Raw genomic sequence first — 222,475 nt, forward strand, 5'->3', positions numbered from 1 at the left:
CTTCTCAGTTTTTACGTTCTTGTTAGTACGTTCCTGTAGCTTCTGGTATTGCATTGCGTCATACACAATGTCCCATGCTACAGGCGAGGTCATGCTTAGTACTTGATCCTCTGTAAACCCACGGTTTGATAGAAATTTGTCTAATTCATTAATAGTACCGGCATTGAAGCCATCACGAGTACTCGCCATCTCTTTAAAGATGTTCTCGATTGTTTTTGCGTTTGTTTCACGCATAGAATTTGATGTTTCACGTAGAATATCATCAGCTAATTCAGAATCTTTCTTAGCCTGGATGTATCGTGAGTGGAATTCATCGTATTGTTCTGGTGTAGCTTGACGGCGTAAACCATCCCAACCACCTAATTGTTTTAATGCACCATCTAAACGTTCCATTTCGATGTTTGCATTGAACTTGACAGCCTCAGACCGTTCAACTGCTTTGGTCAGTTCTGCTTCAAGTGCTTTACGCTGAGTTGCAATCTCTTGCGTCTTCTTGGTAAATGCCGCTTGTCGCATGTACCCACTTTTGAGTTCGCTACCCTTTACGGTAACTTCCTCACCGTCGATAGTAAGTGTGAAGTCATGATCATCAATGTTGCTGGCCTCAGTACTATCAGTACTGTCATCATCGCTTTCATGTTCTTCATCTTCGCTATCTGCGGTTGACTCTTCTTCTGCTTCATAATCGTCTTCATCGTCATGAGTACTTTCTTCGGTAGTTGATTCGTCGGTGTCAAGTTCCTTTGGTTCTACATCATGAGATTGTTCCGCTGGGGAGTCTGCTGGCGATTCAGAATCTAAAAAACTTAGAATTTCGTTTGTTGTTTCGGACATAATTATTCCTCACTATGCATAGTGATAAAGGTTGTATTTGTAAGATGTTTAATTTCAGTTATTACGTATTAGTAGTCTGATACATCTCTGGGTTTGGAAAGAATATTTCTTTGTTCTGCTACACTGAATTTTAGTGTACTGATCTTTCCAAGAATGCGTTGTAGTGCCTGATACTCATAGTGAGCAATCACAGCATGTTCAGGTGAAGTTTTAATACCTGAAAAGATATCTTTTTCGACTTGAAGAATAATATCTTCGTATACTGGATTATTCAAAAACTCTGAACGCAAGGATTCAAACTTCATTTGTACTTCATTGTCATTCATTCATGCACTCCATAAATTAATCCCGTATTTCAGTACGGGTTCCATTTAGTGGACTACTTTACTCGACTTCAGATACAGAAATCACAGCACTGATGTAGCTGATATTTTTGATGAAAATATCTCCAGTACTGGATACGGTAATAGAGAATGGTGTAACAAGTTCAAAGCCATCGTGAGAAGTACTTGATGTAGTTCTGATAACGATCTTTGCAGTCGATTTGTTTTGTACTAACAGTGCCTTCCCTACTGAGTCAGGGAATACTGCATATAGGGAGATTTCACCATCTGCTGGGATAGTGTAATCAGGGTAAGTAGTTTTCATTGTGATTCCTTATTTTATTATTGTGGGTCTACCTGGAAGTACGAGCTATCGCTTGCTTCTGCACCTCTGAACTTAGCTTTAACGCCAATACGGGTATTACCATCAGTGACGCCGGTAGCGAGTCCGGTACTGTTGATTGTGGCAACAGAGGTATCATTACTGAAGAACTCAAGTACTAACTCAGGGTGAGTGGAAACCTCAGTAGGGCTGATCGTGTACGTGAGTTGGTACGTTTGGCCAACTTTGATAGTACTGGTACTGTCTGCGTAGGCTGATAGCGTTGACGTGACCACGCCTGAGCTATCCGTAACAGTACTGCCGTCGGTATTAGTCAATGTGACAGCAATACTTGCCCCGCTACCATCTTTCAGTACCGTCCATGTGCTATCTGCATTGATCTGCACAATGGTACTGTCCGTTGATGAATACTGTACTGTGTAGCCTGTAGAGGCTTCTGGATTCGTCGTGAAAGGTACTGGAGGGTTACTACTACCGATAATCGCTAAGCCCACTGAGCTAAGGTATACGGCCTCTGCGGGTACTACTGGTGCGTTAGTACTGTCAGTTTTGATGATACCGATAGAAGCAGTTCTGTATGTCTTATTGGTGAGATATACGGTTACATCCTGATCTACAGCTAAGGTTTCCCCTACCTGTAATTCATATCCCTGCCTTGTATTGTTTGAAGCACTTATTAGTACTGGAGTAGTTTTAGCCTGAATCATATATGGTGCAGTTTGAATTACTTCCTGAGTACTATTAGGTGCTAATGAAATGTCGCTTAATGTTTCGGACATTATTAACTCCTGTAATTTTAGGGGAAATCCATTTCCCCTTTAAATTGATGTGAAAATATTATTTCCAGATTTAATTTCAGCCTGAGCCATTTCCTCTTTGAGTGCTTCTTCTTTTTCAAGTAAAGCCTGCTTATCAGCCATGTTCTGCAACTTGCCATCAGTTTCATCCTGCTTGCGGATCTGCTCATGTGCCATGTTTTGCATATCTGCCTGAGCCTGCTGTTCCTGAAGCACAACCTTACGTTCATCCAGTTCAAGCTGTTTCTGAGCCATGTTGTTAGCAGTACTTTGGAGTACCTGATTCTGTTGGGTAAGCTGCTGTAGCTGTTGGGCCATCTGCTGCATCTGTTGCTGTAGCTGTGATAGCTGCTGCGTGAGCTGGTCTTTTTGCTGGATAGTCTGATCATCGTTCATGTAGTACTGAGCATCTGCAATATCCATGAGTTCATAACTCTTCACCATCGCGGCACGGATGTTACTTGCACTGGCTAACTTAGCGAGTTCAGTACCTGGTGCAGCCGTTGCAAGTACTTGTGCAAGGTTGCCGTACTTCTGGCTTTGTTCAAGTTTGGCTGTAGTACCCAATGGTGTCTTGATACGTACATCACGTAGTTCAGGCCATTCGTTAGGGTTGATAGTAAGTTGTTCACCATCTACCTGTAGTTCCCATGTACTGAAATTTTCACGCAACATGTTGTACAGAGTTTTGACAAGAGGAATGATCGCTCCGTTGAGTAGTGTGTTGATCACACTCTTCTGTACCAGTTGGCCTTCTGACAAAATCATTGCGGCACTTTGAGTACTGGAACCTGCGGCCAACGCTTCACCAAGCATCCCCTGTCCAACAAAGGACATGCCAGTACCGGATTCACGCATGGTATCGAGCATCTGTAGTAGCCCTGCTGAATCACCCATTAATGCTGATAGCTGGATAGGATTGATCGTACCTGGTGCTTTTACTGCAATACCAGTACCTGGACTGGTGTTAAAAATATCTCGTACATTGTGAAGCTGTTCAGGGTTGTACTCAAAGCGTGGACGGCTTGCCATTTCGTTATACACGAATTGCTGGCGTAGTAATCCGGTTCGGGCACTCTGAATAGATTTGGTTAGGTCTACCATGCCCTCACCCCAAAACATATGAGGTCTTGGAATTGGTGAAGTACCGCAATAAGGTACTTCATCTGTTTCTTGGTATGCTAAAAGTACGCCTTCGCAATAAAATACTTGATAGAGTTTTGATACCGCTATTTCTTTATCAGTACCTACAGTCTCTTCTACAGATGATTTGATATATAACTCATATAGCTCTACTTCACGTTGTGAGTTATCAAGAGAATCATCATCATTATCCAGTACTAAACCAGATTTACGGGATAGTGATGCAATATTACTATCAGCATCGTCATCGTTACACTTCTCCCAAACTTCCTGTACTTTATCTTCATCAATACCCATTTCTAATAAAGTACTAATAGTTGTCATCGCTTTATGACCAACAATACGAGCATCTCTAATACCACGTGCATCTTTGTTGATAATGAAGTTTTCAGCAGGTACAGCTTCAATCTTAATTGCTTTTACTTTTGAGACTAAAACAAAGTAGCCAGTATAAAGTGTTTGTTCCATGACAGTGCTGATACCTGTTACGTCCATCTGCCCAAGTAAAGATGTTGGTTCTACCGGCATATCATTGCTGATCTGCTCGTCTTTCCTGTCAGTAACGATAACCTCTACTGATTCGTACTGATCATCAGACTCAAGCTGAGCCTGTCTGAACTGAAGCACATCCTGTGTTTGTTCTGTGAAGAATTCCTTTTCGATCTTGTTCTCTTCACGAATGATAGGACGCATAACCGAAGCACTACTTACCATCGCATCTTTGAAAAACGCACGGTAAAGGGTTTGCCTGTCGTTATCGCTATCCAGTACATCATTGAGTACTTGATTGATTACCTTCAGTGTTACAGGCGATGTAACGCCATCAGGTACTACTTCAAGCGATTCTCCAGAACTGAAAGCATCCATGCAAGCGGCTACGTAATGCTCTACGGTTGCAGTACAGGTATTGTCTACAAACGATGGTTCTCCTTCACGCTTCTTTGGCAAAGTACCATTATAGAATCCCCAGTTTTCAGTGATCTTTGGGCGGATCGTTTCTTCAAGGTACTCTTCACAATCATCTACATCTGCACGTACTTGCTTAAGTAGTGCTTCCTCGAAAGCTTCTAACTTATCTGAAGACAGATCAGGGGTTCGACCTGAAGTTAGGTCTGTATATTTAAAATCCATTTTAATTATTTCTCCGTTAGTAAGTATCGTAGTTATTGACGTACTTACTCCATTCGTTAGTACTGATAGTTTTGTTAGTACCTCTTGTTTCGTGATCGTATTCAGATACACCAAATTTATTGATAGCCGTAATGTTATATCTGAAGCTATCAATAAAATGGTTGTCCTTATCGATGAACTTTCCGTCTTCATCGTATGAGTACAAGCTGAATTCTTTCAAAAAGCCCGTGCATTTTGGATGTACTTTAAGTTTGCCTGATAGCATTAACTCACGCATGAATATAATGCCTGATTTTACAGTACGGTCTTTGCCTGTAGGATCAATGTGCCAGTTACGTGCATATTCTTTTGTTAATATTAATCCTGCACCTTCAAAAATAGATTGATATGTTGCCCCAAGTCCACGCTCAGATTTGGCATCTGATGGAAGAATCATTCTTATAAAACCCTGCTGCATTGGACGTACACCGGCTGCACAAATTATTGCATCAGTCTTGGTATATGAGAGTTCATCATAAAGGTAGTACGTACCATCATCGGGGTTATAGGCTATGAAGCTGAATACCATGTCATCTGAGTAGCCTAAATCGGCTGCGGCCATACGTTTCCAGTGCTTGCCTATAGTGAAACTATTATCGAGTAAACTTTCTTTCAGGATACCAGCAAATACTGCACCTGAACCTGCACCTGGAATACCTTCAATACTGAACTGTCTGGCCCAAGGTTCGATCTGCTCATTCATCTTTAGCTTTTCAGCTTCAGTAAATCTATTACTGTCCCATAAAGTTACGTGTACTAATCCGCTGTGGTGAGTACCATCTTCTTCCCAAAATTGTTTGATAACATCGTCAAGTCCTTTTTCTGGCGTGGCGACGTAAAGTACTCGACCGCGTGAAGTCCATGTACGCTTCTTAACCTGGCTGAAAATGTCTTCAGGTACTTGTTCGTCAAGTAACGCAAAGTCGATCTCCATCCCCATCAGAGTACCAACACCTGCACTGTACACATCAAAGGTAATGCGGCTTTCACCGTCACATACGCCTGCTGCATCATAGTGCTTCACATATACAGTACTAACCGTGTTCTGAAGGCCGGTCTTGGGGATTAGCTTTACTATGTCTTGTCTTGGTATCCAGCCTGTACCACGTTTATCAGCAGTACCGAGAATGCATTCAGCAGTACATTTAGGCCGGTTGATCTGGCTCCAGTCCCAACCGAGTACCAGTACGTTTACTGGTTTGGTATAGCGGTGTCCTGTCCATCCTTCAGGGTATCGGCCTGTAGCATGAATGACCGTCTCATATGTACCGAAGTATGTCTTACCAAGTCGGTTCCCTGCACATACCATTCTAAAATCTTCAGTACTACCTAACGTGATCGCGTCAACCTGCCATTGGTCAGGCTCAAAGAACTCCAGCTTGTTATATTCCCTGTAATCCTTACAGGCTTGCAGATAGTTCAGTACTGCAATTTGTTCATCTTTATTAAGAGTACTGACATATGCAGGTATATCTTGAATATGATCCAATAGGGTTAAATCCATTTAACTCCCCTTTATTTTTTATCTAATAATTTCTTTATCGCGTCCTCAACATTGTTAGGTTCAATAGTGTTATTGATTTCTACATTTGAACGTAATGTCTTTGCAAAATAAGGAGCGGCGGCGGTAGCACTTTTTAACGCACGCTGGAATGATCGCTCGTACTCTTCGCTATGTAGGTCATAAGTTTTCAAAGTACTGGCAAGGTCTTCATAAGCATCATTAGCAATAAGGAATAATATTTCTGCGATATTTTTATAACCTTCCTGCTCATAGCGAGCTTGCATCTGCAACGTATCTTCATTGAGTTTCGGTGATAGCCTCGCCTTACGTGCTTTGCTTCTGTCCTGCAAATAAGTAGTACGTTTCTTTTTATTTTCTTCTGCCATGATTAGTACCCTTCTTTGAAGGAATACCCATGAACATTTAGCCATGTTTTACCGATGATTGATTCAGCGGCTGCATATGGAATGTTGATACTCTTACAGTACTGTTCCAGTGCAGAGACAGGTACTACCTGAATGACTTCATAGTTCTTGATTACTGATACTACATTCTCACCTTCGATTGGTTTAGTACTGACACTGTTAACAGCATCAACTACATCAGCAAGCGATTGATGAAATTTAATTTGTAGATCTGATTTGAGGTTCTTTAGTGAGCGTGATTTTACTAATGTTGTGATGCCTAACGTATTGGCATAATCGAGTACTTCATCTTTAGTACTCAAAGCGTTTAGATATTCCTTATCCATATTATTATCCTGTAATTGTAATGTTCAATACTGCATCCCTCTTAGTTAAATTGTGCAGAACTAAACTGGTGCATGTAATTTTTAGTTCATCGAGTACTTCAATTGATCCTTTGGTGAGATCATCACTGATAAGTACTGTGACACCTGATTTATTCTGAATAACCAGAGTTTGAGTATCTGATAATGAAAGTACTGAAAACACGTCTACAGTACTTTCTTTGGGAACAGTAATATCAGTCGATACTTTCAGGTTGATAAACCGCTGCTTAATGATTGATGTATCCATGTGTTTTCTCCTTTTCATCTAATCCATTAAGTGGGCGGCTTTAATTACATATAGGCGTTATAAGCAGTCTTTAGATCTTCTTCCCAGGTAAGCCATGTATCTTCGGTAGGTACATGCTTTAGCTCGTCTGGTACGGCGGCTGGCGGTATGCCATCCAGTAACTGATCTTTGAGGTTTTCGAAGTACTCACTTTTTGCCACAGCCAATAGTGAGTTGGTTACGGCTGTCTTAGTACTTTCAATGTTGTTGGGATGTACGCCTACGGAGTCGTGAATGTAGGCCATATCTGCTTCTAACATACCGTGTTTGATAAGGTGCAGTAGTGCAGCATCGGCACTGTGTATGATGGATGGTACTGAGCTACTGGTAGTCTTGCGTTTGTTGGTAGTACTGGTCTTCCTGTTGATACGGCTGGTTAGCGTCTTACCGTGTACCTTGTAGCTTAAGGAGATCGATTCCTCTTCATAAACTCTGAGTACTACAGGAAAGTTATTAAGCGGATTAACAAACTCGATACAGTCTTTATGCTTTAGTACAAATGCCAGTAGTTTTCTGAAGTATCCAAGAAATTTCATTGCACTTGGTACACCCTCTTCCATACTCCAGAAAATCATATTGGTCATCATGGTTACTTCAGAAGGAGTAAGTGAATATATGAAACCATCATCAAAGGATTTTAGCTGGCTTATTACATCCTGTCTTGAAGTACGTTGAGTACCGCCATAATTAGTAATGACCATTACTGATTTCTTAAATGTTTTACGGGCAAATACCTCATCAGCGTGTTCTGTCATCTTAATGCACAAATCACGTTGAGCGATTAGAGTACTCAATGTTTGTTCAACGGAAAGTTTTTTATTACGGCAAGATTCAATAAGTTTTAATTGCAGGTGATTTATTTCCATACCCCATCCTTAGTTATGAATGGGGAACTATCCTTAGCTCCCCATGTAATTTATCTTTTCTGGTTCGTGTATTTGGTAATACGCTCTTAGCATTGTATTTATCTCATCGTCGCTTTGATTGGCGATTTCAGTACACATAGCTTTGCAGGTATCAGCCACGGCTTTATATGCGTCAGGCAGTTCATCAGTACTGTTAGGTAGCAGATTAGTTAACCCTGCTGCTTTGGAACATTTCTGTACCAACGCCTGTATCTGGATTGCAGAACTGGTAGCGTCGATGTAGGCGAGTATGCCGGTTTGGTAAGTACTGTCTTTGGTGTGCATATAGAGTGTGTACATGATGTTCAGTGCCTGTAGTACCTCATCTTCATCAAGCAGATCGATCACACTGTAATCAGTATGTTCAATACAGTTATTGAATGCCTCCTGTAGCTCCTGTACGCGGTTGTAGCGGGCGTTAGTACTCTTTTTGCTGTAACCCTCGATCATTCCTACAAGCAGTACCTGAAGCTGGTATACACCGCTATCGGTTAGCCTTTCAGTACTGAACGATCTTACCAGTACCTTAGCGAGTGAGTTACCTTGGAATGACAGAGACGTATTGTAGGTATAGACACGTCCACGGTTATCACAGAACAAGGGGTGATAGAATTTCTCATACTGGCTGAAGTACTCCGCATCAGTAAGCGTCTGTTCCCATCCTCTTGCCTTACCTACTGTACTGGTAGCGTTCACCAGTTCTTCGTTGAGTTTGTCGATCTCATCATTAGCGTTAAGTGCATCAATAATGTGTTGCGTCTTCTCATCCTCATCTTTCGTTTGAGTACTGAGATAGTTACTGGTTTTCGCTTTCTTCTGGAGTTTTGCGACCTGAGCATTAATCTCTTTAACCTGCTTGTTAAGAGCGATCTGCATCTTCTTGATGTTATTATTGAAGTACTTCATAACTGCGGGATGTTTGCATTGCTTCATCCATGCAAGAAACTCTGTGTTAACCGCCCATTCAGTACCTTGCATCTTATTGATGGTATCGAAGAACATCTTGCCTTCGTTGGCACTGGAAAATTTGTATTGTCTCACCTCAGCCCACTCAGGATTTTTGAGTACTGGAGATTTAATTTCCAGATACCCGCCATCTTGATCGAGTAAGTTCTTGTGCGGTAGTGGTGGAACAAGCATAGGTTTGTAAGCGGCATGGCATTCTTCAATAGTATTCAGTAGTTCTTCTTTGCTGATCTGTAGAGTACTGAATTCTGGTTTTATCTTGATGATTATCCCATCAGGTAAATTTTGAGTTTCGAAGTACTTACAGTAGCTGGTATCAACATAGGTTCGTATCAGTTGAATCACACCAGTAAGGGCTTCATCTGAAGCTTCACCAAAAAAGTTGTAGCTTTGCATGTAATAGTTAGCAATCTTTCTGCAAAAAACAGTTAGTACAATATTTTCTCTTACCATCAACTTCGTTAGCTCTTTGGTAATGAAGTACGCCAGTAAAGTAATTGGATCTTCATACCGAGGAACAAACAAAGAGTATTTGGCGGCGTTAGTCATATCTTTCTGATACATCACTGACTGCTTTTCAATAAGAGCTGTATAGAATTTTGATTTACGAGCTTTCTTTAATTCGCTTTCAATGGATTCATACAGAAACGATTGTACAGTACTGAATGTTTCAAGGAAAAATTGCTTCCCTCTTGGTAAGTCCAGTACTGAACCGTTTCCTTTCGCTGCCCTTTCATAACTTCCTGAAGCTTGTAATAAATCTTTTTCATATCCCTGCATTAACAGAGTACGTTCAAGTTCCCTTTGCAATTCTTCCATGTTAGTTGTAATCCCTGTAGAAGTTGTAGTTATGAACTGCTTCATCAGTCCAGCCTAATTCACCTGTTAATTCATCATTACTATCTGGAAGGTAATATGTATCTTCAAAATCATCTTCGTACTCGTATTCATCCATTTTATAAACTCCGTTTGTTAATTTAATATCACGGAGTATTTATCAATTCTTTCAAGTTATGCGTGTAAAAGAAACGAAAGCCGTTTTTAGTAGCCCATTCTTCTTGTGTCTGCTTAGTACCGTCCTTACGCTTTTTTGCATTAGGCATAGGGGTATTAGGTTTCATGAAAACAAAAACTATTTCATGGTTAGCAGGAAGTACCTCACGTACATGTTTGTATTTGGCAGCTTCAGTACTGGTGCGGAACCTGCCCTTGGATTCTATGAGGTAAGTTTTAGTATCAGTGCAATACTTGAAATCTGGCTCGTATCGGGAAGGTATTGTGTACTGGATAGTATTTTCAGGATGGTATTCTAATTGCGGAAACTGCTTATCTATTTGTTGTTCGAATTTCGAATCATACTTTTTTGTCATGTTCTCTAATTCCTTTTATTGTCTGTATCAGTACATCATTCCGTGTTGCACATTCGCTATAGATGCGTTGGTACTCAATCAGGGCTTGCATGAGGGCTTTACCAGAAGTATCTGTAGGTATTGGTGTGTCATTACTACAGGGCTGTAGAAGTGATTGTTGTTCGATTACAGGGGTTACTTGTACTGGAGTACTACAGGCAGTCAGTAGTAGAGCAACGCCGATGAGAGCAGCCTTAAGGCTTCTTGTTACGTAATGCATTACTCGCCTCCTTGTACTGCTTCAATAGCTCTATGCCGTCTTGATCAATGCATTGTTGCGAGTAGATAGGCCGTTCAATGATCGTCTGTGACTCCTTGAGTACCTTAAAATCCTGATCTTTTAACTCATTGAGTTTTGCTGTTAGTTGTTCTGCTTGTTGGTACTGCATATCACTGATTTCTTTCTTGATAGATGCCGTAACGTTTTTTTCGAGGTTCATTTGATAACCTGAATAGTACGTATTTGCTTGCCATCCAAAAAAGACAGATAGCAGTACTAAAAAAACAATTCCTTTGTAAAAAACCATAGTTATTCCTCAGTACTTTCTTGGGAGTACTTTTATGTATGTATTGATGTAGTCAATGAAAGCAAAGAGATCCCGTACAACTATTCTCAACCAATCAGTATCAATTCCATTTATTGTACTAATATTGAATGAGTAATCCCTCCAATCAATGTCATCATCAATAGGCAGTTCAAGTATATTTGTTTTTAATACATCTGGCTCTTGTCCTCTTTTTTTGCATTTCTCTATGCGGATCTCTCCATATACTGCATGGCAAACCACATAACTGAGTCCATGATCCATTGTAATAAGTTCTGTTTTGCTCTCATATGTATACACCCCATTACTGAGGGTAATATCTAATTCTCTCATTTGAATTCCTTTTTTGAGTAGTTGTCCATTGAGTAGGTGTCTTTGAGTTGTACATATGAAAAGCGAAAGGAATTCAGTACCTATCAAGTACAGATCAAAAAAAATGCGTTGTTAGTACAGTGAGCGTCAGCGAGATGGACTAACAAAAGCCGTTGGGGTTTCCTGTAAGGGAAACACCTACGTCAATCTACCTATATAGGTTTCAACATTCAAAGAGGGATTTCATCCCTCTTCTCTTACATCTCTCGTTGTTCTCGCTGTCGCTCGTACAACAAGAAATGTACTCGTTTTTTAATTTATGTCGAAAAGTCTCTTTAAGAAATATTTAAAGGAATTATTCGACAATTCGTGTGTGCGATTTCGACATTTCTTTGTACTCAAATCTCAACTCGCATTTTATTCATTTCGAGGCGTTTTAATCAGGACAACCATAAATACTACAAATAATCCTGAAACAGAAAAAATTTATGTCCTATACTAATATTAAACAGAGGAGTCAAACATGAACAGGAATTCAAACGAAGAAGAGATTAAAATTGAACGCATTGCTTGCCGTATCACGGCTGAACAGCGTGAGCATCTGGAAGTACTAACTGAAAGATTCGGTTATCGCTCTATGTCAGCAGCAATTCAATCACTCATCGAACAATCGATCAAAAACCACAAATAAAAAATTTAAAAAGCCAATAAAAACTCTCATTATCGAGGGTTTTTGCTCGTTTGCGATAAATAATTCAAATAGTTAAATAAAAAGGAATTTAAAATGCAATACATTGATTCACAGCCAGGCTCTGGTAAAACGCACTACATGATTAATGAAGTACTAAAAACTTATATGAATGTCAAACATCTGATAGTTCAACCCACTATCAAACTACAGGAAGAAACTGTCAAAGAATTATCATTAATCAGTGAACACGTAAAAGTACTCAATACAGAAACAAAAAATGGAAACTTACTTAGAGATATTCGTGCTGCATTACGTGATCGTAAAGTGAGAGTACTGCTAATCACAGAAGCAATGTTTTATCTCCTTGAACCAAGCGAAACACTTAAAGCTAAAACATGGATGGATGATTGCATACAGTTTTCTAAAAACTACTTCTCCGGTATATCTTCAGCAGATTATGAAGAATGGTCAAAGATTTATAGCAATCAAATTTTTGAAATCATGAAGCAAGTTAATGAGGATTTTGATGAAGTAAAAACCAAGGAAATCACTAACGAAATGAGTGATGACGTTATTAAAATTATTGATAGTATAAATCTACTAATGAGGAATTTTAACAAGTTAGCAGTCAATAAAGATTATGTTAACAACCCTCCAGTTTCAGACAAACAGAAGCGGTATATTACTTTGATTGGCTGGCACGATTTATCAGTGTATGAGAATCATGAAATGATTTTTATGGCTAATAATTTCGAGGCTTCCTTACTCTATAAACATAACTCTCAGTACTTTCAGAAGGTGGATTTTAAAGGTAAACCGGATATTGATGAGAGCCGTATAGATGTACGCTTTTTTGTACCTAATTCCAGTTTAAAGTTTGGATTAACTAAAGCTTATGCTGAAAGTCAAGAAGGCGTAAAAATCATTTCCAAAGCTGTTAATTACATTAACCAAAATGAGAAAGAATTTTATTATACTGAAAACATCAATTGCCCTGAATTAACAGGTGATTGCTATCCGCCAATACTACGCGGCGTTAACAGTCTGATGAATTATCGTACAGCTATATTCTTTAGCTGCATGAATGCTTCACCTATTGAATTAGTGGCTTATAAAAAACTATTCCAATTTAGCAGCCTTGACATAAAGACTGAAAGGGAATTTGAAGTAATGCATCAATATTGTTCTCGTGGCGTTATTAGACGCAGAGATGTTGATACCAAGATGGTGATCTATGTACTAAGTGAAGATCAAGCATTATACCTTTCCGATAACCCAACATATGTTAACTTGGAAGTCAAACATACAGAAGCAACTAAACCTGGCCCTACACCAAAGTTAGATGAAGCCCAACAAAAAGCATGGAATGCATTTAAGTTGAAATGTAAACGCACAGGTAACTTTGATGGACTTGAAGAATTAATTGAGAAATTGAAACTTAATGAAGATCTTTCTAATTACATCAACGTACAATTCGAAAAGTTCCTCACTAAACTAAACAACAAAAAATAACTCTATTTGCGGCACTTCATGGATGATTTGCCATAAATACTACACAAGATTAAACCTAACTATGAAAAGGATTTCATATGAAAAGAAAACTCACCCTTCGTGATAAAGCAGTACGTGCATATAACTCAATGGTACTTCGTTGTAAAGCCAATAAGAACTATCAGCACATTGCTATTGATACTGCATGGATCAATAACCGCGAATTATACATTGCTAACTTCATGAAAGGCTATAAACCTGACTGGCATTTAGATAAGGACTTAAAAGTACCCTACTCTAACCTTTATAGTGCTGATACTTGTATGTTCGTACCTGCACACATCAATAATATATTGAGAGGTAAAAAGTCAAACAGTCGTGGTAATGCTGATAACTCTTTAGTACTTCCATTAGGTGTTAGCATTTCCAAGAGTAGTAAGAATCCTTACCAGGCACATTGTAAAATCAATGGAAAACAAACCCACTTGGGACTATTCAGTACTCCTGAAGCCGCTCATAGAGCATGGCAACTTGGTAAAATTGATCAATTGCAGTACGCACTTATGGATACAGAACTAACATCTGAAATTATTGAAGCTTTGGAACAATGGATTAATATCATTATCAGTGATGTTGAAGCAGGACGTGAAACCAAATTAGATTAAAAAGAAGCCAGTACTTTTTAGTACTGGCTTTTTCTTTATTTGCGAGGCCAGAACAACTTCCCATCAATTTCAGGATAACCAACTACCTGTAGAGATTTAATCACAGTCTTAAGTGCATTACCTGCTGCTTCAGCTTCTTGATTTTTCAGTGCAAGTATCTTATCAAATAGTTCATTGTTCATTTCTAATGCTTGTTTGGCTTGCTCAAATTCATCTGACCGCTTAACCAAATCTGGCACACCAAAATAAAAACGCCATGTATCCTTTTCATCACCTGCTTCAAACGTGAAATCTGTACCGTCTTTGGTAACGTAATAAATCGTTATCTTCTTATCTGCTTTCCAAACTACGGCTTTATCTATAGTACTTCTAACGATTTCTCTAATCTTAACTCTTTCTGGATGATCAACCGTTTCGATAATCGGCCACTGAATAGTTTCAAAGTAGTTCATCATAAGTTCTTCAAAGTGGCTACTCTCTTGAAGAAGGTTATTTTGCTGTAGTTTATCAAGGTGTAAGTTTAGTACTTGTCTTTCTTCATTCAATTTCTTGATGCTTTCAACAACCTCAGCTACATTACTTAAACCCGCACTTACTAACTCAGTCAGGTTAGTAATTCTTGATGTAATGGAAAGAATCTTATCTTTAGTTTCATTTATTTGAGTTTCATAATCTACTTTTTCTTTATTGTCTTTATTCTTATAGATGAAAGCATAGGTCACAGCATACATCAAAGTATGCTCCACTAAGTCACCACTTAATGACCAAGTACGACAACCTTTTAATTTTTTAAGCTTATCATCTTTACTTTTTAAGTTGCCAGCCGCCCTACCTTTTTCACAGAGGTATCTAATTGTATCTTTGTGCCTCATAGCCATCATTGTAGAGCCACAATGACCACATCTGAATAGACGAAGACCCGCCATCAAGTTTATCTGGTTCTTTTCGCCAGTAGTTATGTACTTATTGTTTTGCTGAATGTCCTGTAGCCTTGCGAATTCGGCTTCTGTAATCAACGGTGGATAGTAACCTTCAAGCTTATATTCGATACCTCTTACGCTTAAGATACGTAATCCATATACAGCCGGATTAGTACGTAACTTTCGCACATTTGGTACTGACCACATTTTACCTTTCCAGCCTTCAGGAAATCTCGTGTTAAGTTCTTTGCAGACCTTAAAAGCAGAAGCCCCTTCTAAGAAGAGTTCCATAGCGTACTGTGCTACCTGCCAGTACTGAGGATGTTTGCGTACTTGTTCATCATATGCAGTACTTGCATCTATCCAGAGTGGGTGAGAACCCACACTTTTGATTGTGGTAGGTAAGCCAGTTTTAAAACGCTTGATCAGAGCTTCAGCGTTACCATAAGTACGCTTTTGCTTTGTACTGGATTCTTCATTGGCACGTACAAACATCAAAGTACTGATCAAGAAATCAGTAGGATTTTCATTCACTGATTCCTTTGTGTAGGACTTTCCATCCATACCAGTGACTATCTGAATATCTAACGTGAGTAGTTGCAGGAACAGGCTATTGGCAGTTGTAATATTCGATCTACTGAGGCGATCTAACCCTTCGCAATAGAGTATTGAACCAGCAGGTATCAAGCCCTCTTCTACTGCGTCTATAAACCTTCCTAACTCCCCGACTTTAACGTTAGTCTTTTTCTCTATCTCAGCTTTTTGTTCACGGATTACGTTTTTTCCACGGAAAGCACTTACCCCTGCATCGATCATAGTTACCAGTTCGTAACCATGCTCTAAGGCATACTTCTCAGCACTCTCTAACTGTCGTTCTTGAGTAGTTCCGCCATCCCTACCCTGTACCGCACTTGACCAGCGTATGTATGAATACAGCTTCTTTTTCATTCAGTGTTCACTTTTGAATTTCGGGTTGCCCGGGTGGCTGATAATATGCGCCACGCCGTTCGCCATGGTGGCGATCATCGCATCGGTGTGATGGCTCTTGTCGCGCGGCGCGTAAACCGGCTCGTGAAATCCGGCGATAATCAGATCCAGCGAACCGAGCATCGGGCCGGAGCAGTCAATCTCGCCCTGCTGGTTTTTAATATTCGCCTCGATACCGCGCAGAATGCCGACGCCGTCAATGACGCGCGGCCAGATTTTCATATTGACGAAGTGCCAGTAGTGCGGCGCGTCGGCCATATCGGGGCCGTGATCGGTAATGGCGAACAGCCGGATGCCGTTGTTTTTCGCCTGCGCGACGTAGTCATGCAGCGTACTGTAGGCATGGGTGCTGGCGACGGTGTGCATGTGTAAATCAACAGGGTACATCATCTTCTCCTTCACGCCGCCCGACCGGGCGGGAAATAAGTTAACCGGAACAATCAGTAACCGCGCTGGCGATCGACGCAGCCCGACGGCTGGTCGCCCGCCTCAATGGCGCCGATGGCGCGCGTAATGGCGTCCATCGCTTCATCCGTCAGCGTTAATGCCGCAATATGCGGGGTAACGGTGACGCGCGGATGACGCCACAGCGGGTTATCCTGCGGCAGCGGCTCCTGCTGGAACACATCCAGCGCGGCGGCGCGCAACTGCCCGCTCTCCAGCGCCGCCAGCAGATCTCTCTCCACCACCTGCGCGCCGCGCGCCATATTCAGGAAACAGGCGTGCTGCGGCAGCTGGCTCAGCGTGTCGGCGTTGAACAGGTTGAGGGTTTCCGCCGTGGTGGGCAGCAAATTGATAATCACTTGCGCGCCGCGCAGAAAGTCATTGAGCGTCTCGCGTCCGGCAAAGCTCTCTACCCCTGCGATCTGCTTTGGCGAACGGCTCCAGACGCGCAGCGGGAAGCCCCAGGGCTTAAGCGCTTCGATGACGCTTAATCCCAGCACGCCCGCGCCGAGCACGCCGACGCTGAACGCCTCGCGCGCCACCGGCGGCAGAGGTTGCCACTGCGCCTGCTGCTGCTGTCGATGATAGTCGTCGAAGCGACGGAACCAGCCGAGCACGCAGCACACCGCATACTCCTGCATCTGTCGCGCCATGCCGCTATCCTCCAGCCGAACCAGCGGCACCGACTGCGGCAGCATGTCAGGGTAGCGCGCCAGCTGAGCGAGAATATCATCCACGCCTGCGCCCATTGCGAACACGCCGCGCAGCCCCTGCCGCGCCGCCAGCAGCTCGCGCGGCGGCTGACGCACAATCGCATAGTCGGCAGGCGCATCGTCGCCCGGCTGCCAGCGGCGCACGCGCGCCTGCGGCAGACGCCGCTGCATGCCTTCCAGCCAGACTTCGCCGTCCTGAGACGGGTGATACCAGATAATATCCATATTGCCCCTCTTTTTTTGCCCTCAGCCTCCGGTAAAAGCGGCGTCAGGGCAAGCAAAAACCGCCTTCTGCCCGCCTGACGCTCACCTGGGCTGCTTCACATTTCCACAGCGTTGCCGCGCCAGGTTGTGAGATTACGACTAAAGTTAGTTGAGTGGTCAATGCGTTACGCGCGGCCGCCTTTCGGACAAGGAGAAAAACCGATGAAAAAAACTGTCGTAACCGCGCCTGCCGGGCGTAAGGGAGTCGCGCCAGTGGTGCTGACTCTGCTGCTGGGTTTGCCTGCGCTGGCAGCGCACGCAGACGATAATTCACGTATGCTCAGCAGCCAGCCGCAGCCACCGGACGTGCGGCTTGGCCCGTTGTTTAACGCGGTGCAGCAGGCTCAGTTCTACCCCGACCAGAAAACATTCGCCGACGCAGTGCCAAAGTTCGACCCTGCGTCAATTCTGGCGGACTGGCAGATGCAGAAGAATCAGCGCAATTTCGACCTTAAGCGTTTCGTCGCCAGCAACTTTACCCTGCCCGCCGCCGGCGAAAAGTATGTGCCGCCCGCCGGACAGAGCCTGCGCGCGCATATTGACGGCCTCTGGCCGGTGCTGACGCGTACCGCTAAAAGCGCCGGGCGTTATGATTCGCTGCTGCCGCTGCCGAAGCCTTACGTCGTGCCAGGCGGTCGCTTCCGCGAGGTTTATTACTGGGACAGCTATTTCACCATGCTCGGTCTGGCGGAGAGCGGCCACTGGGATCGCGTGCAGGATATGATAGATAACTTCGCGTGGGAGCTGGATACCTACGGCCATATTCCCAACGGTAACCGCAGCTACTATCTCAGCCGCTCCCAGCCGCCTTTCTTCAGCCTGATGGTTGACCTGCTGGCGACGCACGAGGGCGACGCGGCCTACAGCAAATATCTGCCGCAGCTACAGAAAGAGTATGACTACTGGATGGCGGACAGCGACAGCGTCGCCGCCGGTCAGGCGAGCAAGCGCGTAATCAAACTGGCGGACGGCACCCTGCTCAACCGCTACTGGGATTCGCGCGACGCGCCGCGTACCGAATCCTGGCTGGATGACGTCAATACCGCGAAGAAAGCGCCGCAGCGCGATAAAGGCGAGCTTTACCGCGATCTGCGCGCCGGTGCGGCCTCCGGCTGGGACTTCAGCTCGCGCTGGTTCAGCGACGCGCATAATATCGCCTCAATTCGCACCACTCAGCTGGCGCCGGTCGACCTTAACAGCCTGATGTTCCATCTGGAGCAGACGCTCGCCAAAGGGTACCGGCTCGACAAGCAGCAGGATAAAGCGAAACACTACGCGGACCTGGCGGAAAAGCGTCAGGCGGCGGTGAATCGCTATCTGTGGGATGACAAACAGGGCTGGTACGCCGACTACAATATCAAGACGCGTCAGGTCAGCCCGCAGCTAACCGCTGCGACGCTCTTCCCGCTCTATATGCAGCTGGCCGGTGACAAGCAGGCCGATCGCACCGCCTCGGCGGTAGAGAAGCAGCTGCTGAAAGCGGGCGGCCTGCTCACCACCACGGTAAACAACGGCCAGCAGTGGGATGCACCTAACGGCTGGGCGCCGCTGCAGTGGGTCGCGGTGGAAGGCCTGGAGCACTACAACAAGCCGCAGCTGGCACAGCAGGTCGGTTTGCGCTTCCTGCAGAACGTGCAGACCACCTATGACAAAGAGCATAAGCTGGTCGAGAAGTATGTGGTTGACGGGCCGAACCTCGGCGGTGGTGGCGGTGGTGAATATCCGCTGCAGGACGGCTTCGGCTGGACTAACGGCGTGACGCTGATGCTGCTCGACAAGTACTGCCCGAAAGATAAAACCTGTAACAGCGTGAAGGATATCCCTCAGGCCGCCACGGCGGCGAAATAACCTACGCAGGCGAAGGGCGCTCCGGCGCTCTTCCCTTTCCCTTTGCACCCTGCTCTCATTTACCAACCCCTCAAATTAAGGCGGTTAACCTGACCGATCGTCATATTTTGGCGCGGGAGACTGCTGGGGAGGAAAGCGCTTGCTGCGGGGACTGGCGGGAACGGTTTTCTGGCAGGAAAAGAAAACGGGACGACTACGTCGTCCCGTTGCAGTTCTTAGGCTACGCGTGTCAGCTACGGACTTTACGGTAGATAAACAGCACGACAATGGCGCCGATTACCGCAACCACAAAGCTGCTGAAGTTAAAGCCGTCTACTCTGCCGAAGCCGAACAGGGTACTGATCCAGCCGCCGACTACCGCACCAATGATCCCCAGGATCACCGTTACGATAAAACCACCGCCATCGCGACCCGGCATGATCCATTTAGCGAGAATACCGGCGATTAAACCAAAGATGATCCATGAAATGATACCCATCGACTACTCCTTCCTTTTTGTTTAGGTTGTGACCGCCTGATTAATCAGGAGAATTACAAAACTAAGTATAGACAGGAAATTTTCAGCTGCAGAAAAAAGCGATGCAAAAAGTTGACTTAAAAACCTAAAGCTTCCTCAGGGGACGCCGATAACGGTCAGAGAATAAAGGATTAACGAACCGCAAATTTACCCTCTCTTTTGGAGCCAGGAAGTGAAAGAAGCCGATAAAGAACAGTATCTCAAACGTGGCACGCTGGCAGTTTTAGGCGTGATGAAGGATCTGCTACGTTTTCAGACGCCCTTGATGGTCACTTTTTCACGCGGCCAGTTTATCAGCCGTATGCTGGACGCCGACAAAGAACGCATTATCTTCGATCTTGGCAGCAATAATCTCGACAACGAATACATCCTTTCCAGCCACGACGTCAGCATCACCGCTGAAACCCATGGTGCCAGGGTGGAGTTCAGCCTGACCGGGCTGGAGAAAACGCTTTTTGAGGGTCTTCCCGCCTTTAGCGCGCCGCTGCCTGAGCTGCTGTGGCAAATTCAGCGCCGGGAGTTTTTCCGTATCTCCGCCCCGCTGGAGCCGACCTTTTACTGCCACAGCGAGTGGCCCAATGGCAAAAAGGTGCGCTTTCGCCTGCAGGATCTCTCGCTGGGCGGCATCGGCGTGCTGGTGGACGAGGCGCTGCCGGACGGACTGAACAGCGGCGACAAGTTCAAAAACCTGCGCGTTGAGCTGGGCGAATATGGTCAGTTTGAAGTGGGCGCGCAGCTGCTGCATATCGGCGAGCGCAGCGTGGTGAGCAGCAAAAACGAAACGCGCGTCACGCCGCGCCTCAGCTTCCGCTTTACCGCGATAGAGCCGTTGCAGGAGCGTCAGCTGCAGCAGGTCATCTTCGCCCTTGAGCGCCTGGCGCGCGATAAAGCGAATCGATTCCAGTAATTATTCAGTGATTTGCGCTGCCTCCAGGCGCATCCAGGCTATGCTTCTCCTTGCTCTCTTTTTTAAATCGCCTTCGGGCAAGGAGAAACATCCCCATGGAAAAATGGCTCTCATCCGGCTTTTTTCAGCGTCTTTTTCTTAACGAAACTTTCTGGATCAACAGCGCTATCGTGGTGGCGGGAACGCTGGTGATCTACTGGCTGTTGCGCAGCGCCATCCGTTTTATCTCCAGTCGCATCGCGCGCTACAGCGAACAGCGCCACGTGCGCCTCACCTCGATTCTGGTGGAGATCCTGCGCAGCACCAGCCAGCTGCTGCTGCTGATATTTTCGCTGCTGATCGCCCTGCGCTTTATCGACGTGCCCCCCAGCTGGAACGGGTTTATTTCCCACGGCTGGTTCCTGGCGTTTGCCGTCCAGCTTGCCATGTGGATCGACTGCGGCATCCGGCTGTGGCTGCATAATCTGCTGCGCGATCCGCTGCACGTTCGTAATCCGGTGACCACGGTAATCCTCGGCATTCTGCTGCGCGTAGTGGTCTGGGTGATGATGCTGCTCGCTATTCTGTCGAATATGGGCATCAACATTACCGCACTGGTGGCGAGTCTCGGCGTGGGCGGTATTGCCATCGCGCTGGCGATCCAGACGGTGCTGAGCGACGTTTTCGCCTCGCTGGCGATTGGCTTTGACAAGCCTTTCGAACACGGTGATTTTATCGTGTTCGGCGATATCGCTGGCTCTATCGAACATATCGGCCTGAAGACCACCCGCCTGCGCAGCCTGAGCGGCGAGCAGATCGTCTGTTCGAATACCATTTTGCTGCAGCAGACGATCCACAACTACAAGCGCATGCAGCAGCGACGCATCCTGTTTCGTTTCGGGCTGAGCTACGGCACACCTTCCGCGCAGGTGCGAGAAGTCAGCGAGCTGGTGAAGTCGATTATTCAGGGCATTGAGCTGACCCGCTTCGACCGCGCCCACTTTTTCGCTTTTGAGGATTCAAAGCTGACCTTCGAAGTGGTCTATTTCGTGCTCGACGCCGACTACAACAAATATATGGATATTCAGCAGGAGATTAACCTGCAGCTGATGGCGGCGCTGGAGCAGCGCGATATCCGCTTCGCCTTCCCGATCCGTCAGGTGGAGTTCAGCGGCGGCCGGATACCGCCTGTGGAGATGCTGCGCGCGGAGAACGACGAGCAGGAAGCGCGTCGGGCCTGATTTTTAAGGCCATACGGATGCTAAAAAAGGACGCGGGCCAGGGGCGGCCCGCGCCGAGGCGCAGGGATGCGTTATGCCTCTTTGCGATCGGCCAAAACGTCCGTGACCCGACACTCTGCCTCCCTGGCTAACATTCACGCGGGCTGAAACCGGCAGCGCGCCACCGCCTCAACCCAGCCCTGGTAATTCTCCCGCATCGCCTGCGCCCGTTCGGTACGCGGCTCTACGCGCGTGCCACCCTGCAGCGCCTGCATTTCACTGCCCTGCTGCCACCATCCCAGCACCTTGCCCGCCAGCAGCGCCGCGCCAAGCGCCGAGACCTCCGCCGTCGGCGCGCGCAGCAGCGGGCGTTGCAGCACGTCCGCCTGTAGCTGCATCAGCCAGTCGTTGGCGGTCGCGCTGCCGTCCACGCAGAGCGCCGACAGCCGCTGGCCGCTCGCCTGCTCCATAGCGAAAAAAACGTCGGCGATCTGAAAGGCGATCGACTCCAGCGCCACGCGCGCCAGCACCGCGGGGGTAGCGGCGTCGGTCAGGCCGCATACCATGCCGCGCGCCCGAAGATCCCACCAGGGCGCGCCCAGCCCGGAGAGCGCCGGTACAAAATAGATGCCCTGATTGTGATCGGTGGTTTGCGCCAGCGCGGTCAGCTCGCGCGGGTCCTGTATGCCGAGCATTTTGCCCAGCCAGGCCGCGCCGGAGCCGGTATGGGTGATATTACCTTCGAAGGCGAAGCGCAGCGCGCCGTCGTGCCAGGCCACGGTCGTGCTGAGGCCGTTGTCGGTCAGCAGCGGCGACGCCATCGACATCATCAGAGAGGAGCCGGTGCCATAGGTCGCTTTTACGACCTCCTCGTCGCCGCGGCGCTGCGCCTGCAGCGCCGCATGGGAGTCGCCGATGCGCGACAGGATCGGCGTGCCCGGTGCCAGACCGGGTATCACGCTAATCGCTACCGCGCCCTGCTCGCTGGCCGACGGCACAATGGTCGGGAGCGCGGCGCGCGGCAGCTGGAACAGCCGCAGCAGTTCATCGTCCCAGTCATTGCTGTGCAGGCTGTAGAGCTGGGTGCGCGCGGCGTTGGCGTGATCGGTGACGAAGATTTCTCCCGCGCTCAGCTGCCAGCTAAGCCAGCTGTCAACCGTACCGATGCAAAGCTCGCCCGCCGCCGCGCGCGCCGCGCCGTCCGGGATTGCCGCCAGCATGCCGGTGAGCTTGGCCGCCGGAAACATTGGATCCACCGCCAGGCCGGTCAGTCCGGTGATGCGCGTGGCGTTGCCCGCGGCGCGCAGGTCGCGGCAGAACGCCTCCGAGCGGCGATCCTGCCAGCTCACCAGCGGCGTCAGCGGTTTGCCGTCGCGCCGCTGCCAGATCAGCACCGACTCGCGCTGATTGCTGATCGCCACCGCCGCGACGGGCGCGCCGCCGCACTGCGCCAGACAGTCGGTCACCGCCTGCTGTACCGCCTGCCAGATAGCCAGCGCGTCCTGCTCCGCCAGCCCCGGCTGCGGATGCGACAGCGTCAGCGGCTGGCTGCCGCGCGCGACCACGCGGCCCAGGCGATTAACGGCGATCGCTTTGGCATTGGTGGTGCCTTCGTCAATCGCCAGAATAAGGGCGTCATCCATGGTCAGGCTCCCGCGCAAATGCGCACTGCACTGTTGACGACGCTCGCGGCATCGATGCCGTGATGCGCCCGCGTTGAGGCGCGATCGCCCGCAATAGCGTACTGGCCGTCAGGAATGCCCAGGCGCAGCAGCGGAATGGCGCAGCCGCCTTCCGCCAGCACCTCAGCCACCAGGCTGCCGACGCCGCCGTTGACGTTGTGCTCTTCCACGCTGATCGCGGCTGGATAGTGATTTAGCAGGTTGCGCAGCTGTTGGGTATCACAAGGTCTGATGGATGGAACGCTGATCACACCCGCCGAGATCCCTTTTTCCGCCAGCAGTTCCGCTGCGCGAACAATCTCATGCACCGTCGAGCCCATCGCCACCAGCGCGATATCCTTGCCTTCGCGCAGCTGATCGATCCTGCCCGGTTCGAAGCGGTAGTTTTCATCATGCAGCTGCGGCAGATCTTTGCCGTCGAGACGGATATAGACCGGCCCGACATGTTCGATGGCGTAGTCAATTATCTGGCGGCACTCCAGCGGGCAGGAGGGCGCATAGATTTCGATATTGCCGAAGCCGCGCATCACCGCGATATCGTCGATGCTGTGGTGCGTGCTGGCGAGCGGGCCGTAGCTGGCACCGGCGTTCAGACCGAACAGCTTGACGTTGGTGTTGTTGTAGCAGACGTCCACCTTAACCTGCTCGTTGGCGCGCGAAACCAGAAACGGCGCGGCGTTGCAGGTTACGGCGATCTTGCCGCCCAGCGCCAGACCGGCAGCGGTGCCCACCAGCGTCTGTTCAGCGATGCCAACGTTCACCAGCCGATCGGGAAAAGCTTTAATAAAAGGCGAAATTTTTGCGGTGGAGGTGGAGTCAGCCACCACCGGCACCAGATCCACGCCGCGATTTACCGCGTCGATAAAGGCGGTCACCATAACGCTGGCTAAATGTTGTGCATTACTCATCTTTCAGTTCCTCCAGTGCCAGTTCGATCTCTTCGCCTTTCGGCACGCGGTGGTGCCACTCCGCCTTGCTCTGAATAAAGGAGACGCCATAGCCTTTTTCGGTATGCGCCACAATGACCTGCGGCTTGCCGTTCTGCGGCAGGCTTTCAATGGTGTTGACCACTTCCGCCATGTCGTTGCCGTTGCACTCCGTCACCTCTAGCCCAAAAGCACGCCATTTTTCCGGCAGCGGATCGGTATTCATAATGTCGCGCGTGGCGCCCGCCAGCTGCAGCTTGTTCTTGTCGTTGATGATGATCAGGTTGTCGAGGCCGTAATGAGCCGCTACCAGCGCTGCTTCCCAGTTGCTGCCCTCCGCCAGCTCGCCGTCGCCGGTTACCACGAAGATGCGCCGTTTGCTGCCATCTTTTTTCGCCGCCAGCGCCAGACCCACCGCGACCGGCAGTCCGTGGCCGAGCGCACCGGTATTCAGCTCCACGCCCGGCGTTTTCTGCCTTACCGGATGGCCCGGCAGGTGCGAATCCGAGTGCTGATAGGTCGGCAGCCAGTCGACGGGAAAATAACCCGCCTCTGCCAGCACGCAGTAGTAACCGCCGACGGCATGACCTTTTGACTGGATATAGATATCGCGCTGCGGATCCTCGACGCGATCCGGCGCGCAGTTAAGAATGCGAAAGTAGAGCGCGGTCAGAATATCAGCCTGCGACAGATCCGCGCCGGTATGGCCGCCCGCCGGGCTGCCCGCGTTAAGCTGGATAATACGGCGGCGTACGGCACGCGCTTTACGCTGCAGTTCGTCGACCGGGAGCTTGAAAGGATTCATACGTCACCTCTGAATTAAAAATCATATACGAATATATATTCATAACGGGTAAAAAAAGGGGGTGCAGCAAAGTAACCCGCCTGCACCGCCACCGATTAACTTTTCGCTTCGCCGCCCTCCTCGATCAGCGCCTTCTGCGCCACCACCGCCGCTTTCTGCTGCATGCGGTTTTGCATCTGGTCGATGATGACGGCGATGATGATGACGATGCCTTTGATCACCATCTGCCAGAATTCGCTGACGCCCATCATAATCAGGCCGTCGGCGAGAAAGCCGATCACAAACGCGCCGACCAGCGTGCCGAGAATGGTGCCACGTCCACCCGCCAGCGAGGTGCCGCCCAGCACCACCGCCGCAATGGCGTTCATCTCAAACGAGGTGCCGTTAGCGGGGTGGCTGGCCACCAGCTGCGACGACACCACGATGCCCGCTATCGCCGCGCAGAAGCCGGAGAGCGTATAGACCCAGATTTTCACCTGCTTCACTTTGACGCCGGAAAGCTCCGCGGCGCGTTCGTTATCGCCGATGGCGTAGACCTGGCGGCCGAACGGCAGACGACGGGCGATATAGGCGATTACCAGCGCCAGCACGATCATCATCCAGATGGCGTAGGGCAGACCGAGCAGCGATCCGGCGCCGATGCGGTCGAAGCCGGTATTGCCGAGCAGCGGGTTGCCCTGTAAGCCGGGAAAGGTTTCGCCGCCCGAGGTCAGCATTGCCGCGCCGCGCAGGATATACATGGTGCCCAGCGTGCAGATAAAGGGCGCGACGTTATAGCGGGTGATAATCCAGCCGTTCGCTGCGCCGATCAGGCCGCCCACCAGCAGCACCAGCGGCACTATCACCCAGACGCTGGGGAAGATGGCGATGCCGAACATCGGCAGAACGATCCCTTTGGTGATCAGCCAGCCGGCGATCATGCCGCACAGCCCGAGCGTCGCGCCGATAGAGAGATCGATGCCGGCGGTAATAATGACGAAGGTGATGCCCAGCGCCAGAAAGGCGTTGATGGCGATATGCTTCACCATAATCACCAGGCTGCCGAGCGCGAGAAAGTCCGGTACGGTAATTGCGAAGAAGCCGACAATTAAAAACAGCGCGATAAAGGTGCGCAGCTTCAGCAGCAGCAGAATAATGCTCTCGCGCGAGTTAAACGCTTTCGCCGGTTGTCCTGCCATCGTCATAGCGTTATTGCCTTTCATGCTCAGAACCCCTGTGCGCTTGCTTTTACCAGCGCTGACTCTTCCGCGTCGCCGCGCGGAATATCAGCCGTAAGTTTGCCGCCCGACATCACCAGGATGCGATCGGCCACCGCCATGATCTCTTTCAAATCGGAGGTGGAGAACAGCACCGCGATGCCCTGCTCCGACAGCCGCACCATCATGCGAAACACCTCCGCCTTGGCGCCGACGTCGATGCCGCGGCTCGGCTCGTCCAGCAGCAGCAGGCGTGGATTAGTCAGCAGCGAGCGTCCGATAACCACCTTCTGCTGATTGCCGCCGCTTAGGGCGCTGATGGCCACCTCCGGCGAGGAGATTTTGATCGCCAGGTTGCCGACGGTGCTGGTCACTGCGGCCTGCTCCTCCTGTTGGGCGATGGCGAAGCGATGCGACAGCCGACGCCACAGGCTGGCGATGGTGAGATTGCTCGCCACCGACGACACCGGAAAAATGCCGGCGCGCTTGCGATCTTCCGGCACCAGGCTCATGCCCATACGGATGCGCTCGGCGGGCGGCAGGCGCGTCGGCACCGGCTTGCTGTCGAGCCAGATTTTGCCGAGATAGTTGCGTTCGCTGCCGAGCAAACACTCGAACAGCTCGGTGCGCCCCGCGCCCATCAGCCCGTAGATGCCGACGATCTCCCCGGCGCGCACGTTAAAGGTGACGTCATCCACCAGCGTGTTGCCGTTGGGGCTGACGCAGGTAATGTGCTCCGCCTCCAGCACCGCTGCGCCAAAGGTGCGCTGGTCCGGCAGAAAGTTGCTCATCGGCTCGCTGCCGAGCATTTCGCGCACGATCCAGGGCACGTCGATATCGCTGACCTGCGCTTCCGCCTGAAAGCGGCCGTCGCGCAGGATGGTGATGACGTCGCCGATCGCCATCAGCTCTTCAAGGCGATGGGAGATATAGATGATGGAGACGCCCTGACGCGTCAGCTCGCGGATGACGCGGAACAGAATCTCCACTTCGGTTTTGCTGAGCGCCGAAGTGGGCTCGTCGAGGATCAGGATGTCGGCGTCTTCCGCCAGCGCCTTCGCGATCTCCACCAGCTGCTGCTGCCCGACCTTGAGATTGCCGACGTGCTCTCTGGGCGAAATCGGCTGATCAAGGCGCGCCATCAGCGCGGCGGCCCGGCGCTCCTGCTCCGCTTCGTTAATGGGGCGGATGCCCCTTTGCAGCTCGCGGCCAAGAAAAATGTTCTCCGCCACCGACAGGTTCTCAAACAGGTTCAGCTCCTGGTGCACCATGCCAATGCCGAGCTTCGCGGCGGCGCGCGTGCTGCTCAGCACCACCTTTTCGCCGTTGAGAAAAAGTTCGCCGCTGGTGGGCTGCTGTACCCCCGCCAGAATTTTCATCAGGGTCGATTTGCCCGCGCCGTTTTCCCCGATAATCACGTTGACCTTGCCGCGCCAGACGCGATAGTCAACGCGATCCAGCGCCAGCGTACCGGGAAACAGCATGGTGATATGGTTTGCCTGCAGGATGATATCGTCGCTCATGGCGTCGCCCCCTGCTTCAGATCTACCGCCATCACGTTGTTGACCACGCCGTGACCCATCTCCACGGCCAGCAGCGCCTGCGCCGGTTTGCCTACCCAGCTGGCGTCCACCTTCGGCAGCTGCTGCACCGCGTGGCGGTTAAGCGCCCGGGTCAGCTGCGCGTACTGCACCTGATTGGTGAACTCCTCGAAGCGGAAACCCGCGGCATCGCGCAGCGCGTTGCTGCGGATAACCGGCCCGAGGCTCACGTTTACCGGCTTGCCGTTCAGCGTCAGGGTCAGGGTGCGCTCGCGGCTGTTGCTGTCGTCTATCGCCGTGACCGTACCGCTGGCGCGCACAAACACGCTTTCACTGCCGCCCGCCTTCACCGTTCCGCTTTTGGTTTCCATATCCGCCCAGCTCATGGCGTGCTGCCGGGCGGTGTCGAGCACCCGACTCTGCCAGCTCGCCTCCGCGATCTGCTGCGGCGTCTGATTGCTGTAGCCCGGTTTCGCATGCGGATCTTTCGGCATGATCGGATTGCCGCTGGCGTCGAGATCCACCACGGTACAGCCGCTTACTGCTATCGCCAGGATGACGGCCAGCGTCGCTCTCGTCCGTTTCATGCCGCCTCCGGTTACTTCGCCAGGTTAAAGTTTTTCAGCTTCGACGCGTTGCTGTCGTCAATCAGCACGCAGTCCATCAGCTGCTTCTCTTCTTTCTGCGCTTTACCGTTTTTCAGGTAGTAGTCCGCCTGCTCTACCGCCATCTGCGCCTGCGCCCAGCCCGGCTGCAGCACCGTAGCCTTGATGTTGCCTTTGTTGATAATGGAGTCGCGGGTGTAGTCGCTGCCGTCGAAGCCCACCACGATAACGTTGGTTTTACCCGCCGCTTTCAGCGCCGCTTCTGCGCCCAGCGCCATGGTATCGTTGCCGGAGATCACGCCGACGATGTTCGGGTTCTTCTGCAGAATGGTTTCCATGCGGCTGAACGCCTCGGTCTGGCTCCAGTTAGCGCTCTGCTGCGCCACCATCTTCATGTCGCTGTAGTCATCCAGCACGTCGTGATAGCCCTGCGAACGTACGCCGGCGTTGGTGTCGGACTCCTTGCCCAGCAGTTCGACGTAGCTGCCTTTGCCGTTCAGCAGTTTGGCGAACTTCTCTGCGCCGAGCTGCGCGCCCTGATAGTTGTTGGAGACAATCTGCGCCACGGCGATGCCGGTTTTGTTGATTTCGCGGTCGATAAGGAAGGTAGGAATGCCTGCATCTTTGGCTTTCTGCACCGGGCCGACGGTGGCGTCCGCCCCGGCGTTATCAAGGATAATCGCCTTCGCCTTGCGCGCGATGGCGGTTTCGATCAGCTGGTTCTGCTTGTTAACGTCATCGTCGTGCGACGCCACCAGGGTGGTGTAGCCGAGCGCTTTCGCTTTTTCCTGCGCGCCGTCCGCCTCTGCTTTAAAGAAGGGGTTGTCGTGAGAAGGGGTAATGATCGCCAGCAGGCCTTTATCAGCGGCGAGCGCGGCGGTCGAAAGCGCCATCAGTGAAGCCAGTAGGGTAATTTTGACGAGAGGTACGTTCATCGTTTATTCTCCGCTTGAATAAATATTCAATTGCGATTTTATATGCAATATGACTATGCACCCGCCTCTGCCGGGCGCGCAACCCTGAATGTTTAAAAAGCGAAAAAGATCACAAAATGTCCTGCGTTGTGATTTCTCGCATCCTGGTTAACAATACCAGGCCGAAACAGAGAGGAAGGATGAATGGCGAAACAGGATGAGCAACGGCTGATGGTGAAGATTGCCACGCTTTACTACAGCGAAGGGATGAAGCAGTCAGATATCGCGCAGATGCTGAAATTGTCGCAGTCTTTTGTCTCGCGCATTCTCAACCGCAGCGTGAAGGAAGGCGTGGTGAAAATCAGCGTCGTGCCGCCCGCAAATATCTTTCCGGCGCTGGAGAAGGCGATCGAGCAGACCTACGGGCTGCCGCAGGCGATTGTGGTGGACGTGCCGGAAAACGCCTCTCAGCAGCAGATCAAGCAGGCGATCGGCTCGGCGGCGGCGCACTATCTGGAGACGCGGCTGCGCGCCGACGAGCTGATTGGCATCTCCTCCTGGAGCGGCACCATTCGCGCTATGGTGGATGCGCTGCACCCTTTTAACGCCGCCTGCAAAGGGGTGATCCAGCTGCTGGGCGGCGTCGGCGCTAACGGCAACGTGCAGGCGACCATTCTGACGCAGAACCTGGCGGCGCTGCTTAACTGCCCCTCCTGGCTGCTGCCTTCGCAGTCGATCGAGCACTCGGTGCAGGATCGTCAGCGGCTGGCGGCGAATCCCGACGTCGCGGAGGTGCTGGAGAAGTTCGATCAGGTGGATCTGGCTATTGTCGGCATCGGCGATCTGGAGCCGTCGGCGCTGCTGCGCAACTCCGGCAACTATTATGATGAGGAGATGCTGCGCACCCTGGCGCAGCGCGGCGCGGTGGGCGATATCTGCCTGCACTACTTCGACGCGCAGGGCGAACCGGTGCTGAGCGCGGAGGAAGATCCGGTGATAGGCATGGAGCTGGCGCAGGTGCGCAAATGTCCGCAGGTGGTCGCGCTGGCGGGCAGCAAGGAAAAAGCGCACGCTATTCGCGGCGCGCTGCGCGGCGGCTACGTTAACGTCTTGATTGTGGATTACCCCACCGCGCGGCTGCTGGTGGAGTAAAGCCTTAAATAGTGCGGTACGCCGTGGTGACTTTCCACAGGTAACGCGGCGCCTGCGCAGCGGGATGCTTGTTCTGGACGTGCTGGTAGAACTCGTCCGGCGACATAGCGTTAATCATGGCGATAGCCCGGTCGCGGTCGCGGGAGAAGGTGCGCAGCAGCGCGCCTGCGCCGTTGGCGTACGAGACGATAGTGGCGTAGCGCAGCGTCAGCGGATTGCGGATGCCGGAGAGCGCCGACTGCTGCAGGATGCGGATATAGGCAGTGCCGATATCGATATTTTTCGCCGGATCGCGCAGTTCGGCGTTGGAGGGTTGGCCGCGACGTCCCTGCACGCGATAGACCTCCCTGCCCGCCGTCGAGGCTTTGATCTGCATCAGGCCCACCGCGTTGGAGCGGCTGACGACGCCGGGATTGCCACCCGATTCGACAGTAATAATGGCGCTGATCAGCTTCTCATCAACGCCATAATGACTGGCGGCATCTTCGGTGAACATTGACCAGGCAGCATTGATATTCGAGGGCGGCGCCTGGGTTAACGGCGTGTTTGGCTGCCTGACGACCTGTTTTGACGGTTCGCTGGCGCAGCCGGTCAGCAGCAACGCAGAAAGGGCAAGATATCGAAATTTCACCAATTTTTCATCCTGATGCAATAGGGTCGGAGGCTATCATACCTGGCGCGCGCCGCAGCAAAATTACCGTTTATCCTAATTGCATAAAAAACCGTGTCGCGCAGTGACTTCCGTCGCGCTTTTCGTCATCATCGGCCAGATAAATGCCCGCTAACCGCAGGAATAGCCTTATGATTTCGCGTTCTTTTCATCTCGTTTCGCCCTCCGGATATTGTCATAACCAGCCTGCCGCCTGGCGCGGCGTCGAACGGCTGCGCGCGGCGGGCCATCAGGTCAATAACCTTGAGACCATCGGCCGCCGCTTTCAGCGCTTCGCCGGTACCGACGCTGAGCGTCTCGCCGAATTTAACCAGCTGGCGCAGCTTGAGACATTGCCCGACATCGTGCTGGCGGTACGCGGTGGCTACGGCGCCAGCCGCCTGCTGGCGCATATCGATTACGTCGCGCTGCAGCGCCGTCTGCTCAATCAGCCGCTGGCCCTGTGCGGCCACAGCGATTTTACCGCCCTGCAGCTGGCGCTGCTGGCGCAGACCGGCCTTATCAGCTTCAGCGCGCCGATGCTGGCCGGTAACTTCGGCGCGGAGGCTTTATCTGAATTTACGCTGGCTCACTTCTGGCAGGCGCTGACTTCGCCTACAGTCAATGTTGGCTGGCGCAGCGAGACGCCGGACAGCGGTGAATGGCAGGGAACGCTGTGGGGCGGCAATCTGGCGATGATCTGCTCGCTGATCGGCACCCCCTGGCTGCCGCAGTTCGACGACGGCATTCTGGTGATCGAGGATGTGAATGAGCACCCGTTCCGCGTCGAGCGCATGCTGATCCAGCTGCAGCAGAGCGGCATTCTGGCGCGGCAGCGCGCCATTATTACCGGCAGCTTTACCAGCACCGCGATGAGTGACTATGACAACGGTTTTGATTACGCCAGCGTCTGGCAGTACCTGCGCGACATGACCGGCCTGCCGGTGATCAGCGATCTGGCCTTTGGTCACGATGCGGATACCGTGACGCTGCCGATCGGCGCGCGCGCGCAGCTGCGCGTGGCGAACCATCAGGCTGAACTACAGGCCACTGGCCATCCCGTTTTACCCGAGCATTAAGCCGTTCTCAGGGAGATCGCCATTGAAGCCGCTGTACGACGATTTGTGGATCTCCACGCCGGAATTTCCGGGGGAAGATACTATTGATGATTTAATGATGCATGGCTTTATGCTGCGTCATCCGCGCGGCAACCTGCTGATTGGCCGCGTGGAGCATCCGCTCGATCATGAAGTGCTGGCCGACGAAGGCGGCGTAATTCGCCACTATCTGACCCACTGGCACGAAGCCGCGCCCGGCGCTATCGCCATTCAGCAGCGCTTTAACAGCGCCCTTTACTGCCACAGCCGCTCTATCGGCCCCGTCAGCCGGGTGCTGGAGCCGGATGACACCTTTACCCAGCAGGAGACGCACTTCGGCGACTTCCATCTGCTGCCGACGCCGGGCCATACGCCAGGCAGCAGCAGCTTTCTTTACGCCTCGCCGCTGGGCCGCACCTACCTGTTCGTCGGCGCTACCCTGACGCGCGACCACCATCGCTGGGTTACTCTTCTCGCCCCGGACAGCAATCCGCACGAGCTGCAGCAGTCGCTGGAGTTCTACCGCACGCTGCGGCCCGATGTGGTGTTGATGAGCACCACGCGCGGCCATCTCTCGTGGGTCGAAGTCACGCTGCAGAGCTGGCTGGCGGCGATAGACGAGGCGGAGCAGCAGCCGCTGGATATGCGCCAGCAGCCGCTGTTTTGATTACAGCGTTTTGCTCAGATAGTGACGCTGATGATGGCGCGGGTAGTTATCCAGGCTGAAACGCAGCGTGTAGCCTGACTTTTCATAAAAGGGGCGCGCCTGGAAGCTGGCGGTATCGACCTGCGCATAGCAGCAGCCGCGCCGACGCGCCTCCTCTTCCGCCGCGTTGAGCAGCCTGCTGCCAACGCCCTGCCCGCGCAGCGCCTCACTGACCCACAGCATATCGATGCGCAGCCAGTTGCCGGTGGTCGAGCCGGTCAGCCCCGCCAGCTTTTTGCCATGCTCGTCCGTGACGAAAACGCCGATGGACTTCAATTCGTCGATATTGATAAAACGGCTGTTAAAACTATTCAGACCGAGGCGCACCTCATCCAGATCCTGATGCGTGACCGCATCCGTAACGTTCAGTTGCATAGACTCTCCGGCTAAAGCGGGTTAAGAGTGCGGATGGTCGCGATCGTCATAAGGCTCCAGCGACAGCTGATCGACATCGCGCGTTTCACTGCGGCTACAGGGTATCAGCCGGTCGCTGTCGTGGTAAACGAAGAAGGTCTCTTCGCTCGCGTTGTTGACGATCAGCTGGTCGCCGTTGCGGAAGCGGGTAATGGAAACGTTGTCGCCGCCCTCTAAGCGGGTGCGCTGCTGACCAGCGGCAATCTGAAAGTGGTGCTGCGGCCAGGTTAAGGTGCTCAGGCCATATTCGGCGCGGGAGATGGTCATTGTCGGGCGACCGGGACAGGTGATCTGGAACTGGGTTTCGCTCCACGCGGGTGCAATGTAACAGCTCAGCAAGCCGAGGGTGAAAAGAGTGGCTTTCATTTTCAGGCTCCGTCGAAGTTATGCTCTGATTTGGTTATCTATTTTCAGAGTAACACACCAGACGGACGGGAAAAGCGGAACGACCCGCATGGTGCGGGCCGAAGTGTGACAAAAGCTGTCGTTAGTTCCCGACCTGCGACATATCTTTGATGGTGTCGCGATTAATTTGCTGCTCTTTACCGTAGACATCTTTGTAGGTGATCATACCGGTGTCGTCATCCACCTTCGGCTTGCCCTGCGTCACAATGGTGCGGCCGTCGTTGGTATGCAGAATATGGTCATTAGCGCAGCCGGCCAGCAGCAGGCTCAGGCTCAGCGCACCAGTCAGCATCAGCGTTTTTTTCATATATCCTCCCTTGCTGGTTTCGCTTTAGGTTTAGCACAGCATAACGAAAGCGAAACCAGGATAAGGTTTAAAACGCATTGATTCCTAAAGGAGATTCTATGAACCGGGAAGATGCCCTGTTCCAGCGGCTGGCACAGTCGCCGTTTCGCCGCCGCTTCCACCTGGGCGTAAAAGAGCGCGACTACTGTCTGGCGAAAGGACCGGAGGTTATTGACAGGCACGCGGCGGATTTTGTCGCACAGCGCCTGGCGCAGGCGGAGCCGAAGAACGACGGCAAACAGACGCCGATGCGTGGTCATCCGGTGTTTATCGCTCAGCACGCTACGGCAACCTGCTGTCGTGGCTGTCTGGCGAAGTGGCACGGCATCGCTGCCCATCAACCGCTGACCAGCGAGCAGCAGGCGTGGATTGTCGGCGTGATCCACCGCTGGCTGGTAAAGGAAATGAATTCGTAGAAGCCCGGCGCCGCATCATGCAACCCCGGGCTGAAGTTTATTCCGCCGCAACCTCGGCGGCGATCAGCATTAACGCCAGCGAGGCGTTTTCCTCGTCGTATCCCTGCATAACATCGCGGATCGCAGCAACGCAGGAGACTACCTGCTGCTTCTTTTCCGCTTCAAGCCTCTCGATCGCATGACGAATAATCATTAGACTGGCTTCTTCTTCTTTCATTAAATTTCCCTTAAATCGCCCAACTGGTGCGCAAAGATGGCAAGAATACCTTTAATATGCTACTCAAGTCACCCTCTGGCACGTTTAAAGCTTAACTATTAATCAAAGTGCAAATTGGATGCCGCGCCAGACCTGCTATGATCACAATAGCCGGGACGCAACGCATCAAACATCAGCGCCACGGGATTCCCAGGGATTGAAGCAGGTACAGGATATGTTGCGACTCACCTTTTGCATTTTTATTACGCTACTTGCTGGCTGTGCCTCCGGCCCGAAAGGGGTGGATTGCCCCGGCGAGGTCAGCACCATTTACGGCCAGCCGCTGGGGCAGACGCGGGCAACAATTTTTGACCTCGTCAACGCCTTTACCATCAGCCGCGATGGCGTCAAAGTGCAGAGTGGGACACTGCAATCGCTGGATCGTTTCAAATATGTCCCCTCCGCCGTTACGCCGGAAGGCTACTACGCGCAGCGGCTGTCGGATAAGCAGTTCCGCCTGATTAATCCGCACGAAGACACCATGATTACCTGGACGTGCCCTTAGACGTGCGTCCTGCGGCCAGATAGTCTATTGTCATGGCTTGTCAGGCTGCAGGCTCATCTCTTATGGAAAAGCGACTGGATAATAACGGCTATATTGATTTCCCCTTCCCCGCCACGCGCAATGAGGATGGTTCAGTGAACCCCTGCGGCATCGATCTTACGCTGCAAACGGAGCGTATTGATGAGATTGCGGTGCTGGCGCAGTCGGCGAATCTTCGTCGTCTGCTGGAGGAGGTGAATCTGCAGGACGGGCTGTTTATGACGCTGGCCTGCGACTGGCAGCAGCGCGACGATGCGGTGTGCGGATTTATTGATTTCGCCTTTCGCCCTGAATTGCCCGTCACCCAGGAAGAGACGCTGACGCTCGATCAGGTTTTTGGACGCTACCTGCGCGAACAGGCAACGCAGCATCGTATGGAGCCGGACGCTTTACTTAACTATGCCCGCTGCGTGCTTGACTGGGGCTGGTCGCCGCTGCGCCAGCGCGCGCGGGAATATGAAAAGGTAACGGTGATGTACTACTGTCAGCAGCGTGACGAGGCGGAGTGGTGCTTTGATCATCTGCGTCATTTTCTGGTGAGCTGGTACCCTGCCAGCCGCCCTGGGCTGCTGGCGCAGCAGGCATAGCCATTGGCGCCGACGCAAACGGCGCTTCCTTGCTCTGTAGACCCGCGTATTTACGCTTGCCCGCTCCTGGCCTCTGTGCTTTTCACAGCTTAACCAGACGAATCGCGTGCTCCAGCATACGCTGCTCATCGCGCTCGCTGTGCGAACGATGCTGACGCGCGCGTTTCAGCAGATCTGAAATATCACCCCGCCGCGTCTCCCGGCCCGACTCAGCCAGCACCACCACTGCATCGCCAATCACCCGGCACACTTCATCGTAGTCATCTTCATTTAATACGTCGCGCTTCATCGCTCCTCCTGTTTCGCCCCGTCGGCCGCTATAAATGAGTATCCAGAAACAGTAGTCAGGATTGACGCAGCCTGCAAACCAGACGCCTGGGGGAAGGCACAGGGGCTTAAGTTCTGTTATCCGATAGCGCAGCGGCAACTTTATACTGTCTTGCTCTGGTGCAGTCTGGCAGTTGGCGGCGCTTCTATTCTGCTGGCGAGATCCCGATCAACAGGATGCCCGCTCAGCATTCTGGTTAGCTCTTCGCAGCGAATAATTTTACCGGACGAGAGGGTAAAACAAGCGAAAACTTCAAACTGACTGTTGCCATCCTGGCTTTTTTTAACCTCAACAAAGTGATGGGTGAATACCGTATCACCTTCTGCGGCAACGGATTTTATATTAATTATTATCTGGCTTGTCACAAGCTTAAGCGTTTTCATATGACTGAGAAAGTCAGCATATTCCAGCTTATGACCGTCGACTATTTGCTGATAAACGGAAGAAAAATAAGTTTTGATTTTATCTTCATCATGCGCGGGATTACCGACCACTTCCTGCAAAGCATTAATAACTATTTCAATTGAGTTTTTCATCTCACTCTCCTTTTATATAACACTCTACATAAAAGATGAGAGAGAGTAATATCCGTATAACGACATTTTATACGGTTAATCAGCCATTATGATGAAAACAAGATCATTCAGATATGGTGCGAAACACGCTACCTCCAGCCATAAACATGCCGCTGGGCAGGTATACTGGCTTGATCATGGCATCATGGTGATAGAAACGACGCTTTCTCAATGGACCGTTACGCCGGGTACAGTAGGATGGTTTCCGCCTGGCCTGGAGCATAGCGCCTGGGTTCCGGGAAATGTAACAGGTCATAGTCTGTATATAGATCCACCAGCCTGTATTAACTTTCCCCTTTATGCCGGTATCTATGGGGCCGATGCCTTTACCACAGCCTTGCTGAACAGGTGCCAAAATAGTGGTTCTCATTCCACACCAGACTACCAGGAGACGCTGCTAAAACTCCTTGGCTATGAAGTGATGCAATGCACAGCGTTACCGCTTGAGTTGAGGCTGCCAACAGACCAGCGCGCGCGTAACGTTGCGAATGAATTACTCAATAATCCAGCATCCCATCTGGATCAAAGCCAGCTGGCCCAGCAATTTGGCCTCAGCGTCAGAAGCCTTAGCCGCTTGTTTAATCAGCAGGCCGGACTGAGTTTTAGTCAGTGGCGGCAGCAGGCAAAAATATTAGCTTCGTTGCAATGGATACTTGCAGGATTGCCAGTATATGAAGTCGCATCTCTGAGCGGTTACAGCAACGTCAGCGCTTATATAGACGTATTCCGTCAGCGTTTTGGGAAAACTCCCGCGCAGTTCCAGCTGGCCTGGCAGCAAACCGGATGACATTAAATGAGCGGGTTTCCTGTGCGTTTCTATCCTGTTATTTCTGGTTAAATGTCTGGGTAACAATTTATCGCCGCATCAGCCAGTCGCGCTGATTTTAACGTTAAAATAAATAGCCGGTCAGGATGCAGGTGTTATGAACTACATAATCCTAATCGGCTTTAAAAAAACTGGTTATCAATATTCTCCACAAGCTATTTCCCTGATATTTATATTTCGCAGAGTTAAGCGCAGATCGCCTGTTATCAGGCATGAAAACCCTGTCAGGGATTGATTATCAGGAATCCAGGCTGATGTCAGCTGTTCACCCTGAACAGTATTTACTTAGCTGAAGCATCAACCTTAATACCCGCCTCGATCAAACACCCTTTCAGCACGCCGAACGCGTCCTGACACTGCCGTTCATTGACGCAGGCGTAACCGAGCAGCAGCCCGCGCAAGCTCTGCGGATGCATATAGTATTGCGACAATGGCCGCACCTTAACGCCACGCTTCAGCGCCTGTGCGGCAATAGCCACATCGTCGCAGCCCGATGGCAGATGCAGCACCAGATGTAATCCCGCGTCATGGTTGACCGGCGACAGAAATGACGGCCCCAGATAGCGCTCAATCAGTTTGCATAAAAACTGACGCCGCTGGCCGTAAAGCAAGCGCATGCGGCGGATATGATCCATATAATGCCCCTGCCGTATAAACTCGCCCAGCGCACGCTGGATCAGCAGATGACCGCCGCGATAAAGCTCAGAAGCCGCGATGCGCAACGGTTCGGCCAGCATCTTCGGCACCACTATGTAGCCAATGCGCAGCGCCGGATAAAGCGTCTTGCTAAAAGTGCCCATATAGATCACCGGCGCATCCGCTTCCAGCCCCTGCAAAGAGGGATAAGGCTGGCCTGAGAAGCGAAATTCGCTGTCGTAATCATCTTCGATAATCCAGCTCTGGTGACGCCTCGCCAGCGCTAAAAGCGCCTTCCGTCTTGCCAGGCTAAGGTGAACGCCCAAAGGATACTGATGTGAAGGCGTCACAAACACCATCCTGGGCGGCAGCCCCGGCTTTGGCACAATCCCTTCGCTGTCCACCGGCATCGCCCGGATTTTAAGGCCGTTTTTACGCAGCAGGTTGCGCGTGCCCCAGTAACCCGGCTCCTCCATCCATACAAGGTCGCCCGGATCGCAGAGCACGCACGAGACCAGATCGACCGCCTGATGCACGCCTTCGGTTATCAGAATTTGATCTGCATCGGCCTTGACCGAACGCGCCACGCGCAGATACTCCGCCAGCGCATGGCGAAGATCGGGGCAGCCACCGCCGCTGCTGTAAATCAGCCGATAGACATCAGGATCGCGATTCAGCTTTGCCTGAATCTGGCTAAAAAGCTTATGCGGAAATTCCGTGACGTCGGGCGCGCCGGGTACAAAGGCGCCCCACTGATAGGGAGAGGCGGTGGCGTGCCCTAACAGCGTTGCACCCCGTTTTGACAGGGTTGCCGGCAGCGGCGTGGAGGCAGGCTGTAGCAGATCGGTGGCGTGGCTTTGCAGACAGATTTCCGGCAGCGTCTCCGCAATCCAGGTGCCACTGCCGGTGCGGGCCGTCACATAGCCCTGCGCCATCAAACTTTCATAAACATGCAGTACGGTGTTTCGTGACACCCCAAGCTCTCGGGCCATATCGCGCGTCGGCGGCAAGCGCCCGCCGCGTGGAAAAACGCCCTCAATGATTGCGGCCTGCATACAGGTCAGCAGTCGCTGCTGCAGCGAGCCACTCGGTAAAAACTGCAATCGTGCTAATAAGTGATCGGCGTAAAGCAGCTGCAATTGGCTCCATCCCTCTCTGTGAAATTGGCTCTGGCAACTTACCTTCTCGCACGCATAAATAAAAGCGTTTGTCGGGAAATGTAAATAAGCATATGAGCGAGGTGGATGAGATGAGCGAACAAAATATCCTGATGCAGCAGCGCAAAGCACAGGCTTTACCCCGCGGCACCGGCACGCTGTGCGACTGGTATGTGGCGCGGGCGGAAAACGCAACCCTGTGGGATAACGAGGGCAACAGCTGGATCGACTTCGCTGGCGGCATCGCGGTGCTCAACACCGGCCATCGCCATCCGCGCATCGAACAGGCGGTGGCCCATCAGTTAACAAAATTTACGCATACCGCATTTCAAATCACTCCGTACGAAAGCTATATCGCCCTGGCTGAACGCATCAACCAGCGGGTGCCCGTTGCCGGCCAGGCTAAAACAGCCTTCTTCACCACTGGCGCAGAAGCGGTAGAAAATGCGGTCAAAATCGCACGTGCTTATACCCGCCGCCCTGGCGTGATCGCCTTTGGCAACGCCTTTCACGGTCGCACCCTGATGACCATGGCGATGACCGGCAAGGTCGCCCCCTATAAGCGTGATTTCGGCCCGATGCCCGCCTCGGTGTTTCATGCGCGCTATCCCAGCGCGGTACAAGGCATCACTGTCGATGCGGCGCTAGCCAGCCTCGACGCGCTTTTCACTCAGGATATCGCTCCGCTGGACGTAGCCGCGATCGTGCTGGAGCCGGTGCAGGGCGAAGGCGGTTTCCATGCCGCGCCGGTTGAGTTTATGGTCAGGCTGCGTCAGCTGGCCGATAGCTACGGCATTCTGCTTATCGCCGACGAGGTGCAGAGCGGTTTTGCCCGCACCGGTAAGCTGTTCGCCATGGAGCACTATCCGGTGAAAGCGGATTTAATCACCATGGCAAAAAGCCTGGCGGGCGGCCTGCCGCTTTCCGCCGTATCAGGGCGGGCAGAGGTTATGGATGCGCCAGGTCCGGGCGGCCTCGGCGGCACCTATGCTGGCAATCCGCTGGCGATCGCCGCAGCGCATGCGGTGCTCGACGTCATCGAAGAGGAGCAGCTCTGCGCGCGGGCCGCTGAGCTTGGCGGCAGGCTTGAAGCCGAGCTACAGACCTTCCGTAAGCAGTGTCCTGCGATTGCCGATGTCCGCGCGTTAGGGTCGATGGTGGCCGTTGAATTTACCGAGACCGCCACCGCGCAGGCGGTGCAGAAAAAGGCGATGGAGAACGGCCTGCTGCTGCTGACCTGCGGTGCAAAAGGCAACGTTATTCGTTTTCTTTATCCGCTGACCATTCCTGACCAGCAGTTCCGCCAGGCGCTGGACATTTTAACCTCAGTACTCAACCACTGCGCCGCTGACGTCGTAAAAAGCGCCGTAACCGCCTGATCCTTTCCGGCTCGCTGCGGCGAGCCCATCCCCTGCTCGCCCCGGACACAAAAGCCCGGGGACCGTTCTGGAGACGTTCTGATGACAACAACGCAGACTGCAAATGAAGATGCACTGGCACAAAACCTGAAGCCGCGCCACGTACGCATGTTGTCAATTGCGGGCGTAATTGGCGCCGGCCTGTTTGTGGGCTCCGGCCACGCGATTTACGAGGCAGGCCCGGCGGTACTGATCGCCTACGCTGCCGCCGGTGCGCTGGTGGTACTGATAATGCGCATGCTGGCTGAAATGGCGGTCTCTCTGCCCGATTCAGGTTCTTTTTCAACCTATGCCGACAAGGCGCTGGGCCGCTGGGCCGGCTTCACTATCGGCTGGCTCTACTGGTGGTTTTGGGTACTGGTTATTCCGCTGGAAGCCAACGCTGCCGGCACCATCCTGCACGCCTGGTTCCCCCAGATCGCCATCTGGCAGTTCACCCTGGCTATCACGCTGTTTTTAACCATCACCAATCTGCTGAGCGTGAAAAACTATGGCGAGTTTGAATTCTGGTTTGCGCTGCTCAAGGTAGCGGCGATTGTGGCGTTTTTGTGTGCTGCTGGCCTGGCCGTGTCAGGCTTGATGCCCAACAGCAGCACCAGCGGCCTTCAGCACCTCTACGATACGCAAGGCTTTATGCCCAACGGCATGGGTAAGGTGATGGCAGCGATTCTGACCACGATGTTTTCTTTTATGGGCACCGAGATTGTGACCATCGCCGCCGCCGAATCAAAGAATCCAGGCAAGCAGATCACTAAGGCCACTAACTCGGTTATCTGGCGTATCGCGCTGTTCTACCTGCTGTCGATTTTCTTTGTGGTGGCGCTGGTGCCGTGGAATTCCCCGACGCTGATTGAGCATGGTTCTTACCAGGCCGCGCTTCAGGCGATGAATATTCCCCATGCCAGGCTGATTGTGGATATTGTCGTGTTAATGGCGGTATGCAGCTGTCTTAACTCGGCGCTTTATACTTCGTCACGCATGCTCTATTCCCTGTCGTGTCGCAAAGATGCGCCCGCGGCGGCCTCACGCACGAATCGCAGCGGTACGCCATGGGTTGCAGTGCTGCTCTCAACCGCTGCCGCTTTTGTCGCGGTTGTGGCTAACTACCTGGCGCCCAGCGTGGTATTCGAATTTTTGCTGGCAAGCTCTGGCGCTATCGCACTGCTGGTGTACCTGGTGATTGCCGCCTCTCATCTGGTGCTGCGCAAAAAGCGCGAAAAAGCGGGCGAAAAGCTGAGTTACCGCATGTGGCTGTTCCCCGGCCTGACCTGGATTACCATACTCTTTATCGTTACCGTACTGGTTTCTATGCTGTTCAATGCTCAGCATCAGACCGAGCTGCTGGCGACCGGCGGCCTCACGCTGGCGATTATCGCCGCCAGCCTGATCGTGCCTCGTAAAAAGAGTAAGCGACAGAAAACGCGCTTCTATGCGGTTCACTCCTCTGAAAACTCCTGACCTGACTAACAGGACGCGCAACATGTTATGTAATGAAGCGCGTCCCTGTTCAGTAACTGCAAGCGTTACGTATGTAGCGACATGCTTATGGCCCCTCTCAGTTAAATAGTATACCGTCACGCTATTAAGGCGGATTAACTGGTCACCGCATTACATTCATTTTTATTCAGAGGGAAGACAGGGGCCATCTGATGAGATGCCGATCACGCGCATATTTCAGCATATCAAGACGCTGACCTTACAGAGCGCCTGGAACTCTTTTTCACATATTATCTATGCAGAATGGGAGCAATAAATTTATGGAACACTGTTATTCCTCGCATATATCCTGGACGGGCAACCTGGGAACGGGCACGTCAGGCTACCGCTCCTATGCGCGAACCTGGGATATCTCAATAGCCGGTAAGGAAACAATACATTGCTCAAACGATCCGTTACTGGGAGGCGACCCGGGTAAAATGAATCCGGAAGATCTGCTGATATCCTCGCTTTCTGCCTGCCATATGTTGTGGTATTTGCATCTGGCATCAGACGCAGGCATTACCATAATGGGTTATGAAGACTTTCCGGTGGCGACAGGCGAGGTTTTAAAAAGTGGTGCTGGCCGCTTTATTTCAGCCACGCTTAGGCCAAAAATTACAGTATTACCCGGTACGGATATCGATGCTGCCACCGCTATCCATCATGAGATCCATAAAGTCTGTTTTATTGCCAGGTCAGTGAATTTCCCTGTCAGCTATGAACCTGAGTTTATTATCGGTAACAGAGCTGATTAACTCAGGGGATAGCAACACCTTCTTTTTGTCTCGTGCCAGCAGCAAACTGAAACCTGAAGAGAGTGGTGAATTAATTCAGGTAACCGGATGTTTAAATAACCAACCAGCAACGTGGAGAAGGCAATGATCGCAATTGATTCGCTGGAAGCAGAGGGTGGAGTCTGGATCAACCCGCCCGAGAAATTCTCTTTTGAGAAAGGCAAGCTGCGGTTCACAACGGAAGCCAATACGGATTTCTGGAAACAGACCTACTATGGCTTTCAGCGGCATACCGGTCATGCATTTGGTTTTTATACAGCGAGCGATTTTACCCTTCAGGTAAAAGTGATGGCTGATTTTTCACATCTTTATGATCAGGCGGGCATCTTCATTCTGGATGAAGCCGATCGCTGGGTGAAGGCAGGAATAGAATTTAATGACGACCAGCCAGCGGTAGGCTGTGTGGTTACGCGTGAAACATCTGACTGGTCAACCGGCCTTTTCCCCGGTAATCCACAAGAGTTCTGGATGCGCGCCACCCTGGAAAACGAAGCGCTAAGAATACAGTATTCTACAGACGGTCAAACCTGGCCGCTGCTGCGGCTCTGTTACTGGCCTCAGCATCAAAAACGTTTTGTGGGCGTGATGGCTTGTACCCCGGAAAGACAAGGGCTTGAAGTCACTTTCAGTGATTTTTCCCTGAGTAAACCCCGAGGCAAGCCGTTACACGATCTTACCTGAAAAAGAGTGGCGGATACTTATTTGCGCCTCCCTTACAGGAGGTCTTTATCCTGCTGCACCGCCAGGTATCAGATGCCAGCAAAAAGCGCTTTAGCATTTTTATACCCAAGGCAACCATAGAGGTTAAAGATGAAAATTAGACGTGCAATACCTGAAGAAGCAGAGGCGTGCTGGAACATTAGAAATCAGGCGATCAGACAGGGTTGCAAGAGTAGCTACGACCCAGCCGTCATTACCGCCTGGACGCCTGAAGCTATGCCCGAAAGTTTCAGAGAAGTTATTAAGAAAAATCTTTTCTTTATTGTTGAGGGGCCGGACGCCCGGCCCGTAGCAACCGGGTACCTTGATATGTCGTCAGGAAGCGTTGAGGCAATATTCACCTCGCCAGACCATGTGAGAAAAGGCTGCGCCGGCATGATTCTCAAAAAAATTAAAGATGAAGCTCGTCAACGTGGGTTTAACCGTTTGACCTTATCTTCAACGCCAGATGCAATAACCTTTTATGAAAAACAGGGGTTTAAATCCCTCAGAGAAAGCTTTTACTTCTCAAAACTGGCTAACGCAGAGCTGCGCTGCATGGAAATGGCTATCGACCTGTCATTCTGATAAATGAATGACTCACGGCGGCGATCTTCCGTCGTGGAATAATGTGAGCGGCTAAGGCAAGCTCTCTTACCTTCAACAGAAACAGCCGCTTCCCTTTTATTCTGTTATTCATTTCAACTTAAGAAGATGCCTGTTCATTCAGCCATGCGGCTGTAACGGTGTATATTCCTTGATTATCTTAGGGCTCAAATCATTCCCTGCTAAACAATCACAGCCGTTCACAATAGTTTAAGAACCTATGAACGTGATCTAAATCAATTAACCTGGACGTAAAAAAGAAATGTCGTAAAGAGTGCTAAAAAAGCCATTCCCTCCGCCGATATAAAAGGATAGCCAGAGCGAAAAACATTCAGACTCAGGACTTATTTACGAAAAAGGGCTATCTAAATGAAATTTATCAATATTTTTTCCAATCTTAAAATAGGCGGAAAATTAGTTCTGGGTTTCTCGCTGGTTATACTGGCTTCATTGATTATCTCTCTGCTCGCGCTGCGCTGTTTTTTAAACATTCAGGAAAACTCCGCTAAACGCGACATTACCGTTGAAATGCTGGACACGCTGGCCAAAGCCAGGCTCAATCGCACATTATTTCAGTACACCCGCGATAAAAAATTTATCATTATCAATGGCGAGGCGATGGGTCGGCTTTCACAATTGAAACAGAACCTGGAAAATTACGCCTGGTCCGCCGAGGGAGAGAATAAACTTTCTCAGATGGCCTCTTTACTCAATCAGTACAAGGAAAAGCGTCAGGCATTTCTGGAAAGCACTGATAAATCACTGCTCTCTTTAAATGAATTAAATTCAACAGGCTTACCGCTGTTAGCAGAACAGCTTGCCGCACAGGAATCTTCTGTGGCTGCGGGTTCAGCCGCGCCGCTTTTTTCACTCACGCTGAAGATCGATCAAACCGTTTTACAGATTCAGGACTTTTTAAAGGCACCGGACGATACGTCGCTGAGCAAAATCACGCAGCTTCAGGGTGAGACTACCCCTTTTATTTCGCAACTCAAGGCTGCTCCTGATGCGAAGCTTAGTGAATTACTAAATTCCACAGAGCAAAAAACAGCATCGCTTCCCGCTCTGTTAAAAAATTATATGCTGCTCGTTCGTGATGAAAAAAAGGCTTCGGATGAAATGACTCGCGCAGCGGAGACGCTGAACCGCTCTGTGAACGACTTATCACTATTCCAGACGCAGATGGGAGAAAAGTATATCCACACGGCGCTGTGGCAGATTGGCTTTACGACGATTGCCTGTATTGTGCTGAGCCTTCTGGTGGCGTGGAGAATGACCCGGAGCATCACTGTTCCGTTAAAAGAGACGCTTTTCTCTGCCCAGCGCATTGCTGAAGGGGATTTGACCTCGGAAATCACCAGCACACGTTCTGACGAACTGGGACAACTGATGTCCGCGGTTGGCGCGATGAACCTGAGCCTGCGCAACATTATTACCCGTGTGCGTGACGGCGTTAACAGCGTTGCCCGCGCCTCCTCTGAGATTGCCGCAGGGAATACTGATTTGTCCTCACGCACAGAACAGCAGTCTGCCGCCGTTGTTGAGACAGCAGCCAGCATGGAAGAACTGACATCAACCGTAAAACAGAACGCGGAGAATGCGCATCATGCCAGCCAGCTGGCAACGGAAGCGTCGCATAATGCCAGCCGTGGCGGCGAAATCATCCATGACGTTATTACCACCATGGGAGGGATCAGCCAGAGTGCCGGTAAAATTGGTGAGATCATCACGGTTATTAACGGTATTGCTTTCCAGACCAATATCCTGGCGCTTAACGCGGCGGTTGAAGCAGCGCGCGCTGGCGAGCAGGGTCGCGGCTTTGCTGTGGTAGCGGGTGAAGTAAGAAACCTGGCTCAGCGCAGTTCTGTAGCGGCTAAAGAAATCGAAGCGCTGATCCGCGAGTCTCTGGACCGGGTGAGTGACGGCACCACGCTGGTTAATCGTGCCGGCGACACAATGGGTGATATCGTCAAGTCCGTCTCCCAGGTGCGGGATATTATGGGTGAAATCGCTGCTGCCTCAGATGAGCAAAATCGCGGCATTAGCCAAATCTCTCTGGCCATGACAGAGATGGATACCACCACGCAGCAGAATGCCGCGCTGGTTGAGGAGTCCTCCGCTGCGGCCAGCAGCCTGGAAGAGCAGGCGCTGGAGCTGGAAAGAACGGTTTCTGTTTTCCGCGTACCCTCTTCCGGGCTGCTCACACCTAAAGTCCCGGTTCAGAAAAGCAGTAAAAATACGCCGGTGTTAGCCACCTCTTCTGGCGCTAACTGGGAAACCTTTTAACTTCTACTGACTTTTCAGATGCAGGCATCTATCAGGTGCCTGCTGTTTCAGCCGGTTAAGGGGGAAAGATGTCTGAAGAGCAAAAAGTCAGGGCGGCCCATATCATCATCGGTGAAGCATCTGAGGCGCTTTTTTATAGCGCTGATTCCATTACCCGCGCGAACCTGATCGATAAACTTAACGCCCTGCTGATAACGGAAGCGGGCAGGCTGCGAAAAGCAGCCATCATTAAGGCTATAGAGATACTTGGATAGCATCATTAATTCTTCGCGGCGCTAATTAGCGGGGAACATATCTGGCTGTACACACCTTTCTCGTTTGTTACTAACTCTGCTTAGCTGGAAGAAACTGATAACTGAGAATACAGGTTCGTCCTGCTTTCTCTGCTGATTTTACAGAAGGTAAATTTTGAGGGCTGATAGTTCCAGATAGCAAAGAGGTCGGCTGGCTATTCTGAAAGAGATAGCGGCACAACATGCGCTGTGCTCTGGACGCGAGAGAACGTCCGCGGAAAGCGGGCAGGATAATTTTGGCTTGTTGTAAATGCATGACAGGTAATAAGTTAGTCTGTGGGAAGACGCTCAGTAAAAATACAGGTAATTGAACAGATCAGGTGTATTGTCATATCACATCCCTACAGCATGGAGTATCAGATGCCTGATTACCATTTCTATAAAAAAGGTCAAAAAGTCGTTGCGCTGAAAAGTGCAGATGCTCCAGGCGCCGCTCTGTTGCTTAAACAGGGCTATGAAAAACAGCGTGAAGAGATCTGCGCAACGAATGAAAACCATGCGCTTACTCGTTTTATGGATATACGCAGAGAAAACCGAATTGATCAGCATAACTTTCTTGCGGGTGCCGGAACTATGCCCTTTATCGGCGTTATGACGGCAATCGCAGCATTTCTTTTACGTAAAAAATAGCCATTGCGCTGGCCCCCGTTACGCCAGCCTCAGGTTGAGCAGTTGCAAAAACACTGCCTGTTAAAGCGACCTCGCCGCAGTCTCTCTTCACCCTCTGTCCCCTGCTTTGCCGGCGCGCTGTGCATTTGCGTCGCCTCGTTTGCCCTCTCTCTTTTCGCCCGCTACGCTTTTAGCACCTGTTTTTTTAGCCGGGAGAGAGTGTATGAAACAGCTGGTAATGATTTTTTTGCTGGGGATCGGCGCAGTTGCCGTTACGGCCTGCGCGCCGCGTCCGCATGACGCGCCAGCGCCGCCACATGCGCCCAGCGGGCAGCAACCACCGGGCGCACCGGGCGACAGCGGCCCGGTCGGTCAGCCGCAATCCTGAGATGAAAAGCGTAACAAAAGCGTAAGCTTCCAGCATAACCGCCGGGCTTTGCTACGCTTTTAGTGAAAGCCAACCCAAAGGAGACGAACTATGTCAGGAAAAATCGAAGATACCGTAAAAGAAGTTGCCGGTGCCGCTGAGCAGCAATGGGGCGAAGCCACCGATTCTCCGCGTCATCGCGTTCGCGGCGCAGCGCGCCGTTATTCCAACCAGGCGACCTATGCTGCACGCGATGCAGCTGACACCATTAAAGACCAGGTTCAGTCCAATCCGTTTGCCGGTCTGGCGGTGGCTGCTGGCGTCGGCGTCTTTATCGGCTTCCTGCTGGGCCGTAAATAACCCCGCGCGCCTCCTCGCATAACGTGAGGAGGTCGGGAAGGGGCGTCTGTCCCTTCCCGCCAGGCCAGCCTATTCTCCTGCCGCGACATGCCTCTACCCTGCCCTTACGCAGCCCAGCCTGTTGATTCTTACCCTTACCTTTCGCCCCTTTTTCAGTTGCCAGCAGTTCGCACAGGCTTTATTATCATGCGCCACATACTATACCCCAGTATAGATAACAGCTTTCAGGAGATCCCAATGGCGCATATCTTAAAAAACAAAAAGAGTCTGCTGACCCGCGTCCGCCGCATTAAAGGCCAGGCCGCCTCGCTGGAGACTGCTCTGGAATCAGGTGAAGAGTGCCTGAAGGTGTTGCAGCAGGTCGCGGCGGTGCGCGGTGCCATTAATGGCCTGATGAGCGAACTGCTGGAAGGCCATATCCGCGAACACCTGATGAATGAAGAGGCCACCCCGCAGGAGCGGAGCGAGGATCTGGAAGAGATCGTGGCGGTTATTCGTTCTTATCTGAAATAGGCAATCCGCTACGCTGCCTGCCGGTTTAATCATCACTAACGGAAAAAAACAATGCTCTGGCTTATCTCAAAATATGCAATAACCGCTTTTATGGTGATGCTGATATCCGAAACGGCGAAGCGCAGCGATCGCCTGGGCGGTTTGATGGCCGCCCTGCCGCTGGTCACCGTACTGGTGCTGATCTGGATGAAGCTGGAGGGACAGGCGCAGGAGAAGATTGCCGCCCACGCCTGGTACACCTTCTGGTATGTGGTGCCGACGCTGCCGATGTTTATTCTGTTTCCATTTCTCTACCAGCGCACCGGCTTCTGGCCTACGCTGGGCATATCCTGCGTCATCACCGTGGCGCTCTTCGCCCTGTGGGCACTGCTGCTAAAACGCTTTGGCATTGTGTTGATGTAGGCGCAGCCTACAGCCGTTGCTGATGGTCGGTTTTATTCAGCGTCATCAGCGCCGGAATGCTGACCAGCGCCGTCGCCATTACATACCATGCCGGAATATCCAGATTGCCGGTCTGCTTCATCAGCCCGGTGATAATCAGACCTGCGCAGCCTGAAAAGATCGCGTTGGACAGCGAGTAAGCAAGCCCAAGCCCGGTGTAGCGCACATGCGTAGGAAACATCTCCGCCAGCATCGCCGGGCCAGGCCCCGCCAGCATTCCAACGATGCCGCCAGCGATAAAGACCACCAGCGCGCTGAGCGCTGTCGAGGTTGTCTCATCCTGCAGCAGCTTTAACAGCGGAAAGGCGAGCAGCATCAGCAGCACGCTGGCCGCGACCATTACGCGCCGCCGCCCGATTTTATCGCTGAGCCACCCGGCTGGCAGAATGGTTGCCGCAAAGCCCAGGTTCGATATGACCGCGCTCAGCAGCGCCTGGTTAAAGCCGGTATGCAGCGCAGACTGCAGATAGCTGGGCATAATCACCAGCCAGGTATAGCCCGCCGCTGACCAGAGCATGACACGCGCTATCGCCAGCAAAATAATTTTCAGCGTCTGCGCAGCGCTCGCCTGCGGCCGCGGCTGCTGATGCTGCCGAATAAAGCTCGGCGTCTCCTCCATGCTCAGCCGCAGCCACAGCGCAATCAGCCCGAGCGGCAGCGCCAGCAGAAAAGGCACCCGCCAGCCCCACGCCAGCATCGCATCGCTGCTCAGCAGCCCGGAAAGCAGCGCCACTACGCCCGCGCCCGCCAGCAGCCCCAGCGCGACGGTAAAGGATTGCCATGCGCCGTAAAGCCCGCGTTTGCCCGGCGGCGCAAACTCGGTCATCAGCGACACCGCGCCGCCATACTCGCCGCCCGCGAACAGCCCCTGCAGGATACGCAGCCCGGTCAGGATCAGCGGCGCGGCGATGCCCAGCGCAGCGCTGGTCGGCACCAGACCCGTCAGCGTGGTCGCCAGCGTCATCAACAACAGCACCGCGATCAGCGTCGGTTTGCGGCCGATACGGTCGCCGATGCGGCCAAAGATAACGGCGCCAAGCGGGCGAAAAAAGAAGGCGATGGCGAATGAGGCGTAAGTCAGGATCAGACTGCTGAGCGCCGAGGCCCCCTGCAGCTGAAAAAAGTTCTGCGCGATCAGCGTGGCGAGAAAGCCATACACAGCGAACTCATACCATTCAATAAAGTTGCCGACCGAACCAGCAATCAACGCGCGTCGCTGACGCTGCGCCAGCAGTTGAGGATTTTCCACAGGCGTATCCTTAGTGACGGGCCGCTCAATGGGGTCAAGTATAGGGTTTCGTCGCGCGTTCGGCCTCAACGCGCGATAAAGCGGCGCGGTTTTTCCATGCGGAACCCCATGCCCAGCAGACGACCAAAGACAAAGCGCAGGAACGGCCATTTCCGCAGGACACCCGGCATCGGGTTTTTAGCGCCCGCGTTCGGCCGGTTACGGCTCATTTTGATTTGCAGAAACTGGGTGGCGACGGTCGGAAACTGGCGTCGCTTTTGCACCCGCGCCAGATCGCGCAGCCTTACCTTACCGCGCTGTAGCGGCTGCGTAAGATAGTTGGCGGCCGCTACCGCATCCTGGATCGCCAGATTAACGCCTACCCCGCCGATGGGCGACATAGCGTGCGCCGCATCGCCAATGCAGAGCAGGCCAGGCTTCATCCACCTGTCCAGCCGGTCAATGCGAATCGACAGCAGCCGAATCTGCGACCAGTCGTCAATCGTCTCCAGACGCGCGGCGCTGAAGGGCGCCACTGCGGCGATGCGCTGCTTCAGCGCCGCCAGCCCGTCGCGCTGCAGCGCCTCAAACTCCCCTTTCTGGATGGTAAAGCCGCACTGCCAGTAATCGCCGCGATCGATAACGATAAAGTTATTGCGTGGCCCGGCATGGCCGGTGCCCAGCGTCGGATCCTCCGGCTGCTTATCCAGCCGGAACCAGATAACGTCGCGCGGCGTGCCGAATGACCGGCTCGCCAGCCCCGCTTTCTCTCTGACCGCCGAATGCCGCCCGTCCGCGCCAATCACCAGCTGCGCGCGAATGGTAAGCGGCTGCCCGTCGTGCAACGCCGTCACGCCGCACACCCGGCCCTGCTCTACAATCAGATCGCTGAGCGCCGTCGAGGATAACAGCCTGAAGCCGGGGAAAGCCGCGCTTTCGCTGGCAAGGAAGTTAAGGAAATCCCACTGCGGCATAAAGGCGATAAAGCGGCAGCGCAACGGCAGACGCGAAAAGTCCGCCATCGTCACCTCTTCGCCGCCCATCTCCGCCTGCAGCTTTTCGGCGCGCTGATGCGGCAGCGCCAGCAGCTTATCTAGCAGGCCAAGGTGGTGCATCACCTCCAGCGTGGAGGGGTGAATGGTGTCGCCGCGAAAGTCGCGCAGGAAATCGGCGTGTTTTTCCAGCACGACCACCTGCAGGCCCGCGCGCGCCAGCAGGTATCCGGTCATCAGGCCCGCCGGGCCGCCGCCAACGATGCAGCAGTCAGCGGAAAGCGTCTGTGATGGCATGGTATCTCCTCGGTTATCGCCTGACAGTGTAGGCCAGCTGTCATTGATAAAGTACAGACTTATTGCAGGGATATTGCCGTCTGGCTTGAACGATCCCGTCTGGCTGCCAGGCTTAAAGGTAATGTTAATCACCCCACCGTAAGGAGAGAACATGTCGAGATTTACAGGAAAAGTCGTCGTTGTCACCGGAGCAGGATCGGGTATTGGTCAGGCTACGGCGAAACAGTTTTCCAGTGAAGGCGCCGCTGTGGTGCTGGTCGGCAGAACCCGGGAAAAGCTGGAGAAGACGCTGGCGATGCTGACGGCGGGCGATCATCTGGTAGCGCCGTGTGACGTCGCCGAGGTTGATCAGGTTAAGGCGTTGCGCGATCGCGTGGCAGAGAAGTACGGGCGCGTCGACGTGCTGGTCAACAACGCAGGCAGCGTGGTGCAGGGGCGCATTCATGAGGTGCAGCCAGACGACTGGCATAAGCTGATGAAGGTCGATCTGGACGGCGTTTACTACTGCATCCACCACTTTATGCCCGACCTGCTTAAAACTAAGGGCAACGTAGTAAATATCTCGTCGGTTTCCGGCCTCGGCGGCGACTGGGGGATGAGCGTCTATAATGCGGCTAAAGGCGCGGTGACGAACTTTACCCGCTCGCTGGCGATGGATTACGGCGCCGACGGCGTGCGCGTCAACGCCATCTGCCCCGGCTTCACCTTTACCGATCTCACTGAAGATATGAAAAATGATGAGGCGCTGCTGGAGCGCTTTTACGACCGCATCGCGCTGCGTCGCGCTGGCGAGCCGGAAGATATCGCCAGCGCGGTGCTGTTTATCGCCAGCGACGAGGCGCGCTATATCACGGGCGTCAATCTGCCGGTGGACGGCGGCATCACCGCCTCTAACGGGCAGCCGAAACAGGCATAACGCGCCACAGACGGCATCGCGCTGTGCGATGCCGCTTACGCACAGGAGAGACTATGAACCAGGATTATCTGATTTTCGGCGCGGGCTATCACGGCGAAGTGAAAAGCTTTGAAGCCGGCCAGGTTGAAGTAGAGGTAGAGATTAAGGCGCCGGAAGAGACGGAGAGCAGCACCTCGCCGGAGCGTGAGGAGCTACAGCAATATGTGCTGCCCGTCACGGTGATTGCGGTGGACGGCAAGCGCTATAACGTGGCGACGGAAGGCCACCCCAGCGAAGATGAAGTCAAAGAGGCGGTTAACCGCTGGCATCCGCAGCCGATCCAGGCCGACGAACTGCTGTAACCTGCTGAGGCGCGGCTCAGACGCCCGCCTCGGCCTTTTGCATCTCCACCAGCACCAGCGGACACTTCTTCACTTTACAGGCGTGGCTATAGGCCAGCGCACACACAGAACAGAGATCCCCTTCCGACTCATATTCATATTCAGTGAAATAACGTACGCCAGCACGCTGTGACTGCGCGGCGCGGAATGACGCTTCAGCCAGAATCATATCCAGCTCCCGGAAGGTCAGCGCGGAGGGATTATGAAATCCCACTTTGATTCGATAAGTAGTCATGCTGCGATTATTCCCGGACACCACGCTGACCACCAGACGGTTATAGTATTTGGTGCAATAGCTGCGGATTATCAGCGTGATAATCCGCAGCCTGGACTCAGGCCGCGTCGCTCGCAGCCACTTTATCCGCTTCGCCGAAGCGCTCGCGCATCAGCGTTTCGATCTGCTCCAGCGATTTGCCGCGCGTTTCCGGTAGCATGAAAGCGACAAACACCAGCGATGCTACGTTAATCACCGCAAAGATAAAGAAGGTGTTGTTGCCTGCCAGCGCCAGCAGCGGCGGAAAGGCGAAAGCGACTGCCGCGTTGCAAATCCACTGGAAAGAGACGGCGGCACCGGTCAGCACGCCGCGCACCTTCATCGGGAACAGCTCCGACATCAGTAGCCAGTAGACCGGCGAAATGCACATCTGCATAAAGAAGAGGAACAGCATAATGCAGCCGAGCGCCAGCAGGCTCTGCGTCATATTCTGCGGCATAAAGACCAGCACCGACCCCAGCGCCAGCTGCGCGACAATAACCACGCAAAGCCCGGTAATCAGCATCGGACGGCGGCCAAAGCGCCCTACCGCACGAATACCCGCCATCACCGCCAGCACAGAGACCACGCCATTGCCGATAGTAGCGGCAATAGAGGCGCTGGTGCCCATACCGGTGGTTTTCAGAATAATCGGTGTGTAATACATAAAGGCGTTAACGCCGGTGAACTGGATAACGATACCCATGCCAGCTCCCAGCAGCAGCAGCCGGACCACCCATTTCTCACGCAGCAGCGCCCCGGCCGACGGGCCGCGCTCCGCTTCCCGCGCCTGCTTGCGCATCGCCGCCATCTCTTTGCGCACCTCGCGCGGCGTCTCGCGCAGCTTCTTCATCACGCGCATCGCCTCTTTAATACGTCCCTCCGCCACCAGCCAGTGGGGCGACGCCGGTACGAAGAACGTGCCGATAAACAGCAGCGCGCCGGGGATCATCGCCAGCGCCAGCATATAGCGCCACATTTTCGGGTCGTGCAGCAGGTAGCTCATCAGGGCGCTGACCACGTAGGCGAGCAGCTGACCAGAAACGATCATCAGCTCGTTGCGGCTCACCAGCGGCGCGCGATGGCGCGGCCCGGCGATTTCAGCAATAAAGACCGGTACGGTAGACGAGCCGCCGCCCACCGCGATACCCAGCAGCAGACGCATGGCGACCATCACCTCGACGTCAGGCGCGACGGCGGTGCCGATAGCGCCAGCGACGAAGAGCAGCGCCAGGCTACGCAGGGTTATGCGGCGGCCGAAGCGATCCGAGACATAGCCGCTGAGGAAGGCGCCGACCGCGGCGCCGAAGATCAGCGACGAGGTCACCAGCCCCTCGGTGAAGGGGGTTAAGTCCAGTCCGCCCTGCGCAGGGGGCAGCGTCATATAAGGCAGCGCACCGGAAATAATGCCGGTGTCATAGCCAAAGGCGAGCGCGCCCATGGTCGCTACCAGCACAACGAAAAAGAGCCGCTGGCGAACGGTATCAGCCGAAGGCGCTCCACTGTCGTTTGATTCAGTTTTATTCTGCTCCACACTCACCCCATAAGTATCAACACCCTGAATTAGCTCATAATTTCACCAACCCAGGCAAGAGTAACAAGTATAGATGCACATTCTGATTTGTGATGGTCATCACCTGATTTTCCCGCCATTCAGCGTCAGACCTGTCACCGCGCCGCGTACGCCGCTCCGGCAACTCTTCCAGCGTGGACTATGATTGATTTTCGTATGGCGTAGTAGAGAGCCGGTTGCGGCATCCCCGCATCGCGGCGCGGCAGATAAGCCCTCTCCGCCAGCGGCGTTTCATATACGTTTCCGTCTTACCTTTGCAATCTGCATCGCCAGCCCTGAGCCGCGCGGTGTGGTTTAACGATCACATTTGATTCAGACGAGGTTATTGAATGGAGTCAGCATCATTTACCAAAAGCTGGGGCGCTGAATATGTCGCCAACGATACCGTTCGCTTTCGTCTCTGGGCGCCTGGCCAGCAGAGCGTCAGCCTGCGGCTTGCCGGTCAGGATACGCAGATGAGTCCCGCTGAGGATGGCTGGTTCGAACTGCTGTCAACCGGTGTCGCCCCCGGCAGCGAATATAATTTTGTGCTGGCTGACGGCACAGTCGTACCGGACCCCGCCTCGCGCGCGCAAAAAGATGAGGTTAACGGCCCCTCGCTGGTGGTCGATCCCGCGCACTATGCCTGGCAGCAGCAGGACTGGAAAGGCCGCGCCTGGGAAGAGAGCGTGGTCTATGAACTGCATATCGGCACCTTTACCCCGGAAGGCACTTTCCAGGCGGCGATTGAAAAGCTGCCTTACCTGGCGGAGCTTGGTATTACTATGCTTGAGGTTCTGCCGGTCTCGCAGTTCGGCGGCAACCGCGGCTGGGGCTACGACGGCGTGCTGCTCTATGCGCCGCACGCCGCCTACGGCACGCCTGATGACTTCAAAGCCTTTATCGACGCCGCACACGGCCATGGGCTCTCGGTGGTGCTGGATATCGTGCTGAACCACTTTGGCCCGGAGGGCAACTACCTGCCGCTGCTGGCGCCGGACTTTTTCCATAAGGAGCGCGCCACGCCCTGGGGCGCAGGCATCGCCTATGATGTCGACGCCGCGCGCCGCTATATCGTCGAAGCCCCGCTCTACTGGCTGCAGGAGTATCGCCTCGACGGGCTGCGCTTCGACGCTATCGATCAGATCGAAGACACGTCGGAGAAACATGCGCTGATCGAGATCGCCGAACGCATCCGCGCGGAGATCCCCGACCGGCCGATCCATCTCACGACGGAAGACAGCCGCAACGTGATTTTCCTGCATCCGCGCGACGCGCAGGGCAACACGCCGCTTTTCAGCGGCGAGTGGAACGATGATTTCCACAACGCCGTTCACGTCTTCGCCACCGGCGAAACCCACGCCTATTACCAGGATTTCACGCCGCACCCGGAAAAATATGTCGCCCGCGTGCTGGCGGAAGGCTTTGCCTATCAGGGCGAAGTCTCGCCCCACAGCGGCGAGGCGCGCGGCGTTGACAGCCGCGGCCAGCCGCCTGCAGCTTTTGTCGATTTTATCCAGAACCACGATCAGGTGGGCAACCGCGCGCTGGGCGAAAGGCTGATCACCCTTATCGGCGCGGAGCGCAATAAGGTGCTGCTCGCCACGCTGCTGCTCTCGCCGCATATTCCGCTGCTGTTTATGGGCGAAGAGTATGGCGAAACTCACCCTTTCCTCTTCTTTACCGATTTCCACGGCGATCTGGCTAAAGCGGTGCGTGAAGGGCGCGCGAAAGAGTTTGCCGGTCACGCCGGGCATGAAGGCGAAAGCGTGCCGGATCCCAACGCTGAAGAGACCTTTACCCGTTCGAAGCTCGACTGGGGCAAGCCGCAGAGCGAAGAGGGTAAAGCCTGGGTGGCGCTGTCGCGTCGTCTGCTGGCGCTGCGTCAGCAGCATATCGTGCCGCTGCTCGCCTCAGCGGGCGGTCATACTGGCCGCGTGGAGCGCACCGCGGAGGGCTTTATCCAGGTCAGCTGGCGCTTCCCCGCCGGCACGCTGTCGCTGGCGCTGAATATCAGCGAGACGCCGCAGCCGCTGCCTGAACAGCCGGGAGAGACGATTTTCGCCTGGCCGGAGAACAGCCGCGATCTGCCGCAAAACGCGATCGTTGTGCGCCTGGCTAAAGGAGACGCCAAATGAGTATTCCAGCCTCAACCTACCGTATTCAGTTTCGCAACGGCATGACCTTCGACCGCGCGGCGGCGCTGGTGCCCTATATTAAACGGCTCGGCATCACCCATCTCTACGCTTCGCCGATCTTTACCGCCACCAGCGGCTCTACTCACGGCTACGACGTAACTGACGCCAACGAGATCGATCCGGCTATTGGCGGCCGCGCCGGTTTCGACCGGCTGGTCGGGACGCTGAAGCAGGCGGGACTGGAGCTGATTATCGATATCGTGCCGAACCATATGGCCGCCTCGCTGGAGAACGCCTGGTGGCGCGACGTGATAGAACACGGCGAGCAGAGCCGCTACGCGCGCTACTTCGATATCGACTGGACGCGCCGCCTGACGCTGCCCTTCCTCGGCGATACCTTTGAGGCGGCGCTGGAAAAGGGCGAAATCGCGATAAAGGCCGATCCAACCAGCGGCAAACCAGCGATCGCCTATTACGAAAGCTTTTATCCGCTGTCGCCAGAGAGCTGGCAGGGACAGGAGGCTGAAGTGCTGGCGCTGACCGATAAGGCGCAAATTGCGGCGCTGCACGACCGCCAGCCCTACCGGCTGATGTCGTGGCGCGACGCGCCGAGCGACCTCTCCTATCGCCGCTTTTTTGAAATTACCGGCCTGGCAGGCGTGCGGGTCGAAGATCCGGTCGTCTTTAACGACAGTCACAGGCTGATCCTGGAGCTGGTGCATTCGGGCGCGGTCAGCGGGCTGCGCGTGGATCACGTCGACGGCCTGGCCGATCCAAAAGGTTATCTGGAGCAGCTGCGCCAGCATGCCGGGCCGGAGTGCTACATCACGGTGGAGAAAATTCTCGGCGAAGGCGAGCAGCTTCCGGCCGACTGGCCGGTTTCCGGCACCACCGGCTATGAATTTATCGCTTCGCTCTCCGATGCGCTGGTAGATGGCCGTCGGATTGCCGCGCTGCGCCAGGCCTACGACCAGACGGTCGGCCAGCCGGTGGATATGCGCGCCGAACTGCGCGCCGCCAAGCTGCTGATGGCAGACAAGAATTTCGCAGGCGAATTCACCACCCTGCTGAAGCTGGCTGGCGCGATGGCCAGCGCGTCAGAGGCGACGCTGGCGGAGAGCGATCTGCGCGCCGCGCTGCGCGAACTGCTGGTCGCCTTTCCGGTCTATCGCAGCTACGGCACGCCGGCAGGTATGCCGCCGGAAGGCGCGGCGCTGCTGCAGCGCGTGGCAGAAACGGTGCGCCGCGAAGCGCCCCGCCTCCAGCCCGCGGCGCTCGACTTTCTGCTGCGCATTATGAATGGCGAACTTGACGCCTCCCTCGCCCACGACGCCGCCACCTTCCGCACCCGCTTCCAGCAGCTGACCGGCCCGCTGATGGCGAAATCGGTCGAGGATACGCTCTTTTTCCGCCAGCATATGGCGCTGGCGCTGAATGAGGTCGGCGCAGAGCCGCTGCCGCGCCCCTTTTCGCTGGCGCGCTTTCACGACGAGATGCAGATCCGCCGCGAACGTCAGCCGGACGGCCTGACCGGCACCTCGACGCACGACACCAAGCGCGGCGAAGATGCACGCGCGCGCCTTTACACCCTGTCAGAGGCGCCGCAGCGCTGGGCGGAGCATGTCGCCCGCTGGCAGCAGATGAACCGTGACGCGGTGGTCGCGCTTGACGACGGCCCTGCGCCGGAACCGGCAGTAGAGTGGATGCTGTATCAGGCGCTGGCGGGCGTCTGGCCCGCATCCGGCACGCCCGATGCCGCTCAGCTTGCGGCTATCGAACCGCGCTTTATCGGCTTTGTCGAAAAAGCGCTGCGCGAAGCGAAGCTGCGCACAAACTGGGCCGACGGCAATGAGGCCTATGAAACGGCGGTGCTCGACTACGCGCGCCGTCTGCTTTCACCTGCTAACACCCTCTTTTTAGCGGACTTCAGTCAGACGCTGGTGCCTTTTATCGCCGCGGGCCTTATCAATTCGCTCAGCCAGACGGTGATTAAGCTTACCGCGCCTGGCGTGCCCGATATCTACCAGGGCAGCGAAGCGCTGAACTTCAGCCTGGTCGATCCCGACAACCGTCTTGAGCCAGATTTCGACGCGCTGCAGCAGATGCTGGGGGAAAGCGGCGATTTCTCCGCGCCGGAAGGCTGGCAAAGCGGCCAGCTCAAGCAGCAGGTAATCGCCACGCTGCTGCCGCTGCGCCAGCAGCAGCACGCGCTGTTCCGCCATGGCGACTATCTGCCGCTGGTGGTCAACGGCACTGAAGCCTCGCATGCGGTCGCCTTCGCCCGCGCGGATGCGCAGAACGCGCTGATTGTGGTGGTGCCGCGCCTCGCTTTTACTCGCCCGCGCTACAGCGAGGCGACCTTCATTACCCTGAAGGAGCCGCTGGCGCAGCGTCGTTACCGCAATATTTTTACCGGAGAAGTGTGTGACCTGACCGATCGGCTAAGCCTGGTCGCGCTCAACAGCGGCGCGCCGCTGGTGCTGATCAGCGTCTGACAGGCGGGAGAGAAATATGTCATTTATCGCGCTTTTTGTGGATAGCGTCTTACTGAATGGAGAGAGTTAAATGTCTGAGGGTACACATTTTGCTATTACGTCGGGTTCAGGCCAGCAGTTAGGTGCCAACTACGACGGCGAAGGCGTTAATTTTGCCATCTTTTCCGCTCACGCCGAGCGCGTCGAGCTTTGTCTGTTTGATGAGAGCGGAGAGCATGAGATCGCCCGCCTTGAACTGCCGGAATTTACCCATGAGGTGTGGCATGGCTACGTGCCCGGCCTGAAGCCCGGCGCGCTTTACGGCTATCGCGTCTACGGCCCTTACGATCCGGAGAACGGGCACCGCTTTAACCCCAACAAACTGCTGATCGATCCTTACGCGCGCGAACTGGCGGGCAATATCGAGTGGAATGAGGCGCACTTCGCCTACGATCTGCTGCATGAGGATAAAGACCTGACGTTCGACACGCGCGACAGCGCGCCCTTTATGCCGAAGTGTCGGGTGATCGACCCCAACGAGTTCGACTGGCAGGACAGCAACCGTCCGAATATCGCCTGGCCGAACGCGGTGATTTATGAGACGCACGTTAAAGGCTTTACCCAGCTTAACTCGGCGCTGCCGGAAGCGCTGCGCGGCACCTACGAAGGGATGGGGCATAAAGCCACGGTTGACTATATCAAAAGCCTGGGCATCACCTCAGTCGAACTGCTGCCGGTGCACTGGTTCCCGGACGATCAGCACCTGCTGGATAAAGGGCTGAAAAACTTCTGGGGCTACAACTCTATCGGCTTTTTCGCACCCGTACCGCGCTACTACGGGCCGCGCGGCATTCAGGGCTTCCGTGATATGGTGCGCGCCTTCCACGATGCCGGTATCGAGGTGATCCTCGACGTGGTGTACAACCACACGGCGGAAGGCAACGAGCTTGGCCCGACGCTCTCGTTTAAGGGCATTGATAACTTCTCTTACTACCGCACCCTGCCCGACCAGCACCGCTACTACATTAACGATACCGGCACCGGCAATACGGTGAATACCTCGCATCCGCGCGTGCTGCAGATGGTAATGGATTCGCTGCGCTACTGGGCGGAATCGATGCATATCGACGGTTTCCGCTTTGATCTGGGCACTATTCTGGGCCGCGAGCCGGAAGGCTTTGACCAGCGCGGCGGCTTCTTCGACGCCATAATGCAGGACCCGGTGCTGTCGAAGCTGAAGCTGATTGGCGAACCCTGGGATATCGGCCCTGGCGGCTATCAGGTTGGCGGCTTCCCGCCGGGCTGGGCGGAGTGGAACGATAAATACCGCGATACGGTGCGCGAATACTGGAAAGGCGATAACGTCTCTACCGATTTTGCCGCTCGCCTGCTCGGTTCCGGCGATCTCTACGACCAGCGCGGCCGTCGTCCCTGGGCAAGCGTCAATTTTATCACCGCCCATGATGGCTTTACGCTGAACGACCTGGTTTCCTACAACGAGAAGCACAACGAGGAGAACGGCGAGGACAACAACGACGGCCATAACGATAACCGCTCCTATAACTACGGCGCGGAAGGCCCGACCGAGGATGAAGGCATTAATGCGGTGCGCGAGCGTCAGAAGCGCAACTTCCTCGCCACGCTCTTCTTCTCTCACGGTACGCCGATGCTGCTGGCAGGCGACGAGTTCGGCCGCAGCCAGCTGGGCAATAACAATGGCTACTGTCAGGACAGCGAGATCTCCTGGGTACACTGGGATAATCTGCCGGCCAGTGCGGAGGCGCTGCGCGAATTTACGCGTCACGTTATCCGCCTGCGCGCCGAGCAGCCGCTGCTGCGCCGCGAAAACTGGCGCGACGGCATGGAGATCAAATGGTTTAACGCAGGCGGCGGCTTTCAGCAGGAAGAGCAGTGGGAGGAAGGCTCAACGCTGGGTGTCTATATCGGCCGACCGGATCTGCAGGCCGAAGAAGGCATCTGGCACGATGTGCTGATGCTGATTAACCCGTTTGAAGGCACAGTGCCATTCCGCATTCCGCAGTTTGGCGAAGGCGGCTGGGTGCTGGAGCTGACCACCTCCGACAACGATAATCACGGCCTGGTGATTACCAAAGAGAAGGATTTCGAGCTGGAGGGCCGCAGTATCGCCCTGTTCCGTCGTCCCTGATTCTCTCTAATCGCACGCAGCGCCTCAGATCGGGGCGCTGCGCTTTTAAGCCATTCCATCCTAAAAAACCGCAAAGATAAATGTGATGCACGTCACAAATTAGCACTATACGCTAAATTGTACAGCTATTACAAAACATGTACAAATTTAATTAAATTTCCTTTAGCCAGTAAGTAATTAGGCTTCGCTTGCTGACACAGCGTTATTTACGGCACAGAAAAAGCCAAATATTCATCTCAGATAGTACATTGCAAAACTGGCGTTCTCTTCCATAGTTAAAACGCATTGAAACTCTTTTTATTTATTATTTTTAACAGAGAGGAATTGATATGACTCAGCGACGTGGTGGAGCAGGCAATTTTGCTGAAAACCCTGAGAGAGCGCGTGAAGCAGGGAAAAAAGGCGGCCAGATGAGTAGCGGCAACTTTAAATATAATCGTGAACGCGCAGTCGAGGCAGGTCGAGTCGGCGGCAAACTCAGCCGTCGCTCTGCGGCAGATAAAAGTGCCAGTTAATATAAGAGAACGCCGGGAAAACCTTTCCCGACTTCTTATTTAAAAGCGTCCGTTACTGGACGCTTTTTTATTTCTTCTTTCGCCTTTAACTTTATTAACCTTACTACCATGCCAGTAGCTTATTATCCGCGCTCTGTCTGGCATGCGTTATTATTTCTCTGTTTTTGCCCAAGGGAGAAATATCTGGTGCTATCGCCGGCCGGCTGAGGCGCCAGCACGCGGCGCAGCACCTGAACGTAATCCATTACCAGGCCCGGCGTCCACGTCATGCCTTCTGCCCGGCTGCGTATCAGGCTCAGCAGCCAGAAATCGGGATCGAGCAGTACGGCATAACCGCGTAAGCCTCTCAGTCCCAGCATACCTTCGGTCGCGACGTCCAGCGCCTGCATGACGCTGGTTGAACAGTTGCGCGACGTCAGGTTGTAGCGACAATCCTGGCCGTGACTCGCCCAGTAGTTTAGCAGCGCCTGCTGGTTGTAATGCAGTAGCGAAAGGCGTTTATCGGGAAGGCACCACTCCTTTATTTCCCGCTCAAGCGAGGGCTGGTGAAAGCCCGCCACGTCATTCTCTTCACGCGCGTGCAGCATCTGCCATACGCCGCCCAGACTGCCGGTCATATCCTCAACCGGATAAAAGCTGACGTAGAGTTTGTCGCCCATCGCCAGCGAAGTATGGCCGGTGGAGACTTTACCGCGATGATCGATGGCGGCAACCCAGCGGTCAAACCACGGGCGGCGTCCCGCAACGCTGCCCGATCCCAGTGGCGTCCAGATATAGATAGTCAGCGGCTCGCTGGCAGGCGCGTCATGGCAGGATACGTGGCGATAATCAAACCCGTGTGGTTTACGCACCCCTTTCCGGGTAAACAGCGGCAGTGCCGCGACGCTGGTTTCTGGCGGCAGGGCGCGGATTTGCCACACCATCTGCAACAAGGAGAGCGCCCAGCCCAGCAGCACAAGGGCAAAGCCCATCGGGATCAGCACGCGATGCGGAAGCGGCCAGTCCGTCACGATCATCAGGCTGAACAGCCACTCGCCGCCGCCAGTCGCCAGCTTGCTGTGCCAGCGGCGGCAGCGCATCAGCGTGCAGGAGATAATGCGAAAGCCGCCATCCAGGAAAAAAGCCAGCGCAAACAGCCAGGCGACGCAGCTGCCCTTTTCATGCGGCGCGGCCAGCAGAGCGGTGCCCAGCAGCAGCAGCGTCAGCGCTTTGCTCTTTGCAGCCCAGCCGCTGTCGAAACCTGTCCGCGCGCGCCAGGCCTGAATCAGGCCTTCTGCGGTTAAAAACACGCCCAGCAGACAGAGCGGGGCCGACAGCGTGCCGTGATAAAGGCTCTCCAGCACGATACCTGCGCTGGCGCCGAGGCAGAGCATGCCAGCCACCAGTAACCCTGACCAGCTGGCGCGCAGCATCGGTCCGCCCATTAATAAAAAAAGCAATCGCAGCAAAAGAGAGGCTCCCGTCAAAACAATCAACGTCCGGTTTGCCTTAAAAATGCGCTACGGCACTGGGCGTTCCTTTTCCCCTGGGCACCATCCTGACCGTTACGGCTGGCGTTATCAGTGAGTGCAGCTTACGTAATAAAGATTAGTTTTTGCTTAATTTCGCCGCTTTATGCCTGCCATTCAGGTTGCTGTCGATCGCCTCGCACCTGTTATAAAAAAATGGCCTGAAGTGGCTTCCCGCTTCAGGCCCGGTTGTTACGCTCTGCCGCTTAGTTGCCGCGATAGGTTGAGTAGCCGTAAGGGCTGAGCAGCAGCGGTATATGGTAGTGCTGGCTGGTGTTGTCGAGGGTAAAGACTACCGGGATCTCCGGGAAAAAAGTCTTTTGCTTTACGCTGGCGTAGTAGTCGCCGGTTTTAAACACGACTTTATAGGTGCCCTGTTCCGCCTGCTTGCCCGCAGGATAAAGCGCGCTAATCCGGCCACTGGCATCGGTGACGCCGGTGGCAAGCGTTATCCACTTGCCGTTGAGGTTTTGATCCAGCTCAACCGACACGCCAGCGGTAGGGACGCCGGTTTGTAAATTCAGCACGTGAACGCTGATGGGATTTTTCATCGTGGCTGGTTCAGCCGCCGTAGTGGAGAAAGCGTAAGCCGCAAGGGCTGCGGCACCAAACAGTGACAGAGATTTCATAAGTCATCCTTTTTTATGTTGACGCCCACAGGTTAAGGCAACGCACAGGCCAGCGTAAAAATTCGCGCTGCGTATCTGAAATTTCCGAGAACCTGCAAGGCGAGACGCCGCTCTCTTAATAGGGTTAATAAAAATGATTACTTAGCCTGCTTATTTTCTTTCCGGCTGACCTTTTGTTTTACCGACCTCTTTTGCAGCGGCGCTTTTTATTTTTCCTGTTGCTTGCCATTATGGTAATTTGCAAACAAATACTCCTTTAAGCTTATCGATGACGACATCCCGCACACCCACCCCGCCCGCCAGGGAGCGCGGCAGACCCAGGGCTTTCGATATGGACACCGCCCTTGATAACGCCATGCTCGTCTTCCGGCAAAAAGGGTTCCACGCCTCGTCGGTGGCCGATCTCAGCGAAGCCATGAATCTGACAGCAGGCAGTATCTACAAAGCGTTTAAAGACAAGCGCACCCTGTTTCTGCGCGTATTTGAACGCTACATCAGCGTTCGCAGCGCCGATCTGCGCGCACGCCTTCAGCCGCTTCCCACCGGCAGAGCGCGCATCGCGGAGCTGCTGCAGTTTTATCTCGACTCGGCGCGTGAAGTTGAAGGACGGCGCGGCTGCCTGGTGGTTGGCAGCACCGTCGAGCTACAGAGCCTTGATGACGAGCTTTCCAACCTGGTGCGCCAGGCGGTGCTGCGCAACCGTAATTTCCTGATGTCGCTTATTCGAGAGGGACAGGAGGATGGCTCTGTCTCCGCCGCGCTGGATGTGGAAACGGCAGCGGGCCTGCTGCTGTGCGTGGCGTTCGGCATGCGCGTTGTGGGTAAAGTTCAGGATGTGACTAATGGGGCAGAAACGATTAATATGCTGCTTGGCATTCTGGATTAATTCTTTTGCCCTATTAGGAAATAAGCATTTCCTAAATATACTCTGCACAGCGTGCTTTTTTCATGGGTCAACTTCGCTGTGCTCTTTCTGGTTAAACAGTAAAAGAGATAATGTATTCAAAAATTCCCCGCACCCCATTTGTTATCGCCTTTCAGGAGGCAGAGTGAACCACAATGAAATCGCTGATAACGAAGAAGTCTACGCTTTACTCGGCCGCGTCGTGGCGCAGCTCCTGCAGCCAGGCGAAGCGCTTCCTTTACAGGAAATAATTGGCGCGCTCTATCGTACTGGCGCAAGCGCAGAAGACCCGGCAACAGAGGAAGCCTGCGAGCGCGCTATCCGCTTGCTGGCCAGCAAATTAAACTGAAGCGCCCCTTTATCGCCGGCTTCGTCCTAACCCGTTGTTAATATTCATTTAGTATGAAAGTACAAAAAATAAACGCGGGCCTGAACAGGTAATCCTGTACAAGTTTACCCAAATTGTATAACTTTAGGCCTGGCTTAACTGATTATGTTTTAATCATACGGATATTTAAGGGTTGTTATGCGTCAGACCGGAGACAGGCCAACTACAGCCAGTGATATCGCCCACTATTTCAATAAGGCCGTACTGCCGTGTGAGCAGGAGACCTTAGGTCGGATTGTGGTGGAAATCCTGCGCGCAGGTAAACAGCTCAACAGGAAAACGCTCTGCACAAAACTGCTTGCCCGACTGGAGCTGGCGACCAGCCCGGAGGAAGAGCGGCATTATCAAAAGCTAATCAGCTTGTTATTCAAGCGTTAGTTTTAATTTGCAGGTTGACCATTGCGTTCAGCACCTGCCCGCAGCATGATTCACAGTGGAACGTGTCAGGCAGAGCCTTAATGATGGACACACGCCGCAGGCGCCCCAGCGCAGACGGCTTGCTTCCAGTCACTCTGTCCCGTTAACGGGCAAATACTGTAATAAGAGATGCGGGTATGTACAGAAGTAAAATTGAAAAACTGACAGATTATGTGATTGGCGAAGCCGTCGCTGCGCTGCTTGAGCAGAATGCATCGATCTCTGGCGCATCGCTGGCGAACCGTCTGAAAGTCATGGCGATGACGGAAACAGACAGCGATCGGAAAGAGGCTCTGACGCTGGCGCTGGCGGAAATACGTCAGGAGTTTTCCTCGGCGCGCGCCGTAACCGACCCGCCGCCGCGCAGCTATGGCGAGCGCGCCCCGGCAAACGCGAAAAAACACTGAACTCTCAGGCCGATCGCTCACCTGACGATCGGCAGATCCGAAAAGCGGGTAGTATAGGCTGGCGACAGCATCTCTCGCTTCATCGCCCAGCTTTTTTCAATACCCTGTCCGGCAAACCAGAGCGTTCCCCTGCCCTCCTGATTAATACGATCCATCACCTTCATTAGCGCCTCGCTGTTGGCTCGCGGTCCATAAGGATCAAACAGCTGAAGCTGCGCCACGCCCTGACTAAAAAAATCACCCAGCATAACTCCCGCTTTCATATAGCGGTAGCCGTCCAGCCAGATGCGATCCAGCGCTTCTGTCGCAAGCCGTACGATATCGCGCGTATCGTTCGACGGCGTCAGCAGCTGTGCCGTCGCCTGGTTACCGTAACAGGCCTCGTTTTTAGCGTGCGGACTGGTCTTCAAAAACACCGAAACCTGACGGCAGTACTGCCCCTCCAGACGCAGCTTTTCTGCTGCTCTTTCGGCATACTGACAAACCGCCTGGCGCACTTCGCCGTAATCGGTAAGGCGCGAACCAAACGAGCGCGAGCAAACAATTTGCTGTTTTGTCGGCGTAATATCTTCCATATCAAGGCAGGACTCGCCGCGCAGCTCGCGTACCGTACGCTCCAGCACCACATTGAAATGTTTGCGTATTACCCACGTCGAGCTTTCAGCCAGCTGCAACGCGTTTTCGATCCCCAGCTGCTGTAGCTTCCTGGCGATGCGTGCGCCCACGCCCCATACCTCTTCCACCGGCACAATCGCCATCAGTCTGCGCTGCCGCTCCGCGTGCGAAAGATCGACAACCCCCTTTGTCGCGGGATATTTTTTAGCGGCGTAGTTGGCCAGCTTCGCCAGGGTTTTGGTGGGCGCAATCCCTACGCCCACGTTAAGATGGATCTCTTTTTGCACCCGCGCCTGAACGGCTTGTCCAAACGCCTCAAGCGGCTGGCAGAAACTGATGCCGCTCAGGTCGAGGAAAGCTTCATCGATGCTGTATCTCTCTATCGCTGGCGCCATCTCCTCCAGCGTCGTCATCACCCGATAGCTCATATCGGCATAAAGCGCATAGTTGGAGCTGAATACCTGCACCCTGTGCCGGCGCAGCGTCTCTTTCAGCTGAAAAAAGGGCACGCCCATGCTAATGCCGAGCGCTTTAGCCTCGCTGTTGCGGGCAATGACGCAGCCGTCGTTGTTGGATAACACCACTACGGGCACCCCTTTCAGGTCGGGGCGAAAGACGGTTTCACAGCTGGCATAAAAGCTGTTCACGTCCACCAGCGCGAACATATCAGTGTGTCGATTTAATAACGTAGGTCACTACGCCAAACACCTGTAGTCCTTCCGGTGTATTAATGGGTATGGGGCTGTGTTTGCTGTTGGCGGGCATCAGGGAAATGGAAGGATGGATCCGAAGCTGCTTAATAGTAAATTCGCCATCAATGGCGGCCACGATAATATCGCCATGTTTTGCCGTCAGGGAAGAGTCAACGACAATCATATCCCCTTCGCCGATGCCTGCTTCGATCATAGAATCGCCGCTGACGCGGAGAAAGTAAGTTGCGCTGGGATGCTGCACCATTAAATCATTCAAATCGATCCGTTTTTCGATGTAATCCTGCGCCGGCGACGGAAAACCGCAGGGCACACGCTCAATGTAAAGCGGCAACGACAACAGGTCGCGGACTTCCGCGGGGCGATATAACTTCATGAGAAAGACTCCTTCTGCTCGATACTGTATATAAATACAGTAATATCAAACTCATGATTTAATCAAGGCGCGGCGGTAGCAAAAATGATGAACCCACTGACGCCGAAGGAATTATTTTTTGTAAGGTTGCGGCATCTGGCCGCGTTCTGCACAAAATCTCGTCTTAATTCAAACTGATATGGCGATTATATGAGCACCCACTCGCCTTAAAAATAATTTCCTTTTCGCCTTGTTTTTTCGCCCTTCTCGACTACTTTTCAGATTGTCATTAGCTTTACCTGCCAGTGACGACGCGATGCTGCGTTTCCCTCATTGGCCGCATCGCCTTCAATCCCTGATTGTTAATTTTTAATCGCCCAGTCAATGCTGATTCGGGCTTTTTTTTGCCCCTGGCTAAGAGATCTCTTTTTTTACCTGTATTAACCGGGCATAATTCTCTTTTCTGGTGAAAATTATTTTTAAGTGAGTAATTTTAATAGAGAAAAATTAATAAATCGCTAAAAAGATAGAAATCTAACAATTAGGGAAGCGGGGAATTATTTATTCTGGAATGAGTGGCGGCAGTAATTAACTATGTTATGCTTAATATGAATTCTGAGCCCAAGCCTCCACCAGAGATATTGCTCTACGAGTCCGCTTCATATCTCATATGACTCTCCCCTGCTTTGCGGGGGCATTTTTTATTTCTTTCTGTTAAACCTCTCTCTCTTTACTTCCCTGAACAGCGTCCCGACAGAATGCGTTGCGCCTGCTCCCCCACTAAAAATAATTACCAACAGAAATAATGGCCAGACCAGACGAATCTGGTTATAGCGCCTGTCCGTTTTTATTTACAGAGCATTCTTAGTAATCGTTTTCAGGCCGAAAAAAACGATGCAATTCAACCACTCCTTTTAATCACAAGGCTAATGGTTAGAGACCTACATTTAGCAGAATGGCCATTAACAGGACAATGAACCGTACTGTTAGCTATATTTAAGCGGCTCGGTAATGAAATCCACAACTCTTACTGAGCGGCTGTTACTCCAACCCCTTGCCCCCCTTCTGGGGGCTTTTTTTATCCTGAGGTGCGATACAGAGTACATATCATTTGCTGTTCTGACGGCAATAAAAAAGGCATCCCGAAGGATGCCTTAATAAGCTGATGCGCGGCTTTCCGCCCCTCTCTACACGATAAGGGAAGAATATTAACGTTCAAACACGCCTGCAAGAATCATAGCGGTTTTGCAAAAAATGCATTTCGCGCCATGGGGATTACTTTTGCACTGATCAAACGCAGAGACACGATATTGTGAGCTCTGGCAGCACGGGCATCGGAAGCGTATGGCTGAAAGGCTAATATTAAAGCCCTACAACGTTCACTGCTGACGGACCCTTCGGACCCTGCTCAACAGAAAATTCAACGCGCTGACCTTCGTCAAGCGAGCGGTAATCAGTGCCCTGGATAGCAGAAAAATGGACGAAAACGTCCTTGCTGCCATTCTCCGGAGAGATAAAACCAAAACCTTTTTCTGAGTTAAACCACTTAACGGTTCCGAAAATTTTATTCGACATAGTATATGACCTTTTAGTTAGCCTTACGGCAAAAGAGGCTGAATTGCAGAAATAAATCAGAACCTGAGGTAGACTCAAAAAGAAAGGCTTGAAGCGGCACTAACTGAGATGAGAAATACAATATGAACTAACCTTGAAGCTGTCTGCTAATCAGACCGACGAACTATTAACGCATGTCCGCCAGGCATAAGCAAGTTAAAAATAAATTTGTTTTATAAGAGCGCTTTACCGCCTCGCCTGCCAGCACGGGTAACCTGTTGCTGGCTCACGGCCACGGTATCAGCGCCCTTTTAACGCACCGCGACAAATTTACCGCCGCGCTACTCCTGTTGCAGTAACGTCTCCCTCATCGCCTGTTCGCTGCTGAGACGTTTTCGCGTAAGGCTATTCAGCTTGACCAGCCAGTGAGAATACTGCTCGACCAGTTTTTGCGCTTCGGCTTCATTTTCGGCATAGCAAAGGAAAATTCTGCTTTTTGTATTGCTGTGTTCATCGATGGCATACACTTCAAAATCCGCGCCATATTTGCTGTATATAACGGCGGTAAAAGAGATTTTCTCCCAGGACTCAATTTTGCTTTGAAATTGCTTATAATTCACTTTATTCACCTGATAAAAATTAATGCACGCGCCCGGAAAGCGATTGGGCCTGGATATTATAATGCAAGTGGATAAAACATAAGTGTTCAAAAAAGTCATCTGGCGTTCAGATTTTCATTCATCGCGCAAATTTGCTTTAAATCAAATAAAACGGATCCTTTAAGGGAAACTGCTATTTACCTTGCCGCATATCCAGCCGTAATCCTGCTTTCAGCGCACCAGCGGCTGCGCTGCGCTGAAGAGATATTCCGGGCGCAGCGGCCTTTTGCCGTTTCGCTATTATCAGCGTCGCGCTGTAAGTCATCACGGCCCCTCATGATCTGGCGCGTTAAAAGAAGATGGCGGCAATAACCTGTCGCCTATTATTTCAAAATCCATCATTCTGAAGTAAGTCGTTGTAACGGGGATCGATGTTTGCGGCCGGTACCAGCCAAACTGAGATATGTAGTACCAGACTTGCAGCGGATCGCTACCCGATTTAACCCAGTAGAAACCTTCTTTCATAAGTGGCTCGCTCAGCTAATGCTGTTTTAAAGACACTCATGAATGCCTGACAGTGAACGGCGTCTTGTAATAACGTCGTAGCGGGTTTTCCTGCGTTCATGACAACGTACCCAGAAATTAAAGAGTAGCACTCTTTATGTTGACCCACCGATAAATAGAGAAAGAATATGATTTTCATATTCTGCACGCCAGTTATTCTATTATTTAATGGCGCTTAATCCCTCCTTTTTCCCGGCAAAACAGCTGCACTCTGGCTGCGCTAAATCAGCCAGTATAAACCCTGTTATCTGACAAAACGTATAACAGACTTGTCAGCAGAACGATAATTAACCTTTGCGGTGTAACAGGCAGCGGTAAATAATCCCGCCAGTACAGCCGTCAGCGATCGATGCCAGCCAGATGGCGATAAGCATCAGGCTTGCCGGCGCGTTTATATCAGACGCTATCTACATAACACTCGGGAAAATTGCGGTCAGCACCAGTTAATAATAAGGGTTGACTGTCAGGGAATCACCTCCCGCCGTCCTCTTACATCAGCCATCAACGGTAAAGCCTCCGGAATAGCTCTGGTGCTTACCGCAGGCGGTAAGAAACAGAGCGGCGTCTGGCGATAAAACGAATAGCCTGAGTGACGGATAAACAACCAGAATCGCACTGAAGCAGCCGCCCGCCGGCAGGCCCAGCGTAGCAGCAAGAGAGAAGCAGCTGATACAGTCTGCTGCTTCCTGCTTTAATATTTTTTGCTGGCTTTCACCCTGTTCTATTTTCAGCGCGCTGAAAATCGGCAAAAAAATACCCTGAATAAACAGGGTAAGATTTAACAAGCCAAAATAAAAAGATTACATTTTGAAGAGGTTGTTTGAGCCGGGTAACTTAACAACCTCAGCCGCTAAGTTTAATTGAGTTAACCTTTTATTTTATGATCTTAGTCAATTTTAGCGAAGCGGCAGCTCCGTTAATCATTCCCAAAAGAGAATACTCGTTGCAAAAATAGCGGTAAATGGCCTCTGTTTAGCCTCTCAGCCTGATACACAGGGAGTTCCAGCCAGGCTAAAGCCATAAACAGCGTTGCCAGCCAGCTTGCTTTCATCTTTGGTTAAATATCATCTGGGCAAGGAGACTATTTCCCGGCAAGGCGTATGTGCGCTGCAAAAGAAAAAATTAAATCCAGCATACTTAAGGCCCTTGAGAGGTTCATTCAGCACGACAGCCAGACGTATCAGCCTGAATGAACCACACTATCTACGGGCGGTTAATGCAGATGTATTACTGTAGCCAATCCTACCTTTTTCCTGCCAGGTTATCCAGATGCCCTTCTTCTTTGGCTTCTTTCAACGCCTCCTGTGACTCAGGCTCCGCTTTTTTCGCTCTTAACGGCTGCCTGGTGACGTTTTGATTCGCCCGCTGCGCCTGCCGCTCCTTATTGCAATTCGTTTTAACCCTGTTGCGTGCAATGTTCAATCGGGACATTTCCTTCCTGTTATTGAACTTTTTAGCCTGTTCGATTTTTTTATTAAAGACTGCGATTTTATCTTTGCAGGTATCAGGCGCAGCAAAAGCGAAGTACGGTGATGTCATCAGCAACAACAGTATTATTCCTGTTTTCATATGCAAGTTAACCCTGTGTTAAATTTGAAAGCATGGATATATCCGCTATCAACATAATCTATATCAGGCGTAAAAAAGCAAAACATATGTTTTCCAAAAAGGCAGTCATGATAAAAAATGAGAAAATGGAAGTAAGAAAAATCAACTGGCAGACTATCAAGACTGAAACACACCCGCGTTCCAGGCTGTATCGCCTGGCTTATTTGCATTTATGATTTATTGGCTGTTTTTATAAAAACAGGAACTAACGGGATTTATTATTTCAACTTCTTCACCTGATGATATTTTTTATGGATATTTATTGATAATTCTCCTTAATAAGAAAAATAACCAGACGCCGCCCTTCTTGCGTAACTGATTGTGGTTGCAGCGGGAAATGCCCTCAAAAATCGCCAGCTTAAAAGTATTGAAAACGCACGACGGATAAATATCAGCAGAGGAAAAGTCAGGATAACGATTGCCGCTTAAGGCATGAAATTTACAGGGTATTGGAAAAGGATTTTGGGAAAGGATCTGGCGTATTAAAAAGCCAGCATGCCTGTAACGGCTATGCTGGCTTTAAAGTTAACTACGTTAACTTACATGTTTTCGATGATAGCGTCGCCAAACTCTGAGCATTTCAGCAGTTTAGCGCCATCCATCAGGCGCTCGAAGTCATAGGTCACGGTCTTGTTGGCGATAGCGCCTTCCATGCCTTTAACAATCAGGTCAGCCGCTTCGAACCACTGCATATGACGCAGCATCATTTCTGCTGACAGAATAACGGAACCTGGGTTCACTTTATCCTGACCAGCATATTTCGGTGCGGTACCGTGAGTCGCTTCAAACAGCGCGCATTCGTCGCCGATGTTCGCGCCCGGTGCGATACCGATGCCGCCAACCTGCGCCGCCAGGGCGTCGGAAATGTAGTCGCCGTTCAGGTTCATACAGGCGATAACGTCGTATTCCGCCGGACGCAGCAGGATCTGCTGCAGGAACGCATCGGCAATCACATCTTTAACGATGATATCTTTGCCGGTGTTCGGGTTTTTGATCTTCATCCACGGGCCGCCGTCCAGCAGCTCTGCGCCGAACTCTTCTTTCGCCAGCTGGTAGCCCCAGTCTTTGAAAGCGCCTTCGGTGAATTTCATGATGTTGCCTTTGTGCACCAGCGTCAGAGAGTCGCGGTCATTGGTGATCGCATACTCAATCGCCGCGCGCACCAGACGTTTGGTGCCCTCTTCCGAACACGGCTTCACGCCGATGCCGCAATCCTGCGGGAAGCGGATTTTCTTCACGCCCATCTCTTCGCGCAGGAACTTGATCACTTTGTCCGCTTCGGCAGAACCCGCTTTCCACTCAATACCGGCGTAGATATCTTCAGAGTTTTCACGGAAGATCACCATGTCGGTCTCTTCAGGACGTTTGACCGGGCTCGGGGTGCCTTTGTAGTAGCGAACCGGACGCAGGCAAACATAGAGGTCAAGCTCCTGACGCAGCGCAACGTTCAGTGAACGGATGCCGCCGCCAACCGGCGTGGTCAGTGGGCCTTTGATAGCGACGCGATACTCTTTGATCAGGTCGAGGGTTTCCTGCGGCAGCCAGACATCCTGGCCGTAAAGCTCTACCGATTTCTCACCGGTATAGATCTCCATCCAGGAGATTTTGCGCTCGCCGTTATAGGCTTTTTTCACCGCAGCATCGACGACCTTCAGCATGACCGGAGAAACGTCAACGCCAATGCCATCACCTTCAATGTAAGGAATGATCGGGTTATTCGGCACATTGATCTTGCCCTGATCCAGGGTGATTTTCTGACCTTCCGCCGGAACAACTACTTTGCTTTCCATTAACCTCTCCTGGGCGTTTTGTTAATAAATTGTAAGATGTGACGCCATGATACTTGAATATTTACGCCGCGCCAATCTTCACCGTTTCGCGTTATAATGCGCCGATTGTCACTGACTGCAAAGCTCATGCGAAAAAGTTCTCAACAAATTCACCAGCATAAACGCTCTGACCGCGCGCCACGCGGCGCTCAGCGCAAACCGCCGCGCCCACGTGGACCGCGGCGCGTCATATTATTTAACAAACCATTCGATGTTCTGCCACAGTTTAGCGACGAGGCTGGCCGCCAGACGCTGAAGGATTTTATCCCGGTCAGCGATGTCTATGCCGCCGGTCGCCTCGACCGCGACAGCGAAGGCCTGATGGTGCTGACCAACGACGGCACGCTACAGGCGGCGCTGACGCAGCCCGGCAAACGCACAGGTAAAATCTATTATGTTCAGGTCGAGGGCGAGCCACAGGAGGCGGAACTCGCGGCGCTGCGCAGTGGCGTTAATCTGAAAGATGGCCCTACGCTGCCCGCAGGCATAGAAAAGGTCGACGAGCCCGCCTGGCTATGGCCGCGCCAGCCGCCGATTCGCGAACGAAAAGCGATTCCGACCAGCTGGCTCAAGGTGACGCTCTATGAGGGCCGCAACCGCCAGGTAAGGCGCATGACGGCGCATATCGGCTACCCTACGCTGCGCCTTATCCGCTACGCAATGGGCGACTATCGGCTCGATACGTTAGCGCCTGGCGAGTGGCGCGAGGCAGAGACATCGGCGTAAGGCTGCTCGCTCTTTTTTCATAACGTCAGGTTAACAATCCCGGAGGATCGATGTTTAAACCTCATGTCACCGTCGCCTGTATCGTGCAGGCCGAAGGCGAACTGTTAGTAGTAGAGGAGCGAGTTAAAGGTCGCGCCACCTGGAACCAGCCCGCCGGTCATCTGGAAGCGGACGAAACGCTGCTGGAGGCGGCCCGTCGCGAGCTGCGCGAAGAGACCGGGATTGATTGCGCGCTCGACTATTTCCTCGGCGTCCAGCAGTGGATCGCGCCGGACAAGACGCCCTTTGTGCGTTTCCTGTTTGGCGTCGACCTGCCCGAAAAACAGCCCACCGCCCCGCAGGACAGCGATATCGACTGCTGCTGGTGGCGCACAGCGGAGCAGATTATCGCTGCAGATAACCTGCGTTCGCCGCTGGTCGCCGAAAGCGTCAGGCTGTGGCAACAGGGCGCGCGTTATCCGCTGCATCTGATCGCGCCGTTTCAGTGGCCGTTTCACGAGGGTGCGCGCCACGCCGACGCGTGATAGAATACGCCGCCTGTTTTTTTATCGTAATCAAGAGTGCGTCATGTCTGACAACAGCCAGAAAAAAGTGATCGTCGGTATGTCCGGCGGCGTCGATTCTTCCGTATCCGCCTGGTTACTGCAGCAGCAGGGCTATCAGGTAGAAGGCCTGTTCATGAAGAACTGGGAGGAAGACGACGGCGAGGAGTATTGTACTGCCGCGGACGATCTGGCGGATGCGCAGGCGGTCTGCGACAAACTCGACATCAAACTGCATAAAATCAACTTTGCGGCAGAGTACTGGGACAACGTCTTCGAGCACTTCCTCGAAGAGTACAAAGCGGGCCGCACGCCCAATCCCGATATTCTCTGCAACAAAGAGATCAAATTTAAAGCCTTCCTGGAGTTTGCGGCAGAAGATCTCGGCGCGGACTACATCGCCACCGGCCACTACGTGCGCCGCGCGGACGTCGACGGCAAAAGCCAGCTGCTGCGCGGCCTCGACGGCAACAAAGATCAGAGCTATTTCCTCTATACGCTGAGCCATGAACAGATCGCCCAGAGCCTGTTCCCGGTGGGCGAACTGGAGAAGCCGGAGGTGCGCCGCATCGCCGAAGAGCTCGATCTCATCACCGCGAAGAAAAAGGACTCCACCGGCATCTGCTTTATCGGCGAACGCAAATTCCGCGACTTCCTTGGCCGCTATTTACCCGCGCAGCCGGGCGTGATTGAAACCGTGGATGGCCAGGTGGTCGGCGAGCATCAGGGTCTGATGTACCATACGCTGGGCCAGCGCAAGGGCCTGGGCATCGGCGGTCTGAAAGAGAGCAATGACGATCCCTGGTACGTGGTGGATAAAGACGTCGCGCGTAATCGCCTGATCGTGGCGCAAGGCGGTGACCATCCGCGCCTGATGTCGGTGGGTCTGATCGCTCAGCAGCTGCACTGGGTCGATCGCCAGCCTGTCACCGCCCCGCTGCGCTGTACGGTGAAAACGCGCTATCGCCAGACAGATATTCCCTGCGAGATCGTGCCGCGCGGCGAAGATCGCATTGAGGTGCGTTTCGACGCGCCGGTTGCGGCGGTGACGCCGGGCCAGTCCGCCGTCTTCTACCTCGGTGAAGTCTGCCTCGGCGGCGGCATTATCGAAGAGCGGCTGCCGCTGACCGCGGATTGAGTCGGCTTTGCTGACGCGTAGACAGGAGTAACCGTGGCTAAAAATTATTACGACATCACGCTGGCGCTGGCGGGCATTTGTCAGGCCGCGCATCTGGTTCAGCAGCTGGCGCATCAGGGGCAGTGCCAGCCGGAAGCGCTCAACGTCTCCTTGCGCAGCGTGATTGATTTAAATCCCGGCTCGACGCTGGCGGTGTTCGGCAATGACGAAGCTAACCTGCGCCTTGGCCTGGAAACGCTGATGGCGGTGCTCAACAGCAGCAGTCGTCAGGGCATGGGCGCGGAACTGACGCGCTATACGCTGAGCATGATGGTGCTGGAGCGCAAGCTGAGCGGCAATAAAACGGCGCTGGCTACCCTGGCGCAGCGCATCGGCCAGCTCGATCGCCAGCTGGCGCACTACGAACTCGGTTCAGAAACCATCACCAGCGCCATGGCCGGCATCTACGTCGATGTTATCAGCCCGCTTGGCCCGCGCATTCAGGTCACCGGCTCGCCCGCCGTCTTGCAAAACCCGCTGTTGCAGAGTCGCGTACGCGCGACTCTGCTGGCGGGCATTCGCGCCGCCGTATTGTGGCAGCAGGTCGGCGGCGGTCGCTTTCAGCTGATGTTTTCACGCCAGCGTCTGCTGGGCGAGGCAAAAACCATTTTATCCCGGCTCTCTCCGGCTTATTAAGCCGGTAAGCCCACACTGTAAACGATTCAGGAGTTGCACTGATGGAATTATCCTCTCTGACCGCCGTCTCACCTGTCGATGGTCGTTACGGCGATAAAGTCAGCCCGCTGCGCGCCATTTTCAGCGAATACGGTTTGCTGAAGTTCCGCGTTGAGGTTGAAGTACGCTGGTTACAAAAACTGGCGGCCACCGCAGAGATCAAGGAAGTTCCTGCATTTGACGCCGACGCAAACGCTTTCCTCGACGCAATCGTGGCTAATTTCAACGAAGAGGACGCGGCGCGCATTAAAACTATTGAGCGCACCACCAACCACGACGTAAAAGCGGTCGAATATTTCCTGAAAGAGAAAGTCGAGAGCGTGCCGGCGCTGCACGCGGTGTCAGAGTTTATCCACTTCGCCTGTACCTCTGAAGACATCAACAATCTGTCGCATGCGCTGATGCTGGAAAGCGCGCGGCGCGACGTGATCCTGCCCTACTGGCAGCAGATCATCGACGCGGTTAAGCGTCTGGCACACGAGTACCGTGATATTCCACTGCTGTCGCGCACCCACGGCCAGCCAGCCACGCCTTCTACCATGGGCAAAGAGATGGCGAACGTCGCTTACCGTATGGAGCGTCAGCAGCGCCAGCTGAGTAAGATTGAGATCCTGGGCAAGATCAACGGCGCGGTAGGCAACTACAACGCGCACATCGCCGCCTATCCGGAAGTAGACTGGCACCAGCTGAGCGAGCAGTTCGTCACCTCGCTGGGCATTACCTGGAACCCCTACACCACTCAGATCGAGCCGCACGACTATATCGCCGAGCTGTTTGACTGCATGGCGCGCTTCAACACCATCCTGATCGACTTCGATCGCGATATCTGGGGCTACGTGGCGCTTAACCACTTCAAACAAAAAACCATTGCGGGCGAAATTGGCTCTTCCACTATGCCGCACAAGGTCAACCCGATCGATTTCGAAAACTCCGAGGGCAACCTGGGCCTGGCGAATGCGGTAATGCAGCACCTGGCGAGCAAGCTGCCGGTCTCACGCTGGCAGCGCGACCTCACCGACTCCACGGTGCTGCGCAACCTCGGCGTCGGCGTCGGCTACGCGCTGATCGCCTATCAGGCGACGCTGAAAGGCATTTCCAAGCTGGAAGTGAACCGCGAGCGTCTGCTGGACGAGCTGGATCATAACTGGGAAGTGCTGGCTGAGCCGATTCAGACCGTGATGCGCCGCTACGGCATCGAAAAGCCGTACGAGAAGCTGAAAGAGCTGACGCGCGGCAAGCGCGTCGACGCGGCCGGCATGCAGGCCTTTATCGACAGCCTTGCGCTGCCGGAAGAGGAAAAAGCGCGCCTTAAACAGATGACGCCAGCTAATTATTTGGGCCGCGCCATCCAGATGGTCGACGACCTGAAATAAGCGCGGACGCAGGCGGGCCAGTCCCGCCTGCGTTAAGCTGTTGTTTAAATGTTTTTGCGTATACTTTATCCTAACTTAAATGCTCTGAGAGTAAGGAAAAGCCATGCGTGTTTTGGTTGTGGAAGATAATGCTCTGCTGCGCCATCATCTTGCAGTTCAACTGCGTGAAATGGGCCATCAGGTAGACGCAGCAGAGGACGCAAAGGAAGCTGACTATTTTTTACAGGAGCATTTGCCGGATATCGCGCTGGTCGATCTTGGCCTGCCGGATGAAGATGGCATGTCGCTGATCCGCCGCTGGCGCAGTCAGTCGGTGCGGCAGCCGATTCTGGTGCTGACCGCGCGCGAAGGCTGGCAGGCCAAAGTTGAAGCGCTGGAGGCTGGCGCCGATGACTACGTCACCAAACCTTTCCATATTGAAGAAGTGGCTGCGCGCCTGCAGGCGCTGATGCGCCGCAACAGCGGACACGCTTCGCAAATTATCGACATGGCGCCGTTTCAGGTCGATCTCTCGCGCCGCGAGCTGACTATCAATGAGCAGCCGGTGAAGCTGACCGCTTTTGAATACACCATCGTCGAAACGCTGATCCGCAACGCGGGTAAAGTAGTGAGCAAAGACTCCCTGATGCTGCAGCTCTATCCCGATGCGGAACTGCGCGAAAGCCATACTATTGATGTGCTGATGGGTCGACTGCGTAAAAAAATTCAGGCGCTGCATGCGGATGAGGTGATTACTACCGTACGCGGTCAGGGATACCGCTTCGATCTCTGATGCGCTGGTTCCAACGTTATCGTCCGCTTTCGCTACGCGCCCGCTTTTTACTGGCATGTTCAGCTATTGTGCTGTTTCTCTCCCTGTCTTACGGCATGGTGGCCGTGATCGGCTATGTGGTGAGCTTCGACAAGAACACCTATCGCGTGATGCGCGGCGAAAGCAACCTCTTCTTTACGCTGGCGCAGTGGCAAAATAACCGCCTCACTATCGCCCAGCCGGAGCGGATGACGCTCAACTTTCCGACGCTGGTATTTATTTACGATGAACACGGCAAGCTGCTGTGGCAGCAGCGTGACGTGCCGGAAATTCGCGCCAAAATCCGCCATGAGTGGCTGCTGAAGCCCGACTTTTACGAAATTGACACCAGTAACCGCACCAGCGCGATGGCGATAGGCAACGATCTCTCGGCGCAGAAGCGGCTGCACGCCATTGATAACAATAACAACGACACCTTTACCCACTCCGTCGCGGTCAACCGCTATGACGCCACCACCAACCTGCCGGCGTTGACCATTGTGGTGGTGGACTCTATTCCGCAGGAGCTACAACACTCCGACGTGGTCTGGTCATGGTTCAGCTACGTGCTGGCCGCTAACCTTATTCTGGTGATCCCGCTGCTGTGGCTGGCGGCGCACTGGAGCCTGCGCCCGATTGGACATCTCGCTACGCAGGTTCGGGAGCTGGAAACCAGCCAGCGTGAAAACCTGGAGGATTCGCCGCCGCAGGAGCTGCGCAGCCTGGTGCGCAACCTGAACCTGCTGCTGAGCAACGAGCGCCAGCGCTATACCCGCTACCGCACTACCCTTTCCGATCTGACGCACAGCCTGAAAACGCCGCTGGCGGTGCTGCAAAGCACGCTGCGTTCGCTACGTAACGGCAAGGATATCACCATCGAGCAGGCTGAGCCGGTGATGCTGGAGCAGATCAGCCGTATTTCGCAGCAGATCGGCTACTACCTGCACCGCGCCAGCATGCACGCGGATCACAATCCGCTGCTGCGCGACCTGCATCCGGTGTCAGTGCTGCTCGACAGCCTCTGTTCGGCGCTCAACAAGGTTTATCAGCTCAAAGGGGTTGAGATTACGCTGGACGTCTCGCCGGAAGTGACCTTTATCGGCGATAAAAACGACTTTATGGAAGTGCTGGGCAACGTGCTGGACAACGCCTGTAAATATTGTCTGGAGTTTATCGAAGTGAGCGTGCGGCAGACCGATCAGACGCTGCATATGTTTATCGACGACGACGGCCCCGGCATTCCTGAAAGCAAGCGTGACCTGGTGTTCGTACGCGGCCAGCGCGCCGATACGCTGCGCCCTGGCCAGGGTCTGGGCCTGGCGGTGGCGCTCGATATTCTGGAACAGTATGAGGGCCAGATTATCGCCACCTCCAGCGCGCTGGGCGGCGCGCGCATGGAAGTGATCTTCAGACGTCAGGAAGTCGAACATCGCCGCGAGTAGAAAGGCGCGCAGGCTGTTATACTTGCCTGCATTTACAGCCCTGTGTGGAACTACTCTATGGATTATCAGCTCGATCTTAACTGGCCCGACTTTATTCAGCGCTACTGGCAAAAACGCCCGGTGCTGCTCAAGCGCGGTTTTAAAAACTTTATCGACCCCATTTCTCCTGACGAGCTGGCCGGGCTGGCGATGGAAAATGAGGTGGACAGCCGCCTGGTCAGCCATAACGACGGTAAATGGCAGGTCAGCCATGGTCCCTTCGAGAGCTACGATCACCTGGGCGAAAACAACTGGTCGCTGCTGGTGCAGGCGGTAAACCACTGGCATGAGCCTTCCGCAGCGCTGATGCGTCCCTTCCGCTTTTTGCCGGACTGGCGCATCGACGATCTGATGATCTCCTTTGCCGTACCGGGCGGCGGCGTTGGCCCGCATTTCGATCAGTATGACGTCTTCATTATTCAGGGCACCGGTCGTCGTCGCTGGCGCGTTGGCGAGAAAGTGCCGATGAAACAGCACTGCCCGCACCCCGATTTGCTGCAGGTTGAGCCTTTCGACGCCATCATTGATGAAGAGATGGAGCCGGGCGATATTCTTTATATTCCACCGGGATTCCCGCACGAAGGCTATTCGCTGGAGAACGCCATTAACTACTCTGTCGGCTTCCGCGCGCCCAACGGCCGCGAGCTGATCAGCGGCTTCGCCGATTATGTGCTGGCACGCGAGCTGGGCAGCTACCGCTACAGCGATCCTGAGGTGCCGGCACGCGACTGTCCGTCGCAGATCCTGCCGCAGGAGATTGAGGGCATTCGCAAGGTAATGCTCGACGTTATCGACCAGCCGGAGCACTTTGCTAACTGGTTCGGCGAGTTTATCTCCCAGTCGCGTCACGAACTGGACGTCGCGCCGCCGGAGCCGCCCTATCAGCCCGATGAGGTTTACGATGCGCTGCAGCAGGGCGATACGCTGACGCGTCTTGGCGGCCTGCGCGTGCTGACGATTGGCGATGCGGTTTTCGTCAACGGCGAGCGCGTTGAGTGTTCGCAGCCAGAGGTGCTGAAGGCGCTGGCGCGCCGTCAGACGCTGAGCCTGGAGGATTTCGGCGAGGCGCTGGATGACCCGTCGCTGCTGGCGCAGATCGCGGCGCTGGTGAACGCCGGTTACTGGTACTTCGGCGACGCCGAGTAATCACCCGCAGCGGCTCAGACGTGAAAGCGCGGGTAGCGTGAGCCGAAAAGCAACGCCACCCGCGCCAGCAACACGCCTCCTGACGGAGGCGTTTTTTATGCCTTTTTCTCTGCGGCCAGTTCCGCCAGCCGCACGATCACATCTACCGCCTGCGCCATAATATTGAGCGAAGCGAACTCGTGCTTGCCGTGGTAGTTATAGCCGCCGGTAAAGATGTTTGGACAGGGCAGCCCTTTCCATGAGAGCGCAGAACCATCGGTGCCGCCGCGAATCGGCTTGACCTTCGGCTCAATGCCGCAGTCGCGCATCGCCTGCAGCGCCAGCTCGATAATATGCGGATGCGGCTCGACCTTCTCGCGCATATTGCGATAGCTGTTGCTGATCTCCACCGTTACAGAGCAGTCTTTATGCAGCCCGGCGTTGATGCGTTCAGCAATTGCCGTCAGTACCTGCTTGCGCTGCTCGAAAGAGTCGGTGTCGAAATCGCGGATAATGTACTGCAGCTCGGCGTGCTCTACCGTCCCCTTCATCTGATGCAGATGATAAAAACCTTCGTAGCCTTCGGTAAACTGCGGACGCTCTTTTGCCGGCACTTCGGCATGAAACGCCGTCGCCACATCCAGCGCGTTCACCATCACACCTTTCGCCGAGCCGGGATGCACGTTATTGCCGACAATCTTTACCATCGCGGACGCGGCGTTAAAGTTCTCATATTCAAATTCGCCCAGATCGCTGCCGTCGATGGTATAGGCCCAGTCGGCGGCAAAACCTTCGACGTCGAAATGGGAAGTGCCGCGGCCGATCTCTTCATCCGGGGTAAAGGCGACGCGGATAGCGCCGTGAGGAATATCCCCTTTGGCGAGACGCGCCATCGCCGTCATGATCTCGGCGATGCCTGCCTTATCGTCAGCGCCGAGCAGCGTTTTGCCGTCGGTGGTGATTAAGGTATGGCCAGTCAGCTTATGCAGCACCGGAAACATCACCGGCGACAGCACTTCTTCACCCATACCGAGCGCGATATCGCCGCCGCGGTAGTTTTCGATAATCTGCGGGTTTACGTTCTTCGCCGTAAAGTCGGGCGAGGTGTCCATATGCGAGATAAAGCCGATCACCGGCGTCGGCCAGTCGACGTTAGCGGGCAGCGTGCCCATTACGCAGCAGTGATCGCTAAGCGATACGTCAATAAAACCAAGCGCAATCAGCTCTTCCTGCAGCTTGCGCGCCAGCGTCCACTGCCCTTCGCTGCTGGGCACCTGACGCGCCTGCGGTTTTGCCTGCGTCTCTACCGCCACATAACTCAAAAACCGTTCAAGTAACTGATCCATATGCCATCCTTCAAAAGAAGCCGACTATTATTATCAACAGCCGCGTCCGACGCATGTTGCGTCATATCATTAACTGACAGGTTAACCTGCGTTGAGCATTTGCAGAAAGATCTTTTACCGCCGCGCTTAACATCTGTCGTCAGAGGAAGTTTATAAACGCGCATTCGCCTCTTTTCACCGCCAAAACATGGCATTGCCGCATTTTTCAGGTATCATCGCGCCCTCTCGCTGGCTGGCCGACGTAAGCGGCTATGCTGTAACCTGTTCGACCTTATTACCGACTGAGTGACTAAAATGACGCAAACACGCGCGCAGCAGGCGCTGGTTACGCTTTCTGGCATCAGTAAAGCTTTCGACGGCAAGTCCATTATCAGCGACTTTAACCTGACCATCGACCACGGCGAATTTATTACCCTGCTCGGTCCGTCGGGCTGCGGCAAAACCACTATCCTGCGCCTGATTGCCGGGCTTGAAGAGGTCGACAGCGGCCGCGTGGTGCTGGACAACATCGACATCACCGACACCCCCGCCGAACATCGCCACGTCAACACGGTGTTTCAGAGCTACGCGCTCTTCCCGCATATGTCCGTTTTTGAAAACGTCGCCTTCGGCCTGCGCATGCAGAAAACGCCAAATGCGGAGATCGCCGCGCGCGTCAGCGAGGCGCTGGCGATGGTGCAGCTGGAAAGCTTCGCCGATCGTCGCCCGCACCAGCTCTCTGGCGGTCAGCAGCAGCGCGTCGCCATTGCGCGCGCGGTAGTGAATCGCCCCAAAGTGCTGCTGCTTGACGAGTCGCTCTCCGCGCTCGATTACAAGCTGCGCAGGCAGATGCAGAACGAGCTGAAAGCGCTGCAGCGCAAGCTCGGCATCACCTTTGTATTCGTCACGCACGATCAGGAAGAGGCGCTGACCATGTCAGACCGTATCGTGGTGATGCGCGACGGCAAGATTGAGCAGGACGGCACGCCGCGCGAAATCTACGAAGAGCCGAAAAACCTGTTCGTAGCGCGCTTTATCGGCGAGATCAACGTGTTTGACGCCGACGTTATCGACGCCAGCGCTGCGCCACGCGTGCGCGCCCGCGTCGAGGGCCGCGAGTGCGATATTCACTGCGCCTTCCCAGTCAGCGCTGGCGATCGCCTGCATGTTCTGCTGCGTCCGGAAGATCTGCGCGTCGAGGAGGTGCACAGCGACCAGGCGATAGAGGGCCTGACTGGCTACGTACGCGAGCGCAACTATAAAGGTATGACGCTGGAATCTACCGTCGAGCTGGAAAACGGCAAGCTGGTGACGGTCAGCGAATTCTTTAACGAGGACGATCCCGACTTCGATCACTCCCTCAATCAAAAAATGGCGGTGAACTGGGTTCCCAGCTGGGAGGTGGTACTGCCCTATGAAGCTGATGCGTAACCGTTTCCAGAAAGGCGTGACGGCGCTGATCGTCGGCTGGCTGGCGCTGTTCGTGCTGCTGCCGAACCTGATGATCTTTATCACCAGCTTTCTGACGCGCGACGATGCGCACTTCGTTCGCATGGCGTTCACCCTCAGCAACTATACGCGGCTGCTCGATCCGCTTTATGGCGAAGTGCTGCTGCACTCGCTCAATATGGCGGTTATCGCCACGCTCTGCTGCCTGCTGCTGGGCTATCCCTTCGCCTGGTGCCTGACGAAGCTGTCGGCGCGCCTGCGCCCGCTGATGCTGTTTCTGCTGATTGTGCCCTTCTGGACCAACTCGCTGATCCGTATTTACGGGCTGAAAATCTTTCTCAGCACGCGCGGCTGGCTGAACGACTTTCTGCTGTGGCTCGGCGTAATTGAGACGCCGTTTCGCATTATGTATACGCCTCAGGCGGTGATCCTCGGCCTGATCTACATTCTGCTGCCCTTTATGGTGCTGCCGCTCTACTCCAGCCTGGAGAAGCTGGATCGCGCCTGTCTGGAAGCGGCGCGCGACCTCGGCGCCAGCAAAGCGCAGACTTTTTTCCGCATTATCCTGCCGCTGACGATGCCGGGCATTGTCGCGGGCTGTCTGCTGGTGCTGATTCCGGCGATGGGCCTTTTCTACGTGGCGGATCTGATGGGCGGCGCGAAGAACCTGCTGATCGGCAACGTCATCAAGAGCCAGTTCCTGAATATCCGCGACTGGCCGTTCGGCGCGGCGACCAGCATCGTAATGACGCTGCTGATGGGCCTGATGCTGCTGTTTTACTGGCGCGCCGCGCGCCTGCTGAATAAAAAGGTGGAGCTGGAATGATCGCACGCCTGCTACGCGGCGGCTTTATGGCCGCGATTTACGCCTGGTTTTATATCCCCATCGCGATCCTGATCGTGAACTCGTTTAACGCGTCGCGCTTCGGCATTAACTGGCAGGGATTCAGCACCCAGTGGTACAGCCTGCTGGTGAATAACGACAGCCTGATCCAGGCGGCGCAACATTCGCTGATGATGGGCGTGCTCTCCGCCAGCTGCGCGACGCTGATCGGCTCGCTCACCGCCGTGGCGCTCTACCGCTACCGCTTTCGCGGCAAACCCTTCGTCAGCGGCATGCTGTTCGTGGTGATGATGTCGCCGGATATTGTTATGGCGATCTCTCTGCTGGTGCTGTTTATGCTGCTGGGCATTTCGCTCGGCTTCTGGTCGCTGCTCTTTTCGCATATCACCTTCTGCCTGCCCTTTGTGGTGATCACCGTCTATTCCCGGCTGAAAGGCTTTGACGTGCGGATGCTGGAGGCGGCGAAGGATTTGGGCGCCAGCGAAACCACAATCTTGCGTAAAATCATTCTGCCGCTGGCGATGCCAGCGGTGGCGGCAGGCTGGCTGCTGAGCTTTACCCTGTCGATGGACGATGTGGTGGTCTCCTCCTTTGTGACCGGCCCAACGTTCGAGATCCTGCCGCTGAAGATCTATTCGATGGTAAAAGTCGGCGTCTCGCCGGAGGTGAATGCGCTGGCGACAATTTTGCTGCTGCTGTCGCTGCTGCTGGTCGGCGTCAGTCAGCTGTTGCTCCGTGATAAAACCAAACAGAGGATTGGATAATGAAGAAATGGTCTCACTGGCTGGCGGCTGGGGCGCTGGCGCTTGGCATGCAGGGCGCGCAGGCTGACGACAGCAAAACGCTCTACTTCTACAACTGGACCGAATATGTACCGCCGGGGCTGCTGGAGCAGTTCACTAAAGAGACCGGCATCAAGGTGATTTACTCTACCTATGAGTCCAATGAGAGCATGTATGCCAAGCTGAAGACCTGGAAAGATGGCGCCTACGATCTGGTGGTGCCTTCAACCTACTTTGTGGCGAAAATGCGCAATGAAGGCATGCTGCAAAAGATCGACAAGACGCAGCTGAGCAACTTCAAAAACCTCGATCCGAACCTGCTGAATAAGCCGTTCGATCCCAGTAACGACTATTCGATTCCCTATATCTGGGGCGCGACGGCGATTGGTGTCAATACCGACGCGGTAGACGCGAAGTCGGTGCAGAGCTGGGCGGATCTGTGGAAGCCGGAGTATAAGCAGAGCCTGCTGCTGACCGACGACGCGCGCGAAGTGTTCCAGATGGCGCTGCGCAAGCTGGGCCTGTCGGGCAATACCCGCGATCCGAAAGAGATCAACGCCGCCTATGAAGAGCTGAAGAAGCTGATGCCGAACGTGCTCGCCTTTAACTCTGATAATCCCGGCAATCCCTTTATGGAAGGCGAAGTGAATCTCGGCATGATCTGGAACGGTTCCGCCTATGTGGCGCGTCAGGCGGGCACGCCGCTTGAGGTGGTCTGGCCAAAAGAGGGCGGGATTTTCTGGATGGATAACCTGGCGATACCGGCTAACGCGAAAAACAAGGCGGGCGCGCTGAAGCTGATCAACTTCCTGCTGCGTCCCGACGTGGCAGCGAAAGTCGCGGAAACCATCGGCTACCCGACGCCGAACCTGGCCGCGAAGGCGCTGCTGCCGAAAGCGGTAGCGGAAGATCCGTCGCTCTATCCTTCAGCTGACATCATTAAGAACGGCGAATGGCAGAATGACGTCGGCGACGCCAGCGTACTGTATGAGACGCTGTTCCAGAAGTTAAAGGCGGGACGTTAAAAAAAGGCGGCCTGGCCGCCTTTTTTATACCCGTGTCTTAACCGCTAAGCCGTCTGTAAAACAGACGGTTACTTATAAAGACTGCGTAAGAAGCCATCGACAAAGTGCGGCACCACTTCGCTTGCCAGCCCGTAGTGACGCTCGGCAAACTCGTTGCCGACCTGGCTCGGCTCCAGATTCAGCTCCACGGTATGGGCGCCCTGCAGTCTGGCTTCATGCACAAAGCCCGCCGCCGGATAGACGTGCCCGGACGTGCCGATGGCGATAAAAAGATCCGCCTTCTCCAGCGCGTGATAAATTTCCTCCATGCCGATGGGCATTTCACCGAACCACACCACATGCGGGCGCAGCGGCGCAGGAAACTGACAGCAGGTGCAGCGATCGTCGGTCGTGAGATCCTCGCTCCATGAAATCACCTGCCCGCTGCTGGTGCAGCGCGCCTTCAGCAGTTCGCCATGCATATGCAGCACGCGACTGTTGCCGGCCCGCTCGTGCAGGTTGTCGATATTCTGCGTCACCAGCAAAAAGTTGTCGCCCAGCACCTGCTCCAGCTCGGCCAGCGCCTTGTGCGCGGTGTTAGGCTGGATCTCGCTCGACTGCAGTGAACGACGGCGCGCATTGTAGAAACGCTGCACCAGTTCGGGATCGCGGCGGTAGCCCTCCGGCGTCGCTACATCTTCAACGCGATGCTCTTCCCACAGGCCGTCGGCGGCGCGAAAGGTCTGGATGCCCGACTCGGCCGAGATGCCCGCGCCGGTCAGCACCACCACAAACGGCTGCGGATGAGCCGCCAGCTCCACCTGACGATCGCGCTCAAAAATACGCTGGCGAAAACGCTGGTGCACCTTACGGCGGTTCTTCTTATAACGGGCGAGCCGCAAGCGTCGACGCGGTGTGCGCATAAAAACTCCTTGTGGGCGACGTCGGGTCGCCGCCAGAAAATCTCAAGTGTAGCGGCCGCATATGACAGCGCAATGCCGCCGTTTCCGCCCTGCTACTGGCCGCTCAGCACGCGCGCCGGATCGATGCGGCTGGCGCGTCGCGCCGGGTACCAGCTCGCCAGCAGGCTAAGCACAATGGCCGTCAGCAATACGGAGAAAACGTCCAGCCAGTGCAGCTCTGAAGGCAGAAAATCGATAAAGTAGATATCGCCCGCCAGTAAATGATGGCCGGTCAGCGATTCCAGCCCGCGCACTAAGGTAGTGAGATTGAGCGCCACCAGCACGCCGATAACCACGCCGCTGACGCTGCCGAGCAGCCCTGCCAGCAAGCCGTACCAGATAAAAATCGCGCGGATTAGACCATCTTTCGCGCCCAGCGTGCGCAGCACCGCAATATCGCTGCTTTTGTCTTTTACCGCCATGACCAGCGTCGAGACGATATTAAAACAGGCTACGCCAATCACCAGCACCATCGCCAGATACATAATGGCGCGGATCATCTGAATATCGCGATACATATAGCCAAAGGTGCCAATCCAGCTGCGAATATAGACGTAAGCGTGCGTCGCCTCGCCCGCATCGCGCACCAGCTTTACCGCCTGGAACGGGTCGCGCATCTTCAGGGCGATACCCGTGACACTGTCACCCATATCAAGATAGTTTTGCGCGTCCGCCAGCGGCACCAGCGCCAGACTGTGGTCGAGCATGCCGCTCAGTTGCAGAATACCGCTCACCTGCAGACGAATACGCTTCGGCTGCAGCAGCTTCGTGCCGCCATCATTATTAGGGATCATGATGGTGATCCAGCTGCCCTGCTTCACGTTAAGCGCGCGCGCAATGCCGCCGCCTAAAATAATCTGCTGCTTGCCTGCGGCGAAAGTTGACCAGCCATCCCCTTCGACAAACTGGGGCAGCGCGCTGAGGCGCGGTTCCTGCGCCGGATCAACGCCTTTAACCTGCAGCGCCTGCAGCTTTGCGCCGCTCTCGATCAGGCCGGTGAAGTTAACATAGGGCGCAGCGGCGGCGATGCCGGGCACCTGTTCTACCGGCGCGATTAGCGATTGCCAGTTGCGGAACGGCTGATTCACCGCCTCGATCTCGCCGTGTGGCACCACTGCCAGAATGCGGTTATTCAGCTCGCGTTCAAAACCGTTCATGGCGCTCAGGCCGATGATCAATACTGCCACGCCCAGCGCGATGCCCAGCGTCGAGATAATGGAAATCAGCGACACCATACCGCCGCCGCGGCGGCCGCGGCTAAAGCGCAGCCCTAACAACAGGGATAACGACGAACCCATCAGAGCGCTCCTGCTAAGGTCACCTGCTCGCTTAACTGACCGTCGCGCATCTCCATCTGACGCGACAGGCGTTTCGCCAGATGGAGATCGTGCGTCACCACCAGAAAGGCGGTGCCCTGACGGACATTCAGCTCGCCCAGCAGTTCAAAAATAGCGTCGGCGTTGCGCGCGTCGAGGTTGCCGGTTGGCTCATCCGCCATCACCAGGCGCGGACGGTTCACCAGCGCGCGGGCGATAGAGACGCGCTGGCGCTCGCCGCCCGACAGCTCTGACGGACGATGATGCGCACGCTTCTCCAGCCCCACCGCCGCCAGCATCTCACGCGCGCGCTGCTGCGCTTCCGCTTTGCCGGTCTTGCCGATCAGCAGCGGCATCGCCACATTCTCCAGCGCGTTAAAGTCGGGCAGCAGGTGGTGGAACTGGTAGATAAAGCCCAGCTCGCGGTTGCGCAGCGCCGCTTTGGCGGAAGAGGACATGGCGTTCAGCGACTGGCCGTCAAATACCACATCGCCGGAGGTCGGCGCGTCCAGGCCGCCCAGCAGATGCAGCAGCGTACTTTTGCCGGAGCCGGAGCTGCCGACAATCGCCACCAGTTCGCCGGGCTGCAGGCTAAAGGTGACGTTACGCAGCACATCAGTCTGCACGCTGCCTTCCTGATAGCGCTTGCACAGCTCGCGGCACTGCAACAAAGGGGTGTTACTCATAACGTAAAGCCTCAGCGGGTTGAACGGCGGCGGCGCGCCAGGAGGGATAGAGCGTCGACAGCAGCGCGACAACCATTGCCGTCACGGCGATGGTCACCACCTGCCAGAGATTGATGTCGACCGGCAGCGCCGCGCCATCCAGAAACAGGCCGATAACCGGCATCAGATTATTAAGCTGGCTGGCCAGCAGCACGCCCAGCAGCGTGCCGAGCAGCGCGCCGATAATCCCGGCGCTGGCACCCTGCACCATAAAGACCGCGACAATCTGACGGCGCGTCAGCCCCTGGGTTTGCAGAATAGCCACCTCGCCCTGCTTCTCCATGATCAGCAGGCCCAGCGACGTAATGATATTAAAGGCGGCGACAGCGACGATCAGGCTAAGCAGCAGCCCCATCATATTTTTCTCCATGCGCACCGCCTGGAACAGGTCGCCTTTGCGTTCGCGCCAGTCTTTCCACACCAGCCCGGCAGGCAGCGACTGCTGGCTCAGGGCATCCACCTGAAGCGGCTTATCCAGCCACAGCCGCCAGCCGGTGACGTTGCCCGCCGGATAGCGCATCAGGCGCGAGGCGTCCTGCTGGTTGACCAGGATCTGGTAGCCGTCCACTTCGCTGTTAGCCGCGTAGGTGCCTGCAACGGTGAACAGCCGCTGGCTCGGCACGCGTCCCATCGGGGTAAACTGGCTAACCGATGGCACCATCAGACGCAGCTCGTCGCCGCGTTTGACGCCAAGCTGCGCCGCCAACTGCTCGCCGAGGATGACGTTATACTGGCCCGACTGCAGCACGCTCTGCGGCGTATTGACCAGAAACGGCGTAAGGGGATCTTTTTGATCGGGCTGAATGCCGAGCATCACGCCGACCGACACGTTATGCGCGCTCTGCAATACCACGTCGGCGGTCGTGAGCGGCGCCATGCGGCTGACGCCCGCCAGCTTAAGGCTGTCGGCGGGCTGCTGCTGCGGGTTAATGCTGCCTTTGTCGCTGGTGATCAGCGCCTGCGGCATCAGCCCAAGGATATTGCCCTCCAGCTCGCGTTCAAAGCCGTTCATCACCGACAGCACAGTGACCAGGGCCAGCACGCCGAGCGTGATGCCGATAGTGGAGAGCCAGGAAACGAAGCGACCAAAGCGATCCGATGCTCGCCCGCGCATATAGCGCAGGCCGATAAATAGCGCGACAGGTTGATACATGTATTCCGTCTTGGCAGTTGCCTGAAAGTAGACCAGTGATGATAAAGGAGGCGTTCGGTTTATGAAACCTCTAACCCCCTGAGTACGCGGCAAAGTGTGGCCGATTTTTGTTAAAAAGAAATCCCGGCGCTGCTGGTTGCGCGTTTAATCGCCTGCCGTCCGGGTAAGCTACACTATAAGGTGTAGTCAGCAACCGGCTCTTCAGGCGCGGGAGTAAACACCATGTTCAAATATCCCAAAGGCAGCATTGTGAAACACAAATCGGGAGAGATTAAGGGCGAGATCGTTAACGTTTTTGAACAGGGAGACGCGCCAGCCGGTTACTACGTCAGGTGGGACGACGGCAACCACAGCTATCATCTGGAAACAGAGTTGAGCTGGGCGAATATCGATCGTCCGCGCATGCACTATACCCAACCATCCGCTAAATAACTCGGCCACCGCGCAAAGGAAAAACCGTCGCAGCAGGTGATCGCCAGGGCGTAATGTGGAATCATGGCGCCCTGGAAAAAATGGAGAGAACCACAAGATCCCATGTCCGAACAGACCCGCTATGCCCTGCCCGTAAAACCCGGCGATCGTCGCCAGCTCGGCCAGCTGATCGGTGCCGCGCACGCGGTAGAATGCGCCAGCATTACCGAGCGCCACGCCGGTCCGGTGTTGATGATCACTCCCGATATGCAAACCGCGCTGCGTTTGCTGGATGAAATCCGCCAGTTTACCGATCTGCCCGTCAGCCACCTCGCCGACTGGGAAACGCTGCCTTACGACAGCTTCTCGCCCCATCAGGACATTATTTCGGCCCGCCTGTCGACGCTGTACCAGCTGCCGACGATGGCGCGCGGCATGCTTATTATGCCGGTGAATACCCTGATGCAGCGCGTCTGTCCGCATCCTTATCTTCACGGTCATGCGCTGGTGATGAAGCAGGGACAGAAACTGTCGCGCGATCGCCTGCGCGATCAGCTGGAGCAGGCGGGCTACCGCCACGTTGACCAGGTGATGGAGCACGGCGAATACGCCACGCGCGGCGCGCTACTCGACCTCTTTCCAATGGGCAGCGAGCAGCCCTATCGCATCGATTTTTTCGATGACGAGATCGACAGCCTGCGCCTGTTTGACGTTGACAGCCAGCGTACGCTGGAAGCGGTGCCGGCGATCAATCTGCTGCCGGCCCATGAATTCCCTACCGACAAAGCGGCGATCGAGCTGTTTCGCACCCGCTGGCGCGAACTGTTCGACGTGCGCCGCGAACCGGAACATATCTATCAGCAGGTCAGCAAGGGCACCCTGCCTGCCGGGATCGAATACTGGCAGCCGCTCTTTTTTGAGCAGGAGCTGCCGACGCTGTTCAGCTATCTGCCCGACAATACGCTGATTGTGAACTGCGGCGATCTTAACGGCAGCGCGGAGCGTTTCTGGCAAGACGTCGAAGCGCGCTATGAAAACCGCCGCGTCGATCCGATGCGCCCGCTGCTGACGCCGACCACGCTGTGGCTGCGTCCGGATGCGCTGCTGGGCGAGCTGAACCACTGGCCGCGCGTGCAGATGACCAACGAGGCGCTGCCGGAGAAAGCCGCCAACACCAATCTTGGCTATCAGCCGCTACCGGATATTGCGGTACAGGCGCAGGCCAAAGCGCCGCTCGATCCGCTGCGGCAGTTCCTCGACGGCTTCAGCGGTCAGGTCACCTTTTCGGTAGAGAGCGAAGGCCGCCGCGAAAGCCTGCAGGAGCTGCTGGCGCGCATTAAGCTGCGCCCGCAGACGGTACAGCGTTTCGATGAAGCAAACGACGAACGCTTTACGCTGATGATCGGCGCCAGCGAGCGCGGCTTTGTGGATACGCTGCGCGACCGCGCCCTGATCTGCGAAAGCGATCTGCTGGGCGAGCGCGTGAGCCGTCGCCGCCAGGATACGCGCCGCACCATTAATCCCGATATTCTGATCCGCAACCTGGCCGAGCTGACGCCCGGTCAGCCGGTGGTACATCTGGAACATGGCGTCGGCCGCTATATCGGCCTCACCACGCTGGAAGCGGGCGGCATTATGGCGGAGTATCTGATGCTCTCCTATGCCAACGACGCCAAACTCTACGTGCCGGTGTCATCGCTGCATCTGATTAGCCGCTACGCCGGCGGCGCGGATGAAAATGCCCCGCTGCACAAGCTGGGCAGCGACGCCTGGACGCGCGCGCGGCAAAAAGCGGCGGAGAAAGTGCGCGACGTCGCCGCCGAGCTGCTCGATATCTACGCCCAGCGCGCGGCGAAAGCGGGTTACGCGTTTAAGCACGACCGCGAACAGTATCAGCTCTTTTGCGAGAGCTTCCCCTTTGAAACCACGCCGGATCAGGCACAGGCGATTAACGCTGTGCTGAGCGATATGTGCCAGCCGCTGGCGATGGATCGCCTGGTGTGCGGCGACGTCGGCTTCGGCAAAACGGAAGTGGCGATGCGCGCCGCTTTTCTCGCCGTCGAGAACCACAAGCAGGTCGCGGTGTTGGTGCCGACCACGCTGCTGGCGCAGCAGCACTACGACAACTTCCGCGATCGCTTCGCCAACTGGCCGGTACGCATCGAGATGCTGTCGCGCTTCCGCAGCGCCAAAGAGCAGACGCAGGTGCTGCAGGAGGCGAGCGAAGGCAAAATCGATATCCTGATCGGCACCCATAAGCTGCTGATGAGCGATCTGAAGTGGCACGATTTAGGGCTGCTGATCGTCGACGAAGAGCACCGTTTCGGCGTGCGCCACAAAGAGCGCATCAAGGCGATGCGCGCCGACGTCGATATCCTGACGCTGACCGCGACGCCGATCCCGCGTACCCTGAATATGGCAATGAGCGGCATGCGCGATCTGTCGATTATCGCCACGCCGCCCGCGCGTCGTCTGGCGGTAAAAACCTTTGTGCGCGAGTACGATGCGCTGGTAGTACGCGAGGCGATCCTGCGTGAAGTGCTGCGCGGCGGCCAGGTCTACTATCTCTACAACGACGTTGAAAACATTGAAAAGGCAGCGCAGCGGCTGGCAGAGCTGGTACCGGAAGCGCGTATCGCCATCGGCCACGGTCAGATGCGCGAGCGCGACCTTGAGCGGGTGATGAACGACTTCCACCATCAGCGCTTTAACGTGCTGGTCTGTACCACCATCATCGAAACCGGTATCGACATCCCGACCGCCAATACCATTATTATCGAGCGCGCCGACCACTTCGGTCTGGCGCAGCTGCACCAGCTGCGCGGTCGCGTTGGGCGTTCGCACCACCAGGCTTACGCCTGGCTGCTGACGCCGCCGCCCAAGGCGATGACCGGGGACGCGCAGAAGCGTCTGGAAGCGATCGCCTCGCTGGAGGATCTTGGCGCGGGCTTCGCGCTGGCGACGCACGATCTGGAGATCCGCGGCGCGGGCGAACTGCTGGGCGAAGAGCAGAGCGGCCAGATGGAGACGCTGGGCTTCTCGCTCTATATGGAGCTGCTGGAGAACGCGGTGGATGCGCTGAAGGCGGGGCGCGAGCCGTCGCTGGAAGATCTCACCAGCAATCAGACCGAGATTGAGCTGCGTATGCCCGCCCTGCTGCCGGAGGATTTTATTCCCGACGTCAATACGCGCCTGTCGCTCTATAAGCGCATCGCCAGCGCCGACAGCGAAGAGGAGCTGCAGGAGCTGAAGGTTGAGATGGTCGACCGCTTCGGCGTACTGCCGGATGCGGCACGCAATCTGCTGGATATCGCGGTGCTGCGGCTGATGGCGCGCAGCCTCGGCATCCGTAAAATCGAAGTGAGCGATAAAGGCGGCTTCTTTGATTTTGCGCCGCAGAACAGCGTCGATCCCGGCTGGCTGATTAGCCTGCTGCAGAAGGAGCCGCAGCAGTGGAAGCTGGATGGCCCGACCCGCCTGCGCTTTACGCGTGACTTGGCCGAGCGCAAGCTGCGTATGGAGTGGGTGCAGGGCTTTATGGCCCAGCTGCGCGAAAACCGCGTCTGATGGTAAAAGGCAACGTCTCCCGCCAGGCGGGAGACGCTGTTTTTATTTCAGCGCCATCGCATCGCGCAGCGTAAAGAAGAGATCGGTCTGATCGGTCAGTCCCACCACGTTCGCCGCCCAGGGGCCATAGGCCGCGATACGCAGCTGCGTACCGGTATGTCCCTGCGAGTCGCTGTCTGAGTTGCCGTAGCTGATGGTCATCACCGCGCCATCTTTGGTGTTCAGCGCCTGCGTCAGGCCTGGCGCCTTCGTCTCATTGGCGATGATCTGGCTGCTGTGCGCGTGATCCGCCGTGACAACCACCAGCGTATTGCCCTCTTCGCGCGCAAAGGCGAGCGCCTGCTGCACCGCTTCGTCGAGATCGACAGTTTCGCCAATTTGGCCACACGGGTTCGCCGCGTGATCTTCTTTATCGATCGATGCGCCCTCCACCTGCAGGAAGAAGCCGTTCGGGTTGGTTTTAAGCAGATCTATTGCTTTTGCGGTCATCTGCGCCAGCGTCGGGGTAGCGACCGGACGCTCTTTATTAACCTCGCAGGTTACCGCTGGCTGGTCGATGTTGCCGTGATAGCTCGCCTTCGGCCCTTTCCAGCGCACCGGCATATTGCCGTCGGCAAACAGGCCGAGCAGCGGTTTCTGGTCACTGGCGGCGGTCACGGCGTTCAGCCCCTGCCAGTCGCTCACCAGCTGATATCCCCGCGCCTGCGCCTGCTCGCGCAAAGTTTTACCCTGATAGTCGCCCGCTTTCGCCACTTCGTTAAAGGATTTTGCGCCGCCGCCCAGCACCACGTCGGCGCGCGTTTTCAAAATTTGCTCGCTGATCGATCCTCTGCCGCCCTTCTCCAGCGCGTTGCTGGCGCACAGCTCGCTGGTTTTCTCCGGACCGTAGCATTTACGGCTGGTGACGTGCGCCATCAGCGCGGCGGGCGTGGCGTCCTGTAGCTCCGCCGTAGAGACGTTGCCGGTCGCTTTACCTGCCGCTTTGGCGATCTCCAGCAGGGTTTGCTGATCTTTACCGTTGACGTCTACGCCGATAGCGCCGTTATAGCTCTTGGTGCCGGTGGCCCACGCGGTGGCAGACGCGGCGGAATCGGTAACGTAGTCCGGCTTATGCGTTTTTTTATCCAGCGAATAGTGGGTGTACTGACCGGTCAGCGGGAGCGCATCCAGCCCCTTAAAGAAACCGCCTGCGCCCTCCGCCAGATTGCGCGCCGCGGTGATTTCTGAGTCGCCCATGCCGTCGCCGATCAGCAGAATGACGTTTTTCGCCGTGGTGTTGCGCAGCGACGCTTTCAGCGCCTCTGTCTGATCGCCGGTCAGGCGCCGCGCGCCGCCGTGTTGAGTAATGTCTCCGGTTGCGGCGCGCGACCAGGCTGCATCCGTTTGCGCGCTGGCGGTTTCGGCATGCACAGAGAAGCTCACCACTGAAGCGAGCAGCGAGAAGGTAAAGAGGCGCATCTGTTTCATCTTGTGTTCCCTTATTAGCAAAATTTACCAGAAGTTTCAGCTGTTAAGTCTGTGATGCTTTGGTGACATTTTTGTGGCTGTGGGATTTCTTTTTGATAACAATCTGACCGAGCTGCGCAGTGATAAATCGATTCGAACAGAGCTTAAGCGGATAGAAAAAAAGAGAAAAATAGTGCTTGACCCTTTTCAGCCGACTCCCTATAGTAGCGCCCCGTTGACCCAGCAAGGTCGGCAAACAAAATGTGGTGAGGTGTCCGAGTGGCTGAAGGAGCACGCCTGGAAAGTGTGTATACGGCAACGTATCGGGGGTTCGAATCCCCCTCTCACCGCCATCATTAGTAGGACGTTGAGCGGACAAACCCGCGTGTAGACTGAATCCAAAGACTACATAAAGACAACGGAACTACAAAAGCAGTACAAAAAAGTGCACGTGAAATGCACGCGCATCTCGGATGCAAAGAAAAAGCCTCTGGTTAACGCCAGAGGCTTTTCTGTTTGTGTCTAATTTCAACGGAATATTTCAAGGTACTGCAATTCCATCGCAACACCCTTCTTTCTTATATGTGCTTTCCCTGACGCTCAGAGCGTCAGACGGGACTCGTCATCGTCGTCAGGCTCCTGGGGCGTGCTCACTTGGATGCTGTCCTAGAGCCATCACTGGATCTGCCGATGTGGAATTATTCTATATTCGAAGCGGGGCCTTATAATATGCCCCGTAAAGTCATATGATTCGCTCGCACACAGCAGCACAAATAACCATAAAGTAACACACCTTCATGATTGCCCGCTTTAAGCGGGCTTTTCCTTTTCTGCGCCCAGACGCCCCTTTATGCACCCCTTACCATAAGCCAGCGGTCCCGCAGCCTGCTCAGATCGGCGCGGCATGTAGCTAACGCGTCACCAGGGCTCGCTTGACGCCAGATCAAAAGCAAAACCCTGAGCGTGCGTCACACCAACGAGCGAACGCAACTGAAAGCACTGGATGCAGCCAAGTCCCTCCCCCCTCTATCCTTACGGACTCGACTGGTTTTTACATACCTCGATTGTGAGGGATGTAAAATCTGCGACTCTTCGCCGGTCAATGCCTTGTCTAAAGCCCCGATGTATTCAAGAGTTTCTGCCAAGTGCATCCAGCCAGTTATCAATACGCTTGCCAAATCTCTTTGCTACGCCAGTAACGTTGATCCAGCCTTCTATATTGAAGCGAACTGTTTCACCTTTGTAGTTCAGTGGGACAATGTTCATTCGGTAGTCCTACAGAAAGTGAGCCTGTCGCACAGAGAAACTCGCCCCAGAGAGGTCCGCATCTATACGGGTTTCTCTCAGGCTCGCTTTCTGTAGGCTCTGGGTTGTTGTTTGCGCATGCGAGGCGCATAAAAAAGCCCTGCGGATGCGGGGCTGATGTTGCTCTGTCAGAGAAAGAGAATCTTCTTGGGGTTTGTCATCTCAAACATTGCTCTTTAATGTACTGCTGCAGATAACTCACTTGCCCGGAGATGGTGCTGATTCGCTCTCTGAGGGTGAAATAATCCCGTTGAGCGGAGTCGTTAAGTCGGGCGGTGGTTGCATCACCCACGCTGCCGGTGGAGGTGGGTTGCTTCTCACATATTGCGTTGAGCTGCACCCTGCGCTTGCCAGAATCGACATCCCGACGCAGATCGCTAATGGTGTCTTTCGCATCAGCTAACTGCTTTGTGTATTTCGCGCCGAGCGCGGCAACGTCACGCTGGCGGACCTGCATATCGTCAATCGTCTGCTGGCGCTCGGTAGCCAGGCTGTCAGCGGTAACGTATTTTCTGTGGTAAAGAATTGCTACCCGGCAGACCACAATAAGCGCCACCAGCAGTAGGCCAAAAATTAATGCTCGCCAGCTAAATGTCATTTGGACCATCCGCCAGGCACATTAAACGCTCCATGTTGCGGCGATTCATCAGACCACGAAACTTCATACCACCGGCATAAACCCAGCGGCGCAACTTTTCACATGCACCATCCTGATCACCTGCGTTCAGCTTCTTAAGCAACGTTGATTTAGAGAATGCGCCGGAACCGACGTTGTAGGTGAAGCTGTAGAGCACAGCGCGCTGATATTCATTAAGCGGAACCTTGACCAGGCCATCCACGGTTTTCTTTACCGGCTGTAGGTCATTCTACATCAGGCGATCGCATTCGCGGTCACTGTAGGTTTTGCCCTTAACGATGTCGGTGCTCGTATGCCCGTCGCAAATCGTCCAGACCCCGGCCACGTCTTTGTAAGGAACGTAAAAGCGCCCTTCCACACCATCCTTGCCGCCGAGGAATACCGTAGCGATAAGCATGGATCCGCCACCTGCGGCAGCGATCAGCTTGTTCCGCAGGCTTGTTGAAATAGCCATGACTATTCCTCGCCCAGCTGGTCGGAAGATATGTAGCCTCGTTCTTCCAGCTCATTTATCTGTGCCAGAGAAACTTTCCGTTTGAAATAAACGTTAATGGCGAACGTCAGCAGCGCGACGACAATACCGGCTATGACACCAACAGCACGCCATTCGTCAGGACTGAGCCGTGTAAGCAACCCGTTGGCAACCGTACCGGCAGACGCACCGTAGGCAACCCCAGATGCAAGTTTGCTCATATCAATGCTCATGCTCACCTTCGTGATTACGGTCGGTGATGTCAGTAGTCGATGAAAATGCGCATCAGCCATATCTTGCAAAGGTTAATTTGGATTGACTGGCTGGGCGCAGAAAAGAAAAGGCCCGCCGAAGCGAGCCTTTTTTACTTAAAAGGGAGTCAGTCTTGTTCATCAAAAAGTGATTCCAAAAAACAGCGCTGCTGGGGGCTTAAAATCCATCCGTCCAGACGGTCTACCTTATTTTCATGCTTCTCACTTTTCTCTTCATATCCATCCATGTTGTCATTTCTCCCTGCCAGTAAATCCAGAAACATAGCTCAACCTTAAATGTATAATCACTAAACAATTAGCACGCTTATTATCTTGCGCATTATCGATTAGATTTTATACACCGCTGATTAAGAATAATCCTAGCTAAAAAAGTTTAAAAAACGTGAAGTGAGTTTTGTTCTTATCTTAAGAGCCTTGACACACATACCGGGACCAATGTCAAGAATCCGCCTGAGCGCGGATTTTTTTGGAAAAAATCGCCTACTACCACGGGCCACTAAAACCGAAGTGTGCAGTGATTGGCCAGGATGAAAACGAAAAAATTAGATAATATCTTTCTTATAAATAAAGGAAGATTTCTATGGCTGATATCCGTAACTTTTCTCAACTCGAAGCTCTTGCAAATATCGCAACCCACAAATTTGTTTGGAGCGAACTTAATGGCAAAGGAAAGCTGAAGATTTATACAAAAGCTGGACTAGTTGCATATACTTTCATCCCGGGACTTAAGCGGTTTGTTGAGCACAATCCACCTCTGAGTGACGAGGCATGGGTGATCAGTCATGGAATCTTCGATTTTGACGTGGGCTATTTTTTAATGACGGCCCACCTCTTCTATGCGAAAACTGGCTTTTGATCTGATGCGCTGCTTTCAAGCCAGCCGTACTGCCACTTAGCTAGTTTGGAGAAAGTGAAAAGGCACCGCAGAAGCGGTGATTTGGTGTTGCTGGGTGCCACAGTTTCTGATCCGCCCAGACGAATCCTCATAACCCATCAGCGGCTTTGGTTCCCGTCTCATCCTTTCAGAGCCGAGCCTTTCCTGCTGGCTGCTGGCTGCTGGCTGCTAGAATTCAGACCAAAAAAAAGCCCCACGGCATAAGTCCGCAGGGCGTTAGTGTCCACTTAGAAAAGGCGGACTGTTTTGTTGCCGCTCAACAACAAGACGTAGCTTTCATTATTAGTGAATATATCCCTGACTTCCGGAAAAGTAAATAGCCCGCAATAAAATAACGAGCTATTTCCTTATACCCTAAGCAGTGACCTTATTGAGCGCTGCGTCTGCCCAAAACTCCTCTACTTCAAGCTTGCCTATGAGCGTTTCGTAAAACTGCTTACCGATCTTCTCCCAGGTAGCCTGGCTGATGGCGTCGGTAATCTGGCAAATGGCTCAATAGCCACGATTGAAGGAATGCGCTCATACCCGCGACCGCCACACTGCTTACAGTCGCCCATGACTGGCACACCCTGCAGCTCCGTTTCTTTGCGCATCACCGCGCGCCCTCGCCCGTTGCAGTCCCGGCACGCCGAAGATATAACACCTTTGCCTGTGCAGGTTTTGCAGCGCACCCGGACCTGCTCACGCACTTCGCGGCGGCCGGCGCAAGACAGCATCGACTTCATCGCCACGACTTCAGCGGCGATAAAGCTGATGGCGTTGCAGCACTCGCACGGCTTAACGCTGGCGACGCTGCGGCAATAATCGAGGTAGGCGTATGTTGCGATCTCATGCATTACGGCTGGTTTAATATCTGTATCGAGCTTGCGAAGGGCGGCAACCCGATCGCAGGTTTGTAGTACAAATTCAGTTAACAGGGATACGGCGCATGCGGCGTTGTTCTCGCTTACTCCCACTTTCCTTATGAAAGCAGCGTAACCCAGCGGCGCGCGGCTCTGCGTCATCCCCATCGCGGCCATATAGTCAGTACCGGAAAGTGATTCAGATGCTGTTGCTGGCGGCATACCGGCAAAGCTCGCTGTCTTCGCAAAATGATATTTTACTGTGGCTTCAAGGCTCATGCTGCTTCGCTCCTCTGCTTAATCAGCTCTCTGGTTTTCTGCCGGTAGTGCGCTGCCAGCTCCTGCAACTCTTCTCGCGTAATGAAGGCAGTAGAAACAGAGACCGAGTATCACAAGCAGATTCTGGCGAGTGCGGCAATGTACGTAGAGCACCACATCAGCACCAAATACCAGAAGGTCAGCAACGAAGCTGGCCGTCAGATTCACGCAGTGCAGAAGTTTAAAGGCAGATGCACCCCGCTTATCTAGAGGTGAAAATGCTGACCCAGACAGACTGAAAGAACTGCTTCACTATGACCCGGAAACGGCTGCACTTACGTGGCTTGCTAAACGAAGAGGGCAGATTTCACCTGGTGACATCGCCGGTTATACAAACCGGGATGGTTACTCAGAAATTAGCGTCGATTGCAGAACCTATAAGGCAAAGCGCCTCGCAATTCTCTACATGACCGGAAGCATTCCTGATGTCGTTGACCATATCAACGGCATAACCGGTGATAACGCCTTTCGGAACTTAAGAGCGGCCACTCAAGCACAGAACACGCGCAACTGTCGAGGCCATAAAGACAGCAAGCTCGGCATCAAGGGGCTTTACCAGATGCGGAGCGGAAAATACAACCCAACAATTTGCGTTGATGGCAGGCAAATACATATCGGTGTTTACACTTCTCTTGATAGTGCGATTGAGGCAAGAGAAGCGGCATCTAAAAAGTACTATGGAGATTTCGCCCGCATGGGCAAATCGATGCATCCAAAAGACCTTTTTTGATTGTGGGAATAAATGCTTTTTTATTCTCATTTTTAGGATTAAAATTCACACGCTAAGCTTAATTACAATAAATACTTAGAAAAATGGATGATTACTGGTACGGAATGTTAACTGGAGCAGTTCTCGGACTGGCTCTCTCCTGGTGGTTGCACAGCGAAGAATTAAAGAAACTTCAAAAGAAGATTAAGCAATACGAAAAAATACTTTGGGACGAGTAAACCCAGAGACTCCCAAACCCGCTACGGCGGGTTTTTTATTGCGTGAAACAAACAGATATACTGACACCGCAATGGCCTGTTGCGACAAGTCATGACGGTGCATTCGCACCAGACGCGTAATGACGTTACGAGAGATTTGCGCTTTTGGCTCCTGCAGGAATGCAGGGGCCATTTTTTTAACTCACTTAATCGAATTAAGGAACCCACTATGAACTATGCCATCGCGGGCGGTGCCGTAGTGGGCGCCGCTTACTTTCATGAATCCCAGCTTGATCGCCTTGTCCGCCGCCTGCACGCCGGGCTGCGCTCTGTTATCGACATCCTGAATCAGAGAGGTAAGCTGTAATGGAGATTTGGCTACCAATAAAGGGATATGAGGGCATTGCTGAAGTATCGAACATGAGAAACGTAAGGTCTGTTGACCGAGTTCTTCCGTCTGGGCAAAAGCGCTATGGAAGGCCGCTAACGAAGAGAACTGACAAATACCGTTATCGCAACCCGTATCAGACACGTCACACGTTTGCGACGATGCATATCAGCTCGGGTGCTAACCTCCTCTGGCTCTGCAAGCACATGGGGCATAAAGGCACAGACATGCTGTTCAGAAATTACGGCTCCTACCTGGGCGATTACGATGGGCACCTGTCAAGGCCGGGGATCAAAACCGGAAGCGAATAACGGGGCAATTTGAAAAAATGTACGTGTAGTGCACGTGAAAAAGGATCCTTTTATGAAACCATTTAATATAAGCAAGTTACGGAGATATAAACGCGGGTTCGAATCCCCCTCTCACCGCCATCATTTCGAAGAAGAGTCTGAACTTTGGTTCAGACTTTTTTTGCCTGTCGCTCAGTGAGAGGACGGTAAACGCCCTGCCTCTGCCGGGTTCGACAACTGGCGCAGCAGGATAAAGAGCGAGCCTGCGATGCTGCACGCAGCGGATTAACTCCTTTTAATGCTGCTATTCCGATTCAATTAACGTTTTCATGGTCCCAGGTGAAATGTTCGAAAGTCATTCTACCTGGCATCACGCGTTCCGCTTTTTAAAACGGGAGGCGAAGATAAAAGATACCCGGAAGCAACTGATCCAGTGGTCAATGAGTAATAGGGCGGCCTGTTCTCGTGTAAAGCTGCGAGCGTTGTATATCTTGTTAAATCCTTAAGTAACCGCCGGGCTTTGAGAGCGTAGTGGTAAGCGCTGTACTCAAATGCCGTCGCGGCTTTAATCTTTAAAAGACAGGCGGAAAAAAGCCGCCAAGGCAGCGCTTTTACTTTACTTAATGAAATCTTCAAAACGACTTTGATTATCTACCAGCCAGTCTGGCATTAATTCCTTTGTAACAGGCCTGATTGCCATTTTGCGGGGCCGGTTCCAGATATCAATATTTTGTTCAACGCAACGGCGAATATGATCTGGGTTATTAAATTCGGGTAAATTATGCTCAGTGTGAGAAATGGTAGCCATTTTTTCGCTAATGCGATCATCACTCATTACCCAGGAAAAGTGCCAGCCAGCATCATAAACGACATGCGTCCGTAGTTTAAGAAGTCTCCAGCGCCACCAGCACTCCCGAACAGGCGTGCCTTTACGTTTAACATTGCGAAGCAACTCTGGCTGCCCATGGAAAAAATGCTTCAGGCGCTTAAAGGTGACCATTTTAGGTAATTTACACAGCCGCGGGGAACCATCGTCATTCAGAACCTGCACGTTGAATTTGAAATTATAGAAGTTTTGGTAAAGCGTTGTGCAGATATGCCTGCGACTAAATCGACTTAAAGCCTCCGGACGAGGGATTTCATCTACGTCAGAAACGATAATAACATCGTTGTCTTTAGCATCAACAAGCCCCTTCATAATGGAGTTGCGCGCTGTAGATTCGTTTTCCCAGGGGTCGGTTTCACCCGCTTTAACCAGAGAGCTATTTGAAAAAAATTCTTGTTCATAAAATGTCGGCGGCGTGTCGTTCACGACATAAATGATCTGATCGCGGAAGGCGCTAAATTTCTCGATGTCGAAGTTGAGCTTGTCGCGCTTCTTACCAGTGAACGTATAAAGTGACTCGACAATGACGAATTTATCAACGTGGGCATGCAAAGTGTGAAGTCTTAGTTCGAGAAGAAGGTCTTCATCGTAGTATAAAAAGCAATCATAAATCATCGTTATAAGCTCGCATGCAAAGCGTAAGAAAAACGTAATGATTTTAGCAAATTTATACATATGTACACAGCCTGAGATGCGCTGAATTCAACAGAAAGGCTTCCCACAGTAAGTAAACTCCGCTGATTACCCCGCCGCCTTTCCTGTCTGATTTTTAGTCTTAACCCTGCAGCTAACCAGTTCGCGCCTGTGCCGCTGCGCGCGCGTTTCAACTGCACGGACGACACACAGGCAATGTTTATAACGGGCAAAGATGCAGTGATGTTTGAGATGCGGATGTAGCCACGCAGTAATTTATCGATGTGTTGATGTGGAGGAATGCCGTAAAGGGAAGGAAAAAAGTGATGCTTGCTCTTGCTGATAAGTCGGTGGGCTGGTTCAGACTTTATTAAGTTCAAAAAAACCCGGCCTCAGCCGGGTTTTGCTTGCTACACAGACTGACTCAATTAGCCATACGCATGAAGCGTTCGCTGACAGAGCGCTGAACGCACGCAGTCATCTTTGCCGAAGCGTACAATGCCGACCATCTCGTCCTCTTCGAATCGCGCCAGCGCGTCCGCGAGACCGGAAGGCACCCCAGCGGGCAAGTCGCACTGGGTAATATCGCCGTTAACAATCACCGTGACGTTTTCGCCAAGGCGCGTCAGAAACATCTTCATCTGGGCCGCAGTGACGTTTTGCGCCTCATCGAGGATCACTACCGCGTTTTCGAACGTGCGCCCGCGCATATAGGCGAAAGGCGCAATTTCCACCTTGCCGATTTCGGGTCGCAGACAGTACTGCATAAAGGAAGCGCCAAGACGTTTAACCAGAACGTCGTAGACCGGCCGGAAATACGGGGCAAATTTCTCTGAGATATCCCCTGGCAGGAATCCCAGATCCTCATCAGCCTGTAGCACCGGACGTGTGACGATAATCCTGTCGATATCCTTATGTATCAGGGCCTCTGCCGCTTTCGCGGCGCTGATCCAGGTTTTACCGCATCCGGCCTCACCGGTCGCAAAGATCAGCTGCTTCGTTTCTATGGCATGGAGATAGTGCGCCTGAGCATCATTTCTGGCGGCTATCGGCGAACGATCGCGCACATCGCGCGCCATACCGATTGCATCCAGCCCACCCATCTGCACCAGCGAAGTGACCGATTCTTCTTCACGCTGACGATGACTGCGAGAGTCACTACGAAGCACCCTTCTGGCTTCACGACGCGCTTTGATCACTGCTTTCTGTCTTCCCATAGTCGCACCTTACAGTTGGTTTCATTTCCCGCGTTGGGCCGCTGCCCGTCACGATTAACTGAACGCTTTAGAGGTTTGATTGGCTTCCTTTAGAGCCATGACGTGCCGTTGATAAAGATGTGCCGCCGCAACGAAGCGCAGCCGCACACCGGTAAATTCGGAGGTGGAAATTACAATTTGATAAAGAAGAGTGTGCTGTCGAAGGCGCACTGGCCCTCGCTGAAGAGTGTGAAACCTGAAGTGAAACTGTCTGTCCTGTAAAGGACCTTCCCATGCGCGACCTCAGTATGCGATACAACCCGCTTACCCATTAACTTGCACTAATTTTAACAGACTTGGCAACATTAATTTTACGAGCGCCCCAGGAAAACAAAAACATCTGGCATCGGCCAGCGAACAGAGGGAATTTTCTGATGAAAAATGAATGAGTTATCTGTACGAAGCGGGAAATAATTTTTTTCTGAGGGGGTAAAAAACCGCGCCGCCGTCGCGGCGGCGCAGGTCAATCAGGCTTCAAGCAGCGGCTGCGCCAGATAGTGCTTTTCGTCAGGAACACCCGGCAAAACAAAGAAGTAGCCGCCGCCGATGGGACGAACATACTCCTCCAGCGCTTCGCCGTTAAGCCGTTTCTGTACCGTGATAAAGCCTTTTTCCAGATCGTGCTGATAACAGACGAAAAGCAGGCCCATATCGAGCTGCCCCGATGCGGTGGTGCCCGCCGAATAGCTGTAGCCGCGACGCAGCATCAGGCTGCTTTCCGTCTCGCGCGTGCGCGGATTGGCGAGGCGGATATGCGCGTCAAGGGGGATGATTTCGCCATCTGGATCTTTGGTATAATCCGGTACGTCATGCTCATGCTGCATGCCCAGCGGCGCGCCGCTCAGCTTGTCGCGGCCAAAGATGCTCTGCTGCTCGCCGAGCGGCGTGCGGTCCCACATCTCCACGTGAAAACGAATAATGCGCGCCGCCTGATAGCAGCCGTTGCGCGTCCATGCTGGCTCATCCTGATCGGCCGTTACCCACAGCAGCTTATCCATCAGCGGCTTATCCTGAGTGTCGGGATTCGCCGTACCATCCTTGAAGCCCAGCAGGTTAATCGGCGTCTCTTTGCCCTGGCTGCGCGCGGCGTGGTCGGCGATAAAGCCTTCGCGTCGCCAGCGTACCCCCAGCAGATCGGGGGTGTATTTAACGATATCGCGCAGCGCGTGGATTACCGTGTCCTGGGTATTGGCGCAGATTTGCAGCAGCAGATCGCCATGGCACTGGGCGGCATCAAGCGAATCGTTGGGAAAGCGCGTCATGGTTTGCAGCTTTTTCGGCTTCAGCGCCTGCAGGCCAAAACGTTCATCAAACAGCGATACGCCCACCGAAACCGTAATGGTCAGGTTATCCGGCGCGATCTCCGCGCCAAGAATACCGGAATCCATCGGCGGCAGTTTTGGATTGGGAACCGCCGGCGCCGCACCGCCTGTGGTCAAAAAGGCGATGCGCGCGGTCAGCAGCTTAAACAGCCGTACCAGTTCATCTTTGTCGCTGGCCAGCACGTCGAAGGCGACCAGCATCATCGAGGCCTGCTGCGGCGTAGTGATGCCTGCCTGGTGCTGTCCATAAAAAGGTTGTACCTGCTGTCGCGCATCGGGCGCAACCGTTCCGGGAGAGAAACTGTCGGCTGTGGCATGAAATGGACAACCGCCGCCCAGGGCGGCCACGCCGCTGAACAGACCCAGACCTTTTAACAGGCGCCGCCGTGTGGGCTGCGCCTCATCCTGTTTACGACTCATACTAATCCAGCCCTAAGGTACCGCGCAGTAAAGAGAGATCTTCCGCCAGCGCGGTAATCGGCCCTTTAAGCGCATTGCGATCCGCGCTGGTGAGCTTCTCGTAGGAGGTAAAGCCCTCTCCTGTGCGGTACTTACGCAAAATAGCGTCCACTTTTTTAAAGTTGCCGTCGACCTTCGCCAGCAGCTCCGGGTTCGCCTGCTGCAGCTGAGGACGCAGCAGATCAACGATTTTTTGCGCCCCGTCGACGTTCGCCTGGAAATCCCACAGGTCAGTGCGGCTGTAGCGATCTTCTTCACCGGAAATCTTACTGGAGGCCACCTCTTCAATCAGGCCTGCTGCGCCGCCGACCACTTTCACCGGCGGGAAGGCCAGCTCGCTGATGCGGGTCTGCAGATCCTTCACGTCGCGGCTAAGCTGGGTCGCGTAGCCCTCCATACCTTTGGTGCTGTTATCGCTGAACAGCGCTTTCTCCAGACGGTGGAAGCCGGTGAATTTTGGATCTTCCGCTTTCTTCTCATAATCGTCTTCGCGCGCGTCGATGCTGCTGTCGAGATCGGAGAAAAGCTCGGCGATGGGTTCGATACGCTCGTAATGCTGGCGCGTCGGCGCATAGAGCGCTTTAGCCTTTTCGATATCGCCCGCTTTTACCGCCTGCGTGAAGGCTTCGGTGCTTGTCACCAGCTGCGCCACTTCCTGCGTCACGTAAGCTTTATATGCGGTAATAGGGCCAGCCAGCGCCAGCACATCGGGCTTGCCGCTTTTCGCGGCGGGCGAAGCGTCGCCCTGCACGATAAGTTTGCCCTTCGGGTTGCTCAGCAGGCCGCAGGTCATCTCATATTCGCCCGCTTCCAGATTAGCGGTCAGCTTCTGGCTGAAGCCCGGTGCGATATTCTCACGCTCTTCCACCACCAGAACGCCTTTCAGAATCTCCCACTCCAGCGCTTTCTGGCTGTTGTTCTTAATCAGAAACTGGGTTTTACCTGCCTTGACCGTTAGCTGCATCGGTTCGCACTGGGTATCCGTCACGCTGACGGTAACTTGCGGAATATCGGCAGCCGCAGCGGTTCCCGACAGCGCCAGCAGAGAAGCCAGCAGAGTTTTGCGGCGAAAGCGAATCATCATAAAGTTATCCCTGTTTAGTAGAAAGTTGGCGCGCCGGACGAGCCGGCAGTAAAAACAGCAGCAGCGCCGGAATAAGATAAAGAAAATAGACGGCCACTTCGCTGATGCTGGGCGTCTCCTGATAGCCGAGCACGCCCTCAAGCAGCGTACCCGCCAGCGAATGCGTGGAGAGCACGTTGCTCAGATCGAAGGCGACAGATTGAAAGTGATTCCAGAGGCCCGCCTCATGAAATGCGCGGATAGCGCCCGCCGCCAGCCCGGCAGCGACAAACAAAATAAACAGGCTGCTCCAGCGGAAGAAGTACGCCATATTCAGGCGAACGCCGCCCCAGTAGAGCAACATTCCCAGCACTACCGCCGTCGCCAGCCCCAGCACCGCGCCCGCAGGCGGCGCATAGCCGACATCCTGCGTAAAGGCCGCCAGCAGGAAGAACACCGACTCCAGCCCTTCACGCGCGACAGCGAGAAACACCATCAGCACCAGCGCCAGCCCGCCGCGGCCGCTCTGGTTCAGCGCCTGGTCAACCGCCTGTTCAAGCTGTACGCGCATATTGCGCGCCACCTTGCGCATCCAGAACACCATTGAGGTCAGGATCGCCACGGCGACCACGGCCACAATCCCCTCGAACAGCTCCTGCTGTTTCTGCGGAAACTCGCCGGTGGTCTCGTTGATGACAATGCCGAGCACCAGGCAGAGCGCCGCGGCAATAAATACCCCAGCCCACAGCGCCGGAAACCAGCGGGTGCGGCCAGTACGCTTCAGATAGCTGGCGATCAGGCTGACGATCAGCGCCGCTTCCAGCCCTTCGCGCAGCATGATAAGAAAAGGAACAAACATCGCCGACCTCTTGAATGTTATATAGCGTCAACCGCAGGTAAAGTTGGGTAAAATGCGAACGATACCGATTATCATTATCGCAAGAAAAAAAACAAGTAATGGCCCGAAATTATTTCGCTGACCGCAGGCAAAAAAAAGCCCGCTCTCTTAAAAGAGAGCGGGCTTTATAAGGGAGTGTGTTACTTAGCGAGGTACTCCGCCTCTGCTGCTGCGAAGCGCTGCTGCGCGGCGGCAGAAGGCGCGCGGCCCAGCAGGCTGAAGACCACAATCGCAATGCTGGAGAAAGCAAAGCCCGGAATGATCTCGTAGAGATCCAGCCAGCCATACTGTTTCCAGATCAGCACCGTTGCCGCGCCGATGATCATGCCCGCCAGCGCGCCGTTGCGCGTCATACGTTTCCAGCAGACGCCGAACAGCACCACCGGACCAAAGGCTGCGCCGAAGCCGGCCCAGGCGTAGCTCACCAGCCCCAGCACGCGGTTATCCGGGTTAGAGGCGAGCGCAATGGCGATCAATGCCACCAGCAGCACCATCGCGCGACCAAACCATACCAGCTCTTTCTGGCTGGCATTTTTGCGCAGGAAGCCTTTGTAGAGATCTTCAGTCAGGGCGCTGGAGCAGACCAGCAGCTGACAGCTCAGCGTCGACATAACCGCCGCAAGGATTGCTGAAAGCAGAATACCGGCGATCCACGGGTTGAACAGAATGCGCGCCAGCTCGATAAATACGCGCTCGCCGTTGCCGCTGACGTTTGCCGCCTGCTCCGGGTGATTCTGGAAGTAGGCGATGCCGAAGAAGCCGACCGCGACCGCGCCCGCCAGGCAGAGCACCATCCACGCCATGCCGATGCGGCGTGCCGTACGGATGGAGCGGTGCGAATCGGCCGCCATAAAGCGCGCCAGAATATGCGGCTGCCCGAAATAGCCAAGTCCCCAGCCCAGCAGTGAAATCACTGCGACGAAGTTCAGCCCTTTCAGCATATTGATGTTTTCAATGCTTTTCGCTTCTATCACCGCCAGCGAACTGTCCAGCCCGCCCACGGCGACAATCACGATAATCGGCGTCAGGATCAGGGCAAAAATCATCAGGCTCGCCTGTACGGTATCGGTCCAGCTTACCGCGAGGAAGCCGCCGATCAGCGTATAGAGAATGGTTGCCGCCGCACCGGCCCACAGCGCGGTTTCATAGCTCATGCCGAAGGTGCTTTCAAACAGGCGCGCGCCCGCTACCACGCCCGACGCGCAGTAGATAGTGAAGAAAATCAGGATCACCAGCGCCGAGATGACGCGCAGGATTTTGCTGTTGTCTTCAAAGCGGCTGGTAAAGAAATCGGGCAGCGTCAGGGCGTTGTCATGATGCTCGGTCTGCACGCGCAGACGGCCCGCCACAATTTTCCAGTTAAGCCAGGCGCCGATGGTCAGGCCGATGGCGATCCAGCTTTCCGAAATGCCGGAGAGGAAAATCGCGCCCGGCAGACCCATCAGCAGCCAGCCGCTCATATCCGACGCTCCTGCCGAAAGCGCGGTGACGAAACTGCCCAGGCTGCGGCCGCCCAGAATATAATCGTCAAAGTTTTTAGTGGAACGGTAGGCCGCAAATCCTATCAGCACCATTCCAAGGATATAGATCACAAACGTCACCAGCATCGGTGTGCTTACACTCATTCTTCTCTCCACTTTATAGTTGATTTCCCGAGAGAAACCGCAGGCTGTAGCCTCGTCGGAACGGGGCGAGGCTACAGGTTTTGTCCAGATTCAGGCGCCTGACGTTTCCTGAGGCGCGGTATCCTGCCGGAAAGGCGCGGCGCGCACAATGGATTTAACACAGGCGTTACAGCGATTTCACCTGTTACTGGCTAAATTTTGTCAACAGGTTGCACTCGCTCACAGTTCAGAAGTTGCACCAGCGTAAACCCCTGGTAATGCAGTAAGTTAGCGCCGCACAATTCTGGCGAGATTTTTGCAGCAAGTTCCGTGCCGCCTTTTAAAGCATTAACAAATTAATCATTAAAAAGGCTGTTACGCAGGTCACACTTAACACGGTTGCACAAAGTTGCAACATCAGTGATAGTGCTGCCCACGCAGTGAGAGATACAGATACAGGAGCAGAAGGTCATGGGCACGACAACAATGGGGGTGAAGCTGGATGAGGCCACCCGCGAACGCATTAAACTGGCGGCGCAGAAGGTTGACCGCACGCCGCACTGGCTGATTAAACAGGCGATCTTTAACTACCTCGGCCAGCTGGAGAGCGGCGTCGCGCTGCCGGAAATTCCCCTGACGGCGGGCTCGCTGGCAGAGCCGGAAGAGAGCACGCCGGAAGAGACATACCAGCCGTTCCTCGACTTTGCCGAGCATATTCTGCCGCAGTCGGTGACGCGCGCCGCCATTACCGCCGCCTGGCGTCGACCAGAGACCGACGCGGTACCAATGCTGCTGGAGCAGGCGCGTCTGCCTGCGGCGCTGGCGGAGAAAACCCATCAGCTTGCTTACAGCCTCGCGGACAAGCTGCGGCACCAAAAAGGTGCAACCGGACGCGCCGGAATGGTGCAAAGCCTGCTCCAGGAGTTCTCGCTATCCTCTCAGGAGGGCGTGGCGCTGATGTGCCTGGCGGAGGCGCTGCTGCGCATTCCCGACAAGCCGACGCGCGACGCGCTGATCCGCGACAAGATCAGCAACGGCAACTGGCAGTCGCATCTGGGCCGCAGCCCTTCCCTGTTCGTGAACGCCGCTACCTGGGGCCTGCTGTTTACCGGCCGTCTGGTCTCTACCCATAACGAAGCCAACCTGTCGCGCTCGCTGAACCGCATTATCGGCAAGAGCGGCGAGCCGCTGGTGCGCAAAGGCGTGGATATGGCGATGCGTCTGATGGGCGAGCAGTTCGTTACCGGCGAGACCATCGCCGAGGCGCTGGCGAACGCGCGTAAGCTGGAGGAGAAAGGCTTCCGCTACTCCTACGATATGCTGGGCGAAGCGGCGCTGACCGCCAGCGACGCCAAAGCTTATCTGGTCTCCTACCAGCAGGCGATCCACGCTATTGGCAAAGCCTCCAACGGGCGCGGCATTTATGAAGGGCCGGGCATCTCCATCAAGCTCTCCGCCCTGCACCCGCGCTACAGCCGCGCCCAGTACGATCGCGTCATGGAGGAGCTCTACCCTATCCTGAAATCTCTGACGCTGCTGGCACGCTCTTACGACATCGGCATCAATATCGACGCCGAAGAAGCGGACCGTCTGGAGCTGTCGCTCGATCTGCTGGAGAAGCTCTGCTTCGAGCCGGAGCTGGAAGGCTGGAACGGCATCGGCTTTGTCATTCAGGCCTATATGAAGCGTTGCCCGTTCGTGATCGACTCGCTGATCGATCTGGCACAGCGCAGCCGCCGCCGCCTGATGATCCGCCTGGTAAAAGGCGCCTACTGGGACAGCGAAATCAAACGCGCTCAGGTAGAAGGCCTCGAAGGCTATCCGGTCTATACCCGCAAGGTCTACACCGACATCTCCTACCTGGCCTGCGCGCGCAAGCTGCTGGCGGTGCCGAATCTGATCTACCCGCAGTTCGCTACTCACAATGCGCATACACTGGCGGCGATCTATCAGCTGGCGGGCAATAACTACTATCCTGGCCAGTATGAGTTCCAGTGCCTGCACGGCATGGGCGAACCGCTCTATGAGCAGGTGGTCGGCAAAGTGGCGGACGGCAAGCTGAATCGCCCGTGTCGCATCTATGCGCCGGTCGGCACCCATGAAACCCTGCTCGCCTACCTGGTGCGCCGCCTGCTGGAAAACGGCGCCAATACCTCCTTTGTTAACCGCATCGCTGATACCTCCCTGCCGATTGACGAGCTGGTGGCTGATCCGGTTGCGGCAGTTGAAAAGCTGGGCGCGAGCGAAGGCGCAATTGGTCTGCCCCACCCGAAAATTCCGTTGCCGCGCGATCTTTACGGCGCGGGACGCAGCAACTCGGCGGGCATTGATATGGCTAACGAACATCGTCTGGCATCGCTCTCCAGCGCCCTGCTAAGCAGCGCCGCGCAGCCCTGGCTGGCGCAGCCGATCATTGACGGCGAACTGGGCGAAGGCGAGACCCGCGCGGTGATCAACCCGGCCGCGCCGGGCGATATCGTCGGTCAGGTGCGCGAAGCCAGCGAAGCGGAAGTGTCGCTGGCGCTGGACGCCGCGGTGAACGCCGGGCCGATCTGGTTCGCGACGCCGCCGGACGAGCGCGCGGCGATCCTCGATCGCGCTGCGCAGCATATGGAAGACGGGATGCAGCAGCTGATCGGCATTCTGGTGCGCGAAGCGGGCAAAACCTATAACAACGCTATCGCTGAAGTGCGCGAGGCAGTTGATTTCCTGCGCTACTACGCCGGTATGGTGCGTGACGATTTCGATAATGAAACGCATCGCCCGCTTGGTCCGGTGGTCTGTATCAGCCCGTGGAACTTCCCGCTGGCGATCTTTACCGGCCAGATTGCGGCCGCGCTGGCGGCAGGCAACAGCGTGCTGGCCAAGCCTGCGGAGCAGACGCCGCTGATCGCCGCGCAGGCGGTGCAGATCCTGCTGGACGCGGGCGTGCCTGCGGGCGTGCTGCAACTGCTGCCGGGCAACGGCGAAACCGTCGGCGCGCAGCTGACGCGTGACCCGCGCGTGCGCGGCGTCATGTTTACCGGCTCTACCGCCGTGGCGACGCTGCTGCAGCGCAACCTGGCTGGCCGCCTCGATCCGCAGGGCCGTCCGACGCCGCTTATCGCCGAAACCGGCGGTCTGAATGCGATGATCGTTGACTCCTCTGCTCTGACCGAGCAGGTGGTGGTCGATATTCTCGCCTCGGCGTTCGACAGCGCCGGACAGCGCTGCTCGGCGCTGCGTCTGCTCTGTATTCAGGAAGACGTGGCGGACCACACGCTGAAGATGCTGCGCGGCGCGATGGCCGAGTGCCGCATGGGCAACCCGGAGCGCCTCTCTACCGATATCGGTCCGGTAATCGACGCCGAGGCGAAAGCCGGTATCGAGCGTCATATCCAGGAGATGCGCAATAAGGGCAATACCGTCTACCAGGCGGTACAGGATAATCCGCAGGATCGCGCGGAGTGGCAAAGCGGCACCTTTATCAAGCCGACGCTGATTGAGATTAACCAGGTCAGCGATCTCGACAAAGAGATTTTCGGACCGGTGCTGCACGTGGTGCGCTTTGCGCGCAACGCCCTGCCGCAGCTGATCGAACAGATCAACGCTGGCGGCTACGGCCTGACGCTGGGCGTTCATACCCGCATCGATGAAACCATCGCGCAGGTAACCGCAAACGCCAAAGTCGGCAACCTCTACGTTAACCGCAATATGGTGGGCGCGGTCGTCGGCGTGCAACCGTTCGGCGGCGAAGGGCTTTCCGGCACCGGCCCGAAAGCGGGCGGGCCGCTCTATCTCTATCGCCTGCTGGCCAGCCGTCCGGAGGAGGCGCTGAGCGCCACCTTTAACCGTCAGGATGCCGAGCGTCCGGCGGATGGCACGCTGCGCGAGGCGCTGCTGGTGCCGCACAAGGCGCTGAGCGCCTGGGCGCAGCAGGACAAGCCTGAACTGGCCGCGCTCTGTCAGCGCTACGCCACCCTGGCGCAGGCGGGCACCGTACGGCTGCTGACCGGCCCGACCGGCGAGCGCAACACCTTCTCGCTGCTGCCGCGTGAACTCGTGCTCTGCCTCGCCGATAACGAGCAGGATGCGCTGGTGCAGCTGGCGGCGGTGACCAGCGTTGGCAGTCAGGCGCTTTGGCCCGACGATGAGCTGCACCGCAAGCTGCGCCATGAGCTGCCGCAGGCGGTGCAGGCGCGCATCACCCTGGCGAAAGACCCCTTTGCCTGCCACTTTGACGCGGTGATCTACCACGGCGACGCCGATCAGCTGCGTACGCTGTGCGAGCAGATTGCGGCGCGCGACGGCGCGATTGTCTCGGTGCAGGGCTTCGCCCGCGGCGAAACCCATCTGCTGCTGGAGCGCCTGCTGATTGAGCGTTCGCTGAGCGTCAATACCGCCGCGGCGGGCGGCAACGCCAGCCTGATGACCATCGGTTGATACGAGGGCGGTTCGCCGCCCCTCTTTTCTGAAGGCTCGCCCGGCTGGGACGCCACTATGAAAAAAGGCACATCTTACGATGTGCCTTTTTATTATGTGTGTGCTGTGTGGGAGTCTTTGCCCCGTTAAGCCTGATTGCTGTTCAGGATCAGCTGGCCGTTACGGTCCAGCGGGATGCGGGTGCCAGGGTCGTTTTCCATACGGATTTTGCCCTGCTGGTCGCCTATTTTATAGGTCACGTCATAACCCAGCATCTTTTCTTGTTTATCGTAAACCGTTTTGCAACGCTGCTCTGAGGTGGTGTAGGTGTCGCGATCCTGCAAGCCGCCCTGCACCTGATTGCCGGCATAGCCGCCTGCCAGTGCGCCTGCGACTGTTGCTACATCGCGTCCACGTCCGCCGCCGAACTGATGGCCCAGCACGCCGCCCGCTACCGCGCCCAGCACTGAACCGGCGATGCGGTTCTCATCCTGCACTGCGCGACGATGAGTCAGCGTAACGTTGCGGCACTCCTGACGCGGCTGCTTGATGCTCTCTTTGATCGGCGTCGCTGAAAGCACCTGCGCATACTGCGGACCACGATCGAATACGTCCATGCTGGCAACGGCGGCCACGCCCAGAGCAGCTGCCACACCGATACCGATACCCGCTAACATTGATTTATTCACAGGATTATCCTCCTGAAGTTGTTACCGTGCATGCGTGCCGCGACGATGTCCCCTGTCGCTGTGGCACAGAACGGCGTGCACGACCCGCCGTATCGTTGCAGGAAGTTTTGCAGATGGCCCGAAATTGCAACATCAGATTAATGGAGGAAAACGCACCGGAGCCGGATCAGGGCCAGCTTTTCGGAGAGTTCTGAGGTGGGTTAACACCAAAACTTAAATTAATTTGTGTTATGGGTCAGAAGGTTAATCAGCAGCAGAGGCGGGAAAAGGCGGCTTGCGCCGCCTCGTAATCATTAGTGCAGCTTGAGACGCGGGCGAATAACGCGGTTCAGACTGCCTACCAGCATCATCAGGCCAGTCTTAAAGTAGCCGTGGAGCGCAATCTGATGCATACGATATAAGGAAATGTAGACGAAGCGCGCGATGCGGCCCTCTACCATCATCGAGCCGCGCATCAGGTTGCCCATCAGGCTGCCTACGGTACTGAAGCGCGACAGCGAGACCAGCGAGCCGTGATCTTTATAGACATAGGCTTTCAGCGGTTTGCCGCTGCGCTGGGCGAGGATATTCTCCATCGCGCGCGACGCCATCTGGTGCGCCGACTGGGCGCGCGGCGGCACGAAGCCACCTGACGGCAGCGCGCAGGAGGCGCAGTCGCCGATGGCATAGATATCGTCGTCCAGCGTGGTTTGCAGCGTCTCTTTCACCACCAGCTGGTTGATGCGGTTGGTTTCCAGGCCGCCGATCCCTTTCAGGAAGTCCGGCGCTTTGATGCCTGCCGCCCACACCATCAGATCCGCCTCGATAAATTCGCCGCCTTTGGTGTGCAGGCCGTTTTTCTCTGCGCTGGTTACCATGGTTTGCGTCAGCACGCGCACGCCCAGCTTAGTGAGCTCACTGTGCGCCGCGGCGGAGATGCGCGGCGGCAGCGCAGGCAAAATACGCTCGCCCGCTTCCACCAGCGTGACGTTCAGCGCCTCGCTGCTCAGTCCTTTATAGCCATAGCTGTGCAGCTGTTTAACCGCGTTATGCAGCTCGGCTGAAAGCTCAACGCCGGTCGCCCCGCCGCCAACGATGGCGATATTGACCTTCTCCAGTCGGCCTTCGCTGGCGGAGAATTTCAGGAACTGGTTCAGCATCTCATTGTGGAAACGCTGCGCCTGATGCGGGTTGTCGAGGAAAATACAGTGCTCTTTTACGCCCGGCGTGCCGAAATCATTCGAGGTGCTGCCCAGCGCCATCACCAGGGTGTCGTAGGCAAGCTCGCGCTGCGGCACCAGCACTTCGCCGTTATCGTCGCGCATCTCTGCCAGCTCAATGGTTTTACGCTCGCGGTTGATATTGGTCAGCGAGCCGAGCTGGAACTGAAAACCGTGATTGCGCGCGTGCGCCAGATAGCTCAGCGCGTCAATGCCCTCGTCCATCGATCCGGTGGCCACTTCATGCAGTAGCGGCTTCCACAGGTGGCTGTGGTTGCGATCCACCAGAATAATCTCGGCTTTTTTCTTGCGGCCCAGCTTATGACCGAGCTGCGTAGCCATCTCCAGTCCGCCCGCGCCGCCGCCGACAATAACGATTTTTTTCATGGATGTAGTCAACAAGACCCCCTCAAGATGAGAACCAATAGTTAATCAATGGTTAAATTAAACCTTAATAAACATAGGGTTGGCGAAGTTAAAATCGCTGCTAAGGGCAGAATAGCATGTGCAGGGAAGATGGTCATACCAAAATTGATCCACATCAATTACGTAGTGGATCGGCCGGAATATGACGCGAAGCAGCCGGGCGCCTGTCTGACGCCCGCTGATTTAACTTAATGTTTTGAAAGCATTAATTCTCTGGAGGTGCGGCGAGATATTCCTGAACTTATGGCTCTCAGCCTCATCCCAGATAATTTCATAGAAGGGATGCAGCGTTTCCGCGCTGCGCTGGCTGTCGAGCGCCTCATCGCGGCGCGACAAGAAGACCAGGCAACGATCGCGATTTTTCTCGCGAAAATCGCTGACGCACTTGGTAGCGATATCCAGATACTCTTCCGGGCGATCGATTTTCCCCTCCATATTTTCAAAGGGAAAAAGATTGGGGTTAAAAATCGCCTGGCGAATGCCGCAGAGAAAACCGATACGCTCTGCCCAGTAGCCGCCCAGTCCAACGCCGCAGATCAGCGGCTGACTGCCGCCACTGTGCGTCAGCATCTTGTCGGTCTCTTTCAGCAGGAACTGCATATCGTGTCTGGGATGGCGGGTGCTGTAGCCGATCAGCCTGACGTCAGGATCGATAAACTGCAGCTGCAGCACCTTTTCATGGTTGCCCGGACTACTGGAATCGAAACCGTGCAGATAAATAATCATGACACTCCTCAGCGTTGTGCGCGCCAGGAGGATGACTTACTTCCCTGACGCTTTGTGTTCCAGCCAGCGCGCCTGCAGATTGCTCAGCTGCTGCGCGTTCTGCTTCCAGCGCGTGCTCTGCTGCAGGCTCTGGCGGGTAAGGGTTCCCCGATGGTACAGCCGCGGCACGCGTTCAGCGCCGATCGCGATCAAATTATCCAGCACGCTGATGGCGCCTTCTCGATGGTTGCAGACCAGAATCATGTCGCATCCGGCCGACAGCGACTGCTGCGCGCGTTCCGCGTAGCTGCCCATAATCGCCGCGCCCTCCATTGAGAGATCGTCTGAAAAGATCACGCCGTCGAAGCCCAGCTGCTCACGCAGCACCGTTTTCAGCCAGTAAGGGGAACCGCTGGCGGGCAACGGGTCTACCTCAGTATAGATAACGTGCGCCGGCATGACGGCATCCAGCGCGCCTTCGTCGAACAGCGCCTGAAATATCGCCATGTCGTGACGGCGCAGGGTCTCCAGATCGCGCGGATCGCGCGGGGTTTCTTTATGCGAATCGGCGCTGACCGCGCCGTGTCCAGGAAAGTGCTTGCCGGTGGTTTTCATGCCCGCTTCATGCATGCCGGCAATAAAGCGGCGCGCCATCGCCAGCGCAATCTGCGGATCCTCATGGAAAGATCGATCGCCAATCGCCGCGCTGATATGGCCCAGATCCAGCACTGGCGCGAAACTGATATCGATATCCATGGCGATCATCTCTGCCGCCATCTGCCAGCCCGCCTGCTGAGCCAGCTCGCCGCCGGTTTCCGCATCGTGCAGCGCCGCGAAAGACTGCATCGCGGGTAAGGTGGTGAAGCCGTCGCGGAAGCGCTGCACGCGCCCCCCTTCCTGATCGACCGCCACCACCAGCCGCGTGCGCGACGCGCTGCGGATCTGGCGCACCAGTTCGGCCAGCTGCGCCGGATCGTGGTAGTTGCGCGCAAAAAGGATCACGCCGCCCACCGTGGGGTGCTTCAGGATCTCCCGCTCTTCGGCGTCCAGTTCAAAGCCTGCGACATCCAGCATCAGCGGCCCGGGAAGTTGTGTTGTCATAATCTGTTCCTGGCGCGGCGCCATCGCCGCGCGAATTAAATGTGTTGCCAGCTCTGCTGTGCCAGCTGTTGCAGCGCCGCATCCCCGCTCTGCTCAGCGCGCAGCTGATACCAGCTCGCCATCAGCAGCCGCAGCCAGGGCTGCCAGCGGGCAACCTGACGCGCAAGCGCCGCAGGTGCCAGGCGGGCCGCCTGTGCATACGCCTCCAGCCAGCGGCTCGCCTGCTCAGGATCGGCAGCGCACAGCGCGGCCAGCTCAAGCGCCACGTCGCCGTCTGCGGCGTATTCCCAGTCGATCAGATGCAGCCCTTTCTCATCCGCAATCAGGTTTCCGGCGTGGACATCCATATGCAGCGGCGTCAGGCGCAGCGGTCGCGGCTCGCCGGCGCGTTCTAGCTGGCGCAGCGCGCGCTGCCAGCGGACGTGCCGCTGCCGGCACAGCTGCCAGTAGCGTTGCAGCAGCGGCAGCAGCCGCAGGGCATAGCCGGTTAACGGCTGACGATGCAGCCGCAGCAGCAGGGAGATGACCTCTTCGCGCCGCTGCTGAAACGTCTGCGTTGACAAGGGTTCGCCCGCTTGCCACGGCAGCAGCAGAAGCTGCGCGTCACCTATTAAGGGACGCGGCGTCAGGCCGCTGGGATGCAGTTTGCGCAGCAGGCGTGCTTCGCGCTGGCGTTCAACAAAAGGTATCGGCGGCTGCGGCGCAGGACGCACAATAAAGGCGCCCTGCCCGTTTTCCAGTTTGCTGCTCTGTCCGGTGAGCCCCTGCAGCGGCGTTAGCCTGCCCGCCGCAAAGCCCGGCAGCCGTTTTTCTATCCGCGCAAGCAGCAAGGGATCAATTCTGGGCGACACCTTTGCCTGACCAGACGATCTCGCCGGTCTGCACCAGCATCAGCTGCATCTGCAGCGTCGGGGTTTTTACGTCGCCCTGCGCCGTACTGTAAAGCACATACTGCGCGTTCAGCGTGCGGGCCAGCCCAATCGCCTTGCTGCGCGAGTTAAGGCTGTCATCTGGCGACAGTCCCAGCGTCTGCTTGGCCTGTGCCAGCTGATCGCTGGTGACCAGCGTAAACTTGCCGTTGTTGGCCAGCGCGTTTTGGATCGCGTCGGTGGCTTTTTCGCTCTGCAGCGCGCCGTTGGTGCTGTTTTTAATGCGGTCAACCATCAGCACGCTGCCCGGCGCGGCGCTGCTGGACGAACGCAGCATCTGCGCCACAAGCGGCTGCACGCTGGCGTCCCAGTTGATGGTTTTCAGCTTCGGCGGCTGCGGCACCGGCTGCGTCGGCGGCTCCGGTACTGGCTGCGGCTGCGGTACCGGCTGCGGCTGCGTGGGTTCGGCAGGTTGCGTCGGTTCTACGGGCGCAGGCTGCTGCTGTTTAATCACGCAGCCGGAAAGAATGAGCGCCATCAGTAGCGCTCCGGAACGAGGGAGTCGGCGAATCACGTAGCAGTCCTCAGAGATAAAGGTAGAGACGAACCTTGCTGGCCGTCAGGTTGCCCATTTGGGAAGCGGCGACAATGCTGCCGTGCGCCGGAACGATGACTCTCTGCGCCGGTTCGCGCGGCGTTATTTCCAGCCCTTTGTCGTCATACCAGTAATAACGATAGTGGATTACCACCGGCGTCTCACGCTGGTTATAGAGCACGCTGCGCGCGCGCTGCTGTCCATCTTCTTCGTCTACCACCGGCTCGTCGGTAATGATGCCGGCGGAGAGCACAGAAGACTCCATCACCAGCGACTGCGATGTGTCGATCATCGGTTTATCGCTACTGCAGCCTGCCAGAGTCAGCAGGAGCGGCAGGCCTGTCAGCCATTGACGCATAAGTCGCTTCCGTAGGGAAAATCAGTCGGCCAGCATTGGACCCAGCGGACGACCGCCGAGCAAATGCATATGAATGTGATAAACCTCCTGGCCGCCGTGACGATTGCAGTTAACGATCAGGCGATAGCCGTCCTGATCGATGCCCTCGGCGCGCGCGATTTTCGCCGCAGCGGTAAACAGACGACCCAGCGCCTGCTCGTGAGCGGGCAGCGCGTCGTTAGCGGTGGGAATTAACACGTTAGGAACGATCAAAATATGGGTCGGCGCCTTGGGAGAGATGTCGCGGAACGCAGTGACCAGCTCATCCTGATACACCACGTCGGCGGGGATTTTGCGACGGATGATTTTACTGAAAATAGTTTCTTCAGCCATGGTGCAATTCCTTAAGCCTGATTGACAGTCAATCAGTATGCGTGAGGAATTTGTTTTCTTTCAAGCTCAGGACCACTTTTCCCCGATTAACTGCCTGCCTTTACACCGTTTTTACAACTTCTTTTTCCTGTGCGCCGCTTCGCAAATTACCGCTTCGCCTGGTGTTAAAATGAAACGCTGTTTCATAAATTAGAAATACGCCGCCCTTTTCTTTGCGTCATTGCCAGCCAGGAGACAGCCCTGACCAAATTGCGAAGGTTTGCCCCGCGCTGGGGCTCTACTTTCTATTCATTCCGAGTGTGTCGTCCGGATAACAAAGGATGTAGTGACTATGGCTATAAAGGAGCATCCGTATGCGAACGCGTAAAATTGGTTTTGGCCACTATCTGGCTTACGGCTCCGGGGACTTTCTCGGCGCAGGCACCACGGCGCTTACCGCCGCCTGGCTGCTCTATTTTTATACCACCTTCTGCGGCCTGACCCCCATCGAGGCGACGTTTATCTTCGCCGCCGCGCGCGTGCTGGACGCGGTGGTCAGCCCGCTGATGGGCTTTCTGACCGACAACTTCGGCTCAACCTGGCTGGGCAAGCGCTTCGGCCGCCGCAAGTTTTTTATTCTGCTCGGCATTCCCTGCGTCTTCAGCTACAGCCTGATGTGGATCGGCGATATGAGTTTCTGGTGGTATCTCGTCACCTATCTGCTGTTCGATATCGTCTACACCATGATTCTGGTGCCCTATGAGACCCTGGTGCCGGAAATGACCGACGACTTCAAACAAAAGACTCGCTTTTCCGGTGCGCGTATCGCGCTGGCGCAGCTGTCGGCGATTCTGGCGGCCTTCCTGCCGGGCATTTTGATCGGCGCGCTGGGCAAAGATAATCCGCTCTCCTTCTTTTACGCCAGCCTGGTCTTTTCGATTATCTGCGCGCTGGTGCTGACGCTGGTCTGGCTCTTTACCTGGGAGCGCGATCCGGCTGATTTCTCCGAAGAGTCGCGCCGCGCTGAGGAGGAGAAACGGCAGCTGACGCTGCTACAGAACCTGAAGCGTCTTTATGTCGAGCTTGCCTCCACGCTGCGCATTCGCATTTTCCGTCAGCATCTTGGCATGTATCTGGGCGGCTATATCGCGCAGGACGTTTTTAACGCCGTCTTTACCTGGTATGTGGTATTCGTGCTGATGCAGAGCGCGCAGATCGCCTCCAGCCTGATGGGCACTATGGCGGTGCTGCAGTTTATCGCCGTGATGGGCATGATCCCGCTCTGTATCCGTCTGGGCCCGGCGCCCGCCTATCGTCTGGTCGTCACGCTGTTCGCCGCCGCCGCGATCTCCTATGCCGGCCTCTGGTATGCGGGCATGAACGATAACTTCTCTCTGCTGCTGCTGATCTCCGCGCTGGCGGGCCTTGGACGCGGCGGCATCAACTATGTCCCCTGGAATATTTATACCTATATCGCAGACGTGGATGAGGTGATTACCGGCCAGCGCCGCGAAGGGATTTTCGCCGGCATTATGACGCTGACCCGCAAAGCGTCCCAGGCGGGCGCGGTAATGCTGGTCGGCATTGTGCTGCAGCTCTCCGGCTTCGTCTCGGGCCAGGCGACCCAGGCCCCGGGTGTGAGCCATACCATTCTTGGCATTCTTAGTCTCGGCACCCTGTGCGTGCTGGCGTGCGGTTTTCTGGTTTCGCTGCGTTTCAAACTTAATCTGCAAACCCACACCGTACTGCGCGAAGAGACGCTGAAAATACGCGAAGCCGACCGCGTCTTGCCGGAGCGCATTACGCCGGAAGCCCGCAGCATCGTCGAGACGCTGGCTGGCATGCCGTACGAGAACCTGTGGGGTAATAACAATATCGGCTTCCTTAACCGTCATAAACCGGCCGCACCGCCGTTAAAGCCCGCGCGCCCCCACGCGTCTCCCCTGACCACAACCCTGAAACGATAGGAATGAACCATGACTGTATTCCCCGTGAAACAGAGTGCGCTTTTGTGCCAACCAGAATTTCTGCTGCCGCGCCAGGAGCTGTTGCAACTGATTCACAAGCTGACGCAAAACCTGGTGAATATCACCGATGAGACAGGAGACTTCCTGCTGCGTCTTGACGACGGACGCGTGATAGATACCAAAGGCTGGGCAGGCTGGGAATGGACGCACGGCATCGGCCTTTACGGCATGCTGCACTATTATCAGCAAACTGGCGATAAAGAGACGCTGGGGATTATCGACGACTGGTTCGCTGCGCGCCTCGCGGAAGGCACGCCGACCAAAAACGTCAATACCGTGGCGCCTTTTCTGACGCTGGCCTGGCGCTATGAAGAGACCGGCAACCCCGCCTGGCGTCCGGTGCTGGAGCGCTGGGCGGAATGGGTAATGTATGAGATGCCGCGCACTGAACAAGGCGGCCTGCAGCATATCGTCTACAACAATGAAAACCACCAGCAGCTCTGGGACGACACGCTGATGATGAGCGTGATGGCGCTGGCGAAAATCGGCCAGCTGCTTAATCGTCAGGAGCTTATCGAAGAAGCCAGCTATCAGTTCCTGCTGCATACGCAATATCTGATGGATCGACAGACCGGACTCTGGTTTCACGGCTGGAACTTCGAGGGACGTCATAACTTCGCTAATGCGCGCTGGGCGCGCGGCAACAGCTGGATCACCATCGCGATCCCTGACTTTCTTGAGATGATGAACTGGCCGGAACAGCACGCGACGCGCCGCTTCCTGCTGCAGGTGCTGGAGAGCCAGGTGAAAGCGCTGCGCGACTGCCAGCATCCGAGCGGTCTGTGGCATACGCTGCTGGACGATCCCGACAGCTATCTCGAAGCGTCGGCGACTGCGGGCTTCGCCTACGGCATTATCAAGGCGGTGCGCAAGCGCTATCTCAGCGCTGAGTATCTGCCTACCGGGCTTAATGCGCTGCGCGGCGTTATTGCCAATATTGATGAGGAAGGCGAGCTGAAACAGGTCTCGTTCGGCACCGCAATGGGCAGCGATCTTGACTACTACCGCACCGTTCCGTTGACCTCAATGCCTTACGGACAGGCGATGGCGCTGCTATGCCTGACGGAGTACCTGCGGGTCTATCTCTGAATGCTTAGCGCAAACAAAAAAAGCCCCTTACGGGGCTTTTTCTTTATTGCCGTTACATGCTGCGAATGTAGTCGTCCATATCAGTTTTCAGGTTATCGGACTTGGTGCCGAAAATCGCCTGAACGCCAGAGCCTGCCACCACGACGCCACGGGCGCCCAGGTTCTTCAGCTCGGCCTGATTAACCTTGCTGACATCCGCCACGCTGACGCGCAGTCGGGTAATACAGGCGTCCAGGTTCGTGATGTTCTCTTTGCCGCCGAAAGCGGAGACCAGTTTGCCAGCCATCTCGCTGCCGGTAGCGGAAGAGGACTCGGTCGTCGTCTCTTCGCGGCCAGGCGTTTTGAGATTCAGCTTCACGATCAGCACGCGGAAAATGGTGTAGTAAACCAAACCGTAAATGATGCCGATAACCGGGAAGAGCCAGATTTTGCTGCTGTTGCCGCTCAGCACGATAAAGTCGATCAGACCGTGCGAGAAGCTGGTGCCGTCACGCATACCGAGCAGAATACAGATCGGGAACGCCAGACCGGCCAGAATCGCGTGGATCACATAGAGGATCGGCGCAACGAACATAAAGGAGAACTCGATCGGCTCGGTGATGCCGGTCAGGAACGCAGTCAGCGCAGCGGAGATCATGATGCCGCCCACTTTGGCGCGATTCTCAGGTTTCGCTGAATGCCAGATGGCGATTGCCGCTGCCGGCAGACCGTACATCTTGAACAGGAAGCCGCCAGAGAGTTTGCCTGCAGTCGGATCGCCCGCCATGTAGCGCGGAATATCGCCGTGGAACACCTGACCTGCCGCGTTGGTGAATTCGCCGATCTGCATCTGGAAAGGAACGTTCCAGATATGGTGCAGGCCGAAAGGCACCAGCGCGCGCTCAACCACACCGTAAATACCAAAGGCGACAACCGGGTTCTGATAGGCAGCCCACTGGGAGAACTCCTGAATAGCCGAGCCAATCGGTGGCCAGATAAAGGAGAGCACGACGCCCAGAACGATTGCCGTCAGGCCGGAGATAATCGGCACAAAGCGTTTACCGGCAAAGAAGCCCAGGTATTCCGGCAGCTTGATACGATAGAAGCGGTTAAACATATAGGCCGCAATCGCACCGGCAATAATACCGCCCAGCACCCCGGTATCCGCCAGGTGATGCGCGGCAATATCCTCAGCCGAAAGATGCAGCACCAGCGGCGCGACTACCGCCATGGTTTTCACCATGATGCCATACGCCACCACCGACGCCAGCGCGGAAACGCCGTCGTTATTGGTAAAGCCGAGCGCCACGCCGATAGCGAAGATCAGCGGCATATTAGCAAATACCGAACCGCCCGCTTCCGCCATAACATGGGAAACGACGGCTGGCAGCCAGCTAAAGTTTGCCGAACCAACACCTAATAAAATACCGGCGATCGGCAGAACCGATACCGGCAGCATGAGCGATTTACCGACCTTTTGCAGGTTCGCAAATGCGTTCTTGAACATAGCCTGAAGCTCCTGAGTATGAGTGCGATTTTGCGCAGTGCGCTGGGTCGAGGGGGAGGATCCGCAACCCGTCTGGCGGTGACCGCCTTGTAATTATTACGAAGGGTAAAATAAATCAGCTGGCGTTACTTTGATGACTATCACGTTTCCAGGAAACATCGCGCTGGATATCAGTATATTCTGACTGACAGCGCGCGGTTTCACCCCATAAAACAGCAGTCCTGCCTTAAAAAGCAGGGCTATTAATCGTTATTACCGAATTATTACAGAGTATGAAATAAAAGATTAATGACCAAGTCGACTTAACGGAACGCGGAAAAGTGTAGAAAAGTTCTGCGTTGTGGCGGCAGCCAGCGTCTCAATATCAACCCCTTTCAGCACAGCAAGATACTCCGCCACATCGCGCGTGTAAGCTGGCTGGTTCTCTTTGCCGCGGTACGGCACCGGCGCCAGATAGGGCGAATCGGTTTCCACCAGCATGCGATCCAGCGGGACATAGCGCGCCGCTTCGCGCAGCTGTTCGGCGTTACGAAAGGTCACAATGCCGGAAAAAGAGATATAGAAACCCATATCCAGCAGCTTCGCCGCCGTCGCCTGATCTTCGGTAAAGCAGTGCAGCACGCCGCCGCAGCGCTCGACCTGCTCTTCGCGCAGGATAGCCAGCGTATCGTCACGCGCGTCGCGGGTATGCACGATAATCGGCTTGTTCAGCGCAATACCGGTGCGGATATGCTCGCGGAACGACGCCTGCTGCTGCGCCTTAGTTTCCTGCTGATAATAGTAGTCGAGGCCGGTTTCACCCAGCGCCACGACGCGCGGATCGGCGGCCAGACGACGAAACTCTTCCACGTCGTAAGGCTCTTCCTGATTCAGCGGGTGCACGCCTACGGAGAGCGCAATATTTTCGCGCTCGCCGACCAGCGCTTTCAGCGTATGAAAACCCGGCAGCGTGGTGGCGATCGCCAGCATAAATTTCACGTCGCGCGCGGCGGCTTTAGCGATCACGTCATCAAGATCGCGATGGTTCTTTTCATAATCCAGGCCATCAAGATGGCAGTGTGAATCCACAATAAACATAACGGTCTCGTTTTGACGTTAAGCGACTACGCCAGGCTTGCGTTTATCAGCCCAGCTCAGAAGTCGGTCGGTTAACAGAAGTTCGCGGTTAACGGCGGCAACGTGGAGCAGCTGCTCCCGGCACTGCATCCACTCGCGCGCGCTTTCATCCAGCGCCCGGGCGGAGAAGGTCTCTGCGAGCAGCGCGACCACATCCTGCCGATCGGGATTACTCAGCCAGCGCGTTGCGCCCTGCTGCCATTTGAGCGCATCCACCAGCAGCGCCAGCAGCCAGCTGATGCGCGCGGCAACATCGTCGGCGTTGAGCGCTGGAAGCAATAGCAGAATATCCTGCTGCAGCGCGGCTGGCAGCGCATCGCACAACGTCTGGCGCGCCTGCCAGCGCGCAGGCTCCAGCAGCTGTAGCGCCGCCGCCGGCGCGCCCGCGCTGAGGCGCAGCGCAGTCTGCAGCGCCGCCGCCTCCTGCGGTATTTGTTTGCTCAGCCACTGCAGGCTTTGCGCCTCATCCGGCGGCGCCAGCGAGAGCGCCATACAGCGGCTGCGCAGCGTAGCTAACAGTCGCGAAGGTTCCCGGCTACTGAGAAAAAACCAGCTATTGGCCGGCGGCTCTTCCAGGGTTTTTAACAGCGCATTCGCCGCCGATTCGCTCAGCTGCGCCGCATCGGGAAGCCAGACGACTTTCGCGCCGCCCTGCTGGGCAAAATGATAGAGCTTCTCCGTCACCTGGCGCACTGCGTCAATCCCCAGCGTGCTTTTGCCTTTTTCAGCCTCCAGCCGATACCAGTCGGGATGCGTCTGCGCCTGCATCAGCTGGCAGCCGTGACAGAGACCGCAGCTTTTCAACCCGTCCGGCTGCTGACACATCAGCCAGCGGCTGACGCCCCACACCAGCGCGTCATCCCCCATGCCTTCGATCGCCTGAATCAGCAACGCGTGATGAGCACGCCCCGCCTGATGCTGGCCGATGATATAGCGATAAGGCTGGTTCAGCCACGGATACCAGTTCATGCCTGCTGTTCCAGCCAGCGCGTCAGCGTCGTTTTAATCGCCTGCGTAACGCTGGCGAGCGGCTGCGTGGCATCTATGGTCAGGATGCTGCGGTCCTCGGCCGCCAGCGCCAGATAGCGCTCGCGGGTGCGTTCAAAGAAGCGCAGCGACTCCTGCTCGATGCGATCCAGCTCGCCGCGCGCCCGGGCGCGCTGCAGCCCGATTTCCGGCGTGACGTCGAGATAGAGCTGAAGATCGGGACGGAAATCGCCCAGTACGGCATCGCGCAGGGTGCGCATCAGCGCGCTGTCCAGCCCGCGACCACCGCCCTGGTAGGCCTGCGAAGAGAGATCGTGCCGATCGCCAATCACCCATGCGCCGCGCGCCAGCGCAGGCTTGATTACGGTATCAACCAGCTGCACGCGCGCGGCGTAGAGCATCAGCAGCTCCGCTTTGTCCGTCACCTGTTCGCCTTCAATGCCCTGCTTCACCAGGACGCGCAACTGCTCCGCCAGCGGTGTGCCGCCCGGCTCGCGAGTGAACACGATATCCTGAATGCCTCGTTCGCGCAGCGTGGAGACAATCGCCTCGCGCGCAGTGGTTTTCCCGGCGCCTTCAAGGCCTTCAATGACGATAAACTTACTTTTCATCTTTTCCCTTTAGCGTTTGCCGGTAAGCCTGTACCGCCTGGTTATGACTGGCAAGATTGGTGGTAAAGGTGTGACCGCCCTTGCCGTCGGCGACAAAATAGAGGTAACTGGTTTTTTCCGGATGCGCCGCCGCTTCCAGCGAGGCTTTGCTCGGCGCGGCGATCGGGCCAGGCGGCAAACCGTTAATAGTGTAGGTATTGTAATCGGTCGGCGTCTCAAGGTCTTTACGCGTCAGCGTGCCTGTATATTTATCGCCCATGCCGTAAATCACCGTGGGATCGGTTTGCAGCTTCATGCCGGTGCGCAGCCGGTTGATAAACACCGAGGCAACGCGCGCGCGTTCAGCACTGACGGCGGTCTCTTTTTCAATTACTGAGGCCATGGTCACCATCTCCTGCGGATTTTTATAGGGCAAATCCGCCATGCGATCCCGCCAGATCTGATCCACCAGCGCCGTCATGCGAGCATGCGCGCGCTGCAGCAGCGCGATGTCGCTGGTATTGGCGGTATAGAGATAGGTATCTGGATAGAAGCTCCCTTCCAGCGCCAGCGGATCGATATTAAGCGTTTTTGCCAGCGTGGCGAACTGATCATCTTTCAGGGTGTGCCGGATATAGGGAGCGGCGCGCAGCTCGGCGAGCCATTCACTAAGGCGCTGGCCTTCTACCAGCCGCAGCGGAAACTGCGCCTCTTTACCGCTGGCGAGCAGCTGCAGCAGCGCCCGCACCGTCATCCCTTTCTCCAGCCGATAGGTGCCCGCTTTAAACCGGGCCAGCTCCGGCTCCAGCTTGAGCAGTGGACCAAACCAGATGCTCTGCGGAATAAGATGCTGGCTCTCCAGCTGCGCCTCCAGCGCTACCCGGCCGGTGCCTGCTGGTAAGGTATAGATAGTTTCCTGGTCAATGGTTAACGGGGCCGCGGCGAAGCGCTGGATCTGCCAGTAGCTAAAGGCCGCCGCAAGGATCAGAATCGCCGCAGCGACGGCGAAAATTTTTTTAGTTCTACTCATTTTGCTTCCATTAAATAGCAGCTTTCCTGTAACCGGCGGTAAAGCGTGCGTTCGCTGAATAATCGGTCGTCCAGCTGTCGCACCGGCAAGACCGGCATCAGGGCATTGCAGATAACGATTTCGTCGGCCGCCAGCAGCTGCGCTGGCTCGCAGCGTATCACATGACAAATCTCGCCTGCGGCGGCCATTTGCGCCATCAGATAGCGCCGCATGATGCCATCAACGCCGGACTGCGTCAGGTCGGGTGTAAAGATGCGCTCGCCCTGCCGCCAGAATAAATTGGCCGCACAGCATTCCACCACGTTGCCCGCAGTGTCAAGCACCAGCGCCTCGTCGGCGTCGCTCTGGTCGAGATGCGCGCGGATCAACACCTGCTCCAGGCGATTCAGGTGCTTAATGCCCGCCAGCAGCGGGTTCTGCGCCAGCCGGACCGGACTGGTTTGCAGCTTAACGCCCTGCGTCTGCAGCGGCAGATAATGGTGCGGCCAGGGCGCAACCGAGACGATGCGCGTGGCGCCGCTGACGCCTTTTCGGCTGTAGCCGCGTCCGCCCGAGCCGGCGCTGATAATGACCTTTAGTACCGCCTGCTTGTGCGGCTGCGCGGCAATACGCATCTCTCTCTCCAGCCGCGTCCAGTCGACGTCGGGCATCATCAGCCGTTCGCAGCCCTGGCGCAGTCGCCGCAGGTGCGCGTCCTGCAGCTGAATATGGCCATTATCGACCGCCGCCGTGGTAAAGCAGCCGTCACCAAACTGCGTTGCGCGATCGCTGGCTGAGAGAGTAAGTTGCTCCGTTCCGTTGATCCACATGGGGCTCTCCCGCAAGGAAAAGCGCTATGGTAGCGCTTTGTATTGTGATAATCCGTTTCAGAGCCTTTCTGAATAGAAAAAAGGCCCGCATTTGCGGGCCTTTTGCCAGAACGTGAATCGTCAGACTTTACGGAAGATCAACGAGCCGTTAGTGCCGCCGAAGCCGAAGGAGTTACACAGCGTGTACTCCAGACCGCTGACCTGACGCGCCGTGTGCGGCACAAAGTCGAGATCGCAACCCTCATCCGGGTTATCCAGATTGATGGTCGGCGGAACGGCCTGATCGCGCAGCGCCAGGATCGAGTAGATAGACTCTACCGCGCCTGCCGCGCCCAGCAGATGGCCGGTCATTGATTTGGTCGAGCTGACCATAACGGTTTTCGCCGCAGCGCCGAAAATGGTTTTCACCGCCTGCGCTTCTGCTTTGTCACCCGCTGGCGTAGACGTGCCGTGTGCGTTAACGTAGCCGATCTGCTCCGGCGACAGCTGCGCGTCACGCAGCGCATTTTCCATTGCCAGCGCTGCGCCTGCGCCGTTTTCCGGCGGCGAAGTCATGTGGTAAGCATCGCTGCTCATGCCGAAGCCGACAATTTCCGCATAGATCTTCGCGCCGCGTTTTTTAGCGTGCTCATACTCTTCCAGCACGATAATGCCTGCGCCGTCGCCCAGCACGAAGCCGTCACGATCTTTATCCCACGGGCGGCTTGCCGCCTGCGGGTTATCGTTGCGCGTAGAGAGCGCGCGCGCAGCGCCAAAGCCGCCGACACCCAGTGGGGTGCTGGCTTTTTCTGCGCCGCCCGCCAGCATCACGTCAGCATCGTTATAGGCGATAATGCGCGCCGCATGGCCGATGTTGTGCACGCCTGAAGTACAGGCTGTCGCGATAGAGATACTGGGGCCTTTCAGGCCGTACATAATCGTCAGGTGCCCTGCAACCATATTGACGATGGTCGAAGGAACAAAGAACGGACTGATTTTGCGCGGACCGCCGTTGACCAGCGAGGTGTGGTTCTCTTCAATCAGACCCAGTCCGCCGATGCCGGAACCAATCGCCGCGCCGATACGACCAGCGTTCTCATCGGTCACGACCAGACCCGAATCCTGCATAGCCTGCACGCCGGCGACAATGCCGTATTGGATGAAGTCATCCATCTTGCGCTGATCTTTGCGCGAGATGATTTCATCACAATTAAAATCTCTTACAATGCCAGCAAATCGGGTTGCGTAGGCACTCGTATCAAAATGGTCGATCAGGTTAATGCCGCTCTGACCGGCAAGGAGAGCACTCCAGGTAGACTCTACGGTTTTGCCGACAGGAGACAACATGCCAAGACCGGTCACAACTACACGACGCTTAGACACGTTCGTCCTCCAGGGAGGGGAAATATAAACTCTGTGGGACAAGCATAAAACTCAGGCGGTCGAGCGACCGCCTGAAGATATTCATTAGCCTTGGTGGCTATTGATGTAGTCGATCGCTGCCTGAACGGTAGTGATTTTCTCAGCTTCTTCGTCTGGAATCTCAGTATCAAACTCTTCTTCCAGAGCCATTACCAGCTCAACGGTGTCAAGAGAATCAGCACCCAGGTCTTCAACGAAAGATGCAGAGTTAGTTACTTCGTCCTCTTTCACACCCAGCTGCTCAGCAATGATTTTCTTAACGCGTTGTTCGATATCGCTCATACTATTTAATTTCCTATCAAAACTCGCTTTCGCGATGGTTTTCGTAGTGTATAAAATGTTGAAAAAGATGCAACAAAATCCCGGCTGGTCGAACCACGATTTTACGCTATTTTGCGGTTTTTACCGCAAATAATGCAAATGATTTCGTGAATATCAGACCATGTACATGCCGCCATTGACGTGCAGCGTCTCACCCGTGATGTAGGCTGCTTCGTCAGAGGCTAAAAATGCAACAGCATTGGCGATTTCCTGCGCGTCGCCTAAACGACCTGCCGGAACCTGCGCCAAAATGCCGGAACGTTGCTCTTCGCTCAGTGCACGCGTCATGTCCGTCTCAATAAAGCCCGGTGCCACGACGTTTACGGTAATGCCACGTGACGCAATTTCGCGCGCCAGTGATTTGCTAAAGCCAATCAAACCCGCCTTGGCTGCTGCGTAGTTTGCCTGGCCCGCGTTGCCCATGGTGCCAACAACGGAACCGATGGTAATGATACGACCCACACGTTTTTTCATCATGGCGCGCATAACTGCCTTAGACAGACGGAAAACCGACGTCAGGTTGGTATCCAGGATATCCGCCCATTCGTCGTCTTTCATGCGCATCAACAGATTATCACGCGTAATGCCTGCATTATTGACCAAAATGTCTACTTCGCCAAATTCTGCGCGAACCTTCTCCAGCACGCTGTCGATCGATGCGGGATCGGTCACATTCAGCAGCAGACCTTTGCCGTTATCGCCGAGGTAAGCACTGATGGCTTCTGCGCCGCTTTCGCTTGTCGCGGTGCCAACAACTTTGGCGCCGCGTGCAACCAGCGTTTCCGCGATAGCGCGGCCGATACCGCGGCTCGCGCCTGTTACCAGCGCAACTTTACCTTCAAAGCTCATGATTTTCCTCTTATTCCTGTTCAAGGGCCGCAGAAAGCGACGTCGGATCGTTTACCGCTGCCGCCGTCAGGCTGTCCACAATGCGTTTGGTCAGACCCGTCAGCACTTTGCCCGGTCCCATTTCCAGCAGCTGAGTAATGCCCTGTGACGCCATAAATTCTACGCTCTCGGTCCAGCGAACCGGGCTGTAGAGCTGACGCACCAATGCGTGACGGATCGCCGCCGCATCGCTTTCGCATTTTACGTCAACGTTGTTCACCACCGGAACGGACGGCGCGTTGAAAGTCATCTTTTCCAGCGCGACCGCCAGCTTGTCCGCTGCGGGCTTCATCAGCGCGCAGTGCGACGGCACGCTGACCGGCAGCGGCAGCGCACGCTTTGCGCCAGCGGCTTTACAGGCTGCGCCCGCGCGCTCGACCGCCTCTTTATTTCCGGCAATCACTACCTGACCCGGCGAGTTGAAGTTAACCGGCGAAACCACCTGCCCCTGCGCGCTCTCTTCGCACGCTTTGCGAATCGAGGCGTCATCCAGGCCGATAATCGCCTGCATCGCGCCGGTGCCTTCCGGCACCGCTTCCTGCATCAGTTTGCCGCGCAGCTCCACCAGCTTGATCGCATCGGCGAAATCAATAACGCCTGCGCACACCAGCGCGGAGTATTCGCCCAGGCTATGGCCCGCCATCAGCGACGGCTGCTTGCCGCCCTGCTGTTGCCAGACGCGATAGATCGCGACGGAAGCGGCCAGCAGCGCAGGCTGCGTCTGCCAGGTTTTATTCAGCTCTTCAGCCGGTCCGTTGCTGACCAGCTGCCACAAATCATATCCCAGCGCGTCAGACGCTTCGCGGAAGGTCTCTTCCACCTGCGGATAGCTTGCCGCCAGCTCTGACAGCATGCCGACGGTCTGTGAACCCTGACCGGGGAAAACAAATGCAAATTGCGTCATCTTCAGTTCCTGTGAATCAAAAGCGAACCAGTGCGGAACCCCAGGTGAAACCGCCACCAAAGGCTTCCAGCAGAATCAGTTGTCCGGGTTTGATACGGCCGTCGCGTACGGCTTCATCGAGCGCGCTGGGCACCGAGGCCGCCGAGGTATTGCCGTGACGGTCCAGCGTGACCACCACTTTGTCCATGCCCATGCCGAGTTTTTTCGCCGTCGCGCTGATGATGCGCAGGTTAGCCTGATGCGGCACCAGCCAGTCGAGCATTTCGCGATCGAGATTGTTGGCCTGCAGCGTTTCGTCAACGATGTGCGCCAGTTCGGTCACCGCAACCTTAAAGACTTCGTTGCCAGCCATAGTGAGATAGGCAGGTTCGTCCTGATGGGCGCGATTCTGGTAAGGGAGCGTCAGCAGCTGGCCATAACGGCCGTCAGCGTGCAGGTGAGTAGAGATGATGCCCTGCTCTTCGCTCGCGCCTAACACCACGGCGCCCGCGCCGTCGCCGAACAGAATAATGGTGCCGCGATCGTTCGGGTCAAGGGTGCGTGCCAGCACGTCGGAGCCAATCACCAGCGCATGTTTTACCGCGCCGTTTTTGATGTACTGGTCCGCGACGCTCAGAGCGTAGGTAAAGCCTGCGCAGGCTGCCGCCAGATCGAATGCGGCGCAGTCGTTGATGCCCAGCATCTGCTGGATCATGCAGGCCGAGCTGGGGAACGCATGGCTGGATGAGGTGGTGGCGACGATAATCAGTCCGATTTCGCTGGCCTCTACGCCCGCCATCTCCAGCGCGCGCTGCGCGGCGGCGAAGCCCATGCTGGCCACAGTTTCATCCGGCGCGGCAATGCGGCGCTCACGGATGCCGGTGCGGGTTACGATCCACTCGTCCGACGTCTCCACCATTTTTTCCAGATCCGCATTCGAACGCACCTGGCTAGGCAAATAGCTGCCCGTACCGATAATTTTGGTAAACATCTAGGCTTTGTCACTCCTGGCTAATACAGCATCAAGGCGCGCGGCGATTCGTTCGGGAACCTGCCGTCGCACCGCCTGCTCTGCCTGCTCTATCGCCACGGCGAAGGCGCGTTGATTCGCCGCGCCATGGCTTTTGATCACTGTTCCGCGCAATCCTAACAGACAAGCGCCATTATACTGGTCGGGGTTGAGATGCCCGAAGCGCTGCGCAAGACGTTTCTGAATCCAGCGCCCCAGCAGCTTCAGCCACCATGACCGTTTTTTCCCCTCCCCTGAAGACTTCAGCAGGGAAAGGAACATTCTTACCACGCCTTCCATGGTTTTCAGCGTGACGTTGCCGACGAATCCGTCACACACCAGCACATCTGTCTTGCCGGTAAGGAGGTCGTTGCCTTCCAGGTAACCAATATAGTTAATATGTTCGGACGCTTTTAGCATACTGGCGGCGCCGCGGATACTCTCCAGCCCTTTGGTCTCTTCCTGACCAATATTGAGCAGCGCGACGCGGGGATTGGGGATCGCTAATACCTCTTCCGCCATCACCGCGCCCATTACGGCAAACTGCACCAGCATTTCGCTGTCCGACTCTACGTTAGCGCCTAAATCCAGCACCACCGTTTTGCCGCGCTGCTGATGCGGCAACACGGTCATTAACGCCGGGCGTTCAATGCCGTCCAGCGGTTTTATCATTAATTTCGCCAGCCCCATCAGGGCACCGGTATTACCGGCGCTGATACAGGCCTGCGCTCGTCCCTCTTTCACCAGCTCCAGCGCAATGCGCATTGAACTGCCGCGGCTGTTGCGGATCGCCTGTGAGGGCCGCGCATCGCTTGCAATAACTGACTCGGCAGGAATAACCTGCAAACGCCCCAGTAAGGAGGAATCCGCTTTGGCAAGCAATGGGGTGATGTCGTCGGGAATGCCGACCAGAAGAAGATTGAGATGCGAATGAGAGGCCAGTGCCTGCAAAGCTGCAGGCACTGTCACGCAGGGACCGAAATCCCCGCCCATGGCATCAATAGCCAGGGTCAAACGTGTCAAAGTATCACCTTGCTAAGCGCAAGTCTTACTTGGTGATAACCTTGCGACCGCGGTAGTAGCCATCCGCAGTGATGTGGTGACGCAGATGCGTTTCGCCAGAAACTTTATCTACAGACAGGGCAGCGGTGGTCAGCGCATCGTGCGAACGACGCATACCACGCTTAGAACGGGTGGGTTTATTCTGTTGTACGGCCATGGACCTTACTCCTATTACTTACGCTTTAAACTGGCTAATACGGCAAATGGGTTTGGTTTTTCCGCCTCTGCAGGCAATTTGCCAAAGACCATGTCCGCCTCGGACACTTCACAGTGTTCAGAATCATGCACCGGAACGACCGGCAGCGCGAGAATGATTTCATCCTCTATCACCGCCAGCAGATCGACTTCGCCAAAATCATCGACGTCGATCGGCTCGTAGGCTTCCGGCAGTGCCTCGGCCTGCTCATCATTTGAGACAGGACTGAAGCAATAGCTTACGTGGACAGAGTGAGGAAACGGCTGGTTGCAGCGCTGACAGCGCAATGTAACCTGCACGTCCGCTGTACCTTGCAGTACGGCGAGGCGCTGGCTGTCAACCGCAAACGACATGGCACATTCCACGTCACTGTCCACACTAACAACTGAGTCGGCTACGCGCTCCACCTGTTCAGGGGTGTAAACGCCCTGATAATCGAGGCGTTTTTGAGCGGCGCGGACCGGATCCAGCGTCAGGGGTAATTTTACCTTTTGCATAGGGCGCGCATATTAACTTTGTAACGTCATAGAGTCAAAGAAAAAGGCCGTGTAACAGCATCTTTCACCAGTTATTCGCATCCAGTGCGGCGCACAGTTTAAAATGAGTGTCACCAATTCGCCATTACTATTGTGAAAAAATGCCTGTCTCTATTCTTTTAGCCTCAACCTCGCCTTTCCGCCAGGCGTTATTAGGCAAACTCGGCCTGCCTTTTATTACCGCTGCGCCAGAGGTGGATGAAACCCCGCACGCCGGTGAAGATGCCGAAACGCTGGTCACGCGCCTCGCCGTTGCCAAAGCGCAGGCGCTGGCCGCCGACTATCCCGATAGCTGGATTATCGGTTCGGATCAGGTGTGCGTGCTCAACGGCGCGATTACCGGCAAGCCGCATACCCCCGAGCGCGCTTTCGCGCAGCTACGCCAGGCGAGCGGCAACGCCATCACCTTCTATACCGGCCTAGCGCTCTACCATCCCCGCAGCCAGCGGCTGTTGCAGTGCTGCGAACCTTTTGTGGTGCACTTCCGCCCTCTCAGCGATGAGGAAATCCGCACCTATATAGAGAAAGAGCAGCCTTTACAGTGCGCCGGGAGTTTTAAAAGCGAAGGAATGGGGATTTGCCTGTTTGAACGGCTGGAGGGACGCGATCCGAACACGCTGGTCGGCCTGCCGCTGATCGCGCTCAATAGCATGTTGCGGACGGTCGGCATCAATCCGCTGGGATGATGCCGACCCTGCGTTAGCTTTTCTGCTGACGCAGCGCCTTCAGGCAGCGTTTAAGCTCTTCATCAAGCGGCGCTTCTAAACGCAGCGTCTCGCCGCTGTTGGGATGAGTAAACGTCAGCGCGGCGGCATGCAGGAACAAACGACGCAGCCCGGTAGCGGCCAGCTGACTGTCGAACTCGCGCTCGCCATAGCGATCGTCGAAGGCGATAGGATGACCGGCATGCAGCGTATGGACGCGAATCTGGTGGGTGCGGCCGGTAACCGGGCTAGCCTTGACCAGGGTGGCAAAGGCGAAGCGCTCTTCGACTTTAAAGCGCGTTTCCGACGGTTTGCCTTCGCTGCTGACGCGCACCACGCGTTCGCCGCTCTGCAGAATGTTCTTCAGCAGCGGCGCCTGCACCACTTTCAGGTGTGAGGGCCAGCTGCCGCGCACCAGCGCCAGATAATCTTTCTGCATCCCCTTTTCACGCAGCTGCTCATGCAGCGAGCGCAGCGCCGACCGCTTCTTGGCGACCAGCAGTACGCCGGAGGTATCGCGATCGAGACGATGCACCAGCTCAAGGAAACGCGCCTCCGGGCGCAGCGCGCGCAGCCCTTCGATCACGCCGAAGCTCAGTCCGCTGCCGCCATGCACCGCCGTACCGGACGGCTTGTTCAGCACCAGAATATGGTCATCTTCAAAGATGATCGCTTCCGCCAGTGCCGCCACCTTCTCCAGCTTAGGTGAAACGGCCTGTTCCTCGCGCTCGGCGACGCGCACCGGCGGGATGCGCACCTCATCGCCCGCTTCCAGCTTGTATTCAGGTTTGATGCGTTTTTTATTCACCCGCACCTCACCTTTACGCAGAATGCGATAAATCATGCTTTTCGGCACGCCCTTGAGCTGGGTGCGTAAAAAGTTATCAATGCGTTGTCCGGCATTTTCAGCCGTAATGGCGACAAGCTGTACGCCAGGATTCTCAGTTTTCATGGCGGCGATTCTAAATAGTGTCCTGTGATAGCGCCACCCCTTTTTCTGTGCTTAACTCTCCTCTTGTCGCGCGAAAAAGCGCAGCGTGCGCTGGCTTTTTCAGCAGCCTGCTCATTCGTCCGACATATTAAGGTGTTATGCATCACTAATCTTCATCAGGCGATAAAAGTCGCCTTGCTATATGAAGGTTAGCAATGGAATAATGCTTAAGTTTCTCGTCTGATGCACTTCAGGCCAGAAAAAGAGCTAATTAGTCATTTTGCCGAATGAAACGGACACGCAGCAATGGCGTAAGACGTGATGTTAATTCAGGCACTTAGCGGGCTGCGGGTTGCGGCCTGGACGGAATTTTGAGATGCAGGAGCGATCAGTTTCTTTCCGGCATTTCAGCGCAACGGCGCTGTTTTTCCTTATGAAAAACAGGCCACCGACGTTATTTGCGCCCCTCGCGCAGTCGACAACCGGGAGGTTGACGTAAAGCACTTAGTCACGGGGCCATCGGTCAAAACTCGTCCAGGGTAACTATGCCCGCAGCTTTATCACTCATGTGAGAATAACGAGTCAGAAACGATGAAAAGAATGTTAATTAATGCAACTCAGCAGGAGGAGTTGCGCGTTGCCCTGGTTGATGGACAACGTCTGTACGATCTGGATATCGAAAGCCCCGGACACGAACAGAAAAAAGCCAACATCTACAAAGGTAAAATTACCCGCATTGAACCCAGCCTTGAAGCTGCGTTTGTCGATTACGGCGCCGAGCGCCACGGTTTTCTCCCCCTGAAAGAAATCTCCCGCGAATATTTCCCTGCCAGCTACAACGCACAAGGCCGTCCAAATATTAAAGACGTGCTGCGCGAAGGTCAGGAAGTGATCGTTCAGATTGATAAAGAGGAGCGCGGCAATAAAGGCGCAGCGCTGACCACCTTTATCTCTCTGGCGGGCAGCTATCTGGTGCTGATGCCGAACAACCCCCGCGCGGGCGGCATCTCTCGCCGCATCGAAGGCGACGATCGCACCGAGCTGAAAGAGGCGCTCTCCTCGCTGGAGCTGCCGGACGGCATGGGCCTGATCGTGCGCACCGCGGGCGTAGGCAAATCCGCCGACGCGCTGCAGTGGGATCTGAGCTTCCGTCTGAAACACTGGGAAGCGATCAAGAAAGCCGCGGAAAACCGCCCTGCTCCCTTCCTGATCCATCAGGAAAGCAACGTTATCGTACGCGCCTTCCGCGACTATCTGCGCCAGGATATCGGCGAGATTCTGATCGACAATCCGAAGGTGCTTGAGCTGGCGCGCCAGCATATCGCCGCCCTCGGCCGTCCCGACTTTAGCAGCAAGATCAAGCTCTACACCGGCGAAATCCCGCTCTTTAGCCATTACCAGATCGAATCGCAGATTGAGTCCGCCTTCCAGCGCGAAGTGCGCCTGCCTTCCGGCGGCTCTATCGTTATCGACAGCACCGAAGCGCTGACCGCTATCGATATCAACTCGGCGCGCGCCACGCGCGGTGGCGATATTGAAGAGACAGCGTTCAACACCAACCTGGAAGCCGCCGATGAGATCGCGCGCCAGCTGCGTCTGCGCGACCTGGGCGGCCTGATTGTTATCGACTTTATCGATATGACGCCGGTGCGCCATCAGCGCGCGGTGGAAAATCGCCTGCGCGAAGCGGTACGTCAGGATCGCGCGCGCATTCAGATCAGCCATATTTCACGCTTTGGCCTGCTGGAGATGTCGCGTCAGCGCCTCAGCCCGTCGCTGGGCGAGTCGAGCCATCACGTCTGCCCACGCTGTAGCGGCACCGGCACCATCCGTGACAACGAATCGCTGTCGCTCTCTATTCTGCGCCTGATTGAAGAAGAAGCGCTGAAAGATAATACCAAAGAGGTGCACGCCATTGTTCCGGTGCAGATCGCCTCTTACCTGCTGAACGAAAAACGTGAAGCGGTGAACGCGATTGAGAAGCGCCAGGGCGGCGTCCGCGCCATTATCGTGCCGGACGATCGCATGGAAACGCCGCACTACTCCGTGTTGCGCGTGCGTAAAGGCGAAGAAACGCAGACCCTCAGCTATCATCTGCCGAAGCTGCATGAAGCTGAAATGGCGATGCCGTCAGAAGAGGAACATGCCGAGCGCCGTCGTCCTGAACAGCCTGCGCTGGCCGCTTTTGTGATGCCTGACGCGCCGCCTGTGCCTGTAGAGACCCCGGCAGAACAGCCGAAAGCCGACGCACAGCCTGCGGCCAAACCTGCTGCCGCTGCAACACCGGCCGCAGCAAGCACCAGCAGCACTGGCACCGGCTTCTTCAGCCGTCTGCTGAAAAAGCTGTTCGGCAGCAACGAAGCCGCGCCGACTCCAGCTGTGGAAGCGACGCCAGCGCCGCAGACCAGCAGCGAAGAGAGCGACGGCAGCGCCAAAGAGCGTGGCGATCGTCGCAACAACCGCCGCAACAATAACCGTCGCGAGCGTACGCCGCGCAACGGCGAAAACCGCGAGCCGCGCGAGAGCCGCGAACCGCGTGAAAATCGTGAACCGCGCGAACCACGCGAAAGCCGTGAGCCGCGTGAAGGCCGCGAGCCGCGCGATAACGCTGATAACCGCCGCAATAAGCGTCAGGCGCCGCAGAATGAAGCACGCGAAGAGCGCAGCCCTGTTCTGAGCGACGAAGCGCGCCAGCAGCGCGAAGAGCAACAGCAGCAGCGTCGCGAACAGCGCGCTGAGCGTCAGCGTCGTCGTCAGGAAGAGAAACGCGCGCAGCAGGAAGCGAGCAAAGCCGTCGAGCAGGCCGTTGCTGAAGTGGTCGAGACGCCGGAAGCGCAGGAAGAAGAGCGCGTTCAGGTTATGCCGCGCCGCAAACCGCGCCAGCTGGCACAGAAAGTGCGCATTATTGACGAAAGCGAGCAGCCGGTAGCTGAAGCTGTCGAGCCGCAGCCAGAGGTTGCGCGCAGCCTGCCGCAGAGCGAAGAGCCTGTGGTACTGCACGATCAGGATGAGGCAGAGAGCCGCGACAACGGCAATATGCCGCGCCGTTCGCGCCGTTCGCCGCGCCACCTGCGCGTCAGCGGTCAGCGTCGTCGTCGCTATCGTGATGAGCGTTATCCAACCGAGTCCGCTATGCCGCTCGCCGCTGCCGCTGCTTCGCCAGAGATGGCATCCGGTAAAGTCTGGGTACGCTATCCGGTCGCACAGCCGGTTGAGACTCAACAGCCGCAGCAGGAAGCGCCGGATTACAGCCAGCAAGAGACCGCAGAGATCATTGCGCTGCCGGTCGCCGCGGAAGAGATCGCGCCGCAGAGCGCTGATGAAGTGCATCAGGCTGAACCGCAGGCAGAAACGCCGGTAACGCTGGTTAATACGGATAACACCACGCCGATTGACGCGCCGGTGAACCATGAACCTGCCGTTATCCCGGCCGCCGACGAAGCGAAAGCGGAAGCGATCGCCGAACAGGCTGTTCCCGCTGCCCCGGTCGAGGAAGAGACGCCCGCTGTCGCTACCGAGATCGCCGCTGAAGCCGCACACGACGTAACGCCAGAAGCAGAAGCGCAGGTTGAGGAAGTGCTGAACGCGCCGGTTGCGGCGGAAAGCAAGCCTGAGCCGATCACCGAACCGCATGCGCCCGTCCCGGCGCGCGACGCCGCACCGCAGCAAGCTGCCGTCCGCTTTACGCATCACGCCACCGCGCCGATGACCAAAGCACCGGCACCAGCCTGGCAGCCGGAGCCGGTACGCCACAGCGACTGGGTACGCTCGCCGTTCGCCTTCGAGGGCAAAGGCTCCGCTGGCGGTCACAGCGCGACGCATCAGGCCACCGCGCCTGCGACCCGACCTGAAAGCGCCGAATAATCTGACGCGACACAGTAGAACCCCGGCTTGCCGGGGTTTTTTATTTCTGCTCCTGGGCCAGAACAGGGGCGATGTACCGGCTCATTCAGCCTGGCGTTTTATTCCGCTGTAGTTGCAGCGCCTTATTACAGGCAAAAAAAATCCCACGATACCGGTCAGGGTCGTGGGACAAAATGAGCATGTCCGGTTCAGGCATGCTCGAATTCCTTTTTATTGTCAGGCGTTAAGCTGGAACAGCGACAGCTTGGACATGTCGGTAAAGGTCTTGTAAGAGGCCTGAAGCGCCGTTTGCTGCATGGTGTAGCTGGAGATAGCCGAGGTGTAGTCGGTATCGACCAGGTTGCTCATTTCGGTGCTCAGGATAACGTCGCGATTCCCGCCCTGCCCGTCCAGCGTGCTCAGCTCAGAGAGCTGGGTGCCGATTTCAGAACGCACAGTCAGCACGTTATTCAGCGAGTTGCTCAGGCCGCGGTTGGTTTTATCCATCGCATCCTGAAAGGTCTTTTGAGTAGCAGCGTCAGCATCTGCCTGCGGCGTCTTCAGCGCAGCAATTGCGCTGTCGAGCATATTAAAGACATTGGTTTCGCTGGCGCTGCCGTCCGGCTCTTTGGTGGCGTTGCCGGTAATCGACATAAAGATATCGTCGCCGGTGTGCCCCACGGTCATGGTGCGGCTGGTATCGACCTTCTGCGTAATCGCGTCGGTGCCGCCTGTATAGCTCACCGCGCCGCTGCCGTTGTCTGCAAAGGGCGCGCTGTCCGTTTTATAACCGGCGAAGATATAGCGGCCGTTACCGTCTTTACTGTTCGCCAGGTTCAGCAGCTGCGAGCGCAGGCCCTCCAGCTGGGTGGCGATTGAGCCGCGGTCGTCGTCGCTCAGCGTGCCGGTAGAGCCGTAAACGATCAGCGTCTGCGCATCCTGAATGGTGCTGGTTACGCTGGTGAGCGTATTCTCTTCCATCGACAGCCCCTGGTTTGCAAAGGTGCGCGCCAGCGCGTACTGGCTGCTCTGCGCCTGGGTCTGCGCCAGCACCACCGAGCGTGACGCAGCGATAGGATCGTCTGATGGGTTGTTAACGCGGCGGCCGCTGGAGAGCTGCTCGCCGACTTTCAGCCAGGAGGATTGCGAATCGCTGATACCGCGCACCTGCTGGTTAAAAATCATGTTTGTACTGAGTCGCATGGTTCTTTTCCTTAGCGGATGTTAAGCAGCGCGTCGAAAATGGAGCTGGCGGTTTGCAGCACCTGCGCGTTCGCCATGTAGTACTGCTGATATTTGGTCAGGTTGGCGTACTCTTCGTCGAGGTTGACGCCTGAGACCGACTGCTGGCGATCGGTCAGCTGATCCACCACGTTTTTCTGGGTGGTGCTGGCGGTTTCCAGCGTGCTGGTTTTGTTACCGACGGTGCTGACGATGCTGGCGTACGCCTGCGACAGCGTAGCGTTGCCGTTCACAACCTTCGCGTCCTGCAGAGCCAGCAGCTTCTGGGCGTTGCGGTTGTCGCTTTCGCCACCCGTAGCGCCTGCTGCGGCAATCTGCGACTCACTGGTAATAGCGACAGACATATTGCCAATCACGTTCTGCACTGGCTTCACCAGGAAGCTGTCCTGCGCGTTCGGCGTGCCGTTTACGGTCAGCTGCAGACCGTCGAAGCTCAGCGTGGCGTTGCCGGATGGGTCTGTACCCGCCGTCGCGGTGATCTTCACGTTGTCTGAGGCGCGCGTAACGTTCCAGCTGCTGCCGTCATAGCTGACAGTATAGTTAGAGGCTTTCAGCGCGCTGGTATCGGTCCAGGCTGCCGTCACGGTCGTGGACGAACTGTTTTTGCTGTTGCTCTGTACGGTCGGGCTGCCGATGGTGAAAAAGTCAGTACCCTGATCGCCGTTGCCGTCATAGCCCTGCTTATGCACCGCGTTAAAGCTGGTGGTAAAGGCTGCTGCCAGCTGGCCGAGCTGGTTTTGCGCGGTGTCGAGATCCTGCGAGCGGAAAGTCAACAGGCCGCCTAACGAGCCGGTAGTAATGCTCTTATCGGCGATCTCGACATTGCCTGCGCTGTTATCGACATAACCGACGGAGGTACGCGTAGGATCGCTGCTGGAAGGCATCGCCACCAGGCTGGTGGCTTTGTTGCCGTTGACCAGCGTCAGGTTGCCCATTGAGACAATATAGTTGCCGTCCTGCTTAGAGACGCTCACCCCGACGATGTTATTCAGGTTGTTCACCAGCTGATCGCGCTGATCCATCAGATCGTTCGGCTGCGCGCCGCTTGCGGTGCTGAGCTTGCCGATCTGCTTGTTGAGGTCGGCGATCTGGCTGGTGAAGGTGTTGATCTGGTCAACGTTTGAGGCGACATCAGTGTTGACGCTGCCCTGCATATTGGTCAGATACTGCGCGGTGGTCTGGAACTGGTTTACCAGGCCCTGCGCATTGCTCAGCATCGACTGGCGCGCAGAGGGGTCGTTCGCGTTGCTCACCACGTTCTGCAGGTTAGTAAAGAAGCCCTGAATCGACGTAGAGAGGCTGGTGGTCGAGGTCGAGAGCAGATCGTCAATATTGGAGATCTGCGAATACTGGGTATTAGCCGCGCTGTAGGTGGCGCTGGAACCGCGCAGCTGCGCCGTAATGAACTCGTCATACTCGCGCTGCACGCCGCTGATGTTGACGCCGTTGCCGTAATAGCTGTTGCCCTGCAGCGTGCTGTTCGCCTGCGCCAGCTGAATCGTCTGGCGCGAGTAGCCCGCGACCGTGTAGTTAGTGATGTTATTGCTGGTGGTGCTCAGCGCCGCCTGTGCGGCGCTCAGCCCACTCATCGCAGAGTTTATTATGCTGGACATCTCGGTTCCTTTCTTTCCCGTTAAGCGGGCTGGCAGTCATCAGTGCTCGCCCGTGCGCGAAAACGCGTCTGGCATCTGCTTGTATTATCGGCGCGCTTAAGTGAAACTTGAGGCTTAAGCTTCAGAAGAGATCGTTTAAATCTTTGCTGTACGCCTTTACGACTTTTTCGCCCATGTTTTTGAATTGCTGGATCATTCCCACCAGTTTCTGCGCATATTTCGGATCGGTGGCGTAACCGGCGGCCTGCAGCGCCTGCGCCCCCTGTTCGGCGCTCTGCGCGGTGGTGACGGCGGCGTAGCGCGGATTGTTTGAAAGCAGCTTCACGTAGTCGGTCAGCGCCTCGAAATAGGAGTGATAGACGCGGAAGCTGGCGCGCACCTTCTTCGCCTCACCCTGGTCATACTCGGTGGTCATGATATCGGTGGTCTCACCCTTCCAGTCGCCGCTCGCCTTGATACCGAATACGTTGTAGCTCGGTTTGCCGTCGCGGGTCAGGATCTGGCGCTGGCCCCAGCCCGACTCCAGCGCCGCCTGCGCCAGGATCAGGTGGTGCGGAATGCCGCTCTGGGCGCTGGCGGCCTGCGCCGGCTGCGCCAGCTGGGCGATAAACTCGCTGCTGTCGGCCGGCAGGTTTGCCGGGGAAACCGGCAGGCGCGGCACAGCCTTGCGCACCATCTGCTCCAGCTGGCTCGAAGCCGCCGCGCTGTAGATAAAGCTGTCATCGAGCGGCATCGGTACCGTACCGGCGCGCTCGTCAGGCTCCTGCGCCGGCTGCATCTGCTTGACGATAAGATCGGCCATGCCCAGTCCGCGCTTGCCGATCTCCTGCGCAATCTGCTGATCGTACATTGAGGTAAACATTTTGGTCGATTCGTTGCTGAAGATACCGTCCTGCGGCAGCGCTTCGCGCATGCTCTTCATCATCATCTGCACAAACATTCCCTCGACCTGCTTTGCAACCTGTAGCGCCTTGCCTTTCGGGTCGGTGCTGGCTTCGCGCTTCAGGTCGTTCAGCGAGCGGCTGTCAAAAGCCGCGTTCATCAGCGATTGCGTATCCATCGTCAGATAATTTCCAGTTTGGCGCGCAGACAGCCCGCGCTCTGCATCGATTGCAGAATGGACATCAGTTCGATTGGCGAGGCGCCTAACGCATTGAGCGCGCGCACCACGTTGTTCAGGTTGGCGCTGGCGCTGACGTGCTGCAGCGCGCCGCCGCTCTGACGCATATCGATCTGCGTTTGCGGTGTTACCACCGTCTGACCGCCGCCAAATGGCGTATTCGGCTGGCTGACGTTTTGCGACTGGTTGACCGTGACCGACAGGTTGCCCTGCGCCACCGCACAGGTGTTCAGCGTCACTTCACGATTCATCACCACCGAACCGGTACGCGAGTTGATGATGACTTTGGCATCTTCAACCGGGATTGAGACGTCGATGTTCTGGATCTCCGCCAGCATGCGAACCTGAGAGCTGTTGTTGGGCGATACGCGCACCTGTACGGTACGGGCGTCAAGCGCCGTCGCCATACCGTAGCCGCCGCGTGCGTTGATGGCGTCGGCGATACGCTGCGCCATCGAGAAATCTTCATTGTTCAGCTGCAGGTTGAGGGTGTTCTGGCTGCCGAAGTTGCTCTGCAGTTCGCGCTCAACGGTAGCGCCGCCGGTGATGCGGCCGCCGTTAAGCTGGTTAACCTGCACGCTGCTGCCGCCCGCCGACGCGCCCGCGCCGCCGACCAGAATATTACCCTGCGCCAGCGCGTAAACCTGGTTATCGACGCCTTTCATCGGCGTCATCACCAGCGTGCCGCCGCGCAGGCTTTTGGCGTTACCCAGCGAGGAGACCACCACGTCGATGGTTTGTCCCTGACGGGCGAAAGCGGGCAGCTGCGCCGTCACCATAACCGCCGCGACGTTTTTCAGCTGCATGTTGGTGCCCTGCGGCACAGTAATCCCGAGCTGGGAGAGCATGTTGCTGACGGTCTGGGTGGTGAACGGCGTCTGGGTGGTCTGGTCGCCGGTGCCATCGAGGCCCACGACCAGGCCGTAGCCGATCAGCTGGTTGTCGCGCACGCCCTGTACGCTGGTCAGATCGCGAATACGGTCTGCGTGAGCGCTCAGGCTGAGGCCGAATGCCAGACTCAGGCCCAGCAGTAAACTTTTCATACTTTTCATCATGACCTCATTACATCGGCGAGATGTTCAGGAAGAAACGCTGGAACCAGCCCATCGTCTGCGCTTCGTTGATATAACCATTGCCGACATATTCGATACGGGCATCGGCCACCGCCGTCGACAATACCGAGTTGCTGGCGCTGATCGTGCGCGGGTTCACCACGCCGGAGAAGCGAATAAATTCGGTGCCCTGGTTAATTTCAATCTGTTTTTCACCGACCACGTGCAGGTTGCCGTTCGACAGTACCTGATTCACGGTGACGGTAATGGTGCCGGTAAAGGTGTTATTGGCGGTTGCGCCGCCTTTACCTGCGAAATCGTTTTTGCCGTTGGCGCCCAGGTTGGCTTTAGCGCCGTCGGCACCAACCAGGCCATTCAGGCCGGTCGGAATGGCGTCAAGACCGAAGCTGGCGCTGCCGTCGCGGGTCGCGTTGGCTGAGGAGCTCTTGCTGGCGCTGACGTTTTCCTGCAGCGTAATGGTGAGCGTATCGCCGATATTGCGCGGACGACGGTCCTCAAACAGCGGCTGATAGCCGTAGTTGAGCGGCGCGACGCCCTGGAAAATAGAGCCGTTGACCACCGGCGGAGCGGAAGGCAGAGGCTGTGCCGTCGTTGCGCCTGCCACCAGCGGCGTGCGCGGCACTAACGCACAACCGTTAAGGGTCAGCAGCACGACCGCCACCAACCAATGTCCAGGCTTAATATTCAGTTGCTTCGCCACGGAGTCACGACCTTATAGATGTGTTGACTTCAGGCCAGCCTGCGCTGGCCCTGATAACCGGAATTAAATCTGTGTTAATTTCTGCAGCATTTGATCGGAGGTGCTGATCGCTTTGCTGTTGATTTCATAAGCGCGCTGCGTCTGGATCATGGTGACCAGCTCTTCCGCCACGTTGACGTTAGAGGTTTCCACATAACCCTGATAGAGCAGGCCCGCGCCGTTCTGGCCTGGCGTGCTCTGGGTGGGTGCGCCTGACGCCTGGGTCTCCTGGTAGAGGTTTTCGCCCATGCTGTCGAGACCGGCATCGTTAATAAAGGTGCTGAGCGTCAGCTGCCCTACCTGAGCCGGGTTGGTCTGGCCCTGCTGCGTCACGCTCACCACGCCGTCGCGCGAGATAGTGATGCTGGTGGCGTTAGCCGGGATGGTAATGCCTGGCTGTACCGGATAGCCGGCGTTGTTCACCAGCTGGCCGTTTTGATCCACCTGGAACGAACCGTCGCGGGTATAGGCAGAGGTGCCGTCCGGCAGCTGTACTTCAAAGTAGCCCTGGCCATTGATCGCCACGTCTTTGGAGTTGCTGGTCTGCGACAGGTTGCCCTGGGTATGCAGACGTTCGGTAGTGACCGGACGCACGCCGGTACCGATCTGCAGGCCCGACGGCAGCGTGGTCTGTTCGGAAGACTGCGTGCCCGGCTGGCGCAGAGTCTGGTACATCAAATCTTCAAAAACCGCGCGCGAACGTTTAAAGCCGTTCGTGCTGACGTTTGCCAGGTTGTTGGAGATGACGTCCATATTGGTTTGCTGGGCGTCAAGACCGGTTTTGGCGATCCATAAAGAACGAATCATCTTTTTTCCTCTGCCTTAGCTGCTCATGTTAAGCAGCTGGTTGGCTTTTTGTTCGTTTTCGTCGACGTTGGTGATGACTTTCATCTGCATCTCGAAACGTCGGGCGTTGGCAATCATATCGACCATAGTTTCGACCGGCTTGACGTTGCTGCCCTCCAGCACGCCCGGCATTACCTGCACCGTGGCGTCGTTGGCCAGCGTCGCGCCGCGCGTTGCCTGCGTCGCCTGGGTGGGACGGAACATGCCGTCGTCGCTGCGCTGCAGCTCTTTGCCAGTGGCCTTTACCAGTTTCAGACGACCAATCTGCACCGTCGCGTTAGGCGCATCGCCCGCATTGCGCGAGGTGATGGTGCCGTCCGCCGCGATGGTCAGTTCAGCACCCTGCGGTATCGCGATTGGGCCGCCATCGCCCATAACGGGATTGCCCTGTACGGTCAGAATGCCGGTCGAGCTGATTTGCATATTGCCGTTGCGGGTATAGGCTTCGCTGCCGTCGGCGGTGCGTACCGCCAGCCAGCCATCCTGTCCCATCGCTACATCCAGCGTGCGTCCGGTATTGTCCATCGCGCCCTGGCTCATATCGGCGCCGGGCGTCGAGGCGGCTACCAGGGTGCGCGTCGGCAGCGACCAGCCGCTGACCGGCACCGCGCGGAGCGCGTTGAGCTGCGCGCGAAAGCCAGGCGTTGAGGCATTGGCGAGGTTGCTGGCCGTTACGGCCTGCTGATCCAGCGTCTGGCTGGCCGCGCCCATCGCGGTATATATCGCGTGATCCATAAAGCAATCCCGTTAGTGAATTAACGCAAGTTAACCAGGGTGTTAAGAATCTGGTCCTGAGTTTTGATGGTCTGGGCGTTCGCCTGATAGTTGCGCTGCGCCACGATCATGTTTACCAGTTCTTTACTCATATCGACGTTCGACGCTTCCAGCGCGCCGGAGGTCAGCGAACCGAAGGTGCCGGTGCCTGCCACACCGACCGCTGCCTGGCCGGAGGAGCTGGTGGCGGACCAGACGTTGTCGCCCTGCGACTGCAGCCCTTCCGGGTTAGAGAAACTGGCCAGTACGATCTGTCCCAGCAGCTGCGTTTTCTGGTTCGAGTAGCTACCGGTAATGGTGCCGTCGTCGTTAATGGCGTAGCTGGTGAGGTCGCCCGGCGCGTAGCCATCCTGAGTCGGGTTGCCGAAGGTGGTGGTGCCGGTGTTCTGCTGCAGGCTGCCCAGCATGCTCAGCGCAATGGTCTGATTCGCCGCCGCGCCGTTTGCGCCGTTAATGGTCAGGTTTACGGTTGAACCCGTCCCGCCGTTAAGGCCGGTCATTTTACCGCTGCTGTCGAACGTCGCGGTGAAATCGCCCGCGCTGGTGCCGGTAGTGGAGTCGATCGCGTGCACCGTCCAGTTGTTGTCGGCAGTTTTGACGTAGTACATGTCGAGGGTGTGATCGTTACCCTGCGAGTCATAGACCGTCATGGTGCTTTTCGCGTTATAGCTGTCAGCGTTGCTGGCGCTGAAAGGCGTCACCGTTGGAGTGGTGCTGGTAGAGTTCAGGTTCGCCACCTGAGTCGCGGTAGTGGTCGCGCGCGCCGTCATCTGGGTGGTTGGAATGCTCAGCGCGACCGGGTTGGCGCCGGTCTGCACCGTCGGCGGCGTGCCGCTCACCGGATAGCCGGTCACAAACTGGCCCTGGGTGTTCACCAGGTTACGGTTCGCATCCAGCGTAAACTGGCCGTTGCGCGAGTAGTAAACCGCGCCGCTGGCGTCAGCCACGCGGAAGAAGCCGTTGCCGCTCAGCGCGACGTCCAGGCCGCGGCTGGTAGTGGTGGTAGAACCGTCGTTGAAGTTCTGGATCACCGCCGCCACTTTGGTACCGAGACCGACGTTAGAACCGGCGAACATATCGGCGAAGGCGATGGTGCTGGACTTAAAGCCAGCCGTCGCGGAGTTGGCGATGTTGTTGCCGATAACGTCCAGGTTGCTGGAGGCAGCGCCCAGGCCGCTCACCGCTTGGGAAAATGACATGTTTATTTCTCCTGCTTACAGGTTAATCAGAGAATCTGACGTACTTGGTCAAGGGTTGCGGAGCCCGCGGTGCCGAGATCCAGTTTGGTTGTGCTGTCTGCCGTCGATACGCCATTGACGTAGGCGTAACTGAGCGGCTGGGCCACCAGTTGCGTGCTGCCATTGCTGGCGGCGATTGAAACCGTATATTTTCCGTCCGGCGCGGTAGAGCTGTCCGCCAGGGTGCCGTCCCACGAGAAGGTATGCACGCCGGATGAGAGCGCGCCCAGATCGATGGTGCGCACCACGTTGCCACTGCCATCTTTAATGGTGGCGGTCGTAGCGGTAGAGGCGGTGGTCAGCTCAACGCCAAACGGCGTAGTAGTGCCCTTGCCGACCAGCACCTGCGAGCCGTCAACCATCACGCCGTGGCCGATGAGCGTCGAACTCTGCAGCGACTGGCTGGTGCTGATCTGGCCGGAGATCGAGCCGAGCGTGGTATTGAGTTTTTCAATGCCGCTCAGGGTGTTGATCTGCGCCAGCTGCGTGGTGAGCTGGCTGTTATCCATCGGATTAGTGGGATCCTGATTCTGCAACTGCGTCACCAGCATGGTCAGAAACTGGTTCTGCAGATCCTGTGCGCTGTTGCTGGTGCCGGTGCTGGACGAGCTAAGGACCGTGGGGTCCAGCTTCTCATTGACGCCTACTGCAATGCCCATGTTTTATCTTCCTCAGGAACCCATCGTCAGGGTTTTCATCATCATTGACTTCACGGTGTTCAGAACCTCGACGTTGGCCTGATAGCTGCGCGACGCCGACATGGTGTTAACGGATTCCGCCACCACGTCCACGTTCGGCATCTTCACGTAGCCCTTGTCGTCCGCCAGCGGGTTGCCTGGGTCGTACACCAGCTTCGCCGGAGAGGGATCGTCCAGCACCTGCGCCACTTTTACGCCGCCGGTCGCCGCGCCAGGTGCCGCATCGGTCTGAAACACCACCTGCTTCGCCACGTAAGGCTTGCCGTCGGGGCCGGTGACGCTGTCGGCGTTCGCCAGGTTACTGGCGCTAACGTTAAGACGCTGGGATTGCGCGGTCATCGCTGAGCCGGCAATGTCAAAAATATTCAGCAGTGCCATGTTTATTGCCCCTGTAACACGCTCATCATGCTCTTGATCTGGCTGCTGATGAGGGTGAGATCGGTCTGATACTTCAGACTGTTGTCCGCGAACTGGGTACGTTCGCGATCCATATCGACGGTGTTGCCGTCGGCCGCAGGCTGATCGGGAATGCGATAGAGCAGATTTGCCGATGCCGCCGAGTTGACCTGCGCTTCGATATGGCGCGGCGAGGTCACCTTAAGCGCCATGCTGCTGCCTTCGGCGCGGCCGTTTTTCATTACCCGACTGAGCTCGCTGGCAAAGTCGATATCCCGCGCCTGATAGCCAGGGGTATCGGCGTTGGCAATGTTTGACGCCAGGATCTCCTGGCGTTGAGCACGCAGGTTGAGGGCTTCAGTGCCGAATTGCAGCGCAGCATCCAGTTTGTCGAGCATGCTTCCTCCGCGAATGAGAATTTCGAGTGGACAGCTTAATTGGGGAAAAGCAAGGGCTATCGTCTGAATAACGCCAAAAATCACAGCTATTTTTCGCCTTGATTTTTTCGCGGCACGAGTACACTCGTCGCCATCAGCAGCAAGGAGTTTTTTTGATGCGTAACATGACCTACCTGTTGGCCGGCCTGCTGGCGCTTATCGCCCTGCCCGCCAGCGCCACCGATCTGCCCGCTCAGCTGACACGCTTTTTTCAGGCTCGCGATGTGCAGCATGCAGCAGGCATGACGGTTGAAATCAAGACGCCGCAGGCGCAGTGGCCGACCTGTGACGCCCCTCAGCTTACGTTGCCTGGCAACACTCGCCTGTGGGGGCCGATGAGCGTGGCCGCTACCTGCGGCGATACGCGACGCTTTCTTCAGGTTCAGGTGCAGGTCACCGGTCAGTATCTGGTGGCGACACGTCTGCTGGCGCGCGGCTCTACGGTAAGCGCCGACGATTTTCGCCTGCAAAGCGGCCGCCTCGATACCCTGCCGGCGCGCGCGCTGCTGGACGTGAGTTCAGTAGCGGACGCGGTGGTGCTGCGCGATATTCAGCCGGGCCAGCCGGTGACGCTGTCGATGATGCGTCAGCCGTGGCGCGTAAAGGCGGGTCAGAGCGTGATGGTTATCGCCAGCGGCGAAGGCTTTAACGCCAGCGGCGAAGGCAAAGCGTTAAACAATGCGATTATGGCGCAGTCGGTGCGCGTGCGTATGGATAATGGCCAGGTGGTGAGCGGAAAAGTCGATGCGGATGGGAATATTCTGATATCGCTATAAGGCGCTAAAGAACGCTGATGTTCTGCCGATAGAGAAATCAACTAAGCGATTACGCTATTCTGATTCAGGTGGCAGTTTCCCCTGACCGTACAGGAGCCCGAATATGAGCATCGACAGAACGCAACCTCTGAAGCCCGTCGCCACCGTGCAGACCCGCGAAAGCAACGAGTCCGCAACCGGTAAAACGCGCCAGGCATCGAGCACAACCGCAACGACTACCGCGCCCGCCGCCGCTCAGGTTAGCCTGAGCAATGCGCAGTCGCAGCTGACCCAGTCGGGCAGCAAAGATATTAACGTGGCGCGCGTCGAACAACTGAAAACCGCCATTCGCAATGGCGAACTGAAAATGGATACCGGCAAGATCGCCGATGCGCTGATTGCCGACACTAAGGCGTATTTAGAGGGTAAATAATCCCCATGAACAACCTGTTGACCACACTGGATAAGATGCAGGAGGTGCTCTCCTCTCTTTCGAACGTTATCGAAGAGGAGCAGCTTCAACTCTCCGCGGGCAGGATTAACAGTAATCTGCTGCAGCGCATTACCGAAGATAAAGGCGCGCTGCTGGCGACGCTGAGCTATCTCGACGAGATGCGTCGCAGCACCGAGCGTCAGCTCGGCACCCAGGCGCCTTATGCTGGTCACAGTGATATGACGCGCCGCTGGCAGAGCATTGGCCAGATGACGCGTCGCCTGAATAACGCCAATACCCATAACGGTATGCTGCTTAATCAGCAGATCCGCTTTACCGAAGAGGCGCTGGCCGTACTCAAGCCGCATCAGACGCAGGCGTTTTACGGCCCGGACGGGCTGGGTAAAGGTCAGACGACGCTGAGCCGTAAAGTATAAAAGGCGGGTTTGCAGTCGGGCACTGCTCACTGCAAACCCGTTCAGCACATTTATGTGCGCGCGTTCCGCAACCTCCCGGTCGCGGAACGCTTTGTGCTGCGTCTTTGTTACTCGCCCGTTAGCTTTGTCGGCGCATAAAAAAATCCCGCCTTCTGAGCGGGATTTTTGCTGTTTTACATCTGTGCCCGGCGCGCATAGTCGCGCGGTCGAAAGCCAAGCAGGCCCAGCGTCAGGAAGTAAGCGCCGCCACCCACCGCGCAGACCGCCGCCAGACGCAGCAAACGCCAGACCATCGCGCCCTCTTCCCAGGCCGGCATCAGCGAAAGAATGCCTACCAGCGCCGCCGCCATTACCGCCACCGCAATCAGCAGGCGCAGCAGAAAGCTCGCCCAGCCCGGCTGCGGCTGAAAAATTTTCTGTTTACGCAGCTGCCAGTAGAGCAGCCCGGCGTTGAGACAGGCTGCCAGCCCGATCGAGAGCGACAGTCCGGCATGCTTCAGCGGGCCGATAAAGGCCAGGTTCATTAGCTGAGTCATCAATAGCGTAATCATGGCGATCCTGACCGGCGTCTTGATGTCCTGACGCGAGTAGAACCCCGGCGCCAGCACTTTCACCACGATCAGCCCCATCAACCCTACCGAATAGGCAATCAGCGCGCGCTGCGTCATCAGGGCGTCAAAAGCGGAGAACTTGCCGTACTGGAACAGCGCGACGGTCAGCGGGCCGGAGAGAATGCCCAGCGCCACCGCGCTCGGCAGCGCCAGCAGGAAGCAGAGGCGCAGACCCCAGTCCATCAGTCGTGAATATTCGTCGTGATTGCCGCTGGAAAAGCTCTTCGCCAGCGACGGCAGCAGAATAGTGCCGAGCGCCACGCCCAGCACGCCCGACGGGAACTCCATCAGGCGATCGGCGTAATACATCCAGGAGACAGAGCCGGAGACGAGGAAAGAGGCGAAAATGGTATTGATGATAAGCGAGATCTGGCTGACGGAGACGCCGAGGATCGCCGGTCCCATCTGGCGCATTACGCGCCAGACGCCCGCATCCTTCAGGTTAATGCGCGGCAGCACCAGCATGCCGATTTTTTTCAGATGCGGCAGCTGATAGAAGAGCTGCAGCACGCCGCCAGCTACAACCGCCCACGCCAGCGCCATGACCGGCGGATGGAAGTGCGGCGCGGCGAAAAGCGCAAAGCCGATCATGCTGATATTCAGCAGCGTAGGCGCAAAGGCGGGAACGGAAAAGCGGTTCCAGGTATTGAGGATGGCGCCCGCCAGCGAAGCGAGCGAAATCAGCAAAATATAGGGAAAGGTGACGCGCAGCAGCGCGCTGGTAAGCGCGAACTTATCGGCGGTATCGGCAAAGCCGGGCGCGGTAACCAGTATCACCCAGGGGGCGGCGACCATCCCCGCGACCGTTACCAGCGCCAGCGCCAGCGTCAACAGGCCGGAGACGTAAGCGACGAAGAGCCGCGTCGCCTCTTCGCCCTGCTTGCTTTTATACTCGGCGAGGATCGGCACAAAAGCCTGAGAAAAAGCGCCTTCGGCAAAAATACGCCGCAGCAGGTTAGGCAACTTAAAGGCGACGAAGAAGGCGTCCGTGGCCATCCCGGCGCCGAACACCCGCGCCACAATGGCGTCACGGGCAAAACCCAATACGCGGGAAAACAGGGTCATGGAACTGACCGCTGCCAGCGATTTCAACAGATTCATAATTGGCGCGCGTCCTGAAAAGAGTCGGCAAAATGAGCTACTTAGCGCGGGCGCCCAGCGGCGCCCGGCGATAGTCTACTGCCATGGCGGGAAATGACCAGTGCGGAGTGTTACAAGGCGTTATTCCTTTTCCGCCTCGCGCCACATTTTTTCTACCACGCGCTGCGCCAGCAGCGCCTGTTCGCCACCGGTCTCAGGCATCGTCTGATTCTGCACGCACTGGATAAAATGGTGCGCCGCGCCGCTAAAACCGCGCTGGGCCAGATGGCTTTGCCAGGCGGGCGGCGGGTCGATGCGCACGCCGTCGCCGCGCTCTTCCTGCCAGTCGCGCATCTCCAGCACGTCAATGCACCGGTCTTCGCCGACCAGGCTCACGCGCTCGCGCTGGCTGCCCGCGCGGCGATGCATGCTGGTAGCGACTTGCACGCCTCCGGCGTTGAAATGATGCTCGGCATAGAGCATCTCGCCGCGCTCGTTGGTGCTGATATGGCCATGAAGCTGTCTGGCGCGACCGCCCGCCAGCCACAGCGCGGTATCCACCACGTGCAGGTAATCATCGAGCAGCGTAAAGCGCAGATCCTGCGGCCCCACGCTGTCGATGCGATGCTTTTCCATACGCAGGCTGGCGGCCTGCGGCATCGCCACCTGTAGCTGCTGATAACGCGGCGCAAAGCGACGATTGAAGCCCACCATCAGTTTGCGGCCGCGCTTTTCCGCCAGCGCCACCAGCGCCTCGGCCTGGTTGTAATTGTCAGCCAGCGGCTTATCCACCAGCACATCTTTTCCCGCCAGCAGCAGCGCGTTGACAATCTCATAGTGGGTGGCGGTGCTGCTGTGGACGAAGGCCGCATCGCAGGCATCCGCCAGCGCATTCAGCGAGGAGAAACAGGTCATACGGTAGCTGTCGCACACCGCGCGCGCCTTCTGCTGGTCAGGTGAAAACGCGCCGGCCAGCGTCCAGCTCTCCGCCTGCGCCAGTACCGGCAGCCAGGCTTTCTGCGCTATCGTGCCCAGCCCGACAACGCCAATTCGCAATTTCATCTCATCCTCCTTTATGCAGCAGCGTCTGCACCTGCGCCTGTAAGGCAGAAAGCGACTGCTCAAGCACCGCGACACGCGCGCTGAGATCGCTGTTATCCTCCCGCGGCGTTTCTGCTTCGGCCGGAGCTTGCTCATCGCCAAACAGATGCAGATAGCGACTCTCACGTTTGCCCGGCTCGCGCGGCAGCCGCGCCACCCTCTCTTGTTCGACTAATCCGGCCAGCGTATTTTCAACCTCCGCGACCTCAGCAAAGTCGTGCAGCCTGCCGCTGCGCGTGCGCAGTTCGCCCGGCGTTTGCGCGCCGCGCAGAAACAGCAGCGTCAGGATCGCTATCTCGGCGCTGCTAAGCTGAAGGTTGCCGAAGGTGGAGTTACAGAAGCGCTGCTCATATTTCACCACGCGCTGGCCGAAGCCGCTGTTAGCAGTCACCAGATGCTTTTTCGCCAGTCGGTCCAGCTCATCCTGCACCTCGCTTTCCGTCAGGTTCATCACCGGCTCGCGGTTCGATTTCTGATTGCAGGCGGTCACTACCGCATTCAGCGACAGCGGATACTGTTCCGGCGTCGTGACCTGCTTCTCCAGCAGGCAACCAAGAATACGCAGCGCCAGCGGCGAAAGTGCCATTTTCATTCTAATCTCCTTATTAGCCGCGCCGATCCGGCGTCCACTCCTGACGCGTCAGCGCGGTCAACACATGATCCTGCCAGCGACCGTCGATGAGCAGATAATCTTTCGCATACCCTTCTTTCTCAAAGCCCAGGCGCGCCAGCAGCGCGCCGCTGCGCTGATTATGCGGCATATAGTTCGCCATGATGCGATGAATATTTTGCTGACGCTGCATATAGCGAATGGCGGCCTGTAACGCCTCAAACATCAGTCCCTGCCCCTGCCACTTCTCCCCCAGCGAATAGCCGAGATAGCAGGCGTGGAACGAGCCGCGCAGCACGTTGCTAAAGTTGGCAACGCCGCGCACTTCGCTCTCCTCAGGATCCATCAGGATGAAATAGTAAGCGGAACCGTTTTTATGCATATCGGCGATCAGGCCCAGCCGCGCCTGCCAGCCCGAAGGATAACAGTGGCTCTCGTCGCGCACCGGCTCCCAGGGTTTTAAAAAGGCGCGGTTTTCGGCGTAATAATCCGCCAGCCGCCAGGCGTCGCGCTCATGAACCAGACGAACCACCAGCCGGTCGGTGGTTAATCGCACCCTGGGCGCGGCAGAACGATAGCCAAACATCATGACTCCTGAAATCTGAGGCTTAAAGAAAGCGGTGCCAACACATTGCTTTCACTATAACCGTCACCCCTGCTGCGGTAAAATATTCGTTAACAGCCGACGCCAAACGCCTTGATTTTATGTTGTAAATCCCGGTCCGCCTGCGCCGTTGGTTTGCCCTCGCCGCTAATCTCTTCCATACTCTCGGCACGTCCTCAATCAGGGTGGCGTCCGTTGCCCTGACTATCAAAAGGAGACCGGGATGAAACTCTACATCTACGACCACTGCCCTTTTTGCGTCAAAGCGCGCATGATTTTCGGCCTGAAAAACCTGCCGGTAGAACTGATCGTGATGCTTAACGACGATGAAGCCACGCCGAAAAAACTGGTGGGTCAGAAGGTCGCGCCCATCCTGCAAAAAGATGACGGCAGCGCGATGCCGGAAAGCATGGATATTGTGCGCTTTATTGATAAAAGCGACCGAGAGCCGCTGTTGAACGGCAAGATGAACCCGGCTATCAGCGACTGGCTGCGTAATGTAAACGGCTATATTAACAAGCTGCTGCTGCCGCGCATTGCCGAAGCCGCCTTTGCCGAGTTCGCCACGCCAGAGGCGCGCAGCTATTTCCGCAACAAGAAAGAAGCGGCGATGGGCGATTTTGCGGAGCTGAAGAGCCATGCGCCTGGCCTGATCAAAAAGATCAGTGACGATCTGCGCCAGCTCGACAAGCTGATCGTTAAACCTAACGCGGTCAACGGCGAGCTGTCGGAAGATGATATTCACCTCTTTCCGCTGCTGCGCTCGCTGACGCTGGTGGCGGGTATCGACTGGCCCAGCCGCGTCGCCGACTACCGTGACAATATGGCAAAACAGACGCAGGTCAATCTGCTCTCCTCCATTGCCATCTGACGTGATTCGATGAGAGACGCGCTGCGTTTCTCATCGCCTTCTTAATGACACCTCCTCCGCATTCAGGCACCCTATGCCCTGCATTAGATCAATCCGGATGAGGACAATATGAAAAAGGCATTTCTTGGGCTGACCGCCCTGTTTTTCGCCGTGCTGGTTAGCGGCTGCAATCAGCTTACGCAGTACACCATCAGCGAGCAGGAAGTAAACCAGGCGCTGGCGAAGCACAACAATTATGAAAAAGATATTGGCGTAGCCGGTCTGGTGAACGCCCATATTGTGTTAACCGATCTCAGCAGCCAGATCGGCCGCGAAGAGCCGGACAAAGTAACCCTTACCGGCAGGGCGAAAATCAGCGTCACCTCGCTGTTTGGCCCGCAGGACGCAGATATGCAGCTCAAAATGAAGGCGCAGCCGGTATTTGATGCGCAGCAGGGCGCTGTCTATCTGCGCGACCTGGAAATCGTCGACGCGCAGGTGCAGCCGGAGAAAATGGCGGCGGTAATGAAAAGCGTGACGCCCTACCTGAACCAGTCGCTGAAAAGCTACTTCAATCAAAAGCCAGGCTACGTGCTGAGCGTCGATCGCAGCAAAGCCGAGGCGCTGGCGAAGAAATTCGCTAAAGGGCTGAAGGTCGAGCCTGGCCAGCTGGTCATTCCTTTCACCCAGTAAGCCGTCCGCACAGGCGAAGCGCGCCAGGGAAATAACGGCCGCGCACTTGCCCATTACCGACGCGCCTGGACAGGCTGAGCCGCCAGGGATGGCGCTTTTATCACTCTGCGAGCGGGCCATAGCGCCCGCCTTTAAAGGCTACCTGCCTGCTTACCGCAACCTGAACTTCTATTCCTGTAAGAAAAGAAGTGCAAACGGTTGCCCGACGCCTTATGCTTTGTACCCGGCCAAAACGCGCCTCTACGTTTCCTGACTAGCCGGAGCTTCACTGATGACTGCACACCCTCAGCAACTTACTATCCGCCGCCCTGACGACTGGCATATTCATCTGCGCGACGACGCGATGCTAAATACGGTCCTGCCCTATACCAGCGCGGTTAACGGACGTGCCATCGTGATGCCAAATCTGGTGCCGCCAGTAACCAGCGTCGCCGCGGCCGTCGCCTACCGCGAACGTATTCTGGCCGCGCTGCCGGCAGAGCACCGCTTCACCCCGCTGATGACCTGCTATCTCACTGACTCGCTCGATCCCAACGAAATCGAACAGGGCTTTACCACGGGCGTTTTCACCGCCGCTAAACTCTATCCGGCGCACGCTACCACTAACTCAAGCCACGGCGTTACTAATATTGCCGCCATTAGCGGCGTGCTGGAGCGTATGCAGAAGATCGGCATGCCGCTGTTAATCCATGGCGAAGTGACCCACGCCGATATCGATATTTTCGATCGCGAGGCGCGCTTTATTGAGACGGTGATGGAGCCGCTGCGCAAAGCCTATCCGGAACTGAAAATCGTTTTCGAGCACATCACCACGCAGGAAGCGGCGCAGTATGTCGAGGCGGGTAACGACAAGCTTGGCGCGACCATTACGCCTCAGCATCTGATGTTCAACCGCAACCATATGCTGGTCGGCGGCGTACGTCCGCACCTCTACTGCCTGCCGATCCTCAAGCGCAACGTCCATCAGGAAGCGCTGCGTAAAGTGGTCGCCAGCGGCCACCCGCGCTTTTTCCTCGGCACCGACACCGCGCCGCACCTGCGTCATCTGAAAGAGACGAGCTGCGGCTGCGCGGGCGTCTTTAACGCGCCTGTGTCGCTGCCTGCTTACGCCACCGTCTTTGAGGAGCTGGGCGCCCTGCAGCATCTTGAAGCCTTCTGTTCAGAGAACGGCCCGCGTTTTTACGGCCTGCCGCTGAATGAAGGATCGCTGACCCTGGTGCGCGAACCCTGGAAAGTAGAAGAGAGCATCAGCATGGGCGAGCATGCGCTGGTGCCTTTCCTGGCTGGCGAAACCTTAAACTGGCGCGTGAAAATCTGATCTGCGCTTTCGCTTGCCTCCGGCCTGAATATACTGTAAATATATACAGCATCTAATCCGGAGGCTGCTATGCGTGTTGAAATTACCGTTGCCAAAACGTCCCCGCTTCCGTCCGGCGCCATGGAGGCGCTGACGGCAGAACTTTCCCGCCGTATCGATGAAGAGTTTCCCGACGGCCAGAACCACGTCAAGGTGCGCTATGCCACCGCAAACCAGCTCAGCGTGCTGGGCGGCGGTAAAGAGACGCGCGATCGTATCAGCGATATTTTGCAGGAAACCTGGGAAAGCGCTGACGACTGGTTTATTACCGATTAACCGCCACTGCGCAGTTTTTGCCGGGTGTCGCCATCCGGCTTTTTTATCGCTCTCTCCTCTCGCCAGAACTTTTTCCTGCATCTAGACTCAGATCGATCAATCGCCTATTCTTGCGCTCGTTACGCTTAACAGGAGGTGCGACGAAATGATGACCGAAAACCCGGAAGAGGCCATGACCTTCGGTGAGCTGCTGGCGCTGATTGCTGAACAGCAGCGTCGCCTGACAGTGCTGGAAAGCGCCTTTTCCAGTCTTACTCTCTGCCTCGACGAGCGCGCCGCTCAGCTGCTGGTGCATCATCTGAGCCTTGAGGCGCAAAACCAGAACCATGACGAACATTTGCAACAGCATTTCGCCCGTCTGGCGCAGACGTTGCAAAAGCCACACAGCGCGCAGCCAGCTGACCCCCTCGCCTGATTTTTCTTCGCGCGTCAGCGTGTAAAAAAACTGCCTGATGCGTCAGGCGTTTTATTTTTTTTAATGCCTTTTTTAACGCCGAATATTTCGCTCACTTTTTGTTCGCCGCACTTTTTAATCGGATAGAGCTTATTTTCTGTTATAATTGTCTCGCTACTGGATAAAAAAGCCGCATTGAACCTCATCATGCACTTCGTTTAACGAGTAATAAGGAGGTTATAATGGACAGTAATAATAAAGACGTTATTCAGACTCACCCGCTGGTGGGCTGGGATATCAGTACCGTAGACAGCTACGACGCTATGATGATCCGCTTACACTCGCTTTCATCGCAGGATCAAAAAGAAGAAGAAGCAGACGTCGGACCGACCTACTGGCTGACAACAGACGTGGCAAGGCAATTTATTTCTATTCTCGAAGCTGGCATTGCCAAGATCGAATCGGCCGAGCAGATGGAGCGTTACCAGTCCAAGCATTAGTCTCCGCCAGATGAACGGGCACCCTCAGGGGTGCCTTTTTCATTTCTGATTCTGGTATGCTGCTGAGCGTGTTTCGGCTTACAGGAGTTTCCATTCAATGATTTATGATCTGATTGTGGTGGGCAGCGGTTCCGTAGGCGCCGCCGCAGGCTTTTACGCCACCCAGGCGGGCCTGTCGGTGCTGATGATCGATTCCAGCCATCCGCCGCATAACCAGGGTACGCATCACGGCGAAACGCGCCTGATCCGCCACGCCTATGGCGAAGGCGAACGTTATGTTCCGCTGGTGCTGCGCGCGCAGACGCTGTGGGACGAGCTGGAAAAGCAGGCTGGCGAGCGCATCATGCACCGCAGCGGCATCATCAATCTCGCGCCCATTGACTCCGCTTTCATTCGCAACGTGATCGATAGCGCGCAGGCGTGGAAGCTCGACGTGCAGGTGCTGCAGGCGGATGAGGTGCGGCAGCGCTGGCCACAGATCAGCGTGCCTGACGGCTACATCGGCGTATTTGAGCCTCAGTCAGGCTATCTGAAGTGCGAGCAGGCGGTGCGCAGCTGGATTTCACTTGCCGAGCAGGCGGGCTGCGCGCAGCTGTTTAACTGCGGCGTCTCGCAGATTGGCCGCGATGGCGATCTGCAGCAGGTGGTGACGGCAGATGGCACCTTCCGCGCGCGTAAGATGCTGATCAGCGCCGGCACCTGGGTTGGCAAGCTGGTGCCTAATTTACCGCTGAAGCCGACGCGCAAAGTGTTCGCCTGGTATCAGGCCGACGGCCGCTACAGCGAAAACAATAAATTCCCCGGTTTTACGGTAGAGATGGAGAACGGCAGCCAGTTTTACGGCTTCCCGGCGGATAACAATGCGCTGAAGTTAGGACGCCATGATGGCGGCCAGCCGATGACGCAGCCGGAAGATCGCAAGCCCTTCGGCAGCTTCGCCGAAGATGGCAGCGAGGCCTTTGCGTTCCTGCGTAAATTCCTGCCTGGCGTGGGCGTTTGTCTACACGGCGAGGCCTGTAGCTACGACGTGAGCCCGGATGAAGATTTTATTATCGATACCCTGCCGGATGAGCCAAATCGCCTGATTATTACCGGCCTTAGCGGACATGGATTTAAGTTTGCCAGCGTGCTGGGCGAACTGGCGACGGAGTTTGCGCTTGATAAACCCTTTTCGTTTGATCTCGCGCCCTTCTCGCTTTCCCGCTTCGACCGCTGAAGAGATAAAAAAGCCTGACGCAGGCGCGTCAGGCTCGAAGCGTTACTCTTTTTCTGGCGACGGGATCACCATCGTCAGACGGCCACGCGATTTATTGAAAATCTTATTGCCGTTTTCACGACCGGCGCGGCGCGCGCGCTGCTCTTCCGGCGACAGCTGCGACTCTTCCATACAGATCGGGCTGCAGCAGTTGTGAAACTTCTCGGCACAGCTCGGGCACTGAATAAACAGCAGATGACAGCCATCATTGACGCAGTTGGTATGGGTATCACACGGCGCGCCGCACTGATGGCACTGTGACAGCACGTCGTCAGAGATCCGCTCGCCCATTCGCTCGTCGAAAACGAAGTTCTTGCCCCTGAAGCGCACCGGTAAACCCTGCTCGCGAGCACGACGCGCATATTCGATTATGCCGCCTTCGATATGGTAAACATCCTCGAAGCCGTTATGACGCATCCAGGCGCTCGCCTTCTCACAGCGAATGCCGCCGGTGCAGTACATAACGATTTTTTTATCTTTCTGCTCCTGCAGCATCTCGACCGCCATCGGCAGCTGATCGCGGAAGGTATCGGCCGGAATCTCCATAGCATTGTCAAAGCGGCCCACTTCATATTCGTAGTGGTTGCGCATATCGACAAACACTGCGTCGGGATCGTCCAGCATTGCGTTGACTTCCGCCGCTTTCAGATAGGTGCCAACATCGCTGGCGTCGAAGCTCTCATCTTCAATGCCGTCTGCAACGATGCGATCGCGCACCTTCAGGCGCAGCACCCAGAAAGATTTGCCGTCGTCATCGAGCGCGATATTCATGCGCAGATTGTCCAGCGCCGCATCAAAGCCGTAGAGAAATGCCTTCATCTTTTCATAGAGGCTGGCCGGCACGCTGATTTGCGCGTTGATGCCCTCTTTCGCTACATAGACGCGGCCAAAAACCTTCAGCTCGGTCAGGCCGAGATAAAGCGCGTCGCGAAAAGCCTGAGGATCGGCGATGTGAAAGTATTTGTAGAACGAGACGGTCGTGCGCGGTTCGGTTTCCGCCAGCATGCGCGCCTTCAGCTCTTTATTGTTAACAAGGTTATGTAACACTGGCATGGTGTTCGTTCCTGTTTTGGATAAAAAATTGCGCCGCACATGATACAGCAAAGCACCGGGATGCAAAGAAAATTGATCTGAAACCCTTTTTAACCGCTCTGCTGGCCTGGTTATTTTCAGTTCGCCACATGCGCAATCAGCCCGCGTTTATTTCAGCGCAGAAGAAAAGCTGGCACAATAGGGGAAAATCAACGAGATATTGGCGTCATTAAGCGCCTTACGCAGGATAAGCTTTTCCCTATGACTCAACTGCCGCAATTTTCCCGAGAACTCCTTCATCCCCGTTACTGGCTGACCTGGTTGGGCATCGCTTTTCTCTATCTGCTGGTCTTGCTGCCCTACCCGCTCCTCTATGTGCTGGGTTGCGGCTTAGGCCGTATCGCAATGCGTTTTTTAAAGCGCCGCGTCGCCATCGCCCAGCGAAATCTGGAACTTTGCTTTCCCAATATGCCTGCCAGTGAGCGAGACGCGATGGTAAAGCATAACTTTGAGTCGGTAGGCATGGGACTGATCGAAACCGGCATGGCGTGGTTCTGGCCCGACTGGCGCATTAAGAAGTGGTTTGATGTTTCAGGTCTTGAGCATATTCAAAAAGCCAAAGATGAGCAGCGCGGCGTGCTGCTTATCGGTATGCACTTTCTGACGCTGGAGTTGGGCGCGCGTATTTTCGGCATCTACAATCCCGGCATCGGCGTTTATCGCCCCAACGATAATAAGCTGCTCGACTGGCTACAGACCTGGGGCCGCATGCGTTCCAATAAAAGCATGCTCGATCGCAAGGATTTGAAAGGCATGATCCGCGCGCTGAAAAACGGCGATATTATCTGGTACGCACCCGACCACGACTACGGCCCGCGCAGCAGCGTGTTTGTGCCCTTCTTTGCGGTGGAAAAAGCCGCCACCACGGTGGGTACCTATCTGCTGATCCGCAGCGGCAAGCCGCACGTGGTGCCCTTTGTTCCGCGCCGCCTGCCCCACGGCCGCGGCTACCAGATGCTGATTTTACCTGACGTCAGCGAGCAAATGCCGCTCGACAGCGATGTCGCAACCGCTGCGCAAATGAATAAAGTGGTGGAAGAAGGCGTGCTGCTGGCGCCTGAGCAATATATGTGGCTTCACCGCCGCTTTAAGACCCGCCCCGAAGGTGAGCCTTCACGCTACTAATCTCTTGCCAGCGGGTACCCTGTTTCCCGCTGGCGTTAAGCATTACCGCCGCTTACGCTTATAACCTGCCGCATTATGTAGCAAGTCCTTGTCTTTAAAAGATAAAAACTTACCAGCCCTTCCGTAAGGTCCAGTCTAAACTAAAGGAGAGCTTGCGCTGGTTTGCCGTAATAATTAATTGTTTATGCCTGCTGTATTAATTTTGCTGGAAAACCGTTTGCTGCCCTTAATATCGCCATTCCTTGCCTGTAAAATTAATGTTTGAGATTTATCCTGGTTGGATCTGATTTATATTAACTCCAGGCCTTTTCTTATTTGTTCATTGACAATTCTTTGTTTTAGCTTATGTGTGCAGTAAAATTAACTTATTTTACAAGGCATTGTCTGATTAAACCTGACGCATATAAGCATTATGCCTTTCAGTGGCCTGCTTTATACTTTTATGGAATTTGAACATTTAGATACATATCGGTAGTTTCGCTCATAGCAGTTAATTATTCAGCTGCCCTTTTAAAAATATAAAAAGATTACACACAGCAAACCTCTAGCAGGAACATAAAAATGAATAAAGGCATCTATTACTACGTAACAATCAGTACCGATCAGGATAATTATCATTATTTACACCGCAAAGAGTGTAAGCGCATGCCGGCTAAAGAGGATATCGTTTTTATCGGCACGCTATATAACCTGAATCAGGCATTATCTATTGCGCGAATTAATTTTAAAAAGGTTAAACCCTGTATTAAATGTTGTATTCGCTACTCTGCGCCCGTTATGCGTGAAACGGTGCGCCCGGTGCTGCACTTTCCGCAAAAATCGCTCTGATCGATGACGGCGGGACGACTTTCTCTCCCGCCGTCTCTTTTTCGTACTTTGCCCCGAAAATTTTCGTCTATCCTTCTCTGACATCCCTTTTATAAGGCAAGGAGAAGAGTAATGAGCATGTTCAGTACCTTAGAAGAAGCCATCGAGGCTGCACGTGAAGAGTTTCTCGCCGATCATCCCGACATTGAAGAAGAGGATGCCAGCATTAATCAGTTTGGCCTGCAGAAGTACGTAATGCAGGATGGCGATATTATGTGGCAGGCAGAGTTCTTTGAAGAGGAAGGCGAATCGGGTGAGTGTCTGCCGATCCGCAGCGGCGAGGCGGCACAGGCGATTTTTGACGGCGATTTCGACGAGGTCGAGCTGCGTCAGGAGTGGTTAGCCGAGAACACGCTGCACGAATGGGATGAAGGGGAATTTCAGCTTGAGCCTCCGCTCGACAGTGAAGAGGGCGAAACGGCGGCGCAAGAGTGGGAAGATGACAACAGCGAGTCAGATCGCCTGCTCTGATTACTCATAAGGCCCGTGGTGGGCATCAACCGGCAGCAGCATGGTGTCCACCACCAGCGACAGCGGCAGATCGAGAATGGTCAGCACGCGCCATGGACCGTCGCGCACATCCCACTGTACGCCAGGATAGTATTGGTTGCCGTGTCCCTGCCCCGGTACGGCGCGACTGATAATACTGCCGCACCCGCTTAATATTAGCGCCGTCAGCGCGACCACCATTATTTTCAGCAAACTTTTCACACGCGTTACTCATTCCAGCCCGCCGCTATTGTAGATAATGCGTCAGTTTTTTTTTCGCCATATTACGCCAGTAAAACGTAATGATGCCGTTAAAATGCGCCCATAAAAAAAGCGGCATTGCTGCCGCTTTACACGTTTGAATCTTAACCCGCCTGCGGCGGTAGCGCCAGCGGGTTCAGCGCAAGCTTCTGATAGCTTTCCACCCACTGGTGATACTTATCGCCGTTTTCCCACAGGCGCGAGTGTACGCGCGCCAGCACCACCGGGTCGCTGATAAGTTGCAGACGCTGTTCGCGGCTCAGCTTCTCAGGCGCGTCGCTCAGCGCCTGATCGACGCGGCGATCGCGCGCATAATCAAGCAGCTGACTCTGCCGGTGACGCGATGTCGCCAGCGCGTTAAACGCCGGATGGAACAGGGCATGCATAAAGCCATGCTTCAGCGCGCGCTCGCGGTTGAGCTGCAGATAATGGTCGGTATCCACCAGCTCCTTCGGCGGCTCGTACTCTTCCGGGATAAGGAAAAGTTTCGCACGCTTGCTCTTCAGCCCCACCGTCGCGCGGCTCGACATCACCGATACGAACGGCGACAGGATCAGCGAGAAGACGATCGGTGCCAGCCACCACAAGAAGTTGAGGTCCAGCACGCCCATGCCAACCGCCCAGACGATGCCTAACAGCATCTGCGAGCCGTGACGACGGAACGCTTCGCTCCACGGCGTGGCGTCATCGTCACGCTGCGGCGAGTTCCACACCACTTCCCAGCCCAGGAAGGCGCTGACTACAAACACGGTATGGAACAACATACGCACCGGCGCCAGCAAGACGGAGAAGAGCATTTCCAGCAGCAGCGAAATAAACAGACGGAACGCGCCGCCGTAAGGTTTCGCTCCCTTGAACCAGATCAGCACCACGCTGAGCAGCTTCGGCAGGAAAAGCAGCACCAGCGTCGTCGAGAAGAGCGCGATCGCCAGTTCAGGACGCCACTGCGGCCAGACCGGGAAGAGCTGCCTCGGCTGCAGGAAGTAGGTCGGCTCCATAAGCGTATGCACCACCTGCAACGCCGTGGAGAGCGCCAGGAACATAAACCAGAGCGGTGCCGAGAGATAGGACATTACGCCGGTCAGGAACACCGCGCGGTGCACCGGATGCATGCCTTTCACCAGGAACAGGCGGAAGTTCATCAGGTTGCCGTGACACCAGCGACGGTCGCGCTTCAGCTCGTCCAGCAGGTTCGGCGGCAGCTCCTCATACGAGCCAGGCAGATCGTAAGCGATCCATACGCCCCAGCCAGCGCGGCGCATCAGCGCAGCTTCAACGAAGTCGTGCGACAGGATCGATCCGGCGAAAGAGCCCTCGCCCGGCAGCGGCGCCAGCGCGCAGTGCTCAATAAAGGGCTTCACGCGGATAATGGCGTTATGTCCCCAGTAGTGCGACTCGCCAAGCTGCCAGAAGTGCAAACCAGCGGTGAAGAGCGGACCGTAAACGCGCGTGGCGAACTGCTGACAGCGCGCATAGAGCGTATCCATGCCCGACGCCTTCGGCGAGGACTGGATAATACCGGCATTAGGGTTCGCTTCCATCATGCGCACCAGACCGGTAAGACATTCGCCGCTCATTACGCTGTCTGCGTCCAGCACCACCATGTAGCTGTAGTTGCTGCCCCAGCGACGGCAGAAGTCGTCGATGTTGCCGCTCTTACGCTTCACGCGGCGGCGACGACGGCGGTAGAAAATCTTGCCCGCCCCGCCAACGTCGCGTACCAGCTCCATCCACGCCTTCTGCTCCGCAATCGCGATATCAGGATCGTAGCTGTCGCTCAGCACGTAAACGTCGAAGTGCTCCGCGTTACCGGTGCGAACCACCGATTCCCAGGTGGCGCGCAGGCCCGCGAAGACGCGTTCCACATCTTCGTTACAGATCGGCATAATCAGCGCGGTGCGGTGCTCCGGGTTAAGCGGCTCATCGCCTGCCGTCGAGTAGGAGATGCTGTACTTGTCGCGCCCAATCAGCAGCTGCAAAAAGCCCATCAGCGCGGTCCAGAATCCCGCCGAGACCCAGCAGAAGAGAATAGCGAACAGGAACAGAATGCCGGTCTGCAGTACATAAGGCAGGATCTGCATCACCGACTGTTGCCAGTTCTGGTTCAGCATCTCCATCGGATCGAGCAGCGTCCATCCCTGATAAGGCAGAATGGTTTTCATGTACCAGGTGGCGATAACCGTCTGGAACAGGGTGAGGATCAGCAGCACATAGCGGCGGATAGATCCGACATGACGCCACTTCTCCTCGGCGCGCTGCTCTTCCGCGCTGGCGTAGCGATGCGTCAGCTTTTCGCCGCGCAGCGAGTTCCAGGCGCGCACCAGCGGGTTGGTCCGCCAGGCTTCCGGGAACATCAGCGAGCGTTTGACCTTTGGCATCGCCTTCAGCGTGGTGCGATCGAGGTAATCCTTGCCGAACTGCTTTCCATCGGCCAGCGATTCCGGCCACGCCATTTTGACGCGGGCGGAAACGGACTTAAGCGGCGCATCATCAGGACGATCGCTGGCGGCAACATCCTGGCCAAGCGTATCGTGTATGAAGTGAAACGCCTCGGCGTGTTGCAGCGAGGCGCTTAACCGGGCTTTTCCTGCCGCATCCAGCGGCAGGGCTTCCACATAGCTTTTAGGAATAAATGTCGGATTATTCATTGGCAGGTAACTGATAGCTCCAGGTTTCCGTCAATGTCTTGTCACCGCTAACCAGCGCGGCGCGCATTTCGGTAGGCTGTTTGTTATCTTTGACGCGCAGACGCAGCACCAGACGCCAGCCTTTTGTGACCGGATTATAGCGCACGCTCTGCTCAACCACTTCACCGTTGTCGCCCACGCTGACCTGCGGCGCGACCTGGCTGTTTTCCGGCATCTGGCTCATCGCTTTACCGACAAAATCGATGGTAAAGGCGATAGATCCATCCGGCTGACGCACCAGATTAGACTGCTTCACGTCTCCCGCCGAACGCAGCGTGTTTTTCACCCAGGCGGTATCGTCAGAGTGAAGCTGGCTTTCGTCGCGCGTAAAGTGCAGACGATAGCTGAAGTTCATCTCTTTGCCCGGATCCGGCAGATTCTCCGGCGTCCAGAAGGCGACGATGTTGTCGTTGGTTTCATCCGCAGTCGGGATCTCTACCAGCTCGACGCGGCCTTTGCCCCAGTCGCCCTGCGGTTCCACCCAGCCGCTCGGACGCATATCGTAGCGATCGTCGAGATCCTGATAGTGGCTGAAATCGCGGCTGCGCTGCAGCAGACCGAAACCTTTCGGGCTTTCGATGGTGTAGGTGCTCACCGCCAGATGACGCGGGTTGTTGAGCGGCCGCCAGATCCATTCGCCGTTGCCGTTGTGAATCGACAAGCCGTCAGAGTCATGCAGTTCCGGGCGGAAGTTGGTGACCGGCGAAGGCTGATTGGTGCCAAACAGGAACATACTGGTCAGCGGCGCAATGCCAAGCTTGCCGACTTTATCGCGCAGATAGACCTTCGACTGCACATCGACAGTGGTCTCTTTGCCCGGATGTACGGTAAAGCGATAGGCGCCCGTCGCACGCGGCGAGTCGAGCAGCGCATAGATCACCAGCTGTTTGTCCTGCGGTTTCGGACGCGCGATCCAGAACTCTTTAAAGCGCGGGAACTCTTCGCCGGACGGCAGCGCCGTGTCGATCGCCAGACCGCGCGCGGACAGGCCATATACCTGATCGGCCCCGATCACGCGGAAATAGCTTGCGCCGAGGAAGCTGGTGATTTCGTCATCTTTATCGCGCTTGTTGAGCGGATAAAGCACTTTGAAACCGGCGAACCCTAAGTTTTTCACCGCGTCAGCATCGTGTTTAACGTTGCCGAAGTTGAAATAGTCAGGGCTGTATTTGATTTCGCGCACCGCATTAGCCGTCACTTCGTTGATTTTTACCGGCGTGTCGAAATACATGCCCTGGTGGTAAAACTCAAGTTTGAACGGCGTACGCAGTTTGCCCCAGTACGCTTTATCGTGGTTAAACTGGATCTGCTGATAGTCAGCAAATTTCATTTCACGAAACTGAGAGGGTAAATTGCTCTTAGGCGCTTCAAAACTTTTCCCTGCCAGCGTTTTAGCTTCTTTTGCGACATCATCAAGGTTAAACGCCCAGCTATTATTGGCGTACAACGCCAGCAGAACTGCCGCGCCAACCCAGCGCATTTTCATCAGTCCGCCTTTATTTTCTACTTTAATCAGCACATCCCCCCCTTTCGTGTGCTAAATACAAACCCATTTATCTTAAAGGATTATTCGGTTTTCCGACAGCATATCCAAAAGAATGTTCCATGGTTTCGTCAGGATAACGCCTGCTTTTAGGACAATTAAACGTTCCAGAATCAACTGATAGTATACGCTGTTTACAGCGGGTAGAATTTCCCTCCGGCATAAATCAGTTTCAGGGCGAAACTGGCCGAAACGGACTAACAAACTGGAACTTTATGAGCACAGCAAAACCTGAACGTGAATATTTTCTCGATTCGATTCGGGCGTATTTGATGCTGCTGGGGGTACCGTTTCACGTTTCCCTCATCTATTCCACTCAAAAGTGGGCCGTCAATAGTCAGGAAGCCTCGCTCTGGCTGACCGTATTGAACGATTTTATTCACGCCTTCCGTATGCAGGTCTTTTTCGTTATCTCAGGCTACTTCTCCTACATGCTCTACCTGCGGTATGAGGCGAAGCGCTGGCTAAAAGTGCGTCTTGAGCGCGTCGGCATTCCGTTGCTGACCGCGGTGCCGCTGATTACGCTGCCTCAGTTCTTTATGCTGCGCGCGCTGACGGACAAGATGGGCAACTGGGACACGCTGACGCTTTACGGCAAGTTCAATAACCTGATGTGGGAGCTGATCTCGCACCTCTGGTTTTTGCTGGTGCTGGTAATACTGACCGCGCTCGGTATGCTGACCTTTAACTGGCTGCGTCGACAGCATCGTCATATTGATTACAGCCGCATCGGCTGGGGAAAAGTGACGCTGGCGGTGATGGGCTATGCGCTGCTGTGGGATATTTTCCGCCGCGCGATATTTACCTTTTTCCCGGCGCTGCTGATGGATGGCTTGTTCAGTATTATGGTGATGCAGACGCTGCTGTTTTTGCCCTTCTTTATGCTGGGCGCGCTGGCGTGGAAGCACCCTGCCCTGAAGCAGCTGTTTGTGCGTTTTAATCCGGTGATGTGCTTCGGCGCGATTCTGGTTTTTATCGCCTATAGCCTTAACCAGCGTTACAGCAGCGGCGACGGCTGGCTCTATGAGCTGGATGCGCTGATTACCACGCTGATGGGATTATGTATGCTGAATGTCTGTTTCAGCTTCGGCCACCGCATGCTCAATTCCCACTCGCCGCGCATTATGTATCTGGTTAACGCCTCGCTGTTTATCTACCTGGTGCACCACCCGCTGACGCTGCTCTACGGCATTTTCATTACGCCGCAAATTGGCAATAACACGCTGGGCTTCTTTGTGGGGCTGGCGCTGGTGTTCGGCGTGGCGTTTCTCCTGTATGAAATTCACCTGCGCATTCCGCTGCTGCGCTTCCTGTTCTCCGGCAAACCGCAGAAAAAATAGGGCACAACCTCGGGCGGCAGGGAAAGCGCCCGGTTACCCGCGGTTTGCCTCTGTTAGCCTGGGCGGCTGACCTTCAGAGCAGCCACTCGATAGGCAGACGCCACACCAGACGCACCAGCAGGCGCTGTACCCAGGTACAGCGCGGCTCATGCTTATGCACCACCTCCTGCGCTTCGCCTGCATACTCTACCCAGTTGACGCGTCCCCACTTATCGAGACGCAGCGTCCAGGCGCGATCGCGCATCGCGGCGTTAAAGCGCTGGTGGGTCTGTCGCGCCAGCGCTTCGCTCTCAATCACCAGCCCCATCTCGGTATTCAGCACCGCCGAACGGGGATCGAAGTTGAACGAGCCGATAAACAGCGTTTCCTGATCGACGGTAAAGGTTTTGGCATGCAGGCTGGAGCCAGAGTTACCGGTCAGACCGCGGTCGTGAGGCGCGTCGGGTACGCCCGATTGCGGCTTCAGCTCATAAAGCTCGATGCCGCGCCGCAGCAGCTTCTTACGCCATTTGGCGTAACCGGCGTGCACCACCGAAACGTCATTCGCGGCAAGAGAGTTTGTCAGAATAGCGATTTTTACGCCGCGCCGTCTCAGCGCCAGCAGCTGCGCGACGCCGGCGCGCGTGGGGACAAAGTAGGCGGAAATAATATCGAACTGCCGCTGCGGCGCGCCGATCACGTCCAGCATGCGCTGCGGCAGCAGGCTCTTGCGCTTTGCGCGGCCCAGACCTTTACGCGGATCGTCGCTCAGCAGGCGCGCCCTGGCCCAGGTCATACGCAGCGTTCCCTGCTCCAGCTGGCTGACAAAGTGCGAGCTTTCAAGACGCGCCAGATAGCGCTGCACCGCCTCGCTGTCGCGCCAGTCGGGCGGCAGCGCCACTACGCCATGCTGGTGTTCGCTTTCGTCCAGTACCTTCTTTAACGGCGCCACCGGTTTGCTCTGCCAGTAGCGCTCGAAATCTTCCGTCACCTCCGCTACCACCGGGCCTATCGCCAGCACGTCGAGATCGGCGAACAGCGGTTCGCTGCCAGTAGCGAAATATTCATCGCCAACGTTGCGCCCGCCGACGATGGTCGCCACGCCGTCCACGGTAAAACTTTTATTATGCATGCGGCGGTTGAGTCGGGCGAAATCGGTAAGATAGCCCAGCGCGCGAATGGTGCGGAACGAGAACGGGTTAAACAGCTTTACCGTAATATTGGGATGGCGATCGAGGCGCGCCAGGGTATCGTCCAGGCCAGGCGTGTTGTTGTCATCCAGCAGGAGCCGCACCTTAACGCCGCGCCCGGCCGCCTCCAGCAGCGCGCAAAACAGCAGGCGTCCCGACATATCGTTCTGCCAGATATAGTACTGCACATCCAGCGTGCGCTCCGCTTTGCCTATCAGCAGGTAGCGGGCGGCGAATGCGTCCAGCCCGTCCGCAAGCGGATGAATGCCGCTCAGGCCGGGATGGCGGGCGCTGCGCGGGCCGATAATCTCCTCAAGCCAGCTGACGTCAGGCTGTTCAGTCAGCAGATTTAACGCTTCGGTCATTGGGGTTCCCTGAATAATCGACACCATCTTATTATTTAACGCTTCGCCGGTTATGGCTATACGTGCACTCTGAGAACGGCCAGACAGCGCCGTTTTTTCAGCTAGACTTAGCCAGACTATCACGACCGGCCAGTTACAGGAGCGGACCATGACGCCAGATTCATCCCTGCTTCAGCGCCATCATCCCCGGCTGTTTAAAAGTTTTTTTCAGGGCAGCTTCCCCTGCTCTACCGCCTGCCGCACCGCAGGCAAGCGGCTGGACATGGTGATCAGCAGCGGTCACGATATGCTGCTGGATAAAGATTACGCCGCGCTGTCGGCGCAGCGTCTGCATACGGCGCGCGACGGCGCGCGCTGGTATCTGATTGAGAAAGAGCCGGACAGCTACGACTGGAGCAGCTTTCTGCCGATGCTACAGGCGGCCAGACGTCATGAGATGGAGATCATCTGGGAGCTGGCGCACTTTGGCTATCCCGATCATCTGAATATCTGGAAAGCATCCTTTATAGAGCACTTTGCCCGTTTCGCCCGCGCGATGGCGCAGCTGATGCGCGATGAAGGCATCGAACGCCCCTTTTTCACCCCTGTCAATCAGATTTCATTCTGGGCATGGGCCGGTGCCGACGTCGCCTGGTTCAATCCGCACGTCACCAACCGCGGCAAGGAGCTGAAGCGTCAGCTGGTGCGCGCGTCGCTGGCGGCGATCCATGCGATCCGCGAGGTTTATCCCGATGCGCGCTTCGTCCTGACCGATCCGCTGGTGCAGATCGCCAGCGATCCGCATAACCTGGACAGCAAACCCTATGCCGACGTGCAGCATCAGGCGCAGTTTGAAGCCTGGGATATGCTGGCGGGCCGTATCGACAGCGAGCTGGGCGGCAGCGAAGATTGCCTCGATATTCTCGGGCTAAACTACTATCCCGATAATCACTGGTTCTTTCCTGGCGAACCGATGCCGGAGACGCATCCGCTGCGTCAGCCGCTGCATCGCCTGCTTGCCCAGTGCTGGCAGCGCTATCAGCGCCCTCTGCTGCTGGCGGAAACGGGCGCGGAAGGCGAAGCGCGCGCGCCCTGGCTACAGCATATCAGCGAAGAGGCGATGCTGGCGCTGGATCAGGGCGTCGGTCTGGAGGGCGTTTCGCTCTATCCCGTTGTGGAGTATCCCGCCTGGGCTGACGATCGTCGTTCGCCGGGCGCGCTGTTCGGGCTTGGCGATCCCAACGGCAACCGCACGCTGCATGAAGGTTTAGCGCTAGTGTTACGCAGTCAGCAAATTAAATTTCAGACCCGATTTCAGGAGGCGTGAGCAGGCGGTTTTTTTGGCGTGCAGCTCTGCACTTCAAGCGAAGGATCGGCAGGGTGACGAACATCGGTGAGCCAGGTCATGGTAAAAAGAAACACCACGCCAATCAGACAGGCGGCCAGCAGACCAATAATGGCGATCAGTTTGTCATCTCGCGATTCCATACATGCTCCTTCTGAACATCCCTGCCGCTTACGATTGTCTCTTTAGCTCATCCAGAGCGTCACCATCAGGACAAAGATTATAAGCGTAACAGAGGTCACCGCAAGCACCAGGATGGCGAAGTGCGCATCGTCCAGCGACTGGCGAAGGGGCTCATCTTGCGGATCGTGTGGCGACAGTGGAAGCATAGGTTCTCAACAGAAATCAGTGGATCGCCGCTGGCTTGCGGCGCCGACCAGTGTAAATGAAACCGGCTGGCCCGCCAGCGTTTTCTGGTACCAAAAAACAGGGGGCGCGAAGCGCGCCCCCTTAGCCGGTTAAAAGTCGTAGCTGACGCCGACTTTCAGCGTGCGGCCGTCGCCTTGTGTCAGATAAGTGCCTGTGCTGTCGACGTTAGCCCAGTATTTCTCATTGGTCACGTTCTCAACCGCCACGCGCCAGACCATATCATTCTGGTTGAGCTTCATACGGTAGCGCAGCCCTAAATCCAGCGTGGTGTAGCTGTCGATCTTTTTCGTGTTGGCGGAGTCGGCCCATTGCGAACCTGAGTGGTTCAGCAAGGCGGTAGCGGTCAGGCCTTCCAGCGGTTTAATGTCATATTCGGCGCCGAGCGCATAGTTATAACGAGGCACGCCGATCGCCTGCTTACCGTCATAGGTGCCGTTCTCCGTTTTTTCCATCTCTGGATTAAGCCAGGTGGCGCTTGCGTTCAGACGCAGCCCCAGCACAGGTTCGCCGAAAATATTGGTCTCCATGCCGCGATGACGCTCTTCGCCGTCCATTGCATAGGCGCCAGCAGCGTTAATAATGCCGGATGGTTTGCGAATATCGAACAGCGACAGCGAGCCGCCAACGCGGCCAAAGTCAGCTTTTACGCCGACCTCATTCTGTTTCGAATGGGCAATGCCGGTTATTGCGCCTGGGTTGGTGACCGTATTGTTGTCTGGCGCAACCTCTCCCGGCTGTAACGCTTCGGTGTGATTCGCATAGAGGGAAATGCTCTGCCAGGGTTTATAGACAAGGCCGTAGGTCGGCATCCAGCGGCTATTGGTATAGCGCGACGAGGTATCTTCGGCGCCGGTGTTGTAGTTGTAGTTGCGCACCACGACTTTCTGATGGCGCGCCCCCAGCGTCAGCAGTACCGAGTCGTCAAAGAACCCCAGCGTATCGCTCAACAGATAGCCCTGAGTGCGCGAGCGCGCCGTGGTCAGCGGATCGGAGAATTTCCCGCCGGCAAAGTTGGGCGACGGCGCATCAATGTCCTCAGTCGCGTAGATATTGGTCGCTGTCCCGGTCAGAGACATGTTGTAAGCGTTTTTAGCATTGGTGGTCAGCGCGGAATAGCCGACATTGACCTGATGCGTAACGAAGCCAGTCGTAAAATGTCCACGCAGGCCCGCCATACCGCTCATATTGTCCTGGATATGGGTGCTATTGAACGTGCTGAGGGTCGCGTCGCCGTTGCTGTTCGTCAGCTTCGGCGTGCCGTAGTTGCCGGTTTCGTGCGCATGCTGCGCGCCGAGTCCTGCATAGGCGGTCCAGTTGTCGCTCAGGTCATACTCCGCCTTCGCGATACCGAATTCCGACTCCATATTGCTGTACACCCATTTCTGGCTGTAGTTATGCGAATTTGACGGCACAGCAGGGATAAAATCGACGCCGCTGATGTTGACGCCCTGCAGCCCGTCATGGAAGGTTTTTTTCTGGTAGCCGACATCCAGCGAGGTACGCAGACGATCGCCGCGATAATCCAGTCCAACAGAGACCGCCGTGGTCCTTTTCTTCTCGCCGTCCACGCCGGTTTCGCCTTCGCGATGAACGGCATTTAGACGCACACCAAACTGGTTGTCATCGCCAAAGCGGCGACCGGTATCAATAGTGGTGCCGGTCTGGGAATCGGAGGTGTAGTCGACTCCCACGCGGGTCAGCGGCAGATCGTCCGCGTGCTTCGGCTCCAGGTTAATCACGCCGCCGACGCCGGTGCTTGCCGCGCCGTTTAGCAGGCTGTTCGCCCCTTTGAAAATCTCAACGCGATCGACCAGCGAAGCGTCCATTACCTGACGCGGCACGACGCCAGGCAGACCGCCAAAGGTCATATCATCGCCATCAAGCTCAAAGCCGCGAATACGGTAGCTTTCAGCAAAATTGCCGTAGCCCTTGACGTTTTGTACGCCCGCGTCGTTTTTCACCACGTCGGCGATGGTTTTCGCCTGCTGATCCTGGATCATTTTCGACGTAAAGCCGATGACGTTGAACGGCACGTCCATAGCGTTTTGCTCGCCCAGCATGCCGAGACGGCCGCCGTGGGCCACCTGACCATCAAGGTAAGCGGGCACCAGCTGGTCGCCGCCGGGTTTGAAATCGCTTTGCGGCGCGGCGGTAACGGTCAGGGTCTGCTCGCTGCTGCTGGCGGCAGGCGCGGCCTCGCGGGCCGCTGAAGAAGCGTTATTGGTGTTGGTAGTAGCAGCCATCACTGGCAAACAACCGGTGCTGACGAACAGAGCCAGCAGCGTCGGTTTAAATCCGGGAGAAGAAAGCGAACGGCGCATAGTCGATCCCTAATGCTAAGGTTACTGATAATCATTATTATTACGGTTTGCGATTATGCGTAGCCTTAATTTTATTGCAAGCGAAATCGTATTTCAGGCGGACAAGCACAGGAGCGGCAGGCGGTGGCCACTCCTGCGCGTCGCGGGAGTGGCCGTTCAGTAAATAAAGGGGTGCCGTCAGGCGTCGCGCCAGCGTTTAAAGATAAGTGACGTGTTAATGCCGCCAAAGGCAAAGTTATTCGACTGAATATAATCGGTTTCCAGCAGCCGCGGCTCGCCCATAATGTAGTCCAGCTCACCGCATTCGGCCGCGGGCTGATGCAGATTCAGCGTCGGCGCAAACCACCCTTCACGCATCATCTCAATACTCATCCACGCTTCCAGCGCACCGCACGCGCCCAGGGTATGACCAAAATAGCTTTTCAACGATGAAACAGGCGTACTGTTGCCAAACACCGCCGCCGTCGCCTGGCTTTCCGCAATATCGCCGCGATCGGTGGCGGTACCATGCGCGCAGATATAGCCAATATGTTCCGGCGTCAGGTTAGCGCTGTGCAGCGCACGCTCAATACAGATCTGCATGGTTTCACGCTGTGGCTGCGTAATATGCGCCGCATCGCAGTTGGTATGGAATCCCACCAGCTCAGCGTAAATGGTCGCGCCACGTGCCTGCGCATGCTCCAGCGACTCAAGAATCAAGGTGCCGGCCCCTTCGCCGATCACCAGACCATCCCGCTGATGATCGAAAGGCGCAGGCGAGCTTTCGGGCGCGTCGTTGCGCTGGCTGGTGGCGAACAGCGTATCAAACACCGCCGCTTCCGAAGGGCACAGCTCTTCTGCTCCGCCTGCAACCATCACTTTTTGATAGCCGTGTCGGATCGCTTCCCAGGCGTAGCCGATCGCCTGGCTGCCTGAGGTACAGGCGCTGGAGGTAGGAATAACCCGTCCACGCAGCCCGAAAAACAGACCGGCGTTAACCGCTGTGGTATGCGGCATCATCTGTACGTACGTGGTGCCGGTGATGTTATTGGTGTGTTTTTCGGTCAGCATGGTGGCGAATTCGCTTACCGGCCCTGTGCTGCCGGTGGAAGAACCATAGGCAATGCCGGTTTCGCCGCTGACCAGCGCAGGATGATCAATCAAGCCCGCCTGTTCCAGCGCCAGTTCGGTTGCGCGTGTCGCCAGCAGCGAGACACGCCCCATAGAGCGAATGCGTTTTCGGGTATAGTGTGCCGGTAGCTCAAAGCGATCGATCGGCGCGCCCAACAGCGTGTGAAGGCCGTCGTAAACCTGCCACTCCGGCATGCGACGCACCGCATTTTTACCGGCGCGCAGACGCGTCGCTATCTCTTGCCACTGCTCGCCGAAAGCCGTGACGCCACCCATGCCGGTTACTACTACACGATGCGTCACAGCATGCCTCCATTGATAGAAATAACCTGGCGCGTAACATAACCGGCGATGTCAGACATCAGATAGCTCGCCAGCCCGGCCACCTCTTCCGCCGCGCCCATACGTTTCATCGGGACGATTTTCAGCGCTTCCTCCACCACATGCGGTTCCAGCCCTTCCATACCGGTATCCACCAGTCCGGGGGCGATGCAGTTCACGGTGATTTTGCGTTTCGCCAGCTCGATCGCCAGCGCCTTGGTGGCGCCAATGATCCCGGCTTTCGCCGCGCTATAGTTAACCTGCCCGCGATTGCCCGCAATGCCGGAAACCGAAGAGAGCGTGATAATGCGTCCGCCCTGACGCAGGCCGATCATCGGCATTACGCAAGGCTGGATAACATTGTAAAAGCTGTCGAGATTAGTATGGATAACGCTGTCCCACTCATCACTGGTCAGTGCGGGGAAAGCGGCGTCGCGCGTGATGCCTGCGTTGCTGACAATGCCGTAATAAGCGCCATAGGCATCGATATCTTTTTCCAGCGCGGCGCGCGTTGCGGCGCGATCCGCCACGTCGAAACTCAGCAAACGCGCGCTGCCGCCTGCGGTCTGGATAAGCGCCAGCGTCTGCTCTGCACCATCCTGGTCGCGGTTAAAGTGCACCGCAACCTGAAAGCCGTCCTGCGCCAGGCGCAGCGCGATGGCGCGGCCAATCCCTTTGCTTGCGCCAGTAACTAACACGGAACGCGTCATGGCTGTTTTCCTTGTAAAATCAGTTGTTGTAACTCTTGTTCGTCAGGTTGATAGGTGTTTAGCCTGCCACTGGCGAGTACGCGATCGCCATAGCAGATTTCACCCTCAAAACTGCCCATACGCTCGTCGCGCATCAGCAGACGCAGCGTAATATCGAGCGTGATCGCGCCGGGAAAGGTTGCCGCCGCTGCGCGCCAGTTTCGTCCCCCCAGCAGCATGCCGGGCTGGATCTGTTGTGCCCCGGCGCGCCTGGCATGCCAGCCGGACCAGACACCCACGGTTTGCGCCATGATCTCGACGCCAAACCAGGCGGGCAGCTCGCCCTGCGCATTAAGGAAAGGTGCAAGCACGCCGTCGGGCGCAGTAGAAACCTGACAATGTACGCTCTCATCATCTACTGCAATCACGCGGTCAACCAGAACCATTGGCGTCCGATGCGGCAAATAGTCGTGGGCGGAAAGCGCTTTACTCATCATAAACGTCCTAAAATCAGGCAGCTGTTATTACCGCCAAAGGCAAAAGAGTTCGAGGCGATAACGGGTTTTTGTAGCCTTTGTCGTGCCAGCAGCAGCCCGCAGTCGGGCAGGCTCTCATCCTGGGTTGTCATTGAAAAATCCTGAGGAGGCAACGGTAAACCGTCGCGCAGGATCAGGGCGGCGAGAGCCGCTTCGATAACGCCCGCTGCGCCTAACGTATGGCCGGTAAGATGCTTGGTCGAACTTGAGGGAACCTCGTTACCAAATAAACGGTGCACCACTCTGGATTCAATTTGATCGTTAAGCGGCGTCGCCGTACCGTGTAAGTTGATATAGCCCACCTCCTGCGCCGTAATGCCTGCGCTGTTCAGCGCCATCTGCATAGCGCGCTGGGCCCCCTCGCCTTCAGGATGCGGCGCTGACATATGCCAGGCATCCGATGACTCCCCTGCGCCCAGCAAGGCCAGCGGCTGCGGCTCGCGCGTCAACAGCATCAGCGCGGCACCTTCGCCGACAGAGATGCCGTTGCGCTCGCGGCTAAAAGGCGCGCAGCGCTGCTCAGAAAGCGACATCAGGCTGTCGAAACCGTTAATCGGCATACGGCTGAGCGAGTCCGCGCCGCCGACCAGCGCCACGTCTGCCAGCCCGGCGGCAATCAGCCGCTGACCGCTGATAATGGCGCGCGCGCTGGACGAACAGGCGGTGGAGATAGTGTATGCCGGGCCGTCAAGCTGGAGATAATTCGCCAGAAAGCGCGACGGATCGCCCAGCTCCTGCATCTGATAGTGATAGTCACTGTAAGGCGCGCGCCTGTATCGATCGCCTTCATCTACCCCTGAGGTGCTGGTGCCCAGCACAATCGCAACTCGTCCGGCACCGTGTTTCTCCACTGCCGCATCCAGCTCTGGCCGAATTTGCGCCAGTGCCGCCAGCAGCAGTTGGTTATTGCGCGTATTATGCGCCGCCAGATGCGGGGGCACCGCAGGCAATTCGCCCTCTACCGCACCAAGCCAGCAGCGTCGTCCGCCGCTCAGCCAGCCGTCGCGCGGCTGCATGCCCGGCGCGAGACCGCGCTTCAGATTTTGCGCAATGGTCGTTAAATCATTGCCAAGCGCGTTAAGCATGCCAAACGCGGAAATGTAAATCATGATGCATCCAGATGTTGAATACGGATCTGGTAGCCAAACGCTCGCTGCCGGATACTGACCGGCTCGCGCTGGCCGCCACGTTGTAGGTAGTTAATTTCAGTGACGACGTTGCCCTGCGCGTCGCGCAGCAACCGGGTCATGCCCACATCTTCCAGCTTCCAGCCTGGCGGCAGTGCTCGCAGCCACACCGCAACCGGCCACTGGCTGAGCATGATGTCCGCCAGCACCTGACTGGCTGGCGGCAGCTGCGGCAGAGGCATCAGCTGCTGGCTGTGAATGCCCTGGGCATCGTAGGTGACGCGAAACAGGCGAATACCTACTGAGGACAATCCGGCCAGTTCGATTTTCTCGCCGTCCGCGTTTAACAGCACCAGCAGCGACTGGCTTTTTCCCCCGACCTCGCCGGTAAGCAACTGCTGTTGCTGGAACCCCGGCGTCAAGCCCGGCGGCGGCAGCGTGACGCGCACGCCAGGCTTGAGCCAGGCGGTAGGCCGCGCGCTATCGGGCGCATGGCTGGCGCAACCGCTCATCAGTAAAACCGACAACAAAGTCAGAGCGACTCGCCGCATTTTCTTTTCCTTGATTTAGATGGCCGCAGCGCCAGCGGCGAGATCAGAAAGGCGCTGAAAATCCCACTGCACAGCACAACGCCGAAGCTGGATATGGCGCTGGTGCTGCTGAATACCAGCATCCCCAGCGTCAGCAAGGTGGTCATCATCGCCAGCGACACCGCCAGCAGCGAGGTCAGGGGCGTGCCTTTCGGGTTGCTGAAAAACAGGGTGTAATTGATGCCGATGCCAAGCACCAGCGTCAGCGCCAGCAGCGCAAAGAGATTAAGCGAGGCGCCGAGCCAGCCGAGCGTGGCGAGCGCCACGGCTAACGACAGCGCTGAGGGCGTGACGCTGCGCAAGCCCGCCTTTAATCCCAGACGCAGCACGTAGCTCAGCGCGATAAAAAGCAGCGCCAGCGCCAGCAGGCCACTCAGCAGCGTACGCCAGAAGCTGAACAGCGCATCATAGCTCGCCTTGCGATTAACCCAGCTGACACCCGGCAGCTGTTCGGCCAGATGCTGCAGCGCTGCGCTGTTGTGCACCCCGCCTGCCGGCACCAGCACGCCGCTAGGTCCATCCGGCAGTGACAGCCATAACAGCCGCCAGCCGGCGCTAAGCGGGCTGGCCAGCCAGGCCTCTGGCGTAACGGGCATCGGTTCGATATGAGGCGGCGGCAGGGTCAGACCTGCCTGTTGCAGCCTTGCCATAATGCGCGGGGCCGCGTCGCGCAGCAGCGCCGCATCTTCCTGCTGCTGTTGCAGCGAACGTAGCGGCAGAATGCGCGCTGTCTCCAGCCAGCCTGCTCGCTTCGCCTGCTGCAATGCAGGCGATAGCTTAGCCAGACGCTGCAGCGTCTGCTCCGGCGTATCGCCCCAGACCACAAACCAGGTTTGATCTGTGCGCTGACCGGTCAGCGCGGCGATCAGGCGATCCTGCGCCAGTAAAGACTGCGGCGCGCTTTGCAATTTCGCAATATCATCATCGACGCGCAGCTGGCTGACGCCCGCAATCGCATAGATCGCCAGGCTCAGCGGCAGGCCGACGCGCAGATAGCGATTACGGCGCCACGCCGCCAGCCAGCGCCCAAACCAGACCATCAGCGGCACTGGACGCACAGGCAGACCGCGTACCAGCCAGGGATAGAGCAGGATCACCGTCAGGCAGGAAGCGGTCAGACCGCTGGCGGCAAATACCGCCAGCTGGCGCAGGCCAGGAAACGGCGCCAGCAGCATTAACAGCCAGGCGATCGCCGTGGTGCCCAACGCCAGCAGCAGCGTGCCGCGCACCTTATGCAGACTTTCCCACGGCGAGGCGTGCGCGCCATGCACCATCCGCTCCGTCAGATAATAGAGCGTATAGTCCGCCGAAATGCCGACGATGCTGAGACTCATCACCAGCGTCATCAGATGCAGCTCGCCGAAGCAGAGCAGCGTCGCTACCGTACCGGCCATCGCGCCGACGGCGACTGAAGCGAGGCTGAGCAGCAGCGGACGCAGCGAACGAAAGACCAGCAGCACCAGCAGCAGCACGCCGCCGATGGTCACCGCGCCCAGCGTTTCCACATCCTTTTGCGCCCGCTGGCTGGCATCGTCGCTGAACAGTACGGTGCCACGCGTCAGCAGCTGCGCGTCGGGCCAGCGTGATTTTAGCTGCTGCTCAAGAGCCTTAAGCCGCATAACCAGCGCATGATTCTCTTTGATGCTGAAGGCGTTGGTCGCCAGCTCGCCATGCAGAAAATACCAGCGCTTTCCCTGGTTCTCCTGTACCGTCAGCCAGTTGTCGCGCAGCACCATACGATCGGCGTTTTGCTGAAGGGTCAGCTGCGACCCGCGCGTCAGCATAAGCGGATCGCCCTGCATCTCTTTGCTGCTCACGCCGGCGAAGGCGGAGAAAAGCTGCGCCAGTATCCAGTCAGCCTGCGTCTGATTGCGTAACCGTTCACGCGTGGCGTCGTCGATTAAGCCGTTGCGGTGGGACCAGGCGAACCGTCCCCACTCTGACTGACGCTGTTCATCCAGCGCGCCCTCAACTGCTTTCAGCTCCGGTAGCGTCTGCAGCTGCGCCTGCCACCAGACGGCGGCCTGCCTGCCCTTGTCGCCGTCCGCCGTCACCAGCCAGACCAGCTGCCGATCGAGGCGCTGCATAAAGCCTTGCTGCAGTTCAGACGGCGCGGCGCCAAGCGTTTGCTGCGGCAGCAGCGCCAGCACGCTGCTGTTAAGCGGGCTGCGCGGCAGCATAAACGCCAGCGTTAGCGCCAGCGCGACGCAGAAAATCAGCCAGAGACCTGCCAGCAGGCGAGCGTTACGGGGCAAAGCGAGCACGCTCCTCGGCGCTAAGCTGTGGCGGCTGAGTACGGGTATTGCTGAGTTCGATATGCGTGCGATCGCCCTGCGCATCGTTCAGGTCGATTCGCTCGAGGAACGTCTCGCCCGACAAATCGATGCGTCTGAAGATTTTATTCAGTGGCGCAGACTTCGGCGTCAGGGCCAGCGACCAGCGCGCGTCGCCTTTATCCTGAAAATCGATCGTAAAGTTCTCTCGCAGTACGCGTTCATCCGCTTCAAACAGCGCGCGCAGCAGATGATTGAACTGAAACATCTGCGGGTTAGCCTCGGCGGTCACTGTCTGCGGCGGCTGACCATTGAGGGTCTGAACCATACGCTTATCATCAAGCAGCAGCGTCATAGCGAAAGGTGTGCGCTGATGCCACCATAGGCCCTGCGGTTGGGCAACCAGCAGCTCCCCGCGTGATATCAGCGGCTGCGCCATGCCAGCGATAGTGCGCGTCTGAACGAAATCGGCGCGGATCACGGGCTGGCTGGCGAACCGCTGTTGCAGCTCGGCCAGCGTGACGGCGCTGGAGATGCTGCTCCAGAGCAGCAGCGCGCTGAACAGATATTTCAACATCCCTTTACTCCCAGTTTTTCCAGTAGAACATCTGGTGAAACAAAACAGATCTCTTGCGTTTGCTGGCTTACCGCCACCTGCAACGTGTGAGCGCGCGTCGTGACCTGCCCCGCGGCGTTTTTTATTTCATAATCGATGCGCAGACGATTTTCATATTCGGTGATGCGCGCGCTAACGCGGACGCTCTCTTCGCAGCGCAGCGGCTGGCGATATTTTACGTGGGCATCAACCACCGGCCAGACATAGCCGCTGGCCGCCATCTCAGCGTAGCTGTAGCCGACCTGGCGCAGCAGCGCTTCGCGCGCCTGTTCGAAAAAGCGAAAGTAGTTGCCGTGCCAGACCACGCCCATGGGATCGCAGTCGTGGAAGGAGACCGTTAGCGTTACCTCGACGGCGTGCAGATTGTTATTCATCCGGGGACTCCTCGCGGCGCGCCCGGTTCTCAGGCAGCGACCAGAAATCAAAAAAATTAAACCAGTCGAGCGGCGCCTTCAGCGCGTAAGCCTCAAGCCGTTGCGCATAGCGATCCACCGCCGCCTGCAGTGCCTGCTGGCGCGTGGCGCGCGGCAGCAGCAGCGGATCGGCGAAGGGTTCGCAGTAGACGCGCAGCATCCCTTGCTCGCGCAGCGCGAACATCAACATTACGGGGCAGCGCAGCGCCGACGCCAGCACAAAGGGCCCCTGAGGAAACGGGGCAGGCTGTCCAAGAAAATCGCTCCAGACTACGCGCGATACGCCGCCACGCTGGCGATTGACTGCGGTTCGATCGCCAACAATCGCCACCCATTCACCCGCATCGATTTTTTGTTGCAGCAGGATGGCGGTTTCCGGGCCGATATTCGATACAGGCAGCAGGTTAACGCCAGCATCAGGCGCAATGGTTTCCAGCACAGCGCGAAATCGCTGCGCGTTATCGGTAAAGACCAGCGCATTGATAACCAGTCCGCTCACCTGCTGCGCCATAGCGCGGCACGCTTCAATATCGCCCAGATGAGAGGCCAGAATCAGCTGCCCCTTCCCCTCGGCCCGGCGTATCGTCGCCTCGGCGCCTGGGGCGAAGTCAATCTCTTTGCCCCAGCGCAGGTCGCCGCGCCAGCTGGCAACTTTATCCAGCATCGCTTCAGCAAAGCGCAAAAAGTGACGGTAGCTACTGAGCGGCTGCGGAAGCGTGACGTGGCGGCTTTGCGCGCAGGCGGCAACGCGCTGCAGATAACGCTGCGACGCGCGACGCGCGTTCAGGCCGGTCAGCCAGTAGACTGCCACCACTGGCCAGAGCAGCAGCGTAAAGGGCAACCGCCCGCCGTAGCGCCACAGCGCCAGCATAAAACGCAGCCCGGCCTGCCCGCGTCGCTCTGGCTCGCCAGACCAGTGTCGCTGTTGCCTGCGCATCGCCACCAGCTTTGGGATGCGCGGCAACATGCCGAAAAAAAGCCGGGTATGCATCCACGAAATGCGCAGATTGTCCCGCAACGCATCGAAATGCGACAGGCCCGCTTCGGGATAGACCACGCGCGTTGCGATAAAGCGGCTCGGCGTGCCCTGCCAGTAGAGCCGCACCATAATCTCGGTATCAAAATCCATTCGCTGGCCGATTGAGCGCCGGTCGCACAGCGCCAGCGTGGGCACCAGAGGATAAACGCGGAAGCCGCACATGCTGTCCTTAATGGAGAATGACAGCGTTTCGACCCATACCCAAAAGTGGGTGACATAGCGTCCATAAAGCCGTGCTTTAGGCACCGAGTCATCATAGCGAGGACGACCAGAGATCAGCTGTTCCGGGTAGCGGCGCGCCTCCGCCAGCATCAGAGGCAGATCCTCAATGGCATGCTGGCCGTCAGCGTCAAGCTGCAGGGCGTGGGTATAACCTTGTTGTCTCGCGGCGCGCAGCCCAAAAATCACCGCCGCCCCTTTTCCCTGATTCGCGGGCAGGCGCAAAATATCAAGCTGATCGGCGTGAAGCTGCGCCAGCTGCTGCTGCGTCGCGGCGTCGCTGCCATCATCCACGATAATGATCGGCAACTTAAAAGGGGCCAGCCGCGCAAGCACCGACGCCATGGTTGCGCCATGGTTATAACAAGGGATCACCACGCAGGGCGAAAAGTCGGTATTCAGCACAGCAGGATCTTCCCACTGCTGGCGCTTTGCTGCTCGCCATCGCGCAGCAGCAGATAGCGGAAGCTGACACGGGATTTGCTTTCATCCCAGTCGAGTTCAAGCTGGAGATGGGAACCAGGCGGCACCGGCTGCTGAAATTTGATATTTTCAAGCGCGCTGAAAACCTTGCCTGGCGCCAGCAGCGTGGTCGTATAGTGCATAACCCAGTCGAGTTGCGCCACGCCGGGCAGAATGGTCAGCGCGGGAAAATGGCCCTGAAACCAGAAAAGGTCGGCCTCAACCTGAAAGTGAAACAGCGCCTGCGATCCGCTGATTTTACGGCTGCGCTCAATCGGCAACATGAAAAAGCTCCTCAATTTGTGTCCAGGCGCGTTTGCTCTGACTGGTGACAGGCATCTCTTCTACGACGCGCCAGTAGCGCGGTAGCGCGACCGGCTCCAGCCAGGGATGCAATTGCCCGCGCCAGAGGCGTTTTAGCCGACTCAGCTCCACGGCTGTTGGCTGCCAGTCAAGCTGTACGGCAACGGCGACGGCACGACGGCTGCCGCGCGTCATCACCAGCGCGGCGGCATCTTTTACGCCTGGCAGCGCCAGTACGCGGCGTTCCACTTCGCTCAGCGAGACGCGTTTATCTTCGATTTTCACTACGCGATCGTGGCGTCCCGCCAGCTGAAAACATCCGGTCTCGTCTGTCTCCAGCCGATCGTCCAGCAGCCAGCCGCTGGCGTCAGGAAGCAAATCTGAGAAGATCTGCCAGCGTTCGCCCTCTGTTTTGTTCAGGCGAACCGCGGGAAAGCAGCGCCAGGACGGCGTTTCGCCATCATGCTCGCGCCAGGCGATCACGCCTGTTTCTGTACTGCCGTAAATCTCGTTGATGCGGCAGCCCAGCGCCTGCTGCGCGGCCTTCGCATGCTCTTCTTCCAGCATGCCGCCCGCGGAAATAACCAGCGCGCACTCTGGCGCGGCAAGCGATGCGTCAAGACGACGTAAAAAAGCGGGACTGCTGATAAAAACGTAAGGCTTATCTCGTTCCAGCTGCGTCAGTTGCTCGTTGTACAGGATCTGATGCGCCGCAAACGGACAAGAGAGCGACATCGGCATAAACAGGCGGAAACTCAACCCATACAGATGCTGGTGGCTGACGGAGGCGATAAACCGACACGATGCGGCCTGAGCGCCCCAGCGTTCAATAAGCCATTGCGCCTCACGCTCCATCACCGCCAGCGGCTTGTGTACGGCGCGCGGCGTACCGGTAGAGCCAGAGGTAAACAGCACCAGCGCAGCATCGTCAGGCAGCGGCGGCAGCGCATCCTCGCTTTCTTCTTCACGCCACATCAGATGTGGCAGCCTGATATCAAGAGGCATATCGCTGACGACGCCGTCTATTTCCGCACGCATCTCCTCCAGCTGCCGGGCGCGACAGTGGCCTGGGATCACCGGGGTCTTACCCGCGTACCAGGCCGCCAGCAGCGCCACGCAAAAGCGGTAGGTGTCGTCGAAACAGAGCGCCCAGCGCTTCTCTGGCACAGCGGCGAAGCGCGCGGCGAGCGCAGCGGCCTGACGGCGCATGGTACTGCGCAGCAGCGGACGCTCGCCGCGAAAGGCGACCACGCCCTCAGGCGCGTTTAGCCATAAGCTGACCGGTAATATCTTCATCTTTCCTGTCTGATTCGCTGGCGCACCAGCCACTCCCCTACCATCAGCGAGCCTGTCAGCAGATAACTGATGCCACCGTTCCAAAGCGTCCACCAGTTAAGGTTTCCTGCCACGCAGGTCGCTGCGGCGACGCTGCCGTTAAACACGAAGAACAGCGACCACAGCCAGGTAACGCGGCGCGTATAGTTGACGCCTTGCGGCGACAGGTTCGGCTCGCGCAGGCGCGCGATACGCTCCACCAGCGGCATCGGGCCGCGCAGCGAACCGGCAAACATAACGAGCAGCAGCAAATTCACCAGTACCGGATACCACAACAGCAGATGCAGGCTGCGCAGCGCGCCGGCGCTGAAAGTAAAGATTGCGCCGAACAGCGACAGCCAGGCGCTGAGCCGCGTCATCGCAGCGGGCTTGCCGCGCAGCAACCACCAGCGCAGCGCAAAGATAACGCTAAGTGGCCAGAACAGAATCTGCCATTGCGGATGGGCTGCAACGAGCAGCACGATAAACGGCCACATTAGCAGCGAAAGCGCATTCAGCAGACGCAGCGCGGCAGACAACATCGGCTCAGGCGCTCTCTCGCATTAGCTGCTCAACCGCATCCACGACATCTTGCACAGTTCGCACAGAGCGAAAGGTCTCCGGCTTGATTTTGCGGCCCGTACGCTTTTGCAGATGCACCACCATGTCAACCGCATCGATGCTGTCGAGCTCAAGATCCTCATACAGACGCGCGTCCGGGCGAATAGCCTCAGGATCGGTTTCAAACAGGCTGGTCAGCAACGAAGCGACTTCCTGATAGATCTCATCTTTATTCATCACAGGTTGGCTCCTGACGCTTATGCCTGTTGCTGTTTAATAAATGTCGCCAGAGTGGCAACGGAGAAAAAGTGCGCGCGCAGCGTCTCGCTTTCAGCGGAAAGCGCCACGCCATAGCGGTTTTTCACCGCCAGGCCCAGTTCAAGCGCATCGATTGAATCCAGCCCCAGGCCTTCGCCAAAAAGCGGCGCTTCGGTTTCAATATCATCGGGCGTGATGTCTTCGAGATTCAGCGTCTCGATGATCATCTGTTTTAGGGTGTTGATAAGTGCGTCCATTGTGTTTCCGTCAAACGTCTTTTTCTTGGGGTGGTACCAGTGCCTGCTGCAGGTAGCGGGTCAGGCGACGCGCCGCCAGAGGCTGCGCGTCCTCACTGGCTGCACGAAAGGGATGGCTGCTGATTTGTGCCTGTACGCACACGGTAAACAGCGGCTTAACCGGTGGAATTTGATACCAGCGGCTCTGCTTGTCGAGCATACGCTGCGTACAGCTGATATGAACCACGCGCAGCGCGCAGCCGGCGCGCACCGCGATATTGGCAGCGCCCCGCTGCAGCTTAAGGGCCTCGCCGTAGCGCGTGCGCGTTCCTTCAGGAAAGATCAGGATGGTGTCGCCGCGTGCGAGACGCTGCTGACTGTCAGGGAGCAGCGTTTCAGCTTCGCTGTTAATCAGATAGTCCGCCGCGCGTATCACGCCGCGGAAGAAAAGGTTGTGCCGCAGCTCCGCTTTAACCAGACAGTCCATCTCCGGCAGTACCGAGGCGATCATCACATAGTCAATCAGCGAGGGATGGTTAGCGACAATCAGGCAGCCTTTATCCTGCTGTAACAGCTCCGCGCCGATAATGCGATAGTCATAGACGCCAACAAACCGGCAGAAGCGCAGGAAACAGCGGAAGCTCCAGGCAATACTGCGGCGGGCCAGCGCGCGGCGGCGCGTTGTATTGCGCTGAAAAAGCAGCAGCAGATTGAACCAGATAAGCGACAGCAACAGGCCGCCTACGCTAAACAAGCTAAAGCTTACGGCGGTCATAACCAGCCGCCAGTAATAGTTAACGTTCAAGCGACGACGCATGACGATAGAGGAATCAGCCATGGCATTTCTCCCACTGCCAGTCCATACGCGCACCCGGCAGGGTAAATTCAGACGCATCGCTCAGCATACCGTGCAGGAACGCCAGGCTTTGAGGCAGCGCGCCGGGCAGCTTGCCCGTTTGCGGGCGAGCTGAACATCTGAGGCTGTCGCCCACGGCCAGCACAAGCCCGACCGCGTAAGGCACCTGTCCAGCGCACTCTGGCAGCCAGGGCGAATAGTAATCGGGTATGGCGCCCTCAAAGTCGACTAACAGCACCTTTTTGTATCCCGCCTGATGCAGCGCAGTGACCTCAATAAGCCCCTGTTGAAAGGAGTCGATACCCGCAGAGATCGAGGTCGAAACCAGCGGTTGCTGCGCGGCGATAGTCAAACTGCCGACGGCAGAGTTATGCACCGACATAGCAAAATCGGTGGGCGAAAGCGCCTGCTCGTCCGCTAGCGCCGTAAGGATACGCAGGTTGCGCTCCAGCTCACCGTGGCGACTGGTAAAAACCACCGCGTCCGCGGGCTGGCGCGCCAGTAAGGCGAGTCCACACTCTACGGCCGCGCGGCTGCCGCTGCTCAGACGACGCGCGGTCATCATCGGCAGGAATTGAGGTTTTGCCACAGGAAGAGTCGGATCTAAAACAGGAGGTTGCTGCGCCCAGCGTTGCCATACATCCCGACTGGCCAGTCCCGGAGCCAGTGCCTGCCATTCAACAAGCGAATATGCCAAATTCATAACTGCGCTCTTATTTTGTGCCTTGCGAAATCAGCGCCAGCCAGGCAACGTTTCGATGTCCTGATTGAAAAAACGGATAATTGCTGGGATGGCCTTCATAACGATCTGACGTGCATAACCACGGCAGAAAATGAAGGTGCAGCGATTTTAAATATCGGCAAACCACAATTTTTCTTTAGGAAAACGCCTGCCGTCGCCTGAGGATAGCGACGGCAGGCGCAATATTATTTCAGAGCCTGAGCGGCCAGACGCAGCTGAATATCCTGGTCAAGATTATTCACCCAGCGGTTATAATTGGCGTGAATTTTCCCGTCTTTCGCATTCAGGTTTTGACTGCTGACGTACTGGATAGAATAGCTTTGCGGCGTATAGGTCACGCGGATATTGGCAACAAACTCGCGCTGCGCATAGCGGCCATTAATTACCCCTGGCGCGACGGGCGTCATCACCCATTTGCGACCGAGTCCTGCCTCAATAATCGCAGTTTTCATCTGGTTATCAGAATAATGCTGCGTAAGTGACTGGTCGACGTTATGTACAGGCGCAGTGCGTGCGCAGCCCGTTAATAACGTTGCCGCAAGAGTCATTATGATAAGAGAATGCTTAGACATGTTTTTATTCCTTTATTACCTGTAGGCAGGCGGAAAGCTCCATACGCTTACTGAGCGCGGATCGAACCGATCCACACCTTTCTGCTTAGATCCAATCGAAACCGCGCTATGTTAACAGATAATGTAAAGACACGTAAGCAAAAGTATGCTTATGAACCAGCCGTTCATTAACAAAATGATTAAAATATTTACTGATAACGCAACAAAAGCGTCCAGTTTGTCTACATCGTTCAGTGCGCCTGCCAGCCGCCGCCCAGCGCGCGATAAAGCGCGATCTGCGCCAGCAGAAGATTATTCTTCACCGATACCAGATTAAGCTGCGTGTTGAACAGCGTGCGCTGCGCGTCCAGCTCGTCAAGATACGAGGCGTAACCGTTTTGATAGCGATTGCGGGCGATGCGCAGCGCCTCGGAAACATACTCCTCCTGCTTCTGCAGCTCCGCCAGCTGCGCCTGGCCCTGCAGAATCGCATCCATTGCGTCATTCACCTCGGAAAAGGCGTTGCGAACGACTTTTTCATAGCTGTAAAGCGCCTGATTGCGCGCCGCCATCGAAACATCGACCTGCGCCGTCAGCGCTTCGCGGTTCAGCAACGGCGCCAGCACGCTGCCGCCGATGCTCCAGAGACGAAACGGATTGTCGAGCAGCTGATGTAGCTCGTTGCTTTGCAGGGTGCCGCTCGCGGTAAGGTTGAGCGACGGCAGCAGCTTCGCTTTTGACGAGGCGAGCGTCGCGTCCGCCGCCAGCAACAGGCGCTGGGCCTGCACGATATCGGGCCGCCGGTTAAGCAGCTGCGACGGCAGCACCTGCGGCATCTGCTGCGGCATAATCTGGCTGAACTGCGGTCGGCGCGCAATCTCGCGCGGGTTCATGCCTACCAGAATGCTCAGCGCATTCTCCTGCTGCGCGATCTGATGCTTTAGCTGCGGCACCTGTGCTTTCGCAGCCTGAAACTCGGACGCCGTCTGCATCCATTCAAGGCGCGAGCTGTAGCCCGTTTCGAACTGGCGCTGCGCCAGCCGCAGCGAATTGCCGCGCGTCGCCAGCGTTGCTTCGGTGACGCGCAGCTGCTCGTCCAGCGCCACCAGGCTCATATAGCCCGACGCCACCGAGCTGGCGACGGTGAGTTCAGCCGCCGATGCCGCCGCGCGTTGCGCCTCCAGCGACGCTTCGCTGGCCGCAATGCTGCTGCTGCGCGCGCCCCAGAGATCGACATTGTAGCTGGCCTGCAGCAGCCCCTGATAGACAGCGTTCTCGTACGGCTGTCCGGTAACGGAAGACAATGCGCGCTGATGCGTCACCCCTGCGCCTGCGCTCAGCGTAGGGAAATTGTCGCCCTGCGCCGCGCGCAGCTGGGCGCGATACTGCTCGACGCGCGAACGTGCCGTAAGGATATCGAGGTTATTGCGCAGCGCCTGCGCCACCAGCCGGTTCAGGTTATCGTCACCGAAGGCGTGCCACCATTCCGCTTCCGGCGCGGCGGCGGGCCCGACCTGATTACGCCACTGCGGCGGGATCGGCAGCGATGACGGCGCTTTTTCCACCTCGGTGGCGCAACCGGCCAGCGTCAGCGCCGTCAGGCTGGCAAGTAACAGCCGCCGCATCACTCCACCGCCTTGCTGCGAGGTTGCGCAGCGGTATCAATACTCACCTCTACCGACATGCCGGGCCGCAGCTCGCGCATATCTTCAGATTCGATGGCGATACGTACCGGAATGCGCTGGGCAATTTTTACAAAGTTGCCCGTGGCGTTGTCTGGCGAGATGGCGCTGAATTCCGAACCCGCCGCCGGCGAAATAAATTCCACATGGCCGTTAAAGCGTTTGCCGTTGAGCGCGTCAACGCGGAAGGTGACCGGCAGGCCAGGACGAATAGCCGCCATCTGCGTCTCTTTCATGTTGGCGATAATCCATTTATGGTCCGGCACCACCGAGGTGAGACGCGTACCAGCCGTCACGTAGGCCCCTTTGCGCACCGAAAGCTGACCGAGCTGACCAGCATCCGGCGCGACGATGCGGGTATTCGCCAGGTCGATCTCCGCCAGTTCCAGCGCGGCCTGGGCGCTGGCGACATCGCCTTCAAGGGAGGCGCGATTAACGATAACGGTTTGCAGATTCTGCTGCGCTACCGCCACCTGCGCCTCCGCCTGGCGCACCTGCGCCTGCGCCTGCGCGTTGGCGGCGCGCGCCGCATCGCGCTCACGCACCGAAAGTGAGCCGTCGGCGGCCAGGCTTTCAACGCGTTTCAGGTCGAAGCCCCCTTTCAGCGCCTGCGCTCTGGCGTTCTCCAGCGCGGCTTTATTGCTGACAATGGTGGCTTCAGCGCTGCGGCGCTGCTGCTGGTTGTTGCGGAGCGCCGCCTGCTTCATTGCCAGCTGCGCCTGCGCCTGATGCACGCGCTGGCGGTAGATGCGATCGTCGATGGTCATCAGCAGCTGTCCTTTCTGCACCGGCTGGAGATCCACCACCTCGACCGAGGTCAGATAGCCGCTGACCTGTGGGCTGATAAAGGTCACCTGCCCACGCACATAGGCGTTTTCGGTACTCTGTACCGCACTGGTAAAGGGCCAGAGCTGCCAGGCGTAAAGAATAACCAGGACGCCAAGAATAACGATGCCGCTCCCTGCCGCAATGGAAAGAATACGTCGACGATTGGCACGCTCGCGCTCCGCCGCCTGAAGTTCATCCTGCTGACTCATTGTGACTCCATAGATTCTTGTGATGCGGCCGCCAGGCGCTGCTCCTTCAGGTTGAAGCGCGCCTGCCGCCAGTTAAGGTATCGCTGACGGGAGAGACGCCACAGCGCCCACATCAGCGTAATGAGCGCCAGCGCCGCCGTCAGTAAATAGGTATCGTTATAGGCCAGCACGTTCGCCTGCAGCGTCGCTACGCTTTGCAGCTGGCTGGTGCTTTGCGCGCTCTGCAAAACAGGATCGCCTACCTGGCTGTTGAACAGTGCGCCATACTGGCTGAGGCGCTCCGTAACGTTAGGATCGAGCAGCGACAGCTGATCGCCCAGCAGGCTGGAGTGATATTTCTCGCGCCAGACCTGAAAGGTGCCAAGGATAGCTGAGCCGATCAGCCCGCCCAGGTTCTGGCTCATGCCGAACAGCACCACAAAGCTCACCAGATTTTTCGGCTGCGTCACGACGCTGCCAATACCGATCAGCATAGCGGGCGCCATAAAGAAGGTGCTGCTGAAGCCGAGCAGGAACTGGCTGATATACATATTGTTGGCGCGCGTTATCGGGCTGGAGTGCGCATCCATCAGCGAGGCGACGATCATTACCGCCAGCGAGACCACGATGGGCCAGTTAAGATGCGTCGGCTTGATGGTCAGGGCGCTGGTGACGATACCGAGCGTCATGCCGCCGATAATCGCCAGCGACAGGCCGCGCATCTGATCGTTCAGCAGGCCCAGCTGCTGCAGGAAGCCTACCGCGCCGGTATTCTGCTCCGCCAGCACGATACGTATCATAATCATCACGATGCCAAGACGCACCATCATGCCGCTGCTTAGCCAGCGCGTATTAATCAGCGGGTTTTTCCGGTTGTGCTCGATAACGATCGCCGCGACGATCAGCACCAGCGCAATAGCCAGGCAGATGCCGAGCCAGGGCGTAGTAAACCACCATTCGATGCGCCCCAGCGACAGCACGCCGCAGAGCAGCGCCATACCGGGCGCCAGCAGCATAAAGGTGACAAAATCGAGCTTTTCGAACGCCTTAATACGGTCGCCCGGCGGCAGCTTCACTACCAGCACGCATCCCAGCGCGATCATCGCCAGACCCAGCTCAAACAGGTAAAGCCCGCGCCACTCCTGCAGTTGCAGCAGCTCGGTCGAAAACAGCCGCGCCATCGGAATAGCGAACTGCGAGACGGTCAGGCCGATCACCAGCGCCTTAAGCCGGTGTTTCGCCGGCCACGCCTGTATCTGGTAATAGATCCCCAGCGAACTGAGCGCCGCGCCCGCCATGCCATGCGCGGCACGCACGATAATCGCCGAGCTGAGATCGTTGGCAAAAAGGTGGAAAAAAGCCACCAGCACATAGGGTACCAGGAAGGCTTCAGTGAAAACGCGCAGGCCAAACTGCTGGCGAAACTTCACCAGCAGCAGGTTGATGGAGATATTGCCCATCACGTAAACGGCGGGCAGCCAGGCGATTTCACTGGAGTAAGCGCCAAAAGTGCCCTGAAGATTGGTGAGGTTCGCCGTGACCAGCGCGTTGCTGAGCGCGCCGGTAAGCGAAATCAGTAAGCCTATCAGGCCAAAAGCGATCCTTTTCGGCGGCGAATGGATCGGGGTCGAAGGCGAACCCGGCAGCATGGGTTTCTCATGCGGCAACCATTCTCGCGGCGCGTAGGGATTGCGTCTGGCCACTGTTACATATTTCCCATACGCGTCAGCAGCTGTTGCAGCACCCGCTCCGTCGTCGCCAGCTCCTGAGGATCGATATCACTGAGCAATTCGGCACGCAGCGCGTCTGCCTCATTTTTTACCAGGGCAAAAGCCTGATTGCCCTTCTCCGTCAGCACCAGATGCCGTTTGCGGCGATCTTCCGGCGGCTGTACGCGCGACAGCAACTCCTGCTTCACCAGCCGATCGATCAGTGGCACCATGCTGGCATCCTCCAGGCCGAGCAGCTGCGCAAGCTCCGTCTGGGTATAGGGCCGCGTTTCGCTGGCAATAAGGCCAATCGCCATCCAGCTGCTCATGCTCAGGCCGCTGTGTTTAAGATGGCGATCCACGGCAAGTCGCCAGGCGTGCGCGGCTTGATAAAGCAAATGGGTAAAGGTGTTATAGTGGCGAGTCAAAGCGTAGCGACCTAATGGTTAGACTTCTAACTAAATGAGTGCGTTATTATACGCAGAGCAAATTGCTAATGAAAATAGCACATGTCGTTAAAAAATGACGCGTCTGTTGTCAGGCTTTTAAGACCCTGAAAATATCCAGACGGAGTAAAAGCGGAGTCAGCTATGCCCGATCGTAACAGCAACTGGATAGATCTGCGTCGCGATCCCTCGCGCGGCATTGAGACGATCCGCGCGCATTTTACCGGGCACGCCTACGATCCCCACTGGCACGACAGCTATCTGATTGGCGTGACAGAGCAAGGCGTGCAGCAGTTTCACTCGCGCCGTAAACAGCATCAGAGTCGTCCCGGCACAGTGTTTATGCTGGAGCCGGAGGAGTTGCACGATGGCGACGCGGTGGATGCGCAGGGCTTTACCTATCGCATGCTCTATCTGTCGCCGCAGCAGCTCTCTCAGCAGCTGGCGCCGCTCGGCACCGACCAGGGCGGCGAGCTACACTTCGCCGCCACGCTGCGCGATGACAAGGCGCTCGCTTACGCCGTCTGGCACTGTTTTGACGCGCTGTGGCACGATCATCCCGAACTGATCAAAGAGGCGACGCTGGACCGCTTATTTATGCAGTTGAGCCAGCATCCGTTATGGCGCAGCGAAACGCGTCCGGCGGACCGCGATCGCCAGCTGGCGCAGCAGGCACGCGACTGGCTGATTGCCCATCATGCGCTGAATCCGGGCCTACAGGCGATGGCCGATGCGCTACAGGTGGATCGCTTCCGCCTTTCGCGCCTGTTCCAGGCGCAGTGGGGATTGCCGCCGCACGCCTGGCTGGTGCAGTGGCGCTTATCCCAGGCCCGTCACCAGCTGGCGGCAGGCCGCGCCGCCGCCGACGTCGCCGCGGACCTGGGCTTCGCCGACCAGAGCCATCTGGGTCGCTGGTTTAAACGCGCCTGCCATCTCACTCCGGCACGCTATCAGCAGGCGTGCACAAATCTTCCAGACGCAGGATGAACGCCTGGTCACAATGCGCTTTTTCTGTCTGGAGAAGTGCTATGCAAGACCCTCGTTGCGTCATGATTTTGCAAAACGACCTCGCCCCGGGAAAAGCCGCTAACGCCGCTGCGGTGATCGCCCTCACGCTCGGCCAGCGTCATCCTGCGCTGGTCGGTGACCCGCTACAGGATGCGGACGCCAGCAGCTATCCCGGCCTGATCCCGCTCGGCATCCCTGTGCTGGCAGCCAGCCATGCGGAGATGGATGAGCTGCGCGCCCGCTGCGCGGAGATGGCGTGCGATCTGGTGCTCTTTCCTGAACAAGGCCAAACCACCACGGATTACGCGGCCTTTAGCGCGGCAATGCGTGAAATACCAGCGAAAGAGTGGCGGCTGCTCGGCCTGGCGCTGGTTGGCGAGAAACAATCGGTCCGAAAACTTACATCAAAGTTAAAACTTTTTAGCTAAAACCGGGTGGGAAAAAGAGCAGACTTTTTCCCGTTTACCGTTACAACCATTGCGTTGTACAAACATTTTGTACAGCTTTCCCTCATATCATATCTTTATATCTTTTTGATAAATAATGCATAGCACGAATTGTTCAAGTTTTTCCTTGTGCGTGTACACCTTCATTGTATAACTTTACCCCCCATGAATCGGATAACGATTCCGTAACGAATGATGCGTTTGCGTCGCCTCTGAAGGTGTCAGTGGATTTCCACCTTCAGAGGTCCTTTTTTGATGACACAGGGCCCTTTACATCTGTCCATGTAAGGGGGATTTTCATCGTAAATTGATCGGGTACCCGACCTGATCGTTGGGACTGTTTTTAGGACTGACACATGCAAAACGCTGTTCCCCAAACCGATAAAGAGATTGGTGATTACTTCAACGCAGCAGCCAGTAAAGCGGCCAGCGAGATGGAAATATTAGGCTTAGTGGTGGCTGAGATTTTACAGGCCGGCAAACCTGTCACTAATAAAGCGATCATCTCGAAACTGATCCATCGGCTGGAGCTGGAGTCAGATGTGGTGTCGCTCGACGTCTATCGCCAACTCCTTGAGCTGGTTGTGCATAAGACACCTGACGATCTGTCGGTGTAATGCTGATTCCATGGATGGAGTCATTCCGTTAGTTTTGTGATCGCTGGCAAATTTCCCTCTCAGACAGTACTCTCTCCTGCTTAATTTCTTCTGCGTTCTTCGCTTTCGCCGCGAGAACGGATTATTAAAAAGAGCCTGCAATCTATGAGCCAACCCAATGACGTTGCCGCGCCTCAAGCCGTGGACAACGACCTGACCGTGGGCCGCGTTTTGCGTTCCCCTGCCCTGCTCACCCGTGAGTGTCTTGCTGGCGTGATCACCGCGCTGGCGCTTATTCCTGAAGTGATCTCCTTTTCGGTTATTGCCGGTGTCGATCCGAAGGTCAGTCTGGTGGCGTCTGTGGTGCTGTGCCTGACGCTTTCGGTGCTGGGCGGACGCCCGGCGATGGTCACCGCCGCAGCCGGTTCGGTGGCGCTGGTGATTGGCCCGATGGTGCACGCGTACGGCGTGGCCTATATTCTGCCCGCCGTGGTGCTTGGCGGCCTGATCCAGATCCTGTTCGGGATCGCCGGCCTGGCGCGCATGATGCGCTATATTCCGCGCTCGGTCATGCTTGGCTTCGTCAACGCGCTGGGCGTCCTGATTTTCTTTGCGCAGGTGCCGCACGTCTGGGGACAAAATTCGCTGGTGTGGCTGCTGTTTGCCATCACGCTGGGGATTGTACTGCTGCTGCCGCGTGTGCTGAAAAGCGTGCCCTCTCCACTCATCGCTATCGTTGTCGTGACCGCCGTCGCGCTGCTGCTCGGCTGGCGCGTACCCAACGTAGGCGATGAAGGCCCTATGAGCGCAGGTTTGCCCGGTCTGAATGCGTTGCAGGTGCCTCTTAATGTGCAGACGCTGCAAATTGTCTGGCCGACTGCGCTCAGCATCGCCTTTGTCGGCCTGATGGAGTCGCTGCTCACTGCCAAACTGGTGGACGATCTGACCGATACGCCCTCCAGCAAGCGCCGTGAGTCATGGGGTTTAGGAGTGGCCAACATTTTCGCCGCGTTCTATGGCGGTATCGCCGGTTGCGCGATGATCGGCCAGACTATCGTAAACGTCGAGCTGGGCAAGGCGCGCACGCGCGTCTCAACCGTCGTTGCCGGTCTGGTGCTGCTGCTGCTGGTAACCGGTCTGAGCGCGCTGATGGCGCAGATCCCGATGGTGGTGCTGGCAGGAATTATGATGGTGGTCGCCGTGAAGACCGTGAACTGGCACAGCCTTCAGCCTGCCACCCTCAAACGTATGCCTTGGTCAGAGACGCTGATAATGGCGCTAACGATTATAGTAACGGTGTGGACGGGCAACCTGGCGCTGGGCGTGCTGACGGGCGTTATTGTCGCCATCGTGCTGTTCGCGCGTCGTATTGCTCACGTTATTCATGCCGAGCGCGAAGTCAGCCCCGACGGCAAATCGGTGTGCTATCGCGTGCGCGGCCCGCTTTTCTTCGCCAGCAGCAACGATCTGTTTGAACATTTCGACTACGGACATGACCCGAAACAGGTCACTATCGATCTGACCCATGCGCAAATATGGGATGCGTCATCGGTCGCCGCTCTTGACGGCATTGAATATCGCTATCAGCGCCACGGCGCACAGGTAACGATTGTCGGTCTGGATACGCGCAGCAGCGATTTTCATCGCCGCCTGACCGGTAAGTTTGAGTAAGTAGCGGGAAAATAAGTAAACGATGCGGCGAATGCCGCATCGCTGTTAAAGCGGTTTAGCCTGACGACGAGCCTTATAGCGCGCGACCATCATCGTCATAGCCTGATAGATAACGCCTGCGTAGAGGCTTTTTACGATCGCCATCCCCGCCTCCATTCCCTCTTTTTGCCAGAAGCAGAACCACATAAACAGACCCCACAGCAGGGAAAACAGTAGACAGCCTTTAATAAACTTCACGACGCCCTGCATCTCGCATCCTTCTGTATCATCGCGACCCGTGTCGCGTTATTGAGGCGTGAAAGTATCGCATACCACACTGATTTGCACTCCGGGCAGCATCAGATGAGAGGCGGGTCAAAATTTTCCAGCCTGATGAGATTTAAGACTTTACGACTGGTGCGTTGGCGACAGCCTGCTACGCTTTAATTTCATTGCGTTTTTATACTTTCTTTTTCAATACCGGAGAATGAGGTGGCAACGATGAACAACGTGAAAAAAGGGATCTGCGTTACGCTGGCGGTGCTGGCGCTGGCGGGCTGTATGCACCGTAGCGATGCGATTAAATCGGATGGCCGTCCTCATGCGCCAAGCGGCCAGTCGTCGCCGGGCGGCACGCTGGGCTCAGGCCCTGTGGGACAGCCGCAGTCTTAACGATAAAACCCGGTTAACGCCGGGTTTTTTGTCTTACAGACAGGCACAAAAAAACCGCCCTGAAGGCGGTCACGACATTGCTTACTACTGCTTTATTTTAATTCGGAATTTTTAATCGGTAGAGATGGTGCCCGGGGCGGGACTTGAACCCGCACAGCCATACAGCCGAGGGATTTTAAATCCCTTGTGTCTACCGATTTCACCACCCGGGCAGGGTGTAAAGTGGAGGCGCGTCCCGGAGTCGAACCGAGGTGGACGGATTTGCAATCCGCTGCATGGCCACTCTGCCAACGCGCCTTTATCCGCTGTGCCGCCAGGTTATCCTGACCTGCAAAACTGGAGCGGGAAACGAGACTCGAACTCGCGACCCCGACCTTGGCAAGGTCGTGCTCTACCAACTGAGCTATTCCCGCATTGTTCAGCAATTTAACGGAACTTGCTGATTTTCTTTATCTTCTGGCAGCCTCGCTGCCGTTCGATGCGATGCATTCTACTGACCTGACGCACTGAGTCAACAGAATTATCCTCACAGTGCGTCCGTTTGCTGCTTTTTAAGTCGCTTCGATCAGCTATCGAGCAGATCGCCGCGCGCGGCGCTTAAATACTGAAACATTGACCAGAAAGTTAACACGGCGGCGATGTAAAGCGCCACCACGCCGACGGCGATAACCGTGGTATCGGGACGCCACAGCAGCGCGACCAGCGACAGCATCTGCGCCGTGGTTTTCACCTTGCCGATCCAGGAGACGGCGACGCTGCTTCGCTTGCCGATTTCCGCCATCCATTCGCGCAGCGCGGAAATAATGATTTCACGCGCGATCATGGTCGCAGCCGGTAAGGTAATCCACCAGGAGTGAAAATATTCCGCCACCAGAACTAGCGCAATCGCCACCATCACTTTATCGGCTACCGGATCGAGAAAGGCGCCGAAGCGCGTGGTTTGCTTCCAGCGGCGCGCAAGAAATCCGTCAAACCAGTCGGTCACGGCGGCAATAACAAAGATCAGCGCGGTGGCGAAAGGCGCCCAGTGAAAAGGCAGATAGAAAGCCAGCACGAAGAAAGGGATCAGGACGACTCGAAACAGGGTGAGACACGTCGGAATGTTAAGTTGCATATGCCGGTAACTGTCTGGAATGGGTAGAATTTCCCCTATGTTCCTACATTGCCTCACCTGTTTCAATGCTAGTGTTTTAGCGAATGATATATTTTTTCCGCCAGCGCGAATGAAATACCGGGCACATTGGCGATCTCTTCAACCGTGGCGTTCATCAACGGTTGCAGGCCCCCCATATACTTAAGCAGCTGCTGGCGACGTTTCGGGCCGATGCCTTCGATGCTCTCCAGCGCGCTGGTATTCTTCACTTTCGCCCGTTTTTTTCGGTGGCCCGAAATTGCATGATTGTGAGCGTCATCACGAATATGCTGGATCACATGCAGCGCCGGAGAGTCCGGCGGCAGAGAAACGCCCTCGCCTTCCGCCTCGAAGAACAGCGTTTCCAGTCCCGCTTTACGATCGCTGCCTTTCGCCACGCCCAGTAAAATCGGCCGGGACTTATCCCACTCCACCTCCAGCTCGGCAAAAACCTGCTTCGCCTGCGAAAGCTGTCCCTTGCCGCCGTCAATCAGAATGACATCTGGAATTTTATCCTCTTCCAGCGCCTTGCCGTAGCGGCGGCGCAGAACCTGATTCATCGCCGCGTAATCATCGCCAGGGGTAATGCCTTCGATGTTATAGCGGCGGTAGTCGCTGCGCAGCGGGCCGTTGGCGTCGAACACCACGCAGGATGCGATAGTCTGCTCCCCCATGGTGTGGCTGATATCGAAACACTCCATGCGGTTGATTTTGTCCAGCTCGAGAAACTGCGCCAGCGCCGCCAGCCGCTGCTGGATAGTAGAGTGCTGCGACAGCCGCGTGGTCAGCGCCGTCGCCGCATTGGTGCGCGCCAGCTTGAGGTAACGCGCGCGATCGCCGCGCGGTTTGCTCTGGATCGTTACGCGGCGTCCCGCCAGCTCGCTCAGCGAGGCGGAGAGCAGCTCGCGTTCCGGCAGGTTGAAGTCCAGCAGGATGTCGCCAGGCAGAGTGCGCGCTTCGCTGCCTTGCAGGTAAAACTGGCCGACAAAGGTCTGCACCACTTCCGCCAGCTCGGTATCCGCCGGTACTTTCGGGAAGTAACTGCGGCTGCCCAGCACCTTGCCCTGACGAATAAAGAGTACGTGCAGACAGGCCATGCCCGCGTCGTAGGCTACGCCCATTACATCAAGATCGTCGCCCTGATTAGAGACAAACTGCTTCTCGGTGATACGGCGTACCGCCTGAATCTGATCGCGCAGACGCGCCGCCTCTTCAAACCGCAGCCCGATGCTCGCCTCTTCCATGCGTTTTACCAGCATGTTCAGCACCTGGTCATCTTTGCCGGACAGAAACAGCCGCACATATTCCGTCTGCTGCGCATACTCCTCTTCGCTCACCAGACCGGCGACACACGGCCCGAGGCAGCGTCCAATCTGATACTGCAAACAGGGTCTGGAGCGGTTGCGGTAAACGCTGTTTTCACACTGGCGAATCGGAAACACTTTCTGCATCAGCGCCAGGGTTTCGCGTACGGCGTAGCCGTTAGGGAACGGCCCGAAATATTCGCCCTTCGCGTGCTTCGCGCCGCGGTGATAGGCCAGACGCGGATGGGTATCGCCGCTGAGAAAGATAAACGGATAAGATTTATCATCACGCATCAGCACGTTATAGCGCGGCTGATAGAGCTTGATGTAGTTATGCTCCAGCAGCAATGCTTCCGTTTCGGTATGCGTGACGGTGACGTCTATATGATGGATGTTGCTGACCAGCACCTCAGTCTTTCGGCTGCCGACATGGCTGCGAAAGTAGCTGCTGAGGCGTTTTTTGAGATCTTTGGCTTTTCCTACATAGATCACGGTGTCCGAGGCATCGTACATGCGATACACGCCCGGCTGACTGGTCACCGTGCTGAGAAAGGCTTTGGCGTTGAAAACTTCACTCACTACTGATTAACGGCTCCGCATTGAACAGGCCATGTCGAATGGCCAGATGCGTTAACTCTACGTCACCGCTGATGTTCAGCTTGCTAAACATGCGATAACGGTAGCTGTTAACGGTTTTAGGACTGAGATTGAGCTGCTCGGAAATTTCCGTCACCTTTTGCCCTTTGGTGATCATCAGCATAATCTGCAATTCCCTTTCCGACAAACAGCTGAAGGGAGATTCCGCTTTTTGCGGCTCTATCTGGCTCAGCGCCATCTGCTGCGCGATATCCGAGGCGATATAGCGCTGGCCGGCGTGTACGGAGCGAATGGCGCTCACGACTTCCTGCGGCGCGGCGCCTTTGCTCAGATAGCCCGCCGCGCCTGCCTGCATCACTCTGGCGGGCAGCGGATTTTCGGTGTGAACCGTCAGCATAATAATTTTGATATCGGGGTTGTAGCGGACGATTTTGCGCGTCGCTTCCAGCCCACCGATGCCCGGCATATTCATATCCATCAGGATCACGTCGACCTGGTTAGCCCGGCACCACTTTACCGCGTCCTCGCCGCAACAGACCTCTCCCGCAATCGTAAGACCTTTCATATCTTCCAGTATGCGTCTAATACCGGCGCGTACCAGTTCATGGTCATCAACAAGAAGAACACTGATCAACGGGGAGCACTCCGCTAGCTAAAGTGAGGAATAAATCTGATATTGAATGCGCGCATGATACCTGTTTTTCGTAGTAAAGAACATCAACCGGCCGAATGTTTGACCGTATTCCCTGATTTACATCAACGCTTTCCAGCCAGCGCAAAAATATGGCGACCGGATGAAATATGATCATTTCTCTTTTTTATTTATATAGTAATTTCAATTACTTAAATTAAAAGCATGTAAAATTTAAAATGCGTTTAAATGCGACGAGGCCACTCTGTGAAAATAATTCAACTCCTGCTTTAAATAATATCCTGTAGCGCAAGCAACAGCCGTTACGCTTCGCTTTCGCAGCCAAATAGCACGCTGTGATATACTCCTGGACGGCTGCGCGGAACATGCCGGCACGATCGATTAAACCCCAAGGAGAACACGATGAGCGATGAAGAATTTGTAACCTCGCACGACACGTTGAAGCTGGCCGATGAAGTAGCCTGTCTGAAAATGATGGTGACGCTGATTCTGAAAGGAATGGGCCAGGCGGATGCCGGTAAAGTGATTATTAATATGGAACGCTACGTGCAAACTCTGGGTGATAAGCCGCAGGCGGAAGTGTTCAGCAATACCATAAAACAGATTAAGACCGCGTATCGTCAGTGATGCGTTCGCCCCCGCGCCGAAGCGGGGGCGCGCTGTCAGGTGTGCGACTGCCAGTTGACGGAGACGCCGAGTGAGGGCAATACCTCTTCCGGGCTGAAGCGCCGCGTGCCGCGATACTTTTCCGCCAGCGCTGGCTGCACCACAGGGATACGAATGGCGAACAGATTGTCCTCCGACTGGATCAGACCGGGCGTCAGCGGCTCATAGGCGACCTGGTGCTCCTCAAACATCTTCTCCAGCATCGGCGTCGCCGAGCTAATCAAATACTCCATACCATTAAGTTCAGCGAGCTGTACGGCGTGCCATAGCAGGTTAAACGGCAGTTCCGCATCCAGTTCCAGCTTCGCCGAGAAGCGTGACATTTCCCACACTTTCTCATGGCTAAACGGCACCACCAGCCCTTCGCTCTGGGCCGGCTCATGCCAGGGCATCAGTCGCGCGCAGCCGCTGATGCCGTCACGGGCGTTCCAGGCCAGCAGCCAGGTCACGTCTGAACGATCAAACCGATCGTACTCCTGGCCCGGCGTACTGAGACGAGGCGGGATCGACCAGCCTTCTCCACGCGCAAATACGCTATAACGGTAGCTGCCTAGTTCGGCCAGCAGAGAGGACGGCATATCCTTTAACTGGGTTTGAATTATCTTCATCATGCGCCCCTGACATCCTCATGTTTGCATTGATTTACGCTACGCCAGCCTGGCAAAGTCCCGGCGCAGGGTAGACAACTGCTTCCGGCAACGTAACTACTAAATTTAGTAGTTGCCTTTTTCTATATCAGTCCAATTGCCGCCGCATAACAGGCAATTTGAGTTTTATTGGAAACATTAAATCGCTTTTGCATATTCTTTTGGTGAAAATTCACCGTGTGTTGCGAGATTGCTAAAATAAGCGAAATTTCAGCCGACGTTTTCCCTTCTGCGGTCCATTTCAAAATCTCTAACTCGCGCTGACTGAAATCATTTTTTAGCACCATCAGCGTATCATCTGAAAAACGCTGAAGTGAACGCAAACTCAGTTCCGCCAGAAAGTGCAGTTTCACTTCCAGCTCGACGTGTTGATGTTGCGTCCGGCTTGCCAGACGGGATGCTATAGATAATATACCAATGGCGCGATTTGACGCCATGGCGGAACAGGAAAAACCGCTGTTCAGGCCATGTTCCTGCGCCTCTTTCCACAAATCACCGGCGTCGGTGAACAGGTCGTGCGTCCACTCTAAACCCCGACCGGGCTGCTGGCATAGCATTAAAACTGGATCGACGGCGTAATAGTTTTTTTCCTCATAGCGTTTAATCCAGGCTTTCGGGTAAGTGCTATGTAAAAAAATACGCGGCCGGGTAAAAGGCACAGGATGCTGAATCAAAAAGGAATAGCTATCGAAGCCTAAAGACTCCACCTGAGTCTGAATGAGCGTCTTCAATTCTTCGGTTGAAGTGATGGCCTGAAATTCTTTTTCCGTCTCTCGGCGCCAGACGAAATAATTGTCGTTAGTCATATTGCCTCGGCGTTATCCTCACGCTGATGCGTCTGGTTATTGAGATTGTTCATTTTAAAAAAATAAATTTATAAGAGAAAAAAGTTTTATTGAGAAAAAAACAGGTATGGAAGTAAAAACCACGTTACGTCCGGTTGTGCGTGTTTTACTTAAAACGTGTTTCCTGCGCTTCACGAAAGGTGATCCTATTCACAGCATTATAGCCGCCGGAAAAACAGAATAAGATTTTTCTTAATGAGATTCAATCTGCCTGACGACAATAAATTCTCATACATTGACCATCATTCAGCATGGCTATTAAGTGAAATTAGTTTACTAACGTAATTTATTTGTAAACATAGAGTTAAGCTATTCTAAAGCCAAAAAGCGAGACGGGGTAGAAATCTGTGCGCTTTTTGCCGCTCGGTTGATAAGCCGATCGTTTCTATGTAGGACGATCGGAGCTACGCTTAACAGCGGACTCTTTGCATAACCTTTACGTACGGCCGGCAGGCGTCTGGCAGCCTTCAGCCGTTTTGACGGATGCGCTTTAACTTTTGCAGGTGGGACACACTATGTTGAATCAGCTGGCATTACCCTTCCTGGTATTAGGAGGCTGTACCGCTCTGATGATCCTGAAAGACATTTTCCGCCATCCTCACCCTGTCGGAATAATGAACATTATCTGGCCGCTGACCGGTCTCTACATGCCCTTCATCGGCTGGCTGGCATGGTGGTATCTTGGCCGGAAACCCTCTCGTCAGCTTAAACTTGCGTTATTAGTGCCGCAAAAAATTCATCATTATGCGAGCTGGCCAACCATATTTATTTCGACTTCCCTTTCCGCTGCGGCCTGCATCTTTAGCGAACTGATGACACTTCCGATTATCACTTTGCTAAATCATTATCATTTCGCTACGCCGCTCTGGATGCAGGCAATTATTTGTCTTGCTATTTCTCTGATAAGCGGCCTTTTTTTACAATTTCTGGCGATTAAGCAGCGCGAGGTGCTTTCAGTGTGGCGCGCCCTGCTGTTAGCCTTTCGTACCGAGGCTTTTCCGCTGCTGGTTTATCAGGCGGGCATTTTCCTCTTTATGAGTCTGGCCCTGAAATTTGTGCTTAATCAGCAAATCGATCCTCTGCTGACAGCTTTCTGGTTTATGTTGCAGCTCGCTACGCTGACCGGATTTATATTTTCCTGGCCTGCCAATCATTTCCTGATTAAACGCGGCTTAAACCCGGCGGTCTAATTTACCGGCAGTATCCCGTTCCGCGCATGCCAAAATGAAAATGGCCGGCATGCGCGGCGTTATAATCCGGTCCCAGCACGTTGCCAAAATTATTACAGCCCTCCTGCCAGAAAAGATGCAGCAGAGCGGATTTATTCTCAGGCTGCGTCCAGTTTTTTCCTACCTCGACGCGTTCTCCATTGGCAAACTGAAAGCCGGTGACGTCCCAGGCGTCAGCGGTCGCATGTTCGCTTAACCGCCCCTCTTTACGGTGGTAAACGTTGCGGCAGGCATAGCTGCCGACATGGCTGATGCGCACCAGCGGCGAGGCGGATGCGTGCGCCAGACGCTGCTGGCTTTGCAGAATATACATGGTGCTGGCGACGGCCATCGGGCAGCTGGCGAGAAAGCTGCTGCTTAAGCTGACCCTGCCGAAACGCTGAATGCGCAGCGGATTTTGCAGCGGGCATGCGCCCGTCACGTCAGGACGCACGCTAAAGGTCACGCTTCCCGCCTGTTCAGCGCGTCGCATAACGTCAAGACATGCCTCAGGATTGCTCGCCAGCCGCTTGAGTTTATATCGCGTCATCCAGCCCGGCGGATCGGTGACCGCCAGCGGCGTAAAGGGATTGAACTGGGGCGGTAAATGCTGCTTCAGCCATGGCAGACTCCACCATCCGACGGCTATCAGCACCAGCAACAAAACGATTGCGCGCATTCTCCCTCTCGCAGCAGCTTGATTTAGAGAACAAAAGTGTAGAAGCTACGCGCCGGTTTAGCGCTGGCAATGGCGCTTTTCGTTTAAAACAGCAGCGTTGTGCCGCAAGTTTGTGCCGCGTAAAGATTTACTGACATGTTACTAAGACGTAAAGGTCGCATTTGTAACAAAAACAATTAGCGAGCTTTTATCTTATTCCTCTATCTTATGCCAACTTGCCCTGCGGCAAGGAACCACAAACAGCCAGCAGAGCTGACACAACATCCAGACAGGAATAACGATTTTATGGTTGATCAAACAAAAGATACCGTTGCTGAGCAGGAGAACCCTGACAAGCTACGGCGCAATCTGCATAACCGTCACATCCAGCTTATCGCCATCGGCGGCGCTATCGGTACCGGATTGTTTATGGGCTCCGGCAAAACCATCAGTCTGGCGGGCCCGTCAATCATTTTCGTGTATATGATTATCGGCTTTATGCTGTTTTTCGTGATGCGCGCCATGGGAGAGCTGCTGCTCTCTAATCTGGAGTATAAATCTTTCAGCGATTTCGCCGCCGATCTGCTTGGCCCCTGGGCAGGCTACTTTACCGGCTGGACCTACTGGTTCTGCTGGGTCGTCACCGGCATTGCCGACGTGGTGGCGATATCCGCCTATTTCCAGCTCTGGTTCCCTGGCTTTTCCGTGTGGATGAGCGCTCTGCTGTGCGTCTTCGTTTTCCTCGCGCTTAATATCGCCACGGTGAAGATGTTCGGCGAGATGGAGTTCTGGTTCGCCATTATCAAGATCGTCGCCATTGTGGCGCTGATCGTAACCGGCATCGTGCTGGTTACCCTTCACTATCCTTCGCCGGGCGGCGGCACCGCCTCTCTGAGCAATATCTGGGATCACGGCGGCCTGTTCCCGAAAGGACTTAGCGGCTTTTTCGCCGGTTTCCAGATTGCGGTCTTCGCCTTCGTCGGCATTGAGCTGGTCGGTACGGCGGCGGCGGAGACGCACGATCCGCATAAGGTACTGCCGCGCGCCATTAACGCTATTCCGCTGCGCGTAATTATGTTTTATGTGCTGGCGCTGATGGTGATCATGGCGGTTACGCCCTGGACACAGATGCTGGCGGATCGCAGTCCCTTTGTTGAGATGTTTGTGCTGATCGGGCTGCCTGCGGCGGCCAGCATCGTTAACTTTGTGGTGCTGACCTCGGCGGCCTCGTCTGCCAACAGCGGCATCTTCTCTACCAGCCGTATGCTCTACGGCCTGTCGCAGCAGGGCGTGGCGCATCGCGCTTTTGGTCAGCTTTCTGCGCGCGCGGTACCGACTGCCGGTCTGTTTTTCTCCTGTTTCTGTCTGCTGGCAGGCGTCGCGCTGATCTACCTGATCCCGGACGTGATGACGGTTTTCACTATGGTTACCACGGTTTCGGCGATCCTGTTTATGTTCGTCTGGACCATTATTCTCTGCAGCTATCTGGCCTACCGTAAAAAGTACCCGGAGCGCCATGCGGCGTCAGGCTTTAAGATGCCGCTGGGCAAGGTGATGTGCTGGGTGGTGATGGCATTCTTTGTGTTCGTGCTGGTGCTGCTGACGCTGGAAGATGATACCCGTCAGGCGCTGATGGTCACGCCGCTGTGGTTTGTGATGCTTACCATGGGCTGGCTGCTGCGCCGTCGCGCCGCCCGTTAAAAGTGAACGGCCCCGGTCGCCTGACCGGGACCGGTAAAGGTATCGTTCTCCCCTTCCCCCATGCGTAAATCCGCAATAGAAATTTGCCCCTGCTGTTCGCGCACAGGGGTTACTCCGTGGCAAAAACATGTCGCCAGCCGGACGCAGAGGCGGGAATAAGGTTAAACGAGAAACATCAGCGCACGCGGATCCCTTCGATGATCATGCGCTGCACGTTTTCGACCGTTTCATCGAAAAACTGCGGATCGCGCAGCGTCTGACCGGTAATCGCCTCGACCTGACTGGCGAAATCCGCATAGTGCTGCGTCGTGGCCCACAGCATAAAAAAGAGGTGCTGCGGCTGAACCCCAGCCAGACGACCTTCGTTAATCCAGCGCTCTACGATCGCCGCTTTATCATCCACCAGCTGTTTAAGATCGCCCGCCAGTTCGCCTTTTAGCAGCGGCGCGCCCTGCAACATCTCCAGGCAGAACAGGCGCGACGCCTGCGGATGGTCGCGCGATACCTCAAGCTTGAGGCGAATATAGCGGCGAATGGCGCTGAGCGGATCCATATCGTGCTGCAGCGCGCGCAGCGGCGCCAGCCAGACGTCGAGGATCTCTTTCAGCACCGCGACGTAGAGCGTTTCTTTCGAGGGATAATAGTAGAGCAGATTGGTTTTTGAGACGTCGGCACGCTCGGCAACCTGATCCAGACGCGTGCCATGAATACCAAACTGAGAGAAAAGCGCCAGCGCGGCATCCAGAATGGCGGCGCGTTTCGCAGCGGTGGCGCGCGAACGTCGCGTCGGTTTTTTTTCATCGGATTTCACAGCGTTACCTCATTCCTTAAGCGTAGAGGCATGATAGCAAAGCCGTTCCGGCCTGCCCAATTCAGCGACTGCACCTTTTTTGCCCAGCGTGCCTGCAAAACGTGCAGTGCTTTTTGACCATCTGGTCCATCTTTTTTCCCCCTTCTTGATTAACTCTTTGTTAAAGAAAACTTTTATTTTTGTGGCACAACCTTTGCAAATTTGTCAGCAAGCGCCGCCATCAGGGATGAAGCAGGATGCCGCGCAGCGCAACAAACCGTTTAACTACCGGCAAAGAGGGTTTGATATGAAGATTGGCGTTTTCATTCCGATTGGTAACAACGGCTGGCTGATTTCCACCCACGCCCCGCAGTACAAACCGACCTTCGAACTGAACAAGGCGATCGTACAAAAGGCGGAGCGCTACCACTTCGACTTTGCGCTTTCGATGATCAAGCTGCGCGGCTTCGGCGGCAAAACCGAGTTCTGGGATCACAACCTTGAATCTTTCACCCTGATGGCTGGCCTGGCCGCCGTCACGTCGCGTATTGAAATCTATGCAACCGCCGCCACGCTGACGCTGCCGCCCGCCATCGTGGCGCGCATGGCGTCAACCATCGACTCGATCTCCGGCGGCCGCTTCGGGGTCAACCTGGTGACCGGCTGGCAGAAACCGGAATATGAACAGATGGGCCTCTGGCCGGGCGATGACTACTTTAGCCGCCGCTACGACTACCTGACCGAATATGTCACCGTGTTACGCGATCTCTGGGGCAGCGGCCAGTCCGATTTCAAAGGCGAGTTCTTCACCATGAACGACTGCCGCGTCAGTCCGCAGCCGCAGAAACCGATGAAGGTGATCTGCGCGGGTCAAAGCGACGCGGGCATGGCGTTTTCTGCGCAGCATGCCGACTACAACTTCTGCTTCGGCAAGGGCGTCAATACGCCAGCCGCCTTTGCCCCAACCGCCGCGCGAATGAAGCAGGCGGCGGACAAGGCGGGTCGCGACGTCGGCTCCTACGTGCTGTTTATGATTATCGCCGCCGAGAGCGACGAGGCGGCGCGCGCAAAATGGGAGCATTACAAAGCTGGTGCCGACGACGAAGCGCTCGCCTGGCTGACCACGCAAAGCCAGCAGGATAAGCGCTCCGGCAGCGACACCAACGTGCGGCAAATGGCCGATCCTACCTCCGCCGTCAATATCAATATGGGCACGCTGGTCGGCTCCTACGCCAGCGTGGCGCGCATGCTGGATGAGGTGGCACAGGTTGAAGGCGCGCAGGGCGTGCTGCTCACCTTTGATGACTTCCTGCAGGGGATTGAGGATTTCGGCCAGCATATTCAGCCGCTGATGCAGTGCCGCAGCCAGATTAACGACAACAGAGAGGTCGCCTGATGAGTACCGTTTACTGCGCCCATACCCAGACCTTGCCGCAGGTTGAACTGCCCGCTCGCCCGGAAGCGATCGCCTTTCCGCCCGCGCAAAGCGCGCTGGTCGTGGTGGATATGCAAAACGCCTACGCCACGCCTGGCGGCTATCTCGACCTGGCGGGTTTCGACGTCTCCGCCACCGCGCCGGTTACAGAAAAGATCGCGCAGGCCGTTGCCGCCGCGCGCGCGGCAGGCGTGCAGATTATCTGGTTCCAGAACGGCTGGGACCCGCACTATATCGAGGCGGGTGACGCCGGTTCGCCCAACTTTCATAAATCCAACGCGCTGAAAACCATGCGTAAACGGCCTGAGCTACAGGGCACGCTGCTGGCGAAGGGCAGCTGGGATTATGCGCTGGTGGATGCGCTACAGCCGCAGCCGGGCGACATTGTGCTGCCGAAACCGCGTTACAGCGGCTTTTTCAATACGCCGCTCGACAGCATCCTGCGCAGCCGCGGCATTCGTCATCTGATTTTTACCGGCATCGCGACCAATGTCTGCGTGGAGTCGACGCTGCGCGACGGTTTTTTCCTTGAATATTTCGGCGTGGTGCTGGAAGACGCGACTTACCAGGCGGGCCCGCCCTTCGCCCAGCAGGCGGCGATTTTCAATATCGAAACCTTTTTTGGCTGGGTCACCAGCGTAGACGCCTTCTGCGAAAGCCTGCAGGGCCATAAGGAGTAACGCGATGCCGAAATCTGTCATTATTCCGCCGGGTACCGCCGCGTCGATCGCCCCTTTTGTCCCGGGCACGCTGGCTGACGGCGTGGTGTATGTCTCCGGTACCCTGCCGTTCGACAAAGAGAACAACGTTGTCCATATCGGCGACGCCGCCGCGCAGACGCGTCACGTACTGGAAACGATTAAAAACGTAATAGAAACCGCGGGCGGCACGCTTGAGGATGTCACCTTCAACTCTATTTTTCTCACCGACTGGCGTGACTACGCCGCTATTAATCAGGTTTATGCCGACTATTTCGCTGGCGACAAACCCGCACGCTTCTGCATCCAGTGCGGCCTGGTAAAACCCGATGCGCTGGTAGAGATCGCCAGCGTAGCGCATATCGGTCAGCGGGAGGCGTGATGCATCTGGAGATAGTAGGACGTCAGGACTCAGCGGCACCGACGCTGGTGCTCGCATCGGGCTTAGGCGGCGTAGCGGGTTTCTGGCAGCCGCAGCTGGCGGCGCTGAGCGCGCGCTATCGCGTAGTGCTCTACGACCAGCGCGGCACCGGGCGCAGCGCAGAGGCGCTGCCGCTCGACTACTCCATGGCGATGATGGCGACCGAGCTGGCGGCGGCGCTGGCGCGGCGCGGCATTGCGCGCTTTGGCGTGATTGGTCATGCGCTGGGCGGTCTGGTGGGCCTGCAGCTGGCGCTGGATTACCCGGAGCAGGTGGAGCGCGTGGCGGTGATCAACGGCTGGCTACGGCTGCATCCCCATACGCGGCGCTGCTTTCAGGTGCGGCAGGATCTGCTGCTCAAGGTTGGCGTTGAGGCCTTTGCGCGCGCGCAGCCGCTGTTTCTCTATCCGGCGGAGTGGATGGCGCAGCATCAGCAGCGTCTCGCCGAGGAGGAGGCGGCGCATATTACCCATTTTCAGGGACGCGACAACCTGCTGCGTCGTCTGGAAGCCCTGATGGGTGCCGACTTCACGCCGCTGGCCGCGCGCATCCGGCAGCCGGTGCTGGCGATCTGCAGTCAGGATGACATGCTGGTGCCCTGGAGCTGCAGCACGCAGCTGGCCGATGCGCTGCCTAACGCGCAGCAGATTACGATGGCCTGGGGCGGGCATGCGATGAGCGTGACCGATGCAGAAGGCTTTAATACGCTGCTGCTGCAGTGGCTTAACCAGAGCGAGGCCGCGCCGTCGCGCGCCGCCAGCTGAGGAGACGTTAATGAGCACCCTTTCTCTTATGCCAGACGCCGTTGCGGTAGAAAAACAGGCGTTTCGCGACGCGATGGCGCGCCTTGGCGCCGCCGTCAATATCATCACCACCGATGGCCCGGCCGGTCGCGCTGGATTCACCGCTTCGGCAGTATGCAGCGTGACCGATACGCCACCGACGCTGCTGGTCTGTCTCAATCGTTCGGCCTCGGTATGGTCGGTGTTCGACGCCAACCGCCAGCTTTGCGTCAATACCCTGGCGGCGGGTCAGGAGGCGCTTTCCAGCCTGTTTGGCGGTAAAACGCCCGTGGCGGAGCGCTTTCAGGCGGCGCAGTGGCGTGACGGCGTGACCGGCTCGCCGATGCTCGAAGGCGCGCTGATCTCTTTCGACTGTCGCATCAGTGAAATTACCCGCGTCGGCACGCATGACGTACTGTTTTGCGAGGTGCTGGCGCTAAGTCGCAGCGACGAAGCGCATGGGCTGGCCTGGTTCGATCGCGGCTACTGTCCGCTGCTGCGGCAGGATGCCCGCTAATCCGCCTTGCGCGGCACAATCCCTCACTTTCTGGAGATAACGATGGCAAGCTCCTGGTTTCCTCAATGGCGTAAAAAGACGGCGCTAACGGACGGCGGGCTTATCGCCCCGGATGAGACGCTGCCGTTTGGACAAACGGTCATCCTCGGGCTGCAGCATGCGGTAGCGATGTTCGGCGCGACCGTACTGATGCCGCTGCTGATGGGCCTCGATCCCAATCTGTCGATTCTGGTGTCAGGCATCGGCACGCTGCTCTTTTTTGTGGTAACCGGCGGACGCGTGCCCAGCTACCTCGGCTCCAGCGCGGCCTTTGTCGGCGTGGTGATCGCCGTGACCGGCTTTAATGGTCAGGGACTCAATCCGCATCTCAGCGTCGCGCTCGGCGGAATTATCGCCTGTGGGGCGCTCTACACGCTTATCGGTCTGGTGGTGATGAAAGTCGGCACGCGCTGGATTGAGCGCCTGATGCCGCCTGTGGTCACCGGCGCTGTGGTGATGGCGATTGGGCTTAACCTCGCGCCCATCGCGGTACACAGCGTGGCGGCATCGGGCTTTGAGAGCTGGATGGCGGTGATGACGGTGCTCGCTATCGGGCTGGTGGCGGTTTTTACGCATGGCATGGTGCAGCGTCTGCTGATCCTGGTGGGGTTAATCGTCGCCTGGGCGCTTTACGCGCTGCTGACCAACGTGCTGGGGTTCGGCAAGCCGGTCGATTTTAGCGGCGTCGCGCAGGCGGCCTGGTTCGGCATGCCGCACACCACCGCGCCTGGTTTTGATATCCAGGCGATGGTAATGATTGCGCCGGTGGCGATTATTCTGGTTGCGGAGAATCTTGGCCATCTGAAGGCCGTCGCGGGCATGACCGGCCGCAATCTCGATCCCTGGATGGGCCGCGCTTTTGTCGGCGATGGTCTGGCGACGCTTATCTCCGGCTCCATCGGCGGCAGCGGCGTCACGACCTATGCGGAAAATATCGGCGTTATGGCGGTCACCAAAGTCTATTCAACGCTGGCGTTCGTCGCGGCGGCGGTGATCGCCCTGATACTCGGCTTTTCGCCGAAGTTCGGCGCGCTGATCCACGCCATTCCCGCGCCGGTTATCGGCGGCGCCTCGATTGTGGTTTTCGGCCTGATAGCGGTTGCGGGTGCGCGGATCTGGGTGCAGAACCATGTGGATTTCAGCCAGAACGGCAATCTGATTATGGTCGCCACGACGCTGGTGCTGGGCGCAGGCGATTTCTCGCTGAAGATCGGTGGCTTTACCCTGGGCGGCATCGGCACCGCCACCTTTGGCGCTATCCTGCTCAACGCCATCCTGCGCCGTCGCGGCGCGGCCCTGACGGAGCGCCCGGCGCGACAGCAGGGATAATTATTTCAGCGGCGCGGCGGGCGCCGCTTTTTTTCGTTTCAGCTTCAGCTCGCTGACGATAACGCCGCAGACGATCAGCGCGCCGCCAAGGATCGCGGCCGCCGGCAGCCTCTCCCCCGCGATGCGCCCTACCACGCCCGCCCAGACCGGCTCGCCAGCATATATCACGGTGGCGCGCGTCGGCGACACGCTGCGCTGCGCCCAGTTCATCGTCACCTGTATCAGCGCGCTGGCCGCGCCGAGGCCCAGCGCGCTCAGCAGCAGGGTCGGACTGAGTGCCGGAAGCGACTCGCCGTTCGGCACCATCAGCGCGAAGGCAGACAGCGAGGCGACCGCAAGCTGAATCAGCGTGACGCGACGCACATCGACCTGCCCGGCAAAGCGGCTTATCAGAATAATTTCGGCGGCAATCGCCAGCGTGCTGAGTAAGGTAGCGATTTCGCCCTGGTTAAGGCTGATACGGCCATCCTGCGGGCCAGCCACCAGCAGCAGCCCGAGAAAGGCCAGAAGAATGCCGCACCACGCCATTAATCCCGGCGGACGCCGCAGAAACAGCCACTGCAACAGCGGCACGACCGGCACATAGAGCGCGGTCAAAAAGGCGGACTGGCTGCTGGAGATGGTCTGCATGCCCCAGGTTTGCAGGCCGTAACCGCCCGCAATCGACAGGCCGATTAGCGCGCCAGCGACCAGCTCTTGCCGCGTGGTGCCCGCCAGCGTGCGACGAAACAGAAAGCCGAGAATGAGCGCGGCGGTGGCAAAGCGCAGACCGACGAAAAAGAACGGCCCTGACCAGGCCATTGCGCGATGCACCACCAGAAAGGTGCCGCCCCAGATCATGGTAATAAAAATCAGCACCAGCTCTTCGCGCGTAACGCGCAGGGCCAGAGTGCGGGAAACGTCCGACATATCTCACCTTCAGCGATTCAACGGGCGCCATTGTGCGCAGGTCGAGACGGGAATGCAATGCATCAGAAAAACCGCAAATTTTGCGATCTCGCCGCAGGGCTGGAAAGCTCTTCTATACTTCTGCTTAGGTTTTCACATCCTATGGAGAGCGCAATGGCCAGAATTCTGGTGCTTTATTACTCAATGTATGGACATATCGAAACCATGGCGAACGCGGTTGCGGAAGGCGCGCGCCGCGTTCCGGGCGTTGACGTCGATATCCGGCGCGTGCCGGAAACCATGGATGCGGAGCGTTTCGCCCAGGTCGGCGGAAAAACCGATCAGGCAGCGCCGGAAGCGACGCCTGAAATATTGCCGCAGTATGACGCCATTCTGATCGGCACGCCGACGCGCTTCGGCAATATGTCCGGACAGATGCGCACCTTCTGGGATCGCACCGGCGGCTTATGGGCTTCCGGCGCGCTGTACGGCAAGGTCGCCAGCGTCTTCACATCAACCGGAACCGGCGGCGGCCAGGAGCAGACCATTACCTCGGTCTGGACCACGCTGGCGCACCACGGCATGGTCATTGTTCCGATTGGTTACGGTACGAAAGAGCTATTCGATATCTCGCAGGTTCGCGGCGGCACCCCCTACGGTGCCACCACCCTGGCGGGAGGCGACGGCTCGCGCCAGCCCACGGAAGAGGAACTGAACATCGCCCGCTATCAGGGCGAGCACGTTGCCGGGCTGACGGTAAAACTCAAAGGGTAAGTTCACTCAGGAGAAGATTATGTCAAACGATCAAGCGAAAGCACACCACGTTGGCGAATGGGCCACGCTGCGTCACACCTCCCCGGAAATCGCGGAAGCCATTTTCGAAGTGGCCAACTATGACGAAAGGCTGGCAGAAGAGATCTGGCGTCAGCAAGGCAATGATGACGTGCTGTTTCGCGCCTTTGACAAGACGGACGCCGACGTCCTGACATGGGACGACACGCCGGTAGAGCGTAAAAATATCTGATTGCGAGGCGGGATTTCCCGCCTCACCTTTTTTACTGACCAAGGAGAATCTATGTCTTCCTATCAGAGCATTAACCCCGCGAATAATCAGCTGCTGAAAAGCTGGCCGTCTCACGACGCCGCAGCGGTAAGCCAGGCGCTGGAGACCGCCGATCGTCTGTTCCACTCTTCATGGAGCAAAGGCGATATGCAGCCGCGTCTGCAGGTGCTGGCGAAGCTGGCCGATCTGATTGAAAGCCGGGTTGACGAGCTGGCCGCTATCGCCAGCAAGGAGATGGGCAAGCTGATTGGTCAGAGCCGTGGGGAAGTGAAGATTTGCGCGCAGATCGCGCGTTATTACGCTGAACACGCGGCGGAGATTCTGAAACCGCAGCCCTACCCCAGCGAGCTGGGCGAGGCCTGGGTAGAGTATCATCCGATTGGCGTACTGGTCGCCGTCGAGCCGTGGAATTTCCCTTACTATCAGCTGATGCGCGTGCTGGCGCCTAATCTTGCGCTGGGCAATCCGGTGTTGGCGAAACACGCGAATATCGTGCCCCACTGCGCCGACGTGTTTGACAAGCTGGTTAAAGAGGCGGGCGCGCCGGAAGGTGCCTGGACGAACCTGTTTATCGACAGCGACCAGGTGGCAGATCTGATCGCCGACGACCGCGTGCAGGGCGTCGCGCTGACGGGTTCAGAACGCGCCGGCAGCGCCGTGGCGCAGCAGGCGGGTAAATATCTCAAGAAATCGACGCTGGAACTGGGCGGCAACGACGTCTTTGTAGTACTTGACGACGCCGATATCGACGAGGCGGTGCGTCAGGGTGCGCAGGCTCGTCTCAGCAACTGCGGCCAGGTCTGTACCGCCGCCAAGCGTTTTATTCTGCATGAAAAGATTGCCAGCGCCTTTATTGATAAATTCAGCGCAGCGCTGAAAGCGGCGCGCATGGGCGATCCGCTGGACGAACAGACCACGCTCGGCCCGCTCTCCTCAAAAGATGCGCGCGATCGCCTGACGAAACAGGTCGATGAAGCGGTGCAGAACGGCGCGACGCTGCTGATCGGCGGCAAAGCGGTCGAGGGCGTTGGCTGTTACTTCCAGCCCACTATCCTGACCGATATCAGGCCGGACAATCCCGCTTACTATCAGGAGTTCTTTGGGCCAGTGGCGCAGATTTACGTGGTGGGCGACGATAACGCCGCCGTTGCGCTGGCTAACGACTCCCATTACGGGCTGGGCGGCTCTGTCTGGACGCGCGACACCGCGCGCGGCCGTCGCGTCGCCTCGGCGATTGAGACCGGAATGGTGTTTATTAACTCACAGAGCGATACCGCGGCCGAACTGCCGTTTGGTGGCGTTAAGCGTTCCGGCTATGGCCGCGAGCTGTCAGATCTCGGCATTAAAGAGTTCGCTAACCAGAAGCTGGTGGTGATCGCAGGTTAATCTGCTTCGCCCATAAAAAAACCCCGCCGCGGCGGGGTTTTTCACATCTGCAGGTTTACTGCGTGACGGTCTGTTTCGCGTCGCTGTTCTGAGCGGACTCAACGGGCTTTTGAGCAGGCGCGTCGGCGGGCTTATCGGTGCCCGCCTTGTCTGCCGCCGCTTTATCGGCTGCGACTTTCTCGGCGGCTGCTTTTTGCGCTGCGGCGCGCTCCGCCTTCGCTTTCTCTTCAGCGGCTTTCGCCTTCTCTTCTGCGGCTTTCGCTTCAGCGGCTTTCTGCGCGGCAGCTTTTTCCGCTGCGGCCTTCTCTGCTGCGGCCTTTTCCGCTGCGGCTTTGTCTGCGGCAGCTTTATCAGCAGCAGGCTTGCTCTCCGCCGGCTTGTCGGCGTCGCTATTGCCTGCGGCTGCAGCGGCTGGCTGCGGCTGCGCAGCTGGCTCCATCGGCGTACCCTGCAGCGCGCCGTTCAGCGCCTGAGTAAACTGCTCCCAGCTACAGTAGCCGTTGCCGTCCGTCGGGCAGCCTTCCAGCTGCAGCGTTACGCGCTTCGGCGGGTTTTTCAGGCTCAGCATCTCGCCGTCGCGCAGCTGATCGGCGGTCTGATAGACATACTCCAGCTTCAGCAGATCTTTGTTGTTTTTCGCATCGTGCCAG

At 56.2% G+C, this 222,475-nt stretch carries 230 protein-coding genes, 4 tRNA genes and 4 pseudogenes (2 of these 238 running past the window's edge); 92 read left to right on the forward strand and 146 right to left on the reverse strand.

Annotated elements, in window-relative coordinates:
- From MHZ89_RS01905 to MHZ89_RS01920, 4 genes are all read right to left on the reverse strand, one after another.
- Window positions 1–834, reverse strand: partial view of a hypothetical protein gene (locus MHZ89_RS01905; protein WP_311781632.1) — the 5' portion only. Its footprint begins 165 nt before the window's first position; the window shows 834 of its 999 coding nt (coding positions 1–834); the start codon lies at window positions 832–834; its stop codon lies beyond the left edge, outside the window.
- Between the two features lie 68 nt (window positions 835–902).
- The gene (locus MHZ89_RS01910; RefSeq protein WP_311781633.1) at window positions 903–1,160 is read right to left on the reverse strand and encodes a hypothetical protein; all 258 of its coding nucleotides are present in this window, start codon (window positions 1,158–1,160) and stop codon (window positions 903–905) included.
- A 58-nt stretch (window positions 1,161–1,218) separates the two neighbouring features.
- A complete protein-coding gene (locus MHZ89_RS01915; RefSeq protein ID WP_311781634.1) occupies window positions 1,219–1,482 on the reverse strand; it encodes a hypothetical protein in 264 nt (87 codons plus the stop codon).
- Between the two features lie 17 nt (window positions 1,483–1,499).
- Window positions 1,500–2,279 carry an Ig-like domain-containing protein gene (locus MHZ89_RS01920; protein WP_311781635.1) on the reverse strand — a complete coding sequence of 260 codons (780 nt, stop codon included), beginning with the start codon at window positions 2,277–2,279 and terminating at the stop codon, window positions 1,500–1,502.
- 1,540 nt (window positions 2,280–3,819) lie between these two features.
- Here MHZ89_RS01920 and MHZ89_RS22655 point away from each other — a divergent pair.
- A complete protein-coding gene (locus MHZ89_RS22655; protein ID WP_108479763.1) occupies window positions 3,820–3,885 on the forward strand; it encodes a YSIRK-type signal peptide-containing protein in 66 nt (21 codons plus the stop codon).
- Between the two features lie 702 nt (window positions 3,886–4,587).
- Here MHZ89_RS22655 and MHZ89_RS01930 read toward each other — a convergent pair.
- The 10 genes from MHZ89_RS01930 to MHZ89_RS01975 all read right to left on the reverse strand — a co-directional run bounded on the left by MHZ89_RS01930 (window position 4,588) and on the right by MHZ89_RS01975 (window position 11,348).
- On the reverse strand, window positions 4,588–6,114 hold the full coding sequence (locus MHZ89_RS01930) for a terminase large subunit domain-containing protein (RefSeq protein WP_311781637.1): 1,527 nt from the start codon (window positions 6,112–6,114) through the stop codon (window positions 4,588–4,590).
- 11 nt (window positions 6,115–6,125) lie between these two features.
- Window positions 6,126–6,500 (reverse strand): hypothetical protein, encoded by a 375-nt coding sequence (locus MHZ89_RS01935; RefSeq protein ID WP_311781638.1) that lies wholly within the window; start codon window positions 6,498–6,500, stop codon window positions 6,126–6,128.
- A gap of 2 nt (window positions 6,501–6,502) precedes the next feature.
- The gene (locus MHZ89_RS01940; protein ID WP_311781639.1) at window positions 6,503–6,865 is read right to left on the reverse strand and encodes a hypothetical protein; all 363 of its coding nucleotides are present in this window, start codon (window positions 6,863–6,865) and stop codon (window positions 6,503–6,505) included.
- Window positions 6,866–6,869: 4 nt separating this feature from the next.
- Complete coding sequence (locus MHZ89_RS01945; protein WP_311781640.1) at window positions 6,870–7,151, reverse strand: hypothetical protein; 282 nt, start codon at window positions 7,149–7,151, stop codon at window positions 6,870–6,872.
- A gap of 44 nt (window positions 7,152–7,195) precedes the next feature.
- Window positions 7,196–8,056, reverse strand: coding sequence for a DNA-directed RNA polymerase (locus MHZ89_RS01950; RefSeq protein ID WP_311781641.1), 861 nt, complete (start codon window positions 8,054–8,056; stop codon window positions 7,196–7,198).
- Window positions 8,057–8,089: 33 nt separating this feature from the next.
- Window positions 8,090–9,880, reverse strand: coding sequence for a hypothetical protein (locus MHZ89_RS01955; RefSeq protein WP_311781642.1), 1,791 nt, complete (start codon window positions 9,878–9,880; stop codon window positions 8,090–8,092).
- Between the two features lies 1 nt (window position 9,881).
- Window positions 9,882–10,016 carry a hypothetical protein gene (locus tag MHZ89_RS01960; RefSeq protein ID WP_311781643.1) on the reverse strand — a complete coding sequence of 45 codons (135 nt, stop codon included), beginning with the start codon at window positions 10,014–10,016 and terminating at the stop codon, window positions 9,882–9,884.
- 28 nt (window positions 10,017–10,044) lie between these two features.
- A complete protein-coding gene (locus MHZ89_RS01965; protein WP_311781644.1) occupies window positions 10,045–10,431 on the reverse strand; it encodes a hypothetical protein in 387 nt (128 codons plus the stop codon).
- Window positions 10,432–10,664: 233 nt separating this feature from the next.
- Window positions 10,665–10,997, reverse strand: coding sequence for a hypothetical protein (locus MHZ89_RS01970; protein WP_311781645.1), 333 nt, complete (start codon window positions 10,995–10,997; stop codon window positions 10,665–10,667).
- Between the two features lie 9 nt (window positions 10,998–11,006).
- Window positions 11,007–11,348 (reverse strand): hypothetical protein, encoded by a 342-nt coding sequence (locus tag MHZ89_RS01975; RefSeq protein ID WP_311781646.1) that lies wholly within the window; start codon window positions 11,346–11,348, stop codon window positions 11,007–11,009.
- Window positions 11,349–11,850: 502 nt separating this feature from the next.
- Between MHZ89_RS01975 and MHZ89_RS01980 the strand changes: the two genes are divergently transcribed.
- The 3 genes from MHZ89_RS01980 (at window position 11,851) to MHZ89_RS01990 (ending at window position 14,174) form a co-directional block, all read left to right on the forward strand.
- Complete coding sequence (locus MHZ89_RS01980) at window positions 11,851–12,018, forward strand: hypothetical protein (protein WP_311781647.1); 168 nt, start codon at window positions 11,851–11,853, stop codon at window positions 12,016–12,018.
- A gap of 93 nt (window positions 12,019–12,111) precedes the next feature.
- Window positions 12,112–13,530, forward strand: a complete 1,419-nt coding sequence (locus MHZ89_RS01985) for a DEAD/DEAH box helicase family protein (RefSeq protein ID WP_311781648.1) — start codon at window positions 12,112–12,114, stop codon at window positions 13,528–13,530.
- 77 nt (window positions 13,531–13,607) lie between these two features.
- Window positions 13,608–14,174 carry a hypothetical protein gene (locus MHZ89_RS01990; protein WP_311781649.1) on the forward strand — a complete coding sequence of 189 codons (567 nt, stop codon included), beginning with the start codon at window positions 13,608–13,610 and terminating at the stop codon, window positions 14,172–14,174.
- A gap of 35 nt (window positions 14,175–14,209) precedes the next feature.
- Here MHZ89_RS01990 and MHZ89_RS01995 read toward each other — a convergent pair whose 3' ends face one another.
- The 3 genes and pseudogenes from MHZ89_RS01995 to ghrA form a co-directional block, all read right to left on the reverse strand.
- A complete protein-coding gene (locus tag MHZ89_RS01995; RefSeq protein ID WP_311781650.1) occupies window positions 14,210–16,042 on the reverse strand; it encodes a recombinase family protein in 1,833 nt (610 codons plus the stop codon).
- 15 nt (window positions 16,043–16,057) lie between these two features.
- Window positions 16,058–16,468 (reverse strand): annotated as a pseudogene (locus tag MHZ89_RS02000) (PHP domain-containing protein); the annotation flags it as partial.
- Between the two features lie 53 nt (window positions 16,469–16,521).
- Window positions 16,522–17,463, reverse strand: a complete 942-nt coding sequence (gene ghrA / locus MHZ89_RS02005; protein ID WP_311781651.1) for a glyoxylate/hydroxypyruvate reductase GhrA — start codon at window positions 17,461–17,463, stop codon at window positions 16,522–16,524.
- Between the two features lie 201 nt (window positions 17,464–17,664).
- Between ghrA and treA the strand changes: the two genes are divergently transcribed.
- Window positions 17,665–19,350: an alpha,alpha-trehalase TreA gene (treA, locus tag MHZ89_RS02010; protein WP_311781652.1), complete on the forward strand. Its 1,686-nt coding sequence runs from the start codon at window positions 17,665–17,667 to the stop codon at window positions 19,348–19,350.
- Window positions 19,351–19,579: 229 nt separating this feature from the next.
- Here treA and MHZ89_RS02015 read toward each other — a convergent pair whose 3' ends face one another.
- Window positions 19,580–19,828 (reverse strand): GlsB/YeaQ/YmgE family stress response membrane protein, encoded by a 249-nt coding sequence (locus tag MHZ89_RS02015; protein ID WP_311781653.1) that lies wholly within the window; start codon window positions 19,826–19,828, stop codon window positions 19,580–19,582.
- Between the two features lie 211 nt (window positions 19,829–20,039).
- On the opposite strand from MHZ89_RS02015, the gene MHZ89_RS02020 reads away from it, so the two are divergent.
- Window positions 20,040–20,774 carry a flagellar regulator YcgR PilZN domain-containing protein gene (locus tag MHZ89_RS02020; RefSeq protein WP_311781654.1) on the forward strand — a complete coding sequence of 245 codons (735 nt, stop codon included), beginning with the start codon at window positions 20,040–20,042 and terminating at the stop codon, window positions 20,772–20,774.
- Window positions 20,775–20,869: 95 nt separating this feature from the next.
- The gene (locus MHZ89_RS02025) at window positions 20,870–21,994 is read left to right on the forward strand and encodes a mechanosensitive ion channel family protein (protein ID WP_311781655.1); all 1,125 of its coding nucleotides are present in this window, start codon (window positions 20,870–20,872) and stop codon (window positions 21,992–21,994) included.
- A 134-nt stretch (window positions 21,995–22,128) separates the two neighbouring features.
- On the opposite strand, the gene MHZ89_RS02030 is transcribed toward MHZ89_RS02025, so the two are convergent.
- From MHZ89_RS02030 to MHZ89_RS02060, 7 genes are all read right to left on the reverse strand, one after another.
- Window positions 22,129–23,616 carry an FGGY-family carbohydrate kinase gene (locus MHZ89_RS02030; RefSeq protein WP_311781656.1) on the reverse strand — a complete coding sequence of 496 codons (1,488 nt, stop codon included), beginning with the start codon at window positions 23,614–23,616 and terminating at the stop codon, window positions 22,129–22,131.
- Window positions 23,617–23,618: 2 nt separating this feature from the next.
- A complete protein-coding gene (locus MHZ89_RS02035) occupies window positions 23,619–24,563 on the reverse strand; it encodes a transketolase family protein (RefSeq protein ID WP_269949138.1) in 945 nt (314 codons plus the stop codon).
- A complete protein-coding gene (locus MHZ89_RS02040; RefSeq protein ID WP_120452218.1) occupies window positions 24,556–25,386 on the reverse strand; it encodes a transketolase in 831 nt (276 codons plus the stop codon). Before MHZ89_RS02040 ends, MHZ89_RS02035 begins: the two co-directional genes overlap by 8 nt.
- A gap of 95 nt (window positions 25,387–25,481) precedes the next feature.
- Window positions 25,482–26,588, reverse strand: a complete 1,107-nt coding sequence (locus MHZ89_RS02045; protein ID WP_120452216.1) for an ABC transporter permease — start codon at window positions 26,586–26,588, stop codon at window positions 25,482–25,484.
- A gap of 2 nt (window positions 26,589–26,590) precedes the next feature.
- Complete coding sequence (locus tag MHZ89_RS02050; protein WP_126688769.1) at window positions 26,591–28,105, reverse strand: sugar ABC transporter ATP-binding protein; 1,515 nt, start codon at window positions 28,103–28,105, stop codon at window positions 26,591–26,593.
- Entirely contained in the window at window positions 28,102–28,710 is a 609-nt protein-coding gene (locus tag MHZ89_RS02055) for a DUF2291 family protein (RefSeq protein WP_311781657.1), read from the reverse strand. Before MHZ89_RS02055 ends, MHZ89_RS02050 begins: the two co-directional genes overlap by 4 nt.
- A gap of 11 nt (window positions 28,711–28,721) precedes the next feature.
- Window positions 28,722–29,663 (reverse strand): D-ribose ABC transporter substrate-binding protein, encoded by a 942-nt coding sequence (locus tag MHZ89_RS02060; RefSeq protein WP_126688767.1) that lies wholly within the window; start codon window positions 29,661–29,663, stop codon window positions 28,722–28,724.
- Window positions 29,664–29,846: 183 nt separating this feature from the next.
- Here MHZ89_RS02060 and MHZ89_RS02065 point away from each other — a divergent pair, with 183 nt between their 5' ends.
- Window positions 29,847–30,794, forward strand: a complete 948-nt coding sequence (locus MHZ89_RS02065) for a sugar-binding transcriptional regulator (protein WP_126688766.1) — start codon at window positions 29,847–29,849, stop codon at window positions 30,792–30,794.
- Between the two features lie 4 nt (window positions 30,795–30,798).
- On the opposite strand, the gene emtA is transcribed toward MHZ89_RS02065, so the two are convergent.
- Window positions 30,799–31,428: a membrane-bound lytic murein transglycosylase EmtA gene (gene emtA / locus MHZ89_RS02070; RefSeq protein ID WP_269949140.1), complete on the reverse strand. Its 630-nt coding sequence runs from the start codon at window positions 31,426–31,428 to the stop codon at window positions 30,799–30,801.
- A gap of 167 nt (window positions 31,429–31,595) precedes the next feature.
- On the opposite strand from emtA, the gene ldcA reads away from it, so the two are divergent.
- Together ldcA and MHZ89_RS02080 are read left to right on the forward strand one after the other, a co-directional pair.
- The gene (gene ldcA / locus MHZ89_RS02075) at window positions 31,596–32,522 is read left to right on the forward strand and encodes a muramoyltetrapeptide carboxypeptidase (protein WP_311781658.1); all 927 of its coding nucleotides are present in this window, start codon (window positions 31,596–31,598) and stop codon (window positions 32,520–32,522) included.
- Window positions 32,523–32,544: 22 nt separating this feature from the next.
- Window positions 32,545–33,207, forward strand: a complete 663-nt coding sequence (locus MHZ89_RS02080; RefSeq protein WP_311781659.1) for an MBL fold metallo-hydrolase — start codon at window positions 32,545–32,547, stop codon at window positions 33,205–33,207.
- On the opposite strand, the gene MHZ89_RS02085 is transcribed toward MHZ89_RS02080, so the two are convergent.
- The 3 genes from MHZ89_RS02085 to MHZ89_RS02095 all read right to left on the reverse strand — a co-directional run bounded on the left by MHZ89_RS02085 (window position 33,208) and on the right by MHZ89_RS02095 (window position 34,372).
- Window positions 33,208–33,621 carry a GNAT family N-acetyltransferase gene (locus MHZ89_RS02085; RefSeq protein WP_126688763.1) on the reverse strand — a complete coding sequence of 138 codons (414 nt, stop codon included), beginning with the start codon at window positions 33,619–33,621 and terminating at the stop codon, window positions 33,208–33,210. It abuts the gene before it with no gap.
- Between the two features lie 21 nt (window positions 33,622–33,642).
- Window positions 33,643–34,026 carry a hypothetical protein gene (locus MHZ89_RS02090; RefSeq protein ID WP_311781660.1) on the reverse strand — a complete coding sequence of 128 codons (384 nt, stop codon included), beginning with the start codon at window positions 34,024–34,026 and terminating at the stop codon, window positions 33,643–33,645.
- A 121-nt stretch (window positions 34,027–34,147) separates the two neighbouring features.
- Window positions 34,148–34,372 carry a YgdI/YgdR family lipoprotein gene (locus MHZ89_RS02095; protein WP_126688761.1) on the reverse strand — a complete coding sequence of 75 codons (225 nt, stop codon included), beginning with the start codon at window positions 34,370–34,372 and terminating at the stop codon, window positions 34,148–34,150.
- Window positions 34,373–34,470: 98 nt separating this feature from the next.
- On the opposite strand from MHZ89_RS02095, the gene MHZ89_RS02100 reads away from it, so the two are divergent.
- A complete protein-coding gene (locus MHZ89_RS02100) occupies window positions 34,471–34,827 on the forward strand; it encodes a DUF4186 domain-containing protein (RefSeq protein WP_120452195.1) in 357 nt (118 codons plus the stop codon).
- Between the two features lie 37 nt (window positions 34,828–34,864).
- On the opposite strand, the gene MHZ89_RS02105 is transcribed toward MHZ89_RS02100, so the two are convergent.
- Window positions 34,865–35,044 carry a hypothetical protein gene (locus MHZ89_RS02105; RefSeq protein WP_311781661.1) on the reverse strand — a complete coding sequence of 60 codons (180 nt, stop codon included), beginning with the start codon at window positions 35,042–35,044 and terminating at the stop codon, window positions 34,865–34,867.
- A gap of 214 nt (window positions 35,045–35,258) precedes the next feature.
- Between MHZ89_RS02105 and MHZ89_RS02110 the strand changes: the two genes are divergently transcribed.
- Window positions 35,259–35,588 carry a hypothetical protein gene (locus MHZ89_RS02110; RefSeq protein ID WP_126688758.1) on the forward strand — a complete coding sequence of 110 codons (330 nt, stop codon included), beginning with the start codon at window positions 35,259–35,261 and terminating at the stop codon, window positions 35,586–35,588.
- A gap of 62 nt (window positions 35,589–35,650) precedes the next feature.
- Window positions 35,651–36,214 (forward strand): hypothetical protein, encoded by a 564-nt coding sequence (locus tag MHZ89_RS02115; protein ID WP_311781662.1) that lies wholly within the window; start codon window positions 35,651–35,653, stop codon window positions 36,212–36,214.
- 82 nt (window positions 36,215–36,296) lie between these two features.
- Here the strand turns inward: MHZ89_RS02115 and MHZ89_RS02120 are convergent, their stop codons facing one another.
- The gene (locus MHZ89_RS02120) at window positions 36,297–36,503 is read right to left on the reverse strand and encodes a DUF2767 family protein (protein ID WP_311781663.1); all 207 of its coding nucleotides are present in this window, start codon (window positions 36,501–36,503) and stop codon (window positions 36,297–36,299) included.
- Window positions 36,504–36,643: 140 nt separating this feature from the next.
- Window positions 36,644–37,078: a nuclear transport factor 2 family protein gene (locus MHZ89_RS02125; RefSeq protein ID WP_311781664.1), complete on the reverse strand. Its 435-nt coding sequence runs from the start codon at window positions 37,076–37,078 to the stop codon at window positions 36,644–36,646.
- A gap of 88 nt (window positions 37,079–37,166) precedes the next feature.
- Between MHZ89_RS02125 and MHZ89_RS02130 the strand changes: the two genes are divergently transcribed.
- Window positions 37,167–37,904, forward strand: a complete 738-nt coding sequence (locus MHZ89_RS02130) for a helix-turn-helix transcriptional regulator (RefSeq protein ID WP_311781665.1) — start codon at window positions 37,167–37,169, stop codon at window positions 37,902–37,904.
- 320 nt (window positions 37,905–38,224) lie between these two features.
- Here the strand turns inward: MHZ89_RS02130 and MHZ89_RS02135 are convergent, their stop codons facing one another.
- The gene (locus MHZ89_RS02135; RefSeq protein WP_311781666.1) at window positions 38,225–39,718 is read right to left on the reverse strand and encodes a PLP-dependent aminotransferase family protein; all 1,494 of its coding nucleotides are present in this window, start codon (window positions 39,716–39,718) and stop codon (window positions 38,225–38,227) included.
- Window positions 39,719–39,828: 110 nt separating this feature from the next.
- Here MHZ89_RS02135 and gabT point away from each other — a divergent pair, with 110 nt between their 5' ends.
- The 7 genes from gabT (at window position 39,829) to MHZ89_RS02170 (ending at window position 47,272) form a co-directional block, all read left to right on the forward strand.
- Window positions 39,829–41,115 (forward strand): 4-aminobutyrate--2-oxoglutarate transaminase, encoded by a 1,287-nt coding sequence (gene gabT, locus MHZ89_RS02140; protein WP_311781667.1) that lies wholly within the window; start codon window positions 39,829–39,831, stop codon window positions 41,113–41,115.
- Between the two features lie 81 nt (window positions 41,116–41,196).
- A complete protein-coding gene (gene gabP / locus MHZ89_RS02145) occupies window positions 41,197–42,612 on the forward strand; it encodes a GABA permease (RefSeq protein WP_311781668.1) in 1,416 nt (471 codons plus the stop codon).
- Window positions 42,613–42,911: 299 nt separating this feature from the next.
- Window positions 42,912–43,388: an OsmC family protein gene (locus MHZ89_RS02150; protein ID WP_311781669.1), complete on the forward strand. Its 477-nt coding sequence runs from the start codon at window positions 42,912–42,914 to the stop codon at window positions 43,386–43,388.
- Between the two features lie 123 nt (window positions 43,389–43,511).
- Window positions 43,512–44,108, forward strand: coding sequence for a DUF1349 domain-containing protein (locus MHZ89_RS02155; RefSeq protein WP_311781670.1), 597 nt, complete (start codon window positions 43,512–43,514; stop codon window positions 44,106–44,108).
- A gap of 129 nt (window positions 44,109–44,237) precedes the next feature.
- Window positions 44,238–44,714, forward strand: a complete 477-nt coding sequence (locus MHZ89_RS02160) for a GNAT family N-acetyltransferase (protein ID WP_311781671.1) — start codon at window positions 44,238–44,240, stop codon at window positions 44,712–44,714.
- Window positions 44,715–45,101: 387 nt separating this feature from the next.
- The gene (locus tag MHZ89_RS02165) at window positions 45,102–47,018 is read left to right on the forward strand and encodes a methyl-accepting chemotaxis protein (RefSeq protein WP_311781672.1); all 1,917 of its coding nucleotides are present in this window, start codon (window positions 45,102–45,104) and stop codon (window positions 47,016–47,018) included.
- Between the two features lie 68 nt (window positions 47,019–47,086).
- A complete protein-coding gene (locus tag MHZ89_RS02170) occupies window positions 47,087–47,272 on the forward strand; it encodes a hypothetical protein (RefSeq protein WP_311781673.1) in 186 nt (61 codons plus the stop codon).
- Window positions 47,273–47,342: 70 nt separating this feature from the next.
- Here the strand turns inward: MHZ89_RS02170 and MHZ89_RS02175 are convergent.
- Window positions 47,343–47,549, reverse strand: a pseudogene (locus MHZ89_RS02175) (GNAT family N-acetyltransferase); the annotation flags it as partial.
- A gap of 122 nt (window positions 47,550–47,671) precedes the next feature.
- Here MHZ89_RS02175 and MHZ89_RS02180 point away from each other — a divergent pair.
- From MHZ89_RS02180 to MHZ89_RS02200, 5 genes are all read left to right on the forward strand, one after another.
- Complete coding sequence (locus tag MHZ89_RS02180) at window positions 47,672–47,941, forward strand: hypothetical protein (RefSeq protein WP_311781674.1); 270 nt, start codon at window positions 47,672–47,674, stop codon at window positions 47,939–47,941.
- A 202-nt stretch (window positions 47,942–48,143) separates the two neighbouring features.
- On the forward strand, window positions 48,144–48,308 hold the full coding sequence (locus tag MHZ89_RS02185) for a hypothetical protein (RefSeq protein ID WP_311781675.1): 165 nt from the start codon (window positions 48,144–48,146) through the stop codon (window positions 48,306–48,308).
- A gap of 90 nt (window positions 48,309–48,398) precedes the next feature.
- Complete coding sequence (locus MHZ89_RS02190) at window positions 48,399–48,647, forward strand: glycine zipper domain-containing protein (protein WP_311781676.1); 249 nt, start codon at window positions 48,399–48,401, stop codon at window positions 48,645–48,647.
- Window positions 48,648–48,884: 237 nt separating this feature from the next.
- Complete coding sequence (locus tag MHZ89_RS02195) at window positions 48,885–49,160, forward strand: metal/formaldehyde-sensitive transcriptional repressor (RefSeq protein ID WP_311781677.1); 276 nt, start codon at window positions 48,885–48,887, stop codon at window positions 49,158–49,160.
- Between the two features lie 51 nt (window positions 49,161–49,211).
- The gene (locus MHZ89_RS02200) at window positions 49,212–49,562 is read left to right on the forward strand and encodes a DUF3147 family protein (RefSeq protein WP_311781678.1); all 351 of its coding nucleotides are present in this window, start codon (window positions 49,212–49,214) and stop codon (window positions 49,560–49,562) included.
- 7 nt (window positions 49,563–49,569) lie between these two features.
- On the opposite strand, the gene MHZ89_RS02205 is transcribed toward MHZ89_RS02200, so the two are convergent.
- Both MHZ89_RS02205 and MHZ89_RS02210 read right to left on the reverse strand, forming a co-directional pair.
- Window positions 49,570–50,850: an MFS transporter gene (locus tag MHZ89_RS02205; protein ID WP_311781679.1), complete on the reverse strand. Its 1,281-nt coding sequence runs from the start codon at window positions 50,848–50,850 to the stop codon at window positions 49,570–49,572.
- 65 nt (window positions 50,851–50,915) lie between these two features.
- Window positions 50,916–52,118: an FAD-dependent oxidoreductase gene (locus MHZ89_RS02210; protein ID WP_311781680.1), complete on the reverse strand. Its 1,203-nt coding sequence runs from the start codon at window positions 52,116–52,118 to the stop codon at window positions 50,916–50,918.
- Between the two features lie 151 nt (window positions 52,119–52,269).
- On the opposite strand from MHZ89_RS02210, the gene MHZ89_RS02215 reads away from it, so the two are divergent.
- The gene (locus MHZ89_RS02215) at window positions 52,270–53,034 is read left to right on the forward strand and encodes an SDR family oxidoreductase (protein ID WP_311781681.1); all 765 of its coding nucleotides are present in this window, start codon (window positions 52,270–52,272) and stop codon (window positions 53,032–53,034) included.
- Window positions 53,035–53,087: 53 nt separating this feature from the next.
- Entirely contained in the window at window positions 53,088–53,375 is a 288-nt protein-coding gene (locus MHZ89_RS02220) for a hypothetical protein (RefSeq protein WP_271152062.1), read from the forward strand.
- 16 nt (window positions 53,376–53,391) lie between these two features.
- Here MHZ89_RS02220 and MHZ89_RS02225 read toward each other — a convergent pair whose 3' ends face one another.
- Window positions 53,392–53,649, reverse strand: coding sequence for a hypothetical protein (locus MHZ89_RS02225; protein ID WP_120452157.1), 258 nt, complete (start codon window positions 53,647–53,649; stop codon window positions 53,392–53,394).
- Window positions 53,650–53,746: 97 nt separating this feature from the next.
- Window positions 53,747–55,201 carry a sugar porter family MFS transporter gene (locus MHZ89_RS02230; protein WP_311781682.1) on the reverse strand — a complete coding sequence of 485 codons (1,455 nt, stop codon included), beginning with the start codon at window positions 55,199–55,201 and terminating at the stop codon, window positions 53,747–53,749.
- Window positions 55,202–55,569: 368 nt separating this feature from the next.
- On the opposite strand from MHZ89_RS02230, the gene treZ reads away from it, so the two are divergent.
- The 4 genes from treZ (at window position 55,570) to MHZ89_RS02250 (ending at window position 62,513) form a co-directional block, all read left to right on the forward strand.
- Complete coding sequence (gene treZ / locus MHZ89_RS02235) at window positions 55,570–57,357, forward strand: malto-oligosyltrehalose trehalohydrolase (protein ID WP_311781683.1); 1,788 nt, start codon at window positions 55,570–55,572, stop codon at window positions 57,355–57,357.
- Window positions 57,354–59,852 carry a malto-oligosyltrehalose synthase gene (treY, locus tag MHZ89_RS02240; protein ID WP_311781684.1) on the forward strand — a complete coding sequence of 833 codons (2,499 nt, stop codon included), beginning with the start codon at window positions 57,354–57,356 and terminating at the stop codon, window positions 59,850–59,852. The genes treZ and treY overlap by 4 nt, the downstream gene beginning before the upstream one ends.
- A gap of 70 nt (window positions 59,853–59,922) precedes the next feature.
- Window positions 59,923–61,998, forward strand: a complete 2,076-nt coding sequence (gene glgX, locus MHZ89_RS02245; RefSeq protein ID WP_311781685.1) for a glycogen debranching protein GlgX — start codon at window positions 59,923–59,925, stop codon at window positions 61,996–61,998.
- A 329-nt stretch (window positions 61,999–62,327) separates the two neighbouring features.
- On the forward strand, window positions 62,328–62,513 hold the full coding sequence (locus MHZ89_RS02250) for a general stress protein (protein WP_311781686.1): 186 nt from the start codon (window positions 62,328–62,330) through the stop codon (window positions 62,511–62,513).
- A 122-nt stretch (window positions 62,514–62,635) separates the two neighbouring features.
- On the opposite strand, the gene MHZ89_RS02255 is transcribed toward MHZ89_RS02250, so the two are convergent.
- Together MHZ89_RS02255 and uraH are read right to left on the reverse strand one after the other, a co-directional pair.
- Window positions 62,636–63,961, reverse strand: coding sequence for a hypothetical protein (locus MHZ89_RS02255; RefSeq protein ID WP_311781687.1), 1,326 nt, complete (start codon window positions 63,959–63,961; stop codon window positions 62,636–62,638).
- Between the two features lie 266 nt (window positions 63,962–64,227).
- Window positions 64,228–64,650 (reverse strand): hydroxyisourate hydrolase, encoded by a 423-nt coding sequence (gene uraH / locus MHZ89_RS02260; protein ID WP_409373192.1) that lies wholly within the window; start codon window positions 64,648–64,650, stop codon window positions 64,228–64,230.
- Window positions 64,651–64,981: 331 nt separating this feature from the next.
- Here uraH and MHZ89_RS02265 point away from each other — a divergent pair, with 331 nt between their 5' ends.
- The 4 genes from MHZ89_RS02265 (at window position 64,982) to MHZ89_RS02280 (ending at window position 66,766) form a co-directional block, all read left to right on the forward strand.
- Window positions 64,982–65,536: a TetR/AcrR family transcriptional regulator gene (locus MHZ89_RS02265; protein WP_409373193.1), complete on the forward strand. Its 555-nt coding sequence runs from the start codon at window positions 64,982–64,984 to the stop codon at window positions 65,534–65,536.
- 163 nt (window positions 65,537–65,699) lie between these two features.
- On the forward strand, window positions 65,700–65,903 hold the full coding sequence (locus MHZ89_RS02270; RefSeq protein WP_311781689.1) for a hypothetical protein: 204 nt from the start codon (window positions 65,700–65,702) through the stop codon (window positions 65,901–65,903).
- Window positions 65,904–66,080: 177 nt separating this feature from the next.
- Window positions 66,081–66,320 carry a regulatory protein YcgZ gene (gene ycgZ / locus MHZ89_RS02275; protein ID WP_311781690.1) on the forward strand — a complete coding sequence of 80 codons (240 nt, stop codon included), beginning with the start codon at window positions 66,081–66,083 and terminating at the stop codon, window positions 66,318–66,320.
- 176 nt (window positions 66,321–66,496) lie between these two features.
- Window positions 66,497–66,766, forward strand: coding sequence for a hypothetical protein (locus MHZ89_RS02280; protein ID WP_311781691.1), 270 nt, complete (start codon window positions 66,497–66,499; stop codon window positions 66,764–66,766).
- Window positions 66,767–66,783: 17 nt separating this feature from the next.
- Here the strand turns inward: MHZ89_RS02280 and umuC are convergent, their stop codons facing one another.
- From umuC to icd, 8 genes are all read right to left on the reverse strand, one after another.
- On the reverse strand, window positions 66,784–68,046 hold the full coding sequence (gene umuC, locus MHZ89_RS02285; RefSeq protein WP_311781692.1) for a translesion error-prone DNA polymerase V subunit UmuC: 1,263 nt from the start codon (window positions 68,044–68,046) through the stop codon (window positions 66,784–66,786).
- Window position 68,047: 1 nt separating this feature from the next.
- Complete coding sequence (gene umuD, locus MHZ89_RS02290; protein ID WP_311781693.1) at window positions 68,048–68,467, reverse strand: translesion error-prone DNA polymerase V autoproteolytic subunit; 420 nt, start codon at window positions 68,465–68,467, stop codon at window positions 68,048–68,050.
- A 1,187-nt stretch (window positions 68,468–69,654) separates the two neighbouring features.
- Complete coding sequence (locus MHZ89_RS02295; RefSeq protein WP_409373223.1) at window positions 69,655–69,807, reverse strand: hypothetical protein; 153 nt, start codon at window positions 69,805–69,807, stop codon at window positions 69,655–69,657.
- Window position 69,808: 1 nt separating this feature from the next.
- Window positions 69,809–70,021: a cold-shock protein gene (locus MHZ89_RS02300; RefSeq protein ID WP_120452131.1), complete on the reverse strand. Its 213-nt coding sequence runs from the start codon at window positions 70,019–70,021 to the stop codon at window positions 69,809–69,811.
- A gap of 320 nt (window positions 70,022–70,341) precedes the next feature.
- Window positions 70,342–70,620: a hypothetical protein gene (locus MHZ89_RS02305; protein WP_311781694.1), complete on the reverse strand. Its 279-nt coding sequence runs from the start codon at window positions 70,618–70,620 to the stop codon at window positions 70,342–70,344.
- 1,037 nt (window positions 70,621–71,657) lie between these two features.
- Window positions 71,658–71,912 (reverse strand): hypothetical protein, encoded by a 255-nt coding sequence (locus tag MHZ89_RS02310; RefSeq protein WP_311781695.1) that lies wholly within the window; start codon window positions 71,910–71,912, stop codon window positions 71,658–71,660.
- Window positions 71,913–72,405: 493 nt separating this feature from the next.
- Complete coding sequence (locus MHZ89_RS02315; RefSeq protein ID WP_311781696.1) at window positions 72,406–72,732, reverse strand: DUF1090 family protein; 327 nt, start codon at window positions 72,730–72,732, stop codon at window positions 72,406–72,408.
- Between the two features lie 578 nt (window positions 72,733–73,310).
- A complete protein-coding gene (icd, locus tag MHZ89_RS02320) occupies window positions 73,311–74,561 on the reverse strand; it encodes an NADP-dependent isocitrate dehydrogenase (RefSeq protein ID WP_311781697.1) in 1,251 nt (416 codons plus the stop codon).
- 96 nt (window positions 74,562–74,657) lie between these two features.
- On the opposite strand from icd, the gene rluE reads away from it, so the two are divergent.
- The 8 genes from rluE to MHZ89_RS02360 all read left to right on the forward strand — a co-directional run bounded on the left by rluE (window position 74,658) and on the right by MHZ89_RS02360 (window position 82,510).
- Complete coding sequence (gene rluE / locus MHZ89_RS02325; RefSeq protein WP_311781698.1) at window positions 74,658–75,326, forward strand: 23S rRNA pseudouridine(2457) synthase RluE; 669 nt, start codon at window positions 74,658–74,660, stop codon at window positions 75,324–75,326.
- Window positions 75,327–75,376: 50 nt separating this feature from the next.
- Window positions 75,377–75,850 carry an NUDIX hydrolase gene (locus MHZ89_RS02330; protein ID WP_311781699.1) on the forward strand — a complete coding sequence of 158 codons (474 nt, stop codon included), beginning with the start codon at window positions 75,377–75,379 and terminating at the stop codon, window positions 75,848–75,850.
- A 43-nt stretch (window positions 75,851–75,893) separates the two neighbouring features.
- Complete coding sequence (gene mnmA, locus MHZ89_RS02335) at window positions 75,894–77,006, forward strand: tRNA 2-thiouridine(34) synthase MnmA (protein WP_311781700.1); 1,113 nt, start codon at window positions 75,894–75,896, stop codon at window positions 77,004–77,006.
- A 33-nt stretch (window positions 77,007–77,039) separates the two neighbouring features.
- Entirely contained in the window at window positions 77,040–77,681 is a 642-nt protein-coding gene (gene hflD, locus MHZ89_RS02340) for a high frequency lysogenization protein HflD (protein WP_120452117.1), read from the forward strand.
- A gap of 41 nt (window positions 77,682–77,722) precedes the next feature.
- The gene (gene purB, locus MHZ89_RS02345) at window positions 77,723–79,093 is read left to right on the forward strand and encodes an adenylosuccinate lyase (protein ID WP_120452115.1); all 1,371 of its coding nucleotides are present in this window, start codon (window positions 77,723–77,725) and stop codon (window positions 79,091–79,093) included.
- 103 nt (window positions 79,094–79,196) lie between these two features.
- Window positions 79,197–79,865, forward strand: a complete 669-nt coding sequence (gene phoP / locus MHZ89_RS02350) for a two-component system response regulator PhoP (protein WP_271152076.1) — start codon at window positions 79,197–79,199, stop codon at window positions 79,863–79,865.
- On the forward strand, window positions 79,865–81,325 hold the full coding sequence (phoQ, locus tag MHZ89_RS02355) for a two-component system sensor histidine kinase PhoQ (protein WP_311781701.1): 1,461 nt from the start codon (window positions 79,865–79,867) through the stop codon (window positions 81,323–81,325). Before phoP ends, phoQ begins: the two co-directional genes overlap by 1 nt.
- 57 nt (window positions 81,326–81,382) lie before the next feature.
- Window positions 81,383–82,510 carry a cupin domain-containing protein gene (locus MHZ89_RS02360; RefSeq protein ID WP_120452109.1) on the forward strand — a complete coding sequence of 376 codons (1,128 nt, stop codon included), beginning with the start codon at window positions 81,383–81,385 and terminating at the stop codon, window positions 82,508–82,510.
- Window positions 82,511–82,605: 95 nt separating this feature from the next.
- Here the strand turns inward: MHZ89_RS02360 and pepT are convergent, their stop codons facing one another.
- On the reverse strand, window positions 82,606–83,835 hold the full coding sequence (pepT, locus tag MHZ89_RS02365) for a peptidase T (RefSeq protein ID WP_311781702.1): 1,230 nt from the start codon (window positions 83,833–83,835) through the stop codon (window positions 82,606–82,608).
- 294 nt (window positions 83,836–84,129) lie between these two features.
- Here pepT and potA point away from each other — a divergent pair, with 294 nt between their 5' ends.
- The 4 genes from potA to potD are packed head-to-tail and all read left to right on the forward strand — an operon-like array spanning window position 84,130 to window position 87,914.
- Window positions 84,130–85,245: a spermidine/putrescine ABC transporter ATP-binding protein PotA gene (gene potA, locus MHZ89_RS02370; protein ID WP_311781703.1), complete on the forward strand. Its 1,116-nt coding sequence runs from the start codon at window positions 84,130–84,132 to the stop codon at window positions 85,243–85,245.
- Window positions 85,229–86,089, forward strand: coding sequence for a spermidine/putrescine ABC transporter permease PotB (gene potB, locus MHZ89_RS02375; RefSeq protein WP_409373194.1), 861 nt, complete (start codon window positions 85,229–85,231; stop codon window positions 86,087–86,089). Before potA ends, potB begins: the two co-directional genes overlap by 17 nt.
- Window positions 86,086–86,871 carry a spermidine/putrescine ABC transporter permease PotC gene (gene potC / locus MHZ89_RS02380; RefSeq protein WP_120452102.1) on the forward strand — a complete coding sequence of 262 codons (786 nt, stop codon included), beginning with the start codon at window positions 86,086–86,088 and terminating at the stop codon, window positions 86,869–86,871. The genes potB and potC overlap by 4 nt, the downstream gene beginning before the upstream one ends.
- Complete coding sequence (gene potD, locus MHZ89_RS02385) at window positions 86,871–87,914, forward strand: spermidine/putrescine ABC transporter substrate-binding protein PotD (protein WP_269949162.1); 1,044 nt, start codon at window positions 86,871–86,873, stop codon at window positions 87,912–87,914. The genes potC and potD overlap by 1 nt, the downstream gene beginning before the upstream one ends.
- A 68-nt stretch (window positions 87,915–87,982) precedes the next feature.
- Here the strand turns inward: potD and cobB are convergent, their stop codons facing one another.
- From cobB to lolC, 4 genes are all read right to left on the reverse strand, one after another.
- Window positions 87,983–88,816 carry a Sir2 family NAD+-dependent deacetylase gene (gene cobB, locus MHZ89_RS02390; RefSeq protein ID WP_269949163.1) on the reverse strand — a complete coding sequence of 278 codons (834 nt, stop codon included), beginning with the start codon at window positions 88,814–88,816 and terminating at the stop codon, window positions 87,983–87,985.
- A 92-nt stretch (window positions 88,817–88,908) separates the two neighbouring features.
- On the reverse strand, window positions 88,909–90,153 hold the full coding sequence (gene lolE / locus MHZ89_RS02395; RefSeq protein ID WP_311781704.1) for a lipoprotein-releasing ABC transporter permease subunit LolE: 1,245 nt from the start codon (window positions 90,151–90,153) through the stop codon (window positions 88,909–88,911).
- Window positions 90,153–90,857 carry a lipoprotein-releasing ABC transporter ATP-binding protein LolD gene (lolD, locus tag MHZ89_RS02400; protein WP_126688729.1) on the reverse strand — a complete coding sequence of 235 codons (705 nt, stop codon included), beginning with the start codon at window positions 90,855–90,857 and terminating at the stop codon, window positions 90,153–90,155. The genes lolE and lolD overlap by 1 nt, the downstream gene beginning before the upstream one ends.
- The gene (gene lolC / locus MHZ89_RS02405; RefSeq protein WP_311781705.1) at window positions 90,850–92,049 is read right to left on the reverse strand and encodes a lipoprotein-releasing ABC transporter permease subunit LolC; all 1,200 of its coding nucleotides are present in this window, start codon (window positions 92,047–92,049) and stop codon (window positions 90,850–90,852) included. The genes lolD and lolC overlap by 8 nt, the downstream gene beginning before the upstream one ends.
- 222 nt (window positions 92,050–92,271) lie before the next feature.
- Between lolC and MHZ89_RS02410 the strand changes: the two genes are divergently transcribed.
- Complete coding sequence (locus tag MHZ89_RS02410) at window positions 92,272–92,481, forward strand: hypothetical protein (RefSeq protein WP_311781706.1); 210 nt, start codon at window positions 92,272–92,274, stop codon at window positions 92,479–92,481.
- 102 nt (window positions 92,482–92,583) lie between these two features.
- Entirely contained in the window at window positions 92,584–96,027 is a 3,444-nt protein-coding gene (gene mfd, locus MHZ89_RS02415; RefSeq protein ID WP_311781707.1) for a transcription-repair coupling factor, read from the forward strand.
- A gap of 42 nt (window positions 96,028–96,069) precedes the next feature.
- Here the strand turns inward: mfd and phoA are convergent, their stop codons facing one another.
- The gene (gene phoA / locus MHZ89_RS02420) at window positions 96,070–97,494 is read right to left on the reverse strand and encodes an alkaline phosphatase (RefSeq protein ID WP_311781708.1); all 1,425 of its coding nucleotides are present in this window, start codon (window positions 97,492–97,494) and stop codon (window positions 96,070–96,072) included.
- A 244-nt stretch (window positions 97,495–97,738) separates the two neighbouring features.
- Here phoA and MHZ89_RS02425 point away from each other — a divergent pair.
- Window positions 97,739–97,826: transfer RNA gene (locus MHZ89_RS02425), tRNA-Ser, on the forward strand.
- 775 nt (window positions 97,827–98,601) lie between these two features.
- Here MHZ89_RS02425 and MHZ89_RS02430 read toward each other — a convergent pair.
- From MHZ89_RS02430 to MHZ89_RS02450, 5 genes and pseudogenes are all read right to left on the reverse strand, one after another.
- Window positions 98,602–98,739, reverse strand: coding sequence for a hypothetical protein (locus tag MHZ89_RS02430; protein ID WP_311781709.1), 138 nt, complete (start codon window positions 98,737–98,739; stop codon window positions 98,602–98,604).
- Between the two features lie 196 nt (window positions 98,740–98,935).
- Complete coding sequence (locus MHZ89_RS02435; RefSeq protein ID WP_311781710.1) at window positions 98,936–99,376, reverse strand: lysis protein; 441 nt, start codon at window positions 99,374–99,376, stop codon at window positions 98,936–98,938.
- Window positions 99,366–99,869 (reverse strand): annotated as a pseudogene (locus MHZ89_RS02440) (lysozyme). Before MHZ89_RS02440 ends, MHZ89_RS02435 begins: the two are co-directional and overlap by 11 nt.
- A gap of 2 nt (window positions 99,870–99,871) precedes the next feature.
- The gene (locus tag MHZ89_RS02445; protein ID WP_311781711.1) at window positions 99,872–100,120 is read right to left on the reverse strand and encodes a class II holin family protein; all 249 of its coding nucleotides are present in this window, start codon (window positions 100,118–100,120) and stop codon (window positions 99,872–99,874) included.
- A 146-nt stretch (window positions 100,121–100,266) separates the two neighbouring features.
- Window positions 100,267–100,422 carry a hypothetical protein gene (locus MHZ89_RS02450; RefSeq protein WP_311781712.1) on the reverse strand — a complete coding sequence of 52 codons (156 nt, stop codon included), beginning with the start codon at window positions 100,420–100,422 and terminating at the stop codon, window positions 100,267–100,269.
- Between the two features lie 317 nt (window positions 100,423–100,739).
- Here MHZ89_RS02450 and MHZ89_RS02455 point away from each other — a divergent pair, with 317 nt between their 5' ends.
- Entirely contained in the window at window positions 100,740–101,015 is a 276-nt protein-coding gene (locus tag MHZ89_RS02455) for a hypothetical protein (protein WP_311781713.1), read from the forward strand.
- 393 nt (window positions 101,016–101,408) lie between these two features.
- Here the strand turns inward: MHZ89_RS02455 and MHZ89_RS02460 are convergent.
- A pseudogene (locus tag MHZ89_RS02460) lies at window positions 101,409–102,175 on the reverse strand (antitermination protein).
- A 394-nt stretch (window positions 102,176–102,569) separates the two neighbouring features.
- Here MHZ89_RS02460 and MHZ89_RS02465 point away from each other — a divergent pair.
- From MHZ89_RS02465 to MHZ89_RS22660, 3 genes are all read left to right on the forward strand, one after another.
- The gene (locus MHZ89_RS02465) at window positions 102,570–102,944 is read left to right on the forward strand and encodes an HNH endonuclease (RefSeq protein WP_311782244.1); all 375 of its coding nucleotides are present in this window, start codon (window positions 102,570–102,572) and stop codon (window positions 102,942–102,944) included.
- A 426-nt stretch (window positions 102,945–103,370) separates the two neighbouring features.
- Window positions 103,371–103,508: a protease FtsH-inhibitory lysogeny factor CIII gene (locus MHZ89_RS02470; RefSeq protein ID WP_311781714.1), complete on the forward strand. Its 138-nt coding sequence runs from the start codon at window positions 103,371–103,373 to the stop codon at window positions 103,506–103,508.
- Entirely contained in the window at window positions 103,508–103,840 is a 333-nt protein-coding gene (locus MHZ89_RS22660; RefSeq protein WP_409373195.1) for an NUMOD4 domain-containing protein, read from the forward strand. Before MHZ89_RS02470 ends, MHZ89_RS22660 begins: the two co-directional genes overlap by 1 nt.
- Window positions 103,841–104,435: 595 nt before the next feature.
- Here the strand turns inward: MHZ89_RS22660 and MHZ89_RS02480 are convergent.
- The 6 genes from MHZ89_RS02480 to putP all read right to left on the reverse strand — a co-directional run bounded on the left by MHZ89_RS02480 (window position 104,436) and on the right by putP (window position 111,961).
- Entirely contained in the window at window positions 104,436–105,380 is a 945-nt protein-coding gene (locus MHZ89_RS02480; protein ID WP_409373196.1) for a benzoate transporter, read from the reverse strand.
- 386 nt (window positions 105,381–105,766) lie between these two features.
- Window positions 105,767–106,555: a phosphate starvation-inducible protein PhoH gene (gene phoH, locus MHZ89_RS02485; protein WP_126688716.1), complete on the reverse strand. Its 789-nt coding sequence runs from the start codon at window positions 106,553–106,555 to the stop codon at window positions 105,767–105,769.
- Window positions 106,556–107,061: 506 nt separating this feature from the next.
- Complete coding sequence (efeB, locus tag MHZ89_RS02490) at window positions 107,062–108,336, reverse strand: iron uptake transporter deferrochelatase/peroxidase subunit (protein WP_311781715.1); 1,275 nt, start codon at window positions 108,334–108,336, stop codon at window positions 107,062–107,064.
- Between the two features lies 1 nt (window position 108,337).
- On the reverse strand, window positions 108,338–109,459 hold the full coding sequence (gene efeO / locus MHZ89_RS02495; protein WP_311781716.1) for an iron uptake system protein EfeO: 1,122 nt from the start codon (window positions 109,457–109,459) through the stop codon (window positions 108,338–108,340).
- A 4-nt stretch (window positions 109,460–109,463) separates the two neighbouring features.
- Complete coding sequence (efeU, locus tag MHZ89_RS02500; protein WP_311781717.1) at window positions 109,464–110,297, reverse strand: iron uptake transporter permease EfeU; 834 nt, start codon at window positions 110,295–110,297, stop codon at window positions 109,464–109,466.
- Window positions 110,298–110,476: 179 nt separating this feature from the next.
- The gene (gene putP, locus MHZ89_RS02505; RefSeq protein WP_311781718.1) at window positions 110,477–111,961 is read right to left on the reverse strand and encodes a sodium/proline symporter PutP; all 1,485 of its coding nucleotides are present in this window, start codon (window positions 111,959–111,961) and stop codon (window positions 110,477–110,479) included.
- A gap of 450 nt (window positions 111,962–112,411) precedes the next feature.
- Between putP and putA the strand changes: the two genes are divergently transcribed.
- Window positions 112,412–116,362: a trifunctional transcriptional regulator/proline dehydrogenase/L-glutamate gamma-semialdehyde dehydrogenase gene (putA, locus tag MHZ89_RS02510; RefSeq protein WP_311781719.1), complete on the forward strand. Its 3,951-nt coding sequence runs from the start codon at window positions 112,412–112,414 to the stop codon at window positions 116,360–116,362.
- 125 nt (window positions 116,363–116,487) lie between these two features.
- Here putA and MHZ89_RS02515 read toward each other — a convergent pair whose 3' ends face one another.
- The 8 genes from MHZ89_RS02515 to hinT form a co-directional block, all read right to left on the reverse strand.
- Window positions 116,488–117,030 carry a glycine zipper 2TM domain-containing protein gene (locus tag MHZ89_RS02515; RefSeq protein WP_033750889.1) on the reverse strand — a complete coding sequence of 181 codons (543 nt, stop codon included), beginning with the start codon at window positions 117,028–117,030 and terminating at the stop codon, window positions 116,488–116,490.
- 293 nt (window positions 117,031–117,323) lie between these two features.
- Window positions 117,324–118,628: an NAD(P)/FAD-dependent oxidoreductase gene (locus MHZ89_RS02520; protein WP_311781720.1), complete on the reverse strand. Its 1,305-nt coding sequence runs from the start codon at window positions 118,626–118,628 to the stop codon at window positions 117,324–117,326.
- Between the two features lie 210 nt (window positions 118,629–118,838).
- A complete protein-coding gene (ycfP, locus tag MHZ89_RS02525) occupies window positions 118,839–119,381 on the reverse strand; it encodes an alpha/beta hydrolase YcfP (protein WP_311781721.1) in 543 nt (180 codons plus the stop codon).
- A 36-nt stretch (window positions 119,382–119,417) separates the two neighbouring features.
- A complete protein-coding gene (gene nagZ / locus MHZ89_RS02530) occupies window positions 119,418–120,461 on the reverse strand; it encodes a beta-N-acetylhexosaminidase (RefSeq protein ID WP_311781722.1) in 1,044 nt (347 codons plus the stop codon).
- Between the two features lie 35 nt (window positions 120,462–120,496).
- Entirely contained in the window at window positions 120,497–121,312 is an 816-nt protein-coding gene (gene thiK, locus MHZ89_RS02535; protein WP_409373197.1) for a thiamine kinase, read from the reverse strand.
- Complete coding sequence (gene lpoB / locus MHZ89_RS02540) at window positions 121,296–121,904, reverse strand: penicillin-binding protein activator LpoB (protein WP_311781723.1); 609 nt, start codon at window positions 121,902–121,904, stop codon at window positions 121,296–121,298. Before lpoB ends, thiK begins: the two co-directional genes overlap by 17 nt.
- A 10-nt stretch (window positions 121,905–121,914) precedes the next feature.
- Window positions 121,915–122,283: a YcfL family protein gene (locus MHZ89_RS02545; protein ID WP_120452063.1), complete on the reverse strand. Its 369-nt coding sequence runs from the start codon at window positions 122,281–122,283 to the stop codon at window positions 121,915–121,917.
- Between the two features lie 21 nt (window positions 122,284–122,304).
- The gene (gene hinT / locus MHZ89_RS02550) at window positions 122,305–122,655 is read right to left on the reverse strand and encodes a purine nucleoside phosphoramidase (RefSeq protein WP_311781724.1); all 351 of its coding nucleotides are present in this window, start codon (window positions 122,653–122,655) and stop codon (window positions 122,305–122,307) included.
- A 353-nt stretch (window positions 122,656–123,008) separates the two neighbouring features.
- On the opposite strand from hinT, the gene MHZ89_RS02555 reads away from it, so the two are divergent.
- Window positions 123,009–124,601 (forward strand): MFS transporter, encoded by a 1,593-nt coding sequence (locus tag MHZ89_RS02555; RefSeq protein ID WP_311781725.1) that lies wholly within the window; start codon window positions 123,009–123,011, stop codon window positions 124,599–124,601.
- Window positions 124,602–124,610: 9 nt separating this feature from the next.
- Window positions 124,611–125,750 (forward strand): glycoside hydrolase family 88 protein, encoded by a 1,140-nt coding sequence (locus MHZ89_RS02560; protein WP_311781726.1) that lies wholly within the window; start codon window positions 124,611–124,613, stop codon window positions 125,748–125,750.
- 52 nt (window positions 125,751–125,802) lie between these two features.
- Here the strand turns inward: MHZ89_RS02560 and ptsG are convergent, their stop codons facing one another.
- From ptsG to yceD, 14 genes are all read right to left on the reverse strand, one after another.
- Window positions 125,803–127,236, reverse strand: a complete 1,434-nt coding sequence (gene ptsG, locus MHZ89_RS02565) for a PTS glucose transporter subunit IIBC (protein ID WP_120452056.1) — start codon at window positions 127,234–127,236, stop codon at window positions 125,803–125,805.
- A gap of 285 nt (window positions 127,237–127,521) precedes the next feature.
- Window positions 127,522–128,313: a metal-dependent hydrolase gene (locus tag MHZ89_RS02570; RefSeq protein ID WP_311781727.1), complete on the reverse strand. Its 792-nt coding sequence runs from the start codon at window positions 128,311–128,313 to the stop codon at window positions 127,522–127,524.
- Between the two features lie 18 nt (window positions 128,314–128,331).
- Window positions 128,332–129,321, reverse strand: coding sequence for a DNA polymerase III subunit delta' (holB, locus tag MHZ89_RS02575; RefSeq protein WP_311781728.1), 990 nt, complete (start codon window positions 129,319–129,321; stop codon window positions 128,332–128,334).
- The gene (tmk, locus tag MHZ89_RS02580) at window positions 129,318–129,950 is read right to left on the reverse strand and encodes a dTMP kinase (RefSeq protein WP_311781729.1); all 633 of its coding nucleotides are present in this window, start codon (window positions 129,948–129,950) and stop codon (window positions 129,318–129,320) included. Before tmk ends, holB begins: the two co-directional genes overlap by 4 nt.
- The gene (mltG, locus tag MHZ89_RS02585; protein WP_311781730.1) at window positions 129,940–130,959 is read right to left on the reverse strand and encodes an endolytic transglycosylase MltG; all 1,020 of its coding nucleotides are present in this window, start codon (window positions 130,957–130,959) and stop codon (window positions 129,940–129,942) included. The genes tmk and mltG overlap by 11 nt, the downstream gene beginning before the upstream one ends.
- Window positions 130,956–131,768, reverse strand: a complete 813-nt coding sequence (gene pabC / locus MHZ89_RS02590; RefSeq protein ID WP_311781731.1) for an aminodeoxychorismate lyase — start codon at window positions 131,766–131,768, stop codon at window positions 130,956–130,958. The genes mltG and pabC overlap by 4 nt, the downstream gene beginning before the upstream one ends.
- Window positions 131,769–131,888: 120 nt before the next feature.
- A complete protein-coding gene (fabF, locus tag MHZ89_RS02595; RefSeq protein ID WP_120452046.1) occupies window positions 131,889–133,130 on the reverse strand; it encodes a beta-ketoacyl-ACP synthase II in 1,242 nt (413 codons plus the stop codon).
- Between the two features lie 84 nt (window positions 133,131–133,214).
- Window positions 133,215–133,451 (reverse strand): acyl carrier protein, encoded by a 237-nt coding sequence (gene acpP, locus MHZ89_RS02600; protein ID WP_025901771.1) that lies wholly within the window; start codon window positions 133,449–133,451, stop codon window positions 133,215–133,217.
- A 153-nt stretch (window positions 133,452–133,604) separates the two neighbouring features.
- Window positions 133,605–134,339 (reverse strand): 3-oxoacyl-ACP reductase FabG, encoded by a 735-nt coding sequence (gene fabG, locus MHZ89_RS02605; RefSeq protein WP_120452045.1) that lies wholly within the window; start codon window positions 134,337–134,339, stop codon window positions 133,605–133,607.
- 10 nt (window positions 134,340–134,349) lie between these two features.
- Window positions 134,350–135,282, reverse strand: a complete 933-nt coding sequence (fabD, locus tag MHZ89_RS02610; RefSeq protein WP_126688705.1) for an ACP S-malonyltransferase — start codon at window positions 135,280–135,282, stop codon at window positions 134,350–134,352.
- A gap of 16 nt (window positions 135,283–135,298) precedes the next feature.
- Window positions 135,299–136,252: a beta-ketoacyl-ACP synthase III gene (locus MHZ89_RS02615; RefSeq protein ID WP_120452041.1), complete on the reverse strand. Its 954-nt coding sequence runs from the start codon at window positions 136,250–136,252 to the stop codon at window positions 135,299–135,301.
- Entirely contained in the window at window positions 136,253–137,293 is a 1,041-nt protein-coding gene (gene plsX / locus MHZ89_RS02620; RefSeq protein WP_311781732.1) for a phosphate acyltransferase PlsX, read from the reverse strand.
- A 25-nt stretch (window positions 137,294–137,318) separates the two neighbouring features.
- On the reverse strand, window positions 137,319–137,489 hold the full coding sequence (rpmF, locus tag MHZ89_RS02625) for a 50S ribosomal protein L32 (protein ID WP_007885783.1): 171 nt from the start codon (window positions 137,487–137,489) through the stop codon (window positions 137,319–137,321).
- Between the two features lie 14 nt (window positions 137,490–137,503).
- A complete protein-coding gene (gene yceD / locus MHZ89_RS02630; protein ID WP_120452037.1) occupies window positions 137,504–138,025 on the reverse strand; it encodes a 23S rRNA accumulation protein YceD in 522 nt (173 codons plus the stop codon).
- Between the two features lie 140 nt (window positions 138,026–138,165).
- On the opposite strand from yceD, the gene MHZ89_RS02635 reads away from it, so the two are divergent.
- Window positions 138,166–138,750, forward strand: a complete 585-nt coding sequence (locus MHZ89_RS02635; RefSeq protein ID WP_311781733.1) for a nucleoside triphosphate pyrophosphatase — start codon at window positions 138,166–138,168, stop codon at window positions 138,748–138,750.
- A 13-nt stretch (window positions 138,751–138,763) separates the two neighbouring features.
- On the opposite strand, the gene rluC is transcribed toward MHZ89_RS02635, so the two are convergent.
- A complete protein-coding gene (gene rluC / locus MHZ89_RS02640; protein WP_311781734.1) occupies window positions 138,764–139,720 on the reverse strand; it encodes a 23S rRNA pseudouridine(955/2504/2580) synthase RluC in 957 nt (318 codons plus the stop codon).
- A 570-nt stretch (window positions 139,721–140,290) separates the two neighbouring features.
- Here rluC and rne point away from each other — a divergent pair.
- Complete coding sequence (rne, locus tag MHZ89_RS02645; RefSeq protein WP_311781735.1) at window positions 140,291–143,563, forward strand: ribonuclease E; 3,273 nt, start codon at window positions 140,291–140,293, stop codon at window positions 143,561–143,563.
- A gap of 216 nt (window positions 143,564–143,779) precedes the next feature.
- Here rne and flgL read toward each other — a convergent pair whose 3' ends face one another.
- The 11 genes from flgL to flgB form a co-directional block, all read right to left on the reverse strand.
- Complete coding sequence (gene flgL / locus MHZ89_RS02650; protein WP_311781736.1) at window positions 143,780–144,745, reverse strand: flagellar hook-associated protein FlgL; 966 nt, start codon at window positions 144,743–144,745, stop codon at window positions 143,780–143,782.
- 11 nt (window positions 144,746–144,756) lie between these two features.
- Entirely contained in the window at window positions 144,757–146,397 is a 1,641-nt protein-coding gene (flgK, locus tag MHZ89_RS02655; protein ID WP_311781737.1) for a flagellar hook-associated protein FlgK, read from the reverse strand.
- A 121-nt stretch (window positions 146,398–146,518) separates the two neighbouring features.
- Window positions 146,519–147,457 carry a flagellar assembly peptidoglycan hydrolase FlgJ gene (gene flgJ, locus MHZ89_RS02660; RefSeq protein WP_311781738.1) on the reverse strand — a complete coding sequence of 313 codons (939 nt, stop codon included), beginning with the start codon at window positions 147,455–147,457 and terminating at the stop codon, window positions 146,519–146,521.
- Between the two features lie 2 nt (window positions 147,458–147,459).
- A complete protein-coding gene (locus MHZ89_RS02665; RefSeq protein WP_269949175.1) occupies window positions 147,460–148,560 on the reverse strand; it encodes a flagellar basal body P-ring protein FlgI in 1,101 nt (366 codons plus the stop codon).
- A gap of 19 nt (window positions 148,561–148,579) precedes the next feature.
- A complete protein-coding gene (locus MHZ89_RS02670; protein WP_120452021.1) occupies window positions 148,580–149,290 on the reverse strand; it encodes a flagellar basal body L-ring protein FlgH in 711 nt (236 codons plus the stop codon).
- A 63-nt stretch (window positions 149,291–149,353) separates the two neighbouring features.
- Window positions 149,354–150,136 carry a flagellar basal-body rod protein FlgG gene (flgG, locus tag MHZ89_RS02675; RefSeq protein WP_120452019.1) on the reverse strand — a complete coding sequence of 261 codons (783 nt, stop codon included), beginning with the start codon at window positions 150,134–150,136 and terminating at the stop codon, window positions 149,354–149,356.
- A 15-nt stretch (window positions 150,137–150,151) separates the two neighbouring features.
- Window positions 150,152–150,910: a flagellar basal body rod protein FlgF gene (locus tag MHZ89_RS02680; RefSeq protein WP_311781739.1), complete on the reverse strand. Its 759-nt coding sequence runs from the start codon at window positions 150,908–150,910 to the stop codon at window positions 150,152–150,154.
- Between the two features lie 20 nt (window positions 150,911–150,930).
- A complete protein-coding gene (gene flgE, locus MHZ89_RS02685) occupies window positions 150,931–152,148 on the reverse strand; it encodes a flagellar hook protein FlgE (RefSeq protein ID WP_311781740.1) in 1,218 nt (405 codons plus the stop codon).
- 26 nt (window positions 152,149–152,174) lie between these two features.
- Complete coding sequence (gene flgD, locus MHZ89_RS02690) at window positions 152,175–152,846, reverse strand: flagellar hook assembly protein FlgD (RefSeq protein WP_311781741.1); 672 nt, start codon at window positions 152,844–152,846, stop codon at window positions 152,175–152,177.
- Between the two features lie 12 nt (window positions 152,847–152,858).
- Complete coding sequence (gene flgC / locus MHZ89_RS02695; RefSeq protein WP_033789486.1) at window positions 152,859–153,263, reverse strand: flagellar basal body rod protein FlgC; 405 nt, start codon at window positions 153,261–153,263, stop codon at window positions 152,859–152,861.
- A 2-nt stretch (window positions 153,264–153,265) separates the two neighbouring features.
- Window positions 153,266–153,679, reverse strand: a complete 414-nt coding sequence (gene flgB / locus MHZ89_RS02700; protein ID WP_120452011.1) for a flagellar basal body rod protein FlgB — start codon at window positions 153,677–153,679, stop codon at window positions 153,266–153,268.
- 155 nt (window positions 153,680–153,834) lie between these two features.
- Between flgB and flgA the strand changes: the two genes are divergently transcribed.
- The 3 genes from flgA (at window position 153,835) to MHZ89_RS02715 (ending at window position 155,343) form a co-directional block, all read left to right on the forward strand.
- A complete protein-coding gene (gene flgA / locus MHZ89_RS02705) occupies window positions 153,835–154,494 on the forward strand; it encodes a flagellar basal body P-ring formation chaperone FlgA (RefSeq protein WP_311781742.1) in 660 nt (219 codons plus the stop codon).
- Between the two features lie 103 nt (window positions 154,495–154,597).
- Window positions 154,598–154,906 (forward strand): flagellar biosynthesis anti-sigma factor FlgM, encoded by a 309-nt coding sequence (gene flgM / locus MHZ89_RS02710; RefSeq protein WP_311781743.1) that lies wholly within the window; start codon window positions 154,598–154,600, stop codon window positions 154,904–154,906.
- A 5-nt stretch (window positions 154,907–154,911) separates the two neighbouring features.
- Entirely contained in the window at window positions 154,912–155,343 is a 432-nt protein-coding gene (locus MHZ89_RS02715) for a flagellar export chaperone FlgN (protein WP_311781744.1), read from the forward strand.
- A 173-nt stretch (window positions 155,344–155,516) separates the two neighbouring features.
- Here the strand turns inward: MHZ89_RS02715 and murJ are convergent, their stop codons facing one another.
- The 4 genes from murJ to rimJ all read right to left on the reverse strand — a co-directional run bounded on the left by murJ (window position 155,517) and on the right by rimJ (window position 159,331).
- Complete coding sequence (gene murJ, locus MHZ89_RS02720) at window positions 155,517–157,055, reverse strand: murein biosynthesis integral membrane protein MurJ (protein ID WP_311781745.1); 1,539 nt, start codon at window positions 157,053–157,055, stop codon at window positions 155,517–155,519.
- A 120-nt stretch (window positions 157,056–157,175) separates the two neighbouring features.
- Window positions 157,176–158,096, reverse strand: coding sequence for a Gfo/Idh/MocA family oxidoreductase (locus MHZ89_RS02725; protein ID WP_311781746.1), 921 nt, complete (start codon window positions 158,094–158,096; stop codon window positions 157,176–157,178).
- Between the two features lies 1 nt (window position 158,097).
- A complete protein-coding gene (locus MHZ89_RS02730; protein WP_311781747.1) occupies window positions 158,098–158,727 on the reverse strand; it encodes a DUF480 domain-containing protein in 630 nt (209 codons plus the stop codon).
- 13 nt (window positions 158,728–158,740) lie between these two features.
- Window positions 158,741–159,331 (reverse strand): ribosomal protein S5-alanine N-acetyltransferase, encoded by a 591-nt coding sequence (gene rimJ / locus MHZ89_RS02735; protein WP_311781748.1) that lies wholly within the window; start codon window positions 159,329–159,331, stop codon window positions 158,741–158,743.
- Between the two features lie 241 nt (window positions 159,332–159,572).
- Between rimJ and grxB the strand changes: the two genes are divergently transcribed.
- The 7 genes from grxB (at window position 159,573) to solA (ending at window position 164,635) form a co-directional block, all read left to right on the forward strand.
- Window positions 159,573–160,220 carry a glutaredoxin 2 gene (gene grxB, locus MHZ89_RS02740; RefSeq protein ID WP_311781749.1) on the forward strand — a complete coding sequence of 216 codons (648 nt, stop codon included), beginning with the start codon at window positions 159,573–159,575 and terminating at the stop codon, window positions 160,218–160,220.
- A gap of 108 nt (window positions 160,221–160,328) precedes the next feature.
- Entirely contained in the window at window positions 160,329–160,892 is a 564-nt protein-coding gene (locus MHZ89_RS02745) for a lipoprotein (protein ID WP_311781750.1), read from the forward strand.
- Between the two features lie 271 nt (window positions 160,893–161,163).
- Complete coding sequence (gene pyrC / locus MHZ89_RS02750) at window positions 161,164–162,210, forward strand: dihydroorotase (protein ID WP_311781751.1); 1,047 nt, start codon at window positions 161,164–161,166, stop codon at window positions 162,208–162,210.
- 69 nt (window positions 162,211–162,279) lie between these two features.
- The gene (dinI, locus tag MHZ89_RS02755) at window positions 162,280–162,525 is read left to right on the forward strand and encodes a DNA damage-inducible protein I (protein ID WP_033751014.1); all 246 of its coding nucleotides are present in this window, start codon (window positions 162,280–162,282) and stop codon (window positions 162,523–162,525) included.
- Between the two features lie 145 nt (window positions 162,526–162,670).
- A complete protein-coding gene (locus tag MHZ89_RS02760; protein ID WP_311781752.1) occupies window positions 162,671–162,940 on the forward strand; it encodes a hypothetical protein in 270 nt (89 codons plus the stop codon).
- Between the two features lie 221 nt (window positions 162,941–163,161).
- Window positions 163,162–163,419, forward strand: coding sequence for a biofilm formation regulator BssS (gene bssS / locus MHZ89_RS02765; RefSeq protein ID WP_120451984.1), 258 nt, complete (start codon window positions 163,162–163,164; stop codon window positions 163,417–163,419).
- Window positions 163,420–163,516: 97 nt separating this feature from the next.
- Complete coding sequence (gene solA / locus MHZ89_RS02770) at window positions 163,517–164,635, forward strand: N-methyl-L-tryptophan oxidase (protein WP_311781753.1); 1,119 nt, start codon at window positions 163,517–163,519, stop codon at window positions 164,633–164,635.
- A gap of 42 nt (window positions 164,636–164,677) precedes the next feature.
- Here the strand turns inward: solA and MHZ89_RS02775 are convergent, their stop codons facing one another.
- Window positions 164,678–165,727, reverse strand: a complete 1,050-nt coding sequence (locus MHZ89_RS02775) for a rhodanese-related sulfurtransferase (RefSeq protein WP_311781754.1) — start codon at window positions 165,725–165,727, stop codon at window positions 164,678–164,680.
- Window positions 165,728–165,967: 240 nt separating this feature from the next.
- Between MHZ89_RS02775 and MHZ89_RS02780 the strand changes: the two genes are divergently transcribed.
- From MHZ89_RS02780 to MHZ89_RS02790, 3 genes are all read left to right on the forward strand, one after another.
- Window positions 165,968–166,891, forward strand: a complete 924-nt coding sequence (locus MHZ89_RS02780; RefSeq protein WP_311781755.1) for a Kdo(2)-lipid IV(A) acyltransferase — start codon at window positions 165,968–165,970, stop codon at window positions 166,889–166,891.
- A 561-nt stretch (window positions 166,892–167,452) separates the two neighbouring features.
- The gene (locus MHZ89_RS02785) at window positions 167,453–167,719 is read left to right on the forward strand and encodes a hypothetical protein (protein ID WP_311781756.1); all 267 of its coding nucleotides are present in this window, start codon (window positions 167,453–167,455) and stop codon (window positions 167,717–167,719) included.
- 111 nt (window positions 167,720–167,830) lie between these two features.
- A complete protein-coding gene (locus tag MHZ89_RS02790) occupies window positions 167,831–168,229 on the forward strand; it encodes a MysB family protein (RefSeq protein WP_311781757.1) in 399 nt (132 codons plus the stop codon).
- Here the strand turns inward: MHZ89_RS02790 and MHZ89_RS02795 are convergent, their stop codons facing one another.
- The 3 genes from MHZ89_RS02795 to MHZ89_RS02805 form a co-directional block, all read right to left on the reverse strand.
- Window positions 168,230–168,448 (reverse strand): YceK/YidQ family lipoprotein, encoded by a 219-nt coding sequence (locus MHZ89_RS02795; RefSeq protein ID WP_311782247.1) that lies wholly within the window; start codon window positions 168,446–168,448, stop codon window positions 168,230–168,232. It lies immediately after the preceding gene.
- A gap of 164 nt (window positions 168,449–168,612) precedes the next feature.
- Window positions 168,613–171,156, reverse strand: a complete 2,544-nt coding sequence (mdoH, locus tag MHZ89_RS02800; protein WP_311781758.1) for a glucans biosynthesis glucosyltransferase MdoH — start codon at window positions 171,154–171,156, stop codon at window positions 168,613–168,615.
- On the reverse strand, window positions 171,149–172,684 hold the full coding sequence (locus tag MHZ89_RS02805) for a glucan biosynthesis protein G (RefSeq protein ID WP_311782248.1): 1,536 nt from the start codon (window positions 172,682–172,684) through the stop codon (window positions 171,149–171,151). The genes mdoH and MHZ89_RS02805 overlap by 8 nt, the downstream gene beginning before the upstream one ends.
- 269 nt (window positions 172,685–172,953) lie before the next feature.
- On the opposite strand from MHZ89_RS02805, the gene mdoC reads away from it, so the two are divergent.
- Window positions 172,954–174,078 (forward strand): glucans biosynthesis protein MdoC, encoded by a 1,125-nt coding sequence (gene mdoC, locus MHZ89_RS02810; RefSeq protein ID WP_311781759.1) that lies wholly within the window; start codon window positions 172,954–172,956, stop codon window positions 174,076–174,078.
- Between the two features lie 73 nt (window positions 174,079–174,151).
- Here the strand turns inward: mdoC and MHZ89_RS02815 are convergent, their stop codons facing one another.
- Window positions 174,152–175,612 (reverse strand): phospholipase D family protein, encoded by a 1,461-nt coding sequence (locus MHZ89_RS02815; protein ID WP_311781760.1) that lies wholly within the window; start codon window positions 175,610–175,612, stop codon window positions 174,152–174,154.
- Between the two features lie 148 nt (window positions 175,613–175,760).
- Here MHZ89_RS02815 and MHZ89_RS02820 point away from each other — a divergent pair, with 148 nt between their 5' ends.
- Entirely contained in the window at window positions 175,761–176,918 is a 1,158-nt protein-coding gene (locus tag MHZ89_RS02820) for a beta-glucosidase (RefSeq protein WP_311781761.1), read from the forward strand.
- Here MHZ89_RS02820 and MHZ89_RS02825 read toward each other — a convergent pair.
- From MHZ89_RS02825 to MHZ89_RS02940, 24 genes are all read right to left on the reverse strand, one after another.
- Window positions 176,906–177,079: a hypothetical protein gene (locus MHZ89_RS02825; RefSeq protein WP_167456946.1), complete on the reverse strand. Its 174-nt coding sequence runs from the start codon at window positions 177,077–177,079 to the stop codon at window positions 176,906–176,908. The two genes, MHZ89_RS02820 and MHZ89_RS02825, sit on opposite strands and share 13 nt — an antisense overlap.
- 42 nt (window positions 177,080–177,121) lie before the next feature.
- On the reverse strand, window positions 177,122–177,265 hold the full coding sequence (locus MHZ89_RS02830; protein ID WP_167456945.1) for a hypothetical protein: 144 nt from the start codon (window positions 177,263–177,265) through the stop codon (window positions 177,122–177,124).
- 129 nt (window positions 177,266–177,394) lie between these two features.
- A complete protein-coding gene (locus MHZ89_RS02835) occupies window positions 177,395–179,626 on the reverse strand; it encodes a TonB-dependent siderophore receptor (protein WP_311781762.1) in 2,232 nt (743 codons plus the stop codon).
- 177 nt (window positions 179,627–179,803) lie between these two features.
- Window positions 179,804–181,039, reverse strand: coding sequence for a beta-ketoacyl-ACP synthase (locus MHZ89_RS02840; protein ID WP_311781763.1), 1,236 nt, complete (start codon window positions 181,037–181,039; stop codon window positions 179,804–179,806).
- Window positions 181,036–181,767: a 3-ketoacyl-ACP reductase FabG2 gene (locus MHZ89_RS02845; protein WP_311781764.1), complete on the reverse strand. Its 732-nt coding sequence runs from the start codon at window positions 181,765–181,767 to the stop codon at window positions 181,036–181,038. Before MHZ89_RS02845 ends, MHZ89_RS02840 begins: the two co-directional genes overlap by 4 nt.
- Window positions 181,764–182,240: a 3-hydroxy-fatty acyl-ACP dehydratase gene (locus MHZ89_RS02850; RefSeq protein WP_409373224.1), complete on the reverse strand. Its 477-nt coding sequence runs from the start codon at window positions 182,238–182,240 to the stop codon at window positions 181,764–181,766. The genes MHZ89_RS02845 and MHZ89_RS02850 overlap by 4 nt, the downstream gene beginning before the upstream one ends.
- Entirely contained in the window at window positions 182,240–183,391 is a 1,152-nt protein-coding gene (locus MHZ89_RS02855) for a beta-ketoacyl-[acyl-carrier-protein] synthase family protein (RefSeq protein WP_311781766.1), read from the reverse strand. The genes MHZ89_RS02850 and MHZ89_RS02855 overlap by 1 nt, the downstream gene beginning before the upstream one ends.
- On the reverse strand, window positions 183,388–183,960 hold the full coding sequence (locus tag MHZ89_RS02860; RefSeq protein WP_311781767.1) for a DUF3261 domain-containing protein: 573 nt from the start codon (window positions 183,958–183,960) through the stop codon (window positions 183,388–183,390). The genes MHZ89_RS02855 and MHZ89_RS02860 overlap by 4 nt, the downstream gene beginning before the upstream one ends.
- Window positions 183,942–186,254 carry an MMPL family transporter gene (locus MHZ89_RS02865; RefSeq protein WP_311781768.1) on the reverse strand — a complete coding sequence of 771 codons (2,313 nt, stop codon included), beginning with the start codon at window positions 186,252–186,254 and terminating at the stop codon, window positions 183,942–183,944. Before MHZ89_RS02865 ends, MHZ89_RS02860 begins: the two co-directional genes overlap by 19 nt.
- Window positions 186,244–186,849, reverse strand: coding sequence for an outer membrane lipoprotein carrier protein LolA (locus MHZ89_RS02870; protein ID WP_311781769.1), 606 nt, complete (start codon window positions 186,847–186,849; stop codon window positions 186,244–186,246). Before MHZ89_RS02870 ends, MHZ89_RS02865 begins: the two co-directional genes overlap by 11 nt.
- A complete protein-coding gene (locus MHZ89_RS02875; protein ID WP_311781770.1) occupies window positions 186,843–187,262 on the reverse strand; it encodes a thioesterase family protein in 420 nt (139 codons plus the stop codon). The genes MHZ89_RS02870 and MHZ89_RS02875 overlap by 7 nt, the downstream gene beginning before the upstream one ends.
- On the reverse strand, window positions 187,255–188,964 hold the full coding sequence (locus MHZ89_RS02880) for a glycosyltransferase (RefSeq protein ID WP_311781771.1): 1,710 nt from the start codon (window positions 188,962–188,964) through the stop codon (window positions 187,255–187,257). The genes MHZ89_RS02875 and MHZ89_RS02880 overlap by 8 nt, the downstream gene beginning before the upstream one ends.
- Window positions 188,958–189,305, reverse strand: coding sequence for a hydroxymyristoyl-ACP dehydratase (locus MHZ89_RS02885; protein ID WP_126688685.1), 348 nt, complete (start codon window positions 189,303–189,305; stop codon window positions 188,958–188,960). The genes MHZ89_RS02880 and MHZ89_RS02885 overlap by 7 nt, the downstream gene beginning before the upstream one ends.
- The gene (locus MHZ89_RS02890) at window positions 189,292–190,620 is read right to left on the reverse strand and encodes an AMP-binding protein (protein WP_311781772.1); all 1,329 of its coding nucleotides are present in this window, start codon (window positions 190,618–190,620) and stop codon (window positions 189,292–189,294) included. Before MHZ89_RS02890 ends, MHZ89_RS02885 begins: the two co-directional genes overlap by 14 nt.
- Window positions 190,617–191,180 carry a hypothetical protein gene (locus MHZ89_RS02895; protein WP_311781773.1) on the reverse strand — a complete coding sequence of 188 codons (564 nt, stop codon included), beginning with the start codon at window positions 191,178–191,180 and terminating at the stop codon, window positions 190,617–190,619. Before MHZ89_RS02895 ends, MHZ89_RS02890 begins: the two co-directional genes overlap by 4 nt.
- Window positions 191,181–191,184: 4 nt before the next feature.
- A complete protein-coding gene (locus MHZ89_RS02900) occupies window positions 191,185–191,436 on the reverse strand; it encodes an acyl carrier protein (protein WP_409373225.1) in 252 nt (83 codons plus the stop codon).
- Window positions 191,437–191,456: 20 nt separating this feature from the next.
- Window positions 191,457–191,714: a phosphopantetheine-binding protein gene (locus tag MHZ89_RS02905; RefSeq protein ID WP_311781775.1), complete on the reverse strand. Its 258-nt coding sequence runs from the start codon at window positions 191,712–191,714 to the stop codon at window positions 191,457–191,459.
- 10 nt (window positions 191,715–191,724) lie between these two features.
- Entirely contained in the window at window positions 191,725–192,531 is an 807-nt protein-coding gene (locus tag MHZ89_RS02910; protein ID WP_311781776.1) for a lysophospholipid acyltransferase family protein, read from the reverse strand.
- The gene (locus MHZ89_RS02915; protein ID WP_311781777.1) at window positions 192,524–193,252 is read right to left on the reverse strand and encodes a beta-ketoacyl synthase chain length factor; all 729 of its coding nucleotides are present in this window, start codon (window positions 193,250–193,252) and stop codon (window positions 192,524–192,526) included. The genes MHZ89_RS02910 and MHZ89_RS02915 overlap by 8 nt, the downstream gene beginning before the upstream one ends.
- Window positions 193,253–193,476: 224 nt before the next feature.
- On the reverse strand, window positions 193,477–193,863 hold the full coding sequence (locus MHZ89_RS02920; RefSeq protein ID WP_311781778.1) for a hypothetical protein: 387 nt from the start codon (window positions 193,861–193,863) through the stop codon (window positions 193,477–193,479).
- 230 nt (window positions 193,864–194,093) lie between these two features.
- Complete coding sequence (locus tag MHZ89_RS02925) at window positions 194,094–195,467, reverse strand: efflux transporter outer membrane subunit (RefSeq protein WP_311781779.1); 1,374 nt, start codon at window positions 195,465–195,467, stop codon at window positions 194,094–194,096.
- A complete protein-coding gene (locus MHZ89_RS02930; RefSeq protein ID WP_311781780.1) occupies window positions 195,467–196,561 on the reverse strand; it encodes an HlyD family secretion protein in 1,095 nt (364 codons plus the stop codon). Before MHZ89_RS02930 ends, MHZ89_RS02925 begins: the two co-directional genes overlap by 1 nt.
- Window positions 196,558–198,243 carry an MFS transporter gene (locus MHZ89_RS02935; protein WP_311781781.1) on the reverse strand — a complete coding sequence of 562 codons (1,686 nt, stop codon included), beginning with the start codon at window positions 198,241–198,243 and terminating at the stop codon, window positions 196,558–196,560. Before MHZ89_RS02935 ends, MHZ89_RS02930 begins: the two co-directional genes overlap by 4 nt.
- A gap of 2 nt (window positions 198,244–198,245) precedes the next feature.
- A complete protein-coding gene (locus MHZ89_RS02940; protein ID WP_311781782.1) occupies window positions 198,246–198,677 on the reverse strand; it encodes a MarR family transcriptional regulator in 432 nt (143 codons plus the stop codon).
- A 162-nt stretch (window positions 198,678–198,839) separates the two neighbouring features.
- Between MHZ89_RS02940 and MHZ89_RS02945 the strand changes: the two genes are divergently transcribed.
- The 4 genes from MHZ89_RS02945 to MHZ89_RS02960 all read left to right on the forward strand — a co-directional run bounded on the left by MHZ89_RS02945 (window position 198,840) and on the right by MHZ89_RS02960 (window position 202,416).
- A complete protein-coding gene (locus MHZ89_RS02945) occupies window positions 198,840–199,682 on the forward strand; it encodes an AraC family transcriptional regulator (protein ID WP_311781783.1) in 843 nt (280 codons plus the stop codon).
- Between the two features lie 41 nt (window positions 199,683–199,723).
- Window positions 199,724–200,131 carry a DUF2000 domain-containing protein gene (locus MHZ89_RS02950; RefSeq protein WP_311781784.1) on the forward strand — a complete coding sequence of 136 codons (408 nt, stop codon included), beginning with the start codon at window positions 199,724–199,726 and terminating at the stop codon, window positions 200,129–200,131.
- 374 nt (window positions 200,132–200,505) lie between these two features.
- Entirely contained in the window at window positions 200,506–200,766 is a 261-nt protein-coding gene (locus MHZ89_RS02955) for a biofilm/acid-resistance regulator YmgB/AriR (RefSeq protein WP_311781785.1), read from the forward strand.
- A gap of 144 nt (window positions 200,767–200,910) precedes the next feature.
- The gene (locus MHZ89_RS02960; protein ID WP_311781786.1) at window positions 200,911–202,416 is read left to right on the forward strand and encodes a SulP family inorganic anion transporter; all 1,506 of its coding nucleotides are present in this window, start codon (window positions 200,911–200,913) and stop codon (window positions 202,414–202,416) included.
- Window positions 202,417–202,461: 45 nt separating this feature from the next.
- Here the strand turns inward: MHZ89_RS02960 and MHZ89_RS02965 are convergent, their stop codons facing one another.
- Window positions 202,462–202,665: a DUF6404 family protein gene (locus tag MHZ89_RS02965; protein WP_311781787.1), complete on the reverse strand. Its 204-nt coding sequence runs from the start codon at window positions 202,663–202,665 to the stop codon at window positions 202,462–202,464.
- A 231-nt stretch (window positions 202,666–202,896) separates the two neighbouring features.
- On the opposite strand from MHZ89_RS02965, the gene MHZ89_RS02970 reads away from it, so the two are divergent.
- Complete coding sequence (locus MHZ89_RS02970; RefSeq protein ID WP_311781788.1) at window positions 202,897–203,067, forward strand: hypothetical protein; 171 nt, start codon at window positions 202,897–202,899, stop codon at window positions 203,065–203,067.
- 125 nt (window positions 203,068–203,192) lie between these two features.
- Here MHZ89_RS02970 and MHZ89_RS02975 read toward each other — a convergent pair.
- The 6 genes from MHZ89_RS02975 to uvrY all read right to left on the reverse strand — a co-directional run bounded on the left by MHZ89_RS02975 (window position 203,193) and on the right by uvrY (window position 206,734).
- A tRNA-Leu gene (locus MHZ89_RS02975) sits at window positions 203,193–203,279 on the reverse strand.
- A gap of 11 nt (window positions 203,280–203,290) precedes the next feature.
- Window positions 203,291–203,364, reverse strand: a tRNA-Cys gene (locus tag MHZ89_RS02980).
- Window positions 203,365–203,404: 40 nt separating this feature from the next.
- Window positions 203,405–203,480 (reverse strand) — tRNA-Gly (locus MHZ89_RS02985).
- Window positions 203,481–203,632: 152 nt separating this feature from the next.
- Window positions 203,633–204,181: a CDP-diacylglycerol--glycerol-3-phosphate 3-phosphatidyltransferase gene (gene pgsA, locus MHZ89_RS02990; RefSeq protein WP_311781789.1), complete on the reverse strand. Its 549-nt coding sequence runs from the start codon at window positions 204,179–204,181 to the stop codon at window positions 203,633–203,635.
- Between the two features lie 68 nt (window positions 204,182–204,249).
- A complete protein-coding gene (gene uvrC / locus MHZ89_RS02995; protein ID WP_311781790.1) occupies window positions 204,250–206,082 on the reverse strand; it encodes an excinuclease ABC subunit UvrC in 1,833 nt (610 codons plus the stop codon).
- Window positions 206,075–206,734, reverse strand: coding sequence for a UvrY/SirA/GacA family response regulator transcription factor (gene uvrY, locus MHZ89_RS03000; protein ID WP_311781791.1), 660 nt, complete (start codon window positions 206,732–206,734; stop codon window positions 206,075–206,077). Before uvrY ends, uvrC begins: the two co-directional genes overlap by 8 nt.
- Before the next feature lie 420 nt (window positions 206,735–207,154).
- Here uvrY and MHZ89_RS03005 point away from each other — a divergent pair, with 420 nt between their 5' ends.
- Window positions 207,155–207,379, forward strand: coding sequence for a DUF2594 family protein (locus MHZ89_RS03005; protein ID WP_033751095.1), 225 nt, complete (start codon window positions 207,155–207,157; stop codon window positions 207,377–207,379).
- Window positions 207,380–207,414: 35 nt separating this feature from the next.
- Here the strand turns inward: MHZ89_RS03005 and MHZ89_RS03010 are convergent, their stop codons facing one another.
- Together MHZ89_RS03010 and sdiA are read right to left on the reverse strand one after the other, a co-directional pair.
- Window positions 207,415–208,026 (reverse strand): autoinducer synthase, encoded by a 612-nt coding sequence (locus MHZ89_RS03010; protein ID WP_311781792.1) that lies wholly within the window; start codon window positions 208,024–208,026, stop codon window positions 207,415–207,417.
- Window positions 208,027–208,148: 122 nt separating this feature from the next.
- Complete coding sequence (gene sdiA, locus MHZ89_RS03015) at window positions 208,149–208,871, reverse strand: transcriptional regulator SdiA (protein WP_311781793.1); 723 nt, start codon at window positions 208,869–208,871, stop codon at window positions 208,149–208,151.
- A gap of 554 nt (window positions 208,872–209,425) precedes the next feature.
- Between sdiA and MHZ89_RS03020 the strand changes: the two genes are divergently transcribed.
- A complete protein-coding gene (locus MHZ89_RS03020) occupies window positions 209,426–210,100 on the forward strand; it encodes a DUF4396 domain-containing protein (protein ID WP_311781794.1) in 675 nt (224 codons plus the stop codon).
- Window position 210,101: 1 nt separating this feature from the next.
- On the opposite strand, the gene MHZ89_RS03025 is transcribed toward MHZ89_RS03020, so the two are convergent.
- Complete coding sequence (locus tag MHZ89_RS03025; protein WP_311781795.1) at window positions 210,102–210,797, reverse strand: extensin family protein; 696 nt, start codon at window positions 210,795–210,797, stop codon at window positions 210,102–210,104.
- 285 nt (window positions 210,798–211,082) lie between these two features.
- Between MHZ89_RS03025 and cycA the strand changes: the two genes are divergently transcribed.
- Window positions 211,083–212,477 carry a D-serine/D-alanine/glycine transporter gene (cycA, locus tag MHZ89_RS03030; RefSeq protein ID WP_311781796.1) on the forward strand — a complete coding sequence of 465 codons (1,395 nt, stop codon included), beginning with the start codon at window positions 211,083–211,085 and terminating at the stop codon, window positions 212,475–212,477.
- Window positions 212,478–212,652: 175 nt separating this feature from the next.
- Here cycA and rutR read toward each other — a convergent pair whose 3' ends face one another.
- Window positions 212,653–213,288, reverse strand: a complete 636-nt coding sequence (gene rutR / locus MHZ89_RS03035) for an HTH-type transcriptional regulator RutR (RefSeq protein ID WP_311781797.1) — start codon at window positions 213,286–213,288, stop codon at window positions 212,653–212,655.
- 286 nt (window positions 213,289–213,574) lie between these two features.
- On the opposite strand from rutR, the gene rutA reads away from it, so the two are divergent.
- The 6 genes from rutA to rutG are packed head-to-tail and all read left to right on the forward strand — an operon-like array spanning window position 213,575 to window position 218,488.
- Window positions 213,575–214,663: a pyrimidine utilization protein A gene (gene rutA, locus MHZ89_RS03040; RefSeq protein ID WP_311781798.1), complete on the forward strand. Its 1,089-nt coding sequence runs from the start codon at window positions 213,575–213,577 to the stop codon at window positions 214,661–214,663.
- Window positions 214,663–215,382: a pyrimidine utilization protein B gene (gene rutB, locus MHZ89_RS03045; protein WP_311781799.1), complete on the forward strand. Its 720-nt coding sequence runs from the start codon at window positions 214,663–214,665 to the stop codon at window positions 215,380–215,382. The genes rutA and rutB overlap by 1 nt, the downstream gene beginning before the upstream one ends.
- Window positions 215,383–215,386: 4 nt before the next feature.
- Window positions 215,387–215,782, forward strand: a complete 396-nt coding sequence (rutC, locus tag MHZ89_RS03050; protein ID WP_311781800.1) for a pyrimidine utilization protein C — start codon at window positions 215,387–215,389, stop codon at window positions 215,780–215,782.
- Entirely contained in the window at window positions 215,782–216,585 is an 804-nt protein-coding gene (rutD, locus tag MHZ89_RS03055) for a pyrimidine utilization protein D (RefSeq protein ID WP_311781801.1), read from the forward strand. The genes rutC and rutD overlap by 1 nt, the downstream gene beginning before the upstream one ends.
- Before the next feature lie 10 nt (window positions 216,586–216,595).
- Window positions 216,596–217,120, forward strand: a complete 525-nt coding sequence (rutF, locus tag MHZ89_RS03060; protein WP_311781802.1) for an NADH-dependent FMN reductase RutF — start codon at window positions 216,596–216,598, stop codon at window positions 217,118–217,120.
- Window positions 217,121–217,162: 42 nt separating this feature from the next.
- The gene (rutG, locus tag MHZ89_RS03065) at window positions 217,163–218,488 is read left to right on the forward strand and encodes a pyrimidine utilization transport protein G (RefSeq protein ID WP_311781803.1); all 1,326 of its coding nucleotides are present in this window, start codon (window positions 217,163–217,165) and stop codon (window positions 218,486–218,488) included.
- On the opposite strand, the gene MHZ89_RS03070 is transcribed toward rutG, so the two are convergent.
- The gene (locus MHZ89_RS03070) at window positions 218,489–219,397 is read right to left on the reverse strand and encodes a DMT family transporter (protein WP_311781804.1); all 909 of its coding nucleotides are present in this window, start codon (window positions 219,395–219,397) and stop codon (window positions 218,489–218,491) included.
- Window positions 219,398–219,550: 153 nt separating this feature from the next.
- On the opposite strand from MHZ89_RS03070, the gene wrbA reads away from it, so the two are divergent.
- From wrbA to MHZ89_RS03085, 3 genes are read left to right on the forward strand one after another with little or no spacing between them, the layout of a single operon-like run.
- A complete protein-coding gene (gene wrbA, locus MHZ89_RS03075; RefSeq protein ID WP_311781805.1) occupies window positions 219,551–220,150 on the forward strand; it encodes an NAD(P)H:quinone oxidoreductase in 600 nt (199 codons plus the stop codon).
- A gap of 19 nt (window positions 220,151–220,169) precedes the next feature.
- Window positions 220,170–220,400 (forward strand): YccJ family protein, encoded by a 231-nt coding sequence (locus MHZ89_RS03080; protein ID WP_311781806.1) that lies wholly within the window; start codon window positions 220,170–220,172, stop codon window positions 220,398–220,400.
- 51 nt (window positions 220,401–220,451) lie between these two features.
- Entirely contained in the window at window positions 220,452–221,825 is a 1,374-nt protein-coding gene (locus tag MHZ89_RS03085; RefSeq protein WP_311781807.1) for an NAD-dependent succinate-semialdehyde dehydrogenase, read from the forward strand.
- 55 nt (window positions 221,826–221,880) lie between these two features.
- Here MHZ89_RS03085 and agp read toward each other — a convergent pair whose 3' ends face one another.
- Window positions 221,881–222,475 carry the 3' portion of a bifunctional glucose-1-phosphatase/inositol phosphatase gene (gene agp, locus MHZ89_RS03090; RefSeq protein ID WP_311781808.1) on the reverse strand. Its footprint extends 1,040 nt past the window's final position, so only the last 595 of its 1,635 coding nucleotides appear in the window; its start codon lies off the right edge, out of view; the stop codon is at window positions 221,881–221,883.

The sequence above is a fragment of the Pantoea sp. ACRSB genome (assembly GCF_022346905.1).
In the GTDB taxonomy this organism is placed as follows: Bacteria; Pseudomonadota; Gammaproteobacteria; order Enterobacterales; family Enterobacteriaceae; genus Pantoea; species Pantoea piersonii.

Excerpts from the sequence above, each read along its gene's own strand:
- MHZ89_RS01910 (WP_311781633.1), bottom strand. The coding sequence starts at position 1,160 with ATGAATGACAATGAAGTACAAATGAAGTTTGAATCCTTGCGTTCAGAG.
- MHZ89_RS01915 (WP_311781634.1), bottom strand. The coding sequence starts at position 1,482 with ATGAAAACTACTTACCCTGATTACACTATCCCAGCAGATGGTGAAATC.
- MHZ89_RS01920 (WP_311781635.1), bottom strand. The coding sequence starts at position 2,279 with ATGTCCGAAACATTAAGCGACATTTCATTAGCACCTAATAGTACTCAG.
- MHZ89_RS01930 (WP_311781637.1), bottom strand. The coding sequence starts at position 6,114 with ATGGATTTAACCCTATTGGATCATATTCAAGATATACCTGCATATGTC.
- MHZ89_RS01935 (WP_311781638.1), bottom strand. The coding sequence starts at position 6,500 with ATGGCAGAAGAAAATAAAAAGAAACGTACTACTTATTTGCAGGACAGA.
- MHZ89_RS01940 (WP_311781639.1), bottom strand. The coding sequence starts at position 6,865 with ATGGATAAGGAATATCTAAACGCTTTGAGTACTAAAGATGAAGTACTC.
- MHZ89_RS01945 (WP_311781640.1), bottom strand. The coding sequence starts at position 7,151 with ATGGATACATCAATCATTAAGCAGCGGTTTATCAACCTGAAAGTATCG.
- MHZ89_RS01950 (WP_311781641.1), bottom strand. The coding sequence starts at position 8,056 with ATGGAAATAAATCACCTGCAATTAAAACTTATTGAATCTTGCCGTAAT.
- MHZ89_RS01955 (WP_311781642.1), bottom strand. The coding sequence starts at position 9,880 with ATGGAAGAATTGCAAAGGGAACTTGAACGTACTCTGTTAATGCAGGGA.
- MHZ89_RS01960 (WP_311781643.1), bottom strand. The coding sequence starts at position 10,016 with ATGGATGAATACGAGTACGAAGATGATTTTGAAGATACATATTACCTT.
- MHZ89_RS01965 (WP_311781644.1), bottom strand. The coding sequence starts at position 10,431 with ATGACAAAAAAGTATGATTCGAAATTCGAACAACAAATAGATAAGCAG.
- MHZ89_RS01970 (WP_311781645.1), bottom strand. The coding sequence starts at position 10,997 with ATGGTTTTTTACAAAGGAATTGTTTTTTTAGTACTGCTATCTGTCTTT.
- MHZ89_RS01975 (WP_311781646.1), bottom strand. The coding sequence starts at position 11,348 with ATGAGAGAATTAGATATTACCCTCAGTAATGGGGTGTATACATATGAG.
- MHZ89_RS01980 (WP_311781647.1), top strand. The coding sequence starts at position 11,851 with ATGAACAGGAATTCAAACGAAGAAGAGATTAAAATTGAACGCATTGCT.
- MHZ89_RS01985 (WP_311781648.1), top strand. The coding sequence starts at position 12,112 with ATGCAATACATTGATTCACAGCCAGGCTCTGGTAAAACGCACTACATG.
- MHZ89_RS01990 (WP_311781649.1), top strand. The coding sequence starts at position 13,608 with ATGAAAAGAAAACTCACCCTTCGTGATAAAGCAGTACGTGCATATAAC.
- MHZ89_RS01995 (WP_311781650.1), bottom strand. The coding sequence starts at position 16,042 with ATGAAAAAGAAGCTGTATTCATACATACGCTGGTCAAGTGCGGTACAG.
- ghrA (WP_311781651.1), bottom strand. The coding sequence starts at position 17,463 with ATGGATATTATCTGGTATCACCCGTCTCAGGACGGCGAAGTCTGGCTG.
- treA (WP_311781652.1), top strand. The coding sequence starts at position 17,665 with ATGAAAAAAACTGTCGTAACCGCGCCTGCCGGGCGTAAGGGAGTCGCG.
- MHZ89_RS02015 (WP_311781653.1), bottom strand. The coding sequence starts at position 19,828 with ATGGGTATCATTTCATGGATCATCTTTGGTTTAATCGCCGGTATTCTC.
- MHZ89_RS02025 (WP_311781655.1), top strand. The coding sequence starts at position 20,870 with ATGGAAAAATGGCTCTCATCCGGCTTTTTTCAGCGTCTTTTTCTTAAC.
- MHZ89_RS02030 (WP_311781656.1), bottom strand. The coding sequence starts at position 23,616 with ATGGATGACGCCCTTATTCTGGCGATTGACGAAGGCACCACCAATGCC.
- MHZ89_RS02035 (WP_269949138.1), bottom strand. The coding sequence starts at position 24,563 with ATGAGTAATGCACAACATTTAGCCAGCGTTATGGTGACCGCCTTTATC.
- MHZ89_RS02040 (WP_120452218.1), bottom strand. The coding sequence starts at position 25,386 with ATGAATCCTTTCAAGCTCCCGGTCGACGAACTGCAGCGTAAAGCGCGT.
- MHZ89_RS02045 (WP_120452216.1), bottom strand. The coding sequence starts at position 26,588 with ATGAAAGGCAATAACGCTATGACGATGGCAGGACAACCGGCGAAAGCG.
- MHZ89_RS02050 (WP_126688769.1), bottom strand. The coding sequence starts at position 28,105 with ATGAGCGACGATATCATCCTGCAGGCAAACCATATCACCATGCTGTTT.
- MHZ89_RS02055 (WP_311781657.1), bottom strand. The coding sequence starts at position 28,710 with ATGAAACGGACGAGAGCGACGCTGGCCGTCATCCTGGCGATAGCAGTA.
- MHZ89_RS02060 (WP_126688767.1), bottom strand. The coding sequence starts at position 29,663 with ATGAACGTACCTCTCGTCAAAATTACCCTACTGGCTTCACTGATGGCG.
- MHZ89_RS02065 (WP_126688766.1), top strand. The coding sequence starts at position 29,847 with ATGGCGAAACAGGATGAGCAACGGCTGATGGTGAAGATTGCCACGCTT.
- ldcA (WP_311781658.1), top strand. The coding sequence starts at position 31,596 with ATGATTTCGCGTTCTTTTCATCTCGTTTCGCCCTCCGGATATTGTCAT.
- MHZ89_RS02085 (WP_126688763.1), bottom strand. The coding sequence starts at position 33,621 with ATGCAACTGAACGTTACGGATGCGGTCACGCATCAGGATCTGGATGAG.
- MHZ89_RS02090 (WP_311781660.1), bottom strand. The coding sequence starts at position 34,026 with ATGAAAGCCACTCTTTTCACCCTCGGCTTGCTGAGCTGTTACATTGCA.
- MHZ89_RS02095 (WP_126688761.1), bottom strand. The coding sequence starts at position 34,372 with ATGAAAAAAACGCTGATGCTGACTGGTGCGCTGAGCCTGAGCCTGCTG.
- MHZ89_RS02100 (WP_120452195.1), top strand. The coding sequence starts at position 34,471 with ATGAACCGGGAAGATGCCCTGTTCCAGCGGCTGGCACAGTCGCCGTTT.
- MHZ89_RS02105 (WP_311781661.1), bottom strand. The coding sequence starts at position 35,044 with ATGAAAGAAGAAGAAGCCAGTCTAATGATTATTCGTCATGCGATCGAG.
- MHZ89_RS02110 (WP_126688758.1), top strand. The coding sequence starts at position 35,259 with ATGTTGCGACTCACCTTTTGCATTTTTATTACGCTACTTGCTGGCTGT.
- MHZ89_RS02115 (WP_311781662.1), top strand. The coding sequence starts at position 35,651 with ATGGAAAAGCGACTGGATAATAACGGCTATATTGATTTCCCCTTCCCC.
- MHZ89_RS02120 (WP_311781663.1), bottom strand. The coding sequence starts at position 36,503 with ATGAAGCGCGACGTATTAAATGAAGATGACTACGATGAAGTGTGCCGG.
- MHZ89_RS02125 (WP_311781664.1), bottom strand. The coding sequence starts at position 37,078 with ATGAAAAACTCAATTGAAATAGTTATTAATGCTTTGCAGGAAGTGGTC.
- MHZ89_RS02130 (WP_311781665.1), top strand. The coding sequence starts at position 37,167 with ATGATGAAAACAAGATCATTCAGATATGGTGCGAAACACGCTACCTCC.
- gabT (WP_311781667.1), top strand. The coding sequence starts at position 39,829 with ATGAGCGAACAAAATATCCTGATGCAGCAGCGCAAAGCACAGGCTTTA.
- gabP (WP_311781668.1), top strand. The coding sequence starts at position 41,197 with ATGACAACAACGCAGACTGCAAATGAAGATGCACTGGCACAAAACCTG.
- MHZ89_RS02150 (WP_311781669.1), top strand. The coding sequence starts at position 42,912 with ATGGAACACTGTTATTCCTCGCATATATCCTGGACGGGCAACCTGGGA.
- MHZ89_RS02155 (WP_311781670.1), top strand. The coding sequence starts at position 43,512 with ATGATCGCAATTGATTCGCTGGAAGCAGAGGGTGGAGTCTGGATCAAC.
- MHZ89_RS02160 (WP_311781671.1), top strand. The coding sequence starts at position 44,238 with ATGAAAATTAGACGTGCAATACCTGAAGAAGCAGAGGCGTGCTGGAAC.
- MHZ89_RS02165 (WP_311781672.1), top strand. The coding sequence starts at position 45,102 with ATGAAATTTATCAATATTTTTTCCAATCTTAAAATAGGCGGAAAATTA.
- MHZ89_RS02170 (WP_311781673.1), top strand. The coding sequence starts at position 47,087 with ATGTCTGAAGAGCAAAAAGTCAGGGCGGCCCATATCATCATCGGTGAA.
- MHZ89_RS02180 (WP_311781674.1), top strand. The coding sequence starts at position 47,672 with ATGCCTGATTACCATTTCTATAAAAAAGGTCAAAAAGTCGTTGCGCTG.
- MHZ89_RS02185 (WP_311781675.1), top strand. The coding sequence starts at position 48,144 with ATGAAACAGCTGGTAATGATTTTTTTGCTGGGGATCGGCGCAGTTGCC.
- MHZ89_RS02190 (WP_311781676.1), top strand. The coding sequence starts at position 48,399 with ATGTCAGGAAAAATCGAAGATACCGTAAAAGAAGTTGCCGGTGCCGCT.
- MHZ89_RS02195 (WP_311781677.1), top strand. The coding sequence starts at position 48,885 with ATGGCGCATATCTTAAAAAACAAAAAGAGTCTGCTGACCCGCGTCCGC.
- MHZ89_RS02200 (WP_311781678.1), top strand. The coding sequence starts at position 49,212 with ATGCTCTGGCTTATCTCAAAATATGCAATAACCGCTTTTATGGTGATG.
- MHZ89_RS02210 (WP_311781680.1), bottom strand. The coding sequence starts at position 52,118 with ATGCCATCACAGACGCTTTCCGCTGACTGCTGCATCGTTGGCGGCGGC.
- MHZ89_RS02215 (WP_311781681.1), top strand. The coding sequence starts at position 52,270 with ATGTCGAGATTTACAGGAAAAGTCGTCGTTGTCACCGGAGCAGGATCG.
- MHZ89_RS02220 (WP_271152062.1), top strand. The coding sequence starts at position 53,088 with ATGAACCAGGATTATCTGATTTTCGGCGCGGGCTATCACGGCGAAGTG.
- MHZ89_RS02225 (WP_120452157.1), bottom strand. The coding sequence starts at position 53,649 with ATGACTACTTATCGAATCAAAGTGGGATTTCATAATCCCTCCGCGCTG.
- treZ (WP_311781683.1), top strand. The coding sequence starts at position 55,570 with ATGGAGTCAGCATCATTTACCAAAAGCTGGGGCGCTGAATATGTCGCC.
- treY (WP_311781684.1), top strand. The coding sequence starts at position 57,354 with ATGAGTATTCCAGCCTCAACCTACCGTATTCAGTTTCGCAACGGCATG.
- glgX (WP_311781685.1), top strand. The coding sequence starts at position 59,923 with ATGTCTGAGGGTACACATTTTGCTATTACGTCGGGTTCAGGCCAGCAG.
- MHZ89_RS02250 (WP_311781686.1), top strand. The coding sequence starts at position 62,328 with ATGACTCAGCGACGTGGTGGAGCAGGCAATTTTGCTGAAAACCCTGAG.
- uraH (WP_409373192.1), bottom strand. The coding sequence starts at position 64,650 with ATGAAATCTCTGTCACTGTTTGGTGCCGCAGCCCTTGCGGCTTACGCT.
- MHZ89_RS02265 (WP_409373193.1), top strand. The coding sequence starts at position 64,982 with ATGGACACCGCCCTTGATAACGCCATGCTCGTCTTCCGGCAAAAAGGG.
- ycgZ (WP_311781690.1), top strand. The coding sequence starts at position 66,081 with ATGCGTCAGACCGGAGACAGGCCAACTACAGCCAGTGATATCGCCCAC.
- MHZ89_RS02280 (WP_311781691.1), top strand. The coding sequence starts at position 66,497 with ATGTACAGAAGTAAAATTGAAAAACTGACAGATTATGTGATTGGCGAA.
- umuC (WP_311781692.1), bottom strand. The coding sequence starts at position 68,046 with ATGTTCGCGCTGGTGGACGTGAACAGCTTTTATGCCAGCTGTGAAACC.
- umuD (WP_311781693.1), bottom strand. The coding sequence starts at position 68,467 with ATGAAGTTATATCGCCCCGCGGAAGTCCGCGACCTGTTGTCGTTGCCG.
- MHZ89_RS02300 (WP_120452131.1), bottom strand. The coding sequence starts at position 70,021 with ATGTCGAATAAAATTTTCGGAACCGTTAAGTGGTTTAACTCAGAAAAA.
- MHZ89_RS02315 (WP_311781696.1), bottom strand. The coding sequence starts at position 72,732 with ATGAAAACAGGAATAATACTGTTGTTGCTGATGACATCACCGTACTTC.
- icd (WP_311781697.1), bottom strand. The coding sequence starts at position 74,561 with ATGGAAAGCAAAGTAGTTGTTCCGGCGGAAGGTCAGAAAATCACCCTG.
- rluE (WP_311781698.1), top strand. The coding sequence starts at position 74,658 with ATGCGCCGATTGTCACTGACTGCAAAGCTCATGCGAAAAAGTTCTCAA.
- MHZ89_RS02330 (WP_311781699.1), top strand. The coding sequence starts at position 75,377 with ATGTTTAAACCTCATGTCACCGTCGCCTGTATCGTGCAGGCCGAAGGC.
- mnmA (WP_311781700.1), top strand. The coding sequence starts at position 75,894 with ATGTCTGACAACAGCCAGAAAAAAGTGATCGTCGGTATGTCCGGCGGC.
- purB (WP_120452115.1), top strand. The coding sequence starts at position 77,723 with ATGGAATTATCCTCTCTGACCGCCGTCTCACCTGTCGATGGTCGTTAC.
- phoP (WP_271152076.1), top strand. The coding sequence starts at position 79,197 with ATGCGTGTTTTGGTTGTGGAAGATAATGCTCTGCTGCGCCATCATCTT.
- phoQ (WP_311781701.1), top strand. The coding sequence starts at position 79,865 with ATGCGCTGGTTCCAACGTTATCGTCCGCTTTCGCTACGCGCCCGCTTT.
- MHZ89_RS02360 (WP_120452109.1), top strand. The coding sequence starts at position 81,383 with ATGGATTATCAGCTCGATCTTAACTGGCCCGACTTTATTCAGCGCTAC.
- pepT (WP_311781702.1), bottom strand. The coding sequence starts at position 83,835 with ATGGATCAGTTACTTGAACGGTTTTTGAGTTATGTGGCGGTAGAGACG.
- potA (WP_311781703.1), top strand. The coding sequence starts at position 84,130 with ATGACGCAAACACGCGCGCAGCAGGCGCTGGTTACGCTTTCTGGCATC.
- potB (WP_409373194.1), top strand. The coding sequence starts at position 85,229 with ATGAAGCTGATGCGTAACCGTTTCCAGAAAGGCGTGACGGCGCTGATC.
- potC (WP_120452102.1), top strand. The coding sequence starts at position 86,086 with ATGATCGCACGCCTGCTACGCGGCGGCTTTATGGCCGCGATTTACGCC.
- potD (WP_269949162.1), top strand. The coding sequence starts at position 86,871 with ATGAAGAAATGGTCTCACTGGCTGGCGGCTGGGGCGCTGGCGCTTGGC.
- cobB (WP_269949163.1), bottom strand. The coding sequence starts at position 88,816 with ATGCGCACACCGCGTCGACGCTTGCGGCTCGCCCGTTATAAGAAGAAC.
- lolE (WP_311781704.1), bottom strand. The coding sequence starts at position 90,153 with ATGGGTTCGTCGTTATCCCTGTTGTTAGGGCTGCGCTTTAGCCGCGGC.
- lolD (WP_126688729.1), bottom strand. The coding sequence starts at position 90,857 with ATGAGTAACACCCCTTTGTTGCAGTGCCGCGAGCTGTGCAAGCGCTAT.
- lolC (WP_311781705.1), bottom strand. The coding sequence starts at position 92,049 with ATGTATCAACCTGTCGCGCTATTTATCGGCCTGCGCTATATGCGCGGG.
- MHZ89_RS02410 (WP_311781706.1), top strand. The coding sequence starts at position 92,272 with ATGTTCAAATATCCCAAAGGCAGCATTGTGAAACACAAATCGGGAGAG.
- mfd (WP_311781707.1), top strand. The coding sequence starts at position 92,584 with ATGTCCGAACAGACCCGCTATGCCCTGCCCGTAAAACCCGGCGATCGT.
- phoA (WP_311781708.1), bottom strand. The coding sequence starts at position 97,494 with ATGAAACAGATGCGCCTCTTTACCTTCTCGCTGCTCGCTTCAGTGGTG.
- MHZ89_RS02430 (WP_311781709.1), bottom strand. The coding sequence starts at position 98,739 with ATGAACATTGTCCCACTGAACTACAAAGGTGAAACAGTTCGCTTCAAT.
- MHZ89_RS02435 (WP_311781710.1), bottom strand. The coding sequence starts at position 99,376 with ATGACATTTAGCTGGCGAGCATTAATTTTTGGCCTACTGCTGGTGGCG.
- MHZ89_RS02445 (WP_311781711.1), bottom strand. The coding sequence starts at position 100,120 with ATGAGCATTGATATGAGCAAACTTGCATCTGGGGTTGCCTACGGTGCG.
- MHZ89_RS02450 (WP_311781712.1), bottom strand. The coding sequence starts at position 100,422 with ATGTTTCTGGATTTACTGGCAGGGAGAAATGACAACATGGATGGATAT.
- MHZ89_RS02455 (WP_311781713.1), top strand. The coding sequence starts at position 100,740 with ATGGCTGATATCCGTAACTTTTCTCAACTCGAAGCTCTTGCAAATATC.
- MHZ89_RS02470 (WP_311781714.1), top strand. The coding sequence starts at position 103,371 with ATGAACTATGCCATCGCGGGCGGTGCCGTAGTGGGCGCCGCTTACTTT.
- MHZ89_RS22660 (WP_409373195.1), top strand. The coding sequence starts at position 103,508 with ATGGAGATTTGGCTACCAATAAAGGGATATGAGGGCATTGCTGAAGTA.
- MHZ89_RS02480 (WP_409373196.1), bottom strand. The coding sequence starts at position 105,380 with ATGTATAAATTTGCTAAAATCATTACGTTTTTCTTACGCTTTGCATGC.
- phoH (WP_126688716.1), bottom strand. The coding sequence starts at position 106,555 with ATGGGAAGACAGAAAGCAGTGATCAAAGCGCGTCGTGAAGCCAGAAGG.
- efeB (WP_311781715.1), bottom strand. The coding sequence starts at position 108,336 with ATGAGTCGTAAACAGGATGAGGCGCAGCCCACACGGCGGCGCCTGTTA.
- efeO (WP_311781716.1), bottom strand. The coding sequence starts at position 109,459 with ATGATGATTCGCTTTCGCCGCAAAACTCTGCTGGCTTCTCTGCTGGCG.
- efeU (WP_311781717.1), bottom strand. The coding sequence starts at position 110,297 with ATGTTTGTTCCTTTTCTTATCATGCTGCGCGAAGGGCTGGAAGCGGCG.
- putP (WP_311781718.1), bottom strand. The coding sequence starts at position 111,961 with ATGAGTGTAAGCACACCGATGCTGGTGACGTTTGTGATCTATATCCTT.
- putA (WP_311781719.1), top strand. The coding sequence starts at position 112,412 with ATGGGCACGACAACAATGGGGGTGAAGCTGGATGAGGCCACCCGCGAA.
- ycfP (WP_311781721.1), bottom strand. The coding sequence starts at position 119,381 with ATGATTATTTATCTGCACGGTTTCGATTCCAGTAGTCCGGGCAACCAT.
- nagZ (WP_311781722.1), bottom strand. The coding sequence starts at position 120,461 with ATGACAACACAACTTCCCGGGCCGCTGATGCTGGATGTCGCAGGCTTT.
- MHZ89_RS02545 (WP_120452063.1), bottom strand. The coding sequence starts at position 122,283 with ATGCGTCAATGGCTGACAGGCCTGCCGCTCCTGCTGACTCTGGCAGGC.
- hinT (WP_311781724.1), bottom strand. The coding sequence starts at position 122,655 with ATGGCTGAAGAAACTATTTTCAGTAAAATCATCCGTCGCAAAATCCCC.
- MHZ89_RS02555 (WP_311781725.1), top strand. The coding sequence starts at position 123,009 with ATGCGAACGCGTAAAATTGGTTTTGGCCACTATCTGGCTTACGGCTCC.
- MHZ89_RS02560 (WP_311781726.1), top strand. The coding sequence starts at position 124,611 with ATGACTGTATTCCCCGTGAAACAGAGTGCGCTTTTGTGCCAACCAGAA.
- ptsG (WP_120452056.1), bottom strand. The coding sequence starts at position 127,236 with ATGTTCAAGAACGCATTTGCGAACCTGCAAAAGGTCGGTAAATCGCTC.
- MHZ89_RS02570 (WP_311781727.1), bottom strand. The coding sequence starts at position 128,313 with ATGTTTATTGTGGATTCACACTGCCATCTTGATGGCCTGGATTATGAA.
- holB (WP_311781728.1), bottom strand. The coding sequence starts at position 129,321 with ATGAACTGGTATCCGTGGCTGAACCAGCCTTATCGCTATATCATCGGC.
- tmk (WP_311781729.1), bottom strand. The coding sequence starts at position 129,950 with ATGAAAAGTAAGTTTATCGTCATTGAAGGCCTTGAAGGCGCCGGGAAA.
- mltG (WP_311781730.1), bottom strand. The coding sequence starts at position 130,959 with ATGAGTAGAACTAAAAAAATTTTCGCCGTCGCTGCGGCGATTCTGATC.
- pabC (WP_311781731.1), bottom strand. The coding sequence starts at position 131,768 with ATGTGGATCAACGGAACGGAGCAACTTACTCTCTCAGCCAGCGATCGC.
- acpP (WP_025901771.1), bottom strand. The coding sequence starts at position 133,451 with ATGAGCGATATCGAACAACGCGTTAAGAAAATCATTGCTGAGCAGCTG.
- fabG (WP_120452045.1), bottom strand. The coding sequence starts at position 134,339 with ATGAGCTTTGAAGGTAAAGTTGCGCTGGTAACAGGCGCGAGCCGCGGT.
- fabD (WP_126688705.1), bottom strand. The coding sequence starts at position 135,282 with ATGACGCAATTTGCATTTGTTTTCCCCGGTCAGGGTTCACAGACCGTC.
- MHZ89_RS02615 (WP_120452041.1), bottom strand. The coding sequence starts at position 136,252 with ATGTTTACCAAAATTATCGGTACGGGCAGCTATTTGCCTAGCCAGGTG.
- rpmF (WP_007885783.1), bottom strand. The coding sequence starts at position 137,489 with ATGGCCGTACAACAGAATAAACCCACCCGTTCTAAGCGTGGTATGCGT.
- yceD (WP_120452037.1), bottom strand. The coding sequence starts at position 138,025 with ATGCAAAAGGTAAAATTACCCCTGACGCTGGATCCGGTCCGCGCCGCT.
- MHZ89_RS02635 (WP_311781733.1), top strand. The coding sequence starts at position 138,166 with ATGCCTGTCTCTATTCTTTTAGCCTCAACCTCGCCTTTCCGCCAGGCG.
- rluC (WP_311781734.1), bottom strand. The coding sequence starts at position 139,720 with ATGAAAACTGAGAATCCTGGCGTACAGCTTGTCGCCATTACGGCTGAA.
- rne (WP_311781735.1), top strand. The coding sequence starts at position 140,291 with ATGAAAAGAATGTTAATTAATGCAACTCAGCAGGAGGAGTTGCGCGTT.
- flgL (WP_311781736.1), bottom strand. The coding sequence starts at position 144,745 with ATGCGACTCAGTACAAACATGATTTTTAACCAGCAGGTGCGCGGTATC.
- flgK (WP_311781737.1), bottom strand. The coding sequence starts at position 146,397 with ATGTCCAGCATAATAAACTCTGCGATGAGTGGGCTGAGCGCCGCACAG.
- flgJ (WP_311781738.1), bottom strand. The coding sequence starts at position 147,457 with ATGGATACGCAATCGCTGATGAACGCGGCTTTTGACAGCCGCTCGCTG.
- MHZ89_RS02665 (WP_269949175.1), bottom strand. The coding sequence starts at position 148,560 with ATGAAAAGTTTACTGCTGGGCCTGAGTCTGGCATTCGGCCTCAGCCTG.
- flgG (WP_120452019.1), bottom strand. The coding sequence starts at position 150,136 with ATGATTCGTTCTTTATGGATCGCCAAAACCGGTCTTGACGCCCAGCAA.
- MHZ89_RS02680 (WP_311781739.1), bottom strand. The coding sequence starts at position 150,910 with ATGGATCACGCGATATATACCGCGATGGGCGCGGCCAGCCAGACGCTG.
- flgE (WP_311781740.1), bottom strand. The coding sequence starts at position 152,148 with ATGTCATTTTCCCAAGCGGTGAGCGGCCTGGGCGCTGCCTCCAGCAAC.
- flgD (WP_311781741.1), bottom strand. The coding sequence starts at position 152,846 with ATGGGCATTGCAGTAGGCGTCAATGAGAAGCTGGACCCCACGGTCCTT.
- flgC (WP_033789486.1), bottom strand. The coding sequence starts at position 153,263 with ATGGCACTGCTGAATATTTTTGACATTGCCGGCTCAGCGATGACCGCG.
- flgB (WP_120452011.1), bottom strand. The coding sequence starts at position 153,679 with ATGCTCGACAAACTGGATGCTGCGCTGCAATTCGGCACTGAAGCCCTC.
- flgA (WP_311781742.1), top strand. The coding sequence starts at position 153,835 with ATGCGTAACATGACCTACCTGTTGGCCGGCCTGCTGGCGCTTATCGCC.
- flgM (WP_311781743.1), top strand. The coding sequence starts at position 154,598 with ATGAGCATCGACAGAACGCAACCTCTGAAGCCCGTCGCCACCGTGCAG.
- MHZ89_RS02715 (WP_311781744.1), top strand. The coding sequence starts at position 154,912 with ATGAACAACCTGTTGACCACACTGGATAAGATGCAGGAGGTGCTCTCC.
- murJ (WP_311781745.1), bottom strand. The coding sequence starts at position 157,055 with ATGAATCTGTTGAAATCGCTGGCAGCGGTCAGTTCCATGACCCTGTTT.
- MHZ89_RS02725 (WP_311781746.1), bottom strand. The coding sequence starts at position 158,096 with ATGAAATTGCGAATTGGCGTTGTCGGGCTGGGCACGATAGCGCAGAAA.
- MHZ89_RS02730 (WP_311781747.1), bottom strand. The coding sequence starts at position 158,727 with ATGAAAATGGCACTTTCGCCGCTGGCGCTGCGTATTCTTGGTTGCCTG.
- rimJ (WP_311781748.1), bottom strand. The coding sequence starts at position 159,331 with ATGTTTGGCTATCGTTCTGCCGCGCCCAGGGTGCGATTAACCACCGAC.
- grxB (WP_311781749.1), top strand. The coding sequence starts at position 159,573 with ATGAAACTCTACATCTACGACCACTGCCCTTTTTGCGTCAAAGCGCGC.
- MHZ89_RS02745 (WP_311781750.1), top strand. The coding sequence starts at position 160,329 with ATGAAAAAGGCATTTCTTGGGCTGACCGCCCTGTTTTTCGCCGTGCTG.
- pyrC (WP_311781751.1), top strand. The coding sequence starts at position 161,164 with ATGACTGCACACCCTCAGCAACTTACTATCCGCCGCCCTGACGACTGG.
- dinI (WP_033751014.1), top strand. The coding sequence starts at position 162,280 with ATGCGTGTTGAAATTACCGTTGCCAAAACGTCCCCGCTTCCGTCCGGC.
- MHZ89_RS02760 (WP_311781752.1), top strand. The coding sequence starts at position 162,671 with ATGATGACCGAAAACCCGGAAGAGGCCATGACCTTCGGTGAGCTGCTG.
- bssS (WP_120451984.1), top strand. The coding sequence starts at position 163,162 with ATGGACAGTAATAATAAAGACGTTATTCAGACTCACCCGCTGGTGGGC.
- solA (WP_311781753.1), top strand. The coding sequence starts at position 163,517 with ATGATTTATGATCTGATTGTGGTGGGCAGCGGTTCCGTAGGCGCCGCC.
- MHZ89_RS02775 (WP_311781754.1), bottom strand. The coding sequence starts at position 165,727 with ATGCCAGTGTTACATAACCTTGTTAACAATAAAGAGCTGAAGGCGCGC.
- MHZ89_RS02780 (WP_311781755.1), top strand. The coding sequence starts at position 165,968 with ATGACTCAACTGCCGCAATTTTCCCGAGAACTCCTTCATCCCCGTTAC.
- MHZ89_RS02785 (WP_311781756.1), top strand. The coding sequence starts at position 167,453 with ATGAATAAAGGCATCTATTACTACGTAACAATCAGTACCGATCAGGAT.
- MHZ89_RS02790 (WP_311781757.1), top strand. The coding sequence starts at position 167,831 with ATGAGCATGTTCAGTACCTTAGAAGAAGCCATCGAGGCTGCACGTGAA.
- MHZ89_RS02795 (WP_311782247.1), bottom strand. The coding sequence starts at position 168,448 with ATGGTGGTCGCGCTGACGGCGCTAATATTAAGCGGGTGCGGCAGTATT.
- mdoH (WP_311781758.1), bottom strand. The coding sequence starts at position 171,156 with ATGAATAATCCGACATTTATTCCTAAAAGCTATGTGGAAGCCCTGCCG.
- mdoC (WP_311781759.1), top strand. The coding sequence starts at position 172,954 with ATGAGCACAGCAAAACCTGAACGTGAATATTTTCTCGATTCGATTCGG.
- MHZ89_RS02815 (WP_311781760.1), bottom strand. The coding sequence starts at position 175,612 with ATGACCGAAGCGTTAAATCTGCTGACTGAACAGCCTGACGTCAGCTGG.
- MHZ89_RS02820 (WP_311781761.1), top strand. The coding sequence starts at position 175,761 with ATGACGCCAGATTCATCCCTGCTTCAGCGCCATCATCCCCGGCTGTTT.
- MHZ89_RS02825 (WP_167456946.1), bottom strand. The coding sequence starts at position 177,079 with ATGGAATCGCGAGATGACAAACTGATCGCCATTATTGGTCTGCTGGCC.
- MHZ89_RS02830 (WP_167456945.1), bottom strand. The coding sequence starts at position 177,265 with ATGCTTCCACTGTCGCCACACGATCCGCAAGATGAGCCCCTTCGCCAG.
- MHZ89_RS02835 (WP_311781762.1), bottom strand. The coding sequence starts at position 179,626 with ATGCGCCGTTCGCTTTCTTCTCCCGGATTTAAACCGACGCTGCTGGCT.
- MHZ89_RS02845 (WP_311781764.1), bottom strand. The coding sequence starts at position 181,767 with ATGACGCGTTCCGTGTTAGTTACTGGCGCAAGCAAAGGGATTGGCCGC.
- MHZ89_RS02850 (WP_409373224.1), bottom strand. The coding sequence starts at position 182,240 with ATGAGTAAAGCGCTTTCCGCCCACGACTATTTGCCGCATCGGACGCCA.
- MHZ89_RS02855 (WP_311781766.1), bottom strand. The coding sequence starts at position 183,391 with ATGATTTACATTTCCGCGTTTGGCATGCTTAACGCGCTTGGCAATGAT.
- MHZ89_RS02860 (WP_311781767.1), bottom strand. The coding sequence starts at position 183,960 with ATGCGGCGAGTCGCTCTGACTTTGTTGTCGGTTTTACTGATGAGCGGT.
- MHZ89_RS02870 (WP_311781769.1), bottom strand. The coding sequence starts at position 186,849 with ATGTTGAAATATCTGTTCAGCGCGCTGCTGCTCTGGAGCAGCATCTCC.
- MHZ89_RS02875 (WP_311781770.1), bottom strand. The coding sequence starts at position 187,262 with ATGAATAACAATCTGCACGCCGTCGAGGTAACGCTAACGGTCTCCTTC.
- MHZ89_RS02885 (WP_126688685.1), bottom strand. The coding sequence starts at position 189,305 with ATGTTGCCGATTGAGCGCAGCCGTAAAATCAGCGGATCGCAGGCGCTG.
- MHZ89_RS02890 (WP_311781772.1), bottom strand. The coding sequence starts at position 190,620 with ATGAAGATATTACCGGTCAGCTTATGGCTAAACGCGCCTGAGGGCGTG.
- MHZ89_RS02895 (WP_311781773.1), bottom strand. The coding sequence starts at position 191,180 with ATGTTGTCTGCCGCGCTGCGTCTGCTGAATGCGCTTTCGCTGCTAATG.
- MHZ89_RS02900 (WP_409373225.1), bottom strand. The coding sequence starts at position 191,436 with ATGAATAAAGATGAGATCTATCAGGAAGTCGCTTCGTTGCTGACCAGC.
- MHZ89_RS02905 (WP_311781775.1), bottom strand. The coding sequence starts at position 191,714 with ATGGACGCACTTATCAACACCCTAAAACAGATGATCATCGAGACGCTG.
- MHZ89_RS02910 (WP_311781776.1), bottom strand. The coding sequence starts at position 192,531 with ATGGCTGATTCCTCTATCGTCATGCGTCGTCGCTTGAACGTTAACTAT.
- MHZ89_RS02915 (WP_311781777.1), bottom strand. The coding sequence starts at position 193,252 with ATGAATTTGGCATATTCGCTTGTTGAATGGCAGGCACTGGCTCCGGGA.
- MHZ89_RS02920 (WP_311781778.1), bottom strand. The coding sequence starts at position 193,863 with ATGTCTAAGCATTCTCTTATCATAATGACTCTTGCGGCAACGTTATTA.
- MHZ89_RS02925 (WP_311781779.1), bottom strand. The coding sequence starts at position 195,467 with ATGCGGCGGCTGTTACTTGCCAGCCTGACGGCGCTGACGCTGGCCGGT.
- MHZ89_RS02930 (WP_311781780.1), bottom strand. The coding sequence starts at position 196,561 with ATGAGTCAGCAGGATGAACTTCAGGCGGCGGAGCGCGAGCGTGCCAAT.
- MHZ89_RS02945 (WP_311781783.1), top strand. The coding sequence starts at position 198,840 with ATGCCCGATCGTAACAGCAACTGGATAGATCTGCGTCGCGATCCCTCG.
- MHZ89_RS02950 (WP_311781784.1), top strand. The coding sequence starts at position 199,724 with ATGCAAGACCCTCGTTGCGTCATGATTTTGCAAAACGACCTCGCCCCG.
- MHZ89_RS02955 (WP_311781785.1), top strand. The coding sequence starts at position 200,506 with ATGCAAAACGCTGTTCCCCAAACCGATAAAGAGATTGGTGATTACTTC.
- MHZ89_RS02960 (WP_311781786.1), top strand. The coding sequence starts at position 200,911 with ATGAGCCAACCCAATGACGTTGCCGCGCCTCAAGCCGTGGACAACGAC.
- MHZ89_RS02965 (WP_311781787.1), bottom strand. The coding sequence starts at position 202,665 with ATGCAGGGCGTCGTGAAGTTTATTAAAGGCTGTCTACTGTTTTCCCTG.
- MHZ89_RS02970 (WP_311781788.1), top strand. The coding sequence starts at position 202,897 with ATGAACAACGTGAAAAAAGGGATCTGCGTTACGCTGGCGGTGCTGGCG.
- pgsA (WP_311781789.1), bottom strand. The coding sequence starts at position 204,181 with ATGCAACTTAACATTCCGACGTGTCTCACCCTGTTTCGAGTCGTCCTG.
- MHZ89_RS03005 (WP_033751095.1), top strand. The coding sequence starts at position 207,155 with ATGAGCGATGAAGAATTTGTAACCTCGCACGACACGTTGAAGCTGGCC.
- MHZ89_RS03010 (WP_311781792.1), bottom strand. The coding sequence starts at position 208,026 with ATGAAGATAATTCAAACCCAGTTAAAGGATATGCCGTCCTCTCTGCTG.
- sdiA (WP_311781793.1), bottom strand. The coding sequence starts at position 208,871 with ATGACTAACGACAATTATTTCGTCTGGCGCCGAGAGACGGAAAAAGAA.
- MHZ89_RS03020 (WP_311781794.1), top strand. The coding sequence starts at position 209,426 with ATGTTGAATCAGCTGGCATTACCCTTCCTGGTATTAGGAGGCTGTACC.
- MHZ89_RS03025 (WP_311781795.1), bottom strand. The coding sequence starts at position 210,797 with ATGCGCGCAATCGTTTTGTTGCTGGTGCTGATAGCCGTCGGATGGTGG.
- cycA (WP_311781796.1), top strand. The coding sequence starts at position 211,083 with ATGGTTGATCAAACAAAAGATACCGTTGCTGAGCAGGAGAACCCTGAC.
- rutA (WP_311781798.1), top strand. The coding sequence starts at position 213,575 with ATGAAGATTGGCGTTTTCATTCCGATTGGTAACAACGGCTGGCTGATT.
- rutB (WP_311781799.1), top strand. The coding sequence starts at position 214,663 with ATGAGTACCGTTTACTGCGCCCATACCCAGACCTTGCCGCAGGTTGAA.
- rutC (WP_311781800.1), top strand. The coding sequence starts at position 215,387 with ATGCCGAAATCTGTCATTATTCCGCCGGGTACCGCCGCGTCGATCGCC.
- rutD (WP_311781801.1), top strand. The coding sequence starts at position 215,782 with ATGCATCTGGAGATAGTAGGACGTCAGGACTCAGCGGCACCGACGCTG.
- rutF (WP_311781802.1), top strand. The coding sequence starts at position 216,596 with ATGAGCACCCTTTCTCTTATGCCAGACGCCGTTGCGGTAGAAAAACAG.
- rutG (WP_311781803.1), top strand. The coding sequence starts at position 217,163 with ATGGCAAGCTCCTGGTTTCCTCAATGGCGTAAAAAGACGGCGCTAACG.
- MHZ89_RS03070 (WP_311781804.1), bottom strand. The coding sequence starts at position 219,397 with ATGTCGGACGTTTCCCGCACTCTGGCCCTGCGCGTTACGCGCGAAGAG.
- wrbA (WP_311781805.1), top strand. The coding sequence starts at position 219,551 with ATGGCCAGAATTCTGGTGCTTTATTACTCAATGTATGGACATATCGAA.
- MHZ89_RS03080 (WP_311781806.1), top strand. The coding sequence starts at position 220,170 with ATGTCAAACGATCAAGCGAAAGCACACCACGTTGGCGAATGGGCCACG.
- MHZ89_RS03085 (WP_311781807.1), top strand. The coding sequence starts at position 220,452 with ATGTCTTCCTATCAGAGCATTAACCCCGCGAATAATCAGCTGCTGAAA.